Genomic DNA, 230686 nt, shown 5'->3' on the forward strand with positions numbered 1-230686 from the left:
GATTACTGCCATGATGAACCCGATGATGAGATGGTGAATTAAATACGGCTTCAAACCACTTAGGCATTTTATCAATAGCTTCGGTATGAATCCAAAATTGATATAACAAACTAATAGACATTTGTAATAAAATCATGGCAGGATGAAAACCCAATAAAGGCATCCAAAGCCAAAAAACGAACGAATAAAATCCGCCGGACCATGTTTGGCGTAAAGCAGTACTTAAATTATATTTTTGCGATGAGTGATGCACCACATGTGATGCCCAAAACAAACGACTTTCATGAGAAATACGATGAAACCAATAATAAGAGAAATCATCCGCAAAGAAAATTAATACAAAACTCCACCAAGCTACAGGAATAGTAAACAATCGGAAGTTGTCATATATCCAAAAGAAGACCAAAAGCACAATAGCTTTGCTTAAAAAATTCAAGAAAACATTACCCAATCCCATAGCAATAGACGATAAGGCATCTTTTGTTTCATAGGTCCTAATCTGTTGTTTGGTAGTAACATACATTTCAAGCAACATTGCTAAAACAAAAAACGGAATGGCAAATACAATAATGTTTGGAAATTCAGGCATTAGGATTGTTTTATGTTGTCTAAAATACAAAATAAATTGAGTACTTTTGAATACTATATGAAAGCATCTTATCATAAATATATTCTTAATTTTAAGCAGCCAAGTGGTACGTCTCGAGGGGTTTTAAAAACGAAGGAAACTTGGTTTATTATTCTAGAACATGAAGGAAAACAAGGGATTGGTGAATGTGGTATTTTACGCGGTTTAAGCGCGGATGATGTTCCTAATTATGAAGAACAATTACAATGGACGTGCAAAAACATCCATTTAGGTCTCGCCGTTTTATATACTAAATTAAAAACTTTCCCAAGTATTCAATTTGGTTTGGAAATGGCTTTTAAATCTTTGGATGCTAAAACACCTTTCGATTTATTTTCGTCACAATTTACTCAAAACAATAAATCTATTCCTATTAATGGTTTGATTTGGATGGGAACAGATGCTTTTATGAAGCAGCAAATTCAAGATAAAATTGAAGCAGGTTTTACCTGTATTAAAATGAAAATTGGTGCAATTGATTTTGAAACGGAGATTGGTTTGCTGAAGTCTATTCGGAATGAATTTTCAGCTAATGATATTGAATTACGCGTGGATGCCAATGGCGCTTTTTCTGAAACCGATGTGTTAGAAAAACTAAAACGTCTATCCGATTTAAATTTACACTCTATTGAGCAACCAATAAAAGCGGGCCAAATAGAAGCTATGGCAAAATTATGTTTGGAAACTCCGCTTCCAATTGCTTTAGATGAAGAATTAATTGGCGTTTTCGAAAATTCAGACAAGGCATTGCTTTTAAATCACATTAAACCGCAATACATTATTTTAAAACCGAGTTTTGTAGGAGGCTGGAAAGGGAGTCAAGAGTGGATTCAACAGGCCGAAAGCAATCAAATCGGTTGGTGGATAACAAGTGCTTTGGAAAGTAATGTAGGTTTGAATGCTATTGCCCAATGGACATATACATTAAACGCAAATATGCCTCAAGGTTTAGGAACAGGAAGTTTATTTACTAATAATTTTGAGAGTCCTTTAACTATAAACACAGGTTCTTTATTTTATGATAATAACAAGTTATGGCACTTCAATATAAGCGCTACAACTAGCAATTAATTTAAGTTTAACACTAACACAATTATAAAACATGTACATAGCACAAGCATTTAAAGGTCTGCACGAATGGTGGCGATATATAATTGGAATCCTCATTATTTTTCTAGCGGTCGTGATAGGACAAATGCCATTTACCTTGGCTGTTTTATTTAAAACCGTTTCCGATGGTGGTAATGCTTTTGGCATGACGGAAGCGCAAATGATGACAGTATTGGAACCAAATTTAAATCTGTTCCTCATGTTGCTATCTTTTGCAGCTGGTTTGGTAGGGGTTTTTATTGTGGCTAAATATCTTCATAAACAATCCATCGTTTCTTTAACAACTGCGCGTGATAAAATTGACTGGAAGCGTTTTTGGTTCGCTTTTATTTTATGGGGATTTGTATCTACTAGTTTTATTTTTTTAGATTATTTTTTGTCGCCGGAAGATTATGTTTTAAACTTTAAACTCGTCCCATTTATCATTCTATGCGTTATTGCAATTGCACTAATTCCACTTCAAACGAGTTTTGAAGAGTACTTATTTCGTGGGTATTTAATGCAAGGTATGGGTGTTATTACTAAAAATAAATGGGTGCCGTTGTTAACCACATCCGTGGTATTTGGACTTTTACATATAGCTAACCCGGAAGTTAAACAATTAGGCTACATCGTCATGGTTTATTATATAGGCACAGGTTTGTTTTTAGGTATTGCAACATTAATGGATGAAGGTTTAGAATTAGCTTTAGGGTTTCATGCCGCCAACAATTTGTTTACAGCTTTATTGGTAACTGCAGATTGGACAGCACTGCAAACACATTCCGTATTTAAAGACACATCATTACCTGGAGCAGCTGGTTTTATGGATGTGTTTATGCCTGTTTTTGTAATTTTTCCAGTTGTACTTTTTGTGTTTTCAAAAAAATATAATTGGAACAATTGGAAAGAAAAATTGTTTGGTACTGTTGAAGCTCCAATAATAGAATCTGAAAATATAACAAACAACTAATTAATCATGACACCAACATTTGATAAAGTTCACAATCATTTTCAACTAAATGGTATTCATTATAATCGTGAAGGTTTAAAGGAAGTCGCTTATAGTTTCATCAAGGAAGGTGACGATTTTGAAATAGCTATTGGCGAATTTTTAGCAGATTGGTTGGATTCAAATGAAACACTTACGGTACAAACATCAGGTTCTACTGGAACACCTAAAACTATTGGTGTTAGTAAACAAGCTATGGTGCATTCAGCACTTACCACAGGTAATTTTTTCGAATTGCAACCAAAAGATCGCGCACTTTTATGTTTGCCTGCCGGAACGATAGCCGGAAAAATGATGTTAATTCGTGCTTTGATGTTGGGTTTACATTTAGATAGTATTCCACCAAAAAAAATACTAGAAATTAATCCGCGTAAAACATACCAATTTGCTGCTATGATTCCCATGCAATTGCAAAAGAATCTGGCTAAAGTTGCCAAAATAAAAACCATCATTGTTGGTGGAGCTCCGGTTTCAAAAGATTTAAAGAAGATTATTCAGACTATAAAACCAACAGTTTATGAAACCTATGGTATGACTGAAACCGTTAGCCATATTGCCGTAAAGCAACTTAATAATTTTTCTGAAGAAACACCGAAACCGTATTTTCAAGTATTACCGGGCGTTATAATTTCACAAGATAATCGTGACTGTTTGGTTATTGATGCTAAAAACATTTCCGAAGCCATAATTGTTACGAATGATGTGGTTAAAATTCAAGACAAATCCACATTTGAATGGTTAGGACGTATAGATCATGTTATTAATTCTGGAGGTGTCAAAGTCCATCCCGAAGTAATTGAAAATACACTGACAGCTCATTTAGATGAACGATTTTTTATTGCTTCACAACCTGATAACGATTTAGGCGAACGTGTTATTTTAGTTATTGAGGGTGAAGAGAAAACCATAAAACAAGACGTCTTTACAGGATTGCATAAACATGAAATCCCTAAAGATATTTTCTTTGTAAATCATTTTCAAGAAACCCATTCTGGAAAAATACAGCGAAAAAAGACACTTGCCTCAATCAAATAACCCATTCACGAATTCCTAGTTTTTATTATGGTTGTAGTGTTTTAGGTTTACCTAGAATTTAAAACACAAAACCATGAAAAATCTATTACTAATTGTATGTGTGGCTTTTATAAGTTTGCAAATACACGCGCAAAAGAAAACAATCTCGGGAACTATTACAGATGAAAACGGACTGCCATTACCTGGTGTGAATATTATAGTTAAAGGAACTTCAGATGGTACTCAAACCAATTTTGACGGATTATATACCATTCAAGCCATTGAAGGCGCTACTATATCCTATTCATTTATCGGTTATATAACTGCAGAACGAAAAATCAAGAAAAACACAAACACTATTTCCTTCGCCATGCAAGTGGATTCTGAATCATTGGAAGAAGTTGTTGTGACTGCTTTAGGTATCAAACGAAAAGCTACAAGAAGAACGATGTCTTACCAGCGTGTTCGTACGGAACAACTATCACAAAGTTCCAACCCAAATATAGTTCAGTCTTTGTCAGGAAAAGTATCAGGATTACAAATAAACACTAACAATAAAGGTGTTAACCAAAGCACTCGAATTGTTTTACGAGGCAATCGCTCGGTAACGGGAAACAATCAAGCGCTTATTGTGATTGATGGCACTATAGTTTCGGCGGAAACTTTATCAAAAATGAAACCTGAAGATATTGCGAGTACAAATGTTATAAAAGGAGCAGGTGGTAGCGCTTTGTATGGTTCCCAAGGTTCAAATGGTGTTATTATTGTAACAACAAAAGGGAGTAATTATAAACTACCTAAAGAAGTCAAACATCATATAATTCAACCGAATACGTATGATAATAATGATATTTACGAAGAAATTGTTGAAAACACTTTCGAAAATGTGAAAACAAAACCGTTGTCAACGTTTTCAATAGATGTTGACAAAGCATCTTACAGTAACATCAGACGGATGATTAATAATGGACAAGAAATTCCAGCGAATTCAGTTAAAATTGAAGAAATGGTAAATTATTTTGACTATGATTATCCGGAACCAACAGGTAAACATCCATTTTCCATAAACACCGAACAAATTCAAACGCCTTGGAATACAGATACGCAATTAGTACGTGTTGGTTTACAAGGAAAATCGTATGAAAATGACCAATTACCAGCATCCAATTTAACTTTTTTAATTGATGTATCAGGTTCTATGGGAAATGCGAATAAATTGCCTTTATTGAAATCAGCTTATAAATTATTGGTGAATCAATTACGTCCTCAAGACTATGTTTCTATAGTTGTTTACGCTGGAGCAGCTGGTGTGGTTTTAGAACCAACATCTGGCATTGAGAAAGAGAAAATTATAGCAGCTTTAGATAAGTTGCAATCTGGAGGCTCTACAGCTGGTGGACAAGGTATTGAGTTGGCTTATAGTTTGGCGGAAAAGAACTTTAAGAAAAACGGTAATAATCGCGTAATTCTAGCAACAGATGGTGATTTTAATGTGGGCGCTTCTTCCGATAAAGATATGGAAAAACTAATTGAAGACAAGCGCAAAACAGGTGTGTTCCTATCCGTTTTAGGGTTTGGATATGGGAATTACAAAGATTCAAAATTAGAAACATTAGCAGATAAAGGCAACGGAAACCATGCCTATATTGATACGATGCAGGAAGCACAAAAAGTTTTTGGAAAGGAATTTGGCGGAACCTTATTTACGATTGCTAAGGATGTAAAAATTCAAGTAGAATTCAATCCTGCGGTTGTTCAAGCCTACCGATTAATAGGTTATGAAAACCGGTTGTTAGCTGATGAAGATTTTATTGATGATACCAAAGATGCTGGTGAATTAGGCAGTGGCCATACCGTAACGGCTTTATATGAAGTTATTCCAGTTGGTGTGAAAAGCCATTATTTAAAAGATATTTCTGATTTAAAATATACCAAAAATGAAAATGCGTCTAGTTTCTCTGATGAACTATTCACCGTGAAATTCCGATACAAAAAACCAGATGGTGATAAAAGTATCGAGATGGTTCATGTGCATGAAAATAAAGTTGAAAACGCATCAGTTGATATGAAATTTGCTTCAGCTGTTGCGTTATACGGTATGCAATTGCGTCATTCAGAATATGATAATAATTCCAAGTTGAATGATGTATTGGATTTAGCAAAACAGGGTAGAGGCCAGGATGGGAATGGTTACCGTTCCGAGTTTGTTCGATTGGTAAATGCATATAATAGTCTGTGATAATTTTATGGTATAATTAAAAAATAAATAAAGAGCGCTTAAGAAATTAAGCGTTCTTTTTTGTTGAAATTTTATAGAATGCAAAAGCTGCTAATAAACCAATAAAAGAAAAAATAGCCATGGTCATAAAAACATGTCTATGTCCTAAAACACCAGGTGATGCATCCAATAAATATCCAATTATAGGACCAGCAAAGATATCAGGTGTGTAGCCAATTATAGATATAAAACCAACAGCAGTACCAGTGAGCGCCAATGGTATTTTAGCTTCTTCCAACGTGGCAAAATATAAAACGCGTGCGGAATATACACCAATGGCCATGATAACAATAGATAAAACAAATAGGATTGTTTCATTACTATTTATGAAGGTCGTCGAAAAAATTAAACTTGTACAAAGCATCAATAGAAATCCAATAACAATCCAAAAAGAGGCTCGTGTTTTATCTGCTAATAAACCAATGGTAACACCTATAATTGGTCGCATGTATAAAAGGTACGTTCCAACTTGAGCCGAATCGATATCGTCGTATTTCATCACGTCTTTTGCATATAGGCTAAAAACGTCTGTCATTTTATACCCAAAATAAGCACATAAAATAATTATCATGAGCAACCAAACACTTGGATATTTCATAATTACTTTAAAGTTTTGAAGTGTTAGTTTTTGGGAAATTTTGCTGTTTTGTTCTGAATAAGTATCATTTTTAAGAAAGAAATAAACTAAAACTCCAATTACTGAAACTATTAAAGATATAGCAATTATTACCATTCTAAAAGCACTTTGTCTTTCACTTAAGCTTGTGTCATTAATATTGGATGTTACAAAGAATGAAAACAACAATACTCCTAAAGTACCAAATAGGGCAGCTGTTAAACCACGACCACCATCCAAAAAACCAAATGCAATACCTTGATTATTGGTGCCTCCCCAAATTCGAGTTGCTTTAATCATGGCAGCCCAGAATAAAAATATGGTAGTAAATCCCCAGAAACCGTAAAGGACATGGAGTAAAAATAGAGACGGATAAGAAGCAAGATAAAATCCGCCAAGAGCTGTGAGAAATAAGGCCACAGCCATAAGTTTATTCGGTTTAAACTTATCGGCTAATGGACCACCAAAAAGATAAGAAACAAATGCAACAATGCCGTAAACCGAAAAACAACTCCCCAATTGCGTATTGTTGATTGCGAAGACTTCTAAAAAAGTAGGTCTAAATATGCGTGCTAAAACAAAGGGTAAAACAAAAACAGCTTCACCAGCTAATATTAGTAAGATGATAGTAAAGGCTGATGAAGCTGATTGTTTTTTAAACATTATACCTGTAATACGCCCATGTTAAATGGCTTTTCAATAGGCGCATGGTTTGCCGCTTCTATTCCCATACTAATCCATTTTCGGGTATCTAAAGGATCTATAATGGCGTCTGTCCAAATGCGCGACGCTGCATAATAAGGAGATACTTGTTTGTCGTAACGGTCTTTAATTTTTTTGAAGAGTTCATCTTCTTTATCTTGCGTTATTTCTTCACCTTTCTTTTTAAGCGATGCTTTTTCTATTTGTAATAAGACTTTAGCAGCACTATTTCCACTCATTACGGCAAGTTCAGCACTTGGCCAAGCCACAATTAAACGTGGGTCATACGCTTTTCCACACATGGCATAATTACCAGCACCATAACTGTTTCCTAAAATAATGGTGAATTTGGGAACCACACTATTACTAACAGCATTTACCATTTTAGCACCATCTTTTATAATCCCACCATGTTCACTCTTACTACCAACCATAAAACCAGTAACATCCTGTAAAAATATTAAAGGAATTTTCTTCTGATTACAATTAGCAATAAAACGGGTAGACTTATCAGCCGAATCATTATAAATTACACCACCAAACTGCATTTCGCCCTTGGCAGTTTTCACCAGTTTACGTTGGTTGGCAACAATACCAACAGCCCAGCCGTCAATACGTGCGTAACAGGTAATAATGGTTTGGCCGTATCCGGCTTTGTATTCTTCAAACTCACTATTATCAACCAAACGTTTGATAATGTCATACATATCATATTGATCAGCACGCGATTTTGGAATAATTCCGTAAATATCTTCTTGGTTTTCTTTCGGTTTTTTAGCATCAGCACGATTAAATCCTGCTTTATCATAATCGCCAATTTTATCAACGATATTTTTAATTTTATCTAAAGCATCTTTGTCATCTTTCGCTTTATAATCGGTTACACCAGAAATTTCGCAATGTGTTGTTGCGCCACCAAGTGTTTCATTATCTATAGTTTCACCAATTGCGGCTTTTACTAAATAACTACCAGCTAAAAAGATACTTCCTGTTTTATCAACTATCAAGGCCTCATCACTCATAATAGGTAAATAGGCACCACCAGCAACGCAACTTCCCATAACAGCAGCAATTTGGGTAATTCCCATGCTACTCATAATGGCGTTATTTCTAAAAATACGACCAAAATGTTCTTTATCTGGAAATATTTCATCTTGCAAAGGCAAATAAACACCAGCAGAATCCACTAAATATATGATGGGTAATCTGTTTTCAATAGCAATTTCTTGTGCGCGTAAATTCTTTTTAGCAGTTATTGGAAACCAGGCTCCAGCTTTTACGGTCGCATCATTAGCAACAACCAAACATTGTTTACCTTTTACATAACCCATTTTTACAACCACCCCAGCGGATGGACATCCTCCGTGCTCTTCATACATATCGTCTCCCGCGAAAGCAGCAATTTCAATGGCTGGTTTTTTAGCGTCTAATAAATAATCAATACGCTCTCTTGCTGTTAATTTTCCTTTAGCATGTTGCTTTTCTATGCTTTTTTTTCCACCACCAAGTTTCACATAGGTGAGACGTTTTTTTAGTTCGGAAACAAGCAATTTATTATGATCTTCGTTTTTATTGAAGTTGATATCCATAGAATTTTTTCTTTGCTACGAATTTACGAAAGTAGATTTAGGTTTGAAAGTGATTATTTTGTTAAATAACATTACATGGAAATAGTTTCCTTGGAAACTAATTTATAGTTTCGTATATTTGCTGTCTAATATTAAAACCATTAAAATGAAAAAGGATAAAATTATTTATTACGTTGCTACTGGACTACTGTCTATTTTATTATTGTATTCTGCAGGCATGTATTTTTTTATGTATGATGATGTAGCTACTATGTTTACCAATTTTGGCTATCCAACCTATTTAATTTATCCGTATGCGGTAATTAAGTTGCTGGGATTAATTGCATTATGGACACCAAGTTTAACAACCATAAAAGAATGGGCGTATGCAGGTTATTTTTATGCATTTATTTTGGCGTTTTTTGCGCATTACATGATAGGTGACGGCGAACAAGTAGCGGCCGTACTAGCAATTATTCTATTGGTGGTGTCGTATATATTTAACAAAAGACTACAAAATTAATATGAAAAAAATTATTGCATTTGCCGGAAGTAACAGTAAGAAATCCATTAACAAACAGTTAGTGGAATACACAACGGGTTTAATAGAAGACGCCAATTTTGAAGTAACTGTTCTAGATTTAAACGATTTTGAAATGCCGCTTTTTGGTGTTGATTTGGAAGCTCGAGATGGTCATCCGGATTCAGCTAAAAATTTATTCAATCACATCCAAAATTCCGATGGTTTATTAATATCATTAGCAGAACATAATGGGGCTTACAGTACGGTATTTAAAAATGCTTTCGATTGGATGTCACGAATTAATCCAAAAACATTTGCTAATAAGCCTATGTTTTTAATGGCAGCATCACCAGGCGGTAGAGGAGGTGCATCTGTTTTAGCCATTGCTAAAGATCGATTTCCACGACATGAAGCGCACATTATAGCAGAATTTTCTTTACCCATGTTTGGAACCAATTTTCAAGGCGGAAAACTGATTGAAGAAGCCCTAAACATAGAATTAAAAAATAAAGTTGAATTATTTAAAAACGAGATTAATCATGGAAGTTAAACATAAAAAACAAGATAAAAGCGGCAAATTTTATATTGAAATAGATGGCGAGCAAAAAGCCGAAATGACATATAGATTTCAGTCTGATGATGTTATTGATATCAATCATACTGAAGTAGATGCCTCGTTAAGCGGTCAAGGTGTTGGTTATAAACTTATTGATGCCGCTGTTGCATTCATGCGTGAAAATAATTTAAAAGCGGTAGCTAGTTGTTCCTATGCGCAACATGTTTTTAAAAAGAAACAAGAAGATTATAGAGATATTATTTATGATAAAAATTCATAGATTTTAAATTTGAGATAATGGGAAATATAGCTGATGATGTCAATTCACGTTTTGAAAATAATAAAGTCAAAGCTTTAATAAATATCCTGTTTACAGCCGGTTGGATTACCAATAAACAGAATGCTTTTTTTAAGCCTTTTGGTATTTCACCACAGCAGTATAATATATTACGAATTTTAAAAGGTGCAGGAGAACCTTTAAAGGCGCAAACTGTTAAGGATCGGATGATTGAACGCGCACCAAATGCTACACGACTCATGGATAAACTATCGGCAAAACACCTGATAGAGCGTATGCCATGTGATTATGATAGACGAGTAGTTTATATTCATATTACAAAAGAAGGATTGGCACTCATTCAAGAAATTTCTGCCGATTTGAATCTAGATTTTTTAGAAAATCTTACAGAGGATGAAGCGGGACATTTAAGTGATTTACTAGATAAATTACGATAGCATATTTTTCAATTTTATATTTAATAATGTCCTTCCTTTGGTTGGATTAAAAAATTAAAACCACTCACTTTCGTGGGTACTAAAATGAAAACACTTCTACATAAAGCCGAAAACAGAGGGTTTGCCAATCATGGTTGGTTGCAAGCAAATCACTCATTTAGTTTTGCTAACTATTTTAATAAAGATAACATGCAATATGGCGCTTTACGCGTTTTAAATGATGACGTTATTGCGCCTAAAATGGGATTTGGAACACATCCACATGAAAACATGGAAATTATTACCATTCCTTTAAGTGGTGTTTTAAAACATCGGGACAACATGAAGGAAGACTGGCAATCGGTTTTGCCTGGCGAAGTTCAAGTAATGAGTGCTGGAACTGGCGTGCATCATTCTGAAATAAATGGGTCCAATGATGAACATTTAAGCTTGTTTCAAATATGGGTAATTCCCAACAAGCAAAATGTAGAACCACGTTATGGACAAAAGGCGTTTAATGAATTAGATAGGAAAAATGCGCTACAAACATTAGTAACATCGGTTGATGCTAATCATGAAGGTAGTTTAAAAATTCATCAAGATGCCATTATTTCAAGAATGGATTTAGATGGAGGCAAAACATTTGAATATCAACTAAAAAGTAAAAATCATGGGGTGTATATTATGAATATTTTTGGAAATGTAACCATAGAAAAAGAAACATTGGAAACTAGAGATGCTTTGGGTATTTCAGAAACGGATACGTTTTTAATTCAAGCAAATAAAGATTCGGGATTACTATTTATCGAGGTTCCAATATGATAATTTTCATGAGATAATAGAATTAAAAAGCAGCTTAAAGGCTGCTTTTTCTGTTAAAAATCACGATATTTGTATTTGTTAACTTTTAAATAAAATAACAAATTATGGCAATGAATAAAAATACGGTTTTAGCTTGGGCGACTGCCATTATGATTTTCGTAGGATTGGCATTAATAGCACTTGGTGCATTTAGATATGATGATGTAGCAGGTTGGGGATTTGCAGCTGTTGGAATCGGTTTTTTCGCAATCGCTTGGGTTTTCAATGCTTTGAAAGGGCGTGTTTAGTCTGTATTCAAGCTCCTTATAGAGTCCTATTTAAATTATAACATTATAAAAACATAACTCAATAACAGAACAATATTATGAGTGACGATAAAAAAGTAATCTTTTCCATGTCTGGTTTAACCAAGACATTTCCAGGTGCCAACACACCTGTGTTAAAAAACATTTATTTAAGTTTTTTCTATGGCGCAAAAATTGGAATTCTAGGTCTTAATGGGTCTGGAAAATCCACCTTATTAAAAATTATTGCAGGTCAAGATAAAAACTACCAAGGTGATGTTACCTTTCTTCAAGATTATTCAGTGGGCTATTTAGAGCAAGAACCTCAATTAGATGATGAGAAAACGGTTATGGAAGTTGTTCGGGAAGGCGCAGCCGAAACTGTAGCTATTTTGGACGAGTATAATAAAATTAATGATATGTTTGGTCTGGAGGAAGTATATTCAGATGCCGATAAAATGGAAAAGCTGATGAATCGTCAGGCTATTCTTCAAGATCAAATTGATGCATCAGATGCTTGGGAATTAGACACTAAATTAGAAATAGCCATGGATGCGTTGAGAACGCCAGATGGCGATAAAAAGATTGGCATTCTTTCAGGAGGTGAGCGCCGTCGTGTAGCCTTATGTCGCTTATTATTGCAAGAACCTGACGTATTATTATTAGATGAGCCAACGAACCACTTGGATGCAGAGTCTGTACATTGGTTAGAGCATCATTTAGCGCAATATAAAGGAACTGTAATTGCCGTTACGCACGATAGATACTTTTTGGATAATGTAGCTGGATGGATTTTGGAATTAGATAGAGGGGAAGGTATTCCATGGAAAGGAAATTATTCATCGTGGTTAGACCAGAAATCAAAACGAATGGCTCAAGAAAGTAAAGTAGCTTCTAAACGTCAGAAAACGTTGGAACGTGAGCTAGAATGGGTACGTCAAGGCGCTAAAGGTCGTCAAACCAAACAAAAAGCGCGTTTAAATAACTACGATAAATTAATGAGTCAAGACCAAAAACAATTGGATGAGAAATTAGAAATTTATATTCCTAATGGTCCACGTTTAGGAACCAATGTTATTGAAGCCAAAGGCGTGAGTAAGGGTTATGATGATAAATTATTATACGAAGATTTAAATTTCAATTTACCACAAGCAGGAATCGTTGGAATTATTGGTCCAAATGGTGCAGGTAAAACCACGATTTTTAAAATGATTATGGGTGAAATTGAACCTGATAAAGGCGAATTTGTAGTGGGTGAAACAGCAAAAATTGCTTACGTGGATCAAAGTCATTCTAATATAGACCCAGAAAAAACCATTTGGCAGAATTTTAGTGATGAACAGGATTTAATAATGATGGGTGGAAAAGAAGTTAACTCTAGAGCCTATTTGAGTCGTTTTAATTTTTCAGGTGGTGAACAAAATAAAAAAGTGAAATTATTATCTGGTGGTGAACGTAACCGTTTGCACTTAGCCATGACATTAAAAGAAGAAGGTAACGTTTTATTATTGGATGAGCCTACAAACGACTTGGACGTAAATACATTACGTGCATTAGAAGAAGGTTTAGAAAACTTTGCAGGTTGTGCCGTCGTAATTAGTCACGACCGTTGGTTTTTAGATAGAATTTGTACGCACATTTTAGCGTTTGAAGGCAATAGTGAAGTCTACTTTTTTGAAGGTAGTTTTAGCGATTACGAAGAAAATAAGAAAAAACGTTTGGGTGGCGATATGATGCCAAAACGTATTAAGTATAAAAAATTAGTTCGCTAATTGTTTAAAAAAAAGCCTCGTAATTACGAGGCTTTTTTTTTAGTATTTGTTATTCGGATTCATACATATGCCCGGAATCCATTTTGAAATTATCAACTTCTATTTTTTTTTAAGGCGCTTAAATTTTTTTCAAATTTATCATTGGCTTTTTTCCATCGCTTTTCTGGAGAAATAGTATATAACCCAATTTTCGTTTTAAAAGCAATCATTAAAACTAAAAAATTAAAAATGACCATGTAAATAAGTATTTCCATTACTGTAACTTAATGGTTATTATACATGTGTCCTTCGGTAAAATCCTTATAAGGTTTATTAATATCTTTATCTATAGATGGTGAAGATTTGCTTAAACGCTCATTTTCTTTTTTTAAAATTATTGATTTTCTAACACCTAATATGAGTAGGATTAAAAAGAATACAACAGTAATAGCAAGTATTTTTACAATGCTAATTTGTTCCATTAAAACAAAACTGTGGTACAGATAGGTAGTACATTTAAGAAACATAGTAGGTAATAGATTGGGTTAATAGCTAGTCAAATATAAAATATTTTTTTGACTAATCAACTAAAAATGAAAATATTGTGATTATTTATACCAATCTAATTGAATCACTTCAATGGACTTGTTTTGGTCGTTAATACGTTTTTTAAAACTTTCTACATTGCTAAATCCTTCCTTGCCACGATAATGATATGGCAAAACCGTTTTTGGTTGAAAAGCTAAAACAGCATCAGCCGCAGCTTCAATTGGCATGGTGTAGGGTAAATTCATACAAACCAAAGCAATATCAATATTTTTAAGGTTTCGCATTTCAGGAATATCTTCTGTATCACCAGAAATATATATGCGCGTCTTATTTATAGTTAAAATATAGCCATTTCCACGTCCTTTAGGGTGAAATTTTAAAGCCTCTTCTCTTAAGTTATACATGGGAATTGCTTCAATATACATTGCCGTTTTGTTCAAGAAATCATCTTTTTTCTGACCATTTTCCAAAACGGTAAAATTGGCCAATAAAGATTCCGGTAATTTATCTTTAACAGCTTGAGGACCTATAATAATGGTGTTTGTGGTATTGATTGCTTCTAAAGTTTTAATATCCAAATGATCGCCATGAAGATCTGTGATTAAAATAAAAGATGGACTCTTAAAATCTGCATAACGAACTACTTCACCAACAGGATCCACATAAATTGAGGTGTCATGGAAAGTAATAACCATGCTGGCATGTTCAATGGGTGTTATTTTGATATCAGATTCAACGTAATAATTAGGTGTATCTGTTTTTGACGGTACCTTAACCATTGTTTCGGTTTTTATTTCAGTTTCATTCAAGATAGGCGCTGATTGTTCTTTATCCGATTTACAAGCATAAAATAAAATGGTAAGGAAAAAGATTGAAAGATATTTAGTTTTCATATTAGACCGTATTAGAAAATAAAGATACGATTATTATAAAAGAAGCCGAAACTACAAATCTAAAATCATCTTTATGTTACCGCGTTTATAGGGCGAATTGGTTTCAACAGGAATTTCTACAAACCCAAATTTTCCATAAATATAAATAGCATTTACTAATTTTGTGTTTGAGTAGAGCAGTAGTTGTTTGATGTTTTCTTTTCTGGCAAACTCAATACAATATTGCATTAATTTCTGTCCCATATTTTGACCGCGCAATTCTGGTGAAACAGCCATTTTAGTAAGTTCTAGAACCTTTTTATTAGGCGTTGGCATAAGAGCAACCGTTCCAACTATTTTATGCTTTATTCGAATAAAAAATATATGACCTCCTTTGTTAATAATATAGGTTTCCGGATTGCTTAAAACTTCTTCATCAAACGGTTCTACATAAAAATAGGTTTCAAGCCACTCCATATTCAACGCATAAAAATTTTTAGCGTATTGTTTTTCAAATGGGATGATTTCAAGTATTGGCATGTGCTCTAATAAAATCGGTTATTAAATACGTTAGGAGTTTACCTACTTGGGCTTCAGTTTCTGGCGTTGGAGCAGCTTCACACAGATGAAGATACATGGCGTGTTTACTTTGTGCTACAGCATTTAAAAACATTCGTGTTTTACTAACGCTGAATCCGCTAGGTGACATGGCGCTACTTGGCGTATTCTGAATAGCATCACAATCTAATTCAATTCCATACGGTTTTGAGTTAATGAATTGTAAGGCGCGATTTATTTCGGTTTTAAACTTTACTTCTTTTCGTATTTCCAGTGCTTCAAATGTGTTGAAATCTATGTGTGAATTATTTTCTAATTGCTTAAAAATAGCAGCAGACGTATAGTTCTCATGTAATCCGAAAATAAAATATTTTTTCAAAAAACCTTCAGAATAAGCATAACTAAAACCATTTCCGCTATGTCTGCCTTCTTCAGCTCTGAAATCTGAATGTGCATCAAAATTAATAACATTTATAGGCTTTTTCAAAGCGAGTGATGTTCCTTTTATATTTCCGTAAGCGTTGTTATGGCCACCACCAATAACAATGGGTGTTTTTCCAGATTTAACAATTGTGGAAATTAATTGGGCGACATGGATATCTATTTGTTTTACCAATTTACGAGATTTTTGAAGATTTTTTGGATTGGCCTGGTTCAGCTGTGATAGCATTTTCAGTTCTTCAGAGAAATCCAAATGGCCTAGAATTAAAACCTTATGTGCATGTGTAAACGCGTTACTTTGAATATTTAACAAAACTTTAAGGCAGGCATCCCAAGCCTTGGAAGTGCCCGATTTTCCGAGGTTAGCAAATACACCAACATCTTCTGGAATACCAAAAATTATATACTGAACGTCCAAATTTTTAAGTTGCTCGTATATATCTGTAGGTTTGGGAATTATTTTAATATGCTCTCCAAATTTGGATTCATCTGGACGCTTATAAATTAGCGAATTGAGGTTTGACTCATTAAACAGTACCAGTTTATCCATAAATGATGTAAATTAGATATAAAGTATAAATGTACTTTATATTTGAAACTTTAAAAACAATTGCTTAAAAAAGCACAAAATTAGTAGTAACTTTAATTTTTTAAAAAACGAATTTATTTATGGAATCTAATAAAAACAGTACAGGATTAAAAGTGGCATTAGGAATTGCTTTAGTTTTATTTGTAGCTACAGGAATTTATACTTCCAAGCTTTACAATGAAAAAAAGGAAACGGAAACGCAATTATTGCAAGAGAAGGAAATGGTGATGAACGATTTGAGCAATATGGCCAAGCAATATGATATTGTCATTGGCGATAATACTATAGCCAATGAAAAGTTAGTTGAAGCCAAAGGACGTATTCAAGGTTTAATTGACTCGCTTAAAGTATCTGAAACGAACGTACAGAGTTTATACCGCTACAAGTCTAAATACACAGCATTACAGAAAGAAATGAATGTGTTATTAACTGAAAATGACCGATTGAAAATTGAAAATGAGTTGCTAGCGACCTCTTTAGATAGTACTAAAATCCGTTTGGAAGAACGTACTATGTTTACGGATTCCTTAATGGTTCAAAATACAGCATTAGCTGAAGTAGTTAGTAATGCAGCCGTTTTAGGAGCCGTTAGCTTAAAAGGTTATGGTGTTATTGAACGAAATTCAGGAAAATTAATTCCTACTGAAAGTGCAAGACGTGCTGATAAAATTCGTGTATGTTTTACCGTTCCAAAAAACACATTAGTACAAGGCGGTGATCAAGAATTATATATTCAGGTTATTGACCCAAAAAACAATACCATGGGAGCTAATGAGCAAATTGAATTTGGTGAAAAGGTATTAAATTACAGTCTTGTTAGTAAATTTAATTATGAAAATTCTAGTTTAAATATTTGTGAATTTGTTTCACCAAATGGTGATAACAAGTTTGAAAAAGGTCGCTATATGGTTAATGTTTTTAATCAGAAAGATTTAGTAGCTACTTCAGAATTTATATTAGATTAAAATAAACTAGTAATAGTTTTCCATAGAGCTAATACTAGTAAAACCCGAAAGTTTAGGCTTTCGGGTTTTTTATTTAATTATTTTGAAATGCTTTGAATACAAGCTTCTCGGATATTCCAAATGGTTTTAAAATTATAAGTGATTGATTCTGAAACAATCCAGTCCTTTAAATAATCTTGATGACGTTTTACTTTATAATCACCAATTTGATGTGATACAATTTCTTCTTCATAAAGTAATGAGGCTTCAAAAGAAATGTGATTGTTACTATTTCTTGTAACATCTACTATGTTATTATTTATTTTCAAATAGCAATGAGCTTCTGGAGTATAAGGTAACTGGTAGTTTTCTAATACTGCTGAAACACCCTCTGTGTTTTCTTCATACATTTTATAAATACTTATAAAGAGTTTTACTTGAGGTATATTTTCTTGATTTGCTAGTGCTGCTAAAAAGGCATGTTTTGTAGAGCAGGTTCCTTTGTGTTCTTTTAGTATTAGCGTATATTCAATTCTATTGCTGTTCCTTCCATAGGGTAAATTTTGAACATAGGTAAGCGCGTCATTAAAATTAGAAACACCTATATGTAAGAGTTCTTGAGATAATTTAGATTGTTGTGTTAAATTGAAATTAAACAATTTGTCCATTTATCATGACCGTGTCAATATGATTATCACCAAAAGCATAGGGTAAAAAAGCATAGCTAGGAATGGCTTTTGTAATAATGATATTTGCTTTTTTTCCACGTGTTATACTGCCGTACATAGCGCTTATTCCCATAGCATAAGCACCATTTATTGTGGCTGCGTTTATGGCTTCCTCTGGTGTTAACTTCATTTTTATACATGCCGTACTAACCACAAAATTCATATTTCCACTAGGGGTGGAGCCTGGGTTATAATCTGAAGCTAATGCTAGTGGTAATCCAGCATCAATTAACTGGCGTCCTGGTGTGTAAGGGATGCTTAAGAAATAGGAGCAAGATGGAAGTGCGACTGGCATGGTATTACCTGTTTTCAGCATGGCAATATCGCTTTCGTTTAATTCTTCCAAATGATCTACAGAAAGGGCTTGGTTTTTTACAGCTACTTCAATACCACCAAAGGCATTGAATTGATTTACATGAATTTTAGGAATTAATCCATGTGATTTACCAGCTTTTAATATACGTTCTGTATCGTTTAAATCGAAATAACCTTTTTCGCAAAACACATCAATATAGGTTGCCAATTGCTCTTTGGCAACTTTTGGAATCATTTCATTTATAACTAAATCAACAAAACCATCTTTATTGTCTTTATAGTCTTTTGGCACTGCGTGTGCTGCTAAAAGTGTTGCTTTGACTTTTAGAGGAAAATCTTGTTTTAATCGCTTGATAACCCGAAGCATTTTTAATTCGGCTTCTACTGTTAGTCCATAGCCAGATTTAATTTCTATGGCGCCAGTTCCTAATTTCATAACGGCTTTTAATCGTTTAACAGATTGTTCAAATAAATCGTCTTCACTGGTTTGTTGTAATTTTTCAGTAGAATTTAAAATACCACCTCCACGATTGGCAATATCCTCATAACTTAAACCGTTAATTCTATCAACAAATTCCTGTTCTCTATTTCCAGCATAAACAATATGTGTATGAGAGTCACACCACGTAGGTAAAACCACTTTTCCTGTGGCATCAATTACTGTATCTGCTTCAATATTTTTACAATCTTCCATATAGCCATAGCCTACAATGGTATCATCATCTATTAAAAGATAGGCGTTTTTAATGGTTGGTAGCTGCTTCATGTCTTTTCCAGAAACCTTTAAAATGTTTGTGTCTCTAACTTGAAGTAATTCTTGAATGTTTGTTATTAATGTCGTCACGATAGTAGTTTTTTCAAAGTTGCTTAAATTTTGGGTAATAAAAAAACGCTAGCAAAAATTATTACTAGCGTTTTAGATATTATAAATGGACGTTTTGTTATTGCTTTACAAATTTGAATGTTTTGTCTAAGTTTTCAACCTTCAAAAGGTATACGCCATTTGCAAGTATGGAAACGTCTAAAGAATTATTCAAAACTGTTGTATTTAAAACCTCTTTACCTAAAATATTGTATGCTAGAATTTTGAAAGGCTCTTGATTTGTTGTTTTAAAATTTAAGGTATTAGAAGTTGGATTTGGATAGATACCAAATGTACTAACTTGAAATTCTGGAGTACTTAAGGTAAATAAATCATTCTTAAAAATAAAAACGTCATCTTGTAAATAGCTAATACTTGCTATATCTAGATCGCCATCATTATCAAAATCCTGAATTTCTAAATCAAAAGCTGCAGAACTATTATCATCAATAAGAATTTCACTTCCCAAGCCACCAGTGGCATTACTGGTAAACCATATAAAATCGTTATCTGTTGCACGACCATTAGCAACAACTAAATCATTGTAAGAGTCGTTATTAAAATCGGCAACACCTATGGCAGCGGATCTATTTATAGTGGTTGCAATGGTGGTTTCTGTAAATGTGGTGCCAGTTCCGCTTATATCATTTGAATACCAAGCAATGGCCGGGTTTGCACCTGGATTATTGTCTGATCTCACAATGTCAAGATTAGAATCATCATTGATGTCTGCAAATATAACTGAAAACAAAAAACCATTTCCGGTATCCACATTATTTGTATAAGCTATAAAAGGTACGTTGCCCGAACCATCTAGACCATCTGGAATTAAACGATTGTCATATAATTTAACATCGCCATTTCCTGTGAATCCAACAACAACATCCAAATCGCCATCGCCATCAAAATCAGCTATATCCATTGTCCCAGGACCACTACCAGGCGTTACTGGAACTACATAACGAAGTGTTCCAAAGGTACCATCGCCATTTCCTAAGAAATATACGACACTATGGCCATCATAAGAAGTGACTATAAGATCTAAATAGCCATTTACATCATTATCAATGTTAGCTGCTATAACCGTTCCTGCACCAGCAATACTGGATGAAATTGTCACAGCAGGTTGAAAGGTATCGTCACCATTATTTTCAAACCATACTAAATTACCACCAACATAACTTGCTGCTATAATATCGTTATCACCATCACCATTTATGTCGGCAATTGTTAATCCTTCAACATAAGATAAAGCATTAGGACCTACAGCTGTTAAAATGATACCGGTTGCAAATGTTCCATCACCATTATTTTTATACCAGGTTACTTCACCCGTAACATCGGATCCTACAGCCAAATCTAAATAGGCATCTCCATCTAAATATCCAGAGGCTATGGTATATGGTTCTGCACTTGTACTCGCATCAATTGTGCTTTTTACAAATGATATTTGTGCATTTACAGAAAAGCTCATAAAAAGCAATCCTGTAAATAGGAGTAAATTTTGTTTCATGTTTTTAAAATTTGTTATTAATAGCGTAATATATTGATTTTTATTTACTTATACTGCCTACCATATCTTCTGGTTTAACCCAAGCATCATAATCTTCCGCAGTTACATAGCCTAAATTAATAGCTTCTTCTTTTAAGGTTGTACCATTGTTATGAGCTGTATTTGCAATTTCTGCAGCTTTATAATAGCCTATTTTGGTGTTTAAAGCGGTTACAAGCATTAATGAGTTATTTAATAATTTTTTAATAACATCGTGGTTAGGTTCAATGCCTTGTGCGCAATGCTCATCAAAACTCATACAAGCATCACCAAGTAATTGTGCCGATTGTAAAACATTGGCAGCCATCATTGGTTTGTAAACATTTAATTCATAATGACCTTGCATGCCGCCAATAGTAACAGCCACGTCGTTACCCATAACTTGAGCGCACACCATAGTTAATGCTTCACACTGTGTTGGATTTACTTTTCCTGGCATAATGGAGCTTCCAGGTTCGTTTGCTGGAATCGTGATTTCACCAATCCCTGAACGTGGTCCTGAAGCCATCATTCGGATATCATTAGCAATTTTATTTAAAGAAACGGCTAATTGTTTCATAGCGCCATGTGTTTCAACCAAAGCATCGTGAGCCGCTAAAGCTTCAAACTTATTAGGTGCTGTTACAAACGGTAAATCAGTAAAATCAGCAATGTATTTCGCTACTAATTCTGAATAACCTTCAGGTGTGTTTAAGCCTGTTCCTACGGCAGTTCCACCAAGGGCTAATTCCGATAAGTGAGGTAATGTATGCTCCAAAGCCTTTAAACCATGATCTAATTGGGATACGTAACCCGAAAATTCTTGACCTAAAGTTAAAGGTGTAGCATCCATTAAATGGGTACGTCCAATTTTTACTACATCATGAAAAGCTAATGATTTTTTATGAAGTGTATTTCGTAATTGAATAACACCATGAATCGTATGTTCCACAATTTTCTTATAAGCTGCAATATGCATGCCTGTAGGAAAGGTATCATTTGACGATTGCGATTTATTGACATCATCATTTGGTTGAATGGTTTTTTCACCTTCACCTATGGTTTTACCAGCAATTTGATGTGCTCTATTGGCAATAACCTCATTAACATTCATATTACTTTGTGTACCAGAACCGGTTTGCCAGATAACTAAAGGAAATTGGTCGTCGTGTTTGCCTTCTAAAATTTCTTCACAAACTTGCGCAATCAAATCGCGTTTTTCTTCAGCAAGCACACCCAATTCACAATTTGTATAGGCTGCTGCTTTTTTTAAGTAAGCAAAACCGTAAACAATTTCTAATGGCATAGATGCAGGTGCACCAATTTTAAAGTTGTTTCTGGAGCGTTCTGTTTGTGCGCCCCAAAGTTTTTCCGCAGGCACCTTAACTTCGCCCATGGTATCTTTTTCTATTCTAAAATTCATGATATATATAAGTTGAAATAAATTTAGTTGTTCTGCAAAATTACGATTTTATGACTAAATCCAGTAGCTGTTAAGGTGTTATTTGTTAGAAAATCTTCCCTTAAAGGTTACCAATAAATAAAAAATGTTACTTTTAATTATAACGATTCCATGATTTTATGAAAAACAACACAAATTCCAATGCTAAAATAAGTTTACGTGAAGCCATATCCATTGGAATAGGAGGTATGGTTGGAGGTGGTATTTTTGCGGTGTTAGGATTAGCCGTTTCATTAGCACAAGGTGGCACTCCCATTGCATTCCTTTTTGCTGGAATTATAGCGAGTTTGACAGCTTATAGTTATTCAAAATTATCATTAGCTTTTCCCGATAGAGGTGGCACTGTTAAGTTTATAAATCAGGGTTTTGGGAAAACTGTTTTTAGTGGCGCAATCAATAATTTGTTGTGGGTGAGTTATATTATTATGCTTTCGCTTTATGCTTCTGCTTTTGGATCTTATGCGCCTAATTTATTTGAAATTACAGGAGATTCTTCATTGGATTCGCATGTATACTTAAGTGGAATTATAATTATAGCGACTATTATAAATTACTACAGTATTGCAGTGGTAAGTAGAATAGAATCTTATGCTGTAATAATAAAGCTACTTATATTACTAGGTTTTATAGTTGTTGGTCTGTATGGGTTGTTTGGCAATCCTAACGTTGAGCAACTTGCTGTTTCTAATTGGGAAAGTCCACTTTTATTATTAACGGGAGGGATGGTTATTTTTGTAGCTTATGAAGGTTTTGAACTTATTGCCAATGCGGCACCAGATATTATTAATCCAGAAATTAATATCCCTAAAGCTTATAATTATTCCGTTTGGTTTGTGGTTTTTCTATATGTTATTATTGCAATAGTAACAGTAGGTTCTTTACCATTTGAAACTATAGCAAAGGCAGAAGATTATGTGTTAGCGGAAGCAGCCAAACCCATGCTTGGTAAAGTAGGATTTACCATTATTACGGTAGCTGCTTTAATTTCAACTTTTTCGGCAATAAATGCATCCCTTTATGGTGGAAGTCGTGTGAGTTTTGAAGTTGCGGAAGATGATGAATTACCACATCACTTAACTAGTAAACTCTGGAATCAGCCTATTGGATTACTTATTACGGCCGTGTTAACCTTATTGATAGCAAATACTTTAGAGCTTGAAAGTATTTCTACTGCTGGAAGCGCAGGATTTTTATTAATTTTTGCCATTGTAAATTATGTGGCATTTAAATTATCTCGTGAAATACAAGGGAAAAAATTAATTCCCTTAATAGGGTTTCTAATGTGCGCCATAGCTTTTGTTACTTTAGTCATTCAGCAATATCAATCAAATTTGGTTGGAGTCGTAGTCATTTTAGCAATTATATTTAGTTGTTTTATCTTCGAATATTTCTACAAGAAACAGGAATCAAACAAAAATAATGCTTAGGGAATTCTTAAATTTTAATTTAAAAGGTGCTTCTTTGTTTAGTAATTAAAATAAAACAATTGATGATTAAAAATTTACTCGTAGTAGTTGTATTCCTATTTACTAACAATTTATTCTCTCAAACAGTGGATGTTGTAACCGGATTAGATCATCCCATTGGAATTGCCATAAGTGGGGAAGAGATATTTATTGCGGAACATTCAGGCGTAATATCCAAAGCTGATATATCTATTAGTAATCCTGTGAAGGAAGATATAGCTACTAATTTAACATATCCACGGGCTGTTTGCTTGGTTGGTGATGAACTGTATTTTGCAACCCAACATGTATGGAAAATAAATATCAATGATCCTAATCCTACAGAAACCCGTGTAATTTACTCCAACATACCGCGCGCATTAATAGCTACAGAAAATGAACTATTTATTTCAGGTGAAGATAGAATTTCTAAAATAGATTTAAATGCTACCAATCCATATGCTGTAATAGTTGTTCAGAATATTGAAGCGCGAATTTTGGCTTTCGCCTTAAAAGGAGATGAGTTATATTTTGGCTATGCCAATAAAGTTTCAAAAATTAATATTACAGACGCTAATCCGGTAATTGAAGATGTTATTTCCGATTTCGAATCTAATATTTACTCATTAGCCTTTTTTGAATACACATTAATTGTAGGCTTGGGATTAAGTTATAAATTGATGACTGTAGATATGAATGAACCTGTTTTAGTAGCTGAAGAATTCTTATCAAACTTGAGTGGCCAGCCTTTAAACTTGTTAGTCCATAACAACGAACTTTTTATTGCTGGTGGTCAGGGAGATAAAATTTTTAAAGTGGAAAATCTAGGAACTTTGTTGAGTATTAAAGGTAATAAGTCTGTTATTCTTCCAAGAATATATCCAAATCCTACCACACAGTTTATCCGGTTATCAGGTTTGCAGGAAGAAAAGCAATTCGAACTATACACTATTAGTGGTGCTAAAGTGCTCAATGGAACTGTAAAGCCTAACAGCCAAATAAATATGAGTAGTTTAAGTGCAGGACTTTATTATTTAAAATTAGAGGGACATTTACAAAATGAGACATTCTTAAAAGTTATTAAACAATAGGAAATAAAAGATGTTAATAAATCTTGAATTTACTGTTGTGTAAAAAAAGCATTTCACGTATATTTGCCATAGTTATCAACAAAAGAAATTTTTATTATGTTCGATTTTGACCAATATTTAGGGTTTTTAGCATTTTTAACCATTTTAACAATCGGTTTTTGGTTAATGATTTTTTTAATAACATTTGTCATTCCTTATTGGATTGGAGGTGCTTTAATTGAACGTATGAAAGAAATTCGTGAAGAGAAGAAAGCCAAAAGAGAAGCGTTGAGCTAATCTTAAATTAGAACACATATATACAAGCGTCTAAAAGAAATTTTGGACGTTTTTTTATGACCAGTTTTTATGGTTTTTCATCTAAACGCCGTATGGTTTGTACACAAATCAAATTAAAGCCAAAAAAAAGACTGCCTCTTCAGACAGTCTTTTAATTTATAGTGGGTTTTAAAATTAGCCTTCGTAATCAAAATCACCGCCACCATTGGATCCGCCACGGTCTTGACGTTTCTTCTGTTGGTTAAAGCGGTAAGTGAATGATACGTTGAAACTACGCTCACGCCATTGAAATTCTGATGTACTATAATACGTATCTGTTGATGTATTCATAGTACGTTTTCTACTATTAAGTAAATCACTTACATTGAAAGCAATAGATGCTTTTTCATTAAATAAATCTTTGCTAAATGCCATATTTGCAGAGAAAACACCTTCACGCTCATTTTGTGCATCAGAAGAAGGTCCTCTATAATTTAAACTTGTTTGCCATTCTATCTGACCTGGTAATGTGTATTTATTGTTTAAACGTGCAAACCAACTTGTATTATCATTATCTAGAGATAAACCGTTAGGGGTGGTTCCAATAACTGATTGTTGGAAAATATTAAAGTTGGCATTTACATTCCACTTTTTCATTGGGTTATACGTTACGGTAAACTCAAAACCATACCTATTCTCTTCTGCTAGGTTAATTGGCGTACGTTCTATTACGGCTAATTCTTGACCATCAACAGTTTCTGTTCTTCCTGTATCGAAACTTACAAAGCTAAATGCATCTGTAGCGTGTTGGTAGTAAGCGGAGGTATTTAAAGATACTTTACCAAACTTCTTGTAATAGCCCACATCAAATAAACCAGAATAACTAGGTGCCAACTCCGGGTTTCCTCTAAAAATACTGGTAACACTAGAACGAGAAGGAAACGGATTTATAAACCATGATCTTGGACGTTGAATACGTCTGCTATATCCCATAGTTACATTTTCATTATCACTTAACTCATAGCTTAAATTTACCGTTGGAAATAGACCATTATAGTCTTTTTTACTAAAATCACCACTTGTAGGTTGGTCAATAGTAATACGTGTATTTTCTAAACGTAATCCCAATAAGAACGAAAATTTACTACCAATTTTACTACCAAACTGGGTATAAGCCGCATTCACATATTCACGATAGTTTAAAAAGTTGGTTAGGCCTGTTGCATTTTCAAATTCATTGGTGCTCGTATTTAAAAGCGCTACATTATAATCTGTGTCTTGGTCATTAAAGTTTCCGCGATATCCTGCTTCAAATTGACTTTTTTCACCGATTGGTAATACATAATCAGCTTGTAATAAAATACGACGTTGATCTTCAATAGTAGAAACTCGTTCAGAATTTATACCTTCAACAAATACTTCAGAAAACTCATCTTCTGAATTATCTTCATATTGAAAATCTAATGTTAATTTGTGTCCACTGTTGTCAAAATCTTTCATAAAGTTTAATGCGTACTGCATAACTTTATCTTCCTCTTCTTCTGGATCAAAACGATTAGATTCGGAAACAAAAGCACCATTAACGTCATACTGTGTTAATCTATTTGTTGTATTACTTTCATTATCACCATTTCTGTAGGAAATAGATCCTGTTAAAGATGCCGAATCTGTAATATACCATTCCACACCAAAATTGGTGCTTATGCCTTTACGAATACGGTCATAATCATTGGTTTCATCTACAAAAGTATCTGGTAAATCGCTTATTAAGTTACCCATACTATCATATTTTTTATTATAAAACTGTGTGTAGGTAGATGAGTTACCTGGAACTTTACGGTAGTCATAACTAGTCGTGTTAAAAATGTTAACATCTCCAGTTCTATAGTTAATATTTCCTGAAATTCCTGCCGATTCTGGGTGACCAAAGTTTGCTGTAACCGCACCATTGAAACCTTGAAGTTTACTACGACGTAAAATAATATTTAAAATACCAGCAGTTCCTTCAGCGTCATATCTAGCAGAAGGCGAGGTAATAACTTCTACGCGTTCAATGGATTCGGCTGGTAATTGACGTAAGGCGTCTGTACTATTTAAACCTACCAATCCAGATGGTTTTCCGTTAATTAAAATCCTTACATTTTCATTACCACGTAAAGCTACATTTCCTTCCACATCCACAGATACCGAGGGAACATTGTCTAATACGTCACTAACAGTACCACCTCTTACCGTTAAATCTTTACCTACATTGTATATTTTTTTATCTAGCTTAATTTCAACCGTTGTTGTTTCGGCTATAATCTCTACTTCGTCTAGTGCTTGCGCATTTTCAGCTAATCCAATTGTGCCTAAATTTTTATCTGAAGTAAGAACTTGGTTTGGAATTGTTAATTTGTCAAAGCCAATAAATTCTATGGTAACATCATAGGTTCCACTAGGAACAGGAATACTAAAAGCGCCTGATTCTGTTGTAATACCACCTGTAACAATTCGATTTTCAGCCTTATTAATAAAGGCAACAGTTGCGTATTCAAGTGGAAAATTAGTTGCTTTTTCAAATACTTTACCTGTTATGGTAACTTCTTTGTTGTTTTGAGCAGTCAGGTTGAATGCTGCTAAAACGATTAGGGAGAATGATAAAATTAGTTTATTCATGAATCTATTTTTGCGTATAAGACTGCAAAAATAGCCTTTGGTTTAAAGGGTTTTGGTTAAAAATTTGTTAAATAAAAAAGCTTCAATTTTAACAATCAAAGCCTTTAATTTTAAATGATTTCGAAGATATTTTCTGGTGGTCTGCCAATTACAGCTTGCTTACCATTTACAACAATCGGGCGCTCAATTAGTTTCGGGTTTTTAACCATGGCTGAAACAATTTCGGCATCCGACAAATCGTTACCTTTATACTGTTCTTTCCAAATGGCCTCGTTTTTTCTAACCAAATCTATAGGTTTTATACCTAATAAGGATATAACATTTTTGAGTTCAGCTTCCGAAGGCACATCATCTAAATATTTTTTCACCTCAAACGGTTTCCCTGAATTTTCTAAAATTTCCAATCCACTTCTGCTTTTGCTACAGCGATTATTGTGATAAATTGTTATCATAATTTATTTTTATAGTTTATCCGTTTCTTCTGTTTTTTGCCCCATCATCATTAAATAGGCTTTTAAAAATGGTTCAATATCACCATCCATAACGGCATCTACATTTCCAGTTTCATGAGCGGTTCTTACATCTTTAACTAATTTATAAGGATGCATCACATAATTACGAATTTGACTTCCCCATTCAATTTTCATTTTATCGGCCTCAATATCATCACGTTGCGCGAGCTGTTTTTGCAATTCAATTTCATATAATTGCGATTTCAACATTTGCATTGCACGTGAGCGGTTATCGTGTTGCGATCGTGTTTCACTACAAGAAATCTGAATACCTGACGGTTTGTGGGTTAGCTGAACTTTCGTTTCAACTTTATTTACATTTTGACCTCCAGCACCACTAGAGCGTGCTGTAGTAATTTCAATATCTGCTGGGTTAATATCTATTTCAATCGTATCATCAACTAAAGGGTACACATAAACCGAAGCAAAACTAGTATGGCGCTTGGCATTACTATCAAAAGGAGAAATCCGTACCAAACGATGCACCCCATTTTCACCTTTCAGCCATCCAAAGGCAAAATCGCCTTCTAGTTCCAAGGTTACGGTTTTAATTCCGGCCACATCACCTGCTTGGAAGTTTAACTCCTTAACTTTAAAGCCACTTTTTTCGGCATACATTAAATACATACGCATCAGCATGCTTGCCCAATCACAACTCTCCGTACCACCGGCTCCAGCCGTAATTTGTAATACAGCGCTTAAACTATCACCTTCTTCCGAAAGCATGTTTTTAAACTCTAAATCTTCAATAAGGGTTTCGGTTTTTTCAAAACGACTTTCTAAATCTTCGGCCGTGGCTTCACCTTCTTTATAGAACTCATAAATAACTTCTAAATCTTCGTGAAGTGAGACACCTTCTTCATATCCAGAAACCCATTTCTTTTTATTTCTTAAGGATTGCATAATGGCTTCGGCAGCCTTGGAGTCATTCCAAAAATTAGGATCGAAGGTTTGTTCCTCTTCGTTTTGAATTTCAATTAGTTTGGCATCTACGTCAAAGATAGTGCCTTAATTTCTCAAGGCGGTTTTTTAGATCTTTAATTTGATCTGAAGTAATCATAGCTTTTAAATTTTAACAAAAATATAATTAAAAGCGCCAACAGAAAACTTAAAATGGATTAATTTTAAGCCAAATTTAATAGTTGTTTTTATGAAAATTGATTTACGAAGCGATACAGTTACCAAACCAACAAAAGGGATGTTGGACGCTATGTTATCTGCTCAAGTCGGCGATGATGTCTATAAAGAAGATGAAACGGTAAATGCACTAGAGGAGCGGTTAGCCAAACTATTTGGAAAGCCTAAAGCCTTATTTTTTCCTACAGGAACTATGGCGAACCAAACCGCCATAAAACTGCATACCAATCCTGGCGACCAGGTGATTTGCGATAAAGATGCCCATATTTATCATTATGAAGGTGGAGGGGTGTCCTTTAATAGTGGTGTTTCTTGTAAATTATTAGAAGGCAATCATGGTATGTTTACCGCAGCGCAAGTTATAGATGCCATTAATCCGCCGGATTTTTATCACAGTCCTTTAACCAAACTCGTTGAAGTTGAAAACACCGCAAATAGAGGTGGAGGTTCGTGTTGGGATTTTGAAGAATTGAAAAAAATTCGAACTGTTTGTGATACCAATGAATTAGGTTTTCATTTAGATGGCGCTCGTTTGTGGAATGCATTGGTAGCTAAAAATGAAACCGCTCAAGATTATGGTCAGGTATTCGATACCATTTCAGTTTGTTTAAGTAAAGGATTGGGTTGCCCAATTGGTTCCGTTTTAATTGGCGATGAAGCAATCATGCAAAACGCCATTAGAATCCGAAAAATTCTTGGAGGTGGTATGCGACAAGTTGGTTATTTGGCCGCTGCCGGCTTATTTGCTTTAGATAATCATGTGGAGCGTTTAGCTGACGATCATCAAAAAGCTAAAGAAATGGGCGTTGTTTTACAGTCCTTACCATTTATAAAGAAAGTCGTTCCTGTTGAAACTAATATTGTTATTTTTGAATTAGCGGAACGTGAAAAAGAAGCCAAGTTTCTAAACTATTTTTCAGAAAAAGGAATTCGATTAAGTGGTATGGGAAGTGGAAAGTTGCGTATAGTTACCCATTTAGATTACACCGATTCCATGCATGACTACTTTATGACGGTTTTAAGCGGTGCAACGGTATAAAGTATTTTATTGTCATTCAGAAATAGGCAAGATTAAAGGAAACGCTAATCCACCCTTTATTTAAACATATCCATTCCAGGAATGTTTGGCATGCCATCTTTAGCAACCGCCGCGATTTCAGTTTCATGAACTTGACTAGCGCGCTCAATGGCTTTATTTAAGGTTAGAACCAAATAATCTTCAAGCGCTTCCTTGTCTTCTAAAAGCGCTTCGTCAATACTAATATCTTTAATGGTTCTATTGGCCGTAATCGTGATTTTCAATTTATTATCTGCGCTCGTTTCATCAATAAGCACGGAATTTAAACGCATTTTTGTTTCTTCAACTTTCTTTTGGGTTTCTTTAATTTTACCCATCATTCCCATAAGATCTCCAAACATAATAATATCAATTTTTATTAGATACAAAGCTATTTAATTTTTCTATTTTTGCCAGCTGATTAAACCCTCTTTTTTTGAAAAAAATATCCAACCCTCCAATAGCTAAAAAAATAGCGAAATCTCTAATTATACATGGAGATGAACGTATAGATAATTATTTCTGGCTTAACGATCGGGAGAATTCAGAAGTTATAGACTATTTGAACGCCGAAAATGTTTACACCGAAGCCGTAATGAAGCCTACGGAAAATTTTCAAAAATCACTTTTTGAGGAAATGAAAGCGCGAATCAAGGAAGATGATGAGTCTGTGCCATACTTCTATAACGGGTATTGGTACATAACACGTTTTGAAACTGGAAAGGATTATCCTATTTATACGCGTAAAAAAGAGTCGTTAGAAGCTGAAGAGTACATTATGTTTGATTGTAATGTACTGGCTAAAAAACATAAATACTTTAAGTTAGGTGGTATTTCTATAAGTCCAGATAATACTATGGCTGCGTTTTCGGTGGATACGGTAAGCCGACGTCAATACACCATCCAAATAAAGAATTTAGAAACAGGGAAATTACATCCTAATAAAATTAAAAACACCACAGGTGGTTGTACTTGGGCAAGTGATAATAAAACAGTTTTTTATTCGGTAAAGGACCCTGTGACCTTACGTGCTTATAAAATATTTAAGCATAATATAAATGAGAAAGCGTCAGAAGATAAAGAGGTTTATCATGAAAAAGATGAAACTTTTAATGCTTTTGTATATAAAACAAAGTCTAGGAAGTATATTGTTGTTGGCTCTTCAAGTACCTTAACGTCTGAGTATCGCATATTGTCAGCTGATAATCCGGATGGTGAATTTAAGATGTTTCAGGAACGTGAACGCGGATTGGAATATGCTATAGCGCATTATAATGATGCCTTTTATATTATTACAAATAATGATAAAGCCATTAATTTCAAACTTCAAAAAACCCCAGAAACTGATACAGGTAAAACGCATTGGGTAGATGTTATTCCGCACAGACCAGATGTGCTTTTAGAGGATATAGAAATATTTCGCGACTATTATGTACTTAACGAACGCATTAAAGGTCTTAATAAATTACGTGTTATTAGTTGGAGTGGTACCGAAGATTATTATTTACCTTTTAACAGTGAAACCTATACAGCCTATTTAGGAAATAATCCAGAGTTTAACTCAAATGTTTTGCGGTATGGTTACAACGCTATGACAACGCCAAGTTCTGTAATGGAATTTGATTTTAAAACGAAAACAAACACCATTCTAAAAGAACAAGATGTTTTAGGTAACTTTAATAAGGATGATTATACCTCTGAACGCATTTGGGCAACAGCCAGAGATGGAGAAAAAATTCCGATGTCTGTCGTTCATAAAAAAGGGATAAAAAAAGATGGAAAAAATCCGGTGTTGTTATATGCTTATGGCTCTTATGGTGCTACAATAGATCCTTATTTTTCTACTATCCGTTTAAGTTTATTGGATCGCGGTTTTATTTATGTCATTGCTCATATTCGAGGCGGCGAATATTTAGGGCGCGATTGGTATGAGAACGGTAAATTATTAAAGAAAGAAAATACGTTTTCAGATTTTATAGATTGTTCCAAGTATCTCATTGAACAAAATTATACAACAACAAAACAGTTGTATGCTAATGGCGGTTCAGCAGGTGGTTTACTTATGGGAGCTATTATTAATAGAAATCCTGAATTATATAATGGCGTGGTAGCAGCTGTTCCATTTGTAGATGTTGTAACAACAATGTTGGATGATTCCATTCCACTAACAACAGGCGAATATGACGAATGGGGAAACCCTAATGAAGAAACCTATTATCATTATATGAAATCTTATTCACCTTATGACAACGTAAAAGCACAGAACTATCCAAATCTTTTGGTTACAACAGGAATTCACGATTCTCAAGTTCAGTATTGGGAACCCGCCAAATGGGTTGCCAAATTACGCGATTTAAAAACCGATTCAAACATATTATTGTTACAAGTTGATATGCATACGGGGCATGGCGGTGCTTCTGGACGATTTGAGAGTTTAAAAGAAGTGGCATTGGAGTACGCGTTTTTACTGGATTTAGAGGGAATTAACCAATAGTTAAAAAAAAAGTTGTATTTTTGCGAGGTTTTAAGCTGCATTTTACCAAAAAATGGAGTTACTCAAATAGCAAATATGGGACACAAAAATCAAGTTTACAATAGCGTGTTAGATCTTATTGGTAGCACGCCTTTAATAAAATTGAATACAATTACAGCACCTTTTAATGGTAACTATTTTGCAAAGGTAGAAGCCTTTAATCCAGGACACTCTTCCAAAGATAGAATTGCACTATACATCATTGAACAAGCTGAAAAGCAAGGTATTTTAAAACCTGGCGACACTATAATAGAAACAACCTCTGGAAACACTGGTTTTAGTTTAGCTATGGTGAGTATCATAAAGGGATATAAATGTATTTTGGCGGTGAGTTCAAAGTCGTCTCCAGATAAGATTGATATGCTAAAAACCATGGGAGCCAAAGTATACGTTTGTCCAGCACATGTAGCTGCAGACGATCCGAGATCCTATTACGAAGTTGCCAAACGTTTACATGAAGAAACAGCAGGTTCTATTTATATCAACCAATATTTTAACGAATTAAATATAGACGCCCATTACCATTCTACGGGTCCAGAAATTTGGAGTCAAACCGAAGGTAAAATCACGCATTTAGTGGCGTGTAGTGGTACCGGAGGAACTATTTCTGGAATTGCTAAATATTTAAAAGAACAAAATCCGGATATTAAAATTTTAGGCGTAGATGCCTATGGTTCTGTGTTGAAGAAATATCATGAAACACGGGAATTTGACGAGAAAGAAATCTATCCATACCGTATAGAAGGTTTAGGAAAAAACTTAATTCCAACAGCTACTGAATTTGATGCAATTGATGAATTTGTAAAAGTAACCGATGAAGAAAGTGCACTTACAGCTCGTGAAATTGCTAAAACCGAAGGTTTATTCGTAGGGTATACTTCTGGCGCAGCTATGCAAGCCATCAAACAATTAAATGAAGAAAATGCATTTGGTGAAAATGATGTCATTGTTGTTGTTTTTCCAGATCACGGTTCACGTTATATGAGTAAAATTTATAGCGATACATGGATGAAGGAACAAGGCTTTTTAGATACTGCCAAAGTAAAAGATAAAGAAGACATCGAATTTATTTAAGGATGTCCGCATATATAACACATGATAGTTAGCTCTAAACATTTTTAGTTAACTATCATGTGTTGTTAATAATAGAACGTAAAATTATTATGTTGTGAAATTTTAAATATCTAATTTTGCATCATCTAACTAGATTAATAGCTTTATGAGAGATTTATTTGATAAAATATACAGAGATAAAGGGCCTCTAGGAAAATGGGCTTCCCATGCCGAAGGTTATTTCGTATTCCCAAAATTAGAAGGTGAAATTTCTAATCGTATGAAATTCCGAGGAAAAGAAGTGGTAACATGGAGTATAAACGATTATTTAGGTTTAGCTAACCACCCAGAAGTTCGTAAAGTAGATGCTGAAGCTGGTGCAGCTTATGGTTCTGCATATCCAATGGGTGCACGTATGATGTCCGGTCACACGGAACTTCATGAAACACTACAAAATGAATTAGCAGCTTTTGTTGATAAAGAAGCGGCTTACTTATTAAATTTTGGGTACCAAGGAATGGTATCAACTATTGATGCTTTGGTATCTAAAGATGATATAATTGTTTATGATGTGGATGCTCACGCCTGTATTATTGACGGTGTGCGCTTGCATATGGGTAAACGTTTTACATACAAGCACAATGACGTTGAAAGTTTAGAGAAAAACTTGGAGCGTGCTACTAAAATGGCAGAACAAACTGGCGGTGGAATTTTAGTGATTTCAGAAGGTGTTTTTGGTATGCGTGGTGAGCAAGGTCGTTTGAAGGAAATCGTAGAATTAAAGAAAAAATATAATTTCAGATTCTTTGTGGATGATGCACACGGATTCGGTACACTTGGTGCTACTGGAGCTGGAGCAGGTGAGGAGCAGGGCGTTCAGGATGGTATAGATGTTTATTTTGCAACCTTTGCAAAATCTATGGCAAGTACTGGTGCTTTTATTGCGGCTGATAAAGAAATTATAGATTACTTAAAATACAACTTACGTTCGCAAATGTTTGCGAAATCATTGCAAATGCAGTTAGTAGTTGGTGCTTTAAAACGTTTGGACATGTTACGTACCATGCCAGAATTAAAGCAAAACCTTTGGAAAATTGTTGATGCGCTACAATCTGGATTAAAAGAACGTGGTTTTGATATTGGAACAACACAAAGTTGTGTAACACCAGTTTACCTAAAAGGAAGTATTCCTGAAGCTATGGCATTAGTAAAAGACTTGCGTGAAAACTATGGTATTTTCTGTTCTATCGTTGTATATCCAGTGATTCCTAAAGGATTAATTTTACTACGAATGATTCCAACTGCAACACATACGTTGGAAGATGTAAGAGTTACGTTGGATGCTTTTGATGCGATAAGAACCCGTTTAGAAAACGGAACCTATAAGCGTTTATCTGCTGCAGTTACTGCTGCTATGGAAAAGTAATTCAATAAATATAACATAACCAAAAAGGCCGATTTTAATTTAAAACCGGCCTTTTTTTATAATGCTTTCCTAAAAGTCTTTCGTCGTTTAATAATCTTGGTGTCAAAATCTTTCCATATTTGATGTGATGCATGATTATCCGCTAATTCCGGCAGTCGGATACAAGTTTCAACGCCAAATTTTGTAAACGATTTATGAAATTCATTAAAAATAATAGCCGTTACACCTTTATTTTGATACTGCTCATCCACACCAATTAAATAGAACAAAGCTGTTTTACTGGATTTTTTCGCTTTTAATAGTTTCAAAAATCCAAATGGAAATAATTTACCTTTTGCTTCTTGTAAAGCCTCCGAAAATGATGGTAAAACGATGGCGAAGGCTACCATTTTATCATGTTCATCAAATACAAATTTTATATATTCTGGATTGATAAAGTTGATAAATTTCTTTTTAAAATAATCGCGCTGTGGATTAGAAATTGGAACAAATGAGGAAAGTTTAGAATAGGATTGATTAAACAAATCAAACATACTATCTAGGTGTGGTATTATTTCATTGGTTTTCGTGTAACTGCCAGCTTTTAATTTAAAACGCTTTAAAATGATGTCGTTTGCTCTAACAAAACGTTCTATTGGTAAATTTTTAAAAGCGAATTTACTTTCTATGTATTCTTTTTCCGTTTCAAAACCCAATTGATTAAAATGATCAATATAATAGGGATGGTTATACCAAGTTGCCATAGTTCCAATATGATCAAAACCTTCGGTTAAGGCACCATTTTTATCTAAATTAGAAAAACCAACAGGTCCTTCCATATAATCAAGATTATGCTGTTTGCCTATTTCGGCCACTTTATCTAATAAGACCTTGGATACTTCAATATCATCAATAATATCAAACCAACCGAAACGCATTTTTTTAACTTTCTGTTCGTTGACTTCTGTCCAATTCACAATAGTGGCTATACGACCAACAATTTCATTATTTTTATAAGCTAAAAAAAAGCGCGCATCCGCATGAAGAAAGGCTGGGTTTTTATCGGCACTTAATGTACCAACTTCATCAGATATAATGGGAGGCACCCAATATTTTGAATCTTTGTATAATGAAAATGGAAATGTTACGAAACGTTTTAACTCTTTTTTGTTTTTTACTTCGTGTAATTGTATCATATGGCTTTCGGCATCTAATTTAAACCCTCATCAAAATCAGTATCTTCTTTTTCGCGTTTGTTTTTATTTTTACCTCGCGCTTTATTCTCTCGACGCTCCAACTCTTCATCGGCTGATGTACCGTCTTTTCCTTCTTTGTCTTTATGAAAATCCAATCGGTAGGATGCGCCAATAGTAACACCAAATACAGTAGGCGTATCTTTTGTATTAAAAGTTAAAGCGGTATCAAGTTGGAAATTTTTACTCCATAAATACGCTCCACCAAAACGAATTAAATTATCTGCATAAAAATCACTGCTTATACCTTGCGTTTCACCAAATAGAACCCATTGGTCTGTTATAGATTTGGTTAGGGTTAAAATAAATGAGAAATCAGACTGATCTGTTCCTATTCTATCTAAAATAAAATTGGTAACAAATACCCATCCGCTTGAAAAGTTGTTTTGCGTTCCCACCATAACTTTTGGACTAAAGCCTTCAACACCATAAGCCGTAAACGGATTGTCTTTAGGATCAAAATTGGCACCTGCATAAACGGCAACCGCTGGAATTAATTGCTTCCATTTGAATTTATTATTAGCTTTCCAACTTCTTAAATTTGGTTTCTCTTCACCGGCATTTTTATAAGGATCATATACCAAATATTTAGCACCAACCGTTAGCGTTTTAAAATTGCTTAAGGTTTCGTCATTGGCTATTCCGGCTATATAGGTTTCAGTCCTGTTAGTAGATTGAAAGGTCCCTTCCACATTAACTTCTAACTGTGGGAATAAAAAGCCATAGCGAACGGCAAAATCAGCACCAAAGCTTTTGTCTTCTCGGTTTAAAAGGTTGTGGTTTTCATTTAAAATATAAGGGCCAACTTCAAACTGAACCACATTAGTTCCTACGGAAAATGCACTTCTTGAAACACCAGGTCTGTTGGAATTTATAACTTCGGTATATTGCGCGTACGAATAACCTGTTGTAAACGAAACAAGTAGAAATAAATAGGCTTTAATTGATTTCATAAGTTTTTGTTTGATTTCAAATATAGATATTTTATATTTTTTTTAAGTATTTAAGAGGTAATTTAAATAGTAAGAATTGTATTTTTGTAAAAATTTAGTGATATGCTTCAACACGCATCATTTATGGGCTTAATTAAAACAATTTTAATCATATTATTAGTTTGGTACGGGATGAAAATTTTATCGCGTTTGTTTGCACCTGCATTAATGCGCTATGTAGCTAAAAAAGCGGAAGCAAAATTCGGACAACAATTTAATCAGAGACAACCGCAAGAACCTACTAAAAAGGAAGGTGAAACGGTTATTGATAAAGTTCCTCAATCAAATACTTCAAATAAAAACGTTGGCGAATATGTAGATTACGAAGAAATTGATTAATTTTCGCCTTCATTGATTAATCCAATTTCATGCAATTTTCAATAAAAAAATGCCTGCCTCATATTCTTGTTTTAGTAGGCTTTATTTGTATTTCATTAGCTTATTTTAGTCCTGTTTTAAAAGGTAAAGAAATTTACCAAAGCGATATAAAGCAGTATATTGGTATGTCCAAACAGCAAAAGGACTTTAAAGCAGACACTGGAGACGAAACATATTGGACTAATAGTGCTTTTGGTGGTATGCCAACGTATCAATTAGGTGCAAAATACCCTCATAATTACATTAAACAGCTCGATTTAACCTTACGCTTTTTACCCAGACCAGCCGATTACTTATTTCTCTATTTTATAGGGTTTTACATATTGTTATTGACATTAAAGGTCGATTTCAAATTAGCGGCTTTAGGTGCCTTGGCTTTTGGTTTTTCCACCTATTTAATTATCATATTAGGAGTGGGCCATAATAGTAAAGCACACGCTATTGCCTACATGCCTTTAGTTTTAAGCGGCATCATTCTCACATTTCGGAAACAATACATTGCAGGGTTTTTATTAACTGCTGTTGCTATGGCTTTAGAGTTGGTAGCCAATCACTTTCAAATGACCTATTATTTGATGTTTTTAGTGCTGGTAATTGGTATTGCATATTTGGTAGATGCGTATAAGAAAAAAATGCTACCGCATTATTTTAAATCTGTGGGCATCTTGGTAGCTGCTGTGATTTTGGCTATTGGATTAAATGCTACCAATATCCTTGCTACCCAAGAATATGCGGCAGAAAGTACGCGCAGTCAAAGTGATTTAACCATTAATCCTGATGGTTCGCCTAAAGAAGTTACAACTGGTTTAGATAAAGCTTACATAACAGAATACAGCTACGGACTTTTAGAAACTTTTAATTTATATATTCCTCGATTTTTAGGTGGTGGAAGTTATGAAGACGTCGGGAAAGATTCCGCTACTTATGATTTTTACCTTACTCTTGGTGCCACGCCACTTCAGGCTATGCAAGAAGTTAAACAAACGCCAACATATTGGGGAAATCAAACCATAGTTGAAGCACCAGCATATGTTGGAGCAGTGGTTATATTTTTGTTTGTTCTGGCCTTGTTTTTAGTGAAAGGCCGCTTGAAATGGTGGTTAGTTGGCGGAACCGTATTATCACTATTATTATCCTATGGGAAGAATCTCGGGTTTTTAACCGATTTCTTTATTGATTTTGTACCTATGTATAATAAGTTTAGAGCAGTAAGTTCTATTCAAGTTATTTTAGAATTGTGTATTCCAATATTAGCTATTTTCGGGTTGGTACGGTTATTTAATCCACTTGAAAAACAAGAAGAAAAGCTAAATGCTTTAAAATATACGGCTATGATTACTGCGGGATTAGCTGTGGTATTTTTACTCTTTAAATCGTCTTTATTTAATTTTGTTGGTGCTAATGATGGGTTGTACCGTCAGAATTATGGCCCTCAATTTATTGATGCTGTTATAAAAGACAGAAAAGCATTTTTTACACAAGACACCTTACGAACCTTAATTTTAGTGCTACTTTCAGCAGGAACGATCTTTATGTTTATTAAGGAGAAACTATCTGAAAAAATAGTCATATTCATTTTTGCAGGTTTAATAGTTTTCGATTTGGTTGGAGTAGATAGACGCTATGTAAATAATGATAATTTTGTTTCATCCGTTCAAGTAAACAAGCCGTATCAAGCTAATGCTGCGGATTTAGCGATTTTGAAAGACCCTGAACATTTTAGAGTTTTAGATTTAACATCAGGTGGCGCAAGAGCGTCGTATTTCCATAATTCAATTTCAGGCTACCACGCTGCAAAGTTGAAGCGTTTTAATGAGTTGTATGATTTTCATATTTCACAAAACAACATTAATGTGTTGAATATGCTAAATGCCAAGTATATTATAGCGCAAGATGATGATGATAATATATTCCCATACACAAATACGGATGCCAATGGAAACGCTTGGTTTATTCGCAGTTTAGAACAGGTTAATGATCCGAATATTGAAATATTAAAGCTTGATAGTTTAAATACGAAGCAAATTGCAATTACCTCGATGAAAGGATTAGAAAGCAAAACATTTCCTATAGATTCATCGGCAAAGATCCAAGTAGAAATATATAAACCAAACTATATTAAATACCAATCGGAATCCGCTGTAGATGGTTTTGCTGTGTTTTCTGAAATATATTATAATCATGGTTGGAATGCCTATATAGATGGCGAATTAATGCCATATACACGTGTTAATTATGTACTACGCGCCATGAATATTCCGGCCGGAAAACATACAATTGAATTTAAGTTTGAACCAGAAGTAATACAAACAGGTAGCACTATTGCTTTAGCAAGTTCTGTTGTTTTTGCATTATTATGTTTAGGTGGCTTGTTTTATGGATTTAAACGAAAAACAGACTAGTGTGCGCAAAAAGGTTCTTATCGTTACATACTATTGGCCACCAGCAGGAGGTCCAGGTGTGCAGCGTTGGTTAAAATTTGTAAAATACTTACCAGATTTTAATATAGAGCCTGTAGTATATATTCCAGAAAATCCTAATTATCCCATTGTTGATGATAGCTTACTATCCGAAATTCCTGATTCGGTAACCATCATTAAACAACCTATTTCAGAACCTTATAAATTAGCTGGTTTGTTTTCAAAAAAGAAAACAACAACAATCAGCAAAGGCATTATTACCAATGATGATAAACAAACAGCTTTAGAGCAAGCTTTACTTTTTATTCGCGGTAATTTCTTTATTCCAGATGCGCGGAAGCGTTGGGTGAAACCTTCTGTAGCCTATTTATCTAGTTATATTAAAGCAGAAGGGATAGACACCATTATAACAACAGGTCCACCACATAGTTTACATTTAATTGGTTTGGAACTAAAAAGGAAACTACACTTAACTTGGCTAGCGGACTTCCGAGATCCTTGGACAACCATTGGCTACCATAAACAATTAAAGCTTACCAAAGGTGCTGAAAACAAGCATAAGAAATTAGAGCAAGATGTTTTAAGAAGTGCCGATCGCATTATAGTGACAAGTCATGTTACCAAAGCAGAATTTGAAGAAAAAACAAACCAGCCAATTTCGGTAATTACTAATGGCTATGATGTTAATCAAGTAGCCAAACCTGAATTGGATGCGCAATTTACATTAGCACATATTGGTTCCTTACTATCCAAACGAAATCCGAAAATATTATGGCAGGCCTTAAGCGATTTGATTGCTGAAAAACCAAATTTCGCAACAGACTTCAAATTGAATTTAGTCGGTTTTGTGAGTGAAGATGTGTTGCAATCTATAGATTCGTATGGCTTAAGTCATTATATAAATGAAGTTGGTTATGTATCACATGAAGAAGCAGTTAGATTTCAAAAAAATTCACAAGTATTGTTGTTAATTGAAATAGATTCGCCGGATACACGTTGTATAATTCCTGGGAAACTATTTGAATATATGGTTTCCGAAAGACCTACAATTGCAATAGGTCCTGAAGGATCAGACGTAGCATCTATTTTAAAAGAAACGAATACAGGTAGCTATTTTAAATATGATGATTATAACGCTTTAAAGATGCAAATAGAATTGCATTATGATTCGTTTAAAAGAGGAAGTTTACAAGCGCATGGAATTGGATTACAAAAATATAGTAGAAAAGCATTAACCAAATCATTATCCGAATTATTTTAAATGGGAATCGTAACCAGTCAGTCTATAAAAAATACAATTATCACCTATCTAGGTTTTGGATTGGGTGCCATAAATGTGTTGTTTTTATTTACTGAATTTATAAGTGACGAATATTTCGGTTTAATTACTTATATCTTTTCTACAGCCAATGTTATGATGCCTATTTTAGCATTTGGCGTCCACAATACGCTTATAAAATTCTATTCAACTTATAAAACGCGACAAACACAGAATGGATTTTTAATACTCATGTTGTTTTTACCATTAGCAATTATTATTCCCACAGCCATTATTGGTTTTTTTGCTTTTAATGGTATTAGCACATGGTTAGCTGGAACGAATGTCATAGTTGTAGATTATGTTTGGCTCATTTTTATTTCGGCCGTTGCTTTTTCTTATTTTGAAGTGTTTTATGCTTGGTCTAGAGTGCAAATGCAAAGTGTTTTTGGAAATTTCATGAAGGAAGTTTTTCATAGAGCTGGAACCATGATTTTATTGTTCTGCTTGTATCTTGGTTTTATAGATGTTGAGCAACTTATTTATAGTATAACAGGTATTTATATTATTCGTGTGGTTATCATGAAGTTATACGCGTTTAGTTTGCGGTTTCCGTCCTTTAACATGGTTAAAATCCCAAATCTTTCATCTGTTTTAAAATATACTTCACTTATAATTATAGCAGGTTCCGTTGCTAATGTTATTTTGGAAGTGGATAAGTTTATGTTGAATAGATATGTAGCTATTGAATATGTAGCTTACTATGGTGTAGCTATTTATATTGCGTCAGTAATTGGTGTACCTAGCCGCTCTATGCATCAGATAATTAGTCCGCTAACGGCTAAATTTTTGAATGAAAGAAACAGAACAGAGTTAGATAAATTATACAAAAAAAGCTCGTTGAGTTTATTTATAATTAGTGGGTTTATTTTCCTGCTTATTATCTTAAATATTAATGAATTATATAATTTTATTAATGAAAACTATGCGGATGGAATTCTGGTTGTTTTTATAATAAGTCTCTCTAAACTAACCGATAGTTTATTAGGGAATAACAATGCTATTTTATTTAATAGTGATTATTACCGAATGGTTCTTGTTTTGGGTGTATTTTTAGCTGTACTAACCGTTCTTCTAAACATGGTGTTTATTCCTATATATGGCATAAATGGCGCTGCTTTTGCAACTTTTTTAGCTATATTATTGTACAATATTGCAAAACTATGGTTTGTAAATGTTAAATTGAAAATGCAACCATTTACCTGGAATACCGTTAAAGTTTTAGTTCTCTTACTTGTGAGTCTAGGTATATTTTATTTCTGGGATTTTCCATGGCACCCCATAATTAATATTGGATTAAAATCTTTTTTATTAACTGCCTTTTATGGAACGGTTGTTTATACTATGCATTTTTCTGAAGATATTACCCAGCTCATCAATAACATCATCAAACGTATTAAAAGAGAAAATCCCACGATGTAGCTTTGAGGCATACAAATCGCAGGACTTTCTTACTAACCAACCAAAATTTTTATCTTCTTCGACTAGTGTCCGATTGTCTGGAATTACTAGTAGTTTTTCTTTCTTTACTATATGTACGAGATTTAGGAGCCGTTGGTTTTTTATATGCCTGATTTTTTTTATTTACCCGTTTAGATTGGGTTCTAGAGCTAGTACTTTTCCTTGTACTGTTTTCCCTTGAGCCGTACGCAGAAACTTTTCTATTGTTAGTTCTTGTACTTGCCTTACTATTGCTACGAGTTCTTGGTTTTGAGCTTGCTTCGGTTTTACTTCGTGCATTACCATTTGTTTTCAAAGTATTAGAACGTCTTGAGTTTGTATTTCCTCTAACGGAAGTCTCATTAGCTCGACTTCTAGGCGATTGCTGCACCGCATTATTTCTACTTCTAGGAGCTTGTTGTGAAACCGAGTTTCCACGTCTATTTGGTGTTCTTGTTGCTAATTCGGAACGCCTAGTTATAGTATTGCCTCTTCGACTAGCAACGGCACTCGTACGTCTGTAATTATTGGTGAAGGGTGTAGAATAACTATAACGAACAGGTGTGTAATGCTGTCTGTATGGCCTTTTATAAACTACGCAATAATCGTAAGCCGGAACGCGGTAATACCTGTGCCAAGGTCTATATACATAAATGCGGTTATAAGGGTTGATAAAACCTGTACAGTACGTGAATTGGTTATATCTATTATAATGAACATACATACCGCCAACACTCACCAAATAACCAAAACTATTGTAGCGCATGTTCACATCTCCAACACGAGTTACACGACCGTAATAATCATAATAAACAAGAACATGTTCAATTTGAATTATGGCACCAAACTCATCGTATTGTACAAAGCCATTATAATCATAACCTGTATTAAAACTAATGCTTACATTGGGTGTATTAACGGTTACATTCACATTATTCGTGTAATTCGGCATATGAAAATCAAATTGCCCATCCGGAAATAACGAAAACTCGATTCCGCCTTCAACAAAAATGAAATTATTCCCATTACCAAATCCGCTATTGTTTATTTCATAAGGTTTTTGGTCTGGTATATCGTTTGTATTGGCCATGACTGCTGTACTTGACACAAATAGTATCGAAAGTAAAAATGCTAACTGTTTCATAATTGTTGTGTATTAATTAAACTCATTTGTAATAAAACAAACAACGTGCCAAAATACTTACATAACTAGTAAGCTGGTGATATTCAATGAATTAAAATTTAATTAGAACTTTAGAATTGAAAGGTTGGTGTTTATAATTTCTACTAATTGAACAACTCATGAAAAAACAAAAATCCCAAATAATCGTTTTCGGATTACTTGGGATTTTTCACTAACTAACAAACTAACTAACTAAAACTTATCTTTTCCGCTTTAATGGCTGCGTTTTTATTTTAGAATTATCTGTTTTGTCTTTTCTGTAGTAATAGAAATCTTCTGAATTATGGTCATTATAATTATAATCAGAATGTGTATTTGTAGAGCCATGATTTATAGTACAGCCATATATACCACATAGGTGACACATATTACTAAATGGACTTACAAAACCATGTTGACTAATAATTTCGCCCCAATGGTTATAATTAATATGTAATCCGCCTACTTGTTTTAACAAGCCATTTCGGTTATAACTCATATAGATTGAGCCAGCACGTTTAATTTTTCCGTTGCGGTCGTAATTAATAAATACATTCCCAATTCGTCTTACTTGTCCGTTGGCATCATGCGTTACAATGACACCTTGATTTCTTGGAGCTGCATATCGTACGCGGTTATTGGTTGCAGGTGCACCATAGGTAATATTTACAGAACCCCGTTTTGTATGTGTTGAACTCCTATAGTAATAATTACTTTCAAAGTGACTTGCCTGTGAATTCGCATTTGTATTGAAGTCAAAACTACCATTTGGAAAAATCATGAATTCAATGCCACGTTCTATAAAAATAATTGGCTGCGCATAGCTAGGGTTCAAAATTACTAAATCATCAGCTGTAGAAACAGACCGATTTGTGTTTGCTGTTACAGTTGTTAATCCTATTAACAAAGCTGTAATTAAAAGTACTTGTTTTTTCATCGTATTAGGATTTTGATTATGCCTACTCATAAGCTTTTCGGCTTTCGCTATGTTATAAATAGTATTCAATTGTCGTGCCAAAATAATAACTTATTGACATTCAGGAATATATATAAGTGTTAAAGACGAATAATTTATTTACTTTTATCTGTACCAACTTTTTCATATATGCCAACTACAAAATACACCTGTAAAAACTGTGAAGAATCTTTTAATGAGGACTATAAGTTCTGTCCAAATTGTGGGCAAAAATCTAAAGATAACATTACGTTAGGTGTACTATTTAGTAATACTATAAGTAACTACTTTTCAGTAGATGCTAGATTCTTTAAAAGTTTTATCCCCTTAATGTTTAAACCGGGCTATTTAGCCCAACGTTTTTTAGAAGGCAAACGACTGCTGTATTTACATCCGGCACAATTGTATTTGTTTATGTCGGTTGTATTTTTCTTCTTGTTCTCATTTGTTGCTAATAAACAAGCAGAAACCATTGATTCATCTATGGAGAAAAGTTTTGAGCAAGCTAAAGTGGTAGTGGATTCTTTAACATTAAAACCTGTAGATTCTTTACAACTTGAAAATTATATGAAACCCTATTTAGAAAAACATGAGAAAATGGGCATTTCAAATAAAGAACTTAAAAATTTAGATTCTATTATAAAAAAAGGAGAGAGCACAAAGCCAGTGTTTAATTTTGGTTTTAATCAAACAGAAATTGATTCATTAATTAGAATAGGCGCATCCAATGAAACCATTTATAAGCACATGGGACTTGAGGAAGATGCTGGATATTTAAAAAAACGTTCTTATGAGCAAGCGCTCAAGTTTTTTAAAACTAAAAGTGGTGGTTCTATATTAAAACGCTTTTATGATACGCTTCCGTTTGCTATGTTTTTCCTACTGCCAATTTTTGCACTCTTACTTAAACTTTTCTATTTTAAAAAAGGCACGTACGCTATTCACTTGGTTTTTAGTTTTTACTTCTTTGCCTATTTGTTCACGGTGTTTAGTATTCTTTTACTTTGTAATTTTATTTGGGAAGGATTCCCTGGTTGGTTGACCTTTTTGGTTATGTTATTCACATTTATATACCTTTTTATTGCATTAAAGCGGTTTTATAAACAAGGGTGGTTTTTGAGTTTTATAAAGTGTAACGTCATTGTTTTTATATTTTTCACTTTATTATTTCCAATAACTTTTTTCTTGGGGTTTTTTGCTTTTTTATATTATTAAAGCTTTTCTTTAAGGTATTTACCCGTAATGGATTTTTTATTTTTAACTAATTCTTCTGGCGTACCTTCAGCAATAAGATAACCACCACGTTCACCACCTTCTGGTCCTAAATCAATAATATAATCGGCACATTTAATCAATTCTAGATTATGTTCAATTACAATTATGGAATGGCCTTTTTCAATTAAGGCATAAAAGGATTTCAATAGTTTCTGAATATCATGAAAATGTAGACCTGTTGTGGGTTCATCAAAAATGAATAAGGCTTGATCACTTTTACTACCTTTTCCTAAAAATGTAGCTAATTTTATGCGTTGAGCCTCACCACCAGAAAGGGTAGAGGAGCTTTGTCCTAGTGTTACATAACCCAAACCAACATCTTGTAAGGGTTGTAGTTTTGTTTGAATTTTTTTCTGTTCGGTCTTCGTGAAAAAATCAATGGCATCATCAATAGTTAAGTTTAATATATCATCAATAGATTTGCCTTCAAATAGAACTTCTAATACTTCTTTCTTAAAGCGTTTTCCATTACAAGTTTCACAGGTTAAATGCACATCTGCCATAAATTGCATTTCAATAGTCACTTCACCTTCACCTTTGCAGGTTTCACAACGACCACCATCTACATTAAAACTAAAATGCTTGGGTTGGTAATTCCGAATGTTACTTAATTTCTGACTCGCAAAAAGCGCGCGAATATCATCATAAGCCTTGATGTAAGTCACCGGATTTGAACGTGACGATCTTCCTATAGGGTTTTGATCTACAAATTCAATATGTTTTACATTATTGAAATTTCCTTTTAATTCCGAAAATTGCCCTGGTTTATCACCAAAGTCCGTTATTTTCTTTTGTAAAGCAGGATACACAATTTTTTTAATCAGTGTACTTTTTCCACTTCCAGAAACGCCTGTTACAACGGTTAGCATACCAAGCGGGAGTGTGACATCAATGTTTTTTAAATTGTTTTCTTTGGCGCCAATAATTTCAACCGCATATTTAGACGTGCGTCTTTTTTCAGGAACTTTAATTTCCAAATCACCATTTAAATATTGTGCCGTTAAAGACGACGATTTTAAAATATCCTGAAACGTTCCAGTGGCAACCACGTTACCACCAAATGTGCCTGCTTCAGGGCCAATATCTATAATTTCATCTGCAGCTTGCATGATATCTTCATCATGTTCTACTACAATTACGGTATTACCTAAATCGCGCAAAGCTTTTAAAACATCAATTAAACGTTCGGTATCTTTTGGGTGTAAACCAATACTAGGCTCATCTAAAATGTACATGGAACCAACCAAACTACTTCCTAAACTGGTAGCTAAATTAATTCGCTGACTTTCACCACCCGAAAGTGTATTGGATTTTCGGTTGAGGGTTAAATAACTTAAGCCCACATTATCCAAAAAACTTAATCGGTTGTTTATTTCTTTTAATAAACGCTTTGCTATTTGAGTATCGTGCGCATTTAATTCGAGGTTTTTAAAGAAATCGGCTAACGAATCCAAAGGCATGTCTACCAAATCGGTAATGGTGGCATTGCTAATTTTTACAAAATCCGCTTCAGGACGTAAACGTTTTCCTTTACAGGTTTTACACTTTGTTTTTCCACGATATCTAGAAAGCATTACCCGATTTTGAATTTTGTAGGCTTTGGATTCTAATTCGGCAAAAAAGCTATTTAAGCCTTCAAAATATTCATTACCATCCCAAACTAATTGTTTTTGGTCAGGCGTTAAATCATAATAAGGTTTATGTATAGGGAAATCGAATTTGTGCGAATTATTAACCAGCTGATCTTTATACCAACTCATACTATCACCGCGCCATGCAAATACAGCGCTTTCATAAATGGATAAACCCGTATTTGGAATAACCAAATCTTCATCAATTCCAATTACATCGCCATAACCCTCACAGGTTGGACAAGCACCATACGGATTATTGAAACTAAATAAATGAACATTTGGTTCTAAAAAATCAATACCATCTAATTCAAATTTATTACTAAAATGTTCTTGTGTATTTGTGGAAAGTGATTCAATATAACAATTCCCTTTTCCTTCAAAAAAGGCCGTTTCAATAGCATCGGCTAACCGGTTGTAAAAATCTTCTTCGTTTTTGGTAATGACACGATCTACAACCAAATAGATATTTTCCGGTTTTTCATTTATATCAAAAGCCTCATCAATTCGCACCACAGAGTCATTCACTTTAATTCTGGCGTAACCTTGTTGATTAAGTACTTTTAATTTATCGGCTAATGTTCTGTCTTTTTCCAAAAAAATAGGAGCGAGAAGGAGGAGTTTTTCACCTTCAGGAAAGGCTTTAATATGGTTTAAAACATCAGCAACGGTATCTTTTTTAACCTCTTTACCAGATTTAGGCGAATAGGTTTTACCAATTCTAGCAAACAGTAATTTTAAATAATCATAAATTTCCGTTGTTGTTCCAACAGTAGAGCGAGGATTGGTAGAATTTACTTTCTGCTCTATGGCAATAGCTGGCGCAATACCTTTAATATAGTCTACTTTAGGTTTATTTAAACGACCCAAAAACTGTCTGGCATAACTAGATAAGCTTTCTACATAACGTCTTTGCCCTTCGGCATAAAGTGTATCAAAAGCTAAACTTGATTTACCGGATCCTGATAATCCTGTAATTACCACCAATTTATTCCGAGGAATAACGACATCAATATTTTTTAAATTGTGCAGTTTAGCACCCTTAATGATGATGTTTTCTTTAGGGTTGACTTCGGAAATATTAGTATTCATAAGCTATTGGCAGAATTAATTGTGCAAAGATACTACAACAAAATACCATTAAAAAATAGAATGTATTGCAAATTATTTTAGTGAAAAATGAAAATAAGTTTGTTTTTTTAAAAGATATGTTGTTATATTTGGGTTCTATAAACCTAAAAATCACAAGAGTAGCCTATACGTTTAACATTACTTTATAATATCTTTTTAACCCCAAACCAGATTTTTTCTGGTATAAAAGTAATGATTATGCAAAACAATCTTATCACGGATGCTACCTTGGTTACCAGTTATATACAGGGAAATGAGCAAGCTATTGAGGTCTTAATCAATAGGCATAAACAACGTATTTTCAGTTTTATTTATTCAAAAGTTTATGATCGGGATATTGCCGATGATATTTTTCAGGATACCTTTATAAAAGTTATTAAAACTTTAAAAATGGGTAAATACAATGAGGAAGGGAAGTTTTTACCATGGGTTATGCGTATTTCTCATAATTTGGTTATAGACCATTTCCGAAAAAACAACCGTATGCCTAAATTTAGTAATACGGGTGATTTTAATATTTTTTCCGTTTTAAGTGATAGTACTTTAGATGCAGAAAGAAGTTTAATTAAAGACCAAGTGGAACATGATGTGCGTCGTGTGATTGAAGAATTACCTGAAGATCAAAAAGAAGTATTAATGATGCGTATGTATAACGACATGAGTTTTAAAGAAATATCAGAAAAAACAGGTGTTAGCATCAATACAGCTTTAGGAAGAATGCGTTACGCACTAATCAATATGAGAAAGATAATAGATAAACATAATATAGTTTTAACTAATTGATACAATATATTTTAACTTGTTGCGTTAAGTAGAGTATAAACCAAAAAAAATGAATTTTAATGGCAAAACTTTACTCTCAAAAGAAACCTCAAAATCAAGTTAATTTAAACCCAAAAGAGGAAACTGTAAAATTTCTTCTTGATTATTCGAAGGCTTTAAGTGTTATAAATTGTAATAAGATGAAGTTTGAAGCGCTTCTCAACTAAACTTTGAAAAAGTCCTGATTAGTCTCAGGACTTTTTTTTACATTTCTGCAGTGGCAGCAATCTTTTTTTTCAATGATCTATATTCTATTTTTTGTTTTTAGAGTAGTAATCATTCAACACCGTTTTTCTGCCTATTGCTTTAGTAATAATATCTTTGTTTAAATCCCAACCACGAGCAGGTGAATAGTCCCTGCCATACCAAATTATCTGTAAATGCAAATCGTTCCAAAGTTCCTCGGGAAATAAACGTTTGGCATCTTTTTCAGTTTGTACCACATTTTTACCATTTGTAAATCCCCAACGGTACATAAGCCTATGAATATGTGTATCCACTGGAAACGCTGGAATACCAAACGCTTGCGATAATACCACAGCCGCCGTTTTATGACCAACAGCAGGGAGCTCCTCAAGCTCTTCATAGGTTCTCGGAACTTCACCATTATGTTTATCAATTAATATATGAGATAAGCCATAGATTCCTTTACTTTTCATGGGCGATAAACCGACAGGCTTGATAATTTCTCTGATTTCCTCAACCGAAAGTTTTATCATATCATACGGATTATCGGCTTTTGCAAAAAGGAGTGGTGTAATTTTGTTAACACGAACATCGGTACTTTGAGCCGACATTAAAACGGCAATCAGCAAGGTATATGGATCTTTATGGTCTAAAGGCACTGGAATAGTTGGATACAGTTCCTTTAACGTTTTTATAACGAAATCTACCTTTTCTTGCTTGGTCATAAGTTGTATTTTTACAGAAATTGATTTTAAACAAAGATACTATGACAAATTTAAAACCCGGAGATAAAGCACCAGATTTTACAGCAAAAGACCAAGATGGAAATAGCATTTCTTTAAGTGATTATAAAGGTAAAAAACTCGTGTTATTTTTCTATCCAAAAGCCAGCACGCCAGGTTGTACAGCGGAGGCTTGTAATTTAAGTGATAATTATAGCCGTTTTCAAAAGGCAGGTTATGATATTTTAGGCGTTAGTGCAGATAGCGAAAAAAGACAATCAAATTTTAAAAATAAATACGATTTTCCCTATCCCTTATTAGCCGATGAAGATAAAGCCGTTATTGAAGCCTATGGCGTTTGGGGACCCAAGAAATTTATGGGTAAGGAATATGATGGCATTCATAGAACCACCTTTATTATTGATGAAAAAGGACTAATTGAAGATGTTATTACCAAGGTAAAAACCAAAGCGCATACGGATCAGATTTTGGATTAAAAATTAAAAAGCGACCTGTTAGGTCGCTTTTATTAAAATAATATAAAAATGATTTTTATTCAGAATCATAAGCTAAAACGGACTAATCCGCATAAATATGCTGATAGTCGTTAGTTGTAAGAATAATAAGTAAGTCTTCTTCTAAAGTCCGAATAGACATTTCAACAATCCGATTCAGTTCTTCACCGTTTTTATAAATAATAAAAGTAGGTACGTGACTTACATGATAGGTTTCTTCAATTTTTTCTGGTGATAATTTATTAGCATCTAACGCGTAGTAATCAATGGCGCTTTCAGATATATGTAATTCATCCAATATTCTAGCAAATCGCGGAACATCACGCTGACTATCGCTACACCAAGTGCCCATAATTATTTTAAAACTTAAATTTTTAGTTGGAATACGCTTTAGCATTTCTATAGTCTGGCTATCTAATTGATAATTTTCGAAACTATCAGAAAACCATAAGTTAAACACGGAATTACTAACCAATTCAGATCTAGAAATTTCACCAACTAAATCTTTTGGAGTTGTTTCAGCTTCAGATGACACAACTTGTGCTTTACACGTAAAGAAAATACCAAAACAGAAAAACAGAATTACTATTAATTTATGGTTCATATAAATGGATTTTTATATATCATCTGGGTGAATCATTTCTTCTGTTTCACAACCAAACAGACTTTTTTCTTTAATTAATCTGGAAACACCTTCTGGCAACATGGTTTCCCAACCTTCTTCACCATCTGATATTTTTTTAAGAACATTTCTTGAAAACACGTTTAAAACAGAACTGTCATAATCTGTAATATCCACAACTTTACCATTATACTTGAAAAACTTATAAAGTTCTTTCATACGTGGATGTACTTTTAAGTTTTCACTATTGGTAAGCTCGCCATTTTCATCCTGCATAGGGTAGAGGTAAACACGTAAATCTTTGAAAAACAATTTTCCAAAAGCTTCCAAAATACCACCACTTAAATGGCGGTAATATTTCTCGTCAAAAATATCAACCAAATTATTGACACCCATGGCTAAACCCATACGGCTCTTGGTATATTGTGAAAAATATTCTACTAATTTATAATACTCTTGGAAATTAGAAATTAAAACTGTGTGTCCTAATGAACATAGTAATTTGGCCCGATCCATAAAATCTTGCTCATCAATTTCACCTTCTGCACGTAAATTAGATAGGGTAATTTCAAAAACAACCTGTGTTTTATTAGGATCTACTTTATTTTCTTTTAAAAACATGGCGTGAGATTTCTCAAACATGTCTATATTTACTTTTGTAACAGGTCTGAAACTACCGCGCAATGCTAAAATATTCTTCTTATAAAGTACACGTGCTGGTAATACATTATTACCATCTGGTGCAAACATAACGGCATCCGTCATGCCATTTTTAACTAATTGCAAACTCATTAATCGGTTATCCACATCCTTAAATGCAGGACCAGAAAAGTTAATGGTATCAATTTCTAGTTGATCCTTATCTAAATGATCGTATAAATAACGGAGCAATTTTTTAGGTTCATTATGCTTATAAAAAGCACCATAAATTAAATTGGTGCCTAAAATACCCAGTGTTTCTTGTTGTAAACGCGCGTCGTTTTCTTTAAACCGTAAATGCAATGAAATTTCGTTATACTCATGCTCATCGGGATCAATTTGATAACGAATACCTACCCAACCATGACCTTTGTATTTTTTAGCAAAATCTATTGTAGCAACCGTATTGGCATAGGAAAAGAATAGTTTATTAGGGTGCTTATCACGAGGTAAGCGTTTTTCCATTAAATCAATTTCATGATATAACATTTTTAATAAACGCGCTTCAGTAACATAACGACCATCGGTTTCTATGCCATAAATGGCATCACTAAAATCCTTATCATAAGCAGACATGGCTTTAGCAATTGTGCCAGAAGCTCCACCAGCTCTAAAAAACTGACGCACGGTTTCTTGACCAGCTCCAATTTCAGCAAATGTTCCGTAAATATTTTCATTTAAATTTATACGGAGTGCTTTGGTGTTTAATGACGGTATTTCATCAAACTCTTTATCACCTTTTAAGCTAATTTCCATTGGGAATTTCAATTAATTATAAGTGACAAAGGTATTAAAACGGGTGGTCAAACAAAAAATTAACCCTATTTTTGTTTCAAAATAAATACGATTGAAAATTACATTTTTAGGTACTGGGACATCTCAAGGAATTCCTGTTATAGGGAGTACAAATCCAGTATGTTTAAGTACAAACCCAAAAGATAAACGCTTACGTGTTTCTGTTCTAGTAGAATGGGATAGTTATACCTATGTCATTGATTGTGGGCCGGATTTTAGACAGCAAATGTTACGCGCCAAATGCACAAAAATTGATGCGGTTATTTTTACTCATGAACATGCAGATCATACGGCTGGATTAGATGATATTAGACCATATTTTTTTAATCAAGGTGCTATTCCAATTTATGCACATAAACGTGTTTTAGGCGAATTAACACGGCGTTTTGATTATATATTTACAACCGAAAATAAATATCCAGGTGCACCAAGTGTGGTACAACATGAAGTGAAAAACGAAGCATTTCCTTTAGGCAATATAGAGGTTGTTCCTATTAATGCCAAGCATTATAATATTCAAGTGTTTGGATATCGTTTTCAAAATTTTGCATATTTAACGGATATTAAAACAATTGAAGATTCTGAATTACAGAAATTAAAAGGCTTAGATGTTTTAGTGATTAATGCGTTACGTGAAACCGAACATCCATCCCATTTAAATTTGGAACAAGCATTGGAAATAATAGCATATTTAAATCCCAAACGTGCTTATTTAACACATATTAGTCATTTATTAGGTTTTCATGACGCCGTACAACAAACCTTACCGGAAAACGTTTTTTTAGCTTACGATAACTTACAAATTACCATATAATGAAGAATAAAATTTTTATGTACCTGTTTATATTCGCACTTCTTTTAGTGGTGTTTCAATATGTAAACTCCAAACGTATTTTAGACTCTTATGAGGGCATCATAGACAAAAAAGTTGCACATTTTGAACGCTATGCTCAAAAATATAATGATACCATTTCGGGGTTACGCGATCAGGTTTTAAACTTATCTGAATTTTCGGTAATGAATACAGAGTCTGCTTTAAGTTACTTTGAAGATAGAGGTTATCGTGTAAGTGAGCTGATTCCGTTTATTAAAGATGAGTTATACGAACTTAATTTAGTAAAAGGTGAGGAGCATCCTTTAATTCCTTATCCCGCACTAAATGGTGGTAAAATGATGATTGACCAAATACGCGTACTAAACCATAAATGGATTATAGCCAATTTTACCGATGGAAAATATTGGGGTGAAATATTAATTACCTATGATTTATCTGAAGATGAACAACTAACATTTAAAGTAGCGGAAGCCTTCTTATATCCTTTCAATTAACCACTTTTTAAAGTCGTAAAAATTTTGAGGTGCTACACCATGACCAACCGGGAATTCGGCATACTGATTTTTAATGTTCAGACTATTTAAAAATTTAGGTGCTTGTCTCGCCCAATCTACTGGAATTACTTGGTCAGCGCTACCATGTGAGCAGTAAAAATCTAGGTTAGAATAATCTTTGCCTAATGGGTTTTCTGGAATAATATTTGGGTTAATATAACCGCTTAATGCAATTATATTTTTCACCTTTTCAGGGTAAGTTAATGCCACGGCATAACTTAAAATGGTTCCTTGACTAAAACCCAATAAATTCACGCTGTCTTTATTAACAGGATAGGTGTTACAAGCATAATCGATAAATTCGGAGATTTTATCACGTGATTCCTTGGCTTGTTCATCGTCGCTCCATTTTCCTTTTTCGGCATCAAAATTTATAGCATACCAAGCATTCCCATAGGGCTGCATGGCTTGCGGTGCACGAAGTGAAATAATAAACAGTTCTTCGGGAAGTTCAGATGCAAAGGAAAACAAATCGTTTTCATCACTGCCATAACCATGACATAGAATTAATAAAGGTGCATTTTCTTTTAATGATGAGGGTCTTGTGATATAGTGTAAATTCAATGTGTCTTTTTTTTAATTAATATTTCTAAACCATTCCTGAAATTTTTCACCAATAACAGGAATCGGTTTCATTTCAGACTTAATGGCGTAAACCAACCCAAACAGCCAACTAACAAAAGTTATGGCCCAAAAAATGGTTCCTAACCAAGAACTTAAATATTCTTCGGTAATATTAGAAACCAATAACATAATTACCAGTCCCAACATTTGCCTAATATGAAATGATGTGAATGGGTTCTTTTTATCAATATTAAGAACGATGGCTATTATTAAACCAACGAACGTAAAATAAGCTACAATAGCCATGGTTCTGCCTTCTTGTATGGTTTGATCTGTCATTATTTTAAAATTATTTTATTATTAGAAATTACGCCATAAACCTGTCCTTTTAATTCGGCATTTTCAAAAATGGTGTTTTTAGAAGTAGACGTGATATTTGTTTTCTTAAATGTGTAGGTTTCATCAGGATTAAACAAGCTTATACTTGCTTTTTCTCCAATTGAAATGGAACTTGGCTCTATCCCAAATCGTTCTTTTCCATTGGTTAAAAGTGCAATTGTTTTCTTGTTAGTGAATAGTGTTTGTAGTGCGCCAAAAGCAGATTCTAATCCAATTGTGCCATATTTTGCATGATCAAATTCTATTTTTTTATGCTCGATATCTATCGGATTATGGTCGGAAGTTACCATATCAATAGTACCATCTTTTATACCTTCTATTAATGCGTTAACATCTGATTGTGTTCTAATTGGAGGTAATACCTTAAAGTTCGTGTTGAATGTTTCAAGTGCATCATCTGTAAAGTATAAGTTATGAATGGCAACACTACAAGTGACATCTAATTTCTTCTTTTTAGCGTCGCGAATTAATTCAACCGATTTGGCCGTTGAAATGGTTGGAACATGTAATTTGCCTCCTGTATATTCTAACAAAAATAAGTCTCTTGCTATTTGTAATTCTTCAGCTAAAGCTGGATTTCCATTTAATCCTAAACGTGTGCTTGAAACATGTTCATTCATAACACCGGAACGAGAAATACGAGATTCCTGTGGAAAGGACATAATTAAACCATCAAAATTACTGGCATATTGTAGCGCAATTTTCATCAGATTGGGATTCTCAATCGGTTTCTGGTAATCATAGAAAGCAACAGCTCCAGCTTGACTCATGTCAAACAATTCAGCCATGTTTTCTCCTAAAGCTCCCTTGGTTAAAGAACCAATAGGGTAGAGGGAAACGGCATGGTTTTGCGCTTTGGCTTTAACCAATGAAATATTAGCAAAACTATCAATTACAGGATTGCTATTAGCATTTAATGCCACTGCTGTAAATCCAGAAAATGCTGCTGTTTTAAGGCCATTAGCAATGGTTTCACGCTCTTCATAACCTGGTTCTCCAAAGCTCACGCTACTATCAAACCATCCTTGGGAAATATGGAGGTTATCTAACTTAATTTCTTTGTAGTTATTTGTGTTTTTAATAGTTGAAGCTATTTGAGAAATAGTTCCTTTTTCAATTAAAATATCGACCGTTTGATTATGAAAATCGCTTTTAGAATCAATTATTGTGGCAGATTTTATGAGTACGTTCATTTAAAATATTTTAAGATGAGCATTTCAATAATTATAAAAGCTAATGCAAAAATAATAAACCATTTCCATAAGGCATTGATTTTCGTATCACTTTTTATAGTTTCAAAAATATCACTAATAGAATTACTGATATTAATGTTCTTTAATAGACTTAAATCTTGGTAGTTTAAATCACTTTCCTGTCTGTTATAATTAAAACTGACATTGGTAATCGTGGTTGTTTTATTTTTTATGCTGTAAACACCTGCTGTTTCTGGTAAATTAATAGTGGTAATAGTTACTTTATCATTAAAATACTGCTGCATAGGAATCATATTTCCGTTTTCATTTTCTAATGATAGTACACCATCCTGTTCCAAATTAACCGGAACATCAAAACTGTTTTCAACACCAATGGTATAGTAGAGTTGGGCTTTCTGTAAACTCTGTCGCGCTAAATTGTAAAATGTAGGCACAATTAAATCATATTCACTAAAGTTAGAATTGTCTGTATTTAAAGCGGCTGTAAAAAGGGCTATTTGATTGTTGGTAACCAAAAATGGTTTTCCATCTTCAAAAGCTAATACATTGGGGCCTGATGCCGATTGTATTGGAAAAAAGGTATTTACTTTCGGATACTGAAAATTAGATTCCTGCTTTTCAAATACGTTTTTATAAATAGGATGCGAATAATTAATCCGTGTAACACGTTTTTCGGTGGTTACAGCATTTTGTAATTTTATTCCGTATAAACCTAAAATGGCATTATAATTAGCTGTTTCAGAGGTTAAGTTTGGAATAATAACCACATATCCACCTTGTTTCATAAAAGTAGTTAAGGAATTTGCTAAAGATCCAGGAATTGATCCTAATTCGTTTAAAACAATGAGTTGTTGCTTCTCAATAGCACTATAATTTAATTTATTCAGGCTTGTTGTGGTTAACTGAAATTCATTGGAAGCAAATAAACGTTCTAAATATGAACTTGATGTATCTTCTTGAATCGTTAACACGTTAATAGCAGAAGGTTCATCAATATTAAAATACAGTGTATTATCAAACTGCAAGCTGGTATCGTCAATAACAATTTGACCATTGGCGATACTTTTTTCTGTCAGTGTAAACTCGCCAATCGCCTGATCTGTTAAATTGACTGTAGTTTTAGCTAATAATTTTTCACCATCAAATAAGGAAATGGGCACATTTCTTGACACACCTTCACTAGATTTTAAAAACACATGAAGTGTTGTATTCGTGGCAGTTGCGTTATTAACACTTAAACTATCTATAGCAATATTTTGGGTGTTTACTGGTTTTAATTGAACAAGATGCATGTTGTAAAGTGAATCCAAATGGACACCAAATGCCTTGTCTTGTTCTTGAAAATCTGAAATAAACACCAAGTTTCGATTCAAATTAGCTGTATTGCTGAATAATTTGGAACTTTTTAATACAGCTGCATCATATGGTAATTGATTTGGTGCATATTCCATTTGCAACAAATCATTCTGAATACTTTTAAGCGTCGTGTTTTTAAATACTTCCGTATTTGTGACTAAAGATATGGGTTCGTTTGGATCTAAATTCTCAATTAATTCCTGAACGGCACGTTTTAAAAGCTCACCATTTTCACCTTTGGCTTGCATACTAAAACTATTATCTAAATAAATAACCGTTTCTGGTGTCGTATTGAAGGTGTTATTTTTAGAGGTGAAAGGTTGTGCGAATGCAACAATAACACAGGCTAAAAGTAGCATACGTGTTAGTAAGGTTATCCACTTTTTTATTTGAGAGCTTTTACGCGTTTGAAGTGTTACTTTCTTTAGAAAAGCTACGTTGGTAAAGGATTCCTTTTGAAATTTACGCAATTGAAATAAATGAACAATAATAGGAATAAGAAGCAAAAATAAAGCGTAAAGTATTTCTGGATGTTTAAACTGCATTCCTTGATTTGTTTCCTACAAAAATAGTGTTTACAGCGAAATAGAAAACCTTTTAACAACAAATTAAAGGATTAGCAATAAAAGAAATAATCTGAAGCCGGTATTAACCTTAATTCCGCCAATTGTTTTTTAATATTTTTTTGCTCTACTTTATTGGCAACCGTAATTAAACAGTGTGGATTTATCAATGTTTTAAGATGGTTAGTGTGGTGTAATTTCACATCATAAATCTCTTTTCCTATTTTTTTAGGATTATCACAAATCCAATAAAATGGAATGTTTTGCTCTTGTAACAATCGTGCAACCGTTTTACCCTTTTTTCCGGCTCCCCAAATTACCAAGGGTCTAGACGTTTGGTAATCTAATTCTATAAAGTAATTTACTTTCAATTCTAGAAAATTATTTTGCGCATAGTTTTCATGCGTTCTCGATGTTCTGCTGTTGTAATCTCGCCATAAATGAATGGTTTCAGAACATGGAATACATTTTAGGTTATATTTGTAAAAGCGAAATGCTAAATCATAATCTTCGGGATATGTGTTGGGATTAAATGCATCACAAGCTATAAAATCGGCGCGATACACCATCCAACAAGGCGATGGGATGACGCATTCCTTATAAATTTCTTTAAAATTGGTTCCAAATTCTGTTAAATGGTTTAGCCAGTTTTCGTACTTGGCAAAACCATCACTTATACCATCTTCTCGAAAATATTTTACCTGTCCAACAGCTACATGTCCTTGGCCATATTCTATTAAATTGGCGTGCAAAACTTCAAGTTTATTAGGAGTCATGATATCATCACTATCCATACGCGTCATAAAATCACCTGAAGTTTTAGAAAAAGCAAATTGCAAGGCTTGAATAATACCAGAACCTGGATTTTTATAAACTTTTATCCGTTGATCGCGATTAGCAAATTGCGCAACAATATTATAACTACTATCCGTTGATCCATCATCAACAATCACTAATTCCCAATTGGTATAAGTTTGATTTAAAATGGACAGCAAACAGTCAGGAAGAAACTTCTCCGTGTTTTTAAAAGGTGTAACAATGCTAATTAAGGATTTGGACATATTGCGAATATAGTTAAACTTCATTTTAACAAAAAGTTATAGCAAAAATGTGTAACACATTGTACATTTGAGCGTCAAGTAAAAAAACTTAATTTTTTAATAATGAAAAAAACTCTAGCCATTATTGGTTTTTCTGCATTGCTTGTAGCTTGTGGATCTTCAACCAAAACAAGTAGTGACGATTTAGCCACTAGCAATCCCATTGAAACCGTAATAGATATCACCAAAGTATCTGATGATAAAGTGCCTGTAACCATTAACCCAGGACGTTTTACTGTTGAAACCGTTACCTATAGACTTCCAAAAGTTGTTCAAGGCACCTATTCTGTTAGTGATTTTGGAAAATATATTGATACCTTCCTAGCCTTTGATTATAACGGAAATCCTATGCCAGCAAATAAGATAGACACCAATTCTTGGACTATTGCTAATGCATCACAATTAGATTACATTACTTATCATGTAAATGATACATTTGACCAAGAAGTGGTTGGCGGTATTGGTGGTGATGTGCCATTTTCTCCTGCAGGAACAAATATTGAGCCTAATAACTATGTGTTGAATTTACATGGATTTATTGGGTATTTTGATTCGCTTAAAAACAGTCAATATAAATTGGACGTCATTGCTCCAGCCGATTTTGTTAGAACTTCAGCTTTACAAATGTCAGATTCCACTACAAGTGCTGATGGTAAAGTTATGACATCGTCTTATTTTGCGCCTCGTTATTTTGATATTACTGATAACCCAATGATGTATGGAAAGTTAGATGTTGAAGAATTTGAAGTAGGTGGAATTAAAGTTGTATTGAGTGTATATTCCCCAAATAAAAAGCATAGCGCGAAATCCATGAAAGATGCCATGCAGACTATGATGGAAGGGCAGAAAACTTATTTAGGTGATGTGGATAGCACACCTCGTTATGATATTTATGTGTATTTATCAGATGGGCAAGAAGGTTCGCCTAAAGGTTTTGGTGCTTTAGAACATCACACATCTACGGTTGTGGTTATGCCAGAATCTATGCCACAAAGTGCATTGGATAAAAGTATGATTGACATAGTATCTCACGAGTTTTTTCATATTGTAACTCCTTTAAGTGTACATTCTGACGATGTTCATTATTTCGATTATAATAACCCTACGTTTTCAAAACATTTATGGATGTATGAAGGTGTAACGGAATATTTTGCTACACTTTTTCAATTAAATCAAGGTTTAGTTCCGGAAGATGAGTTTTACAAGAAAATCATGGATAAAATTGGTGCTGCAAAAGGCATGAATGATGCTATGAGTTTTACGGTTATGAGTGAAAACGTATTAGATGAGCCTTATGCAAGTCAGTATTATAACGTATATCAAAAAGGTGCGTTAATTGGGATGTGTTTGGATATTCTAATTCGCGAAGGAAGCGATGGTAATCGTGGAATTTTATCACTTATGAAAGAGTTATCTATGAAATATGGTAAAAATAAGCCATTTGATGATGATAAAATTATTGATGAAATTGTAGCAATGACATATCCGTCATTGCGCACCTTTTTTGACGACCACGTAATTGGTGATGTGCCAATTGATTATAATGTGTTTTTTGAAAAAGTAGGTATTGAAATTGGCGAGGGTCAAGTTAAAACAAATTATATTCAAGGAAATGGCGCTTTAATTGTTACTGCAAATCAAGGTGAAGGAACTATCTTTTTTACAGACAATGTTTTAGGAAATAGTTTCTGGAAAGATCAAGGTGCCATGCCTAACGATGTGATTAAATCTATTGATGGAACTCCAGTTTCGTTACAAAATGCAAATAAGGTATTCCAAGAAGTATTTTCTTGGGAAGAAGGACAAGACGTAAATGTGGTTTTAAGTCGTGATGGAAAAGAAGTTGTTATTAAAACAGCTTTAACGCCAGCCTATACTAAAGGAAGTAGTTTACACAATAAAGCAGATGCTACAGCAGCGCAAAAAGAATTGCGTAATGCGTGGTTGAAAGGCTAATTTAATTATTTAAAAATAAAAAAACACCTGATGATTCGCTTCATCAGGTGTTTTTTGTTTTAAGAAACTTGGTAAAATTTAGAACCTAATATTTAGCCGATTTACCATTTGATAATGAGTTTTTAATAAAGTCACGAATATCATCGTTGGACGATTTTAAATCTTCTTTACGTAAATACATCATGTGTCCACTTCTGTAAGCCTTAAATATAAAACGATCTTTCATAGTGCCAGAAGGATCTAATTGTCCAACCGTATATTTAGCAGCAAAATAGGTGGTAGCACCATCATAATAACCAGATTGCACCAAGACCTTTAAATACGGATTTTGAGCCATTGCTTGGCGTAACCGATCTCTAGTGTTATCATGTTGTCTGTCCCAAGGATGCACATCACCAAACATATTATATTTTACGTCTGTTTTGAAATCTAAATGTTCGCGCAAATAATAATTAATTGCTGGCGTAAAGGAATGTAACCAAGATGATAATTCCGCATTGTAGTCTGGTGAATTTCCAGCAGCCATTTTATCAATGCCTAAATAGCGAGAATCTAATCTTCCAATAGTATAACCACGATCACGTAATAATTCTTTCCAGAAAAAACTAGTCGGGATATTTAAATTATGATCTAAAATTGATGATTGACTTAAACCTGAATATAAGCTCATTTTTTCAGCTACGGCATTCCGTTCTGCTTCAGAAATAAATCCACCTTTTGCAATGGCTGGCATAAGTTTATCTATAGCATAGGCTTCAACTTCTGGTAATATTTCCGATAAATCCTTTTGTTGAAGGGCAGGAGCTAACGCTTTTTGATGCCAAGCCGCAGCTGTAAAGTATGGTAAATTTAAAGCGGAATAAATAGGTTGATCGGTAGAGTAAATTTTATAATCGGCAGGAGACACCAAAATAACACCATTTAAATACATCCATTGGTTGTTTTGTAACTCTTCAGCTAAACCCATAACTCTTGGTCCACCATAACTTTCACCTATTAAATATTTGGGCGATTCCCAACGATTATGTCGTGTTACAAACGTATTTATCCATTCAGCCAAATAACTAATGTCGGCATTAATTCCGAAAAAGTTTTTCCGGTTTGGTAGTTTACCATCTTTATCTTCTACCATTCGTGAATAGCCAGTATTTACGGGATTTACAAAAACAATATCAGCGACATCTAGAATAGAGTATGGGTTCGTTTTTACGCCATAAGGCTGAACAGGATAACCTTCATCATCAATTTTTAATATTTGTGGTCCTGTATAAGCAACATGCATCCAAACAGAAGCCGAGCCTGGCCCACCATTAAATGAAATTACCAAAGGTCGGTTTGCCTTGTCTTTCACATTACTGCGTTGATAGTAGGTGTAAAATAATGTGGCCATAGGTTCTCCATCCGAATTCCAAACAGGTTGTGTTCCTGTTGTTGCTGAATAATTCATACCAATACCATTAATAGTTGTACTGTGATTAGTAACAACCATGGTGTCTACCGGGATTTTTCTATTTTGAGAATGAATTTGGATAAACGATAAAACACTGAAAATAAAAAATAGTTTTTTCATAAAAAGGATTGTGAATTAATATAAAATTTAAAGATACTGAATTTAGTTAGAAGCTTTCAAAAACGCCAAGCCCAAAAAGGGCAAAATCATATTTTACAGGGTCATTAGCATCTAACTTTCGGAGACTGGTATCTAATTCTAATAATGCTTTACCATCATTTTGTTTTCTAGTTAATAAACCTAGTTTTCTAGCTACATTCCCAGAGTGAACATCCAACGGACAAGATAGTTGTTTGGTGTAAAGGGATTTCCAAATTCCGAAGTCGACACCTGTATTTTCAGGTCTTACCATCCAACGTAAAAACATATTAATGCGTTTGGCTGCTGAATTCTTTAAAGGATCTGAAATATGTTTTTGGGTTCTAGGCAAATGTTCAATTTCAAAAAACACCTTTTTAAAATGATGAATAGCAGATTGTAGACTTGAAGCCTCGGCATGTTTCTCAAAAACAGCTTCCAACCCGTTGTGATTGGTATAAACATGCTGTAAACCACTTATAAAAGTAATAAAATCTAAACCGTTAAAGGTTCTATGAACAAACGGTTCCAGTGCTTTTAAATCCGATTCCTTATGATTTATGATAAATTGATAGGGTTCTTGATCTAATAGCTGCATCATGCGTTGCGCATTATTAATAATACTTTTTCTATTTCCCCAAGCAATGGTTGCGGTTAAAAAGGCTGCAATTTCTATATCTTCTTTTTTAGAGAAGGTATGCGGGATTTTAATAGGATCCGTTTCAAGAAAATCACGTGTATTATATTGTGCAACTTTTTCATCTAAAAAGGTTTTCAGTTCTGTTTTATTGAGCTTTTTTGCCACGCTTGAAGTTTAAAATTTTTAATAAATAATGAAAGTCAAAATTACCATTATTAGTTTGTTTGATAAAATTAAAAGACTTCGAGTATCTCCATAAAACAAATAAAATGAAACGGTAATTGGTATTTCATAGATATTTTTTACAAAAAAGTTTGTCTTAACAAATATAAATTCAGTTTAACGATTATATAAAGTTTCTTTGCTTTAAGATAAGTACATTTGAATAATTAAAACAGTGGTGCTAAACACTTTAACGATAGTTTAGTTTAGTTTAGTTTAGTTTTTTTATTTTAAGTTTAATTTTAGGTTAGTTTAAAAAAAGGTCTTGATATACTTCAGGACCTTTTTTTATTGAATATGTGCTGCACGCCTTCTATTAATACGATGTTTTAAAGCTGGTATATTAAATATAATAATGGAAATAATAATTAGTCCATAACTAACACCTTGCATGACAGTAATTGTTTCTTTAAAATAAAAGACTGCTAGGAAAAAATTAATCAAAGGATTCAAATAAATAAATATACCAACCACGGAGGAATTTAAACCTCGCAGCGCGTAGATGTTTAAAAACATGGGTATAATGGTAAATCCTATTGCTATTAAAGCAATCATGCTATAAAAAAAGCTTGTTTTAGGCGTTTGATACTCGTAGGTTAGGAAAAATGGACTTAAAATAATGACTGCAAAAACAATTTGAACTGTAAGAATTAAAAACCGATCTAACTCCTGATTTCTTCGTTGCAAGACTAAATAAATAGCATAGGTTAATGCAATAATCATACTGTAAAGTAAATCCGTAAAGTTGCCCAACGATAGTAGAATACAGGCCGCAAAGCTCAATACTACTGAAAACCATTGAAGTTTGAAGAGTTTTTCCTTTAAAATAATAAAGGCCAAAACCATGGTTAGAATTGGACAAATTAAATAGGCTAAAGATGTGGCTTTCACGCTAACATTGTTCATAACATAAATAAAAATATACCAATTAAAGGCTAAAAAGAAACCACTAAGCATATTAATTACAAGAATCCTAATTCGTTCCTTTTTTTCCAATGATTTAAATAAACCTACATTCTTTTTTAAAACCTTTGGTCTAAAAAATAAGGTAACTATTAACATTATTGCAACAGAAACAATCGAGCGATAGCTCAAAATATCAAACGCAGAAAAGTTAGATAACGGTTTTAAAACTAGACTAAAGAACCCCCAAATGGTAAAGGCAAGAGTGGCAGCAATATAATACTTTGTTGTGTTCATTGGCAGAAATAATTAATCGGCAAAAGTAGTTTTAATTAGTCTAGAATAGTTGTTAATTAGTGTTATAATTTTCGCTTTATAACAGAAAAAAGCCTTGAAAGTTTCAAGGCTTTAAAAAATACTAATAAATTACTTTTTTATTTAGAGGTTAATGCTTTTGTAATTTTCTCCGTGTATTCCACCGCGTTTTTAGTTACATTTTGTGGGTCGTCTATTTTAGTCGTTACCACAGCAGCAAGTTGCTTACCATCTTCTTGAGTTAAATCATAAGCCACAGTTTCCACGATGTATGTTTTTACAACCTGGGTTGTAGAGCTCATAGGCACATAACTTCCATAAGTTGAGTAGGACATTCTGTTTCCGTAATAACCATAGAAACCACCATAATAGCCAGGGAAGTAGGATGGGTAATAACTAGCACCAGCGTAATACCCGCCATCTTGCGTTGTTTCTGTGCGCTCTTGGTAATCTTTTACAACAGTAACGATAACCGCATCATAACCCTCGTTTTCTAAAAATGCCTTGAAGTTTTTTTGTTGTGCTTCCGTTAGTTCTGTATCATGATTAAAGTTTGGCATTTCCTTAAAGCTTTCAGTAGCTTTCATACCTTTTGCTCGTAGTTGTTTTGCTATTTCTTGCTCAAAAGCTATACGTGCTTGTTTATTTTCTGTTCTTGAAATAACAAGAATGTTGTTATCCTTAATGTTTGCAGATGAATCTGATTTCCAAGCATCTAAAACTTTTATTCCAGAACAACTAGAGGTAATTACCATTAATAAGATGGCTGTTAATTTAAGCGTGTTTTCATTGTTTTTGATTTAATTAATTATCGGATATTAAAATGTATAGCCCAATGAAATACCATATCTGAACGAAAAAGCATTAAACTGCGACCTATTATTGACTTGAGAGAATCTAAAATCTCCATTTATAAAATCTAAAATACTGTAATCTTCTAAAGCTTGATTAAAATCTTCATAAAACTCTTCTGGTAAATCCTTTTTATTTATAAATTTAAAATTATAATTCCCAGCACCTGGACCTGCAATTATAAAATCGATATTTAAATGTTTGGTAATTGGTAGCTTATAACCAATCATTAATCCTACGGAACTAATATCAAGTTTCATATCGAATTCCAAATCGTAAATAAACCCATCTGTGCCTGTATAAGAGCCGTCTAATTCTGATTTATAATTAGAGTATTTATAATAGGCACCAATGTAGAAGCCGGTTAAAGCTGTTTTTGAAGTTTTAGGTAAATAATATCTGACTTCTGGTATAATTTGAAACCCTGTATAAAAAATATCACCAGTTTTCAATTTTGGTTTATCAATTCCAGAAAAGCCTATTAACCCTGATTTTCCTTTATAACCTGCTGCCAGTGATGCCGAAAAATTATCGAAAAAACTACGTTCATAAGATATTTGATATACACCATTAAGTAATTGTAATAGCTCAAGAGATACTTCATTTTTATGAGTTTTAAAGCTATTAGTATCCTTTAGTTCCTGTGAAAAAGCCTGATTATAAGCCATGAAAGCGGCCAAGATTACGATATGTTTGGTTAGGTTTTTCTTATTAATCAAAAGTATAATAAAAAAATAATAAATCAGTTAATTTAGAAACTTTGCTTGTAATTCTTTTGTAGGCAGCATACAGGCATCTTTTTTACCAAACCATTTATATCTGTTTTTAGCTATAAATTCATAAACCCAGTTCCTTAAAAAAGTTGGAATTATAAAAAAAAAGGCTAATAAATTACGTGGAAATCCAAGTTTCCAAGCTATTTTGAGTGCAGCAGTAGATTTGTAGGACAGTTTATTTTCTGAAGAATAAAGCAAAATAGAATCTATTTTGCTTGTGTCAATTTTAAATTTTTCAATTATTTGTTTACCAGTTTCACCTTGTAACGGCGCAAACATAAATACATTTTGTGTATCGTGTTTTATAACATAATTAATGGCATTATTGCATAAATTGCAAACACCATCAAAGAGAATTAATTGCTTATTATCTGGTAATCCGTCTATCATATTACAAAAATACGCAAGAATTAATTATGAGTGACCAAAAAAAACACTTATCCTAATTCCAACCCCTTATTTCTTAATGGCCTCTACCAGCTCCAATTGGTCCATGCTAACGTTGGTAGTAAACATACCATAATTTACAATAGCTTTATTTTTTTCAATACTATCAATGCTTCCAACGGCACGACCATCTTGCATGCGAACGCGATCCCCAATTTTTAAAATAGGCTTTGGAGCAGCGGGTTTGTTTTTTTCTTTTTCCTTGGCTACTTTTTTCTTTTTCCTAATAACAGCAACTGTTTTCTCGGCTTCTTGTTTAACTTTTTCAAATTTGGCCTTTTCAGCCTTTTGTTTTTTTACCGTTGTTTTTTTACGTTTAGAATTTTCAATTTGAACCAGTTTAAATAGTTCATTCATCAATTCGCGTTTTTGCTTATTATTGAAGTACTTCTCGGATAAATCATCAATTTTCTGACCCAAATATATGAGTCGCTGATTGCTATCATACAATTCTTGATAACTCTCTAATTTTTTCTGGATTTTTATATTTATTTCCTCTAGCTTTTCAGCTTCAGTTTGCTTCTTGCGCTCGTTTTCTTTTAAGGATTGTTCGGTTTTCTCTAATTTTGAGCGTTCCTTTTGCAGTTTGGCTATCGTTCTATCAAAACGAACTTTCCCGCGTTCAATTTTCTTTTTGGCACGATTTATTAAACTGTAAGGAATTCCGTTTTTTTGAGCCACTTCAAAAGTAAACGAACTTCCAGCCTGTCCCAATGCTAGTTTATAGATGGGTTCCAAAGTTTTCTCGTCGAACATCATATTAGCATTTTGCATATACGGTAATTCGTTGGCTAGAATTTTAAGATTGGAGTAGTGGGTAGTAATAATTCCAAATGCCTCACGATGATAAAATTCTTCTAAAAATGTTTCGGCTAGCGCACCTCCCAATTCTGGGTCTGATCCTGTTCCAAACTCATCAATAAGAAATAGGGTGTTTTTATTACATTTCTTCAAGAAGTAATTCATCTGCTTTAAGCGGTAACTGTAGGTGCTTAAATGGTTTTCAATAGACTGATTATCACCAATATCTGTAATAACCCTATCAAATAAAAATACATTACTACGTTCATGAACCGGAATTAAAAATCCAGACTGGAGCATAATTTGTAATAAACCAACAGTTTTCAACGTGATACTTTTTCCACCTGCATTGGGACCAGAAATAACAATAATCCGATTTTCTTGAGTTAATTTAATAGATTGGGAATATGTTTTTTCGTTTTTCTTTTTATTACTTAAATATAGTAAAGGATGAAAAGCGTCTCGTAAATATAGCTCGCGGTTATCACTAATTTCTGGCAAAATAGCATCCATGGATTTGGCATATTTGGCTTTGGCAGAAATAACATCAACTTGCGTTAAAAATTCTTGATACTGCTTTAATAGAGGTAAAAACGGTCTGATGAAATCGGTTAGGGATTTTAAAATACGAACAACCTCTTCATTTTCTTCATATTCCAAATTATTTAGCTCACGTGTGTATTGCAATGTGGTTTCGGGCTCTATATAAACAATGCTTCCTGTTTTACTGCCTCCCATTATGGAACCGCGCACTTTACGCCTGTACATAGCTTTAACTGCTAATACACGCTTATTATCTACTACAGATTCTCGTATATCATCCAGATATTCTAATTGATGATATGTGTGAAGTGCCGAAGAAAAACTCTGATTAATTTTCCCTTTAATTTTATTAATATCATGTCGTAACTCAAATAATAATGACGATGCATTGTCCTTTACATCACCAAAGCGATCGATAATTGTATCAATTTCTTCAATTAACACTTTGGTCACTTCAATTTCTGAGGCAAATTCATATAAATTGGTGTAATACTCTTGAAATTTCTTTAGAAAAAGAATACTATCATTAGCCGTAATAGAAATAGATACTATTTTTTTTAAGCTATGCGCTTCTAAATAGGTGTTTTCAATTTTTAAAAGCTTTAATTCCTTGGCAATGGTTTCAAAACCATGATTGGGAATCCGGTTATCATTTATTAAAGATGCTAAATATTCATTGGTTAATACCAAAGCTTTTATAGCAGACTCTTTATTGTTTAAAGGCGCTATTTGTAATGTAGCTTCATGACCTAAAGGAGTAATACACAACTCACTTACTTGTTGTAAAACTGTAGAAAATTCAAGATCTTGGAGTGTTTTTTCGTGAATATGTATCATAAATGGTCCTTATGGAAAGGCATAACTTTTTTTTAGGATAACAAAAATACGGATTATGTTTTAAAACTAATCTAAAGTTAAAAAGTATAAGTTCATTTTATATTTATGTAGCTTTGGCTTTTTAGAAATAAATTTATGAGAATATTAAAAGCCCTAATCCTACTTATTATAGTTGTGAACTTAACATCTTGTAAAAAAGACTATTTAAAATATACGGAAAAACCGGATTATATAGCAGAACCAAATGCTAATTTAAAGCCATACTTTGATGCGTATGATGCCTCTTTAAAACTGTGGGATATTCCGGTTGAAGAATTGTATATTCCGACTAGCTTTGGAACGGCCCATGTGGTTGTAAGCGGTCCTAGTAATGGCGAACCCTTGGTTTTATTGCATGGTATGAACGCAACTTCAACGAGTTGGTATCCAAATGCTAAAGCACTTTCAAAAGATTATAGACTTTTAGCAATCGATTTTATTTTGGAACCCGGAAAATCTCTTAAAACCGGAACTTTTGATGATGTTGAACAGATTGTAACTTGGTATAATGAAATTTTTGATAAGCTAAAGTTGAACGAGTTTACGCTTGTTGGTGCTTCAAGAGGTGGGTGGATTTCTATGAAAATAGCCTTATTTAACCAAGATCGGATCAAGAAAATGGTGTTATTAAGTCCTGCACAAACTTTTATCTGGATTAGACCAAGTGCTGATTTATTGAAAAATTTAATATCACTTTTTTCTTCGGAAGAGAAACAAATAGAACAGGGCTTAAAGTCTATGTCTAGTAATGTGGCTAATATTAATAAAACGTATTTAAAGCAATATTATAAATCGGAACGCAATGATTCTATAAATAAATTTGTTTTGGATATGCGCCCGTTTTCCAAACGAGATTTTCAGTCGTTGAAAATGCCTGTATTAGTTTTAATTGGTGATGATGATGTTATTAACAACTCCAAAACCGTTCAAATGGCTAAAACCTTAATCCCTAAAGGTGAAGGTGAAATAATTGGTAATGCAGGACACTTTTTAACCGTTGACCAGGCGGATGTTGTAAACACAAAAATTCTCGATTTTTTAAAAGCTGACAACAGGAAATAAAGTATTTCAAGATTATAAATACACTTGAAGTGTAATAATAATCATTGTAAAAATAGTTAGTATAAGTAGTAGCGGTAAAACAAATTTTAGCCACTTGTTATAACCCACCTTAACAATGGCTAGAGAGGCTAGAATTAACCCCGTTGGATTAATAAAAGCAAATAACCCCATGCCATATTGGTAGCAGTTAACAATAATTTCCCGACCAAACCCAACGGTATCAGCCAAAGGCGACATGATTGGCATGGTTAAAACAGCCATTCCAGAAGAACTAGGAATAAAAAAGGATAGTCCACTATAAATAAATAACATTGCGTTTGCAAAAACGCCTTTATTCATACCTTCGGTTGCCGTACTTGCATGATAGAGCATGGTATCGCTAATTAATCCATCATTCATTAACACGGAAACGCCACGAGCAATCCCAATAATTAAAGCCACACCTAGTAAATCTGACGCGCCTTTAACAAAGGTTTCCACAAAAATTGTTTCTTTAATTTTTCCAATAAATCCAATTAAAATAGCTCCAACAAAAAATACCGTTGTCATTTCCACGAACCACCATTCTAATTGAGAAACACCGTAAATCATTACAACAAAACAAAGTGTAAATACAATGAGGGTTAAGCGTAGTCTAGTGGTTAATTTTACAATGTTTTCGCTTTTAGTTCCAAAATGTGCTTCAATTTCTTCTTTTTGACTATAAATTATGGATTTAGTAGGATCCTTTTTCACTTTATTGGCATATTTTAAAATATATACAATACAAATTATAACACCTATTATTAATGTGATAACACGACCTGTTAATCCAGTTGTCCAATTAATTCCGGCAGCATCCGAAGCTATAATTGTACTAAATGGGTTAACAGTAGAAAACATAGTTCCAATGGATGAACCCAAATAAATAGTGGCTAATGGCACCATGGCATCATATTTTGCAGCTAAAAACATGGGAATTAAAATAGGGTAGAAGGCTATGGTTTCCTCGGCTAAACCAAAAGTGGTTCCTCCTAAAGCAATAAGTGTAGTAACCAATATAATTAATATATACTCATGGCCTTTAAGCGCTATGGCTAGCCAGGATATTCCAGCATCGAAAGCACCAGTATAGTTCATAATACCAATTAATCCACCTATTATTAATACAAGAAAAATAATATCAGAAGCTTCAATGATTCCTTTGATTGGTGATTGAAAAAATTCCACCATACTTTGGGGTTTGGCCTCTACAACTTGATATGTGTTTGGAATAGAAATTGGTTTCCAAATATCACCTTCTGTAAACTTCTCTAAAGGGATATTTATATTTAAAGTTTTTAATGTTTCTTGAGTTGCTGGTAATGTTTCTGTTGTTTCTAAATGTGTTTTAGTAAAACTATTACCTGCTTTATTATAGGTCAGCGTATCATATTTTCCCGCAGGAATAATCCATGTTAGCAAGGCAACGAGTCCAGCAATAATAAGTAAAATTGTTTGTGCTGTTGGAAATTTTAAATTTTTCAAGACATATTGTTTTATGGTGCTAAAGATAATATTAATTTAGTGGTGACATAAAAAATGTTCTAAAAATGGAAGTGAAAATTCATGATAGTTGGAAACCGCTTTTAAAGGCGGAATTTGAAAAAGATTATTTTAAGGCATTAATGGCTTTTGTGACATCCGAATATCAAAAAAACACCTGCTATCCGCCAGTATCTGAAATTTTTCAGGCGTTTAGTACTTGTCCATTTGAAGAAACTAAAGTTGTTATAATTGGTCAAGACCCTTATCACGGCGAAGGGCAAGCAAATGGTTTATGTTTTAGTGTCAATGAAAACACGGCACATCCTCCATCGTTAAGAAATATGTTCAAAGAATTGGAATCCGATATTAATAAACCGTATCCAGAAAGCGGCAATTTATTACATTGGGCAAAACAAGGTGTCTTGTTATTAAATGCTACATTATCCGTTAGAGCTCATGAAGCTGGTAGTCATCAAAAGATGGGTTGGGAAACCTTTACAGATAGGGTAATTAAAACTATTAGTGATAATCAGAAAGATGTTGTGTTTTTACTTTGGGGCGGGTTTGCAAAAAAGAAATCAAAATTAATTGACACCAATAAGCATACTATTCTAACTAGCGGTCATCCTTCTCCATTAAGCGCAAATAGAGGTTTTTGGTTTGGAAATAAACATTTTAGTAAAACGAATGCTATTTTAGAAGGCAAAGGCTATTCACCAATAAGCTGGTAATTAATTAACGGTAAAATAATAGCGACCCGCTGTGTCCGAAGCCATAATTTTTGAGCTTATAGAAATATGATCATTATTATAGGAATTAGTTGAAATATGGACTAATTCTTCACCCTCATTATAATAATTATGCGAACCAGACAGGTAATACTTACCAGGTTCCAAAAGCTTAATCCCAAATTTATTCCTAAAAATAGTGTTGTTCAGATTGCAACGAACAAATAAACTTTGATAATCTACTGTTGTTATACCTTCAAGTACATTTAATGAGTTTTCGTTTAATTCAATTAAAGCATACGTGCCATAGGCCGTTTCTTTATATAAATTTAAATTGTAAAAATAGAAATTCTCTTGTGAATTTAGAAGAATATAATCGGTTAGTAAAACCGTATTATTATTTACTGAAACTTGCTCATTATTAAGCATTGTTGAAATATAAATGGTATCATTAACCTGAAAATCAATGGTATTGTTTTCTATTTGAATAACTGTATCATTTCTAACATTTGTGTTGGAATACAGATAATCGTCCTCACCAGGACAACAAATAGAGGCACATAGAGAAATTCCCGTGAGAATTATAATCGATGCAATTTTCATAATGTCATTTATGAGTAGATGCAAATGTCAGGGAAAGGTTGCGTAAAAAAGAAAAATAATAATTAACTCCCTGTAGGTGCTAGTTGGGTTGATTCAGTAGAAACAACTCGGTTTTTAGTAACAACAAATGTTGGTCGGTTTTCAATTTTTTGGTTAACACGTTTCGTGGTTTTGTTACAGCTAAAAATTAATAATAAAAAATTAACTGCAACCAAAAAAGAGAGTAAAAAAGTAATCGTTAATAGCATAAGCGATGAATTTAATTGATCTCAAGGGGTCAAATATAATGCATTTAACTTAAGAATTATAATAATTTTAACATTTATCGATGTAAGGTTACTTTTTAAAGACGTGATTACTAGGCGCTTTAGTCTTGTTTTATTGCGAATATGTTAAAAATTGGAAAAAATTAAACACAAATGTAAAGTTAAATTAACAAAATTTACATGAGATTCTTAAATCCATAAAAAGTTACAATTGTTATAATTGCAAATTATTGTGCTTAAAAAACCGAATTGTAATAAACGTTTAGTTTTTAGTGTAATTTATGAACTAACCTATCAAAAGGAACCGTTTTCGAAATAATATCCAAGGCTAATAACTGCTCTTGGATTTTGTTGATAGTAGCTTCATCTATGGCACTTTGCGACCATTCCGTTAATGATAGCCACTCCTTAACATCTTCTAATTTCTGATCATATCGTGATGCAATGACTTGATCAATATTCGGAAGTGTTTTGAAGTTTTTTGTACACTTATTTATAATATTTAAAATGGTTTGTAATTCCGTGGAATGATTTTCAATAAAATGATCACTAACGGCAATTACAAAACAAGGCCAAGGCGTAGGGCAATTACCTAATCGTCTAAAAACGCCTTTGTCTACTATGGGTTTAGTCATAAATTTTTCCCACATAAAATAATCTGCCGAATTATTTGAAAGTGCTTCAACAGCACCTTCTAAATTTTTTACGACTTCAAAGTGTAAGTCTTTAGTAGTATCCCAATTATTATTTTGAGCATTGATATAAGCCATTAAATGCGATCCAGAACCATACCGACTAATAGCAGCTTTAGTTCCTTTTATATCATTAAGTGACTGGTGTGGTGAATTTGCTCCGACATGAATTCCCCATATTAATGGGGTTTCTACAAAGGTTTGAACAATTTTAGAAGGATTTCCCTCTATAATATCTTTAATAATTCCTTCCGTTAGAATAACAGCAATATCAATATCCCCTTTGCGTAAGGCTTTACTCATTGCACCAGTCCCACCAGGATAATCATGCCAACGTAAATTGATGTTCTCTTGTTTATAATCGCCATTTTTCAATGTTAAATACCAAGCCAAATTGAAATGTTCTGGAACACCACCTATTTTTACCGTTTTCATAATGTTATCATTTTATCCAAGGTGTAAATAATCAAATTCTCAACTACTTTTTTCGGGTCTTTACTGAACGTTCCATTCGCCCGATTTGCAATTATGGCATTTAGTGATAGCGCCTGATGGCCTAATAATTTTGACAATCCGTATATGGCAGATGTTTCCATTTCTAAATTTGAAATCCGATTGTTTTCAAAATCAAATGAATCCATTTTAGAATTTAAATCGGCATCCTGAACAGGTAATCGCAACACGCGACCTTGTGGTCCATAGAAACCAACAGCTGTTGCTGTAATACCTGTGAACGTTTTTTCTGAAGAAAAATGGTTTTGTAATTTGGCACTATTGGCAATAAAAAGAGGTCTGGATTTATTACTATGCCAATTTGTATGATTAATAAACGCCGTTTCAATTTCAGGATTCGTAAACTCATCTATTTGATAAAAATGAAGTAAACCAGTTAAATCTAACCCATGGGAGCCAATAACGAAACTATCAACTGGTATGTCATGTTGTAAAGAGCCGGATGTTCCAACCCTAACAATGTTTAACGATGTTAAGTCCTTTTTTGGCTGACGTGTTTGTAAATCAATATTTACCAAGGCATCCAGTTCATTCATAACAATATCAATATTATCTGGACCTATTCCGGTAGATAAAACGGTTAATCGTTTTCCTCTATAAATACCAGTTTGCGTTTTAAATTCACGTTTCTGAGTGGTAAATTCAATAGAATCAAAATGTTTAGTAATTTTCTCTACACGATCCTGATCACCAACAAAAATTATGGTGTTTGAAATATTCTCTGGTTTTAAATTTAGATGATAAACACTTCCATCTGGATTTAATATCAGTTCAGATTCTTTTATTGGCATGTTTTATTTTTTTATAAGTTCGTTATGTTTGGTGCTGTAATAAAAATCTAATCGGTTAACACCACCAAATACCGTATTGTTGTTAATTTCTGGAGCAAAGTTTCGTAAACCAATAAGGGCTTCATGACCTTTTCGGTTTAATGTGATACTGTTTTCTGTTTCCTCAAAAAACAGGGACAATGTTTTAATTAATTCATGAATTTGAATATCACTATAGCCATAATATCCTTGAAAATTTAAGGCATAACCAACTAAATGACCTCTAGATTTAACATCTTTATCACGAACGATAGTTAAAATGTTTTTCTCTAGTACGCCCAAACCACTTTTTAAATTTGGGAAGCGTTTTAAATGGGCTTTAAGGCAACTATTCAAATAAAGAAATGACGATTTTTTAACAATATATGGTTTTAGCAAATTATGATCTTTGCCACAGTATATATGCCAAACGGATCTTGCTATTTCAATATCTGAATCTTGTAGCAACACTTTTTTATCATAATGATCTAAAAGCTGGTTTGCCGTTAATTCTGATAATCCTTTTAAGTTTTTTTCACCTTCTATACGTCCGCTACAGACTAAATAGAGGGGTAAATTTACTTTCCTTTCTTGAAGTAATTTTATAACACCCAATAAATTAATATGGCAAAACAAATCATATTCAAACCAAAGAACTATTTCCGAAAACATGTCTGCTTGGTCTAAAACCGCTAATTCATTTTTTATTTCTTCTTCGTTAATCTCAATACCATACACATTTTTTAGAAACGCTTTTCGGGTATCTATAAAACGTTGTGAATCAATTTGAACAGGTGTAGGACCATCACACAACATTTCTTGCCACGTTAAAAAAGTGCCTTTAACATCCAAATCTTGTAAATAGTTTGTTAAATGCGTGCCATTAGTTATATGAAGGGAACCTCTTTTCATCAGCCTCCAACACGTTTAACTTGAAACCCTTTCTCTTTTAAAATGGTCATTATTTTATCGCGATAATCGCCTTGAATAATAATTTTATCATCTTTAAAACTGCCTCCAACACTTAAGGTTGTTTTTAGTTCTTTTGCCAAGGCCTTAAAATCTTCGGTAGCACCAGTATAACCATCAAGAATGGTTATTGGCTTACCTTTACGTTTTTCATATTTGCATAAAATGGGATCATCTTGAATCCACAAACCTTTGCTTGTATCTGCTGTAGCTTCAGATTCTTCTTCAATATGTTCTGGAAAAAGATTCTTTAATTGATCTTGTAAATCCATATTTACTTTTTAATTAACCCTAATTCAATAAGACGCTCATTTAAAAATTCGCCCGCCGTAATGTCATCAAATTGTTTTGGGTTATCCTCGTCAATACAACTTTCTAAAACGTCCAATTTCATATCGCTTATAGGATGCATGAAAAACGGAATGGAGTAGCGTGAAGTTCCCCAAAGTTCTCTTGGTGGATTGATAACGCGATGGATGGTGGATTTTAATTTATTATTGGTATGTCTTGATAACATATCACCCACATTTATCATTAATTCATCAGGTTCTGCAATGGCATCTAACCATTTACCTTTATGGTTTTGAACTTGTAAACCACGACCTTGAGCACCCATTAATAGTGTAATTAAATTTATATCACCGTGGGCAGCAGCACGAACTGCGTTTTTAGGTTCATCTACAATTGGTGGATAGTGGATTGGACGTAAAATACTATTTCCATTATGTATGTAATCATCAAAATAGGTTTCTTCTAATTTTAAATGCAATGCTAAAGCACGCAACACATATTTAGCTGTTTTTTCCAACATGCGGTACGTTTCTTTTCCAGCTTTATTAAACTCCGGTAGTTCTTTAACTTCTACATTTTTAGGGTATTCTGCTTCTAATTTTGGATTGTTTTCTACAAATTGTCCAAAGTGCCAGAACTCTTTTAAATCGCCTTCTTTCTTACCTTTAGCGCTTTCTTTTCCGAATGAAATATAACCACGCTGGCCACCAATGCCTTCAATTTCATATTTTTGCTTGGTTTCTAAAGGGAGTTCAAAGAAGTTTTTTACTTCTCCATATAAATTATCGACTAGTTTATCATCTAAAAAGTGCCCTTTTAAAGCAACAAAACCAATTTCTTCGTAGGCCTTTCCTATAGCATCTACAAATTGTTGTTTGCGTTTTGGGTCTTCGGATAAAAAATCTTTTAAATTAACACTTGGTATCGTATTCATAAGGATATAGTTTTTAATGCGTATGTATTACAAATGTACGAAAACATTATAAAGTTTGGAATACTATTTATTGTTAGATTGTTATTTGTAATAATCAATTTATAGTATATTTGACAAACGAATTTTATGATCAATACAGCCTCATCTATGAGTAATATAACCTATAATAAAACTGGTCTTGATAGTAGTGAGTTATTAGAACTCTATAAGCGTATGCTAAAACCACGTTTAATAGAAGAAAAAATGTTAATTCTATTACGCCAAGGCAGGGTTTCTAAATGGTTTTCAGGAATAGGCCAAGAAGCTATTTCTGTAGGTGTCACTATGGCTTTGCATTCTGATGAATACATATTGCCTATGCACAGAAATTTAGGTGTTTTCACCACGCGTGATATTCCTTTATATCGCTTATTTAGCCAATGGCAAGGAAAAGCCAATGGTTTTACCAAAGGTCGTGATCGTTCCTTTCATTTTGGAACACAGGAATTTAAAATTGTTGGTATGATTTCGCATTTAGGGCCGCAATTAGGTGTTGCCGATGGGATTGCATTAGCAAGTAAATTAAAAAACACGAAGGAAGTTACAGCTGTTTTTACAGGTGAAGGAGGAACTAGTGAAGGTGATTTTCACGAAGCATTAAACGTGGCTTCAGTCTGGCAATTGCCGGTTTTATTTTGTGTAGAAAATAATGGATACGGTTTATCTACACCAACTAGCGAACAATATAATTGTGAAAATATTGCGGATCGTGGCATTGGTTATGGCATGGAGTCACACATAATAGACGGAAATAATATTATAGAAGTTTATACCAAGATGCGCGATTTAGCGGAAAGTGTTCGTCAAAATCCTCGTCCAATTTTAATTGAATTTAAAACCTTTAGAATGCGTGGCCATGAAGAGGCGAGTGGCACCAAATATGTGCCACAAGATTTAATGGATATGTGGGCGAAGAAAGATCCGTTAGAAAATTTTCAGACATTTTTGAAAGATGAAAATATTCTCACAGAAGCAAATGACGTGGAAATGAAAGAGGCTATTGTGTCTGAAATCAATGAACATTTACAAATGGCTTTTGATGAAGAGGCAATAATTCCAAATGAAAGCACGGAATTACATGACGTTTATAAATATTTTGATTATCAGGAAATTAAACCAAATTCAAACACAGAAGAAATACGCTTAATTGATGCTATTTCTGAAGGTTTAAAACAGTCCATGGAGCGTCATGACAACCTCATTATTATGGGTCAAGATGTGGCAGAATATGGTGGCGTTTTTAAAATAACCGATGGGTTTGTAGACGCGTTTGGAAAAGAACGTGTTCGAAATACACCTATTTGCGAATCTGCTATTGTGGAAGCTGCCATGGGACTTTCTATATATGGAATGAAAGCCGTTATGGAAATGCAGTTTGCTGATTTTGCAACTTCTGGTTTTAACCCGATTGTAAATTATTTGGCTAAATCCCATTATCGCTGGAATCAAAACGCCGATGTAGTTGTGAGAATGCCATGTGGTGCTGGTGTTGCGGCAGGACCTTTTCACTCGCAAACCAATGAAGCTTGGTTTACCAAGACACCTGGATTAAAAGTGGTGTATCCGGCTTTTCCGCATGATGCCAAAGGATTATTAGCAACTGCTATAAACGATCCAAACCCAGTTCTTTTCTTTGAACACAAAGCTTTATACAGAAGTATTCGTCAGGATGTGCCTACAGATTATTTCACCATTCCTTTTGGAAAAGCAGCACGTTTACGGGAAGGTGCTGATGTTACCATCATTTCCTATGGCGCAGCTGTGCATTGGGCTTTAGAAACTTTAAACAACAATCCAGACATTCAAGCCGACTTAATTGACTTACGAAGCTTACAACCCATGGACACCGAAGCTATTTTTGAATCGGTTAGAAAAACAGGTCGTGCCATTATATTACAAGAAGATTCGTTGTTTGGTGGTATTGCTTCAGATATTTCATCCCTAATTATGGAAACATGTTTTGAATACCTAGATGCGCCTGTTAAGCGTGTGGCTAGCATGGAAACACCAATTCCATTTATAAATCAATTGGAAGTACAGTATTTAGGAAAAGGAAAATTTGAAACCGCCTTGAAAGAACTGTTGGCTTACTAAAAGTGTAAATAAACTTTATATAAAGAAAAACAGCATTGAAATTTCATAATTCAATGCTGTTTTTTATTATTTAATGACTCCCTTTTTTTTACGGGTTACTCTGTGCTTGCATATTTTTAGCAACAGCTTGGACATCGTCTAAAACGCGTAAAAGATTCTCACTCCAAAGCTTGCTAATTTCAGCTTCGGTATAGCCACGTTTTACCAACTCTAATGTTACATTGAACGTTTCTGATGCATCGCGCCAGCCTTCAATTCCGCCACCACCATCAAAATCGCTACTGATTCCTACATGGTTTATGCCTATTTTATCAACCATATAATCTATGTGGTCTACAAAATCAGCAACATTTACAGCAGGAGGAAAGCCTTCAATAGTTTTAGCCTTTTCATTTGCTAGACGTACAACTTCGCCATAATATTCAAAAAATTTACCTTGGTCTTCATTGCTTAAAGCCATAACCTCGTCACGTGATGTGTACCATTTGACACCTAACGAATCGGCTGCTTCTTTTTGAATGCTTTTTAAAGCCTCATCACGAGCCGCTACTTTTTCAGCGTTAACATAAGCATCAAGCGCTACGGCATGAACTACACCGTTATTATCTTTCATCCATTGTAATTGTTCGTCATCTAAATTTCGACTATGATCACATAGTGCTCTTGCCGATGAATGCGAGGCTATTATTGGTGCTTGAGTCAATTCAATCATTTGACGCATCGCTTCTTTTGAAGGATGAGAGACATCAATCATCATTCCTAAACGATTCATTTCAACAATCACTTCTTTTCCTAATGGACTTAAACCGTTATGAAGCCATACATCATCTTTTTCACCCGTATTACTATCGCTTAATTGACTATGACCATTATGAGCAAGCGACATATAACGACCACCTAAATCATAAAATTTTTCCACGTTTTTGATGTCTGTTCCAACAGGATAACCGTTTTCAATACCAATCATAGCTATCTTCTTTCCAGAAGCGTCAATACGTCTAACATCATCCGATGTTAGTGCCAATTCAATTTGATCTGGGGCAATATCTGTTACTAGTTTATGAATAACATCAAATTTACCCATAGCGGTTTTGTATGCCTTGGCATACCCTTCTGCAGATAAAGTGTCTTGACCCGTATAAACAATAAACCAAGCAACATCCAATCCGCCTGCTTTCATTTTAGGAAGTGTAACTTGCGACTTTAAATCTTGAGTATAATTTATGGAGTCAGTAAAGTTATTCACATTAAAATCATCGTGTGTATCTAAGGTAATAACCCGTTTATGAATGTCTTTAGCACGTTCCATCATTTCGGGCGTTACAATTACGTCTTCATTAACCTCTGCAATAATTTGTTCTTGTTTTGGCTCATCTTTACAACTCATAACAAGTAAAAAGGATAGGCATAATAGTAGAATAGATTTCATTTGTAGTTTGTTTTAGTATCTATTGGTCAAGTTACAAAAAAGTTAGACGTGTTCAATAATCTTCAAAAAATTGTATCTTTAATCAACCAATTTCTATGAATACAAAAACGATAATCGGAATTTTACTCCTGTTGGTTTTTAATTGTAAAACGGATAAACCTTCAGAATACACATGGAAGAGTCTCCGGGTTACGGCAACGGCCTATAATTCTGTTTCTTATCAAACTAATTCTAATCCGCATATTACAGCGTTTGGTGATAGTTTAAAACCAGGTCTTAAATATATTGCTGTTTCCCGAGATTTACTTAAACTAGGATTAAAGCATAATACACCTGTTTCCATTCAAGGTTTGGAAGGTATATATTTAGTGAAGGACAAAATGCACGCACGAAAACGCAATCAAATAGATATTTATATGGGGTTAAATATTGAAGCGGCTAAAAATTGGGGACGAAAAAAAGTTGATATTGTTTATGGAATTAAGAAAGAACCAGAGTTAAAACAACTCCCTAATAAATAATCTTAATTTGTTTCTACTTCCGAAATTATAAGCGGATAAGCCTTTCTAACTTCTTCTATTTCGGTTGAGGATAAATCTGATAAAGATTTTCTAAAATTATTTTGGGAATAGACTTCACGCAAATCAGTGATAGCTTTTGAAATACTATTTTGAACCTGAATAAACAATTCATAAGATGTTTGCCTATTGTGTTCCAACGAAATAATAGCTTTTTGGGGATTATCGGAAGCGGTTAAAAGTTGCTCACCTGAACAGTAACTACAAGAGTTATCCCCATTATTATTTACAAAATTTGAAACTTGTTGACTAATAGCATTCAAAGGGACTAATTTATTATTCATTAATATGTCATTCGAATTATTTAAAACAATACGCAATACGTTGTTATCAGCCGTTAGCGTTGCACAATCATTGGTAGGGCAGAAGGCAGGTAAATTTCTATTAATGCCAGCATCGGTTGAAATCGTGGTTGTTACTAAGAAGAAGATAAGTAATAAAAAAGCAATATCTGCCATGGAACCTGCATTTACGTTTTCGGAGTTTCTGTGATGTCTCATAGTGCTAACAAGTTAAGAATTAGATTTTTACAAACACAAAAACAATACCACGAAAATAATTACAAAAAAAAACAGCAACTTGTGCTGGTTTTTTTTCAACTTTAACTAATTCAAACTAATGTTTATAACGTTTAATTCCGGTCCATAATGTGCCATGCTGAATGCATTTTTTCCGTATGGTAATTCTTTTTTGAGCAAACGTTATTAAGGCGTTGGAATCTCGGGAAATCTTTATTAATGCGTGCATGATATGGTGGTTTTTGCTTCTCTGCCTGTAGGCAGCATTGATTGTTGGTTAATTCTTTAAATGATAGTACTATCTATAACGTCTTTTACTATTCCAAGTAAAACCTTTTGTACTGCTCGTTCTTTTTGATAATTGATTACTGTCTAAAGTTCTCATAATATATTTGATTTTTAATTGATTGATGAATTGTTTACCTAATTACTATCTAAAGCGTCTCTTACTGTTCCAGGTAAAGCCATTTGTAGTGTTCGTTCTTTTCGATAATTGCCATGCCTGCTGGTAGGCGGGATTGCTGTCTAAAGTTCTCATGATATTAATATTTATTGGATTTGTATACTTAATAGACGACACATAAAATATTTTGTTACAGTACTATGCATTACAAAGTAGTTATTTAACATATTTTAACATTTTATAATAGGATAAAAAGTCATTTGAATAATCTGAAAACAGCTACCATTATTAATGTTATCCTAAATTGTACCTTATGATTTATATATTTCTCATATTTGCTATATATTTATCGTGTTTAAAACATTTAGGTATAGTTTTTGAATTGTAAGCTCTAATAAATTTTCATGAACCTATAAAATGAATATAGTCCGTTACATCATGCTTGTTGGAATTATACTGTTGATTTGTTCGCCTATACATGCGCAAATTGATAGCAATCCAAATACTTCGACTTCCATACCTGCCATAAAAACTGATTCAGGTACTAGTGGTATTAGTATTTCTCCTATAGAAAATAACGGCTTTTCAAATCCTAATCCTGGAAAGGTGAATGGGTTAACGGTTCCTAATAATTCGACTTTAAATATGGATAAGAAACCATTTTCTATGTTTGGTGAAAAGTTTGGTAATCCAGGAGAGCTTTATGAAGAGCGCTTTAAAAAGCAAGAAAAAAATTTCGATAATATTTTTGAAACAGATGAAATAGGTTCTAAAACAGATCAATATTTAGGTGACTATAAGACAAAGTCTTCAAAAGTTCGCGTGCTTTATCGTGATCATGGCTCTATTGATGGTGATGATATTCGGGTTTTTGTTGATAAAGATATCATGATGCCTTATGCACTTTTAACTTCAGATTATAGAGGTTTTGTTTTGCAGCTAAAAACAGGCTTTAACGTCATTGATTTTTTAGCTTTAACAGGAGGGGCAGTTGGCGCAAACACCGCTCAAGTGGTTATCATGGATGAAAATGATGAGATTATTGCTTCTTCTGGCTGGTGGTTGGCAAAAGGAGTAAAAGCAACCCTTATTATCGTTAAAGAATAATTTTATTGAATAGTTTCTAACCATTCAACGCTTCCCATTTTTAAATCTCCTAACATTATTGTTCCAATGCGAACGCGAACCAATCGTAAGGTTGGAAAACCAACAGCAGATGTCATTTTTCGGACTTGTCTAAACTTTCCTTCCGTAATAGTAATAGAAATCCAGGTGGTTGGACCATGGCGTGCATCGCGTATTTTCTTTCCGCGTTCAGGAAAGTCGGGAGTTGCTTCCAAAACAAATGCTTTTCCTGGTTTGGTAATATATGGTTTGCTATTCACTGTAATAGGAACGCCAGCTTCTAAAATATGCATGGCTTCAGGCGTTATGATGCCATCCACTTGTACATAATATTCTTTTTCTATTTTACTACTAGTAATAAATGTACTAGTTTGGCCTTCAGTAGTAAGTAATAACAAGCCTTCGGAATTTTCATCTAATCGACCAATTGCCATTGTGCCTTCAGGAAAATTATATAATTCACCCAATAAGCGTTTGTTACGTTTTTGTTTCCCATTAATAACAAACTGACTAATAAAACCATAAGGTTTAAAGAGTTTGAAATGTTGATTTGGCGAATTTGACATGTGCATATAAAATAGGAAAAAGCTATGAGGTTGCAAAAATAAGTTTTAAACCATAGTTGTTGAAAAAGATTCTGTAATTATTTCTAAAAAATTCTTGAATAACCTTGAAAAGAACGTATTTTTGCGCATTGGAAAAATTTATGAGCACGAGTATTTCATTATCAGAATTAGCAGACAGAAAAGAAGGTAAAAACCTATATAGTTATCAAAAAGGGGCTATCAACAAGATTTTTAAAAGTTTTGAAGAAGCACCTGAAGACTACCATTTACTATATCAACTACCAACGGGAGGTGGTAAAACCGTCATTTTCTCGGAAATAGTAAGACAGTATTTAAAACATCACAAAAAGAAGGTATTGGTAATGACTCACCGGATTGAGTTGTGCCGTCAAACCTCTGGTATGCTTACCGAGTTTGGTGTGGAGAATAAAGTAGTAAACAGTAAAGCCAACCTGGACGACCAAGCGCAATACAGTTGTTTTGTTGCTATGGTTGAAACATTAAATAACCGTTTAAACGAAGATAAACTGGATATTTCAGATATTGGTTTGGTTATTATTGATGAAGCTCACTATAACTCGTTTACAAAACTATTTAAGTTTTTTGAAAAATCCTTTATTTTGGGCGTTACTGCTACACCTTTAAGTTCCAACATTAAATTACCAATGAAGGACAATTACGATGAATTAATTGTAGGTGAGAGCATTGAATCCCTTATTGAAAATGAATTTTTAGCAAAAGCGGAAGTCTACAGTTATAATGTAGGATTAACATCTTTAGTTGTTGGTGCTAATGGTGACTATACGGTAAAATCTTCTGAAGATTTATACACCAATAATGATATGCTTTCCAAGTTACTTCAAGCTTATGAAGAGCGTGCAAAGGGAAAGAAAACCTTAATTTTTAATAATGGTATTAATACATCCTTGCATGTATATGACACCTTTAGAATAGCGGGATATCCCGTAGCACACTTGGATAATACAAACACAAAAAAAGAACGCAAAAAAATATTAAAATGGTTTAAGGAAACACCGGATGCAATTTTAACATCAGTTAGTATCTTAACCACAGGGTTTGATGAGCCAACCGTTGATGCCATTATTTTAAATCGTGCCACAAAATCCCTTACCTTATATTACCAGATGATTGGTAGAGGTTCGCGAATATTAAAAAATAAGAGCAAGTTTACGGTATTAGATTTAGGCAACAATTTACATCGTTTTGGTCCTTGGGGAGCAGATTTAGATTGGCATCGTATTTTTAGATCGCCAAATTTCTATTTAGATGGTATTTTAGCGGATGAAGAAATTGAGGAAAATTTCAGATATGAAATGCCGGATGATTTGCGTGAAGCATTTGCCAAGTCAGAAGACGTTTATTTCGATATAAAAAAAACATATATAGCAGCGGTAAGAGCTGGTGAATCCTCCAAAGTAGTTCTTGAACGCTCCATAGAACATCATGCAAAAATTTGTGTGGAAAACAGTGAGGATTTATGGGATGCATTAGATTTAGCAAAACAGCTAGGTGATGATATTGATTATCGCATTCACCGCTACACGAAGTGTATTAGCAAGAGTACCTTTAATTTTGTGGAATGGCTAAAGGATGATTATCGTAAAAAATTACGGGCTTATTTGCGTAGTAATTTTGATGAAGTATATCTAAAAGTTCATGGAAAACCGCCTGAAGATTAGCGTGTTTACCACCATACAATAAAACTTTTTATAATAGAATCATCAGCCTGTTTTATCCAACAACAGGCTGAATTTTTTTCAATATAAATTCTATTCAGGTCTTCCTGCGAAGCCTCATAATCTATCCAATTTACAGCGTGGTGCGGCTGAATTAACCAATCCGGTTTACTCGGAAAATAGAAACTACAGGTTTCAAATGTCGCTACGTGTTCTTTTCTTAAGTAAATGCCCACAATACAATCTGGATTTAATTCCTTTAGCATAATTTCTTTTTTATAGGGCAAAAATAATAGTGCTTTAAAACAAACTTTTTGCTGAATCTTACTCACATCTAATTTTAAATTTGCCAGTAATGTTTTCGTTTGCGGCTTATAGAGTAGTGGAAGCTGCTTGTTTTTTAGCTTGGTAAGTTTTTCAACGAGACTATCTTTTCTGTTAGGTCCAATAAAATGATCTGTTTCTGTAATTCCTACAGAATCATCATACACATAAAATTTATAGACAATTTCTAAATGAATTGGTTCGTTATTTAAAGTAATTATAGCATCTAGTTCGCCAATAGTTTGCTTTAGTTCTTGTATTTGAATATTTTCAACTAATATAGAAACGGCGTCATTTTGTTCCAGTTCATTAAAAACAAACTGTTCCACACGTTTTCCTAAACGTAAATTCTTGGGTAAGGTTTTAATATAAGAATCTATTGAATTGTTGGGTAAGGTTAATTGTGAAATTCCCATAATAGCCGATTCCAGCCACAAAGCGGGTGTCTGTTTATAGCCTTGATATTGCTGTTCTATTGAGTCTAATTCTGAATGCATAGTAATACAAATAAACAAAATAAAAAAGACTGCCAAAGTAGGCAGCCTTTAATATGGACTAATAAAAAAATATTAGCTAATTATTCGTCGTTTGATGCCATTAAGGCAAAAAACTTATTGATATTTGGTAAAATAATGATACGTGTACGTCTGTTTTTAGAACGACCATCTGCCGAATCATTTTCGGCAACAGGTAAGTAAAAACTTCTACCAGAAGCAATTAGTTTTTCAGGAGCAACATTATAATCCTTTTGTAATTTTCGTACAACTGATGTTGCACGTAATACACTCAAGTCCCAATTGTCTTTAACAGCCCCTGTATTAATACTTCTAGCATCTGTGTGTCCTTCAACCATAACCTCAATACTTGGTTCTGAATTGATAACATCGGCTAATTTTTGTAAAATATTATTGGCCTTATTGCTCACTTTATAACTAGCGGTATTGAATAATAATTTATCCGAAATGGAAATCATAACTACCGTCTCATCTATATTAATGGCAATATCATCATCTTCATTTAAGCTGCTTGTGTCCATGGATTTACGCAAATTGTAACCAACAGCTAAATTCATGGAGTCTTTTAATGTTTCCGCATTTTGTAATGCCACAGGATCCACATGTTTCAAGGTCTCATTCATTTGCTTACGTGTATCATTAGAGATAATCATATCATCTCCAACGGAAACAAATTTGGCATCATTTTCTTCGGTTAATTGATTTAATTTGGAATTGTAGGTGTCTATTCGCGCTTGAATTTCGGCGAATTTATTTTCTAAATCTTCTTTAGCAACTCGTGTTTTTTGAAGTTCACTTGTTAATTCGCCATTTTCCTGTTGTAAAGCAACATATTTCTTTTTTGAAACACAGGACATGACTACGACACTTGTAAATACAAGAATTGAAATTTTTTTAATCATAATTATAGTTAAGTTTTTAGTTCAATATAATTACGACTAGATGCAGGTTATAGATGTTTCAATCTCTGTTTTTTGATTTATTTAACATAATTTCTATTGGTTTGAAGTACCAATTACCGTGGATAATTCAAAAACTTCCAAATCAAAATAAGGAACGGCAGCCAAAGCATGGTCGAAAATATCTGACATAATATATTCATAATTAGCCCAACGTTTATCGGCACTAAAGGCATAAATCTCTAAAGGCAATCCTTGAGAGGTAGGTGCTAATTGACGTACCATAATCATCATGTCTTTATTGATTCCTGAATGGTTTTCAATATAACTTTGCATGTATTTACGAAATACGCCTAAATTTGTTAAATTCCTTCCATTTATTAAAGTGGATTTATCAATGGCGTTAGATGTATTGAAATTAACAATATCATTTTGTCTTTGATTCAAATACGCAGTTATTAACTGAATATCCTTCAGTTTTTCAATTTTTTCATCTGTTAAATAATGAATGCTCTTCGCCTTTAAAAGGATAGATCGTTTTATACGTCTTCCTCCCGAGGATTGCATACCACGCCAATTTGTAAACGAATCCGTTATTAGTGCAAATGTTGGAATATGGGTAATTGTTAAATCGAAATTTTGAACTTGAACTGTGGAAAGGTTAATCTCGATAACATCCCCATCAGCTCCATATTTTTCCATAGTAATCCAATCGCCAATACGAACAGAATCATTAATTGCCACTTGAATACTGGCAACAAATCCCATAATGGTGTCCTTGAAAATCAACAAAAGAATGGCTGATGCAGCACCTAATGTGGTGAAAAATTTAAGAAAGGACAAATTAATTACAACCGCTAAAATGGATGCGAAACCTATAATCCAAATAAACAACATGCCTACTTGAATGTAACTATCTATAGGTTTGTCTCGTAGTCGTGGTAAGGTTTTAAAATAAGATTCAAAGGTTTGTAAAACACTTCTAATAATCCATACGGTTAAAACTATTCCATAAACCTTAATTAATACTATAATATGACTTTCAAATTCGGGGTAATCATAAAAAACAAAAGGGAAGAGTTTTAATGTAATAATTAAGGGAACAATATGCGCAATGTTTCTTGGTGCTTTGTGATTAACTAATAAATCATCAAAATTAGTTTTCGACTTTGCCGCCAAACTATTAAATACATTTATTAAAAGTTTACGAGCAACAAAATCCGCAATTACAATTATAATAAGCAAACCTACTAACAGAGCTAGCATATTAATAGCTTTCGCATAGGATTCAGATGAACCTGCAGCTACACTATAATCATAAATTAAACATTGTAAATCTTGCATACTTTTTAAGCTTTCTTAAGGTAATGGTATTCCACGTAAAATGTACCAAATGGGATAATTGAGGCCAGTAAAACTTTAGCAAGAGTACTATTGCTCCATTCCATTTTTTTGCTAATTACTATAGCTAATATAATGTATGCAATAAATAATATACCATGTGGCATACCTAACATTTTAACATATTGAGGATCGTCTGATAGATACTTTATTGGTGTAGCAATAAAAAGTAATAAAATATAAGAAACACCTTCTAAAAAAGCAATAATGCGAAATAATGGTAACATATAAATAGTTTGTAAAATTAGCTGCAAAAATACAATTCCTTAAACAATCTGTTCGTGGATTTAACAATTAATTATCGATCAATTTTTGCGTTAAATAACAACCAATTAGCCGATTACCGATTTTTATGTTTAACATAACGAATATAATAGACTCAGCTACAATTAAATAATAAATTTAACGCACCAAACGCTATTAATTATTTAAATTTTGTCATTAATTAAACCTACATCTCAATTTACGTTTATCATGTGTTTTTGCATGATGTTTCTATTTGCTAGTTTCTCCAATGCGCAAACTACAACCGCTATTCCAGATTCAAATTTTGAACAAGCGCTCATTAATCAAGGTATTGATACTAATGGCTTTACTGGAAATATACTAAATAGTGATGCCGAATTAGTAAACAATTTGAATATTAATGATAAAAACATTTCGGATCTAACTGGTATTGAAGCTTTCATTCACCTGAAATATTTAAATGCTTATTTTAATAATTTGTCGACTTTAGATTTATCTAATAATGCCTTTTTAGAAGTTTTGGATATTGATAATAACAGTATTGAAACACTAAATATTTCTCAAAATCTCCTTCTTAAAGAAATATACGTTAGTAATAATTTATTACAAACATTAACGGTTTCCCACCTTCCTAATTTAGAGTTATTAGCTTGTAGTTTAAATAATTTATCAACACTTAATGTTTCAAATAATTTAGAACTTGAGGTGCTTTCATGTTATTCTAATAATTTAAACACTTTAAATGTTACAAATAATCAGGAATTGGAATCTTTAAATTGTGGTACTAATAATTTAAATGTTTTAAACATTTCAAACAATCATGATTTGCGCAGCTTGTTATGTTCAGGTAATAATTTAAATACCATTTCTTTCAGTCAATGTTCTGATATTACCTATGTCGATATTAGTAATAATCAGTTTACCGAATTGGACTTAAGCGCTAATAGCGGTTTGAAACGATTGATGTGTGAAAACAATAACATTGCGGAATTGGAGCTTTTTAATGCACCTCAATTATTATTGTTACATGCTAGCAACAACTTATTAGAAGACATTGATATATCTGCAAACAATGATTTACGATTTGTACGTTTGGGTAATAACAACTTAAATACGTTAGATATCCGGAACACTAGAAATCATAGAATCTCAAGCTTCAATGCCGAAGGAAATGCTAATTTGACTTGTATTTTTGTAGATGATGTTCAAGCTAGTTATTTAGCCAATTGGATAATTGATAGTGCTTCACATTTCGTTGCTAATGAAACAGATTGTAACTCATTAAGTAGGGAAGAGGTTGCCCAAAATTTAGATGTTTTATTGTATCCAAATCCAGCAACGGATTATTTGCATATCAAAAATTTAAATTCTAATGCCCATATTGATATCTATTCAGTAAACGGTAAATTGGTAAAACAGCAAACTTCAACGCCTCAAGTAAATAGCATAAACATTTCATCTTTAAGCTCTGGCTTATATGTTGTTAAGGTTTCCTACTTAAATCAATCAATTACCAAAAAAATCCTCATAAATTAGAATCAAAGTTAGCTCTATTCTATTTAGGTCACTACAAAGCTATAGATAATTTTAACGCTTTCTTACGGATTGCATTTATAGAGTTTAAGTATCTTTAAACTCTAAACTAAACACTATGCAACCAAAAATTTACAGCTTAATAGCTTTATTCATCTTTTGTATGTCATGCGAAGAAAAACCCAAAGAACCCGTTCAAGAAATTGAAAAAGATTTCGCTATTGATTACGAAAAATTTACTTTAGACAATGGTCTAGAGGTGATACTTCATCAAGATAACAGTGATCCAATTGTTGCTGTAGCAACGATAATGCATGTAGGTTCCAACCGCGAAAAACCAGGTAAAACAGGTTTTGCTCATTTCTTTGAACACATGAGTTTTAATGATTCAGAAAATGTACCAGTTGGTGCTAACAGAAAAATGATTCCGGAATGGGGTGGAAGTCGTAATGGCGGAACTTCCAACGATTATACGGTTTATTACGAAGTTGTTCCAAAAGACGCTTTTGAAAAAATCTTATGGATAGATTCTGATCGGTTTGGTTATATGATTAATACGGTTACTAAAGCGGCCTTGGAACGTGAAAAACAAGTTGTTAAAAACGAAAAACGCCAACGTGTGGATAATGCTGCTTATGGATATACAGATGAAATTATCCGCTCCAATCTCTATCCAGAAGGCCATCCATATAACTGGACGGTTATAGGATCTTTACCCGATTTACAAGCGGCTACCATAGAAGATGTTAAAGAATTTTACAATCAATATTACGGAGCCAGCAATGCTACTTTAGTAATTGCAGGTGATATTGATTTTGAAGAAACCAAGACGTTAGTCGAAAAATGGTTTGGCGAAATTCCAAGTGGTCCTGAAGTAGAATCCTTACAACCACAACCTGTAACTTTAGCTGAAACAAAGTCTTTATATTTTGAAGATAATTTCGCTAAACTTCCTGAATTGCGTATGGTATTTCCATCCGTGGAGGAATATCACAAAGATTCGTATGCACTCCAAATTCTAGGACAATTGTTAAGTGGGAGTAAGAACGCACCTTTATATCAAGTCGTTGTTGAAGAGCAAAAATTAGCACCAAACATCAGCACATACCAATACAGTAGCGAATTGGCTGGGGAATTTGTGTTTCGCGTCAGAGCAAATGAGCAAACTAATTTAGATGCTGTTAAAAAAGCAATCGATTCAGGTTTAATACGTTTTGAGAAAAACGGTGTCAATGAACGTGATTTAAAACGTATAAAAGCGGAATTGGAAACCAATTTATACCAAGGCGTAAGTACGGTTTTAAATAAAGCATTCCAATTAGGTCAGGATAATGAATTTGCAGGCGACCCTAGCTATATTACCAAAACAGCTAAACTTACAAATGCAGTTTCTGCAGATGATGTTATGCGCGTTTACAAGCAATATATCAAAAACAAAAATTACGTAATGACCAGTGTTGTGCCAAAAGGGCAACTTGATTTAGTGGTTTTAGATGCTAAAGAAGCAACGGTTTGGATTGAAGAGGTGAAACAAGACGTAGCTAGCGAGGAAGTTGGTCAAGGTGAAGAAGCTGAATACGAAAAAACAGTTAGCAAATATGATAGAAGCGAACCTGCTTTTGGCGAATTACCAAAATTTAAAATGCCAGCCATTTGGACTGAAAATTTAGAAAATGGCATGCGCGTTTTTGGTATAGAAAACAACGAAACACCATTAGTACAGTTTGACATTACTATTCCTGGTGGACAACTATTAGATCCTAAAAATAAAGCAGGTGTTGCCAGTATGTTAAGTAATTTAATGCTTGAAGGTACAGCCAATAAAACGCCAGCAGAATTAGAAGAAGCTATTGGTTTATTAGGTGCCACTATTAATATGTACAGTACCAATGAGGATTTTCATATTACAGGTACTTGTTTAGAAAAAAACTTTGAAGAAACCATAGCACTTGTCAAGGAAATTATCCTAGAGCCACGTTGGGACGAGGCCGAATACAAGCGCCTTATGCAAGGTTTGGAAACTAATTTGAAAGACAGAGAATCCAATCCAAATGCTATAGCCAGTTTGGCTTATAACCAATTGTTATATGGTAAAAACCATCCATCCGCTATTCCTGGAAGCGGTACGTTAGAATCGTTTAAAAATATTAGTTTAGACGATTTGAAAGCATATTACAGCAATTTAGTTCCTGAAAATGCGAATTTTCATATTGCAGGTGCTATGTCAAAATCTGAAACATTAGGCGTATTAGAAACCTTAAATACTTGGAAAGGTCAAGCGCCACAAATTCCAACGTTTCAATTACCTTCGGAAAATAATAAAAACACCATTTATTTTATTGATGTTCCAGATTCTAAACAATCCGTTTTAAATATTGGGAAATTAGCTTTATCTGCAACCAATGACGATGCTCAAAGTTTAGACTTTGCAAATGAAATTTTAGGTGGTGGTTCTAGCGGTCGTTTATTCCAAACATTACGGATAGAAAAAGGCTATACCTATGGCGCCTATTCTGGAACTGGAACTAGTTTGGAAGTGGCTCCTTTTACAGTGCGATCGAGCGTTCGTGCAAATGCCACTTTAAAATCATTGGAAATCATACAAGATATGGTTGCTAATTATGCTGAAAATTTTACAGAAGCTGACGTTGAATTAACCAAAAACAAGCTTTTAAAAGCCAATACACGTGCTTATGAAAGTTTAGGTGCTAAATTGGCTATCCTTCGTAATATTAGTAAGTATGGATACTCCAATGATTATATTGAAAAGAATCAAGCAGCATTAATTGCCATGACTTTGGAGGATTATAAAAACATCATCAATAAATATTTACAGGAACCTGAAATGATTTATGTTATAGTTGGTGATAAAGCCACACAATGGTCTGAAATTAAAAAGTTAGGGAAACCAGTTGTGGAGTTGGATATTTTTGGAAATCCCAAGTAATTTTATAAAACCCTCCAACTAATAATTTTAAATGCATAGTAAGCTGTTAGCTGCTATGCATTTTCTATTTTTGCATAAACCATAATCAACATGTCTTCTATTACTATTCCTGAATTTGAAAAATCAACCACACGATTGGCGGTCAAGTTAAACGCAAATGGTGAACGCTCTGTGCTTCAAGGTCATCCTTGGGTTTTTGAAAATAGTATTGAAAAAATTAATAAAGACGGAAAATCTGGTGATGTTGCCGTAATTTTTAGAAAACGCGATAATGCGTTTATTGGTGTAGGTTTGTATGATGCGTCTTCGCCAATTAGAATTAAAATGTTACATCATGGTGAACCCAAAACGATTAATTCAGCATTCTTCCAAAGTAAAATAGATGCTGCTTTTAAAAAACGAGCTTCACTCTTAAAAACAAATACTACAGGTTATCGCTTGTTATTTGGTGAAAACGATGGCTTTCCAGGATTAATTGCTGATGTATATGCCAATGTTTTGGTAATTAAAGTATATTCTGAAATTTGGTTAGGATACATTAAGGATATAACCGAAATGCTTATAACTATTTCCAATGTTGAGACGGTTGTTATGCGCTTAAGCAGAAATTTGCAACAAGCAGATTTCGGTTTGGTTGATGGTTCCGTAATTTACGGCACTTTAGAAAATGAAGTCGTAAAGTTCATTGAACATGGTGTCCATTTTTCCGCCAATGTCATTAAAGGTCATAAAACGGGTTACTTTTTAGATCACAGAGAAAACAGACGTCGTGTGGGCAAATTAAGTACAGGTAAAACGGTGTTGGATGTGTTTTCATATGCTGGAGGATTTTCAGTTCATGCTTTAGCCAATCACGCAAAAGAAGTCACAAGTTTAGATATAAGTAAGCAAGCGCTTGAAATAGCTTTAGAAAATGGCAGGTTGAACGACTATACTGGGAAACATCATATTATTGCAGGTGATGCGTTTGCTGAAATGGAACAACTCATCCAATCTGGTAAAACCTTTGATGTGGTGGTAATTGATCCACCTAGTTTTGCCAAGCAACAGTCCGAAATACAGTTAGCCAAAAAGAAATATGCCCAATTAGCACAACTAGGAGAAAAGCTTACTGCAAAAGGTGGTATGTTGGTTTTAGCGTCCTGTTCGTCTCGAATTATTGCCGATGCCTTTTTTGATGTGAATAAAGCAACATTGTCCCAGGCCAAAAGGCGTTATACATTGGTTTTAAAAACACAACATGACTCCGATCATCCTATTAGTTTTCCAGAAGGTGCTTACTTAAAATGTGGGTATTACCAATTGGATTAATTGGAGAATTGCCAAGCCAAAATTCGGGATACTTTCTGACCTTGGGCCATATCAATAACTTGATGTGTTGCTTCCAATTTATCTAATTGCTTGATTAGCTTGGGTAAATTGGCCGCTTTAGAAACTAATGTTGTAAACCAACCTACTTGGTTACTAAATGTTTTACTTTCCTTAATCATGCGTTTTATAAATAAAGCTTCCCCACCATTACACCATAATTCATACGATTGACCTCCAAAATTAAGAGCTGCTTTTTTATCCAAGTTCAGATTTTTCAGTTTACGTTGTGTTCCTTTTAGAGCTTCTTGTTCGGACGCATGAAACGGTGGATTACACATGGTAAAATGATAATATTCTTCCGGTTTTATAATATTAGAAAAAATATATGCAGGATTTTCCTGAAAACGAATTTCAACCAAACCCTCCAAACTCGAGTTTAAATTGATGTTGTTTTGAGCAATTTCAACAGATTGCTTATTAATATCTGCACCAACCATGCGCCATTGATACAGTTTTGCTCCTAAAATTGGATAAATAGCATTTGCGCCAACGCCAATATCTAAGCCTTTAACAGGTAAAGTTTCAGAAGTAATTAAATCGTTTAGGTAATGTAAATAATCCGCACGACCAGGAATAGGTGGGCACAAATAACCTTTAGGTAATTGATAATCCGTTAATCCATAATCCGAAATAAGAATGGCTTTATTTAATTGATAAACAGCATCTGATAAAGAAAAATCAATAGTTTTTGTTTGAAACTTATTCGTAAAAACAAATGGTTTTAAATCTGGATTTGCATGAATTAATCTTACAAAATCATAAGATTTAAGATGTTTATTATTTGGATGCATGGTTAATAACTTCAGGAATTATACAACAAATATAAGCTTAATGTATGGCTTAACAGTTTCCCTTTTTTAATTATACAATAGTGCTGAAATAAATCTACCTTTGCAGCTCAATAAAATTATTATGACATCATTTTCCGATTTAGGCATTCGTAAAGAATATATAAAAGCCTTAAAAGAACTCCACATTGAAAAGCCAACTGAAATTCAGGCCCAAGCAATACCTGTTTTATTGCAAAAACAAACCGATTTAATTGGTTTAGCGCAAACAGGAACTGGGAAAACGGCTGCTTATGGGTTGCCTATTCTACATCAAATAGATCCTAACAAATCGGAAATTCAAGCGCTTATTTTAGCTCCAACACGTGAGTTGGTACAACAAATTCAAAAGCAACTTTTCAGATTTACCAAATATTGCGATTATAAGATTTTTGCAGAAGGTGTGTATGGTGGTGAAAAAATTGACAAACAAATTAAAGCTTTAAAACGAACTACTCATATTATTGTTGCAACACCAGGACGTTTATTAGATTTAATTGATCGTGGTGATATTGATATTGAAAACATTAAAACATTGGTTTTAGATGAAGCTGATGAAATGTTAAGCATGGGTTTTAAACAGGATTTAAATCGCATATTAACATTTACATCTGGAAAGCGTTTTACGTGGTTGTTTTCGGCTACCATGCCTGAAGAAATTCAGAAAATGATAAAAACCTATATGTCCCCAAAAGCGATTAAAATAGAAGTAAATAGAAATAGTTTGGTAAACGCCAATATTACACATCAATTTATAAGAACTTCCATAAAAAGTAAAGTTTCAGTTTTAATTAATTTATTAGAAGGCTTTAAAAAACAACGTGGAATAATTTTCTGCAAAACAAAAGCTGGAACCCAAAACTTAACAGAAGCGTTATTGAATGAAGGATTTTCAGTTGGTGCTTTGGAAGGCGATATGCAACAGAAAGAACGGGATAAAGTAATGCGTGCGTTTAAAAATGAATCTGTTCAAATATTGGTATCTACCGATGTCTCTGCTCGTGGTATTGATGTAAACGATTTGGCATTTGTTATTCACCATCAGTTGCCAGAACAACTAGAATATTATACACACCGAAGTGGAAGAACAGCAAGAGCTGGTAAAAAAGGGCGTTCTATAGCTTTAATTTTAGACGATGAGCGCAAGTTAATTCAGAATATTGAAAACACTTTAGGCATCGAATTTGCAGAATTCCATGTGTAACTTTCAAATAGGAAATTAATATCTTATATTTGTACGCATTGCAGGAGTAACCTAAAATCTGAATTTAGGCTTATAATACGACCATAGTTCTTTTTAAACCATGTTATTATTATTTTATTTCTTCAATTTAACCCTAAAAAAATTACTATAAAATAACAATGGCAAAATCGCAACAGACATTTAACAAAAGTGAAAAGGAAAAGAAGCGTTTAAAGAAACGTGAGGACAAACGTAAAAAAATGGAAGCTAGAAAACTTGATAAAGAAGAAAGCGGAAGTGACGGTATTCCTATTGCTTATGTTGATTTCAATGGAAATTTAACGGATACACCACCAGATCCAAATATGCGTGTTAAAGTTGATGCAGAAAGTATTGAAGTAAGCATTCCAAAACGTGATGACAGTGATATTGAAGAATTTGATCCCGTAAGAAAAGGGAAAGTTTCTTTTTATGATAACTCCAAAGGTTTTGGGTTCATTATTGATTCTGAAAATCAAGAAAAATACTTCTGTCACGTTAGTGGCTTAATTGACGAAATAGCGGAAAACGATGCCGTATCTTTTGAATTAGAAAAAGGTATGAAGGGTATGAACGCTGTTAAAGTAACCCGTATTTAATTTTTGATACCATAAAATCACTTAAAATCTTAAAAAGACTTTGAGTTCTAATAGCTATGTCCATTAAATCGACTACTTTTTTATCAATTATTTTACTTCAGTTTGTTGCTATTAATACACTTATAGCACAAACTGATTCTATTTCTTCAGAAAAAATTAATGTTGAATACACCAAAAAAGGGTTTCAATTTAGTACGCCTGATAAAAATTACTCACTTCATTTAGAAGCACGATTACAGTTTCGTTTTGCCACACCTAACGACCAAAGCCCCGTTAATTTTGATTATTTTTTTCAAGATAATAAAACATCATTCAAGATAAATAGAGCCCGTTTAAAAATAGGTGGAAATGCCTATAAACCATGGCTTAAATATTATTTTGAATATGAACTTGCCCAAGGGAATCTTTTGGATTTTCGCGTTATGATTGAGCGTTGGGACTTTTTTAAAATTAAAATTGGGCAATGGAAAACCTATTATAGTCGAGAAAGAATTATATCATCTGGTAAACAACAAATGGTAGATCGCTCCATCATTAACAGGCCTTTTACAATAGATAGGCAACAAGGAATTGAGTTTTACGGCCGTATTTTTCCAGAAACGTTTTATGACTTTACATATCATATATCAGTATTGACAGGAACGGGTAGAGGTTCCACAATTAATGACAATAATCATTTATTATATGTTGGTAGATTACAATACAATTTATTTGGTCGTGAATTAGAAATGACCGGATCTGATATCAAATTTCATGAAAAACCCACTGCTTTATTGGCTATTGCCGCAGCAACTAATAGAAGCCAGTACACCCGGTTTTCTTCAGCAGGTGGTGGTAATTTGGTAGGTTATGATAGTAATGAACCGGGTCAATATCGTATAAATCAAGCCTTATTTGAAACGGCTTTGAAATATCGGGGGTTTTCTTGGCAAAATGAAAATCACATCAAAAAAATTACAGATTATAAAACCAATACAGACAGAACATTAACAGGTTATTATCTGCAAGCAGGTTATTTTTTCTCAAATATTTTAGACTTTGTTCCTAAACCCTTAGAGGTTGCTGGAATATACGCACATTACACGCCAAATACGGATTTTGGTTACAGCAAGGAGCAAGAAATGGGTATGGCTTTTAACTGGTTTTTTAAAGAACATAGGAATAAACTCACCATGGAAGTTACGCATTTTGATTATGAAAGCCCAGAAAGGATGGAGCAGAAAGAATGGCGTTTTCGAATTCAATGGGATATATCATTCTAAATAGTACTTTACCTAATTCTAACTTTCTTATAAGCCTATGGATTCTTTAACGCAAATAGTTTTAGGCGCTGCTGTTGGTGAGGCCGTTTTAGGTAGAAAAGTTGGTAATAGAGCCATGCTTTATGGGGCTATTGCGGGAACAATTCCTGATTTAGATATCCTGTCTTCCTATTTTACAGATACCGTTACAGCTTTAGAAATTCACAGAGGTTTTACACATTCCATTTTATTCTCTATCATTTTTGCACCAATTCTTGGATGGTTGGTATCACGATATGAAAAATATAAAAGTGTTAAAGGTTGGTCTTGGCTTTTCTTTTGGGCTTTTGTAACGCACCCTATTCTGGATGCACATACCACTTGGGGAACGCAGCTATTTTGGCCATTTGATTTACGCTTGGCCTTTAAAACCATATTTGTTGTTGATCCCTTATATACCTTGCCATTTTTAGTATTCTTGATTTTGACCATGTTTCAAAAACGAACATCAGAAAAACGTCAATTTTACAATCGTACAGGATTATTAGTAAGTACCGCGTATCTAGTACTTACATTTATTTTAAAGTGGACCGCTTTCACAAAATTTGAAAATGCTTTGGAAAAACAACATTTAAGCTATTTGCAGATTGACACAAGACCGTCACCTCTAAATTCCATATTATGGAGTGCTAATGTAGAAACACAGGACGCCTACTTGCTTGGAAACTATTCTTTTTTCGATACGCAGCCTATTTCATTCGTGTCATATCCTAAAAACCATGAATTGATAGCCGATTTGCTTTCCAATGACAAAATGCAACGCATGATTCACATTTCAAAAGGATGGTACACCATAACACAACAAGACGGAAAATTATATTACAATGATTTACGTTTTGGGTTATTGAGTTTAGAACCCGCCTCCGAAAGTTTTGTTTTTCAATTTTTGATTGATAAAGATGATGAGACTGGAAACATTAGTTTTATTGAACAACCTAAAGGTGGTCGCGATGCCAAGAAATTAATGTCTGAACTATGGACTCGTGTAAAAGGGAATTAAGTCGTTTTCTTATAACTCCAAACTGCTAAACCATTCATAATTAATGCATAAATAAGTGTTTTAACCAATTGTGGCACAATATCCATAAAACCGGAACCTTTAAGCATCACCATACGCATCACTTCAACAAAGTATTTAATAGGATTAAATTCGGTAAGTATTTGGGCCCATTCTGGCATACTCTCAATGGGTGTAAACAGTCCGCTCATTAAAATAAAAATCACTACAAAAAACCAAGCGATAAACATGGCTTGTTGCTGGGTATCGGTAAAATTGGAAATAAATAATCCCATGCCGAGTATCACCAAAATAAAAATAGAAGTATAGAGGTACATAAGTAATAAACTTCCTACCATAGGCACATTAAAAATGAGCCTTGCAAGAATTAATCCAATAGTTAACAAGCCCATTCCAATAACCCAAAACGGAAAAAGCTTACCAATAATAAATTGACTTTTCTTTATAGGCGTTACATTGATTTGCTCTAAAGTTCCAATTTCTTTTTCGCGAACAATATTCATTCCTGAAAGAAATAACGTGATCATGGTAACTAATAGTACTAATATACCAGGTACCATAAACGTTTTGTAGTTTAACGTTTCATTATACCAAAAAAGTGGGATGGTAGCAATGTCAACAGGTTGAATTTGAGATTCTGAAAATTGCATCAAATCCGTTTTAATGTGCCTATTATAATTCTGAATTATTTGAGAAACATATACGTTTTCAACACCGGCAGCAGCACCATCAATAGCATTAATAGTAACTCCCAAAGCACCTTTTTTTTCCTTTAGCAAATCACGTTCAAAATGAGAGGGAATCTCTAAAACAACATCTACTTCTCCTTTTAGCATAGCTGAATTTGCCAATTTTTGAGTTGGAAAGGCTGTTAAAACATTAAAATATGTACAAGCCTCAAATTTCTCTATTAGTGCTCTTGATGATTTACTATGGTCATTATCTATATATGCGAATTTGATATTCTTGACTTCAAAAGTAGCTGCATTAGATAAAATAATTAATTGGAGTAGTGGTAACACAAAAATGATTGGTAGCATCCCTTTATTTCTAAAGATTTGCTTGAATTCTTTTTGGATGATATATCGTATTGTTTTCATATCATTTCCCAGCAAAGCGGGAATCTATTTATTAAATTAATTCTTTTTTTATTCAGCCCAGAATCTTTATCATTCTTAAACTGGTCACCGTTTTTTACTCTAATCTAATTTTATATTTTTTTACACTTATTCCCATAAAGAGAACGGTCATGACTATTAAAATCAGTGTTTCTTTCCATATAAATTCCAGCCCAACACCTTTAAGCATAATACTCTTTAATATGATAATAAACCATTTTGCCGGAATGGCATGACTGATAAATTGTAAAGGGATTGGCATACTTGAAATGGGAAAAATAAAGCCGGATAGCAGAATTACGGGAAGCATTAAACCCATTAATGAAATCATCATCGCGGTTTGTTGTGTTGCTGAAATGGTTGAGATTAAAATTCCTAAAGCTAAAGCTGATACAATAAATAAAATGCTCTCAAACGCCAATAAAATTAAACTCCCTTGGACAGGCATTTTAAAGATGAAAATACTTAACAAAACAATTACGATAGCATTAATTACCGACAAGAAAATATACGGAAACACCTTACCAACAATTACTTGAAAAGGTTTTATAGGTGACACTAATAAAATCTCCATAGTTCCTAATTCCTTTTCTCGTGTAATGGAAATGGACGTCATCATAGCAGAAACCAGCATTAATATAATAGTCATTACACCAGGAACAAACATATACACACTTTTTAGTACTGGATTATAGACCATTCTTGGTTCTGAAACAATAACATAATTAATAGTTATAGCTTTGTTTTGCTCTTGCTGGTATTTTTTTAAAATAGAATTTACATAATTACTAATGGTGTTAGCCGTGTTTGGGTCTGTTGCATCTGTAATTATTTGAACGGTAGCTTGGCGATCTTTTATAAGATTTTTACTAAAATCTTTTTCAAAATTTAAAACAGCTTTCACTTTTCCCTTTTTAAAAACAGCTTCTATATCATCTTCACGTTCAATAAGTTGCTTGATACTAAAGTATTTTGATGCTGATATTTTATTAATGATTTCCTTTGTGGTGGCATCATTTGAGTGATCTAAAATAGCAATATCCACATTGTTAATTTCATTGGTAATGGCAAAACCAAATAGTAAAATTTGGACAATAGGCATTCCAAAGAGAATAAACAAGGAACGCCTATCTCTAAAAATGTGATAAAATTCTTTGGTAACAAAACCTATAAATCGTTTCATCCTCTGGCTAGTTTTAAAAACACATCATTCATACTAGTAACTTGAAACTGTTCCTTTAATTTTTTTGGTGTATCCAAAGCTTCTATCTTTCCATTTACCATTATAGACACGCGATCACAGTACTCGGCTTCATCCATATAATGCGTTGTAACAAAAATAGTCGTGCCTTGATGTGCTGCTCTATATATCATTTCCCAAAACTGACGCCTAGTTATAGGATCTACACCACCAGTAGGCTCATCTAAAAAAACAATTTTTGGCTCGTGCAATAAGGCTACCGAAAATGAAATTTTTTGTTTCCAGCCCAAGGGTAACGAACCAACTAATTGTTTGGCAACATCCTCTAGGCCTAAATCGTCTATCATTTCTTTTGTTTTCTCTTTGATTTTTTGCTTGGTCAAACCATAGATACCTCCAAAAAATGTAATATTTTCTTTAACGGTTAAGTCATCATATAATGCAAATTTTTGACTCATATAGCCAATGTTTTTTTTGATGTCTTCCGCTTGAGTAAAGACATCAAAACCGGCTACCTGCGCTGAACCTGATGTTGGATTTGAAATTCCAATCAGCATTTTCATGGCGGTTGTTTTCCCGGCACCATTGGCCCCAAGAAATCCGAAAATCTCACCTTTTTCAACGGCGAATGTAATGGCATTTACAGCGGTGAAATCGCCAAACATTTTAGTTAAACCTTCAGCTTGTATGACTTTATTATTATTCATATTTATCTCCCCCATAGGTGGGAGTCTCAGTATTATCAATTCCAGAAATTTCAGAATTGAGACCTATCGCGTTTTATAAACCTGTTACGTTTGTAGATATATTTTTATTTTGCTAATTCCATAAAACTATCTTCTATGGTTGATTGGGTTTTTTCAATGGTAATATTTGATAGGTTTTGGGTTTGTAAATACTGTTTCAATTCGTTAGGATTAAATCCAGCACGTGTATCTGTATAATGTATAAACTCACCAAACGGATATACACTATGCTGATGTGGGTAAGCTTTTAAGCTCATTATTAATTGATACATATTGTTTGCACTAACGTCATAAATAGTTTTAGGGTACTGCTTTACAATGGCTTCCGGTGTATCAATCTGTAAAATTTCGCCATCTTGAATTAACGCTATTCTATCACACAAGGCAGCTTCGTCCATATAAGGCGTAGAAACCAAAATGGTTATATTTTTTTGTTGTAAGCGTTTTAACATGTCCCAAAATTCTTTCCTGGAAACGGGATCGACTCCTGTTGTGGGTTCGTCAAGAAACAATACTTTGGGTTTGTGAATTAACGCACAACACAAAGCCAGTTTTTGCTTCATACCTCCAGATAATTTACCAGCACGACGATCTTTAAAGGGCTCAATTTGAACATAAATATCTTTTATTAAATCGTAGTTTTCGGCAATAGTGGTTCCGAAAATAGTTGCAAAAAACCTCAAATTTTCTTCAACCGTTAAATCTTGATATAATGAGAATTTCCCGGGCATATAACCTACGTGCATTCTTATTTCTTTAAAGTCTTTCAGCACATCATAACCTGCAACAGTTGCATTACCTTCATTGGCAATTAACAAGGTTGTTAAAATTCTAAAAAGGGTTGTTTTTCCTGCGCCATCATGACCAATTAAACCAAAAAGCTCATTTGGTTTTACTTCAAAAGAAATATCCTGTAAGGCTTTTACATGTTTATAAGATTTGCTGATATGGTTAATTGAAATGCCCATGACCCTTTAGTTTTGAACGATAATTTTAGTTTCCATAGTAACTTTTGATGTAATAGAATTTGAAATTAGACAGGCTTTTTCTGCTTTTTCAACAATACGTTCTGTACGATCACGTTTGGACTCGTCTGTAATAACAACTTCAGGAAATAATAACACCTCGCTCATTACAAATTTGCCATCTACTTTTTCTAATATACCTTTTGAATCACATGTAAAACTCACGTATTCTAATTTGGAAAATTCTGCAATCGCCAAAAAAGTAGTCATTAAACAACTGCTAACAGCGGCAGTAAATAAATGTTCTGGCGACCAAATATTTGGCATTCCTCCAGGGAATTCTGGTGGTGTTGCAACTTCCAAACAGTTGGTTTCATTGGTTTCATTATTGTGTAACTCTGGTGAACACATTATACCTTTTCGGTCTTGTGTCCAATTAATATTCACGTTATATGTATGCTTTTCCATGGTAAAAAATTTTTTAAGTTATTATTGAAAATAGGTGTTATAAGCATTGATGTTTTCTTTGATACTAACCGTAATTTTTTCAGCATCATCAACATCCTCTGTTTTTAAAAGCGCATCAATTTTTTCAATTAATGGGTGAAGCCAAATGTGTAAATTGTCATGAGAAGGGCCTTTCATTGTACAATTTTTTACAACAAAATTTTTCTCATCATTCAGTTGTTCTGCTAGTTTATGAAAGGCATCTAATGTGCTAGCTGTTTGTGTATTGATTGTGTTTTGAAGTTTTTGAACACCTTCATTCGTTGTTGCATCGGCTTGCCACTTTTCGCCATAATCAATTTGTATTTCGCTTACCCATGCATTGGCATAAATACCAGAAGCTTCATGGGTATCATGATGGTTATCGGTCTCTGCAGGTTGTTCAGCAGTTTCCGTTTTTAGGTCTTGATTTTTGCTGTCTTTACAGCTTACTAAAGCCAATAGGCTTAATGTTAAAATTACATATTTCATTGTTTTAGTTTTTAATTATTATTGGAATTATTTAACCACATTTCTGCTGGCATGCCTATTTTTAAGCTTCCATCATTCTTAACGGTTATTTTTACGGCATAAACAAGCGCAATACGCTCTTCTTTAGTTTGAATAATTTTGGGTGTAAATTCGGCTTCAGATGCAATCCATATTACGGTTCCTTCATAATCCTTCATGGTATCATTTGAATCAATTTTAACGGTTACGGATTCCCCAATTTTTATATTGGCTAATTGGGTTTCAATAATAAAAACACGCAATTCCATGTTTTCTAAATCAGCAATTTTGTAAAGTGGTTTTCCAAATGCTGTTATTTCACTAGGTTCTGCATATTTGGTTAATACTGTGCCGTTTATTGGATTTATAATCTTGCATTTATTAATTTGATCATCAATTTGTTTAAGTTGAACGTCTAAATTTTTCAATTCGTTTACTACAGGTGCATTTTGGATTTCTACACTGCGTATTTGCTGCTTAATAACATCTATTTCACCTTGAACATCGTCCAATTGTTTTTGTGTACCAGCTTTATCTCTTATTAAATTTTCTGTTCTAGTTTTGTTGATATTAGCTGTTTTTAATTTCGCCTTTAAAACGGCTATTTGAGATAAAACACCTTGTGATTTACTACTAATAACATCTTTAGAAACTAGTAATTGCTCGCGCTTTAACGCTAAAGGGATTGTGTCTATATAACCAACAAAGGCATCTATTTTAAGCGCATTGCCTTCCTGTACATTAAATGCCATAATCTTTCCGTTATTTTCAGCAGAAACGGTGATTTCTGTTGCTTCAAAATTTCCATATCCATCGGCTTTACCATTAGAATTGCTACAAGAATTCAACGTTAATAGTCCGAAACTAATTCCTAAATAATATATATATTGTCGTTTCATTTTTACTGTCCTTGAGTTATGTTATAATTTGCTTTAGCTAATTGCAATTGAATGTTATGGTTTGCGAAACTGTTTTCGGCTTCATATAAATTTGTTAATTCCGTAACATAAGTGGAGGCCGTAATAACACCATTTCGTAGCTGCGATTCGGTTGCTAATAACACGGCTTTTCGAAGGTTGATGATTTCTGTATCTATCAATATCGTTTCTACAATTTTAGCTATTTCTAATTCGTACTTATTAAGTTCAATATTGGTGTTTAATTCAAAAATCTCCGTTTCATTTTCAATAATATTTTTATTGATCATTAAGGATTCACGTTTCCTTTTATTGGCATTCCAATCAAAAACAGTCCAGTTTAACTTGACACCAATTGTATAAAATGGTTGAAAGGAATTGTCTAACATATTTAAACCCGGATTTCCTACACCTCCCGATGCAAATCCGAATAGTTTAGGCATATTGTTTTTTTGAATTAATTCCTGTTGACTCTCAATTTCATCTTTTTTTAACTGAAACAATTCTAATTCTGGTCGTTGAAGTGCAGGCGAGAGGCTTATTACAAGTGAAGGTTTCTGAAATGTGGTAAATTCGTTTAAAGACACACCTATTAAGGCCGATAAGGTTTCAGTTAGCACCTTTTTATTATTAGTGATTTCAGTAACCTGTTGTTTTATTTTTAATAGTTCGGCTACCAGCACTTTATCAGAAGCTGGCAACATGGTTCCGTATTCAATTCCTGCTGTGATCTCACGTAACTTACTTTCTAATTGCTCTTTTTTGGCTACTAATAAATCCAAAGATTCATTGTGTAACAAAATAGAAAAGTATAGTTGATTAACACGCTGCTTTAACTGATACAAAGACACTTCCAATTGCTTTTGCTGGGTTTTTAGTTGAGCCAATTTTGCTTTAGATGATGCATGAATGGCACCACCATTATAAATTAATTGATTCACAGAAAGTGTTGCCCGATATTGATCGTTATTTGGTGGCTCAATGCCAGTGTCTGGAAGTGGTATTTGAGTCACATCTGATAAATAGGCAGCTTGCGCATCAAAGTCCAATTGCGGCAGTTTTTGGGTATCTATAAGATCTAATTCTAAAGCATTTTGATTTTCTAATAAAGCTAGTTGCTTAACTAGAGGATAATTTTCCGACACCAATTGGTAGCACTTGTCCAAGGTTACAATGTCTTGAGACCAACTTTGTAAGCCAACAAAAAGAAGAATCAATATACTAAAACGTGTTTTCATGGTACTATATTTTTATGGCATTGATTATAAAATCCGCAACTTCTGTCTTTCGGTTTTCCATAAGCTGCCTAAAACCTTTATCATCTTCTTTTGTAAAAGCCTTAACCAATGGCTTTGCTACAAAGGGAAAGATGTTTAAAGCCAGAATATTAATGAATAGCTGCTCACCAGAAATGGGGTTTAAAATCCCTTCCTTGATTTCAAAATCCACTCGTTTTTTGAACTTCTCGATATTTAAGAGTGTTGAATTCTCTTGAATTTTCTGAAGGAAATCTGGATTTCTATTTAACTCTTGAATAATGAAATTCGGTAAATAAGGATGTTTTATTATAAATGATATATAGTTAGAGGTGAAGTTTTTTACTTTTTCCTCAATAGACGAGTCATCATTTAAAATTGTATTTAACTGTGGTGCAAGCATGGAAAATGCATTCTTAAAAACCGCTTCAAAAAGTAGTTGTTTACTACGATAGTAATAATGAAGCATTGCTTTGTTTATATTGGCAGCATCTGCAATTTCTTGCATTCGGGCGCCGTCCATTCCTTTAGTTTGAAATATTTTTTTAGCAGCATCTAAAATTTGCTCCTCCGTGTTTTCGTCTTTCTTTTTAGCTGTCATTAACTTTATAGTTTAACCGTTTGGTTAACAAATGTACAAAAAACAATTCATTGCAAGAATGAATTGTTTAAAAATTATAAATTAGTGGCCGTATCGTCCGTTTCTTCTACATCTTCTTTAGGTTTACCACTCATCATGAAGTTTATTAAAATTCCAACTAGAACGACACAAACGAGGGCAAAAATGCCAATCATTATTACGCCGTTGTTCCAGTTATACAGTGCAAGGGATTGAGAAATCATAATTGTAAGTTTTGGTTTTCAATTGGTAAAAATATGGGTTAGAACCCTTTCTAAACATGATATTTATCACAATTTATGAAATTATATGCTATTTAGCATGATTTTGAATAATTTCAAATACCAATTCTTTAGTCATTTTTTTTCCTTGAGCCTTTTCTCTTAAGTCATTAAAAGTTAATAAGAAATCGCAACCCTTACTATACTTGGTGCAGCCATAGGCTGTTTGACCTTTAGCAATAGTACCTTGTTGACATTTAGGACAGACTATAGTTTCCGGAACGGGCTTTTGTTTTTCCTTTTTAGGTTCTAAGACTAATTTATAGTTTTCGTCAAAACGCAACAAACCTTCTACAGTACCTGAATCTGTCTTGAAGCCTTTCAAATTTACGGTTGATCCTTTTTGAAGTAATCGTATATATTGTTTTTCAGAAATTTTCTTATCGTGTATTTTAAAGGGTAAAACCAATTTGCATCCAGATTTATACTCCGAACAACCAAAAGCAGATTTTCCTTTAATTAGTGTACCCTTTTTACATTTAGGGCAGGTTTCCGATATAATTCCTTTACTTGTTTTCGGTTTATTAGCCTTTGGCTTTGCCGCTTTTTGTTGTGATGTAACAACATGCGATATATTAGCTCGTCTAGTTTCACTCCGGACTTCATAAACCAATTCATCCACCATACGTTTCATATTATTAATAAACGTACTTGCTTTAAAGGTTCCTTTTTCAATATCCTTCAATTGCTTTTCCCAGGTTCCGGTTAATTCTGCCGATTTTAAAATATCATTCTGAATGGTATCAATCAACTGAATGCCTGTTGTAGTTGGTAAAACTTGCTTTTTATTTCGAATAATATATTTGCGTTTAAAAAGCGTTTCAATAATATTAGCACGTGTAGATGGTCTACCAATACCATTTTCCTTCATTAACTCCCGTAATTCATCATCATCTACCTGTTTGCCTGCTGTTTCCATGGCACGTAGGAGGGAGGCTTCTGTAAATTGGTTGGGTGGTTTCGTTTGTTTCTCTAAAAAAGAAGGTTCATGCGGTCCTTTTTCGCCTTCTACAAAGGACGGTAATGTATCTGCTGTTTTAATTTCCTTTTCAGGATTTTCAAATACAATTCGCCAACCTTTCTTCAAAATTTCCTTACCGGTTGTTTTAAAATTTACGTCTGCAGCTTGACCAATTACGGTTGTATTGGACACTTCACAATCATCATAAAAAACAGCAATAAACCGTTTTACAATACTATTGTAAACCTGTTGTTGGTTGTATTGCAACCTTATTTCCACACCTGTTGGAATAATAGCATGGTGATCAGTTACTTTCTTGTCATTAAAAACTTTGGCTGACTTCTTAATTTTTTTTCCTAAAAGCGGTTGTGTTAACGCGGCATAATTGGTTAAATTCTTTAAAATACCAGCCACTTTTGGATAAACATCATTGGGTAGAAACGTGGTATCAACTCTAGGGTAGGTTACCACTTTCTGTTCGTATAAGCTTTGAACGAGTTTTAAGGTTTCATCGGCTGTAAAGCCAAAACGCTTATTACAATGTACTTGCAATCCTGTTAAATCGAATAACTTTGGTGCATATTCTTTTCCTTTCTTTTTGGAGGTTGAAATAATTTCGAATTCAGATTCTTTGACTTTATTCGCTAAAACTTCACCATCTTCCATTTTTAAAAAACGCCCTTCTTCATAACTGAAAAGTGTATCACGATATAAGGTTTGCAGCTCCCAATAGGGTTGAGGCTTAAAATCTTCAATTTCCTTAAACCTATTAACAACCATTGCTAAAGTGGGTGTTTGCACACGTCCCACCGATAACACTTGCTTGTATCCACCGTGCTTTAACGTATATAAACGGGTGGCATTCATTCCTAAAAGCCAATCGCCAATAGCTCTAGAAAATCCAGCATAATACAGGTTATCATAATCTTCTGATGGTTTTAGGTTTTCAAAACCTTCTTTAATAGCTTCGGTTGTTAAAGATGATATCCACAAGCGCTGAATAGGTCCTTTGTAGTTTGCTTGATCCATGACCCAACGCTGAATAAGTTCACCTTCTTGACCAGCATCACCACAGTTTATAACTAAATCGGCCTTATCAAATAAGCGTTTTACAATTTTAAATTGCTTCTGAATTCCCGAATTGGAAACCACTTTCGTTTTAAACTTTTCCGGAAGCATAGGTAAATTGTTTAAATCCCAGCTTTTCCAATAGGGTTTATAATCATTAGGCTCCATTAAAGTACACAAATGCCCAAAAGTAAAAGTTACTTGGTAACCATTACCCTCAAAATAACCATCATGCCGCGTATTAGCACCTAATACAGATGCTATTTCTCTGGCAACACTTGGTTTTTCGGCAATACAAACTTTCACTATTCACGGATTTTTTAGGAAGGCGCAAAGTACAGAAATTTATGAAAACATGACAGCCTTTACTAATGATAGAATTTCGTTTTTTGAAAAAAATTTAAAAAAATAAAACAGTTTAATTATTTAATCGTAATATTGCAATATACAAATACAAAGTTATGGGAATTACTAAAACAGACAAGTTTACAGATGAGCAAAACAAATTAGCAACAATAGCTAAAGCACTAGGTCATCCAGCTCGTATAGCTATACTACAGCATTTATTTAAAATAGACAGCTGTATTTGTGGCGATTTGGTTACCGAAATTGGATTGGCTCAACCCACCATTTCACAGCACTTGAAAGAGCTAAAAAACTTGGGCATTATTAAAGGAAATATATCGGGAACAAGTGTTTGCTATTGTATTGATCAAGATGAATGGCAACAAATAACCGCATTATTAAGCCAATTTTTAAGTCAGAAAATTGAAGGCGTAGGCGACTGCTGCTAAACTATAAACGTAAAAAATACAGATATGAAACTATCAGAAATCAAACAACATTTAAGTCAATTAGAAACTATTGCGTTTCAATTACCCAATGGGCAATTAGTGCCAAATCATTTTCACGTAACGGAAATCGGAAAAATTAATAAACATTTTATTGATTGCGGTGGAACTGTAAGAACGGAAAACGTCATCAACTTTCAATTATGGGAAGCCAATGATTATGACCATAGGTTACATCCTGAAAAACTAGTTTCCATAATCGAATTATCTGAAAAGATGTTAAACCTAGAAGATTTAGAAATAGAGGTGGAATACCAAGGAAGCACCATAGGAAAATACGATCTAGATTTTGATGGTACGAACTTTTTATTAACCAATAAACAAACGGATTGTTTGGCTAAAGATAAATGCGGTATTCCCGCTGGAAAATCAAAACTTAAATTGTCTGAAATAGAAAAAATAGATAGCTGTGCTCCAGGTTCTGGATGTTGTTAAACCTCTATAAATAGTACTGATGAATACAAAGTTAAAAGCCACAATTACGAGTTTACAAGAGAATTCTATTAGTCGTGAACGACAGGAAACAATTAAACCTTTGATTGATTTCATAAAACATAAACACATTGCAAAACAAGCAATTAGATTAAATTTTATATGCACCCATAATTCCCGAAGGAGTCATTTATCCCAAATATGGGCTCAAGCTTTAGCGCATTATTTTGGAATAACAAATATAACTTGTTATTCAGGTGGGACCGAAGCAACCGCCGTTTATCCTGTTGTAATTGATACATTGATTGATCAAGGCTTTGAGATTCAACACTTAACTGAACACGACAATCCTATTTACAGTATGAAATATGCGAAAAATGAACCCGCTATAATTGCATTTTCTAAAACCTATGACAATACCTTTAATCCAGAATCTGAATTTGCCGCTATTTTAACATGTTCGCAAGCGGACGTAGGTTGTCCGTTTATTGCAGGCGCAGAACAACGTATTCCCATTACATATGAAGACCCAAAGGCTTTTGATAACACGCCGATGCAAAAGGAAAAATATTTGGAACGAAGTCTTCAAATTGCCTCTGAATTATTATATGTGTTTTCTCAAATAAAAACAAATGACTAAAAAATTATCCTTTTTAGATAGCTATTTAACACTTTGGATCTTTTTAGCCATGCTGTTCGGTGTGGCTATTGGTAACCTGATTCCAGCTATCCCAAACTCTATAAATCAATTAAGCCATGGCGTTACCAATTATCCAATTGCTATTGGGTTAATTTTAATGATGTATCCACCGTTGGCTAAAGTTAATTATAAGCTTTTACCGGCTGTTTTTAAAGACGTCAAAGTATTATCTATTTCTCTATTTCTTAATTGGATTATTGGCCCCATTTTAATGTTCGTGCTAGCTATTACCTTTCTGCAGGATTACCCTGAATATATGATAGGCCTTATTCTTATTGGACTTGCGCGTTGCATTGCCATGGTACTAGTTTGGAATGACCTTGCGGAAGGAAGCAGCGAATATGGTGCTGGTTTGGTAGCTTTAAACAGTATATTTCAAGTGTTTGCTTATAGCTTCTATGCTTGGTTATTTATTACTGTTTTACCACCTTATTTTGGTTATGAAGGTGCTATTGTTGATATTTCTATTGCAACTATAGCAGAAAGTGTACTTATATATTTAGGAATTCCTTTTGCTTTAGGCATTTTAAGTCGCTTTATTTTAGTACCCCTGAAAGGTGAAACGTGGTATAATGAATCTTTTATTCCTAGAATCTCACCCATCACCTTAATAGCCTTATTATTTACTATTGTGGTCATGTTTTCATTAAAAGGTGAAATGATAATGACCATACCATTTGATATTCTAATCATTGGTATTCCACTAATAATTTACTTCGTTATTATGTTTGTTATCAGCTTTTTTGTGAGCAAAGCAGTTGGTGCATCGTATACCACCAATACAGCTATATCCTTTACTGCAGCTGGTAATAATTTTGAGTTAGCCATAGCTGTAGCTATTGCTGTTTTTGGAATTAATTCTGGCCAGGCGTTTACAGGTGTGGTTGGACCACTGATAGAAGTTCCTGCATTGATTTTACTGGTTCGTGTCGCGTTTTGGTTACGCAAAAAATACTATTAACATCTCATTTTCAATACTTTAAAACATTAGTTCTTATAAATCTGTATATTTGAGTAAACTAACCAATTACCTTTTATCTAGTGATACGCTTAAGACAATTGTTTTTTATAGTAAGCATTGCTTTATCTTTAAAATGCAGTGCTCAAATTAACTTGACTAGTGATGAAGCTTTAAAAAAATACCAGAGCATAACAGCTACTATGTCTGAATCATTTCCTGAAAATGAATTCAAAACATACAGACGTGAATCTTTTACGGAACAACAACTTCAAACGTATTTGTTGCAACATTATAAACGGTTGGACTTATTACCATTTATTGAAGACCATTATCTTTTTAAAATGCAGAGCTATTTGCATTCCGGGAACTGGTTTCGTGAAATTGGATTTCCTGAAGAATCCATAAAATGGTATAAGGCGTTTTTCGAGTATTACGATGCGAATTTCAAAAAGTTATCTCCTGAAGAAAAGTATAATTTAGTTGAAATAATTACGTATTCTTATGGTATACAAGCCGATAATTATGCGCGAATTGGTCAATTAGATAGCGCTACATTACAACATAAAAAAAACATAGCCTTTATTAAAGATTATAATATTATAACTAAGCCGTCGGCATTTAATAATTATGGGCTGTTTTTTTATTGGCACAAAAAGGATTTAGATTCCGCATTAGTTTATTTCAATAAAGCGTATTTACTAACTAAAGAAAAATTCCCAAAGCACACCTTACTTGGTAGTATTCGTGATAATATTGCGGATATTTATATAGACAGGAAACAACCTGAAATGGCATTGCCTTTATATCGGGAAAATTTCAATTTGTATAGTAATATTAAAAATGAAAGATCAAACCAATTTGATGTTTCACGTCTTATAAGCGCTGGAGTTCAACAAGTGGAAACAGAAATAAAACTAAAAAAGCTAAATGAAGCAGAAGAAACATTTAATAAACTTCTTAAAACCTTATCAGGTCCATCATTTAACAACCATATTCAAAGTCAATCGCAATTACAAATCCTAGGTGCAGAACAAGCATTGTATACCAAACAAGAAAAATTTAAAGAAGCTTTGGAAGTTGCAAACAGATTTCGAAAACTTTCAGATAGTTTATCTACACTCTCCAAACTTGCTGATCAAAGATGGCAAGATGAGCTGAACACCATATCTCTAGATCGAGTTGCACTAAATTTTAAAATTGACAGAATAGAGAAAGAGAATAAAATTCAAAGTCAAAGATCTAAACTATGGATTGTAACTTTATCATCATCCATAATTTTAATTTTATTACTGTCTTTATTCTTACGCAGACGCCAACACATAATTAATGCGAAAAACAAACAACTTTTAGCCGAACAGAAATTAGAAATTTCACGTGTAAACAATGAAAACTTACAATCTGAAATTGAGTCTAAACAACGTGACCTATCTGATTTTGCTATCAATCTGACCCAAAACCAAGAATGGGCTCAAGATTTGGCAAATAAATTAGAAATAATAATGGAAGCGTCTTCCGAAGGTAAAAAAGCCTTATTAGCGCATTTAGAACAGGATATACAAAACAAGATTACCTTTGATACTAACACTCACGAATTCTATGAAAAACTAGATAAATTAAGTGATGCCTTTTATAGTAAACTTAACGGACTATTTACTAATTTGAGTAAAAATGAAATACGGTTGTGTTCACTAATTCGTCTAAAAATGGACAGTAGAAGTATAGCAACACTTCAAAATATTACACTAGCTTCTTTAAATACCAGTCGGTATCGGTTACGAAAAAAATTAGATCTTTCAGTGAATGAAGATTTAGACAGTTTTATTCAAAACATGTAACTACTTAAAAAACAACAAATTAAAATTATTTAGACTCGAATAACGCACTTGTCTATCAAATGTCTATTGCCTGTGCATTACCTGTCTATATGCATATTTGGTTCTGTACGTTTTTATCTTATACTTTAGTTCCAGTTAAAAAAAGGTTCCTAATTAGTAGCAACATTTGTATAACCTTATAAAACTTTAGTATTATGAAAACGTATGTAATTGGTCTACTATTTCTAGGCTTTACCAACCTAATGATTGCTCAAAATGATTTAGCGCTTTTAGCAACACCCAACCCAACAAACCATTCTGAAACTATTAAAATGGTTAAGAATATGGATTATTTAACCACTATGAATGACTTTGATATATCTAAAAAAGTATTAAAGCTTCAAGATCTTGTAGCTAACTATGATATCAAGGCACATAACGTTTATAATTCGAAAAGCGCAACCACATACACAGTGAATTTTAAGGAAGGAAAAAACAACTTGTTGGCTGTCTATGATAAAAATGGAACCCTTTTAAAGTGTCATGAACAGTATCAAAACATCAAATTACCATTTGTATTGAGTTCTGAAATAATTAAAGCCAATCCAGGCTATTCCTTAAATGAGGTGTATTGTAATATCCAATACAATAAAGATGTAGATACTGAAATAAAATATCGTGTGGTACTTAAGAATGGTAGAAAAACAAAAACAGTTCTTTTGGATTTGTAATCAAGATTTTAGCGGTGAATAAATGGAGGTGTAATCCCTTTTTAAAAATTACACCTCTTATTTTTCGCCTTAAATAACAATCAATTTCTGACCAATTTTTAACGTCGCATTTTTATTAATTCCATTTAATTTACACAAAGCTGCTAAACTCATATTACTTCTAGAAGAAATGCGAGATAAGGTATCCCCGCGCTTAACAATATAAACAGTTTTTGGCTTGTTGGCCAACGCTATTGCTTCCGATTCTGTAGTTGGAACATCTATCGTACCTTTACGCTTGCTATTGTGTAATTCTGGACGTGTCATATCACGTGTAATCCAAATTTCATTATTAAGAACTTCGTTTGAGTCGTTAAATTGCAATAAATATTCTGGGTTAATTTGAATTCCCTGATAGCTTACTTCTAAATGTAAATGACTACCACGAGCATTTCCAGAAGTACCACCTTTTCCTAAATAACTACCCGCAACAACGGAATCATTTTCTTTTACACCATAGCTCGATAAATGTGCATAAGCCGTTTCCAAACCATTAAAATGACGAACCACAACCGAACGACCATGACCTGAACTATAATTGGCAAAACGAACCACACCATCAAACATGGCAAAAAGGCTATCGCCCGTTACTAAATCAATATCAATACCTTTATGAGCACGTCCTTTCCGCCAACCATAGCGGGAGGTAATTACTTTATTTTTAGAAATAGGAGAGGCGTAATTAGAATTATTAAATTGTAAATGAATAGGAAATTTGATGTCCTTGCCGTAATCAACTCGAATTTTACTCGTATCCCAATAATCTGTTGTAATATCAACAGCGTCTTCAGCTTCTTCAACTTCATAGGTTTCTAATAAATCGTGACTACTGGCCACAAAATTAAGAAGGTTTGGAGATGGGTCTCCAGAGTTTATAATTTGGCCAAAGCTATTGGAAGCTAGGCACAAACAAATAAGGGCAAAAAATGATTTCATAGGTTACTTTGTGCTATTAAAAACCTGTTAACGTTAAAATTCGCAAAATATTATTTTTGCGACGTCCGAAAATAAAAAATAAATCAATATAAAATCATAAAATTTTGTTAGAGTTTAGATGTCGTGTTATAATTTCACCCAAACACCTATCCACCTGATATTCAAAGGGAAATTAATAGAACACAAGCACAATCTAGAGAGATGGATAATTAAACTGTTATTAATTCTTTTCTATTAAATTCCATAACCAATTTAACAGTCATTATCTTTGGCGCTCTAAATAGAAGATTACCATGGCCAATTCCATAAAAGCACAACAAGACATATTAGCAAAATTGCATATTACTAAACTTAATGACATGCAGGAAGAGGCTTTGTTAGCCATTGCCAATGCTGAAAACACTGTGCTTTTGTCGCCAACAGGAACTGGTAAAACAGTGGCTTTTTTATTACCTACGTTGGCGGAATTGGATGCGGATTGTCCCAACGTGCAATTGCTAATTTTGGTACCATCACGGGAATTGGCTATTCAAATTGAACAAGTAATCCGTGAAATGGGAACCGGTTTTAAAGCCAATGCCGTTTATGGTGGCAGACACTTTTCAAAAGATAAAATTGAACTGACTCATACACCAGCCATCCTGATTGGGACACCAGGACGTGTGGCTGACCATTTACGGAGAGAAACCTTTTCTGTAAAAGATATTAAAACCTTGGTTCTAGATGAGTTTGATAAATCGTTAGAAATTGGTTTTGAAGCCGAAATGAGCGAGATTATTGAACACCTTCCTTACATAGAAAAACGTGTGTTAACTTCGGCTACACAAGGAGTTAAAATACCAAGTTTCGTTGGGCTTACCAATGAATTGGTGATTGATTATTCAGATTCGGAAGCATCCAATATTCAAATAAAAAAGGTGATTTCGCCGCTAAAAGACAAGCGCAATACTTTATTAGATTTACTCTATGATATAGGCACTAAACCCGGAATTATATTCTGTAATTATAAGGATACCATTCAATATGTCAGCGACTTTTTAAACAGTCAGAATATTGCACATGGTTGCTTTTATGGTGGTTTAGAACAAATAGATCGGGAGCGTGCTTTAATTAAATTCCGAAATGGAACGCATCAAATTATCATCGCTACAGATTTGGCTGCTCGTGGATTAGACATTCCAGAGTTGAACTATATTATTCATTATCAATTACCACTAAAAGCAGAAGAATTCACCCATAGAAATGGACGAACCGCTAGAATGAATGCTGAAGGAACCGCGTATGTGTTGCAATGGGAAGATGAGTATTTACCAGATTTTATTGACACCAACCACATTGTAAAACTGAAAGGGAATCCTAAAAAGTTAGAATCCGACTGGGTAACACTCTTTGTTTCAGGAGGACGAAAAGATAAAATTTCGAAAGGTGATATTGCTGGTTTACTCTTTAAACAAGGCCATTTAGAAAAACATGAATTAGGTGTTATAGAATTAAAACAAGACTGTGCTTTTGTAGCCGTTCCAAAAAAGAAAGCTAATGCGGTTGTTGAAAAGACTAATAATTCACGTTTGAAAAAGAAGAAAGTGCGGATTACTATCTTGTAATACTATTCCATAAATCTTAAGGAAAGTTTAACAGGCTTCATCTGTTTATAGTCAGTGTTTGTGTGAATTGCTTTGTATTTTTGTAAAACAATACATATTTAACTTCAAAAGACATTTATGACCATGAAACAAGCCTTATTAGAACCTTATAAACTGAACAATAGTATTACCTTAAAAAATCGCGTGGTTATGGCACCCATGACGCGGAGTCGTGCTGATAATCCAGATAAAGTTCCTACTAAAGAATTACAGGCGCTTTATTATGCGCAACGTGCTTCGGCTGGATTAATTATTTCAGAAGGCTCACAAGTTTCAGAACAGGCGGTTGGTTATATACATACGCCTGGAATCCATTCCCAAAAGCAAGTAGAAGGGTGGAAGCTGGTTACTAAAGCGGTTCATGATCAAGGTGGTAACATATTTATACAGCTGTGGCATGTGGGTCGGATGTCGCATCCTGATTTTCATAATGGCAATTTACCAATAGCACCTTCGGCTATTAACCCGAAGTCACAATCTTTTACACCAACAGGTTTTAAAGATACGGTAACGCCAAAAGCAATGACACAAGCCGATATTGATCAAACCATATTAGATTTCAAGAATGCAGCAAAAAATGCCATGGATGCTGGGTTTGATGGCGTGGAAATACATTCCTCAAACGGGTATTTATTCCATCAGTTTTTTAGTACAACATCCAATATTAGAACCGATAATTATGGTGGCAGTATTGAAAATCGAGCACGTTTTTTCTTTGAAGTTCTGGACGCTATCAAATCGGTTATGCCTGAAAATAGAGTAGGAGTCCGCTTTAATCCTTCAGCTCATAATCTGTTTGGTGTAACGGTTAATGAAGATACCATACCGACATTTGATTATATTATTACTAAATTAAATGACTACGATTTAGCATATGTGCATTTATCCGAACCGTTTAATGATGTTTCAGACGTGCCTTATGCGGAAACAGAAATTGCCAAAAGATACAGACCGATTTACAAAGGTACACTCATGATAAACACGAATTTTAAGCAGGCGAGTGGTAACGCGGTTTTAGAACGAGGCGATGCGGATTTAGTCGCCATTGGAAAACCTTTTATTTCTAATCCGGATTTGGTGGAGCGTTTTGAGCAAAACTTGGAATTAGCAGAATGGGATGCTGATACATTTTATACCACTGGTAAAAAGGGCTATACCGATTATGAAAAAATAACATAAGTTTAATACACGATTTTTAAAAGTTCGCCTGTTGAATAGTACCTTATCCATTCACAAAAAAATAATATTAAAAGAAATATAAACGCTATGAAAGAAACTGTAAAAGCTTATGGAGCTAAAAGTGCCACAGCCAATTTAGAACCAATGACTATTGAACGTCGCGACTTACAAGCAACCGATGTAAACATAGATATCCTATACTGTGGTGTGTGTCATTCAGATATACACACGGTACGAAACGATTGGAAAGGCTCTACATATCCCGTAATACCAGGTCATGAAATTATTGGTCGTGTTACAGAAGTAGGAACAGAGGTAAACAATTTTAAAGTAGGAGATTTAGTGGGTGTTGGTTGTATGGTAGATTCCTGCCAAACGTGCAACAGCTGCCAACATGATTTGGAGCAGTTTTGCGAAAATGGTGCCACTTTTACCTATAACAGTCCAGATAAGCATTTAGGCGGACAAACGTACGGTGGTTACACAACTTCTGTGGTTTGTGATCAAGAATTTGTATTGCGTGTTCCAGAAAATATTGACCCAAAAGGTGCAGCACCATTGCTTTGTGCTGGAATTACAACGTGGTCGCCATTACGTCATTGGAAGGTGAAGAAAGGTGATAAAGTAGGTGTGATTGGTTTAGGAGGGCTTGGACATTTGGGTGTTAAGTTTGCCAATGCTTTGGGAGCTCATGTGGTGATGATAACAACTTCGCCAGAGAAAGCGGATGATGCCGAACGATTAGGTGCTCATGAGGTGTTGATTTCAAAAAATCAAGACGCGATGAAAGCTCATGCGAATAGTTTCGACTTTATTTTGAACACTATTCCAGTTGGCCATGCTATGGATCCGTATTTGAGTTTATTGAAAATTGATGCGACTATGGTTTTAGTTGGTGCTATTGAACCGATGAAGGAATTTAATGGCGGAAGTTTGGTTATGGGACGTAAACGTGTTGCTGGATCCTTAATTGGTGGTATTAAAGAAACCCAAGAGATGTTAGATTTCTGTGGCGAGCATAATATTGTTTCGGATATTGAAATGATTAACATGCAAGATATTAACGATGCTTTTGAACGTGTTACTAAAAACGATGTGAAATACCGTTTTGTAATTGACATGGCTAGTTTGAAATAACATATAATAAGGGGTGTTCTGATGGGTATCCCTTATTCTTGTAAATTTCTATTTTACATAATATAAATTATAGAACAAATTATAACAATTAACGAAATAGCGCTTTTCGCGGTATTTGACATAATCATAGATATAATGTCTTCTGACTTATATCGATGATGATTATGTACAAGATAATTGTGGTTTTGTGAATCAATAACGCTTTTCGCGGTATTTGGGTTAATCATAAATATAACGTCTTCAGATTTATATCGGAAATTATTAAAGTCAAATACATCAATAAGTAAGAACTTAATATGTTATGAATAATTTATTCCCATTTCCCACACAAACCATTTAACTTGCAAACATATTCCAAAAACAAAATTAACTTTCATGATTATACCTAAACTCCATTATATATCTCAAGGGAATTCACCAGCTGAACATTTAGAAAATATCCAAAAAGCCTGCACATCTGGTGCTGAATTGGTGCAACTACGTTTAAAGAATCTTAGCGAAAAGCAGGTTTTAGAAATAGCACAGGAAGCGCGCGAGATCACGACTCGTTTTCAAACTAGATTAATCATCAACGATTATTACAAGATTGCCAAAGCTGTTAAAGCCGATGGTGTGCATTTAGGAAAAACCGACCACTGCCCCACTGTTGTTAGAAAACAATTATATACTTGGCAACTGATTGGCGGAACGGCACATACCTTGGAAGATTGTGAAACGTTGATTAACAAAGACGTGGATTATATTAGTTTGGGGCCTTTTAGATTCACAAACACCAAAACAGATTTACCGTCTGTTTTAGGATTGGCTGGTTACGCCGAAATACTAAAAAGCTTGACCACCGAAACGCCTATTATTGGCGTTGGTGGTATAACAACAAACGATGTTGTGGATATATTAGAAACCGGAATTTCTGGAATTGCCGTTTCTGGTGCTATTACCGCTGATTTTAATCGTATCAAACTGTTTCATGAGTTACTTGTGGCATCATCAACAGCAGAACAACGCCATACGTTTGGCTCCAACACAGATTCAAAACCAACTTAATTACTTAATCCAATATAATAACTTCCGTTTTTAAAATCCATTTTCCGTGATCCTGTGCACTATGCGTTACCGTAATTTTATTGGGTCCCGTTTTCTTAAAAACATCAATCAATTTCAGGTTTTTGTGTACGGTAGTATTAATTACAACTGGTTCGGTAAGTAACCTGCTATTGGTAGCATCATAAACATATAGGGTTTTGGAGGTTGGTTTAATATCCCAGAAACCAATTTCGTCTGCTTCATCATTATTCAAATCCTTTAAGTTTTCTAATTGCGATTTGTAAGCACCTTGGATGGTAATAGGGTTTAAATCCTTATGGCTAAACATAATGACACTATTACAACCGCCTTCGCATTCTACTGGATTACTTGAGGTAATTATTTCCGGCGAAATAACCGTTGCATAATCTGAAAGTCCATCGCCGTTAAAATCGCCATACAGCTTTCTTGTTTTAGATTGGATTACTTTATTATCAAAGGAACTTGGGAAAATACGCGTATCTAAATCCTGGGTATTTTCAGCAACATTTTCGCGTAATATTTTGAACTCACCATTTTTATACATCACTGACAAAAATGAGGTGTACTGGGCTTCAATCCCGCTGTAGGAAACTTGTTTGGTAAAGGTTACTAAATAGTTGGCCGCCTCTTTTGTAATGACCATTTCGTCATTTAAAGCTCGTTGTGTATAATCTGGAAATTGTTGAAATAAGCTGTTTTTACTTTCTTGTACTTGGGTTCGGGTGCGCTCCTTGCCGTAATAGGTTACGATTGCCATATAATACTTATCAAGATAAGGCGACTTTAATTGTGTATGGGCTTCGTTCCACTGCTTAACAAAGGCACGGATCTCTTTTTCTCCTTTTGGGTTAACCTCATTGCAACTGCATGCAAATAAGATAAATAAGCAAGATAGGAATTGGAGATACTTCATGTTTTAATGGGTTTTGGGCTTGTTTAGTTTATGCTAAAGATAATGGAATTTTAGTGACTTTTTGCTATTTGTTTTGGTGGTATATCAATATTTCATTTTTCCGAATATTTAAATGGGGACTCCTGATGTGCTGGTTAATTAACCAGATGTGGTTAGTGTTTTCTTGATATAATCTGCGCTGAACTTTGGAATTCCGTTCTGCCTCTCTATTTGACCGATTATCCAATAGATCATAAAACGGGTTGTAAGGATACACCTATTACTATAAACCAAACCTTTCTTATTTTTAAACCCATAAAAACAGTTATGCTGCTTTTATGGGTTTTACATTTAGTATTCGTTTTGTCTTCTATTTATGGGACAACCATAAACTGTGTTTTAGGCTTCTCCTCTGGCTGGGTAGCCTTCTTTTAAAATATAGTCTATTCCGCCTAATATGTCGTTAAAACTTGGTCTGCCAAACGGCATGGATTGGATGGACACCCAATATAAAGTTTGATCTGGTGTTATTATAAAAATACCCGGCTCTGTAAAGTGTTCAGGTTCTTTTTTTATACCTTTTGATATAAATAACCCCCATTTTCTTGCTTCCTCTATAGGAAGTCCGTAACCCAATGGTATGTCGGCTATATCCCAATCGTTATAGGTTTCTTTGGCAACTTCTTGTGTGTCTGAACTAATGGCTATGAAGTTTACACCTCGATTGGTAAATTTACTTCCTTTTTTTTGAAGTTCTTCCAATTGGGATTTGCACACTGGGCAGTGTTTCCCTCTATAAAATAGTATCATGGTGAAATTTTCTGGCGCTTGCTCGCTTAATTTCCATGTGGTATTGTTGACTAAACTAATATGCAAATCCGGTGTTTTTTCTCTTGGTTTTATCATTGTTTTATCTTTTTAATTATTCACAATAATATATGGATTGCTGTTGATTTGTTTTAACTGAATTACATAAATCTTTACCGGGATTGGTGTCAAAGATTATTGCTAAAGTTGAGAATACCCTTGATTGAGATGGCCTAATATGCTATTCTTTATTGTTTATTCTTATCCTGTTTTTTCATCCGTTTCCATAAAAAGTAAATGATTATGAAAAAGATAGGTAAGATGATATACACAATTAAATCAAAAGGTTGTGATAAATCAATAGTACCACTGTCTCCTGGGTTTTGAGATTGTGTGGGAATTTGAAAACGTAATGACAATATATTTAGCATGTTTTTTAAATTGAATTATAATGATAAGTTACAAAATTAATAGCAAATTATGAAGTCTACCCTTCCCGTCGTAAGACTTCTAAAGGCGAACTTCGTAAAACCGTTTGAATATTGCTTAAGCCAATGGCTAAAACCAATAGTGTTATTCCTGGCAGAAACACCAAAAACGGAATTAGTGATGGAACAAAAGGTTCTTTAAAAACAAAAACGGCTAAACACAAACTGCTGACTAGTGCCAAAATAATTCCTACCAAACTTCCTAAAAGTCCTAAAAAGACATATTCGAAAGCCGTGATTTGCAGAATCTGTTTATTTTTAGCACCCAAGGTTCGGAGTAAGACACTTTCCTTAATACGTTGGTATTTACTGGTTCTAACGGAGCCAATCAATACAATGATTCCCGTAAGAATGCTGAAAAATGCCATGAAGTTAATAATCCATGAAACTTTATCTAAAATATCTTCTATAACGGTATAAATCTGGCGTAAATCAATTATGGATACATTCGGGAATTTAGCCACTAAATCCTGTTGTAATGCTGCGGAACTCGTTTCGTCTGAAACATTGGTTGTGAATACATTAAATTGTGGCGCTTGTTCTAAAACACCTGCCGGAAATACGATGGAAAAATTGAGTTGCATTTGAGACCAATCGACTTTTCGGATACTGCCTACGGTTGTTTCCATTAAAACACCTTGAACGTTGAATACAACGGCATCACCAACGGACAGTTTGGCATCGGAAGCCAGATTATCAGAAATGGACATGACTATAGGGTCACCCGGTTTTAATTGTGGTGTCCACTCGCCTTCCAACAATTCTTCTGATGCTATTAGGGAATCCCGATAGGTGGTTCTAAATTCATGGTTTAAAATCCAACCTCGCATTTGCCGCGTACTGTCTTGACGAATGTCATTTACCAATCGGCCTTTTATACTATGCATACGCATAGTTACCAAGGCTAAACTATTTAGTATTGGCAAATTTTTGTCCGTAATGTTTTTTGAAACCGCGTCTCGCTGATCACGCTGCACATCTAAAATGATGATATTGGCATTTTCAGAAGCTTGTCCGACTTCTGTTTTTGCCAACAGAATATCCTTCGTGAAATATAAGGTGCTAATTAAAAACGTACCCAAACCAATGGCCACCACCAATACCACGGTTTGATTATTGGGTCTGAATAAATTAAGTAAGCTTTGGCGTGCTGTAAAACTCCAGTGTTTTGGAAAAAACTGTTTTATGGTTTTAATAAAACCTAATGCTACCAAGGCTAACATGGTAAAAGTAAAAACGGTTGCAACCACAAAACCGGCTGCATAAAGTGCATCTTTAATCAACCAAAGTGAAAATAAAAACAGGAACACTAGAATAGCTCCAAATACTAAAAATCGAATTTTTCGTGGTTCTTGTGATGCATTTTCATCCACACGCAGTACATCCAAAGGCGACACATACCACGTACGCAATAATGGTAATAATGCAAATAATACCGACATAAATAAACCCAAAAACACACCAATTAAAATAGGCTGTACCGAAATGGATATTTCCAAGGTGAAGGGTAAAAAGTCTTTTAAAAGATAGGGGAAAACGGTTTGCAACGCCGCACCAATTATGGAGCCAATTAATCCACCGATAATTCCAATGCCAGCAATTTGAATAAGGAAAATAAGAAAACTTTGAAGCCTAGAAGCCCCCATACATTTTAAAATGGCTATGGCTTTTAATTTCTCTTTGATATAAATATGGACCGAACTGGCAATTCCTATACAACCTAAAAGCAAAGCAATAAAAGCGGCCAAATTCAAAAATTTCCCTACATTATCATAGCGCCTACCCAAACGCTCTGTGCTACTTGTATGCGATTTGATGTCCGCATATTCTAAATCTAAAATAGGTTCTAATTTATTTTCAAGTCGTTTTAAATTGAGCGTATCTGATGCTTTATAATAATATTGATATTCCTTCCGACTTCCAAACTGTAGTAATTGCGTAGCTTCAACAAAACGATACGGAATCACCACTGGTGGTGCAACCGAACTGGCAATAGCTGAACCTCCTGGAATGGATTTTAATGCGCCAGCAATGGGCAGTGTTAACTCACCAATCTTAATAGAATCACCTGGCTTTATATTGAATTGTAATAACAGGGTGGCATCTACCAAAGCACCACCTGATTCTTGATACACCCTGGCAGCCGTAGCTGGTTCTGATTTTATTTTACCATAAAAAGGGAAATCGCCTTGCATGCCCCGAACCTTTACTAATTTGGAACCGCCATTTTTGGGAAAAGCAATCATAGAGACAAAATTAACCTCTGATGCATCTGGTTTTAAGGAATCGATAATGGTTTTTGCACGCTCTGTAGGCACTTGTCTGGAATCGATAATAAAATCGGCTCCCATTAAGGTTTTAGACTGGCTTTGGATATTATCTTTTAAGTTGGTGCTAAATAGTTGAATGGACACAACGGCAGCAATGCCTAAAATAATAGACGCCATAAATAATAGCAAACGTACTTTGCTAGCTTTAGCGTCGCGCCAAGCCATTTTAAAAAGCCATGCTACTTGTAATTTTGAGTTTAATTTGGAGTTATTCACTATGCCGTAGTCAATTGATTGGTTACTATTTTTCCACCTTTAAGGCGTAGTATTTGTTGGGTTCGATTGGCTAATTCCAAGTCATGCGAAATTATGACCAAAGTCGTTCCGTTTTCTTTGTTTAAATCGAGTAACAACTGAATGACTTTTTCTCCCGTTTCGTCATCTAAATTCCCCGTAGGTTCATCAGCAAACAAAATAGAAGGTGAATTTGCAAAAGCGCGCGCCAAAGCGACACGTTGCTGTTCGCCTCCAGACAATTGTGACGGGTAATGATGAACACGATCTCCTAAACCTACTTTTTCCAATAAAGTCATACTTTTTGTAGTTGCTTCTTTTGATCCTTGCAACTCCAAAGGTACGCTCATGTTTTCAAGAGCTGTAAGTGTTGGTAGTAATTGGAAATTCTGAAAAATAAATCCAACCTCCTTATTTCGTAATTGGGCGCGTTCATCTTCATTTAGGCTACTTAAATCCTGCCCACATAATTCCACAGTTCCAGCATTTGGTTGGTCTAAACCAGCACAAATGCCAAGCAAAGTGGTTTTTCCACTTCCTGAAGGTCCAACGATTGAAAAGGTTTGTCCTTTTTCAACTTCAAAAGAGATATCATGTAAGACCGTTAATTGTTTGTTACCACTGGTATATGTCTTTTCTAAACCAGTAATCTTTAATATCTTTGACATATAAATTTTTAATTAAAATAGCGACTCATGTCCAATGCCCAAAATACTCAATTGAATTCAGTTCTGCCAACCTCAAGCCCTTATAAACTCATAAAGTTTTGTTATTTTATTTTGGCGCTTTTGGTGGTTTCCTGTGGTGACGCTAAAACTGGAAACACGCCTAAAATGCAACAAACGGTTGAACAATCCGAAACCACACCAGAACCTAAAAGTACCACTAAAACCATTTTGTGTTTTGGTGATAGTATTACGGCAGGTTACGGTTTAGATGATGTAAATGATGGATACACAGCTGTTTTACAACAACGTATTGACTCTTTAAATTTAGATTATACCGTCATTAATTCTGGTGTAAGTGGTGAAACCACCGCAGGTGGAAGAGGCCGAATTGATTGGGTAATTAAACAAAAGCCCTCTATTTTTCTATTAGAATTAGGTGCAAATGATGGGTTACGAGGGGTGGCTCTGACCGAAACGAAATCTAATTTACAAGCCATTATAGATGTGGTTAAAGCACAAAGTCCAGAAACCACTATTATTTTGGCTGGCATGCAGTTACCGCCCAATATGGGACAAGACTATACCACGGAATTTAAAAAGCTTTTTATTGATGTTGCTGAACAAAATAACATTGCCTTTATTCCTTTTATTTTGAAAGATGTTGGTGGTATTGCTTCTCTCAATCAGAATGATGGGATTCACCCAAATGTGGAGGGTCATAAGATTGTTGCCAATACCGTTTGGGAAACGTTGGAGCCCCTAATTGTCAATTAGATAAATACTTATCATTAAGCTTCCCTAATCTTTTATTCTTTTTTTCATTGAGAAAAAAAGAAACAAAAAAGTCTAGGCTTACGAATCTATATCTAAATTTATCATTCGACACCTAAATTTTAGGAACTCGCATTAAAAACATTCCTCGGTTCAAAAATTTTTCTTGCTCAAACAGCCTAAAATTTCACGGTGTTTATATTTCAGATTTTACGATAAATTTTCGGTAGGCCGATTTTGCATTTATATAAACATTGTTATATTATCTATGTTTTAAAATATCAAAAAATGGAATATTTGAGTTGAAAAAATAAGTTAAATAGTGTATTGTAAATTATATTTTGACATAGCTATACAAGCAAATAACTATTTGTTTTTCGACTTTTTTGGTGTTTCTACTTTCATATTTTCTGCACCCGATTCCGATAAATAATTTGCCAATATTTTATCGACCAATTCCTCTTTGGTTAGATGATGAAAGATGGTTTTGATCTTGGCTTTAAAATCTTCAGATACCTCCCGATTCGGTTTGGTTTTAAAAATTTTCTTTGCCCAAATTAATCCGTTATTTTCTTCAATACTTTGGGCGTCTGCTTTTTTAAATTCATGAAAAGTAATCCCTAATTCATTTTCGAACTCCGGAATGTCTTCTATTTCATCTTTTTGTATCACACTTAATGAAAGTCCTGTGGCTCCTGCCCTAGCCGTTCGTCCACTTCTATGCACATAAGCATCATAGGTGTCTGGTAAATGATAATTTACCACATAGGCTACTTCTTTCACGTCAATACCACGAGCAGCCAAATCGGTTGCCACTAAAATATCAATATGGCCTTCTCTAAATTGACCCATAATCCGGTCGCGAATTCCCTGGGTTAAACTCCCATGAATAGCCCCAGATGAGAATTTATTAATGGCTAATTTTTTAGCTAATTTGTTTACAGCAGCTTTGGTTTTGCAAAATATAATTCCACGCTCACCTTCTTTTGAATTCAAAAAATGTAGTAAAACTTCCAGTTTTTCAATGGGTTCCACCACCACATATTGATGATCGATTCCTTGATGACCAACCGTTGCCATATCAGCTTCTATATGCACCACTTTTTTGGACATATAATTTTGAACCAATTGCTTGATGGTTCCTGGCATGGTTGCTGTAAACAATAAGGTTCTTCTTGTTTTTGGAATGTCTTTTATAATAGTGTCTACTTCGTCTTTTAATGCACTCACCATTTCATCCGCTTCGTCTAACACCAAATAGGAAACGTTTTTAATGGAAATAGCACCACGTTTGATTAAATCAACCAAACGACCGGGTGTTGCCACCACAATATGCGTTGGTGTTTGTAAACGTTCTATTTGCGGTTTTATAGGAATACCACCACAAACGGAAGCCAAAGAAATTTTTGGACTGTTTGCCGCAAAGGATTCTAAATTCGCAAAAATTTGTTGCCCTAATTCGCGTGTTGGTGCTAATATTAATGCTTGAACCGTGTCGTTTTCAGTATCTATTAACTGTAGTAATGGCAAGCCAAAAGCCGCTGTTTTACCAGTTCCAGTTTTTGCCAAAACAACCACATCATCTTTCTGATTGAGAATTATAGGAATCGCCTTTTTTTGTATATCCGTAGGTTCGGAAATTTTTAAAGCAAGTAAACTCTTTTGCAATTGAGTATTTAATCCTAAATCTGAAAACTGTTTTAACATGACTCTATTTTTGGGCAAAGATAATCACACTTTTATAAGGATTAGCTTCTATTGACATTCTTATTCGTTTAATTCCTTCATAATTTCCGCAAACAACTCATAAGATCGGATTCTGTCTTTCCCATCATAAATATTGGTCACAGCAATCAATTCGTCTGCTTGGGTTTTTTCCATAAATTCTTTCACTTCCGCTTTTACAGTCGCTTTACTTCCAATAAAAGAATATTTCAACATTTGATGGATTTGCGGATGCTGTAATATCTCTTCATATTCAGCAGTCATGTCTGTTGGTGGCGGCACAAAATCGCGTTTCCCTGTAAATATACCCAAAATCATACGGATTAATGAAGTTGAAAGGCGCTGTGCTTCTTCATCTGTATCGGCTACAATAATATTAACACCTGCCATAACATATGGTTTTTGTAATGTTTTGGATGGTTGAAACTCCTTTCTGTAAATTTCAATGGCATCCCACAAATGGGTTGTTGCAAAATGACTAGCAAACGCATAAGGCAATCCTTTTTTGGCTGCTAAATGAGCGCTATCTGTACTAGAACCTAAAATATAAAGTGGTACATCAACACCTTCGGCGACTGTAGCGCGAACTTTAGATTTAGAATTTTCAGAAGAAAAGTATTGTTCTAATTTCTCTAATTCAACTGGAAATGCATGCGCTGCTTGCATAAAATCGGAACGGATGGCTTGTGCTGTTTCCCTATCGGTTCCTGGCGCTCTTCCTAAACCTAAATCAATACGGTTTGGGTACAGAGACCCTAAAGTTCCAAATTGTTCGGCGATAATTAATGGGGAATGATTGGGTAGCATAATGCCTCCAGAACCTATACGAAGGGTTTTGGTTCCTTGAGCCACGTAACCAATTAATACAGCTGTTGCACTACTTCCAATATTAGGCGCATTGTGGTGTTCTGCTAACCAATAGCGTGTATAGCCAAAGATTTCTGCGTTTTGAGCTAGTTCTAAGGCGTTATTATAGGTTTGTTTGAGTGTATGATTTTTAGATACTAAAGCGAGGTCTAAAATTGAATATGCTGTTTGTTTTGTTTTCATAGGAAATAAATTCGTTATGCGGATTTCAACTAGAAAACATCAAATAACATACCACCAATAATTAACGCCTTTATGGCACGTTTTTATGATATTATTTATTGCTTTTGACTGATTTACGAACTATTTATGACGTAAAGGCAAATTTTATCTCTAAAAAATCTAATCTGTTAGTTCCAGTTACACCTTTCTGTCCTTTCCAACGTCAATACCCATTACCAATTTAATGATTGAAATTAACACCAGTAATAGTAACGCATAACTCCACATATCTGTTATATCATAAATAACACCCACAATAAACGGACCTGTTGCAGCTATAAAATAGCCAATAGACTGAACAATTCCAGACAATTCGGCAGCTGTTTCGGCATCATCAGAGCGCAAAACAATTAGCAACAGTGCTAATCCAAATGTACCCCCTAAAACCATCCCTATAAGTCCAACCCATACTTCTGTAAAACCGATTTCAGGAAATAGGAGTCCTAATAAAGCAATGACTTCAAGGATAATTAATGATACAATAACCAAACGTTGATCTTTTCGTGAACCAGCCCAAATAGGAATAAAAATAGCACCAATAATTCCTGTAGCTTGAGATAAAGAAAGCATCCAACCGGCATAAGAAGCATCATAACCACGATCCATAAGTATGGCGGGTAACCAGGCTAAAATAACATAAAAGGCAAAGGACTGCAGCCCCATATACAAAGCCAATTTCCAAACCAACTTGGAACCACTTAATTTCTTCATGGCCTCTTTAAAACTTCGGTTGGGAACTGTTCGATTAATCCGTTTCAAGTTAGGCACCCAAATGATTACTGCTATAATTGCTAAACCGGCCCAAACGCCCAAGGAGCCTCGCCAGCCTAAATTCATTTCCATAGCTAATGGCACACTTAAACCGGCTGCAAAAGCAGCACCTAGTGACATGATTCCAGAGTATAAGCTGGTAACTAATCCGGCTTTATGGGGGAAATTTCTTTTTATCATGGCAGGAATTAACACATTTCCAAAAGCAATGGCAATTCCTAAAAAAACAGTTCCCAAATACAGTTCGAAAACACCGCCAATGGAGCGAATTATAATTCCAACAGCCAATAAAATTAATGAGCCGAGTAGTGTATTACCAATTCCATAACGCTTTGTAAATAAGGGCGTAATAGTAGAAACAACACCAAAAGCAATTAATGGTAACGTAGTGAGTAAGCCTAGTAAGGTTTCAGAAAGTCCAACATCTTGTCTAATCATATCGATTAATGGTCCAATGCTTGAAAGTGCAGGCCTTAAATTTACGGCAATGAATAAAATTCCCACGAGTAACCATATTCGTGAGGCTTTATTCAATCCGTTTTCGTCTAGTTTTCCCATAGTTTTTAAAATGCAGTCACTTGCTTTCGAAATCTAGAAAATATTGTTATCAGTCGCCATGAAATGACCTACTGATAACAAAGGGCAAAAGTAGTCCTTTGTTCTGAAACGTGGCAAATTAGTTAGCTTAATGTTTTGTGAAAGGTTGCTTATAAAAAACATCATAATCTTGAATAGTAATCATAAAAAAAACAGGTTTACAACAAGCCGATCTTGCTACTGTAGAATTTACACTAAAAAAGTCTTACTTTTAAAGTCTCATTTAATGAGCTATGACTAATTGGATTGAACTATTATCAGAATTTAAAAAAAGGCAACAACCTGTTGCTTTTGTTACTGTAACCAAGTGTTACGGGTCAACACCTTGTGTGGTAGGTTCCAGAATGATTATAACTAACAACCAAGAACTGTATGGAACAATTGGTGGTGGCAAATTGGAGTTTTTGGCTACCAAAGAAGCCATGACCGCACTCAATGAAAATAGAATTATAGAATCCAACTATACTTTAGGACCCGAGTTTGAACAATGCTGTGGCGGAAAAGTTGAATTTATGATAGAACCTATGAACCAATCACCCAACTTATTTTTGTTTGGCGCAGGCCATATTGGTGTTGAGATTGCCAAATTACTAATTGGCACACCGTTTAACGTTACGCTAATCGATTCACGAACCGATTGGTTTTCTAATTTGGAATTAGATTCACGCATTTCAACATGCCAGGTATCTGAAACGGATTTCAAAACGTTTGCTGATGCGGTAATGTGGGGAGAAAATTGTTATGTTTTAGTGCTCACTCATAATCACGCCATTGATTTTGACATTATAAGTATGGCTTTATTAAAAGACACCAAGTTTTTGGGATTGATTGGCAGTAAAACCAAAAAGGTCCGCTTTAACAACATGCTTATTAAAGACATGAATATTCCGGATGGTATGACCCATGTCGTGTGTCCTATTGGATTAGATATTGGAGGCGATACACCAAAAGAAATTGCTATAAGTGTGGTTGCTCAACTGCTTCAAGTGCACTATAAGTTAAAGCAAAAATCTTAAAGAGATTCCTGCTTTCGCAGGAGGTACACATGAAAAACAGCAAACTCATTATAGACAGACTAACTGCACTTTGGGCTTTAAACGAATCTGGTTTAGGTGGTTTTTTACATGTATTCAATTCGCCATTTACAGGATTGATTGTTGGTGGAATCGCTATTTTATTAATTAGTTTGATTGCCTTCTATGCCGAAAATAAATGGCAATCCATTTTAAAAGCTTTAATTATTGTATTAATTATAAAAATGGCGGTTAGTCCCTACTCCCCTTTTACAGCCTATATATCCGTAAGTTTTCAAGCGGTTCTAGCAGCATTTTTATTTTCCAATTTCTCATGGCGTGGTTTTACCTTAATTGTTTTAGGCGTGGTTACCTTCTTACAATCGGCACTGCAAAAACTATTAACCTTGACTATAATTTATGGTACCGAATTTTGGGAAGCCATAAACATCTATGGATCATGGATTCAGAACAAAATAAATCTTCTTACCGAAACATCTACGACATCGGTTTTGATTGGATTATATTTGTTTATTTATGGTGTTTGTGGCTTACTGGCTGGACTTTTTATCAATCGTATGATTGGAATTATTGCAACCAAAGCGAACACAGATTTTTATTTAGAACCAGTAATTCTAACTGCAAATACTAACACCCCAAAACGCAATTATTCATCAAAAATCATTTGGGTTTGGCTCATAACCATTGCTATTATTGTTTTAGCTTTAACCTTTTTTGGCGGTACTTTATTTGGCTGGCAAAAAGCGATTTATATTATCCTACGTAGTTTCTTTATTTTAATGATTTGGTATCTAGTTTTAGGGCCTTTTCTTTTGAAGTTCATTCGAAAGTACCTTAAACATAAGGAGTCCAAGTATCAAGAAGATATCAGCAATGCAATGGATTTGTTTCCATATTTCCGACAAATTATGGCCTATACATGGAAAGAAACCAAGCATTTAAAAGGTTATGCGCGATTTGAGTATTTTATGGCGAATAGTATTTCTAATTGCATCCATTTTAAAATTCCTACCGAATGATTTACATCTTAACAGGAGCCATTAGATCAGGTAAAACAACCACGCTTTTCAATTGGTGTAAAAACCGACAAGATGTAGATGGTTTACTATGTCCCGATAATTCGGTTGGCAAACGGTATTTTTTAAAGATACCATCTGAAGAAGAAGTTGCACTTGAAGCTGGAACTGATGTTGAAAGTGAGAAAATTATTCAAATTGGAAGCTTTCGGTTTTTAAAATCTGCCTTTGATAAAGCTAATAATTATTTATTGTCAATAGCTTCTAATAACCCTAATACCTACATCATTATTGATGAAATTGGAAAATTAGAATTGAAAAATGATGGGTTGCATGAATCGGCTGAACAATTGATTTCAAAATTTCAATTGGATGAGAAACACCATGTAATTCTAGTGGTTCGCGATTATTTATTAGATGCTGTTTTGGAACATTATGCTATTTCTGAATATTCGGTTATCAAAACTGAAGATTTGAAAAGAGATTATTTTTGATAAAGACTCATCAAAACTTTTTCTGGTGTCATTGGTGCATGAAACTTTAAATTATAATTCGGATTAAAGGCTTTAATTGCATTTTGAAGTGCAAAATAAGCACCAATACCATACATTAAAGGGGGTTCACCAACGGCTTTCGATTTTAAAATAGCGTGCTCATGACCTTCAGTTTCCAAAGGAATGGTTTCAACAATTTTAGGCACCGAAAATAAATCTGGAATTTTATAAGTTGATAAGGCATTAGAAAGTAATTTTCCATTTTCATTATACGCAATTTCTTCCATCGTCATCCAACCAATACCTTGAATTAAAGCACCTTCAACTTGACCTAAATCAATCCCTTCACTCATACTTTTTCCGTAATCGTGAACCATTTTCACGCTATCAAATTCATAAGTTCCACGTGTGCAATCTACTGTAGTGGTAATAATAGCTGTTCCATATACATGGTAGGCAAACGGATGGCCTTTTTCCTTGGTTTTATCAAAGTGAATTTCTGGTGTGGCATAATGGGCATTTTCCGTTAAAGCTACACGTTTTAACATGGCTTTACTAATGAGTTCTGTCCAAGATAGTTCGGATTTTTTGTCATTTATATGAATAAATTCGTATCGCAAAGATATATCATCAACTTTACTATTCAATTCTTCTGACGCTACTAACCTTAAACGCTCCAAAAGAGCATGACATGCCATTTGTAAAGCTTTTCCATTTAAATCTGCAGTAGAGCTAGCAGCTGATGGCGAGGTATTGGCAACTCGGGTTGTATTGGTCGTTTCTATCTTGATTTTTTCAATAGGAATGGAAAATATATCAGCGGCAATTTGCATCATCTTCGTATTAACACCTTGTCCCATTTCTACAGCGGCCGTGCTGATACCAACACTTCCATCCAAATAAATATGAACCAAAGCACGCGCATGATTCATTGGAGTATTTGTAAAGGAAATACCAAAAGTTATTGGCATAAAAGCGATGCCTTTTTTAAAGTCAGAATTCAATTTATTAAAATCAGCCACCTCCTGCTCCAATGCGTCACTATTAAATACTAATTTTGCCGAATTCCATGAATTTTTCGCTTCTACTTGTTTGGCAATTTGTCCATAAGAAAACGTATCATTTTCATCCAATAAATTCGCTTCTTGAATTTGTCTTGAACTCACGCCAATTTCATGAGCCGCTTTTGCAATAGCAGATTCAATGACGAACATACCCTGTGGTCCACCAAAACCTCGAAACGCGGTGTTTGGTGGCAAATTGGTTTTGCAACTTAAAACGGTTGTACTTACATTAGGTACATAATAACTATTTGTGGCGTGAAATAAAGTTCGTTCTGCTATGGCTGGCGACAAATCGGCTGCAGCACCAGAATTTTGAAGAAACTCCGCTTGGTAAGCTAAAATTTTCAAGTCTTTAGATAAACCTATTTTATAAGTACTTTCATACGGATGGCGTTTACCTGTCATGCGTAAATCATCATGACGATTCAAAACCAATTTAACCGATTGATTTAAATAATAGGTTGCCAAGGCTGCCATAACAGCCCAAGGTGTTGCTTGGTCTTCTTTACCACCAAAACCACCACCAAGTCTGGTAACATCAATTTCAATTTTATGCATGGCAAGACCTAATACGCGAGCTGTTGTGGCTTGTACAGCCGTTGGGCCTTGAGTAGAGGATGTTATTTTTATATTCCCATTTTCCAAAGGTTCGGCGTACGCACCTTGTGTTTCAATATATAAATGCTCTTGTCCGTTTGAAAAAGTTTCGCCTTCAAACACATACTCACAATTGGCAAATGCATTTTCGGTATCACCTAAACTGAATGATCGTGGGGCATTTATAAAACTGCCCTTTTCTTTGGCTTCTTTAGCCGTTGTAATAACTGGTAATTCTTCAATTTCAATAGCAATTAATTGTCTGGCTTGTCTGGCTATAAATTCAGTTTCTGCAACAATTAAAGCAATTGGCATGCCCCAAAAATGGACTTCGTTTTCAGCAAAAAGTGGTTCATCTGCAATGATACCTCCAATTTCATTGATACCAGGAATATCTTTATATGTAAAAATACGTTCGACACCTTCCAAGGCTTCAGCTTTAGAATAATCAATACTTATAATTTTTCCATGGGCTTTTGGTGAATCAAAAACAACAGCATGAAAAGTCCCTTGTCTGATATTGACATCATCTACATAGAGTGATTCGCCGCGAACATGCGTGTACGAATCCCTATTTTTAACGCTGTTTTTTAATGATTTGGTTACAGCATCAAGTTTAGAATCTAAATTGGTATGTGATTTGTTTTTATGCATGTTGAACAAAATCGTTTAAAGTGAATTGTTTTGGAAATAACGTGGTAAAATGTGCGAAAAATAATTGTCTTGCCAATAGTCGCTTATAATCACTAGTGCCACGAACATCACTAATTGGTGAGATTTCAGATTGTAGAATTTCGTTAGCCTGCATTATGATTTCAACAGTCAAATCTTTTCTCCTTAAAAATTTAGAGGTCTCGTGCAAATATTTTGGGATAGCGGCAACGCCACCAATGGATACATGAACTTCTGAAATATGATCGTCATTTACTGCAATATGAATAGCCGAATTAACGCTTGCAATATCTAAATGTGTACGTTTACAAACTTTTTCAAAATTAAAATAGGACTGATTTGACGGTATATTGAAACGGATTTCCTTTAGTAATTCGCCATCGTTTAAGTCAAATTTTTTATAATCTTGGTAGAAATTTTTAAGTGCAAGGATTCGTTCATTTTCATGTTCGTCAATAATAGTAAGCTCACTATTTAACGCTAAAAAGAAAATGGTCATATCACCAATTGGCGACGCGTTTACCAGGTTTCCACCGAAGGAAGCCATATTTCTAATTTGTTCTGAAGACACCAACTTCAGGTGTTTTCGTAAGTTGGGTATCAAGCTGTTTAGTTCCGTATGATTCCATAAATCGGTAACCGTTGCATTGGTTCCAATTGTGCAGATAGCATCATTAATTGAAATTCCTTTTAAATAACCTTTTTCAGCAATTAAGTGTACATCGTTATCCGCCAAATCATCGGCTTGTTGCACGTATAAATCGGTTCCTCCAGAAACAAATTTTCCTTTGGGCTGATTTAATTCCTTTGCTTCAATATCTAGTAAACGTTGTGGAATGCTTTTAAAGTATTCTGGAATAAAGCCATGATCAATCAACCAACCAAAAGAATGAACTTCTTGATTTTCTAATTTTTCAACCACTTGAAGTGCTGCTTTCTCTATGGCTTTGTAACCTGTACACCTACAGATGTTTCCGCTAATAGCATCTAAAGCATTACTATAGTTTTTTTCCGAATTTGATAATGCAAAACCTGTTAGCGAAACGACAAAACCTGGTGTGCAAAAACCACATTGCGTGGCGTAATTTGCTTTCATGGCTTCTTGAGACGTAGTTAATTTGTCTTTTAGATTAGTACCTTCAACCGTTACAATATGTTTACCATGGGCATTTCCTAATGGTGAAATACAGGATGTAATAGTTTGGTATTCCATAACACCACGCTCATTTAGAGTGCCGACTAAAACGGTGCATGCACCACAATCGCCTTCACGACATCCTATTTTGGTGCCAGTGAGTCGTTGTTGGTAACGAACAAAATCCAATAACGTCATTCCCGCATGTTCTGGCGTTTTAATGGTTTTGTTATTTAGTATGAAGGTGATCATGTTTTAGTTTCAATTTGTTTTAGAAAGTTCTATCGATTGAAGAATTGCTTCTTAACTATATCGTCACTTCGAGTGAAATTTCAATTTAGAAATTTTGTATCGAGAAGGTTTTATTAAAACAAAAGTTCTCGATACGTTTCTCGTAAACTTGGAACACTCGAACTGACGTTATCTCTAATTTAATAAGCCGTTTTATCAGTTTTTTTCGTCCATTCCTGAAAAGGTTCAATAGCAATATCGCGCGCCAATTGCTCAAATGGAATGCTACGTTCAGCATATGGTAATGGAATTTCCTTGTATATAAACTCATCATCAAAGCCAATATTAGCGGCGTCATTTTGGCTACTTCCGTAATACACTTTATCAGGTCTTGCCCAATAAATAGCACCTAAACACATAGGACACGGTTCGCAAGATGTGTAAATTTCACAACCATCCAATTGAAAAGAGCCCAAATTTTTGCAGGCATCTCTAATAGCAGTCACTTCAGCATGTGCCGTAGGGTCATTACTAGAGGTAACTTTGTTATTTCCACGTCCAACTATTTTTCCATCTTTAACAATAACGCAACCAAATGGTCCACCTTCGTTATTATTCATTCCTTTTAAAGCTGCGTTTACAGCTTCTTTCATAAATTGTTCTTTCGACATTTTAAAAATATTTTTCTGAAAAATACAAATCATTTGAAGTAATCCGACCGAAAATTGCTGATATTTATAAACACAATGTGTCATAGCTTTTATTACGCTTGATTTATGCACATTTTATTATAAAAATTGCTATCTATTTTTCACCAACTCATCAACATGCATCATATATGTAGCGATGGCATTTAGTTCCTCATCGGTAATATTTTTTAGGAACCCATCAATATTGTCTTGCATAATAGCAATTTCACTTGCCGTTACATCTAAAATTGGTTTGGAATTGCCCTTTAAAAACGCCACAATATCAGCGTTGTTTTCTTTGTACACCTTCATAATTTCAATAACCGATGGCGCTTTAAAATAGGTGTCTATGTCGTGACAGGTAACACAGGTTTTTTCTGAAAATAAGCGATTACCTAGAAAGATTTTAGAATCGTAACTTAATTCCGTACGTTCGGGAACAGAATTATCAATTGATTCTTCTATTTTTTTTTCAGACTTACAGCTGTTCAGCAGTAAAATGAACAGTAGAATTGTAAATATTCGCATACCCAAGTTTTTAAATTTCTTCGTGAGAATGAAGATATTACTAAAGTATAAAATATAATAATTAGATAACATGACAATTATCAGGCGTGTTAATAATCATGTATTTATAAAAAGAAAACTCCAATAGATATGACCAAACAGACCGCTATTGGAGTTTTAAATTTTTATTAAAAGTTAAAAACTATTTTATGTGTTACGCGTTTTCTAGCGTGCGTTGTGTTCTTCTATAGGTGTAATTTGGATAGATACTACGTTTTGCAAAACGGTTTAATTTATCACTATTAATCATTTTAATATACACTTGTTTCGTTACACCAAAATACTCATAAGACGAACCGTCTTGAAAGAAAATTTCAAGTAATAAACCTTTATGGGTATAATCTGCAATACTAGAATTGGTAATGGTTTCTGTGTAAGCTTCTAAATTAGCAGCAATAGTTTCTGGTGCAATACTGACTAAAAAATGGTAGCCATCTATAATCTTTCTACTTTTTATTTCAGCTTCTTCTTGACGCTCGTCTCCATCTTGAAACTTGTCTGGATGCCACTCTTTAACCAAATCACGATAGCTCTTTTTTAAAGACTTAAGCTCCAATTCCTTTTCAACTCCAAAGAGTTTCTTGTATTCGTTTATGCGCTTCATACCAAATTTATTTGAGGGCGCAAAAGTACATGTAAATAACACATAAACAACATTAATAATTAAATAATGTTTAGTTGGTTTTTAATCTATTAAATATGATTAATTTTATAACCATGAATAAATTCTGTTATCCTTAAAATCTTACTGAAATATGACTTCAAAAATCCAATCCATTCATGTTAAAGATTTAGAAGGTGCTGTTGTTGATTTAATATTGAGGTACAACAACAAAATTTTATTACTAATTATTTATAATAATGACTGTTTAGGATGTACAGGACGCGCTATTCCTCTTGCTTATGAATTTCAAACAAAATACCCGGTTATTCAAGTAATTGGTATTCATTCTGATTTTAAAAATCGAGAAGGAACTAAAACATCTATAACGCGTATTTTTAGAAATGGTCAAATTCCCTTTCCAATTTACATTGACGAACATCATAGAGTCTATGATCAATTCGAAGCAGAAGGGACTCCGCAATGGGTTTTAATTACAGAAAATGGCACCTTGTTCCGTTCCTTTTTTGGGTCTCAAGCTAATGCCCAAAACAGGCTCTACTACGCCATTGAAGCGCTTATAAATAATTAAAATGTACGTCTATACTATTCATTTACTTGAAATTAGGGTTAAAACCGCATAAAAATTTTGCCGAAATATTAAAACCCTAAACCTTTAATACATTAAACCTAGCATAATTTTATATAAAAGTTATATTTGACCCCAATTTTAATAACCCCAAATTTTTAAACACATGAAAAAAATTACGTTTACAATTTTTACAATTTGCTTATGTATAACAGAGTTTGCTTTAGCACAAACGGTTATCCATGTTCCAACAGATCAATCTACTGTTCAAGCTGCGGTAAATGCCGCATCCAATAATGATATAATAGTTGTTGCCAATGGTACTTATAACGAAAGTATTAATCTTGCTACGGGACCAAATGGTATTTCTATTCAAGCAGAAAATGCAGGTAATGCAATCATTAATGGTAATTCGGCACCAGCTTTTTTTGCGGCTGGACATACCGGAAATATTACAATCTCTGGGTTTACCTTAACCTCTTCTTTAAACTCTAATAGTCAAGGCATCATTCATATGTCCAATGTATTGGGTCATATATCCGTAATTGGTAACGCGTTTTCAGCAGATAACACAAACGGAATCTATCTGAACTCTAATAGTACTATAGAATTGAGTGCCTCTATTTTAAATAATAGTTTTGGTAATTTCGGCAATGACGACCTGATAAAAATTGGTGTAGGTGAAAATGGTATTGGTGGAGATGCTAATATTCTGATTGATAATAACTCCAACACAGGAACATTAGAAGATGATGCTATAGAGGTTGCTTTTGAAAATAACAATAGCCATGCAACTTTGGTAATTACCAATAATAATTTTAGCAACTGGCTTGGATCTGGCAGCGGTATAGATGTACACCTAGGAAATGGTAGTCCTGCAGCTACTAATTTAGAAGCTCGCTTTACTATTGCTGGAAACATGTTAACCAATGTGGATGGTGATGCGCTTTTAATTAATTTAGATGGTATTAATAACACCCTTTATGGAACTATATCAAATAACACCATTATAGGTGATAATTTAAACACGAGTAATGGTATGTTTATAGATGGTGACAGTACATCCAATGGTGTGCAAGCAACCTTAACAATTAATAACAACACGATATCTGGTATCATAAACAACGGTATTTATGATAGGCCGTTTTGCGATGATGTTTCAACAGATGTTTGGAATTTAGTTATTAATAATAATACTATAGATAATCCAAATTCCGACAATTCACCTGCCGATATGAGTCAAGCCGGAATTTTAATTACAGATTCATCAGGTATTGATGATGAAAATTATATTATTAATGCTGAAATAACAAACAATACCATTACCAATCTTAATGGTGTTACAGATTGTATTATTATTGCAAGACCTACAACAACTCTAGAAGCTACAGCTATCATAAATTATGCTGCTTCAGGAAACTCGTGCGCACCAACATTATTAGGAAATCCTACAAGTACAGCAGACCCCGTTTCAAACAGCCTTGATTTGTTTGAAATTGGCAATTTAGTTTGGAATGACTTGGACGGTAACGGCATTAAGGATTCAGGTGAGACTGGTGTAGAAGGTGTAACAATTCGCATTGCAGGAAATGGCTTTTTAGGATCTACAACATCTAATGCCAACGGTATTTACATCTTACCTGCTTTAACACCAGGAACGTATACCTTAACCGCAGTACCTACCTTAAACTTGCCAGATATTAGTATTCAAAATGCAGGTGGAGATCCCACAGTAGATAGTGATTTTGATCCTATAACCAAAACTGTCAATGTGACGCTAACAGCAGGTGGTTCAAACAATTTAGATATTGATTTAGGCATTTACGATAGTTCAACATTAGGTTTAACCAAAGTTAATTTTAATGCTGTTAGTTTCTATCCAAATCCGGTTTCTAACTTCTTAACAATTAATACCCAATTAACAAATTATAAGTATACCATTTACTCTGTACAAGGGCAACTAATTACTTCTAAAGCATCCAATAATCAAATGCAACGCATAGATTTCAATAATTTTGCTACAGGCGTTTATGTTTTGATTATTAATACTAATGAAAAATCTTATTCCTATAAAGTGATTAAAAAGTAACCTACTTATTAATCAACCCTTTTACAACATTAGCTTGCCGAATTATCACTATTTCACAATGGTGTCATGATTTAGCAAGCTAATATTGTTTTTACTAATGCACGAATTTACTACCAAATTATAATTTTGGATGCCCAAATGCTGTTTTCTCTTGAAGTTGGTTATTCCTTAATTGTGTTTTTTCTTCAGAAATTTAAATAATGAGCCCCTTTGATTAAAGGCCAAGGCAAATTCTTCTTTCTCCTGTTGTAACAAGAAAACTTATGGTAATAGGTTTGGTTTAAAATTTCAAACATTCCAAAAACATCCGTAATTACCATTAATATTTTTTGTATTGCGTTAAATATAAATCTATTAGAGACTGTCTGATACATTGATAATAATTACATTCCTGAAAACCTAAAAAATTCTAAAACTATGAAACTATGAAAAACAACGTCATTATAATTACTGGAGCCTCAAGTGGAATTGGAAAAGCTACAGCAAAACTATTAGCTAAAAAAGGTGCTAAAGTGGTTCTTACGGCAAGAAGCACAGATAAATTAAACACTTTAAAAAAAGAAATTGAAGATAACCAAGGTGAAGCATATGTTGTAACTGCAGATGTTACAGATAAAAAAGCATTTGAAACTGTGGTGACTAAAACACTAGAAAAATATGGAACCATTAATTCTTTAATTAATAATGCAGGTTTAATGCCCTTATCATTTGTTGAAAAATTAAAAACTGATGAATGGAATACCATGGTAGACGTCAATATTAAAGGCGTGTTAAATGGCGTGTCAGCTGTACTCCCTACTCTAATCAAAAATAAAGGCGGTGACATCATTAATATTTCTTCTATGGCTGCAAATCGTTATTTCCCAGGAGGTGCGGTTTACTGCGCTACAAAATCTGCTGTTAAGATGTTTTCCGAAGGACTACGACAAGAATTAGCACCAAAATACGGTATTAATGTAACGTCTATTGAGCCCGGAGCTGTGGATACGAATTTAACTGATACCATTACTGATGAAGACATTAAAGAGAAAATGTCTGGCATGCAGAGCATGACAACTTTAAAAGCCGATGATATTGCCAATGCTATTTACTACGCTTTATCACAACCTGATCATGTAAATATTAATGATGTGTATATCGTGCCAAGTGAACAACAATAAAAAATAAAAACTATGAAAACTGAAACAAAAACCTTTAAAACTATAAACCCAGCCACTGGAAAAACGTTGGAAACCTATAATTATATGTCTGATTCTGAAGTGGAGTCAATAATAGAAAAATCGCACAAAGCGTTTACAGCATGGCGTTCAAAATCCATTGAAGCACGTGGTAAAATAATTCAAGCAATAGAAAAAGAATTAATAAATCAAAAGTCCGATTTAGCACAGCTTATGACAGACGAAATGGGGAAACTCATTAAACAAAGTCATCAGGAAGTAAAATTGTGTGCTGGTATTTGCGATTATTCCGCCTCTATTGCTGCAGATAATTTAAAAAACGAAACCCGCGAATTATCCAACGGCGGTAAAGGTATTGTTACCTACGCACCTATTGGAATTATTTACGGAATTCAGCCTTGGAATTACCCAAGCTACCAGGTAATTCGTTATGCTATTACTAATTTAATTGCTGGAAATAGTGTGTTATTAAAGCATGCTGCTAACGTTACTGGAACGGCTAAACGTTTAGAATCTATATTTAAAAATGCAGGCTTACCAGATGGATTATTTAGCGTTTTAATAATAGATCACGACCAATCAGATACGGTTATAAAACATAAATTAGTTAGAGGTGTTACCCTTACAGGTAGTCCAGTTGCTGGAAAAGCTATAGGTAAATTGGCTAGTGAAAATTTAAAGAAAACCGTTTTAGAATTAGGAAGTAATGATGCTTATCTAATTTTAAAGGATGCTGATATGGAAAATGCCGTAAAACAATCTGTTATGGGTCGTATTTATAACAACGGTGAAACATGTATTGCTGCCAAACGATTTATTGCTGTGGATGCCATTTACGATAAATTCAAAGACGCTTTTGTAAAGGCTATGAGCGAAATTAAATTAGGAAATCCCAATGAAAAAGAGACAGAGTTAGGTCCTATGGCTCGCAAAGATTTACGTGAAAAAATCCATAAACAAGTAACGGAAAGTGTTGAAAAAGGAGCAAAAATTCTATGTGGTGGAAAACCGCAAGAAGGTGACGGTTATTATTATCCGGCTACAGTTTTAGAAAATGTAAAACCTGGACAGCCAGCTTACGATGATGAACTTTTTGGACCCGTTGCATCACTTATCAAAGCTAAAAATGAAGAAGACGCCATGCGAATTGCCAACGACAGCCGTTTTGGATTGGGAGGCGGAATTTTTTCCAAGGACGTAGATCGTGCTACAAAGTTAGCTGAAACACATTTTGATACGGGAATGGTTTTTATCAACTCCTTTGGTTTGGCCGATCCTACAATGCCATTTGGTGGTGTAAAAGATTCTGGTTATGGTCGTGAGCACGGTGGATTTGGTATGAAAGAATTTGTAAACGTTAAGTCTATATTAATTAGCGATTAGTAAATTTTTATCTTAAATATAGGATTATCAGAAAAGCATATTTTATCTCGGATATTTTTGTCCGCTATTAAATATGCTTTACCTTTGTGAAACAAATACAATAAAGCTATAGCCAACATTTTATTAACAAACATCCATCTTTAAATATACATTTATGAAAACAGCATCCATAACAGACCAATTGGTTTATAAAACAGATAAACCTGCTATTAGTGTACTACTTGATAGCGATCACTCTAAAGAAATTAGAATTGTCATGCGCAAAGGCCAAATTATGAAAGAACATAAAGCACCTGCTCCTATTGTGGTTTCTATTTTTGAAGGCGCCATAGAATTTGGCGTTAATGGCGAAAAATTACAATTAAAAAAAGGCGATTTAATTGCTTTAGAAGCCCATGTTCCTCATGATTTGTTATGTACCGCTGATTGTATTGTGCGCTTATCTTTATCCAAAACAGATAGTGTTAATCGTGTGGAGCGTGTGGTTGAATAGATTTAACTACAAACTATTATTTAAAAGGTCAATTCTACAAGAATAGACCTTTTTTAGAATTAATTGATTCTAAGTTTACGGCTAACCGTTGTTTTACCTAATGGTTAGTCGCCTTTTATTCCTGTCCCAACCCTAAATCATTAAACCTAAACATTTGTTAAAAAAGAATGAACATTCATTTTTTAACCTATCTTTGTACAAGAATTAAAAAACATGGCAAAACTTCAGAAAAGTATCGATAAACGAAACGCCCTTATTAAAGCTACCATTGAGTTAGTAAATAATAATGGTTTTCACGCCACGCCTATGAGTAAAATAGCGAAGATGGCCAATGTATCGCCAGCAACTATTTACCTCTATTTTGAAAACAAACAGGATTTGGTTAATAAAACCTATTTAGAAGTAAAAGCCGCATTTACGGATTTTGCCTTTGCTACCTATAGTGATGAAGTTTCTGTTGAATCTGGATTTGAAACCATTTGGAAACGCATAGCCGAGTTTAAACAGACCGAACTTGACAAAGCCATGTTTTTAGCGCAATGTGATAACACACCCATGATTGACGAACCTAGCGTGCAACAAGGGATTAAACATTTACAACCCCTACTCGACCTTTGGGAACGTGGAAAGCAAGAAGGTGTTATAAAGCCTCTATCCAACTATATATTATATGCCTATGCTATTAATCCATTATCCTTTTTAATGATGGCACAAAAGCGTGGTAATTTTCAACTCGACCAGACACAAATAGATGCAGCTTTTCAATCGGCTTGGAGCAGTATAAAAACAATTGAACACAACATATAAAATTATCATATAATGAAAACACAAACCATATTATTAAAAAATAGACCTGAAGGCAAACCAACGCTTTCAGATTTCGAGTTTATAACAGAAGACATCAAAGAAACCATCAGTTCTGGTGAAATGTTATTAGAAACGGCATACGTTTCCGTAGATCCTTATTTACGTGGTCGCATGAGTGACGCCAAGTCTTATGTTCCTCCGTTTGAATTGAACAAACCCATTCACTCTGGTGTTGTAGCCAAAGTTATCGACTCTAAAAACGACAAATTTTCGGAAGGTGATTATGTTTCAGGTATGTTGGATTGGAAAACCCAACAAATATCAAAAGGCGAAGATCTTTTAAAGGTTGATGCTAACAAAGCACCCTTGAGTGCATATTTAGGAATTTTAGGCATGACCGGTTTAACAGCTTATTGTGGATTAACACAAATTGGTAAACCGCAAGCTGGCGAAACATTAGTCGTTTCGGGAGCTGCAGGAGCCGTTGGATCTGTTGTTGGTCAGATAGGGAAAATCCTTGGTTTACGCGTTGTTGGTATAGCTGGTACAGATGAAAAGATTGACATGCTAAAATCCAAATTTGGTTTTGATGCAGGTATTAATTATAACACAACAGACGATATGAAATCGGCAATAGCCGAAGCTGCTCCAGATGGCGTGGATATTTATTTTGATAATGTAGGAGGACCAATTTCTGATGCTATATTCTTTAGTATTAACAAATTTGCACGCATTATTAATTGTGGCGCTATATCGGTATACAATAACACTGAATTGCCAAAAGGCTTAAGCGTACAACCATTTCTAGTTAAAAATAGCGCACTCATGCAAGGCTTTATCGTTTCGAATTATGCAGAAAAATTTCCTGAAGCCATGAAGCAACTATCAGAATGGTTATCCGAAGGAAAACTTACCTATACAGAAACAATAGTAGATGGTTTCGACAACATTCCAAAAGCTTTTATCGATTTATTTGAAGGTAAAAACAAAGGTAAAATGATTGTTAAAATCTAAATTTTAGAAAAACATAAAAAAAATATTATGAACAATTTTGAATTTAAAAACCCGACCAAAATTATATTTGGAAAGGATAGTATCAAAAAATTAGAGAACGAAATACCTGAAAACGCTAAAATTCTGCTCTTGTATGGTGGCGGAAGTATTAAGAAAAACGGTATTTATAATCAAGTAAAAGCAGCATTGGGTAATGCAACCGTTATTGAATTTGGTGGCATCCCTGCCAATCCAGAATATGCTGTTTTATTGGAAGCATTGGAAATTATTAAAACAGAAAATATCAACTTTTTATTAGCCGTTGGTGGTGGTTCCGTAATTGATGGTACTAAATTTTTATCAGCTGCGGGCTTATATGAAGGTCTTACGCCTTGGGATATTTTAGCCGATAATATTAGAACCGAAAAAGGCTTGCCATTTGGTACGGTTTTAACCTTACCTGCAACCGGTTCTGAAATGAATTCAGGTGCCGTAATTACCCGAGCTGAAACGAAAGAAAAATTAAGCATGGGTGGTCCTGGCTTATTTCCAGAGTTTTCCATTTTGGATCCACAGGTTATAACCTCTATTCCAGAGCGCCAATTGGCTAATGGTTTAGCAGATGCCTTCACACATGTTTTAGAACAATATATGACCTATCCTAGTGGTGCCTTATTACAAGATCGTTTTGCTGAAAGTATATTGCAAACCATTATAGAGGTCGCTCCAAAGGTATTGAAAGATCCAACAGATTATCAAGCAGCTTCAAATTTCATGTGGAGCTGTACAATGGCCTTAAACGGACTCATTCAAAAAGGTGTTCCTACAGATTGGGCAGTTCATGCCATTGGCCATGAGTTAACCGCTTTATTTGGCATAGACCATGCACGGACTCTCGCCGTTATTGCACCAAGTCATTACAAGTATAATTTTGAAGCGAAAAAAGACAAATTAGCACAATATGGCGAACGTGTTTGGAATATTACAGAAGGCAACACAGATGACATTGCATATTTAGCTATTGAAAAAACTGTGGCATTTTTTCATGCTTTGGGAATTAATACCAAACTCTCTGATTATACCAAAGACTTTGAAGGTACTGCAGAAACCATATCGCAACGATTCACGGATCGTGGTTGGTTAGGATTAGGTGAACACCAATCCTTATCTCCAGACAAGGTGGAAAAAATTGTAAAAATGGCATACTAGTTTTACAAATGAAACTTATTCAAACCGTCGCATTTGTGCTAACCATTCTTTCAGTTTCAAGCTGTAAAGACAGCAAAATGAAAAATACTTCTGAAAGCGTTTTAGAAGAACCATTAAACAGTAAAAAAGAAAAAACTATGAATATATTATTTGTATTAACATCTCACGATAAATTAGGAGATACCGGAAAGAAAACAGGATTTTGGGTTGAAGAATTTGCAAGCCCTTATTACACGTTATTAGATAAAGGTGCAACCATTACTATTGCAACACCAAAAGGTGGTGCTGCTCCTATTGATCCAAGTAGTGACACGCCAGATGCTGCTACAGAAGCCACCAAACGTTTTGATAAAGATGAGGAAGCCAAGGCACGAATTGCGAACACACAGAAATTATCCGATATGAATCCAGATGATTTTGACGCTGTATTTTATCCAGGCGGACATGGTCCTTTATGGGATTTAGCAAATGATGAAACATCTATTGCACTAATCGAAAAATTTAATAGCCAAGCCAAACCTATAGGTTTTGTATGTCACGCACCTGCTGCTTTAAAACGTGTAAAAGGTACAGATGGAAACCCATTAGTAAAAGGGAAAAAAGTTACTGGTTTTACCAACACAGAAGAAGCTGCTGTTGGTCTGACTGATGTGGTACCTTTTTTAGTTGAAGATATGCTTAATAATAATGGTGGAATCTATTCAAAAAAGGATGATTGGGCGGCTTATGCTGTTCAGGATGGTAATTTAATTACAGGTCAAAATCCGGCATCATCTGAATTAGTGGCAGAAAAAATTATGGAAAGTTTAAAGTAAGTTTATTTTAGTAAGTAGTTAAGAGGTCGTCCGTTTTTGGATGACCTTTTTGTTTGTAGAAATTAAGACACATAATTGGCGCTATAAAGCAAAAACATTATATCGTCATGCAAAATTTATTACCTTCGCCAATCAACTTTTACAAGCAATATAGGTGCAACAAATTAAAACGTATTTAGAACAAATAGCAACCATATCAGATGCAGATTGGGCATTTTTCACATCTAAATTAACGCGTCGTGTAATTCCCAAAAAGCATATTTTTTTAAAGCTACATGACATAGAAAATCATATTTCTTTTATTGAGTCTGGTGTAGTACGTTTATTTATTCCGAAGGAAAACCCTGAAAAAGAAATTACCTTTGGTTTCAGTTTTACGGATCAATTTGTAAGTGCTTATGATTCGTTCTTAACCCAATCTCCTTCAGCTTATGAGCTCCAAGCTTTAACGGACACCACACTTTTAAGTATGAGCTATGCCGATTTACAAGACGTCTACAAAAACACCCAAATTGGAAATTTAATTGGTAGGCTAACTGCTGAACGTTTGTTTTTAATCAAATCCAGACGCGAGCAACACTTGTTAAACCTAACAGCCGAAGAACGCTATTTGAAATTATTTAAGGAACGACCAGAGTTACTAAAAGAAGTCCCTTTAAAATATATAAGCTCTTATATTGGTGTTACGCCTCAAGCATTAAGCCGCATTCGGAAACGTATTTAAGCTTAATTATTTTTGAAATTTCACTTATTGGATTGGCTTATTTCCTGTTATTACTGCACCCAAAACATAGGTTTCTTAATTTAGGTTCATTGTTTAACACCTGACCACAAATTATCTTTGCAAAAAAAGATATGGCAGTCGTTATTTTCGTTTTAGTGCTTTGGTATGGTGGCTTATTTTTTCAGTCTTTCTTCTTACATCGTTATGCAGCACACCAAGTTTTTATTATGTCCAAAACCATGGAACGCATTACCTTTGTTTTAACTTGGATTTTCCAAGGTTCTAGTTACTTAAGCGCCTATGGTTATGGTATCATGCATCGTATGCACCATGCCTACACGGATACGGAGCAAGACCCACATTCGCCATCGTATGATGACAATTTGTTTGCCATGATGTGGAAAACCAAAACTATATATCAAGATATAAATCAAGAACGAATTGCCGTAGATCCGCGGTTTACCAAAAACGTACCACAATGGAAGTCCTTTGATACTTTTGCTAGTTCAAGATTTTCTAGATTATTATGGATTAGCGTATACACCTTGTTCTTTGTGTTCTTTGCAACCGCTTGGTGGCAATGGTTGCTTTTGCCGATAACATTTTTAATGGCGCCTATTCATGGTGTCATTATCAACTGGTTTGGGCATATTTATGGTTATGTAAATTTTAAAATGAAAAACACCAGCAAAAACCTTTTCCGTTTTGATTTTCTAATGATGGGAGAAGGTTATCATAATAATCACCACAAGTTTGCAAGTCGTGCTAATTTTGGTGTAAAATGGTATGAGATTGATATGACCTATCTTATAATTCGTGTATTGGATGCCGTTGGAATTATTGAATTAAAACCAATTCTGGTCAAAAAATAAGCCTAATTTTAAAGACTTTATTACAAATATTAAAACAATTAATAGCATAAAAAAACCATCCGATTCGGATGGTTTTTAATTGTAAAACGATATTATTTTTTAAAACGTTTAACGTTTGTAGCCGTTAATCCTCTATCCCCTTTTTCAATTTTAAAGGTCACTTTATCAGACTTTTTTATTTTATCAATAAGGTTTGATTTGTGAACGAAGATTTCTTCATCTGTTCCATTTACATTTATAAAACCAAATCCTTTTGTTCTATTGAAAAACTTAACAGTACCTTCTTTAGTTGATCCTGATTTAGTACTTCCAGCTTGTGATGTTTCAGCTGAACCCGTATTAAATAATTTATTAATCCATTTTTTAAACATGCGTAATCTTATTTTTTTGTTTTTGAATTTTTAGAGGCCATATAGACTGATATCTTCTAATACCTAACTGAAATATCGCTATAAATTAAGCTCTACTATAATAATCATGTTCTGCTTACTTTTCATTATGAAATTACTATTAACATATTTCGTAAACATGTAAGTTTAAAACACGACTACTAATTAAATAGATTATTCAATTTAATAATCTTCCAAAACAAAGGTAATATAAACTGAAATAGTACCAAAAGAATAAGAATAGTAAAAATAATAAGAGAATTGATGATTTAACTTTAAATATGTTGATATTGACTTATTAATAAACACACTAAAATACTTTCAAAGTATTCATCCTTTAGCGTTTTAATGTAAAATGGCCACGTCTTTGTTCGCCAGAATGTAATTCCATGAGAAACCAATAGTCACTGGTTGGTTGTTCAATCCCTCTAAATGTACCATCCCAACCTGCAGACTTATTATGAAGTTGCTTAATTAATTTTCCATAACGATCAAAAATAGTAATCTGTTTTATTTTGTTTTGCAAATCGGCAACCCGCCAAACATCATTCTGACCATCTCCATTTGGTGTAAAAAATGCTGGCGTAATAATATCGCGGTTTATAATAGTAAATGATTGTTCATTACAAGCAACACCTACTCCAACATTATTATAAGGCGCAATTGAAATGTAAATGGTTTCTCCTTCTGGCCAATTAGTTGTTGGATTATAGGTTGTGGTGTTTCCAACATCTTCATTGGAAACTAAATTAGCTACGCCAGAAGCCGTTCCAATATTTAAAACATAACCCGTTGCATTATTAACGGCGACCCAGGATATGCTTGAATTTTCTAAAACATCTATTTCGCCTGAATATGGCATAATTAATTCCGTACATAATGGAATAACTTCTTCGGTAGTAAAAGACACCTCGTTACAACTCGTAGCCAGTCCTGCTTCATTGTAAGGTGTTATAACAACATAGATTATGGTATTACTAGGCAAATCTGAATTGAAATTATAACTTGTTGAATTACCCACATCCACATTATTTAGTAATTCCGCGCCAAATGGTGAGGTTCCCGCAGAAATTATATATCCAGTTGTATTATCTGTTGGCAACCAAGAAAGTGTTGTGTTAATTGGCACTTGAGTTTCATTATTTTGGGGTGAATTTAAACTTGTACAATCTGGTATTAGTAATTCCGTTAAAAAACGTTCTTCCGCACATCCGGTTGCAATTCCTATAAAATTATAAGGTTGAATAGTGACAAATATTTGTTGGTTTTGTGGCAGTTCGGCTGGAAAAGTGTAAGTGGTAACATTCCCAACATCCAAATTATTTGCTATATCAGTTCCACCAGGCGATGAGCCAACCGTCAACATATAGCCTTCTGCATGAACATCGGGATTCCATGTTAGATTTGTTAATAAGGACACATTTGTAGCATTATTTAGTGGGGTTGTTAATGACACACAATTTACACTTAAATCTTCTGTAGTAAATTGATCATCACCGCAAACAGTACTTCCTGTGCCATTATACGCGCCAATGGTTACAAAAATAGTAGTGTTACTAGGTAAATCAACTAGCGGACTGTAAGTGGTTACATTCCCTACATCGGTTATATTAAGAATATCCGTTGCTCCTGTTGTTGTTCCTAAACTAATGGTGTATCCCGTGGCAAAATCACTAGCAGCCCACGAAATATTAGTATTAACAGGAACGTTTGTAGCTTGATACATAGGAAAAACAACATTAATACACGTTGGTAAAGGCAATTCGGTTATGAAACTCACTTCAAAACAGGTTGAATTGGTACCTGATGAATTATATGGTGAAACAGTAACGAAAATAGTTGTTTCCGCAGGCAAATCTGTTGGTAAATTATAAGTTGTAACATTATTTACATCTAGATTATCTACAATATCTGTTCCGCCCGATGCGGTTCCAACAGATAAAATGTAACCCGTGGCGGTTGGTGATGCGTTCCAAAACAAATCTGTTGCAACAGGAACCATTGTGCTTCCATTTACTGGTGTTGTTAATTGTGTACAGATTGGCGGCAATAATTCTGTGGTAAAACTTTCTTCTACACAACCGGTCGCGTTTCCAGCGGAATTATAAGGTGTAATAGTTACAAAAATTTGGGAGTTTTCGGGTAAGTCGGTTGGGAAATTGTAAGACGTTACATTGCTTACATCTAGATTATCGGCAATATCTATTCCACCAGATGTGGTTCCTACCGTCAATATATAGCCTGTTGCAGTAGGTATGGCATTCCAAGAAATATTAGAAGATAATAACACATTCGTTTCCCCATTTAATGGCATTGTTAATGCAGTACACATTGGTGGAATAATTTCTGTTGTAAATGTTTCTTCGGTACAACCCAAAGCGTTTCCTGCTGAATTGTAAGGCGTAACTGATACGAAAATTTGGGTTCCATAAGGTAAATCCGCAGGAAAATTATAAGTTGTCATATTATTGACATCTAAATTATCAACAATATCAATTCCGCCAGATGTGGTTCCTACAGTTAAAATATAACCCGTTGCTTCAGAAATTGGATTCCAAGATATATCAGATGAAATAGCAACATTTGTATCCGCATTCAACGGCGCAATTAAATTAGTACAAGGCGGATAAAACCCTTCCGTGGTAAAGCTTTCTTCAGTACAACCTGAAATAATTCCCAAACTATTATATGGTGATATGGTTACATAAATTATTGTAGATTCAGGCAAATTCATTGGTGGATTATAGGACGTAACATTACCAACGTCAATGGTATCGGCAATATCTATTCCTCCCGGCGTTGTTCCCATGGAAATAATATAACCCATTGCATATGGACTTGAGTTCCAAGAAACATTGGCTATTAAGGGCACATGTAATTCGCCTGCAGTTGGTGCATTTAATAGTGTACAAACTGTAGGACTTGCAGTTGCCGCTGTTGTAAACCTAACTTCCGTACAGGTTAAAGTCGTTCCACTATAAAAATAAGGTGTTATAGTAACATAAATGACCGTGTTTAATGGAAAATCTGTACCTAAATTAAAGCTATTCACATCCCCAACATCTTCATTATCCAAAATGTCTGTTCCGCCTGACGTTGTTCCTATACTAATAAAATAACCACATGCGCCTAAATTGTCCGACCACGTAAGTGTTTCGTTAATAGGTATGGCTGTACTTCCAGGTGCAGGTGAAATAAGATTAACACAATCTTCTGTAGGTGATGTAATATTTAAGGTGATATCGTTTCTAATTAGCAACAAGTTTTTTCCTCCAGTTCCGGCCGGACTTGCGTTTTCAAATGGTACCAAATCACTTAAGATTTCCGAATGATATACAGCCTCATCACAACTAGTAACAGCCGGAATAGTATAAGTTGGAGAATCGGGAGCGTCAGGAATAGCTACGCCATTTTTAAACCAGGTATAATGATTTTGGGTACCAGCGCATGCTGTTGTTAAGGTTACAGCATCTCCCGCATTGGCATTTAAGGTTTCAATTACATCCACTTTAGCTTGTGGTGCATAAAAATAATCGCGAATATTTGGAATGGTGTTCCAATGCGGAGGTGGACCAAATGTGTTATCATACAGCACTAAATCAGCATGTTGATTTTCAAAATGACCAAATTCAAAATAGTTATTATCAAAAGCTAAATTAAATCCAATTGGTTGTCCTAACCTCATAGCTATTAATGAAGCAAAGTCCGGTATTTGTCCCGACAATAAATTATGACTCAATATTAAAGAACCTCCATAAATCCCACCAGCATTTAAACGAATGGTATAAAATTGATCCATAATATCCGTTCCCGAAAATAGATTATTATCCAAAACTAAATAACTCAAATTAGCATTTTGACTAATATCCAAGGATTCTATTTGATTAAAAGAAGCCACAAACGAAGCTAGTGTAGGGTTTTGAGTTAAATCTAAACCCGTACCTGTAAACAAATTATTAGCAATATTTATAGATCTAATTATTATGTTTTGTGTTACATCTAAAATAGGTATTAGGTTTTGTCTTAAATTTAAATATTCTAAAATGATATTTTGAGTTAAATCAATGCTAGGCAACTGATTTTCATAAGCATCTAATCTATATAGCTCTAAATTTTGGGTTAAATCAAGAGACGTTAAATTATTTCGACTGATATCCAAATTTCTTAAAACTGCATTTTGAGTCACATCCAGAGATGTCATATCATTATTGGCTAAATCCAAATCTTCTAATAGATAATTTTGAGTTACATCAACAACCAATGGTGTTGTTTGATTTAATGTAATATCAATATCCGTTAAATTTGGCATGATGGAGAAATCCATCGGAATCTGAATATTATGAAGAATGATGAAAATATCCGTTAAGGTCGTAGAGTTGGGTAAAATTAAATTCTCCACATAGGTTCCCCAAAAGTAAATAGCTTCTAAGTTAATATAATCTGAAATATCAATAGTTGGAATATTAATACTCGTAATATTTAAGTACGTTAAATTGGTGAATACATTGGGAAGTGTGATGTTTGTTGCAATAGAACTTCCACGTATTTGTAGATCTTCCAAATTATCTAACAACGAAAAATCTAAAGTTGCGTCCCCTAAAGCACGAATATTTACATGCGTTAAGGTGTTGGTTACAGGCGTAATAAAATCTGACACGTTATTAAACCACCGTATTTCAATGGAGATAATATTACTGTTTTGGGAAAAATCCATAACGGTTATTGGTGGAATTCCGGGCAAAGAAGGCCTACTAGCAAGAAATACATCTTCTAAAAGTGTGTTTTGTGTAACGTTTAAAGTTGTTAAAGCATCATTATCTTCCGATCTTAATGTGATAAGTTGGGTTAAAGTAGATAGATTAATATCGGCAATTTGATTTGTTCCTAAATCTAAATCTGTAATATTTATAAAAGCATTAATTCCGGTAATATCAACAATACCATTTGTTCCTAGGTCTAAAATTGTAACTACTTGGGCATCTGAATCTAATATGTTTCCATTTAAACCGTTGGTATCAATTCCTTGATCTATTAAAACCTGTTCAAAATTAGGGTCAGGAATAGTGGTAGTTTGCGAAAAAATCGTGGTACAAAAAATTCCGAAAAGTAAGAATAAGTAAAGTAGCCTCATTCGTTAGGTTTTGATTATTGATAGTTTGGACTATGCAAAATACGACAAAACCTTTTAATTTAAATGTTAAAACGCCATGCTTTTCAACTAATTATAGCATTTTATATAATATTACAGACTTTCACTTTGTGATTCCAAAACAATATTTTTAGTAGCTATTTGTACATCGCCTTCTGTTTTTAAGGCTAAAATACTATCAATGTTTTTTCGTTTTAGGCGCTTTCTGCAGGACTTCGTAATTAAAGGGTCGGTATCGAATAACATCCTATGCATAGCATATTCAGGTTTCCCTGGTTCCTTAATCATGGCATGGATATGCATGGGTTGCAATTCATGCGGATAAATTAACGGCTTTGTTGTGGAACCTGGAATAAACGTGTTAATTGTGTATTGCCCATTTTCATCTGTTTTAACCCATAACCTGTTTTTAACATAGGTAAATTTAGAATTGGACACCACGGAGTATTCGCCGTTTTCATCGGCTTGTTGAATAAATATAATAACATTTGGAGCTGGTGTAACGCCATCGGTTTGATAAACCGTTCCAGTAATTTTAAGTTTATGAGATTGTGTTTGGTAATCCACCATTGATGCTTCACTTTTTAGAGTTTCCTCATCATAAGCATAAAATGGGTTTTGATTTTTTATAAGTTTAGATACATGGTCACAATATTTTGTTTTTTGCACTGAATTTTGAGCATAAATAACACCGATAGCACCTATAAAAAGCAGGCTTGTTAATAGATTTTTCATAAGACAACAATTGATAATTACTTCAAAATTAAGCAACTATACTGCTTTGCCTATAAAAAATCTTATGAACGTAAAATATTTACGTTGAATGGATTTTGTTTCTTATTAACGTACATTTTTATCGATAAAAAACAATAGTTCTTGGCGGATATACTTATAACGAATTGGAAAACCTACTTTTTATCCTCTTCCAATTGCTCCAAGGGTTGAATGGTTGGTCTAATTTTTTTATAGAGTTCCAATTGTGGCCGGGTTAATATATTATCCATTTCAGCTATTTCTCTTGTTTGCAAGGTATATAACATGTTCAATTTTTCACGACCTTCGAATTCTCTTTCAATTTTTTCTTTGCGAATTAAGAATTCTTCTACCTTATTTTCAAACATGCCAATTTGTTCACCATTCAGTGCTAATTCTTTACTATACGTTTGGGTTAATTCTTTGGCCTGCTTATCCAAGGCTGGATTAATTTTCTGCAAGAGGGGATCTTGTGCCCACAAGTTTATGGATATAAAAAAAGTCAGTAATGCAGTAAGTGTTTTCATAATGTAAAATTTACTATAATTTACAAAACTAAACCACTCATGTCAAGCATTTTTACAATTTTATTAACCTAAAACAACTTAACTTAAACGGTCTTTAACAAATTCTATTTGCGTTTTGCCATGTGGTTTAGGTTTTCCATCATCTCCAAGATTAACCATAATAATATTATCTACGGTCAAAATTGTTTCGCGTGTCATTTTATTTCGAGCTTCACATTTTAAAGTAATGGAACTGGTTCCAAATTTAGTTACCTGCATACCTACTTCTACAATATCACCTTGTTTGGCAGAACTCATAAAATTAATTTCCGAAATATATTTGGTAACTATTTTAGGGTTTTCTAACTGTACAACCGTGTATAAGGCGGCTTCTTCATCTATCCAAGCTAATAAACGACCTCCAAATAAAGTGCCATTTGGATTTAAATCTTCTGGTTTAACCCATTTTCGTGAATGAAATCTCATATTTTATATTTCTATTTAGTTCTACAATCAAAGATACAGGTAATTCAAATTTTAAGTTTATAAAAAGTACATAAACATGTTATTGCACTATAGTATTTTTTTATTTGTTAATAAAGCTGTTGATATTCCGTTATAGTAAAAGCTTTTAGGGCTCATAGAATTCTTACATTTATTAAAACTTATGTCATGAATAGATCTGAACAACTTTTAACCTGTAGACCTGAAATTCCATCAGCTAAATTCCATGATGCCATGAGTCTTGATGAGCGTTTTCAGAATACCACGCTAAGGCCTGTTATTAAATTTCAAAACGATTTATTAATTGAAGTTTTTAAAAATTACGCCAATAAACACAAAGGTGTTTTTTATGATTTCTCTATAGAAAAGCAACTGGACTATATTGAAAATGCTATTCAAAAAGATATCAAATTTAGAAACGCTTTAAAAGGAATTATTATTGGTCAATTTACAGTTGATGAGTATCATTATTACATTACCAATTCTTCTGCCTTAAACAAACGCATGATGAATATTGTTAAAGAACGATTAATAAGCAACATTCAATTATTCGAAACACAGTTGGCTTAACTATGAATGAAAAAGAAGCACTTTTACAAGCTTGTTTTAGCTATGTAAATAAACGTATTGCTAGTTATAAAGATGAAATAGAAACCATAAAAGAATCTATTGAAGCCAATGACAAAAGTAATGATATGGAGGATGATTCAGGAAACGGCAAGTTATTTAATGATTTGGAAAAGAACGCCCAACACTTAACGGATGCTACCAAAACTTTAGACACCTTAAAATTAATTAATCCTAAAAAGAATTCTGATACTGTTTCTTTAGGAAGTATTGTAAAAACCACACAGAATACTTTTTTTATAAGTATTAGTATAGGTGTTTTAGAAACCGGAAATCAATCCTATTTTGGTATTTCACTCCTATCTCCTATTGGTCAATTATTAAAAAGCAAAGTTATTGGCGATACGGTGACGTTTAATAATATTACCCATAAAATTTTAGAGATTAAATAATACGCTCACCATTTAAATTGGTAGTGAGTACATCACTCATATAATTAAAAAAGGGTTTAACGGCTTTAAAAGAAGCGTTTACCACCTCTAAAAAATTGGGTTCTAACACGTCAGTATCACTGAATTTTCTTGTGAATATGTATTGCTTCTTTCTTATTAAATCAATATTAGGATGCTCCTTATCGAAATTTCTTGGCGCTGAAATTAATTCATCACCTTCCAGATCTCCCCAAACGGATTTAAAGGATTCGGCAGTCATGATATCGCGCATTTCCGAAGCATCCATTTCAAACTCTTTTCGAATTCGGAGTAAATCTTCTTTATTAGGATCCCAAAAACCAACGGCAATAAACGATTTGTTATTTGGGGAAATATGTAAATAATAGCCACCTCGTAATTCGGGCTTACGACGCTTAAATGATCCTGCAAAATGTGTTTTGTATGGTAGTTTGTTTTTAGAAAACCGCACATCGCGATAAATACGGAATATCTTAAACTGATCTATATCATCATGAACCTTCATGGCTTCAAATAAGGATTTAACAGACTTTTTAACGGTACTTTCAATCGATTTAAATTCCGTTTTATTTTCTGTAAACCATTCCCTGTTGTTATTTTCTTCTAATTTCTTTAAAAAGGGGAATACGCGCTTATCAATTGGTAACATATTGTTTTTATTTTAAAATTATAAAAAAAGACTGTCATAAACTGACAGTCTTTAATTTATTTTATAAGGTTACTATTATTTTAAACTCATAAATTTCTTGGTAACGTATTCTTTGGTGTCCTTATCATAATATTCTAGAACAAAATTTCCTTCACTATCAAAATATCCCACACCTGAAAAATCAGATGTTTTAAATTCATATTTTTTAGACTCCACATTTTTTATAGCGCGTCCATATTCCATGTCTGGCTTTATTGAAGAAACATCAAATCCATTTGAGGTTTTAACAAATTTATAATCCGTCCCGTCTTTTTGATAATTTACAGCTTCCATTTTAGAGTCGTAAAAGGGATCCATATCATTATCAATTTCAATTGTTTGCGTAACTTTTTTATCGGTTCCATTTACAATGCGTTCTTGGTTTACTTTGTCGGCATCTCCTTCAGACAGCTTTACTTCACCTTCTTCTGTTGTGGTTACTTTAACTTTCTTTTGAGTAACTTTCTGTCCATCATCTACCGTTACAGTTTTAGTTTCTGTTGTAGACATTTTATCTCTTGATTTTTCCTGTGCAAATACGATTCCCGAGATAAGGAATACGCCTATGTATACTAGCTTTTTCATGTTGTTTGATTTTAAATTAATACTCATTTTAAAATTTTAAATAGTTTTATAATACTTCAAATAATGTTTTCAACTATTCCGCTGTGTCATCTTTTGAAGATTCTTGTTTTGTTGTTTCTTGATTTTCTTTTTGCAGTCCTAATTTATTATTAAATTCCAAAGTCCTAATTGGGAAAGGAATATTTATGCCTTCTGCATCATAAGCTTTCTTAATGGCAATCATAGCTATGGTTTGTGCTTCCAATTCCTGTTTTTTGTTTACGGCTTCTACCCAAAAACGACATAAATAGTTTATGGAGCTGTCACCAAATTCCGTATAAAAAAATTCTACATCGTCCGCTTTTTCAACTTGATCAAAAGCATTGGCAATGGTTTCTTTGGTTAGTTGCATTACCTGTTCTAAATCAGATTCGTAACCAACACCACAGTTGATAAAAATTCGCATTTTATCCGTTAATGAGTAGTTTTTTAATGGGTTTTCTAAAATGATTTTATTAGGTAAAATAACCACATTATTATCGGCTTCTTTCATGACAAAATTTTTCAGATTAATATCTAAAACTTCCCCAGAAAATCCATTGGTTTCTATCCAATTACCAATTTGTATTTTCTCTCTAAAAGATAACACAATACCTGCAACTGTATTAGATAGGGTGTTTTGCAACGCTAAACCAATAGCTAAACCTGCAACACCTGCTGTTGCCAAAACAGATGTTAATGCTTTACTTAAATTTAAGATTCCTAAAGATAGGAACAAACCAATCAAAACAATTACAACAGCCGCCATTTTGGCTACCATTCTGCTAACAGAATCTTGCCTAACTTGTTTTGATACTAAGCGGTATGTAAACTTATTAATGTATTTAGCCAAAAAGTATGAGGCAAATATAACAAGTATCGCCAAACCGAAATTAGGGATATTTTCAATGATTGCATTAAACCATCCTTCTAATTTATCATATAAGTTATCTAAAGCTTCTGAAAATTGTTCATCCATTTGTTTTGATGCGTTTTCCTTAAAATGGCGTTATTATTAAATTCTGATATTTTAACGCTCATCCGTTTTTTGAGCTATTAGTTCTCCACCACTTTGGAATTCAAATTTATGCTTAAACGGAGATTTAGCTTGGCGTTATCAAAAATATTATTAGCTCTATCAATGATACAAAGTCAAATTACATCATTAAAAAATTAAACCTTTGTCGCATCTTTTAGTGTTTCAAATTCAATTTTATTAAGGATTAATCCAGAAGCTGGCGCGATATAATGAACTGCTATATGATTATTAGGTTTTAAACTTTCCGTAATATCTTCTAGGGATTTCTCCCCTCTACCCAACTCGATTAAAACGCCCATCATAAGGCGGATTTGATTGCGCATAAAACCCTTTCCTTTAACCCGGAGAATAAAGGATTGCTCAGGAAAGAAGTTTGCCGTAAACATGGTGTTTTCAACAATCTCACATGTCAAAATCTCTCGGTTGTAAATACCATTATCAGTGGGCTTATAGCAATAGGATTTAAAATAATGTTCGCCTTCAAATAGTTTAGCCCCGGCTTTCATCTGTTCTATATCCAATGGATCTAAAATAGTTGTAATTACAGGCGCGCAAAACGGATGAAACTTATTGCCATAAGCAAAAACATACAGGTATTCTTTAACCTTGGAATCTTGAATCACATTAAAATCGGCATCCACTTTTGTTATGGTTAAAGCTCTAATATCTTGCGGTAAATTGTGGTTGAAGAGTTTAAGAAAAGCATCTAAATCTTCTATTTCATGATAAATAAACAACTCAAAGGCGGCCTCGTTAGCTGAAACCATAGCATCTGTCCTACCGGACCCCAAGGTTTTAAACCGTTTCCCTTCCAAAATAAAATTCAACGTTTTATCAATCATTAGGTGTACCGTTTTTAATTGTGGTTGCTTTTGCCAACCATGAAATCGATAACCTAAATATTGACAAGTAATTAAGTAATAGTGGCGTTTTTCGAACACTTCGGAGTTTTTTTAAGAGTTCCGAAAATTACTATTTTAATCATGGTTTACAAATTATTCTTATCTTGTTTAACATATTAACCAATCAAACCTCGATTATGTCCACAATACAAAAACCACCTAAATCCTTTTGGATTATCAGCATCCTTGCATTAATTTGGAATTTAATGGGTGTTTCAGCTTATTTAACACACGCATTCATGACAGAAGATGCGCTGCAAAAATTACCTGAAGCTGAACAAACTCTGTACGCAGATTTACCAGCTTGGGTTACCGCAGCTTTTGCCATAGCTGTATTTGGTGGAACATTTGGAGCCATAGGGTTACTGCTTCGCAAAAAATGGGCGAGAATCGTGTTTTTAATTTCATTAATAGGCATTATTATCCAAATGTCACATAATTTCTTCATCAGTAATAATATGGAAGTATATGGACCAGGAGCTCTAATAATGCCTATTATGGTTTTAGTAATTGGCGTTTACTTAATTATGTTTTCAAAATCAGCTATTGCTAAAGGCTGGATTTCTTGATTTATTTTTGACGTGCTTTTAAAATAGCCTCTACATCTTTCAAAGTAAATCCTTTTGCTTGCAGCAGAATAAGATAATGAAATAACAAATCGGCACTTTCGTTGAGAAACAAAGAGTCGTTTTCATCTTTTGCTTCTATAACAACTTCAATTGCCTCCTCTCCTACTTTTTGTGCTATTTTATTAATACCACCTTTAAAAAGCGATGCCACATAGGACGTGTCTTCCTTTTGATTAGCTTTTCTATCTGTAATAACACGCTCCAATTCTGAAAGAAAACCAAAATTAGATTCATTGTTTTCGTTCCAACAGGTATCCGATCCTGTGTGACATGTTGGTCCTTCTGGTTTTACGGAAACTAATAAAGCATCTTGATCACAGTCCACCTGAATTTCTTGAACTTCTAGAAAATTACCGCTACTCTCACCTTTAGTCCATAACCGATTTTTTGAGCGACTGAAAAATGTAACGCGTTTTGATTTTTGAGTTTTATTGAATGCTTCCTGATTCATATAACCCAGCATTAATACTGTTTTGGTAGTATAATCTTGAATGATTGCTGGTACTAATCCGTTTTCGTATTTATTAAAATTGATTGTCATGATAAGCGAATGGGTATATTATTTTGTTGTAATTCTTTTTTTAATTCTAAAATATCGATAGTTTCAAAATGAAACACACTAGCTGCTAAAGCTGCATCAGCAAGCCCTTTTTGAAAAGTGTCTACAAAATGGGCTGTCGTTCCGGCACCACCAGACGCTATAATAGGAATATGTAATTCAGAGGATAAACGTGCTAATGCGGTATTTGCAAAGCCATTTTTGGTACCATCATGATCCATGGATGTGAAAAGAATTTCTCCTGCACCAAGACGTTCTACGGTTTTTGCCCATGTAAATAAATCCAAATCGGTTGGAATGGTTCCGCCTGCTAAATGGACTTTCCATTTGCCTTTAATTTGTTTGGCATCTATGGCAACAACGACACATTGACTTCCAAATTTATCAGATAATTCTTTAATTAATTCAGGTCGTTTAATAGCTGCAGAATTTACGGCTACTTTATCAGCTCCGGATTGTAATAGCAAGTCCACATCTTCAACGGAACTTACTCCACCTCCCACGGTGAAAGGTATGTTCACCTCCTTGGCAACTTGTAATACCATATCAATTAGTGTTTTCCGACCTTCTAATGTCGCTGAAATATCTAAAAATACGAGTTCATCAGCACCCGTTTGCGCATATTTTTTTGCCAGAGCTACGGGATCACCAGCATCTTTTAAATCGACAAAATTAATGCCTTTTACGGTGCGTCCGTTTTTAATATCCAAGCATGGAATGATTCGTTTTGTAAGCATAATTTCTAAATATAACGTGCTAAATCTTTGAGTTGAATTTTGTTTTCATAAAGTGCTTTTCCAATAATGACACCCTCACAACCCAATGCTTTTAAGGCGATGACATCATCTATATTAGAAACACCTCCCGACGCAATGAGTTTAATAGATTGTCGCGCACTGCTATTCGTGCAAGCTTCCAACATGTTTTTATAAAGATTTAAGGCTGGACCTTCTAACATACCATCTTTTGAAATATCTGTACAAATTACATAGCGAATGCCCTTTTTTTGATAGCTTTTTACAAACGGAATGACCTCCTGATTACTCCGTTCCTGCCATCCACTAACAGCAATTGTTCCACCTGTTTCATTAGGGTAACAATCGGCTCCTAGTATTATTTTTTCCGATCCGTAGGTTTCTAGCCAGCCTGTAAATGTATCCGAATTCTTTACGGCAATACTACCTCCTGTAATTTGCCGTGCGCCCGAATTAAAAGCGACATGTAAATCGTCGTCAGTTTTTAATCCACCTCCAAAGTCGATTTTTAAGCTTGTTTTTGAAGCTAATAATTCTAAAACGCGATAATTTACAACGTGACTCGCTTTGGCGCCATCTAAATCCACCAAGTGCAAGTATTCAATCCCGGAATCTTCAAACTGTTTGGCGACTTCTAATGGGTTTTCGTTATAAATTTTTTTTGTATCATAATCACCCTTGGTGAGTCGGACGCACTTTCCACCTATAATATCTATTGCTGGTATAATTCTCATAATTTTGTTTTTTTTCAATTTGACTTTTAAAAGCCAATTTTTTAATTCTTTAAAGGCCTTGTCAAATTACAATGCCAAAAAGTTTTTTAATAGTTGTTCTCCGGCCAAACTGCTTTTTTCTGGATGAAATTGAACACCGTAAAAATTATCTTTTTTTAAGGCAGAGGCATAGGCTATATCGTATTCCGTTAATGCAATAGCTTCATCACAGTTTTCGGCGTAATAACTATGAACAAGGTACATGTATTCATTTTCTTTTATACCATTAAACAGATTTGTTTTTAAGCATGTAATGGTATTCCATCCCATTTGTGGGACTTTTACAGCATTTGAAAAGCGTTTTACCTCTGTATCAAATATTTGTAATCCTTTGGTGTTTCCTTCTTCTGAAAAATTGCACATCAGCTGCATGCCTAAACATATCCCTAAAACAGGTTGCTTAAGTTTGGGAATAAGCACATCTAATTGTGTGTCTTTCAGTTTTTTCATAGCCGAACCCGCTTCTCCAACACCTGGTAAAATAACTTTATCCGCTGCTATAATGGTTTGCACATCTTGACTTAAAACAGCTGTTATTCCCAGTCGTTCAAAAGCAAATTGAATGCTTTTAATGTTTCCCACTCCATAATCAATAATTACAACATTCATTATAAAAGGCCTTTTGTGGTTGGTAAAATCATTTTTGTAACATCTCGTTTTACAGCCATCTTTATGGCTTTTGCAAACGCTTTAAAAATGGCCTCAATTTTATGGTGTTCATTGGTGCCTTCAGCTTTTATATTTAAGTTGCATTTTGCGCCATCTGTAAAGGATTTAAAGAAATGCATGAACATTTCGGTTGGCATTTTACCAATCATTTCACGATTAAAATCCGCTTCCCAAACGAGCCAATTTCGCCCACCAAAATCAATAGCAACTTGTGCTAGACAATCGTCCATTGGAATACAAAAACCATAGCGTTCTATTCCTAATTTACTCCCTAAAACCGTTTGAAATAATTCACCCAAGGCAATGGCCGTATCTTCAATGGTGTGATGTTCATCTACTTCTAAATCGCCTTCAACCTGAATACTTAAATCCAATTGACCATGTCTGGCTATTTGCTCTAACATGTGATCGAAAAATGCAATTCCCGTTTGAATGGAGCTTTTTCCTGTACCATCTATATTTAAATCAATTTTTATTGCCGTTTCATTGGTATTCCTTTTAATAGAACCAGTTCGTTCTTTTGCTTTCAATAACGTATAAATGGCTTCCCAATTATCCGTTTCTAATGCGATAAAAGGCTGTAAAGCGTCCACTTTCAGTGAAATTTCATTTGCTCCTAAATTAGCTTGACCATTAATTAAAATCCCTTTTGCGTTTAAATTTTTAGCCAATTCTATATCCGTTAACCGGTCGCCAATAACATAAGAGTTTGCCAAATCATAATCTTCTGAAAAATATTTGGTAAGCAAGCCTGTATTTGGTTTCCGGGTGGGCGCATTGTCCTTGGCAAAGGTTCTATCAATGAATTCTTCTTTAAAAATTATACCTTCATTTTTAAACGTTTCCATTATTAATTTATGAACTGGCCAAAATGTGTTTTCAGGAAATGCATTGGTTCCAAGGCCATCTTGATTGGTAATTAAAACCAATTCAAAATCTAATTCTTTCGCAATTCTGCCTAAATAATGAAACACCTGTGGATAAAATTCCAGTTTGTCAAAACCATCAATTTGCTCATCTTGCGGCTCTTTTATTAAGGTGCCATCGCGATCTATAAATAAAACTCTCTTCATATTAGTGACTTTAAAGCGGTTAATAATTTGGTATTTTCATTAGGTGTTCCAATGGTAAAACGCAAGCAGTTTTCACATAACGGCTCTTTCGTTCTATTGCGAACAACCAGCTCATTTTCTATTAATTGTTGGTAACGTCTGTTAGCATCATCTACTTGAACTAAAATAAAATTAGCATCACTTGGATATCTTTTCTTAACGAAATTAATGTTTTGTATTGCTGAAAGCACACGGATACGTTCATCCTTAATCAGTTTAATTTGATTGGTTACTAGTTCTAAATTTTCTAATTTATTTAAAGCCGTGTTTTGCGTTAACTGATTGATATTATAAGGTGGTTTAATGCGGTTTAAAACATTTATAATTTCAGGCGAAGCCATCCCCATTCCTAAACGAATTCCTGCTAGACCATAAGCTTTTGAAAGTGTTTGAATCACAATGAGGTTTGGAAATTCAGCTAACCTACTACTCCAACTTTCCTGTTCAGAAAAATCTATATATGCTTCATCAATTACAACGATACCTTTAAATTTTTGAAGTAATATTTCAATAGATTCTGCTTTAAAACTGTTGGCTGTTGGATTGTTTGGCGAACAAAGAAATAGTATTTTACTATTTGAATTCAATGTCTTTAAAATATCAGAAACGTTCGGTTGAAAATCCGTATGTAAGGGAATTTTAATGGTTTCTATATTATTTAAATTCGCCAAAACCTCATACATACCGTATGTTGGTGGCAACAAGATTATATTGTCTTTTTCTGGTTCGCAAAAGGTTCTAAAAATTAAATCTAAAACTTCATCACTTCCATTTCCTAATAATAATTGATTGGGATTGCACTTTTTAATAGTTGACAATCGCCATTTTAAAGCAGACTGTTGCGGATCTGGATAGCGGTTTAAACCTGTTTCAAAGGGGTTTTCATTTGCGTCTAAAAAGGTCATGCTTTTTTCAAAATCCTTAAATTCATCGCGAGCTGATGCATAGGGTTTCAGCTTGAGGATACTGGGTCTTATTAAATTTTGAATGTTCATGATTACAAGTCTTTTAAACGGATGGATACGGCATTTTTGTGCGCTTGTAAACCTTCGGCTTCTGCCATAATTTCAATAGCATTTCCTATGTTTTTGATTCCTGTTTTTGTAATTTTTTGAAAGGTAATTGCTTTAGTGAAACTGTCTAAATTTACACCAGAATAGGATTTACTAAAACCATTTGTTGGTAAGGTGTGGTTGGTTCCAGATGCATAATCGCCAGCACTTTCTGGCGTATAATTCCCAATAAAAACAGAACCAGCATTTTGAATGCCATCCACAAAAAATGCATCATTTTCGGTACAAATAATAAAGTGTTCTGGCGCATAGGCGTTAATAAAATTCAGGGCGTCCTGATTACTAGAAAATATTATGGCTTTAGAGTTTGTCATTGCTTTTTCCGTTATGGACTTTCGCGGTAATTGTGTCATTTGTATCGAAATTTCCTTCATGACGTCATTAATTAGCGTTGTAGATGTTGAGACTAAAACCACTTGACTGTCCGAACCATGTTCAGCTTGACTTAACAAATCAGCAGCCACATATTTAGGAACAGCTGAATCATCCGCAACAACCAGTAATTCACTGGGTCCAGCTGGCATATCTATGGCCACACCAAATTTAGTTGCTAATTGTTTAGCTACGGTTACGAACTGATTCCCTGGTCCAAAAATTTTATAAACAGGTTGTATCGTTTCCGTACCAAAGGTCATAGCTGCAATAGCCTGAATACCACCAACTTTGTAGATTTTAGTTACACCACATAAATCGGCTGCAAAGAGAATTTCATCAGCAATTTGTCCCGATTTATTGGGAGGCGAACACAAAACTATTTCTTCACAACCAGCTATTTTTGCAGGAACAGCTAACATTAAGACTGTTGAAAATAAAGGTGCTGTACCGCCTGGAATATATAATCCTATTTTTTGAATAGCTCGTTTTTCCTGCCAACACAAAACACCCGTTTCGGTTTCAATTTCAATTTTTTCTGTTTGTTGTGCCTGGTGAAAACGTGTAATATTTCGTTTAGCTAATAAAATGGCATCCTTTAATTCGGTACCAACTTTCATTTTGCCGTTCTGAATTTCATCAGGTGAAACCAACAGCTTGGAAAGTTTTACACCATCAAAAATATCGGTGTACTTTAAAACAGCGGCATCACCTTGTTGTTGGATATCTTTAAATATTTCAGTTACGGTTGTTTCAATATCAGCTACTGAAGCTGTTGGACGTTTTAATAAGTCCATCCAAACCTTATTTTGTGGGTTTTCTACTACTATCATAATACCATATTTTCAATTGGACATACCAAAATTCCTTCGGCTCCAACTATTTTTAATTCGTCTATTATTTCCCAAAAATCATTTTTATCAATCACGGAATGTAGGGAGCTCCATCCTGATTCTGCCAATGGCAACACCGTTGGACTTTTTACACCCGGTAAAATTTGAATAATTTTTTCTAGCTTTTCATTCGGGGCATTAAGCAAGACATAACGCGATTTTCTAGCCTTTAGAACTGATTGCAATCGGAATTGTAGTTTATTCAAAACATCTAGTTCCTCTTGATAAATTTTTGGAGAAACGGCCAAAACGGCTTCGGACTGAAGTAACACTTCAACCTCTTGCAAATTGTTTTTAAATAAGGTACTACCGCTAGAAACGATATCCACAATAGCGTCTGCTAATCCAATATTAGGCGCAATTTCAACAGAACCATTAATGATGTGAAGTTGAGCTTCCAAATTGTTGTTTTTTAGGAAAGTAGTCACCGTATTTGGGTAGGATGTGGCAATACGTTTACCATTTAAATCCTGAATTCCAGAATAGGTTTCTGATTTTGGGATGGCTACTGATACACGACAGGATGAAAATCCTAATTTTTCAACTATAGAAATATTATTTCCATTTTCAATTAGTATGTTTTCGCCAATAATAGCGGCATCAACAACACCATCAACTAGGTATTGTGGAATATCACCATTTCGGAGGTAGAAGACTTCCAAAGGGAAATTTTTGGCAGATGCCTTTAATTGATCCCGACCATTATCAATTGAAATACCGACTTCTTTCAGGATTTTCATGGAATCGTCATGTAAGCGACCCGATTTTTGAACAGCAATTTTTAATTTTCTCATAACATCTCTCACGTATGTGAGCTTTTTTTAAGTTAAACTTGAATGATGTTTGAGTAAACCAGAACGAGAAGAAATCCGAAAGGATTAAAATGCAAAAACCCGCTTGAGATACTCAAACGGGTTTTTTAATATGTTGATTTTATTCAATACATTTTCAGCCTGCTTGAGTGCACGTATGAAAATGATGATGATGAAATTGAATAAAACTCATGTCTTTTTTTGCTTGAACAAAGGTTTGTAAAATTATTTTATAAAACCTAACAAACTTCGTTTTAATTTTAAATTAATTATTGATTTCCTAAAATAATTGGTAATCCCGAATCTCCTGAACCTATTACAATAACCTTACTATTAGGTGATTCTGATAGCTTAACAGTTGCCTCAATACCTTTATCTTGTAAAATTTTCTCATTAAGTGAAGCACTTAAAATTCTGTTGGCATCCGCTTTACCTTGGGCATCAATAATACGTTTTTCAGCTTCTTTTGCAGCAGTAACCAATCTAAATTCGTATTCTAAAGACTCTTGTTCTTGTTTTAATTTACGTTCAATAGCATCTTTAATTGTAGCGGGTAAGGTTACGTCACGCACTAAAATTTCATTTAATTGAATGTATTGATCTTTAACAATTTTTTGAGTTTCTTCAAAAATTTCTTGTTGAATAGCGTCACGTTTGCTAGAATATAATTGCTCTGGTGTGTAACGACCTACAACCGATCTTGCTGCAGAACGAATGGCTGGTAAAAGCACACGCTCCTTATACATTTCACTTTTTTCTTGGTGCAATTTACCTAAACTTTCATAAGCTGGTTGAAACCAGATAGAAGCTTCTAATTTAATATCTAAACCGTTTGACGATAGTACATTCATACGCTCCACAAGTTCTTGTTGACGTACTTCATATACAAAAACCTTATTCCAAGGCGCTACAATATGAAACCCTTCACCTAAAGGTGGTTCATCAGTAACCACACCATCATCAAAAGTTTTATAAAGCACACCCGCTTCACCAGAACCAATAGTGACCGCCGATTTGGCAACTAAAACGATTAAAATAACAAGTACTACAATAATAGGTAATCCAATTTTTGGTAATTTTTCCATAGTTTTTTATTTAAATTAAACCTTTATACTTCCGATAAAACCATTCAGCCGAAAGGGCTAAAATTACTAGTCCTAAAAGGTATTTCCAGTCAATCAAAGATACGGTTTTTTTAGTACTTTTTTCAATTGTTGCATAGCGTTTATCTACCAATAAATTCGCGCTCAAATCTGCTAACTGATCTATAAAATATACTGTAGCGTCTTTAGAATTAGCAACTTGCATTAATTTTGCTACATTAGCATTTGTAAATTGTTGCTCAATGTTATAATCTAATATCTTAAATGATCCGGATTTAGATATATTACTCGTATTTGCCGTAACCGTAAACTTATAATTTGCAGCTGGCAGACTACTTAAATCGGCCTCATAATTATTGTTTTTGAGTACCAAAGGAATGGTTTTACTTTCATTTGATGTTTCATCAGTTACTTTTATTGAAAGTGTTTCGCGATTATCAAATTCATAATTTTTATTAAAATATTGTACTTGAAAAACGACGTTGGTATTACCATCATAAAACGATTGATAAGACAGATTCAAGCGCTCTCTGCGTTTTTTAGATGCTAGATATTGTACCATTTTGCCTGTAAAATCATCAAAACTCTTGAAATCCGTATTGTTTAAATAACTTTGCGCACGCCATTTCCAAATATTCTCACCTAAAAGAATAGCTTCTCGCCTATTTTGGTTTTCAAAACTAACTAATAAAGGTTTGTCCGTAGAAACACTTCCTATCTGTTTATATAACAATGTTTGAAAAGGCACTTTCATATTGAGGTTTCCAAAAGCACCTTTTAAAGGTGGAAAGGTTTCAAAAGCAACATCTGGTATTATAAACTCCGAATAATTCGGGTTAATTACAGCCAGATAATTTTCCGATTGTGAAACCAGATCATGTTGATAATCAGCGCTAACACTATTTAAAAATTGCCAATTGGTTTGGGATCCTGAAATAATAAACCGATTCCGATTATCAGAATTCAACTTATTGAAAACGGCTTGGAATCGCACATTTGGTTGATATAGAATGGCTAATTGAAATTCATCCATTTTTGTTAAGTAAGCGGTGGGTTTAAGAATACTTACCGTTCGTTGTTCGTTGCTTTCAAAACTTTTTTTAAGCGCACCTAAATCTGGATGCAAAATATCGCTTACAATGGCAATATTGGTTTGTTCATCAATAACTTCAATTGCAAAATTCTTACTATTATTAACCGTATTTTTTTCGTTTAAAATAGCTTGAATAGATGCTTGATATGCAAAAACACCAATCTGATTAGCTGTTAACGTGGTTTGGATAATTTTAGAGTTATTGGTTTTACTAAAGGAAATGTTTTCTGAATAAAGAGTTGTAGATCCCGTGGTAATTTTAAATTCGGATGTTATTGGTTCATCACCATTATAAACCAGGATAACTTCTATGGGAAATTTATTTTTATAAAATGCGTATTTATTTACATTCAGTTGTGTAATTTTTAAATCCACGTGGGAAGTTGTATCACCTACAATAATTGGATAAATAGGCTGCTTGTAGCTTTTAGCCGTGTATTCGTAATCTGTACCAAAAGTTTGGTTTCCATCTGTTATTAAAATGGTTGGCGAAACCGTGTTTTTATAAATAGTTTCAAGTCCTTTAATGGCTTTTGAAATATTAGTCTGTTTGGTGTTAAATTCTAATGAATCATTACGTGAAATATCATCACTAAATGTATAGAAATCGATATTGAATTTTTCATTTAAACCTGTATTATTTTTTATAGCGCGGATAATTTGTTGCACACTATCCGATTGATTCAAAAACGCTATAGAATTAGAATTATCGATAGCAACAACCAAATTTGGCTTTTCATTATAAAAGGTTTCCGAATCTAACTTCGGATTAACCAATAGCAGTAGTATTGAAAAAATAGTAACAAACCGCAAACCCGCCAAAATACTATTAGTCCGCGTCCGTTTTGACTTATACACATACTGAAAAAGCGCTAATAATAGCGCTATAATTCCAGATAGGATAATGTATATTATGGTTAAGTTTGTCATGGATTATGTTAGCATACCACCATCCACATTTAGTGTTTGTCCTGTAATGTAGGCAGACATATCACTAGCCAAAAATACGCATGCATTGGCAATATCTTCAGGTGTTCCGCCACGTTTTAAAGGAATAGTACTACGCCATCCTTTTACCGTTTCTTCATCTAATTTTGCGGTCATTTCCGTTTCAATAAATCCAGGTGCAATTACGTTGCTTCTAATATTTCTAGAACCAAGTTCCAAAGCTACAGATTTTGAAAAACCAATCATTCCGGCTTTAGAAGCTGCGTAGTTAGTTTGACCGGCATTTCCTTTAACACCAACCACAGAACTCATATTAATGATGGAACCTTTACGTTGTTTCAACATGGTACGCTGAACTGCTTTGGTCATATTAAAAACGGATTTTAAATTGACTTCAATAACTTTATCAAAATCATCTTCACTTAAACGCATGAGCAGGTTATCCTTGGTTATTCCCGCATTGTTGACTAAAATATCAATACTACCAAATTCCTTGGCAACATCTTCGGCTAATTGTTGCGCTTCGTCAAAACTAGCAGCATTACTTTTATAGCCTTTGGCTTTTATTCCAAGCGCATTCAGTTCATTTTCAAGTTCGTTTGCGGCTTCAACAGAAGAACTATAAGTAAATGCAACATTTGCACCATGTTTTGCAAAAACTTCGGCGATACCACGACCAATTCCTCTACTTGCTCCTGTAATTATGGCTGTTTTTCCTTCTAATAATTTCATAATTCGCTGATGTGATTAGTTGTTTGTCAAATATAATAAATACAAGTTGCATGAAATAAAAAAACCTTACAAGATTTTGTAAGGTTTTTAACAGTTTTATTAGGTTAAATTAACCCATAACTTCTTTTACTTTTTTGCCAATTTCAGCTGGAGAATCTACTACGTGAATACCACATTCTCTCATAATTTTCTTTTTAGCTTGCGCCGTATCATCACTGCCACCAACAATGGCTCCAGCATGACCCATAGTACGTCCTGCAGGTGCAGTTTCACCAGCAATAAACCCGATAACTGGTTTTTTACTGCCACTTGCTTTATACCAATGTGCAGCATCTGCTTCTAATTGACCTCCAATTTCACCAATCATTACAACGGCTTCTGTTTCTGGGTCGTTAATTAATAATTCAATAGCTTCTTTAGTTGTTGTTCCAATAATTGGATCACCACCAATACCAATAGCTGTTGTAATACCTAGACCTTGTTTTACCACTTGATCAGCAGCTTCATAGGTTAACGTTCCTGATTTAGACACAATACCAATCGTTCCTTTTTTGAAAACAAAACCTGGCATAATACCTACTTTTGCTTCGCCTGGCGTAATAACGCCTGGACAGTTAGGACCAATTAATCGGCAATCTTTATCTTTTATGTAATGAGCCGCTTTAATCATATCGGCTATAGGAATTCCTTCGGTAATAGTAATAATCACTTTTATTCCAGCATTAGCAGCTTCCATAATGGCATCAGCAGCAAAAGCTGGTGGTACAAAAATTATAGAAGTATCAGCTCCAACTTTTTCTACAGCTTCCTGAACTGTGTTAAAAACAGGTCTGTCTAAATGGGATTGCCCACCTTTTCCTGGTGTAACACCACCAACAACATTGGTTCCGTACTCAATCATTTGGCCAGCGTGAAATGTTCCTTCACTACCTGTAAATCCTTGAACTATTATCTTTGAATCTTTATTAACTAAAACGCTCATTTAAGTTTAATTTTTTATGTTTTTAAAACGTGACAAAAGTAATGTTTTGCCACCTATTTGTAAAGAGTTTTTATATATTTATTTTAGAATATGCGCCTGAATCTAAACTATCGGTATCCGCAGGTTGACTAATCTCAAAAGTACGATGAATTTGATTGTCTATTATGTGATGAATACAGATGTAATGTGCAATTGGCATTTCTTCGCCTTGGGACTCTATTGTGTTTGCATATAAGGTATGTCTAGAGGTTACTACATCATCTTCTTCCAATAAGTGGGTTATTTCAAATCTTAAATTATTATATGATTCCCTGACACTTTTAAAAAAAGCAGTTATCCCGCTAAAATTCATTTTAGTATAGCCTCTGCTACTATTCCAGTGAATGACGCAATCTTTATGATAAAATTTATCTATTAACGTTTCATCATTTGCTAAATCTGATTCGTAGTACGATTTAATAAGCGCTTTTGAAGTCATTTATTTATGTTTTAATTGCTCAATTATTTTGGGTAATTGCTTAATATTAGCCATTTCCTTCATGACTGCTCGTGCTTCTTGAGCTGGTGTTCCCCAATACGTTTTATGTCCTGGCAAGGATTTACTAATTCCTGATTGAGCATGAATAACTGCTTTTTCTCCAATAGTAATACCACTTGCACAGCCTACTTGTCCCCAAATAGTTACTTCATCTTCAATTATTACACATCCTGCAATTCCCGTTTGTGACGCAATTAAGCATTTCTTTCCAACCATGGTATCATGACCTATTTGAATTTGATTATCCAATTTAGAACCTTCTCCAATCGTGGTATCACCCGTTACCCCTTTATCAATCGTACATAGTGCACCTATGTCTACATAATCCTTTATAACCACACGGCCGCCAGAGATTAAAGGATCAAACCCTTCTGGACGCTTTTTATAATAAAACGCACTGGCTCCTAATACAGTTCCTGCATGAATAGTTACATTATTTCCAATAATGGTATCATCATAAATAGTAACGTTGGAATGTATAACACAATTGTTGCCTATAATAACATTATTACCAATAAAGCAGTTAGGTTGAATGATAGTATTTTTTCCAATTTTAGCCGAATCTGTTATAGCAGATGTTGCCGGTTGAAACGGTTTAAAATGTTTGGTGAGCTTGTTGAAATCGCGAAACGGATCATCACTAATTAAAAGGGCTTTCCCTTCTGGACAAGTAACTTCTTTGTTAATTAGAACAATGGTAGCAGCAGAATCTAGCGCTTTATTGTAGTACTTTGGATGATCTACAAAAACAATATCTCCAGGTTCTACGACATGAATTTCATTCATACCAAGCACAGGAAAACTAGGGTCACCAATATAGTTAACATCAATTAACGAGGCAATTTCTTCTAAAGTATGTGGTTTTGGAAACTTCATATTTCTATAATTAGCAATCAGTATTTTAAAACTAACTGTTTTACTAATTTTTATTCTTTTACGCGCTCTTTATAAGTCCCTTTATCGGTTTCAATTTTAATTTTATCACCTTCATTTATAAAAAGTGGCACATTTACCTCTGCTCCTGTTTCCACTGTTGCAGGCTTGGTAGCGTTGGTTGCTGTATTTCCTTTTACACCTGGTTCAGTATGTGTTACTTCTAATATAACACTAGCTGGCATTTCAACAGAAAGCGGCATATTGTCCTCCGTATTTATTAATACGGTAACTACTTCACCTTCTTTCATTAAATCAGCTCTATCCAAAGCGGCTTCTAATAAACGAATTTGTGTATAATCTTCTTGGTTCATAAAATGATAAAATTCACCATCATGATATAGAAACTGAAACTTATGTGTTTCAACACGCACATCTTCAATTTTATGTCCCGCCGAAAAGGTGTTTTCCAATACTTTTCCTGATGTTACACTTTTCATTTTAGTTCTTACAAATGCAGGACCTTTTCCCGGTTTTACGTGTAAAAATTCAATTATTTTATAAATATCATGATTATAACGAATACATAATCCGTTGCGAATATCTGATGTTGTTGCCATTTTACTTGTTTATTTTTAATTAGATTTGAAGTAACCCTTCATAATACCACGTTGCGAATCTTTTATAAATTGCAAAATTTCATCACGCTCATGGGTTGCTTCCATTTCAGCTTCAATGATTTCAGCTGCTTGTGTATTATTATAATTTTTTTGATATAGAATTCTATAAATGTCCTGTATTTCGGTAATTTTTTCAGTTGTAAAACCACGACGTCTTAAACCTACTGAATTAATTCCAACGTAGGATAAAGGTTCACGAGCTGCTTTAACAAATGGTGGTACATCTTTTCTTACTAAAGAACCACCTGTTACAAATGCATGGTTTCCAATTGAGCAGAATTGATGAACAGCTGTCATACCTGCTAGAACCACATAATCGCCAACATTAATATGACCTGCAAGTGTACTATTATTAGAAAAGATACAGTTTTTACCAACAATGCAGTCATGCGCTATGTGGCAATAGGCCATAATTAAACAATTATCACCAATAACGGTTTTCATTCTATCTGTTGTTCCACGGTTAATAGTAACACATTCCCTAATGGTCACGTTATCACCAATTTCAACTGTGGTATCTTCATCTTTATATTTTAAATCTTGAGGTGTTGCTGAAATTACAGCTCCCGGAAAAATATTACAATTTTTACCAATACGAGCGCCTTCCATAATGGTTACGTTACTTCCTATCCAAGTTCCCTCTCCAATAATAACATTATTATGAATAGTTGTAAAGGGATCAATTACGACATTTTTAGCTATTTTAGCTCCTGGATGTACGTATGCTAGTGGTTGATTCATTTTATACTAGAATTAATTAATTGGTAAAATTATTTAGCAAGTTATGTTTAAAAAACTGCATTTAGTATTATTATTTAACTTTTGAAATTTGCGCCATTAATTCGGCTTCCGCACATAGTTTTCCATTAGCATAAGCATAACCTTGCATGTGACAAATACCACGACGTATAGGTGAAATTAAATCGCATTTAAATATTAATGTATCGCCTGGTACGACTTTTTGTTTGAATTTTACATTATCTATTTTCATAAAGAATGTCAAATAATTTTCTGGATCCGGAACGGTACTTAATACTAATATACCACCTGTTTGTGCCATAGCTTCAACAATTAGAACACCTGGCATAACTGGTGCGCCTGGGAAATGTCCTGCAAAAAAGGGCTCATTCATGGTTACGTTTTTCATACCAATAACGCCAGAATCTGTTAATTCGAATATCTTATCAATTAACAAAAACGGTTGTCTATGTGGCAACATATTCATTATTTGATTTACGTCCATTAACGGCTCTTTATTCAAATCAATATTCGGCACATTATTACGACGCTCATTTTTAATAATCTTACACATTTTTTTTGCAAATTGTGTGTTTACAAAATGACCTGGCTTATTAGCAATAACCTTACCTTTAATATGTGTTTTTATTAATGCTAAATCGCCAATAACATCTAATAATTTATGCCGTGCCGCTTCATTTGGATGATGCAATGTTAAATTATCCAAGATTCCATTAGGTTTTACAGAAATGGAGTCTTTATTGAAAGCTACTTTTAGTTTCTCCATGGTTTCTGGAGACAATTCTTTATCTACGTAAACAATGGCATTATTTAAATCGCCACCCTTAATAAGTCCGTGTTCTAAAAGTGTTTCAATTTCATGAAGAAAGCTGAAGGTTCTAGAATCTGATATTTCAGCTTTAAATTCAGCCATATTTTTAATGGAGGCATTCTGTGTTCCTAAAACTTTAGTGCCAAAATCCACCATAGTAGTCACTTGGTATTCTTTGGCAGGCATTACTAGAATTTCACTTCCGGTTTCTTCGTCTGTATAAGAAATGACATCAGTAACCTCGTAAGCTTCCCTGAAGGCTTCTTGTTCTACAATGCCAGCCTTTTCAATAGCTTCAACAAAAAATTTAGATGAACCATCCATAATCGGTGGTTCGGTTGCATCAAGCTCCAAAATAGCATTATCAATGCCCATACCAACAAGCGCTGCCAAAACATGCTCGCAGGTTTGGATTGTAACGCCATTTTTTTCAAGACATGTACCACGCTGCGTATTAGTTACGTAAACAGCATCAGCTTCTATAATTGGGCTACCTTCCAAATCAATGCGTTTAAACGCAAATCCAAAATTTTCAGGAGCAGGTTTAAACGTTAAGGTTACATTATTACCTGTGTGTAAACCAACGCCTTTAAGCGAAACATCACTAGCTATGGTTTTCTGTTTGATATCCGTATTAATTATTCCCATCTAATTTTTTTTCTATCTCGTTTACTGATTTAAATAATTTTGGTAAATTTTTAAAATGCACATAGGATTTATTCCAATCGCTATAATTAAATGAAGGCGAGCCTTGTAAAACCTCATTATCCTTAATGTTTTTACCAATCCCAGATTGTGCCTGTATTTTAACATTATTACCTATGGTAAGGTGTCCTGAAATACCAACTTGGCCTCCTATTTGACAATTTTCACCAATTTTGGTTGAGCCAGCAATTCCCGTTTGCGCAGCAATAACAGTATTTTTTCCAATTTCAACATTGTGCGCAATTTGAATTTGATTATCCAGCTTTACACCTTTTCTAATAATTGTAGAACCTAAAGTGGCACGATCTATCGTGGTGGCTGCACCAACATCCACAAAATCTTCCAAAATAACATTCCCTATTTGCGGTACTTTATGGTACTCCCCTTTTTCATTTGGGGTAAACCCAAAACCATCAGCTCCAATAATAGCGCCTGAATTAAGAACGCAGTGGGAACCAACCAAACAATCTGAATAAATTTTTACACCAGCAAACACAATCGTATGATCCTTAATCACCACATTATCGCCAATATAACTATTGGGAAAAATTTTAACATGATTACCTATTTCTACATTATTTCCAATGTACGAAAATGCACCTATATATATGTTTTCGCCTAATTTAGCAGAATCAGAAATAAATGTTGGCTGTTCTATTCCAGATTTGTTTAATTTAACCTGGTTATAATATTCCAATAATTTTGAAAACGCTTTATAGGCATCATCTACCTTTATTAAAGTAGTATGAATATCTTTCTCTGGAATAAAGCTTTTATTAACAATTGTAATAGAAGCTTTAGTTGTATATATATAAGGTGTGTATTTAGGATTAGAAAGAAAGGTTAAAGCGCCTGCCGCTCCTTCTTCAATTTTAGATAACCTGGAAACTTCAATAGTAGAGTCGCCAACAATTTCACCTTCTAAAATACCTGCTATTTGTTCTGCTGTAAAATTCATTGAAAGCAAAAATAGAAAAAATGTATTACATTTTATCTTTAGGATAACATATATAATATTTTGTGACTGGTTTTGACAGTGCTTTTAGGTTTAATTGGTCTGAAGCTTTTACTATATTTTGAATTTTACCCGATTGAAATAAGACGTTTATCGGCTGGCTATCTTGTTCATAAGCCTGATTGGAAATGGCACCAGTAAAAACAAAATAGGCCGCTTCATGCTCTGATACCTTATATTGTTTCATTAATTTATTTATATGCTTCTGAAGCTTTTCCGGCTGTACGGGATTCTTTTTTAGCTTCACCTTTAATAATTGCCTGTTAATAATCATTTCGCATAAATTTTTTAAAACAAAATCATCGTGATATTGCCAAGCTTTCATTGCCATTATAATATCATAATCATCTAGTTTAGAAAATGTATCTAAAGTCTCGTTATTAAAATTAGCAATTTGTATATCATTCTGTAAAAAAAACTGTAACGGTTTACTGGCTTCAAAAACAACACCTTGCTGGGTAAGTTCTTTAGCGCGTTGTAAAACACGCATTAATAACTGTTCGGCAACCAAACCTGTTTTATGCAAATACACTTGCCAATACATAAGACGTCTGGCAACTAAAAACTTCTCAATGCTGTAAATGCCTTTTTCTTCCACTACTAATTCGTCATCCACCACATGTAGCATGGTAATTAATCGGTCACTATTAATATTACCTTCGGCGACACCTGTATAAAAACTATCACGCTTTAAATAGTCGGCTCGATCCATATCAAATTGGCTCGAAATTAATGCACACATAAAGGGTCTGTTGTATTCGCCCTTAAAAATTTGGATGGCAAGCGTTAAACTTCCGTTAAATTCGGCGTTTAAAACCTCCATAAATTGAAGTGAAATATGCTCATGACTCACACCATTTACAATACTATGCTCCATGGCATGAGAAAAAGGTCCATGACCAATATCATGCAAAAGTATGGCTATGTACAAGGCATTTTCTTCAGCTTCAGATATTTCAACCCCTTTAAAACGAAGCACTTGAACAGCTTTCTGCATTAAATGCATACCGCCCAAAGCATGATGAAAGCGCGTGTGATGTGCGCCAGGATAAACTAAATAAGATAAACCCATTTGGGATATTCGGCGAAGGCGTTGAAAATATTTATGATTGATTAAATCGAAAATCAGCGCATTTGGAATGGTAATAAATCCGTAAATTGGATCGTTAAATATCTTGAGTTTGTTTTTTGTCTGCAAGCTTGCTATCATAATATTAATATATAAACAAATATACATGAACCATATAAATATTCTTTGGGTTGACGATGAAATTGATTTATTAAAACCACATATCATCTTTTTAGAACAAAAAAACTACAAAGTTACCACCTGTAAAAGTGGAACTGAAGCTTTGGAGGTTTTGGAAGATAAAAATTTTGATATTGTTTTCCTAGATGAAAACATGCCAGGATTAACTGGTTTAGAAACCTTAAATGAAATTAAAGAAAAGCGCGACACACTTCCTGTTGTAATGATTACCAAGAGTGAAGAAGAATATATTATGGAAGAAGCTATTGGAAATAAAATAGCTGATTATTTGATAAAGCCAGTAAATCCAAACCAGATTTTATTGAGTTTAAAGAAAAATTTAGATCACTCACGATTAGTTTCAGAAAAAACCACCTCTAATTACCAACAGGAGTTTCGCAAAATAGCTATGGATTTATCAATGGTTAACAGCTATCAAGAATGGGTTTCCTTATACCAAAAACTAATTTATTGGGAAATGCAACTAGAAGATATTGAAGATTCTGGGATGTTTGAAATTTTAGAATCTCAAAAATCGGAAGCCAACACGCAGTTTGGGAAGTTTATTGATAAAAATTATCCAAAGTGGTTTGAACCCAATACGGATGCACCAACAATGTCTCATAATTTATTTAAAGATAAAGTGACACCAGAAATTAGCAAAGAACAACCTACGCTATTGGTTGTAATTGATAATTTACGTTACGATCAGTGGAAAGCTTTTGAACCTGTGGTAAGTAACTATTATAAAAAGCAAAAAGAAGAAGCTTTTTTTAGCATTCTACCAACAGCCACACAATATGCTAGAAATGCTATTTTTTCAGGGTTAATGCCTTCCGACATGGAAAAAATGCATCCTGATTTATGGAAAAACGATACGGATGAAGGCGGTAAAAATTTACATGAAGAAGCGTTTTTAGAAGCTCAATTGAAACGATTAGGCTTACAGAACTTATCTACCAAGTATTTCAAAATAACCAATTTAAAAAATGGCAAACAATTAGTAGACAACTTTAAATCATTAAAAGATAACGACTTAACTGTAGTAGTTTACAATTTTGTAGATATGCTATCGCACTCCAAAACAGAAATGGATGTGGTAAAAGAATTAGCATCTAATGATAAAGCGTATCGCTCATTAACACAAAGTTGGTTTAAAAATTCACCGTTATTAGAAATGATTCAGCAAGCCCAGCAACTTGGGTTTAAATTAATCCTAACTACAGATCATGGCACTATAAATGTTAAAAATCCGTCTAAAGTGGTTGGCGACAAGGACACGTCTTTAAATTTACGTTACAAAACTGGAAGAAGTTTAACCTATGATGATAAAGACGTTTTGGTAGCAAAAGACCCGAAATCTATTCATTTACCAGCCTTAACCATGAGCAGCTCCTTTATATTTGCTAAAAACGATTTGTTTTTTGCCTATCCAAATAATTACAATCACTATGTAAGCTATTACAGGAATACCTATCAACATGGAGGCGTATCATTAGAAGAAATGATTATACCGTTTATTGTTTTGAACCCCAAATAAAATCATCTTTGAAATACATAAAAATCCGATGAAATACACTTTTTATTAGTTTTTGTGATTTTTAATTCTTATAATTGTGCTTTAATATATAATACTTTGATTGTAGATTATAATTTAGAAAGTCTAGATAGTGTGGCTCAAGCTATTATAAAAGCTCTAAAACACAAAGTTATTTTATTTGATGGTGCCATGGGTACAGGAAAAACAACTTTAATTAAAGCTTTAGTAAAAAAACTAGGAAGTTCAGATGATGTAAGCAGCCCGACGTTTTCTTTAGTGAACACCTATCACACTTCTAATTCGGATATCTATCATTTTGATTTATACCGATTAAATTCCATGGAAGAGGCTTATGATTTTGGAATCGAAGATTATTTGGAAAGTAATAATTGGTTATTTATAGAATGGCCAGAGATTATAAAAGAGCTTCTATCAGATGATTTTCATATCATTTCAATAGAGCATCTTGGAACTGAAAAAAGACAATTAACGCTTAAATAAGGTAATATTAAGAGACTGACAAAATGACATAATTCTCAAACTGAGGCATTTTACGGGAAAACCGTAATCGAAATTTGAAAAAACGTTAATTTTAACATAATTTTAACATTTCGAGCTATTTTGAATCATACTACTCATATACATTTGGATTATTAATTAATTAAATCCCTTAATATTATGAGAACAAAAAAGTATTTATTAGCAATTGCAATTTTTGGTGGAATGTTATTTACAGCTCAAGCAGCCCACATAATTGATTTAAATGACCAACAAACAACAAAAGTTAAGAAAAAAGATATTACAATTCCAAAACACGGATAATCTTTTTACTATAGTGAGAAGTATTGTTGCAACTTTAATTGGAACTTCTTACTATTCATTTTTATTATACGAAAGTGTTTCAAGTAAAAAAACTTGGAACACTTTTTTGTTTATTTCTGATAGCAGTTTTCAGAAGCTAAATTAATCGACTTTTTTGAGAAATATGCAACCAAAATTTAAAAATCTTAAATCAAAAATAAAAGTAACTGACAAGAGTACTATTATATTAGGTAGTATTATAGCCACCTTTATAGCAACGTCTCCATATTTGTTTTATTTATATGAAAGTATTCCAGATGGAAAAGTTTGGTCAACATTTATGTTTACCTATGAAAGCGCTGGTTATGGCAACGCTAATATTGTTATGTGGCTATTAACTGGGAAATTAATTCCACTTATTTTTTTATTGATATGGTTTTTAACTTGCCGTCATTGGTGGTACCACACATTATTGGTTCCAATTGCCATGTATATCTATCAAATTTTTGGCTTATTCAATGAAGATTTATCCTATATAGATGAGCTTCAACTAATTTATTTAGTACCAGTTATGGCTATTGTAGTGCCATCCATATACCTTATTCGTGCTAAAATGTTTGATAGATTAAATACAGCGGACAAATCATTTCAGGAGTTGGAAGATGAATTTATGCTGAAACCAACATCACTTTGGGGTAAGATTAAGCAGTATTTTTAAAAAACACATCATTCTTTCAAAAATTAATTCGTAATTTGAGGTATCAATAATATGCTGTCAAATTATGTCCAAAGCCTTATCCCCTTTTACAAAACAACAATTACTCCCACAGGAAGAAACCCTAGAGGTTTACAAGAAAAAAGGTGAATTATTTATTGGTATTCCAAAAGAAACTGCATTTCAAGAAAAACGGGTTTGTTTAACACCTGACGCTGTTTCCGCTTTAACCAGTAATGGCCATCGGATACTTATGGAAGCTGGCGCAGGAAAGGGCGCTAATTTTAGTGACAAGGATTACAGCGAAGCTGGTGCAGAAATCACGAAAGATACTGCCAAAGTTTATGCATGTCCCATGATTTTAAAGGTAGAACCTCCTACTCTAGATCAAATAAAACTGATTAATCCACAAACCATTCTTATATCTGCATTACAACTCAAAACCCAACACAAAAAATATTTTGAAACGCTTGCCAGTAAACGCATAACTGCTTTGGCTTTCGAGTTTATTCGCGATGAAGACGGCGCCTACCCTGCCGTGCGAAGTTTAAGTGAAATTGCCGGAACAGCTTCTGTATTAATAGCATCAGAGCTTTTAAGCAATGTAAATAATGGTAACGGTTTATTATTTGGTAACATAAGCGGTGTTCCTCCTATTGAAGTCGTAATTTTAGGTGCAGGAACCGTTGGTGAATTTGCTGCAAGAAGCGCCATTGGACTTGGTGCCAATGTAAAAGTTTTTGACAATTCCATAACCAAATTACGCTGTATTCAGACTAATTTAGGTCGTACAATTTTCACCTCAACATTACAACCAAAAAACCTATCGAAAGCATTAAAACGTTGCGATGTGGTTATTGGAGCCGTTCGTGGTAAAAATAGAGCGCCTATTCTTGTTAGCGACTCCATGGTGGCCAATATGAAAAATGGCTCGGTGGTTATAGACGTTAGTATTGACATGGGAGGTTGTTTTGAAACCAGCGAAGTCACATCTCATAAACAACCTACATTTATTAAACATGGCGTTACCCATTATTGTGTACCTAATATTCCAGCACGCTACTCACGCTCAGCTTCTATTTCTATTAGTAATATCTGTACACCTTACCTGTTAAAAATTGCCGAAGATGGCGGTTTAGAAAATTCTTTACGTTTTGATAAGGGTTTAAAAAATGGGTTGTATTTTTACCACGGCATTTTAACCAACAAATCTGTTGGCGAATGGTTCGACTTAAAATTTAGCGATATTAATTTATTGATATTTTAGTCGATTTTATTTTAAAATTCAAAATATTAACTGTGAAATTAATTCAACGTATTGGGTATTACCTAGGTGGATTCTCAATTGGTTTAGTGTTACTAGCCTTTTTTTTAAATGGTAAAAAAGCGTCCTGTGATTACGGTCCGGAAGCACGCGTTTTAAAGAATATTAACTCCAAAACATTACACATAAGTCCGGAAGCGGAAAAAGAACTACAAGCGAGATCTATTGATAGTACAACTATAAGATCCGTAATTAAATTTGGCGACGTCCAGTTTTCTAAAAGCGACACAAGAAGAGAGCCCTGTGGTATTTACTTTTTAGAAAGCCGAACAAAAGACGCTAATTTAGATTTGAAAATTGAAAACTGCGATAGCATTGCTACCATTATCGAAGTGTTATGGAAATAAAAAAAATGGCTATCTAAAAAGTAATTTGCAGTTCTAAATGTCACCTTATGCGTAGTAGAAATAGTCCGGTTATTTAAAACACTAAAACTTCTACTCCGCTTCGTTTGACAAAGCATACTCACTTTTCAGACAGCCACTTTATGTAGCCTAAATGGACTGTTTAATTCAGTACAATTTTTTTAGTATGAACTACTCCATTTTGGTTTAAGGTTACCAATACCATTCCTCTAGGTAAATTAGAAACATTAATTTTCTTGGTAATTGCGCCATGTGACGTGGTTCCAATGGAATTGGTTTGTATTAAACGACCTAACATATCATAAATATAAATTTTAGTATCATTGTCAAATCCTGAAACTTTCACATTTATTTCACTAGTTGCGGGGTTTGGAAACACCAACATTTCAGTATTTACTATTTCAGGTTCTCCTGCAGATAAACATTGATTTACAATAACATTTACGCGATCTGTTTCATAGTTAAACCCGTTGGAAACCATTACTTCATATTCCGTTGTTTCTTCTGGGCTAACAGTAATACTTTGCGTTGTTTCCCCAGTACTCCATTCATAATACAAGCCACCAGTTGCGCGTAATGTTGCGCTTGTGTTTTGGTCGCCATCAGCACAAATTTCAACATCGTCTCCAGCATCGGCATTCACTAAATCAACTACATTTACTTGAACATTTTCAGTTCTAGCGCAGCCATTGTTTGAAACCGTTACAGTGTAAATTGATGTATAGGTTGGACTAACAGAAATTTGTGGCGTGGTTTCTCCTGTGCTCCACAAATAGTCGGTTCCACCAGAAGCGGATAAGGTAGTATATTGTCCAAACTCAATAGTTGGATCATCACTAGTTACAACATTTGGTAATGGGCTAACTGTAACCACCACTGTATCTGAATCCGTAACATTTCCTTCGGACACATGTACTGTGTATGTTGTAGTAGTTAATGGGTTAACGGTAATACTTTGTGTGGTTTCACCTGTGCTCCATTCGTATATTGAACCACCTGATGCGGTTAATGTGGTTGACGCATTTTCACAAATGGTAACATCATCGCCAGCATTTGCCTCCACGACAGGTTCTTCCGGAGTTACAAATACGGTTACGCTATCTTGATTGGAACAATTGTTCTCGGTTACTGTTACGGAATAAGTTGTCGTTTCCGTAGGCCAAACAGTCAAGTTTTGAGATGTATCCCCTGTATTCCATAAATAAGAAGTTCCTCCCGAAGCATTAAGTGTGATGCTTTGGCCTTCTGTAATAGTTACGTCATACCCTGCACTTGCGCTAGGTAATGCGTTTACGGTTACAACTACAGAGTCTGAATCTGAGGTGTTACCATCAGATACTAAAACCGTATAGGTTGTGGTTGTTGTCGGGTTAACCTCAATGCTTTGAGTTGTTTCTCCGGTACTCCATTCATAGGAAGATCCACCAGAAGCGGTTAATGTGGTTGAAGCGTTTTCACAAATTGTAACATCTTCACCTGCATCCGCTGTAACAGTTGGACTTGAACCTTCAACGACAACTGTTACAATTGCTTCACTAGAACAATTATTTTCAGTAACCTGAACTGAATATGTTGTTGTTTGCAAAGGACTCACCGATATACTAGATGTGGTTTCGCCGGTATTCCATAAATAAGATGTTCCTCCTGTTGCTGTTAGTATGGTACTTTCGCCTTCCGTAATTGTTATATCTGAACCAGCATTTGCTGTTGGTAAAGGATTTACGGTTACCAAAACTGAATCAGACGCGGATGTCTGACCGTTTGAAACCGTTACTGTATAGTTTGTAGTTGTTGTTGGATTAACCGTTATGCTTTGTGAAGTTTCACCTGTACTCCACTCATAATCTGATCCTCCCGATGCCGTTAAAGTGACACTTGCGCCTTCGCAAATAGTTGTATCGTCACCAGCATCGGCTGTTATGGGAGTTGGTGTCACTGATACGACAACCGTATCTTCTGATGAACATCCCTGCCTTATTACCTGTACTGTATAGGTTGTTGTTACAGTTGGACTAACTGTAATACTTGCAGACGTTTCAGTGGTATTCCACAAAAATGTGTCGCCACCTGTAGCCGTTAAGGTTACAGATTCGCCTTCATTAATAGTAACATCCTCTCCAGCGTTTGCAACCGGAATTGAATTTACCGTTACCACGACCTCATCTGTAACGCTATTCCCAGAATTATCTGTTAATGTTACCGTATAGGTTGTTGTTTGGCTTGGGGTTACTTCTATGTTTTGAGTTGTTTCACCTGTACTCCAAGTAAAATTAGTTCCGCCCGTTCCATAAGCCGTTAAATTTGTAGATTGACCTTCACAAACAGAAACATCATTTCCGGCATTTACAGTCATCCCTTGTGATACTTGTGGATACTCCAAAACAAAAGATGGGGAACCACTTTGGCTCATAACGGCTGAATCATTCCAATTACTGGCAAAAATCATTTTAGTCCCATTTCTATTTGGCACTACTTGTGTTTCGTGTAAATACGATGAAGGTGCAGCATTGTGTTTTCCATAACGTTCAATGGTTCCAGAACCATCTAACTTAATAGCGAAAATTTCCGCAGGTGCCACCGGATTAGTTGGGCAACATTGTTCACTAATATAAGCCCAACCTGGTCTATCTACGTTTTGAGTAGAAATATGACCACCCCAAATACCTTTTCCATTAATATACGGAAAAAGCTTAGTAACACCTTGACCATCTAATCGTGCCATATATAGACTATAATTAGCATTCCATTCACTTTCACCACCATATTCAACAATAACTTCATTTCCATATGCATCTACACCTAAATCTCCATGTTCCGTATTGTGATAAATATGCTGTTCATTAGTCATATTAATATTATAAGATTTAATTCCAGCGGTAGAACCTGTTCCGTTGTCCTTATATTGGGCAACAGCAAAGCCGCCTAATTGGGATACGGAAAACCAATCTAATTCATTTCCATTTGTACCAATATCTTTTGTACCAGTAACCACGTTATTCTGAATATCATATACTATAAGGGTACTATTATTACCATTCTTACCAATAAGACCAACATATCTGTCAAATTTATCTTGATTGCCTTCTCCAAAACCAAAATCGACCGAGGCATAATTTGAAAAACGATGTAAAACAGTTCTTTGGTTGCTATTCACATCATGAGAAACAAATGTATTACCATCTGTTCCGTACATAATATTTGGTTGTGTGTGACTCCATCGTCCATAACTAGGAATATCACTCCAATACAAAAACTCATAAGTTTCAGCATCTAATATTGCTGCTGGATAACCCGCCATTTTTATTAATGTTTCATCGCTGTTCCAAGTTTGATCACGACTGTAATTATGCCTTAATCGTTGTCCTGAAACATTAAATACATTTCTATCCGTGATTCTTGTTACCGAACTCCCGGAAAGTGATTCCGTAAACGTTTCTAAATAACCAGGAAGTGATGTTCCGGGTTGCTGATAAGTTTCGTAATTAACATTTGGTAATTGAACTTGGTCAGGATAAGACTGACCAGTTATTTTATTTGGGGTAAAAAATAAAAGTAACATGCTTATGGAGATTCCTTTTAAAAGAAATTTCCCTCTAATCTTTTTCTTCATTTGAGGCGATTTGCTATTAATCTGCGTAAAACTATGTATTCAACTTATAACCAAAACAATTTCTTCCTAAATATTCGATGAAATACAATATTTTTGTCAGAATTACACTACTCAAAATGCATTTTGTAGTATTTTTTGTACTTTTTGTCGATAAAATTTCGGGTAGATTGTTCTGGCAAGAAATGGAATGACGACAAATATACGTTTGTTAAAGAGATTTGGATGTTTTTCTTTGTTACTAGATATCAACATGTTATCAACAAACTGAAATAATTGGGCAATACCTCAAATATTGTTATTCATATCTAAAATCGGTCGTTAATCTAATTAATGTCCTACAGGAAGATAAAGACTAAAAAAATATATACTTTTATTGCGCTATTAATAAATATATATGTCCAATCTTCATTCTGAAGGTCAATTTTCGGTTACAAACAAACCGAAAATAGCCTTTGTAATAACGAGTTTAACTTCAGGTGGTGCCGAACGTGTTTTAAGCACACTTGCAAATTCCTTTGTTGCGGATTATCAAGTAACAATAATCACTTTGTATAATGGCATACCGTTTTATGAGTTGGATAGTCGTATTAAGCACATTTTTTGCAAAGAATCCTACAATAAAAATATGCGCTTTATCGATTCGCTTACCAACAACGTTTATATGATTGGTAGTTTATATCGCATTTTAAAAAAGGAACAGATTTCAGTGGCTATAGGTTTTATGACCACAACAAATATTTACACCATAATTGCTAGCAAATTTGCACGAATCCCATGTTTAATTAGTGAACGCACGCATCCGGATTATGACCCATTATCTAATTTTTGGATAAAAATTAGAAAAAAAACATATCCTTATTGCACAAAACTGATAGTTCAAACGGCTGGGATTAAATCCTACTTCTCCAAATTTTTAAATCCAGAAAAATTGGCCATTATCAAAAACCCGTTGGCAGACAGCTTAATAGCATTCAGGGATGAATCCAAACAAAAAGAAAACATAATTTTAAGCGTTGGCAGACTCGATCCTGTTAAAAATCAACGCTTACTTATTGAAGCATTTTCAGAAATGGAAATAGATAATTGGAAAATTCAAATTGTAGGTGAAGGTGAGTTACGTTCTGAATTGCAAGCTCTCATTAATGACTTAAACTTGGAGAATTCTGTAAAATTAGTCGGTAGCGTAGATAATGTCCATGACTATTACAATAAAGCACGAATTTTTGCTTTCACATCTAATTTTGAAGGTTTTCCAAACGCATTAATAGAAGCTATGGCTTTTGGCTTACCTTGCATTTCCACTAATTGTCCTTCAGGACCTAACGAAGTTATTGATGACGGCGAAAATGGATTTTTGATTCCTGTAGGCGATAAAAACATGTTAAAACGCAAATTAGAGATATTAATAGCGCAACCTGAATTAGGAGAACGATTTGGAGCTTCTGCTAAAGCAAGCACTACAAAATTTGAAACAAAACATATTTCGGAACAATGGAAACATTTAATAACGGAAGCATTACAAGGTTAATATGAATTTACAAACACTACTGCCATCCTACTCCGAACAACCTAAAGGCAATTACGCCTATCGCTTTACCATATTTACACCTGTTTATAACCGAGCAAATACGTTACAACGTGTATTTGAATCATTAGAAAATCAAACATTCAAAGATTTTGAACTGGTAATAATTAATGATGGCTCTACTGATAACTCGCATGAGACTATTGAAACTCTTATCCAGACAGCAACATTTCCAATTAATTATGTTAATAACGTTAAAAACAAACATAAAATGGCCTGCTTTTTTCAGGCCATCCAATTAGCGCAAGGTGAATTTATATTACCATTCGATTCTGATGATGCTTGTGTTCCAGAAGCTTTACAATTACTAAATAAAGAATACGAAGAAATTCCAGACGATTTAAAACCGAGAATAAGTGGTGTTACCTGTTTATGCGAAGATCAAAACGGAAATTTAGTTGGTAAAGCTTTTGAAAAGCAACCCTATTATAGTAATACGTTTATGTCTCAACGCGAACATTTAGAAGCCACTGAAAAATGGGGTTTTACAAAAACAGATGTTTTAAAAGGTATTCATATTAATGAAGCTATTTTCGCCAAAGGTTATATTCCAGAAGGCATTATTTGGGAATTAATTGCTAATCAAGGATTTAAAACCAAATACGTGAATCATATTTTACGTATTTACTATCTAGATACGGAAAATGCCATTTCTATTCAGAATCATAAAAACGATGCGTTTGGTATGGCTATCTATTCCTTATGTATTTTAAACTGGTTTTATTCAGATTATTTCATGAAATATCCCATGCTATTTATAAAACGAATTTTGACACTTTTAAGAGCTGCCATTTTTTTAGACTTCAGTTTGAAATCTTATACAAATGCTATAAACTCAAAACTTTTGAAAATCCTATTTGTTTTAGGATGGCCACTTAAAAAACTATTAAAAAACACCTAGTTTTTGTGAAAATAACAAACCTAATCAAAACCTTGTTTTATAAGGTAAAAAACAACCCGACTGCTATCAATATTATTATTGTGGGAGCCATTACGGTATTGGTTAAGTTTTTTGGTTTTTACAAGGAAGTTATAATAGCCGGTGAATTTGGACTGTCGGAATTACTAGACACCTTTTTAATAGCCTTATTACTTCCTGGATTTATTAATGAGGTGTTCTTAAGTGCTTTCAACTCGGTCTTCATCCCTAATTATATAGCAGAAGAAAAAAACAATAAAAATATTGGCGCGTTTCAGTCTACGAGCTTTATGGTAACCATACTGACTTCATTAGTATTTATGGGAATTGCCTATTTATTTACTGATGTTCTTTTAGAACTCTTTTTCGCTGGACATACGTCTAGTTATTATGAATTAATTATTCTACAATTCCATTATTTATTACCCTGTATTCTTATTTGGGGACTAACTTCTTTACTTAGTGGATTACTCAATATATATGGTGAATTTACATATTCATCTCTCTACCCAATTATAACATCTCTTGCTATGATTGTTTGCGTTGTTTTTTATCGTGAAGAATTAGGAGCTGGCGTTCTAGCAATTGGCATGTTAATTGGGAGCGTGTTGCAATTAATATTTCTGACACTTATTGCATTGCAAAAGCAGATATTAAAATTTGCCCTACCAGATTTTAAAAGCTCCAATGCTATCTTAATGTTTAAACAAGTGCCGGCAAAAGTTTCATCAGGATTTTTAACAGGGTTAATTCCTGTTACGGATTTATATTTTGCTGCGCAACTGGTTGTAGGCTCAATAACCGCTTTGAGTTACGGAATGAAAATACCTGCGTTTTTTACAACCATATTTATCATTGCTTTAGGGAATGTACTACTTCCCTACTTTTCAAAATTGACAATTGACGATCCTGAAAAATCTTTTAAAACACTTTATCTGCTAAATAAATGGATTTTTATAGTTATTATGAGTGTCATGGTTGTTGCTAGCATATTTTCAACAGAAATTATAGCGCTCCTATTTGAAAGAGATAATTTCACCGCTGATGACACTACTATTGTTTCTGAAATTCAAATTATATATTTAATAGGAGTTCCATTTATAATCTGTGGTAATTTATTTGTGAAATTTCTTACTAGCATAAATAAAAATGCATTTATGGCTTATGTCTCGTTAGGAAGCATGCTATTAAATATTATATTAGATTTTATTTTAATGAATTGGATTGGTTTAATTGGCATTGCACTTTGTACGACCATCATTCAAATTTTAAAAATATTTGTTTTCTATAATTATACAAACAAGCAAAAGGAAATCTTTATACAGTAAAGCAAATTCATGAAACTATTAAAATACGTAGCGCTAATTCTAATCCTCCTAAATGTCCCTACATTTAGTTTGGAGTATCTTGGTGCTGGCATGGGTTCTATTACCAATTTGTTATTAACGGTTTCTGTAATTATATATTTCTTTTTTGCAAAAAAATCGAAACCTCTCTGGCCCTTTATTGTTTTAGGGATTTGTTTTTTTACATTTTCAGGACTCCAATACACAGGTGTTACCGAATTGTTTATTAAAGAAGCTATTCGTTATTTTATTTTTATTGTGTGCGTGAATGAAATTACTAAAGACACAACAGATAAAGAATTACTTATGTTTCTTGTAATTGGCGCATTAAGTATTGCGGTAAATGCTTTAGTATTTCCTGATGTTTTTGGTAGATATGGAGGTTTTTACCTTAACCCTAATAAAGCTGGCTTCATCTGTTTGTTTGCTTTTGCCTTAACGTATATCATTCCCAATTATAAACTTAAATTAATAGTACAATTTGTGCTAATACTATGTGGAATTTTCACGCTGTCAAGATCCTTTATTATGTTTTTAGTTATTATAAATGTGATATCCGTTTTTGCCAATAAAAAAAACATCCAAACCTTCATAGTTGGTGCCGTGGCTTTGGTTATAATTTTTGCCGCTTCTTCTGCCCTTCAACTAAATAAAGCGCGATTTTCGGCTTTACACAGTTTATTTGGAGATAGCGAAAACGTAGAAACACAAACTATAACCGAAGGTTCCAGAAATGAAACTTGGTCCTTTTTCTCGGATCTAATAACCAACAATATCGTTACAGGTGCGGGATATAAATCCATGAGAGGCGAATCCAGTTTAGTTTCAGTGGAATATGGTGTTCACAATACGTTCCTCATGGTATTAGGTGAAGCCGGTATTTTAGCATTCTTACTTATTATTATTATTTACTTGGCAATAGCCATCCGTAGCTTCCGGTTTTTTCGCGTACATCAGGAATACACCTATTTGGCCGTTGCAATCATTGGATATTTAATGGTAGCTCATAACTTTTTTGAGAAATACGATGTGCTTTTTGTTTCCATTTGGCTATATCATAGAGTAAATCAACAATTGCCTTTAGGGGCTGAAATTAAAGCTAATTAATTATGTGTGGAATTTACGGATCAACTATAGAATACTCTAAAAAACAAGTTCAAGACAAGTTGGAACGCGCAAAATTTAGAGGTCCCGATAAATTAGATTTTAAATTTTTTGGAGACGAATCCAAACCAATAATATTTGGTCATAACCGCTTGGCTATTATAGATGTTGACGAGCGTTCCAACCAACCCTTTACCTATAACAACAGCATCCATATTGTGTTTAATGGCGAGGTTTACAATTTTAAAGTGCTAAAAAAACAGTTAGAAGCAAAAGGCTATAAATTCAATACAACTAGTGATACGGAAGTTATTTGTGCAGCATATTTAGAATATGGTGAAGATTGCGTCAATTATTTAGGTGGCATGTTTGCTTTTGTTATCTATGATGAGACGAAACAAAAACTTTTTGGCGCCCGGGATCGTTTGGGTAAAAAACCATTTTACTATTATTTGAATGAGAAACAATTTGAATTTGCAAGTCAGATTTCATCTATTCAAATGCATCATACCAATTTAACAATTTCTAATAAAGCTATCAGTTACTATTTAGCTTGGGGAGCCATTCCGGATCCACATTCCATTTTTAATGAGATTAAAAAACTACAAGCTGGACATTGTTTTTCTTTAAATTTAACAGCGTACGACTTTAAAGAACGAAAATATTGGGATATTGATACAAACGTTAAAAACCCATTTCAAGGTTCTTACAAAGATGCTATTGCCGAATTAGATGGTTTTATAAGTAGTGCCGTTTCCACACGTTTATTTGCCGATGTTCCTGTAGGTGTTTTCCTTTCCGGTGGCGTTGATTCATCGGTCGTTGCTGCTTTGGCTACAAAAACAACCGATAGTAAAGTAAAAACCTTTTCAGTGAAATTTAACGAAAAAGGTTTTGACGAAAGTGTGTATGCCCAACAGGTAGCAGATCACTTACAAACAGATCATCATATTATAGAATGTAATTATAATGAAGGATTAGATCTCATTGATAATTTTACGCATTTTTATGATGAACCATTTGCTGATTCTTCAGCCATTCCATCCATGCTTTTAGCGAAGCATACTCGTAAAAAAGTTACCGTTGCATTATCTGGTGATGGTGGAGACGAAAGTTTCATAGGCTATGAACGCTACAAATGGATGAAACAGGTAAATCACTTATACAATCTACCAAGTTTTTTAAGGCATACGGCTGCAAAAACAGCTAGTTTAGCACCTTATTATAAATTAAAAATGATTGGTAAGGGATTGCAATATGAGGATATCAATTCGCTTTATATTGCATCGGTTACCGGTGTTAATATGTCTTGGTTGAAATCCGATTTTGATTATACCGATGTTCCCGAAAAAAAATATCTATATCACAACACCAAAAATTTATATGAACGACTAACCGATTTTGATATTAAAACCTACCTTAATTGGGATATTAATACCAAAGTAGATCGCGCCACCATGGCATATTCTCTTGAAGCACGTGCACCACTTATGGATCATAGTATTGTGGAATTTGCGCAGTCATTACCAACAGATTTTAAATACAATGGGAAAATTCAAAAGCGTATTTTAAAGGATGTACTCTATCAATATGTTCCGGAAAAAATATTTGACCGACCAAAAGCTGGTTTTACTATGCCATTTGCAGAATGGTTTAAACATGAATTAAAAGATTATGTGCTTTCAGAACTGGATATGGCCAGTTTACGAGAAATCCCGAATATTGATGCTGATGAGGTCTATAAAATGATTCAACAACACATGAATGGTAGCTGGAATCGCTATCCTTTAATTTGGAAATTACTCGTTTTAAAACAATGGCTTAAAACGAACGGAAGAGGATACACTATTAAATAATGAAAAACTCTAAAACCAATATTGTATTTGTACTACCATCATTAGCTGCTGGTGGTGCCGAACGTATCCTATCGTACGTGGCTCAAAACTTGGACGAAAACCAATTTAAAGTCACCTTACTTATTACAGGCTATGAAAAAGACACCGTGTACGAACTAGAAAATTTAAACATCGTTTACTTAAACAAACCGCGTGTTTTAAAAGCTTTTGGTAGTTTGTTTCAATACTTCAGAAAACACAAACCAGATATTGTAGTTAGTTCCATTGTGCATTTGAATACCATGATCGCTTTTATGTCTCCTTATTTTAGAAAGACTAAATTTGTTTCTCGAGAGGCGAATGTATTAACCGTTTTAAATAAACATAATCCGTACACCAATTCTGCCTTCCCTAAGGCTATGATTGTATTTGCCTATAAGTTAGTGGATTGTATTATTTGTCAGTCTAAAGACATGCAAAAGGATATGATTGCCAATTATAAAGTACCAAAATCAAAAACCGTATTAATTAATAATCCTATAACTAAAGAATTTAAACTTAAAGCTACAGCTCGAGATGCATCCAAACCAATTTCCTTTATTACCATTGGTCGTTTAAGCAAGGAGAAAGGACATGAGCGGCTTATTCATGTGCTTTCACAATTAAGTTTTCCATTTCATTATACTATTATTGGTGCTGGTAATGAAAAAGATAGTATTTTTGAAATGCTTGATAGTAAGGGACTAGCAAAAAACATAACGTATATTAGCTTCACAAAAAATGTAGAAACCTATTTAGCTGAAAGCGATGTGTTCCTGCAAGGATCCTTTGTAGAGGGTTTCCCTAATGTTCTTATAGAGAGCTGTGTAGTAGGCACTCCTATTCTAGCTTTTAATGCTCCTGGTGGATTGGATGAAATTATAGAGGCTGGTAAAAATGGTTACGTAGCTGATACCGAGGAAGATTATGTAAACTATTTAAATCAGATTCATAACACATTCCCTTTTAACCCGGAAACTGTAAGTAATGTGGTAAAAAATAAATTTAGTAGCAATAAAATTATTAATGATTATACCAACTTGTTTATAAAATTATCTCCTAAGAATCAGCATGTCTGAAAAAAGAAAAATAGCATTGTTTATTTCTGCCATAGGTTATGGTGGAGCCGAGAAAGTTGTTAGCTTATTATTATCTGAACTTCCTAAATACTACGATGTCACGTTAATTTTGTTATATAACGAAATTAAACTGCCTATACCAGAGGATACGAAAGTGGTGGTATTATCTAAACCTAATGAAACTTTTAAAACCTCCGTGTTTGGTAGAATTAAAGACAACATCAAATTCATATTTACCTATCAGAAAGTTTTAAAAAAAGAAAAAATTGATGTGGTTGTTTCCTTTTTAGTTCGTCAAAATATTATGACCAGCATTGCTAAAATGTTTAACCCTAAATTAAAAACTATAATTAGCGAGCGTTGTTTCCCATCCATCATGTACAAAGATGATAAGCTTACTTCTTTTTTAACCAAACTACTAATCCCTTATTTTTACAACAAAAACGACAAACTATTTTCAAATTCCATTTATATCAATGCGGATTTAAAAACAAATTATAGACTAAAAATAGACAGGTCTGTTATATATAATCCTATTCTAACCAAAAGAGTTAAGCCTGAATTAGCCACATACACTGATTTTGAAGACATTTTTAAAGTAGTCACCGTTGGACGTATGATTCCTGTGAAAAACCAAAAAAGCATTATTGAAGCCATAAGTATGTTATCCAGCAATTTTTATATGGAAATTTATGGGGATGGCTACTTACACCAACAATTAGATGAATTATCTATTAAATTGAATCTTGCTGGACGTGTAAATTTTAATGGTAATGTGGATGATGTTAAGTCATACATCATAAATGGGCATTGTTTTGTACTATGCTCCCTAACGGAAGGGTTCCCTAACGTGGTTTTGGAAGCCATGTCTGTTGGTTTACCCGTAATTTGCACCAATTGTATGTCTGGACCTCTAGAGTTACTAAACGACAATGAAGATGTTTCTATTTTAAAAGGGTCTTTCGTTAAGGCTAAATATGGCATATTAGTAAATGTTGATGATTCTGTAGGGCTTTCACAAGCCATTAAATATTTACAGAAAAATCCAGAAGCACGCAAACAGTATAGCGATTTAAGTTTCGAGCGCGCTAAAACGTACGACATCAAGAATATTGGAGTTCATGTTAAAAACTTAATTGATAGTATTTAATTTATGTGTGGAATAAACGGATATATAAAACCTGAATTTACAGCTTCTGAAGATGCCCTAAGCACGCTTAAAAAAATGAATGATGCTATCATACATCGCGGTCCTGATGATTCCGGTTTTTATCATGATAGCAGCAATGCATTTTCTGTAGCAATGGCAATGCGCAGACTTTCAATTATAGATTTAAATACAGGTAAGCAACCTATTTCAAATGAAGATGATAGCATAACTATTGTTTTTAATGGTGAAATATATAATTACCGAAAGCTACGTGCAGATTTAGAAACAAAAGGCTTGACTTTTAAAACACAAAGCGATACAGAAGTTATTCTAAAACTGTATGAAACGGAAGGCGAAAAATCTTTTGAAAAACTAGATGGTATGTATGCTTTTAGCATTCATGACAAAAATCAAAACAAACTCATTATTGCGCGTGATTTCTTTGGCGAAAAACCTTTGTATTACGCACAAACTGAAAATGGTTTTTATTATGCATCTGAACTTAAATCCATTATCAAGGTGCTTCCCAATAAGCCGGAAATTTCAAAAACAGGATTAAATTTATTTTTTAAGCTCACTTACATTCCTGCACCTTTTTCTATTTATAATGGTATTCTGAAACTAGAAGCCAATCATTATATTACTTATGACCTGGTAAATCATACACATTCGATTTCCGAAATCCATAAAATTGAGACAGATAGAAGCAACTTGTCTTTTAATGAAGCTAAATTTAAATTGCACGACCTCATGATGACAAGTATTGAAAGTCGCACGGTTAGCGACGTTCCAATTGGAACATTTTTATCTGGTGGTGTAGATTCTTCCATTGTTAGTTTGGGCTTATCACAATTATCTAATAACAAAATAGACACCTTTTCTATTGGTTTTGATAAAGCTTCATTTGATGAAACCGATAAATCTAAACTGGTAGCCAAGCAAATCAACAGTAATCATCACGAATTTATAATTTCTGAAAGCGATATTAAAGCACATATTGATGCTATTTTATTGAATTTTGATGAACCCTTTGCAGATTCATCGGCACTACCAACCTATTTGGTATCCAAAAAAACAAGCAATTATGTAAAAGTTGCTTTAACCGGAGATGGTGGCGATGAGGTTTTTGGTGGTTACAATAAATATTACATGGGAAATTTAAACAACCGTTATACCAAAATGGTTCCCGAGTTTCTTCATAATAGTACAAAGCCATTGCTAACCAGTTTACTTTCTACTAAAGATGATAATCGCGGAAAACGTTTTAAACTAAAAAAACTGGTCCAAGCTATTGATTATACAGGTGAAAACTATTGGAATATTATTTCATTAGGTTTTGAAAATGACACCCAACAATTACTAAACCCTGAACATACGTTAGCAAATCCGTTTGCATACTATAAAGGACATATTAGCAAACCTAAATCGCTTCATGATTATCGAGAGGTTGACCGTTTAATAAGCCTTGAAGGCGACATGCTCGTTAAAGTTGATAGAACCAGCATGATGAATTCCTTGGAATGTCGTGCGCCATTTTTAAACAAAGCTCTTTGGAATTTTTCCAATAGTTTACCAGAAAACTACTTACTTAAAGGCTGGAACAAAAAGCATATTTTAAAAGAAGCTTTTAAGCATGAATTTCCTGATGGATTTCTAGATAAATCTAAAAAAGGATTTGCCGTTCCTGTTGGAGATTGGCTTCGTTCTGGCTTAAAAACCGAATTAGAACATTATATAAACTCTAAACTAATAGATAAACAAGGGTTGTTTAATAGTAAATACATCAAACAATTAGTCATGAATCATATTTCAGGTAAGGAAGACAATAGCTATAAAGTTTGGACATTTTACACATTTCAAAAGTGGTATTTTTCACTTTACAGCCCACAATTATAAATCAAGAAACAATTAGCTACTTATAGTTTAAAAATAAATGTCAAAAAAAATATGTTTAGTTGGTGGTGAAGATGTGCATAAACGCATCAATCTTTCTCAGTATTTAATTGCTGCCGGTTTTGAGGTGACTATTATTGGGACAAGCAACGTGGAGTTCCCTGAAAACATAACCTATTTTGATTACCCATTAAATAGAAGCTTATCCATAACATCAGATAATAAAACTATAAAATGGTATCGGTCATTTTTTACCGATAACAGATTTGATCTTATTCATACGTTTGACACGAAACCAGCATTTTTAGTACCACTAGCATTACTTAAGACGAAGACACCCATCACCCGAACAATTACCGGTTTAGGTACTATTTTTATGTCTAAATCCTTTCGGAATTTAATTTTACAATTCGTTTACAAAACATTGCATAGAAAAGTTAAAAACCGTGTATATAAAACAATTTTTCAAAATGATGATGACAAAAATTTATTTCTAAAACACCATCTTATTAATCCACATAATTTCGGGTTAATATACAGCAGTGGCATAGAACTAAAACAATACAACTCTTTAGCAGAGCGCAACAACAAGACTTTCACATTTATATTTGTGGCGCGTTTAGTTTATGAAAAAGGCATCACGTTTTTATTAGAAGCTGCTAAAATATGCCACGAAAGAGGCTATGGCTTTAAGTTTATAATTGTGGGACCGTTAGAAGAGCATTCCAAGCGACTAAATTCCGAAATATTAAAACAATATGAATCTTATGTGGAATTTTTAGGCGAACGAAAAGACGTAAGTGAATTACTATTAAGCGCAGACGCTATGATACTACCAACGTTTCGTGAAGGTTTTGCTAGAGTGCTTCTAGAAGCTGCTGCTGTGGGACTACCTATTATTTCAACAGATGTAACTGGAGTTCGCGAATTTGCCAAAAACAATCAAGAAGCAATTTTAGTGCCTTCAAAAAATACTGAAGCGCTAGTTGATGCCATCATAAAATTAGGAACAAATAAAAATTTAGCCAATAAATTAGCTGAAAGCGCATTAAAAAGAGTTGAAACGTTTAGTCTTGAAAACGTATCTAAACAATATATAACTATATTTGAAGACGCTATTAATCAACATTAAATTATGAAAATTCCATTTTCACCACCTTACATTAACCCAGCCGTAATTAACGAAGTTACAGACGCATTAGAATCTGGCTGGATTACCACGGGACCTAAAGTTAAAAAGCTAGAAGATCTTGTTTGTGAGCATATTGGCGTTCCAAATACTTTGTGTGTTAACTCGGCAACTTCTGGATTAATGTTAGCTTTAAAATGGTATGACATTGGTCCTGGTGACGAAGTTATTATCCCAGCTTACACATACGCTGCCACTGCTTTAGCTGTAATTCACGTGGGCGCTACACCTGTAATGGTAGACACCAAAGAAGACTTTAATATTTCCATCTCTGCTATTGAAAAAGCAATAACCGAAAAAACAAAAGCAATAATGCCAGTTGATATTGCTGGATGGCCTTGTGATTATGATGAAATTCAGAGGCTTGTTGAAAATAAGAAACCTATTTTTAAACCAAATTCAGAAAAGCAACATCAATTAAATAGAATTGTAACTATTGCCGATGCTGCTCATGCTATTGGCGCTAAATATAAAAATAGGTTTGTTGGATTAACATCAGATATAACCGTATTTTCATTTCATGCCGTAAAAAACATTACTACAGCCGAAGGTGGGGCCGTTTGCTTAAACCTTCCTGAACCGTTTAGCAATCAAGAGGAATATAATTATTTAAGATGTTTTTCTTTAAACGGACAGACTAAAGATGCTTTTACAAAATCTAAAGCAGGTGGTTGGAAATACGATATTATTTATCCAGGCATGAAGATAAATATGCCTGATGTACTTGCTGCCATTGGTGTTGCCCAGCTTCCTGAATATTTTTCGCATATTTTAGAAAAGCGCGAAACGATATATGCATATTACCAAGCGTATTTTAAAACCAAGCCTTGGGCTATCATTCCGCCTTATAAAAATGAAGACAAACTTTCATCTTGTCATCTGTACGCTTTAAGAATAAAGGACGCCACAGAAGAGCAACGTGATGCTATTATTGAAGCCATTTCAAAAGAAGGTGTTGCTGTTAACGTGCATTTTCAGCCATTACCATTGTTAACTTTGTTTAAAAATATGGGGTATAACATTGCAGATTACCCAGTGGCATACACCAACTTTAAATCGGAAATCTCATTGCCAATTTATCCACAACTTACTGAAGAAGAGCTCAAATACATTGTAAACACGGTTGAAAATGCCGTAGAATCTTGTCTATGTTAAAGCGCCTTTTTGATATCGTTTTTTCTTTATTAGGTATGATTTTATTGTTACCTTTACTTTTGGTAATAGCACTAATTTTAAAGTTAGAGTCTAAAGGACCCGTTTTTTACAAACAAGTACGAGTAGGAAAAGGGAATTCAGATTTTAAAATTTTTAAATTTAGAACCATGTTTATCGGTTCGGACAAAAAAGGCTTGCTAACCGTTGGAGATAGAGATCCAAGAGTTACAAAAACCGGTTTTTTTTTAAGAAAATATAAGCTCGATGAACTCCCCCAATTAATCAATGTATTTTTAGGAAGCATGAGTTTTGTTGGACCCAGACCCGAAGTAAGACATTATGTTAATTATTATTCGGTTGATGATATGGAAATATTATCTGTAAAACCAGGAATTACAGACTATGCCTCTATTATTTTTCGTGATGAAGCAGAATTATTAAAAACTGCTAAAAACATGGAAAGTTTTTATATAAATACCATTTTACCTCAAAAAATAGCACTGAATAAGAAATATATTAATAGCGCAAGCCTATTGGTAGATTTTAAGATTATTATTAAAACCATTCAAACTATTTTGGGTTAATGAAAACACAGAACGGCTATTTATTAATTTCTTTGGATTTTGAGCTCTTTTGGGGCTTATTTGACGTGAAGACAACATCAGATTATCAAACTAACCTAAAAAATGTTAGGGACGTAATTCCACGCCTTGTTGCTTTAGCTGATCAATATAATATTACTTTAACTTTTGCGACTGTTGGTTTCTTATTTGCTAAAAATAAACAGGAATTATTAAGCGCCTTACCATCCGAAAAACCATCCTATTTAAATTCCCGATTTAATCCTTATAATTTAATAGAAAACATTGGTGAAAATGAAACAAATGATCCATTTCATTATGCTGAATCATTAATTGAATTTATAAGAAATAATGGTAATCATGAAATTGCTAGTCATACCTTTAGTCATTATTATGCCAATGAAGAAGGACAAACACCTGAACAATTTGAAGCTGATATTATTGCTGCAGTAAAAATTGCAAAACACAAAAATATTAGCATAAAAAGTATTGTATTTCCAAGGAATCAGATAAATGAAGCCTATTTAAAAATATGTGCTAAACATGGCATTATTTGTTATCGTGGTATTGAAAAACATTGGATGTTTGACACCCATGATACCAAAAAACTAGATAATACAACCCATAAGGCCTTCAGGCTCACTGATGCTTACTGCAATATTTCTGGCTACAACACCTACTCTATTAATGAGCTAAAAAACTGTCATGGCATAATTAACATTCCATCAAGTAAATTTTTCAGACCATATAGTAACAGTTTCAAATTGCTAGAACCGTTACGTATTTATAGAATAAAAAAAGGTTTAAAAAAGGCAGCAGAAAATAATGAAATCTACCATCTTTGGTGGCATCCTCATAATTTTGGCAAGAATATAGATGCCAATTTCAAAAATCTGGAAGACATCTTTAAACTTTTTAGTGCTTTACAGAAAAGTCATGATTTTCAGAGTGTTTCCATGTCGCAATTAGCAGAATTATATCTTTCTAAAGAATCTCAATAAGATATTTACTTTTCGTTCCGGATACTAGATAATTCGGCTTCCCATCTATTATGCTAACAGATCTATATATTTTTAAACCTGAAAAACATTCTGGTTTTTGATATAATCCATCAAACACAAGTCTGATTAAAAACGGAAAGCGTTCACCTTCTTCATTTAAATCAACTAATTGATAGGCCTTGAAATTTATATCTCCCTTAATTGGATGAATTTTAAATGGCAATTTCTGTTCCTTTGAAGCACCAAAATTCTTAAGTGCAAAACGCGTTTTTGCAACAAATAAATTAAAATTTTTGTCACGTAGGTATTGCTTTAATCCAAAATACTTGACTAATAAATAGCCGGTTATACTTGAAGCAATACTTGATGTATCGTACAGTATATGGCAATTATACAAGTAGTTAGTGTTAGTCCATTTTGTTTTGTATTCATATTCTCCTTTCGAAAAATCTAGAATCTCTTTGTCGTTTTTAATGCACCAATCAATAAACTTGCTAATCTCGATATGACCAACGTTAAACTTGTAATAATTAGTATTAAATGCCTTCACCGCGCCAACAAGCGAGTTTTCCCCTAAAAATGCAAGCGACATAGAAATAGGTTTGCCCGCAACATCAATACTGATAATCATTGCCTTTTTTTCATGAAGCATTTTATACACTAATTCTTCATAAAATGGCCATTCACTAATTAAACTGGTATCAATTTTTAAATCGCCATAGCGTGTTTCAACCAAGTTCTTAAAATTGGCCATCAAGGTTTTATAAGCGTCTGGAGCTATATCTCCATAATAATAATTGTAGGATACATCAAAGCAGCTCTCAAACTTTTTTAAGGTGCTCCTAAACTTATTTCTGGATTTGGCATTTAAGGTGTTTTGCAAATACGCTTCAAACGACGTAACTTTCGATAAATCTGCTAGGAACCCTTTATACTGGCGGACTTTCTTAATTTTAAGATTGGGAATTTTAACAGGATCAGTCCAATTACAATAATCTGGAACATCATATATAACCACGGCTTTGTTTTTAAAATCTGATGCCAAGGCGTCAATCTCATAGGTCATACCATTAGTCATATTTCTACCAGCATTTATATAATATGGTAGAAACTTATGCTTTATAAAGGACAGGTTTTTAATAAATTGAAATTGTTTGCCTTCTTTCTGTTTTGAAAAATGCTTTAACCAAGTTTCCTGATATGTATTGGAAGTAAACGGATTATGCTTCATCTCGAACAATTTTTAAGAAGCCATTTTTGGTTTTTACTAAAAGGGAATCATTTTCATATTGATAAACCGTTAAATCCTTTGCGGGTTCTGGGTTCATATATAAATAATCGTAAAGTGCTTTGCGCTGCGACACATATAATTCGGCGTCTAAATCAATTTGTGTTATACGAGGTTCCATAGTAAACGCATCAGGTAAAACTTCTATTTTATAAGTTTCCAACAGAACTGCTTTGTTTTTATTACCGCCCAATAATTGATGCTTCAGGTTGTGAACTTTAGTACTATACTTGCGGTCTCTAAATTCGCGTTTAAAATTGAAGTATTTTTCCAAAAAACTAGCCGTTAATCTGCTTTTTAACGAATTAGAATCGTACAAAATATGATAATAGGTCTGGTAACGATCGTCACTCCAACGTTTCTTATAGTCGAAATCACCTTGTGTATAATCAAAAATTGCAATGCCATTGTTAAAACTCCAATCTAGCATCTTCATAATGGTTGTATGACCAATGTTATAACGATACAAATCAATATCAAAAACAGTTAAAGCCTCCACCAAAATAGAATCAAAATGATAACTAAATGTGATACCAATAGGTTTGCCATCACAATAAATAACAAAAAGCGAAGCGGTTCCTTCGTTAACCATTTTAAATGCCAACTCGGTATAGAAAGCCCATAAAGTTGGTTCTAACTCGCCACAAGGTTCACCTTTATTTGAATACCGTTTTTCAAAAAGTTTATAAAAACTATCAAAAACCAGGTCAAATTCTGTTTTGGAAATTTCACCGTGATACATGATATAATCAACTGTGAAATTAGCTTCCAAACGCGTTACATTTCTACGTAACTTGGAACGTGTATTAGATTTGTAAATGGTATTTAAATAGGCATCCAACGATTCATAATTACCTACGCGCGTAATATAACCTTCATACTGAAAAACCTTTTTTAACTTTAAAGCAGCGGATGCTTCTGGCGCTGTAATTACTTGATAGGAAGGAATATCTCGAACTAAAAACACTTGACTTTTATAGTCCGTTGCTTTTAAATTTAAATCATAGGTTAAACCATTAGTCAGTTTATTACCAAGGTTTATATAGCAAGGCACAACAGCATGTTTATAAAACGAAATGGGTTTTATAACTTCAGTTGTTTTTCCGGGATTATTTGTATTAAAATGTTTCAACCAAACATCTTGAAACGTTTGGGATGAAAATGGATTATTAATCATGATAAAAGTTTCGTTATCAAGTTTAAAATTAGTTTTTTAAATGAATAAACATCAGTATAAACCCATTTTTTAGATGTATTTGAAAAAAAACTATATAAACGGCATTTTTTATGGGTTGATTTCGGTATTTATTACAATATTTACCATGTTAAAAAGTGTTTACTTATAAAGCTATTGTAACACAAATAAATCAAACAATGAACTCTTGGTTTTACAATCATTTTTGGAAGTAATATCAAGGCTATTACGACTAAGGGTTTAAAAAGTAAGATTAAAACAACAGTATGGTTTCAATTAAAATCAAAAAACGTGAAAATTAGTTATTTATCGTATTTATTTGATGGAAACTATTTAAACATAGATATTTACGATGACAAAAAATGTTTCGGGAGTGAAATCTAAAATATGGTTATCAGCACCGCACATGAGTGGTTTTGAGGAAAATTATATTAATCAGGCCTTTAAAAGCAATTGGATTGCGCCATTAGGGCCAAATGTTGATGGTTTTGAAGGTGATTTAGAAGCTTATCTTGGAAAACAGTCGCATGTAGCGGCATTAACATCTGGAACGGCTGCCATACATTTAGCTTTAAAACTGTTAGATGTTTCCGTGGGAGATGAAGTACTTTGTCAAACAAAAACTTTTGTAGCCTCTGTAAATCCTGTGATTTATGTGGGTGCAACACCTGTTTTTATTGATAGTGAAACTAAAACTTGGAACATGTGTCCCGAGTTATTAGAAAAAGCAATATTGGATAGAATAACCAAGGGGAAGAAACCTAAAGCCATTATTGCTATAAATTTATATGGAATGCCATACAACGTAACACACATACACGCAATTGCTAACAAGTATCAGATTCCTGTAATTGAAGACAGTGCTGAAGCTTTAGGTAGCCGTTATAACAACCAACCTTGTGGAACGTTTGGTGATATGTCTATTTTATCCTTTAATGGAAATAAAATCATAACAACATCTGGAGGTGGTGCTTTGGTATCTAGAAATATTAATTATAAAAAACGTGCTATTTTTTTGGCAACCCAAGCAAAAGATACTGGTATTAATTATTCACATTCCGAAGTTGGCTATAATTACAGAATGTCTAATATTTTAGCGGGTATTGGTCGTGGACAAATGCAAGTTTTAGAAAATAGAATTCAAGCTAGAAGGTCCCATTTTGAATATTATAAAAACGAATTACAGCATATAACAGATATAGAATTTTTAGATGAGCCTGAAAATTACTTCTCAAACCGTTGGCTATCAGCCGTTCTATTTAAAACAAAAACAATAAGAGATGGCGTTTTAAATGCTCTTTTAGAAGAAAACATAGAATCAAGACCATCTTGGAAACCCATGCACCAACAAGATATATTTAAAAACCATGCAAGTTATTTAAACGGTGTTTCTGATAATTTGTTTGAGCGTGGCTTATGTTTACCTAGCGGCTCCAGTTTAACGACTGTTGAATTAGACCGTGTTAATCAAGTAATAAAAAACTATTTTGGATAAAATTTATAATTTATTACGAAAATTATCTAATCGCTATGCGTCAAAATGGTTAGTACTCCTATTTGACTCAACCATTATTGCATTTACCTTCTTTATTGCCTATATAATTCGATTTAATTTTCAAATCGATTTCGATTTTTCCATGTTTCTAAAGCAAATACCATTTGTTGTGTTTGCTGGAATTATTAGTTTCTTATTAGTAAGTTCTCATAAAGGAGTTGTCCGGTTTACGGGCTTTAAAGATGTTGTCAACATTATAATTGGTGTCAATATTTTAGCAACCATACTTATAATATCTACATTTATGAGTCGGAAATACAACTACAATAATGTTTTTGATATTCCTGGTTCTATCATATACATTCACTTGTTGCTCAATATGTTTTTTCTTATTGGCGCCAAGTTCTTCATTAAATCTATTTACAGAAGTTTAATTACTGAAAATGAAGATATCCCCAAGAGTATTGTATTAATTTATGGTGCAGGTGATTCAGGAATAATCACTTATAACGCCATTGCAAATGATGCAAAAAGCGATATTGATGTTTTCGGGTTTATTGATGATAACGAACGTAAAGTGGGCAAAAAAATAAATCTATTGAATGTTTATCATCCCAACAACATTACAAAAGAGTTTATTGAAAAACACCAAATAGATTCGGTAATTATATCGATTCAAAATATTAGTTCTAACCGACTCCTTCAAATAACCAGTAAGTTATTTGCTTTAAACTTAAATGTGAAAATTGTACCAGCTGTCCAAACGTGGATTGATGGCGATTTAAGCATTGGGCAGATTAAAGATATAAATATTGAGGATTTATTAGGTAGAGAACCTATTAATATTGACAACCCTATTTTACATGACGAATATAGTAATCGCGTTATTTTAGTAACTGGAGCCGCGGGATCTATTGGCAGCGAATTAGTTAGAAAATTATCTGCTTTTAACTTCAAAAGCTTGGTACTTGTTGATAATGCGGAGTCACCTTTGTATGATTTGCAACAGGAATTAATACGAAATGGTATTACTAATGTTATACCAATAATTGCGGATATTAGAAATAACGTTCGATTAGATGCTATTTTTAATATACACAAACCCGAAATAGTTTTTCATGCAGCCGCCTACAAACACGTACCTTTAATGGAGCAAAATCCTTATGAAGCGGTTAGCGTAAATGTGCGTGGAACTAAAAACGTGGTGTATTTATCTAAAAAATATGGCGCTAAAAAATTCATTTTAATTTCAACAGATAAAGCGGTAAACCCAACTAATGTTATGGGAGCCACCAAACGCATTGCCGAAATGCTTATTTGTTGTCAGCAAAACACACAATCAACAACCAAATTTATCATCACACGTTTTGGAAATGTTTTAGGCTCTAATGGTTCCGTAATTCCGTTATTTAAAAAACAAATTGAAGCTGGTGGCCCTTTAACGGTAACCCATAAAGATATTATCAGATATTTTATGACTATTCCAGAAGCAAGCTTATTAGTTTTGGAAGCAGCTGCTATGGGATTAGGGCACGAAATTTTTGTGTTTGATATGGGTAAACCTATAAAAATTTATGATTTAGCCATGAATATGATTGCCCTGTCTGGTTTAAAATATCCGACGGACATTGATATTAAAATAACAGGTTTACGTCCTGGTGAAAAGATCTTTGAAGAACTATTAATTGAAGGCGAAAACACCAAACCAACTTACAATGAGAAAATTATGATTGCTAAATGCAAACCGGTAAGTATTGAAAGGACTCAGAACCTTATAAAAGAACTCTGTTTATTAGGTTCTAATTCTCAAAATATTGAAATTGTATCAAAAATTAAAGATATTGTAGCAGAGTACAATCCGAATAATTCAACTTATGATGTTTTAAATTAAACCAACCAACTATGATCAACCTTAAAAGCATTATTAAAAAAATTAGTATTCTACTTCTAATAGTAGTGGTTTCGTCCTGTGTTACAAGCAAGGAAGTTATTTATTTTCAAGATGAACCTGTAAGCGAATACAATGATATTCCCATGAATTCCGATATCGTTTATAAACCAAACGATTTAATTTTTATTAGTGTTGGTGGTGATGCTGATGCGGTGGCGCCTTTTAATTTACCAGCTGTTTCTTACAGTGTTTCATCCGTAAATGCCAATGCAGACCTTAAAATGCCAACCTATTTAATTGACAAAAATGGTAACATAGAATATCCTGTTTTGGGCACTATTAAGCTTGGTGGTCTATCACGAGAAGATGCCACTAGTTTTTTAAAAAATAAAATTTCGGCATATGTAAAAGATCCCATTATTAATATAAGATTAATAAATTTCACGATAACGGTTTTAGGCGAAGTTAGAAATCCTGGTACTTTTACCGTTGAAGATGAACGGATTTCATTAATTGAAGCATTAGGTTTAGCAGGCGATTTAACCATATATGGCAAACGCGAAAATGTATTTTTAATTCGTGAACGCGATGGCAAAAAGGTTTTCACGAAATTCGATTTAACAAAAATTAGCACCATTACATCTCCTAATTATTATTTAGAACAAAATGATGTTTTGGTAATTGAGCCTAATTCTGCCAAAATCCGTTCCGCATCGTACAACCAAAATAATGGCGTAATCATTTCGGCCGTTGGTACTTTAGCAACAATTTTAGCCATATTTTTAGTCAAATAAAATTATTTACACGAATTCTTTCATGAAACAGAATGCGCATTTTAGAGATTTAATTGAGCCTTATTTAAACCGATGGAAGTTTATTCTTCTATGCGTTATTGCTGCCTCAACATTAGCATTTGTATATTTACGTTATGCTAGTAATGAGTATCAAGCTAAAGCTACCATTAAAATTAAGGACGACAAATCTCAAGGTAAATTACCGGAAATATCAAGCCTTCAAAACTATGGTCTCTTTAGTAATGATCAAAATAATGTGTTGGATGAAATTGAAATTCTTAAATCACGCAACCTTATTGAAAGTGTCATTAAAGATTTAAAATTTAATATTCAATTCTTTGTAGAAGGTCGTATTCAAGCGCATGAAGTTTATACTAATCCGCCATTAAATATTAATTTCAGCACAACGGATTCACTTTTACATTTGATTGATACCACGTTTAATATCCGAATTAATTCATCAAAAGATTTTATTTTTAAAGGTATTCCACAAGACACCAAAATATTAAAAGGAAGTACCACACAGCATGATGATATTGAAGGTGTTTTATACGATTTTGGAAAAAATGTAGAAACCGGATTTGGCGATATAATCATTACACCTAATATTGGGCAATATGCTACCAAAATTGGCGCTGATATTACCATCAGAATCCAACCTGTAAATAACGTTACTAGTGATTATAAGTCTAGACTGCAAATTCAAACCAACGAGTTATCTAGTGTTATAAAGCTGACCATTAATGACAATGTGCGTGAAAAAGGCGTATTATTTTTAAATAAGCTGATTGAAAAATATAATGAAGATGTTATAAACGACAAGCAAATGGTTGTTGAAGCAACTTCAAATTTTATAAATGAGCGTTTAGAAGGTGTTTCGCGTGAGCTAGGCATAGTAGATTTAACAGCTGAAGATATTCAACAAGAGAACAAACTTACTAATTTAGCTACGCAGTCCAATATTTTTCTTCAAACTGAAAAGGAAAACGAAGCAAAAATTACCGAAACCGGCAGAGAGATTCAACTAATTGATTATATGAAAAATCATTTAGCGAATAACCAAGGCCCAAGCGATTTAATGCCGCTTAACATTGGTATTGAAGATGGAAATATTGGTCAGGTAGCAAAACGGCACAATAGTTTGGTTCAAGAGCGGGAACGAATTTTAAAGAATTCAAGTGAAATTAACCCGACCGTTGTTAATTTAACGAATCAGATTAATCAGTTAAAAGCAGATCTTTCGCAAAGCTTAAGTAGTAAGAGGTCTACAAGTCAGATTACCTATAATAGTTTAGTCTCGGAAAACTCTCGAATTAATTCACAAATTTATTCCGCCCCTCAAAAAGAACGTCAGTTTAAGGATATTAAGCGTCAACAAGATATTAAGGAATCATTGTACTTATACCTACTACAAAAACGTGAGGAATCGGCTATTACACATGGCGTTTCTTCACCAAATGCAAAAATTGTAGATAAGGCGTACGCTTCCGGAAGACCTGTAGCGCCAAAATCTGCTATTATTATTTTGGCAGCTTTAATTTTAGGTATTAGTTTTCCAATTGGCCTTATTTATCTGCTAACGCTTATAGACAATAAAGTACATTCAATTCAGGATATTAAGAAAACCATAGACGTGCCGTTTATTGGCGATATTCCGAAATCTAGCAAACGTACACAGCTTATTAAACAAATTGATTATACACCTAAAGCGGAAGCGTTTAGAATGGTACGTACCAATGTGGAATTCATGCTTAAGGGAATTAACAAGCATTCTAAAGTTATTTTTGTTACGTCTACAACTAGTAAAGAAGGGAAATCGCATACATCCATAAACCTAGCTTTATCACTCTCCTATTCTAACAAAAAGGTGCTTCTTATTGAAACAGATATTCGTGTGCCAAAAGCAACGAATTACCTGAATGTTAAAAATGATATTGGTTTAACCAATTATATTAGCGATCCAAGTTTAACGCTTTCCGATGTAACAACATCCATGAAGGACAATGATTTTTTAGATGTTATTCCTTCTGGTGTCATCCCTCCTAATCCAGCAGAACTATTAATGAGTAATCGGATGCAAGAATTATTCGATACTGTGGATAATCAATATGATTATATAATTGTAGACACGGCTGCTGTTGGTTTGGTTACAGACACCTTATTAATAAGTCACCATGCTGATTTATTTATTTATGTCGTTCGCGCCAATTATCTTGATAAGAGACGTTTGCAAATTGCAGATACCATGTACCAAGAAAAACGCTTACCAAATATGACGATACTTTTAAACGGTGTTGACCATAAAAAATCAAATGGTTATGGTTACGGATATGGTAAAAACCCGAATACAAAGAAATGGTGGCAACGTTCTAAATAGTATTATTTAATAGCTTTACGTCTTTCCTTCTCCTTTTTAATCAGCATAAGTTCACGTCCTGTTTGCCCAGCAACTGACGTGTTTTCTTCGGCACGTCTAATTAAGTACGGCATAACATCTTTAACGGGTCCAAAGGGAACATATTTAGCTACATTATAACCGTTATTAGCTAAATTAAAGCTAATATTATCACTCATGCCAAACAATTGTCCAAACCACACACGGTTATCATCTATAGCAATTCCTTTTTCTTTCATTAATTGCATAACCATGTAGCTACTCAATTCGTTATGGGTTCCAACAAAAATAGAAATGTCTGATATATTATCTAAAATATATTGAGCCGAGGCATTAAAATTTTCGTCAGTTGCTAATTTACTTTCACAAATAGGTGTTGGGTAATCATACTCCAAAGCACGTTCATGCTCCTTTTCCATATATGCACCACGAACAATTTTATATCCTAAATAAAACCCTTCCTTTTTAGCAAGTTCATGTTGGGATTTTAGAAAATCCATGCGGTCATGACGATACATTTGTAAGGTATTATAAACAATGGTAACATCTTTATTATACTTGCGCATCATATCTGTTACTAAATGATCTACGGCATCTTGAATCCAGCTTTCCTCGGCATCTATTAAGATTTCAACATCCTTTTCTTTCCCCAACTTGCAAACAGCATCATAACGAGCAACAACTCGGTCCCATTCTGCTTGCTCTGTTTCTGTTAGGCTTTTTCCTTCACTTATCTTCTGGTATAGTGCAAATCTTCCAAAACCGGAAGGTTTAAACACAGCAATAGGCATGGCTTTTCTATCGTCAGAAAAACGAATTATTTTTAAGGTTTTTTCCATGGCACCATCAAAATGTGCTTCTGTTTCCTTCCCTTCTACGGAATAATCTAAAACCGAACTCACGCCTTTAGTAAACATATCATCAATTACTGGTAGGCAATCTTCCTCATTGACACCGCCACAAAAATGGTCAAAAACCGTAGCACGAATAATACCTTCTACAGGTAAATGTGCCTTTAAAGCAAAATGCGTAAGTGTTGTACCAACCTTTACCAAGGTCTCATTTGATATCATATTGAATAAAAAATGAGCGCGATTTAACTCTCTATTACTCTTTAATTGAAAAGCAATTTCAGTATTGTCAAATATTTTTAAGTACTCCATATCTGTTGAAAATTATACAAAGATAATTATCATTCAGCTACTTTTTTATAAAAAAAACACCTTATTTTACCTTTTATTATTTCCATTATTTTTTATGAAATCTATACACACCGAAACATACCCAATTCACTTTAATTCAAATTGTTATATAGCTTTAAACACCCATTTAAAGCAAACCAATTATTCACTAATTTTCATTTTAGTTGATGAAAACACACATAATTTCTGTTTAACTAAGTTTTTACAACAGGTAGAAACGACATGTACCATAGAAATTATAGAGATTGAATCTGGTGAGGAACACAAAACTATTGAAACTTGCGTTGGGGTTTGGAATGTACTTTCTGAATTGGGTGCCGACCGCAAAAGCCTTATTATTAATTTAGGTGGCGGTGTTGTTACCGACTTAGGAGGTTTTGTTGCCTCTACCTTTAAGCGTGGTATTCATTATATAAATGTACCAACCTCTTTATTAGCCATGGTAGATGCTTCTGTAGGCGGTAAAACAGGTGTAGATTTAGGACATCTTAAAAATCAAATTGGTGTTATTAATTCTGGTGAAATGGTGTTAATTGACACTAGTTTTTTAGAAACTTTACCAGAAAACCAAATGCGTTCTGGTTTGGCTGAAATGTTAAAGCACGGGTTGATCTATAGTCGCGACTATTGGAATAAATTTACAACCACAGACCGCTTAAATTATAATGATTTAATTTACGAATCCGTTATCATTAAAAATGAAATAGTTACCCAAGATCCGCAGGAAGAAAACTTACGCAAAACCCTGAATTATGGTCACACTTTGGGACATGCCATCGAATCCTATTTTTTAAGTCACCCAGAAAAAGAAGCGCTTTTACATGGTGAGGCGGTTGCAATTGGTATGGTATTGGCCAATTATATTTCAACAGAATTAACAGGCTTTTCCAAAGTAGAAAATGATAAAATAAAAACGGTAATAAAGACTATTTTTGGCGAAGTTACAGTCCTTCCCTCCGATTATGAAGCCATAATTGAACTCCTTAAATACGATAAGAAAAACGAACACGGTAACATTAATTTTGTACTCCTTGAAGAAATGGGGAAAACAAAAATTAATTGTTTAGTTAGCAATACTATTATTATGGATGCTTTTGAATATTACAGAGCTTAAACCGCTATAAATAACGCTCTTTAATAATGTCTATATGATGCTTTTCTTGACCTATTAGCACGAATCCTATAGCCCTAACAGACATTTCTGCGTTGCTAGCAACGCCTATTTGCTCTAACATTTTTTTTGAAAAACTACTAAACAAGGCAATAGTTGATTCGCGTAAATCTAAATAATCGTTTAGTAATTGCGCTCGAGTTCGCCTGTTTGCCACGCTGGCTAACACATAATCATCTTGTTCAAACCCTGGTAAGGGTGTTTTATCTTGGCGCGCAAAACGCAAGGCGCGATATACAAAAACATGTTCGGTATCTATGAGGTGTTGTAAAATTTCTTTAACAGTCCACTTACCTTCAGCGTAACGATATTCAAGCTTGTCCTCCGGAATAGATTCAAAAAACGCTTTGGTGGCTGCCATACCATACTCCAAACCAACTAACAAACTTAATTCACCACCTTTTTTAATATAATTGGCATAAAATGATGCATATTCCGAATCTGGTATTTCTTTTACGAACATAAATTTTTATTTAAAAGTACTAAAAAAAGCGCTTCTAATAAGAAGCGCTTTGAGCTTTTAATTATATACAAAAAGCCTACATATTATTAAAAATAGAATGCATTAAGCGTTTCTTATCGTTTAAGCTTTCTTCCAATGATATCATGGTTTCTGTTCTATAAACCCCTTCAATATCGTCAATCATAAAAATAACCTCTTTGGCATGTTCCGTGTTTTTAGCACGTATTTTACAAAACACATTAAATTTACCTGTTGTAATATGAGCAACCGTAACATAAGGAATTTCATTTATACGCTCCAAAACAAATTTGGTTTGTGAGGTTTTTTGAAGAAATACACCAACATACGCAATAAATGCATAACCTAGCTTTTTATAATCCAAGGTAAGCGATGAACCCTTAATTATTCCAGCTTCCTCCATTTTTTTAACACGAACATGTACTGTTCCTGCAGAAATAACTAATTTTTTTGCTATATCTGTAAAAGGAACACGTGTGTTATCAATTAACATTTCAAGGATCTGATGATCTATATCGTCTAATTTAAATTTTGCCATTTTTTAATTTCTTTAAATAAAAAGCAAAAATAAGACATTAATTTTAAATTATATCTACCAAATGTCAAGTTTTAGCCACTAATAATGAATAGTTTTCATTATTTAACCATACGCTATCAATTTCGTTTCCAACTTGCAACGGTGAATGATTGAAATCTAAAACTTTAGCTCCTTTTGCATCCAACTCTCTGTGACCAAAATAACCATCAAGCGGTTCCAGTTTCTCTATTTTAGGTACAAACTGGATTGTATTGTTTATTAACATTTCCTGATACTGGACACCAACATCTATAGGTTTATTTTGGTGTAACACATTTCGAATAATGATATCCAAAAAATACGTCCCGTTTTCCGGGATTTTTAGATAGTCCTGATAACCTTCACCCGTTAGTTCACGTTTAGAAATAGTATCTAAAGCCACCATTAATGATTTATATATAAAAGCACGGGTTATTTCCCGATTATAATCGTTTGAATAATGACCAGCTTCAAACAAAACGGTGGGAACACCTAAACTTTGAAATGTATCACCCACGCAGTTATGATTAAATCCATCATCATACAATGCCACCTGGTTTGGAATGTATTTTTGCAAATCCGCCTGCATTGCTGCAATTAGTTCCATGGCTATTTTACGTGTATTAGTAATCGTACGTTCTGCATCTTCTGCTGGAGACAGGAATGATACCGTAGCAGATTGTGATGTGTTATCCACACTAAAAATAGTTCGTTGTCCATGTAAATTGAAACAGAAGTTTGGCTTAAACCGATTAAAACAATCACGTAAAACTCTACTTTCCGGTTGGGATAAGTTCTGCGCATCGCGATTTAAATCCACATTATTAGCATTTAATCGCGTATAGACTTCTGCGCCATCAGGATTTAAAATAGGAATAATTAATATGGTGCAAGCGTCTAAAATAGAGTTTTGTGTTTTAAACGTATTTAAAACATCAAAAAGAGCTTTGGTGGTTGTGGTTTCATTTCCGTGCATTTGCGACCAAAGCATTATGCGTTTTTGTCCAGTTCCTAATTTAATAGAATAGATAGATCGTTTTTCAACCGACAATCCTTCAACGGAAACCGTAACATTTTTGGGTAGTATTTTCAACAGTGGTTCTATCATGGAATTGGTAATATACCGACCCGATAATCGAAGTTCTTGAAAAGGATTTAACGTCGTGTCTAAAGCGCTTTGATACATATGTAAATTTGATATGTTACAAAGGTAAACAAATACTAATTTACAATTGTAAACAAGGAGTTATGTTGAATTGTTTAGGATTGTATACAGGCGTACTCTAAAATACCGTTAGCATTAACACCGAAATAATGTTTTTATAAATTTACTATTTAATTAATTCTATTTCAGTTAATTAAATACCTGCATTTAAAGCTTTAAGTTACCATTTAAGTTAATATTATTAGAATTATAGTGTGATTATTACGAATAATATTTACATTTGTAAAAGCAATTCACTTTAGTAACAGTTTACAATGATAAACAGTCCGGAATTTTCAAAACGTCTAGAAAAAGTCATTAAATTTTATGATGAAACGGCCTCCTCTTTCGCTGAAAAAGTAGGTGTTCAACGCTCAAGTATTTCTCATATTTTATCTGGAAGAAATAAGCCAAGTCTAGATTTTGTTATGAAAGTTTTAGAAGCTTTTCCCGATGTAGAATTGTATTGGTTATTAAATGGTAAAGGCACATTTCCAAAATCGGAAACAAAAATTCTAGAGACTCCAACGCCATCGTCAAATTTAGCTTCAAATAAAAATTCAGAAATACCAAGTAACCAAATTTCAGAAGAGCTCAAAACACGTCCTTCAAATAGTAATAAAGAAATAGATAGAATTGTAATTTTTTATAAGGACGGAACATTTCAGAATTTCAATAATTAGGAAAAGTTTTTATCAGTTTTAAAATAATTCACTCTTGAGACCTATGGCAATATCATAATGTTTCTTAATTTTGTTTAAAATTTGAATTATGAAACTCCTTTTATGTGTCTTTTTAGTGCTTTTTATGAGTTGTTATCAAGTGGAAAGACAATGTGTAGATTATCAAACCGGGACATATACGAGTAGTATAACGATAAATGACTCTACCTATCACTCGGTGTTCACGAGAACCAAAGACTTACAAGTAGAAACGTATAAAGGTCACGTAGATTCCACAACGGTTCGTTGGATTAACGATTGTGAGGTTGTTTTTAGAACCATAAACCCTAAAAACATGCAAGAGCGCAAGGATATTCATTTAAAAATATTAACCACAACAGATTCAACTTACAACTTTGAATACTCGTATGTGGGTGAAAAAATAAAACAAAAAGGAACCGCTAAACGCATAGATTAATATGTTAGATTTCCTATTTACGACTGATGCCATCATGGCATTACTTACCTTAACGTTCCTAGAAATTATTTTAGGTATTGATAATATCGTTTTTATATCCATTGCCGCCAATAAGCTTCCTGAAGATCAACGTGCCAAAGCTACAAATATTGGCTTGCTATTAGCTATGGCTCAACGGATTATCCTATTGTTTTTTGTTAGTTTCTTAATAGGTTTATCCAAACCATTTTACACGATAGATACGGATTGGCTGCATGTAGGGATAAGCTGGCAAGCCATAATCCTGTTTGTAGGAGGTTTGTTTTTAATTTATAAAAGCACCTCTGAAATTCGTGAAAAGGTAGAAGATCCGGGACATGATGAAGCTGGCGTTAAGGGCAAAAAAATTACGACTTTAAATCAAGCTATTGTTCAAATATTAATTATAGATTTTATTTTCTCTATAGATTCCATCTTAACAGCTGTTGGTATGACGAATGGTTTGCACGAAAACCACAATTACAATTTAGTATTAATGATATTAGCAGTTGTTATATCCATTGGAATTATGATAGGTTTTGCTAACCCTATTCGCAAATTTATTGATACACATCCAAGTGTGCAATTGCTTGGTTTGGCTTTTTTAATTTTAATTGGGTTTATGCTAATTACGGAAGCGGCGCATTTATCGCACACCGAATTATTTGGAAAAACGGTTGGAGCCATACCAAAAGGCTATCTGTATTTTGCTATAGCCTTCTCCATATTTGTAGAATTTTTAAACTATAGAATTGCTAAAAAACGACAGAAAAAGGACCATTTAAATTAATGACATTGAATTATTAATTTAAACCAAGTGATTAAAATATAAAAACATGAAAAAAGTAAGCCCAAAAGTTTTATACCTTATATCTACAGGTTTAATTTTAACTTCAATTTTCTTTAAGGAAAACACACCTATGCTTTACTACGCATGTATAATTGGAGGTATTTTAGCTTTTCTAATTGCTGCCGCCTCATATTTTAGAGATTAATTACTTTTTAAAATAGGGTAGCTTGACCTTTATCATCTATACTTCCTGAATTTGAATCCGTATCATCGTCATCATTTTTGGAATCATTGATTTCTTTAGTTCTTTCAGGCTTCGACTCTTTATCTGAATCACCCGATTTTACTTCTGTTTCATCTATAACATCTAGCTCTTCGGCTGGAATATTCTCTGGAGCTTCATACAGCAAAGGCTCCATCAAATCAATTTGTTTTACTTTATCCTTGGTTAATTGATTTCCTAAAGCCGAAATACCTTTAACAGCAATAAACTCATCCAAATTCACTTCCATGTTATCTTTCCGGTCTTTACCGCGTTCTTTGGTGAATTCCACTTGCGCCATGGGTTTCCAGTCTGTTGAAACAATTTCTAATTGCGAATTTTCATGTTCTGAAATAAATAATTCCTCCCGACTTTCATTTTCAACTAAAAAGCGCTTCACATAATAGCGTTCTTTTTCACCGTCAAAATAAATTGCAGATATTGGTTTTTTAGGAATCCATTTTTCCATAACAATCATATCATCATCAAAATGAGTTGTTACTTCTGGGACAATGGTTTTTATTAATCCAGATTGTCTGATTATTAAAATGCGGTCTTCCCCTCTAAATTCGCCAACCAAATCACCACGACCATCCACATTTAAACGTCTAACCGTATCATCAAACCAGATTTTTCGCGGTTTTAAAGTAGAAACACCTTTCTCTTTGAGTTCCACTTTTTTAATGGCGTGTTTGGTAACAACATTCCCTTTAGAACTTCGACCTTTTATAATAATATCAGCAAAGTCCACATCCCATTTTAGCTTTTTAATACTTCCTACTTGGCGCAACGAAACGGTTACGACTTCGGCTTCACCATTTGGATTGGCTGAAAAATACCAAAGTTTGGAGTTTTTTGAGCCGTTGGTCATATCGTATTCCTTGTCACGTGTCATAGAGGTTACCGCAAAACGTTTCACATAGGTTGGACCTGTTTTACCATCCCGATACATCATATTGTAAATAGTACGTTTGTCCTTCTTCTTGAAAACAGCTACATGAATAATGTCTTTACCAATAAAGGTTTTAGCATCCACTTTGGTCACCATCATTTTACCGTCATTAGTAAAAACAATAATGTCATCAATGTCACTACAATCGCCAACATACTCGTCTTTTTTAAGAGACGTTCCAATAAAACCTTCTTCCCTATTTACGTATAGTTTCGTGTTTCTGATAACGACTTTTGTAGCATCAACATCTTCAAAAGCACGAATTTCAGTTTTACGTTCTTTGCCTGCACCATATTCTTTTTTTAGACGCTCAAAATAAGTAATAGCATAGGCAATTAAATTTGCTAAATGATGCTTCACTTCGGCTATTTGATCTTCTAAAGCATCAATTTTTTGTTGGGCTTTATCAATATCAAATTTAGAAATACGTTTGATTCGAATTTCTGTTAAACGCACAATATCTTCTTCCGTGATTGCGCGTTTTAAATGTTTTATATGCGGTTGTAATCCTTTATCAATAGCCTGTATAACACCTTCCCAGGTTTCTTCTTCTTCAATATCACGATATATACGATTTTCAATAAAAATACGCTCTAAGGATGCAAAATGCCATTGTTCTTCAAATTCACCCAAACGAATTTCTAATTCGCTTTTTAAAAGCTGAACTGTATTATCTGTTGAACGACGCAACATTTCAGAAACACCAATAAAGAGTGGTTTATTATCTTCAATAACACATCCTAAAGGCGAAATAGACGTCTCACAGTTTGTAAATGCATATAGCGCGTCAATGGTTTTATCTGGGGAAATACCTCCTGGCAAATGCACTAAAATCTCTACGTTGGCAGCTGTATTATCTTCAATTTTCTTGATTTTGATTTTACCTTTATCATTGGCTTTCAAAATAGAATCGATTAAGGACGATGTATTGGTTCCAAACGGAATTTCAGTAATCACCAAGGTATTCTTATCGTATTGTGAAATTCTGGCACGCACGCGTACTTTTCCACCTCGAAGTCCGTCTTTATAATCCGAAACATCCGCAATTCCAGCCGTAGGAAAATCTGGATAAATGGTAAAACGTTTACCGTTTAAGTGTTTAACCGAGGCATCAATTAATTCGATAAAGTTATGTGGTAATATTTTTGTGGATAAACCAACAGCAATCCCTTCGCCTCCTTGTGCTAATAAAAGCGGGAACATAACCGGAAGATTTACGGGTTCTTTTCGACGACCATCATAACTAGCCTGCCACTCGGTGATTTTAGGATTGAAAACAACATCCAAGCCAAATTTAGAAATACGCGCTTCAATATATCGCGACGCTGCAGCACTATCACCAGTTAAAATATTTCCCCAGTTTCCCTGTGTATCAATCAGCAAATCTTTCTGACCAATTTGCACCATAGCATCAGCAATACTGGCGTCTCCATGCGGATGATACTGCATGGTATGTCCCACAATGTTGGCCACTTTATTATAACGACCATCATCTAAATCCTTCATGGAATGCATAATACGCCTTTGAACGGGCTTAAAGCCATCTTCAATTGCGGGAACCGCACGTTCAAGGATCACGTAGGATGCATAATCTAAAAACCAATCCTTATACATACCAGTAATTCTGGTAATGGTTTCTTTAGTTTCTTCTGGTTCAGGTAGGTTATCGTTGATGTCGTCGCTCATTAACTCTGCTCTTTTCTATTTTGTTTTACCATTTTCCGCAATGACTGCTTCATATACTTCCGTTTCTTTTTAGCTACTAGCGTAATATTAAAACGCTCTTTTTTAACATGTTGGCCATTTTTGCTATCGATAAACAGCACCAATTCCTTGTAGATGATGTAGTTATTAATTTTAAATCCTGATAGTCTGGATTTATCAAATTCTACGGTATGTTCACGATAATTTAAATAATCAGACAGCAGCAAACCTTTGTTGGTAACGGTAACTTTCAAGCCGTCGCTGTCATATTCAAAATACTTGGATATAAAATGCACGGTTAAAAATAAGGCTATGAAGATTAAAAAAATCACAAAAAATGCTACAATGGGGTTATTGTCAATCTCACTAAACGCTCTAAAAATGGTTAACCAAAGCACAGCAAGAACTATCAGTATAAAATATACTGAAATAATGACGTTTTTTACCTTTTCATTACTCGTTCTCATTTAACCTCCTCCACAATGTCAAGTTCTACTTTAAGATTATTTATAATGAATTCCTGACGATCTGGTGTGTTTTTGCCCATATAGAAACTTAACAAATCTTCAATAGACATATTATCATCCAACATAACAGGATCCAAACGAATATCCGCTCCGATAAAATGCTGAAATTCATCAGGCGAAATTTCACCAAGACCTTTAAATCGGGTTATTTCTGGTTTTGGTTTCAATTCTTCTATGGTATTTTGGCGCTCTTCCTCTGAATAACAATAAATGGTTTTTTTCTTATTACGAACACGAAACAATGGCGTTTGCAAGATGTATAAATGTCCGTCTTTTATTAATTCTGGGAAAAACTGAAGGAAAAATGTAATCAATAATAACCGAATGTGCATACCATCCACATCGGCATCGGTAGCAATAACCACATTATTATAGCGCAAATCTTCCAGAGACTCTTCAATATTTAAAGCAGCTTGAAGCAAGTTAAATTCTTCATTCTCATAAACAATTTTCTTTGTTAAACCATAACAGTTTAGCGGTTTTCCTTTTAAGCTGAAAACGGCTTGTGTATTTACATCACGTGATTTTGTTATACTTCCAGAAGCTGAATCTCCCTCTGTAATAAACAAGGTTGTTTCTAAATTACGTTCGTTTTTAGTATCTCCAAAATGAACACGGCAATCACGCAATTTTTTATTGTGAAGACTCGCTTTTTTAGCACGATCTTTTGCTAATTTCCGGATTCCGGATAATTCCTTACGCTCACGTTCAGCCTGAAGGATTTTACGCAAAATCTTATCCGCAGTTTCAGGGTTTTTATGTAGAAAGTTGTCTAGATTGGTTTTAACGAAATCGTTGATATAGGTTCTTACCGTTGGCAAGTCGCCACCCATATCTGTAGATCCTAATTTGGTTTTCGTTTGACTTTCAAAAACGGGTTCCATGACTTTAATGGAAATAGCAGAAACCACAGATTTCCGCACATCTGATGCATCAAAATTCTTATTGTAAAATTCACGAAAGGTTTTTACTAAAGCTTCACGAAAAGCCGATAAATGAGTACCTCCCTGCGTGGTGTTTTGTCCGTTTACGAATGAATAATACTCTTCGCTATATTGTGTTTTACTATGCGTTAACGCAACTTCAATATCATCGCCTTTTAAGTGAATAATGGGATACAGCAAATCGTTTGCATTGGAATTTTCCATAAGCAAGTCCTTCAAACCATTTTCACTAAAATATTTTTCGCCATTAAAAACAATTGTTAACCCAATGTTTAGGTATACATAGTTTTTAAGCATTTTAATGATGTACTCATTACGATACTTATAATTCTTAAAAATGGTTTCGTCTGGAACAAACGATACTTTAGTTCCTTTTCGGCGAGATGTATCATCAAGTAGTTCTTGATTTGTCAGATTTCCTTGTTCAAATTCTGCAGAAGCTGATTTGTTATCTCGAGTCGATTCGACTCTAAAATAACTGGAAAGCGCATTGACAGCCTTCGTACCGACACCGTTTAATCCAACCGATTTTTTAAAGGCTTTACTGTCGTATTTTCCACCGGTGTTCATTTTGGAAACCACATCTACCACTTTACCTAATGGAATACCGCGACCATAGTCGCGCACCGTTACCTTATTGCCATGAATAGAAATTTCAATGGTTTTTCCAGCTCCCATGACATACTCATCAATAGAGTTATCCAGAACCTCTTTAATTAGAATATAAATACCATCATCAGCTGAAGACCCATCACCCAATTTACCAATATACATTCCAGGACGCATTCGGATATGCTCTTTCCAGTCCAGAGAACGGATATTATCTTCGGTATATTTGGTTTCTTGAGACATAAATAGGGTGATTTTGGATATGACGCTAATATAAGGTTTCGTATGAAAAAATGAAACCCCTATTTTGTAAAGTAATTAACAATAAAAATGGCTGGCTGTTGAGAACATTATACCCTATTGTATGACTAGGTAATTTCTCAAGTAATATTTTGTTTTTTAGGAATAATGGATTAAAAATCGCTCATAATTTACCTATAAATAACAATCTGTTAGAAACAGATGATGGTTTATTTAATAAAGTGAATAAGTATAATTCACACTATTTCTTAAGCATTTCTAAAATAAAAAACGAATCCTGAAATGGGGCTTTTATTAACTAAACAATTGTCAACCATGGTTATAAATAACAAATGGTCACAAAATTTTCTTTAGAATTAAAGGAGGGATGGGTTTTATTCAATTATTTTAAATTTAAAATAGTTTACAATCAAATCCTTATTGCCAATATATTTAAGAATTTAATATTTACAAGTGCCAATTAATTTTGAGATTTTCCAGCCAGAAATGCAAAATAAAGTAGTGGAGCGATTACGATAACCCCTGAAATTATTAAGGCTGTTACAAGTACAAATTTAAATACATAAACTAAAACAACAAATGCAACAATAGCAATTCCAATAAAAATTAATAGTTTCTTGCCCATAATTATTTATGATTTTATATCTAAATATACACTTTTTTATGAAGCGCCTACTAATTTAGTTCAATTAATGCCTTAATTAATAAACTACTATTTACAAAAAACCTATGACTTATAAACTCTATTAGGCAATAATTATTAAAGGCTTATAAAAATATTCACACTTTCATAATTAACCTAATTTGAATAACCTTGTAACGAATTATACATTAAACAAGAAGTGCATGACATCACCATCTTTTACGATATAGTTTTTTCCTTCCACGCGCATTTTACCAGCTTCTTTTACTTTTGCTTCGCTACCAAATTGTACATAATCATCATACGCAATAACTTCAGCGCGGATAAAGCCTTTTTCAAAATCAGTATGAATAACACCAGCCGCTTGAGGCGCTGTTGCTCCAACTTCTACAGTCCAAGCGCGTACTTCTTTAACACCTGCAGTAAAATAGGTTTGTAAATTTAATAATTTATAAGCCGAACGAATTAATTTAGCAGAACCTGGTTCTTCTAAACCAATATCAGCTAAAAACATCTGACGCTCTTCGTAATCGTCTAATTCATTAATATCAGCTTCTGTTCCTACTGCTAACACTAAAACTTCAGCATTTTCATCTTTAACGGCTTCACGAACCTTATCAACATAAGCATTACCTGAATTTGCGGAATCTTCATCCACATTACAAACATACATCACAGGTTTATCCGTAATAAATTGACTTGGTTTTACAAAATCGATATCTTCTTCTTCCGAGAATTCCAAAGCACGGACTGAAATACCAGCTTCCAAACCGGCTTTTATTTTAAGTAAAACCGCTTCTTCTTTCTGCGCCTCTTTATTTCCGGTTTTGGCAGCTCGCTTCACCTTTTCCAGTTTTTTCTCAACTGTTTCTAAATCTTTCAGCTGCAATTCCATATCAATGGTTTCTTTATCACGAATAGGATTCACGTTACCATCCACATGAACAATATTATCATTATCAAAACAGCGTAACACGTGTAAAATAGCGTCTGTTTCTCGAATATTAGCTAGGAATTGATTGCCAAGACCCTCACCTTTACTCGCGCCTTTTACTAAACCAGCAATATCAACAATTTCAACAGTTGCAGGTAAAACACGTTCCGGATTCACCAAGGACTCCAATTTTTCAAGTCTTGGATCTGGTACATTAACCACACCAATATTAGGTTCTATGGTACAAAACGGAAAGTTAGCACTTTGCGCTTTGGCATTTGATAAACAATTAAATAATGTTGATTTTCCTACGTTTGGTAATCCTACAATGCCTGCTTTCATATCTCATAGTCCTGCGAAAGCAGGAATCTCTTTTTAAAGTTGTACTTATTTTTACTGCTTTCACGTTTCGTTAAGCAGCCGCAAAGGTAACTAATTACTTGAATAGTTTGAATAAGGTTTTTAGAAATTGTTAAAGACCTTAATAATAATGTGTTTATGCTTTATAAAACCCATAAAAATATAAAACCTCCAGATTAAGCTGGAGGTCTTTATTACGAAAGGGCTTACCCAATTCTTAATTCTTAATTCTTAATTCTTAATTCTTAATTCTTAATTCCAATTTACGCATCTGGATGCATAAAACGCTGCTTAGCGTTTAATTCCTCTTCCGTTTCAACATGTGCATCATCAGGCACACAACAGTCTACAGGACAAACAGCCGCACATTGTGGTTCTTCATGAAAACCTTGACATTCGGTGCATTTATCAGGAACTATGTAGTAAATTTCATCACTTATTGGCTCTTGGGCTTCTTCAGCATCTACCTCTTTACTGTTTGGTAAAACCACCTTTCCGTTTAGGCTGGTGCCATCTTTATAGCGCCAATCATCAGCACCTTCATAAATAGCGGTGTTTGGACATTCTGGCTCACAGGCACCACAATTAATACATTCGTCTGTTATTATAATTGCCATTGTTTTCTATATTTTTTAATCTTTCGATATAATTTTTAATAAAGGTTTCTTTTGAATTTCCAATAATTAATCCAGATTATCAAAATTAAAACCTTTTGTTGCTCACTTGCTTTATGTAAATTTGCAGTTGCAAAAATAAAGCCAAAACCATTCATAACCAAATCATACATGGATTTACGACAAAGAATTAACGCGTTTGTTGAATTAGGGAAATTTCTTAAACAATTTTCTACCGATCCCTTTGAAGAAAACAACGCAGTTTTACATAACAATTTGTTTTTTGACGGCTTTAAACATCAAATAAAAATTGCTCAAGAACATAATGCCTGGTTTACTAGGGAGAATCTTATTTTCTCTTTTAATGGCTGGTCTAAATCACTGACTGAAAGCAATATTAACCAATGGCTTAACAACTATAACTTTAACAATGTTAATCCTAAAAAGGTCGCAATTATAATGGCTGGAAATATCCCTTTAGTAGGTTTTCACGATTTTTTATCGGTTTTAATTTCCGGACATCACGTGGTTGTAAAACAATCTACTAATGACAAACATCTATTACCTTTTTTAGCTAAATATCTTGAAACGGTAGAGCCAGAATTTAAAGGAAAAATTAGGTTTACTGCAGATAAGCTCGATAATTTTGAAGCCGTAATCGCTACTGGAAGCAATAATACA

The 230686-nt window shown here is 33.9% G+C and carries 215 protein-coding genes (2 of these 215 cut by a window edge); 99 read left to right on the plus strand and 116 right to left on the minus strand.

Features of this window, described 5'->3' with window-relative positions; translation table 11 throughout:
- Nucleotides 1-589 carry the 5' portion of a sterol desaturase family protein gene (locus ACFPH8_RS06460; protein WP_376859467.1) on the minus strand. 329 nt of this gene lie to the left of the window's left edge, so the window shows 589 of its 918 coding nt (coding positions 1-589); its start codon is at nt 587-589; its stop codon lies off the left edge, out of view.
- A gap of 57 nt (nt 590-646) precedes the next feature.
- On the opposite strand from ACFPH8_RS06460, the gene ACFPH8_RS06465 reads away from it, so the two are divergent.
- The 4 genes from ACFPH8_RS06465 to ACFPH8_RS06480 all read left to right on the plus strand — a co-directional run bounded on the left by ACFPH8_RS06465 (nt 647) and on the right by ACFPH8_RS06480 (nt 5982).
- Nucleotides 647-1699, plus strand: coding sequence for an o-succinylbenzoate synthase (locus ACFPH8_RS06465; RefSeq protein WP_376859984.1), 1053 nt, complete (start codon nt 647-649; stop codon nt 1697-1699).
- Nucleotides 1700-1730: 31 nt separating this feature from the next.
- Complete coding sequence (locus tag ACFPH8_RS06470; protein WP_248399945.1) at nt 1731-2690, plus strand: CPBP family intramembrane glutamic endopeptidase; 960 nt, start codon at nt 1731-1733, stop codon at nt 2688-2690.
- Between the two features lie 6 nt (nt 2691-2696).
- On the plus strand, nt 2697-3764 hold the full coding sequence (locus ACFPH8_RS06475) for an AMP-binding protein (protein WP_376859469.1): 1068 nt from the start codon (nt 2697-2699) through the stop codon (nt 3762-3764).
- A gap of 73 nt (nt 3765-3837) precedes the next feature.
- Entirely contained in the window at nt 3838-5982 is a 2145-nt protein-coding gene (locus tag ACFPH8_RS06480; protein WP_376859471.1) for a YfbK domain-containing protein, read from the plus strand.
- A 46-nt stretch (nt 5983-6028) separates the two neighbouring features.
- Here the strand turns inward: ACFPH8_RS06480 and ACFPH8_RS06485 are convergent, their stop codons facing one another.
- Both ACFPH8_RS06485 and ACFPH8_RS06490 read right to left on the minus strand, forming a co-directional pair.
- On the minus strand, nt 6029-7300 hold the full coding sequence (locus ACFPH8_RS06485) for an MFS transporter (protein WP_376859473.1): 1272 nt from the start codon (nt 7298-7300) through the stop codon (nt 6029-6031).
- Entirely contained in the window at nt 7300-8928 is a 1629-nt protein-coding gene (locus ACFPH8_RS06490; RefSeq protein WP_376859475.1) for an acyl-CoA carboxylase subunit beta, read from the minus strand. Before ACFPH8_RS06490 ends, ACFPH8_RS06485 begins: the two co-directional genes overlap by 1 nt.
- A 145-nt stretch (nt 8929-9073) precedes the next feature.
- On the opposite strand from ACFPH8_RS06490, the gene ACFPH8_RS06495 reads away from it, so the two are divergent.
- The 7 genes from ACFPH8_RS06495 (at nt 9074) to ettA (ending at nt 13578) form a co-directional block, all read left to right on the plus strand.
- Nucleotides 9074-9430, plus strand: a complete 357-nt coding sequence (locus tag ACFPH8_RS06495) for a DoxX family protein (protein ID WP_376859477.1) — start codon at nt 9074-9076, stop codon at nt 9428-9430.
- Nucleotide 9431: 1 nt separating this feature from the next.
- Nucleotides 9432-9980, plus strand: a complete 549-nt coding sequence (locus ACFPH8_RS06500) for an NADPH-dependent FMN reductase (protein WP_376859479.1) — start codon at nt 9432-9434, stop codon at nt 9978-9980.
- A complete protein-coding gene (locus ACFPH8_RS06505; protein ID WP_248399931.1) occupies nt 9970-10266 on the plus strand; it encodes a GNAT family N-acetyltransferase in 297 nt (98 codons plus the stop codon). Before ACFPH8_RS06500 ends, ACFPH8_RS06505 begins: the two co-directional genes overlap by 11 nt.
- A 17-nt stretch (nt 10267-10283) precedes the next feature.
- Complete coding sequence (locus tag ACFPH8_RS06510; RefSeq protein ID WP_248399929.1) at nt 10284-10721, plus strand: MarR family winged helix-turn-helix transcriptional regulator; 438 nt, start codon at nt 10284-10286, stop codon at nt 10719-10721.
- A gap of 84 nt (nt 10722-10805) precedes the next feature.
- Nucleotides 10806-11522 (plus strand): pirin family protein, encoded by a 717-nt coding sequence (locus tag ACFPH8_RS06515; protein ID WP_376859482.1) that lies wholly within the window; start codon nt 10806-10808, stop codon nt 11520-11522.
- A gap of 104 nt (nt 11523-11626) precedes the next feature.
- Nucleotides 11627-11809 carry a CAL67264 family membrane protein gene (locus ACFPH8_RS06520; RefSeq protein ID WP_066256404.1) on the plus strand — a complete coding sequence of 61 codons (183 nt, stop codon included), beginning with the start codon at nt 11627-11629 and terminating at the stop codon, nt 11807-11809.
- 77 nt (nt 11810-11886) lie between these two features.
- Complete coding sequence (ettA, locus tag ACFPH8_RS06525) at nt 11887-13578, plus strand: energy-dependent translational throttle protein EttA (protein ID WP_248399925.1); 1692 nt, start codon at nt 11887-11889, stop codon at nt 13576-13578.
- A 263-nt stretch (nt 13579-13841) separates the two neighbouring features.
- On the opposite strand, the gene ACFPH8_RS06530 is transcribed toward ettA, so the two are convergent.
- The 4 genes from ACFPH8_RS06530 to ACFPH8_RS06545 all read right to left on the minus strand — a co-directional run bounded on the left by ACFPH8_RS06530 (nt 13842) and on the right by ACFPH8_RS06545 (nt 16527).
- Complete coding sequence (locus ACFPH8_RS06530) at nt 13842-14039, minus strand: hypothetical protein (RefSeq protein WP_376859485.1); 198 nt, start codon at nt 14037-14039, stop codon at nt 13842-13844.
- A gap of 126 nt (nt 14040-14165) precedes the next feature.
- A complete protein-coding gene (locus tag ACFPH8_RS06535) occupies nt 14166-14999 on the minus strand; it encodes an MBL fold metallo-hydrolase (RefSeq protein WP_376859487.1) in 834 nt (277 codons plus the stop codon).
- Nucleotides 15000-15050: 51 nt separating this feature from the next.
- The gene (locus ACFPH8_RS06540; RefSeq protein ID WP_376859489.1) at nt 15051-15518 is read right to left on the minus strand and encodes a GNAT family N-acetyltransferase; all 468 of its coding nucleotides are present in this window, start codon (nt 15516-15518) and stop codon (nt 15051-15053) included.
- Nucleotides 15505-16527 carry a formimidoylglutamase gene (locus ACFPH8_RS06545; protein ID WP_376859491.1) on the minus strand — a complete coding sequence of 341 codons (1023 nt, stop codon included), beginning with the start codon at nt 16525-16527 and terminating at the stop codon, nt 15505-15507. The genes ACFPH8_RS06540 and ACFPH8_RS06545 overlap by 14 nt, the downstream gene beginning before the upstream one ends.
- Nucleotides 16528-16646: 119 nt before the next feature.
- On the opposite strand from ACFPH8_RS06545, the gene ACFPH8_RS06550 reads away from it, so the two are divergent.
- Nucleotides 16647-17531: a chromosome partitioning protein ParA gene (locus tag ACFPH8_RS06550; protein ID WP_248399915.1), complete on the plus strand. Its 885-nt coding sequence runs from the start codon at nt 16647-16649 to the stop codon at nt 17529-17531.
- A gap of 77 nt (nt 17532-17608) precedes the next feature.
- Here ACFPH8_RS06550 and ACFPH8_RS06555 read toward each other — a convergent pair whose 3' ends face one another.
- From ACFPH8_RS06555 to fumC, 4 genes are all read right to left on the minus strand, one after another.
- Complete coding sequence (locus ACFPH8_RS06555; RefSeq protein ID WP_376859493.1) at nt 17609-18178, minus strand: hypothetical protein; 570 nt, start codon at nt 18176-18178, stop codon at nt 17609-17611.
- Nucleotides 18162-19397, minus strand: a complete 1236-nt coding sequence (gene hutI, locus ACFPH8_RS06560) for an imidazolonepropionase (protein ID WP_376859495.1) — start codon at nt 19395-19397, stop codon at nt 18162-18164. The genes ACFPH8_RS06555 and hutI overlap by 17 nt, the downstream gene beginning before the upstream one ends.
- Before the next feature lie 97 nt (nt 19398-19494).
- Entirely contained in the window at nt 19495-20928 is a 1434-nt protein-coding gene (locus ACFPH8_RS06565; protein WP_376859497.1) for a T9SS type A sorting domain-containing protein, read from the minus strand.
- A 40-nt stretch (nt 20929-20968) separates the two neighbouring features.
- On the minus strand, nt 20969-22369 hold the full coding sequence (fumC, locus tag ACFPH8_RS06570) for a class II fumarate hydratase (protein ID WP_376859499.1): 1401 nt from the start codon (nt 22367-22369) through the stop codon (nt 20969-20971).
- A gap of 158 nt (nt 22370-22527) precedes the next feature.
- On the opposite strand from fumC, the gene ACFPH8_RS06575 reads away from it, so the two are divergent.
- The 3 genes from ACFPH8_RS06575 (at nt 22528) to ACFPH8_RS06585 (ending at nt 25220) form a co-directional block, all read left to right on the plus strand.
- The gene (locus ACFPH8_RS06575; RefSeq protein WP_376859501.1) at nt 22528-23835 is read left to right on the plus strand and encodes an APC family permease; all 1308 of its coding nucleotides are present in this window, start codon (nt 22528-22530) and stop codon (nt 23833-23835) included.
- Nucleotides 23836-23897: 62 nt separating this feature from the next.
- Nucleotides 23898-24944: a T9SS type A sorting domain-containing protein gene (locus ACFPH8_RS06580; protein ID WP_376859503.1), complete on the plus strand. Its 1047-nt coding sequence runs from the start codon at nt 23898-23900 to the stop codon at nt 24942-24944.
- 96 nt (nt 24945-25040) lie between these two features.
- Nucleotides 25041-25220 (plus strand): ATP synthase subunit B family protein, encoded by a 180-nt coding sequence (locus ACFPH8_RS06585; RefSeq protein WP_066256759.1) that lies wholly within the window; start codon nt 25041-25043, stop codon nt 25218-25220.
- A gap of 174 nt (nt 25221-25394) precedes the next feature.
- Here ACFPH8_RS06585 and ACFPH8_RS06590 read toward each other — a convergent pair whose 3' ends face one another.
- The 3 genes from ACFPH8_RS06590 to prfB form a co-directional block, all read right to left on the minus strand.
- Nucleotides 25395-27857 carry a TonB-dependent receptor gene (locus ACFPH8_RS06590; RefSeq protein WP_376859505.1) on the minus strand — a complete coding sequence of 821 codons (2463 nt, stop codon included), beginning with the start codon at nt 27855-27857 and terminating at the stop codon, nt 25395-25397.
- Nucleotides 27858-27967: 110 nt separating this feature from the next.
- The gene (gene arsC / locus ACFPH8_RS06595) at nt 27968-28309 is read right to left on the minus strand and encodes an arsenate reductase (glutaredoxin) (RefSeq protein ID WP_248399891.1); all 342 of its coding nucleotides are present in this window, start codon (nt 28307-28309) and stop codon (nt 27968-27970) included.
- Between the two features lie 9 nt (nt 28310-28318).
- A protein-coding gene (gene prfB / locus ACFPH8_RS06600) for a peptide chain release factor 2 (RefSeq protein WP_376859508.1) occupies nt 28319-29429 on the minus strand; the annotation gives its coding sequence in 2 pieces (ribosomal slippage) (nt 28319-29365 and nt 29367-29429; 1110 coding nt in all).
- Between the two features lie 90 nt (nt 29430-29519).
- Here prfB and ACFPH8_RS06605 point away from each other — a divergent pair.
- Nucleotides 29520-30545: a threonine aldolase family protein gene (locus ACFPH8_RS06605; protein WP_376859510.1), complete on the plus strand. Its 1026-nt coding sequence runs from the start codon at nt 29520-29522 to the stop codon at nt 30543-30545.
- A 56-nt stretch (nt 30546-30601) separates the two neighbouring features.
- On the opposite strand, the gene ACFPH8_RS06610 is transcribed toward ACFPH8_RS06605, so the two are convergent.
- Nucleotides 30602-30925, minus strand: a complete 324-nt coding sequence (locus ACFPH8_RS06610) for a YbaB/EbfC family nucleoid-associated protein (protein WP_248399885.1) — start codon at nt 30923-30925, stop codon at nt 30602-30604.
- A 74-nt stretch (nt 30926-30999) separates the two neighbouring features.
- Here ACFPH8_RS06610 and ACFPH8_RS06615 point away from each other — a divergent pair, with 74 nt between their 5' ends.
- The 3 genes from ACFPH8_RS06615 (at nt 31000) to ACFPH8_RS06625 (ending at nt 35575) form a co-directional block, all read left to right on the plus strand.
- A complete protein-coding gene (locus ACFPH8_RS06615) occupies nt 31000-33057 on the plus strand; it encodes a S9 family peptidase (protein WP_376859512.1) in 2058 nt (685 codons plus the stop codon).
- Nucleotides 33058-33132: 75 nt separating this feature from the next.
- Nucleotides 33133-34170, plus strand: coding sequence for a PLP-dependent cysteine synthase family protein (locus ACFPH8_RS06620; protein ID WP_376859514.1), 1038 nt, complete (start codon nt 33133-33135; stop codon nt 34168-34170).
- Between the two features lie 145 nt (nt 34171-34315).
- A complete protein-coding gene (locus tag ACFPH8_RS06625) occupies nt 34316-35575 on the plus strand; it encodes an aminotransferase class I/II-fold pyridoxal phosphate-dependent enzyme (RefSeq protein ID WP_248399879.1) in 1260 nt (419 codons plus the stop codon).
- Nucleotides 35576-35631: 56 nt separating this feature from the next.
- Here ACFPH8_RS06625 and ACFPH8_RS06630 read toward each other — a convergent pair whose 3' ends face one another.
- Together ACFPH8_RS06630 and ACFPH8_RS06635 are read right to left on the minus strand one after the other, a co-directional pair.
- Complete coding sequence (locus ACFPH8_RS06630; RefSeq protein WP_248399869.1) at nt 35632-36750, minus strand: GTP cyclohydrolase; 1119 nt, start codon at nt 36748-36750, stop codon at nt 35632-35634.
- A 14-nt stretch (nt 36751-36764) separates the two neighbouring features.
- Nucleotides 36765-37760, minus strand: a complete 996-nt coding sequence (locus ACFPH8_RS06635; protein WP_376859517.1) for a transporter — start codon at nt 37758-37760, stop codon at nt 36765-36767.
- Between the two features lie 102 nt (nt 37761-37862).
- Here ACFPH8_RS06635 and ACFPH8_RS06640 point away from each other — a divergent pair, with 102 nt between their 5' ends.
- From ACFPH8_RS06640 to ACFPH8_RS06655, 4 genes are read left to right on the plus strand one after another with little or no spacing between them, the layout of a single operon-like run.
- On the plus strand, nt 37863-38138 hold the full coding sequence (locus ACFPH8_RS06640) for a DUF4834 family protein (RefSeq protein WP_248399865.1): 276 nt from the start codon (nt 37863-37865) through the stop codon (nt 38136-38138).
- Nucleotides 38139-38167: 29 nt separating this feature from the next.
- A complete protein-coding gene (locus ACFPH8_RS06645; RefSeq protein ID WP_376859519.1) occupies nt 38168-40579 on the plus strand; it encodes a YfhO family protein in 2412 nt (803 codons plus the stop codon).
- Nucleotides 40554-41858, plus strand: a complete 1305-nt coding sequence (locus ACFPH8_RS06650) for a glycosyltransferase family 4 protein (RefSeq protein WP_376859521.1) — start codon at nt 40554-40556, stop codon at nt 41856-41858. The genes ACFPH8_RS06645 and ACFPH8_RS06650 overlap by 26 nt, the downstream gene beginning before the upstream one ends.
- The gene (locus ACFPH8_RS06655; RefSeq protein WP_376859523.1) at nt 41859-43337 is read left to right on the plus strand and encodes a lipopolysaccharide biosynthesis protein; all 1479 of its coding nucleotides are present in this window, start codon (nt 41859-41861) and stop codon (nt 43335-43337) included.
- A gap of 49 nt (nt 43338-43386) precedes the next feature.
- On the opposite strand, the gene ACFPH8_RS06660 is transcribed toward ACFPH8_RS06655, so the two are convergent.
- On the minus strand, nt 43387-44499 hold the full coding sequence (locus tag ACFPH8_RS06660) for a hypothetical protein (protein WP_376859525.1): 1113 nt from the start codon (nt 44497-44499) through the stop codon (nt 43387-43389).
- Between the two features lie 238 nt (nt 44500-44737).
- Entirely contained in the window at nt 44738-45454 is a 717-nt protein-coding gene (locus ACFPH8_RS06665; protein WP_376859527.1) for a hypothetical protein, read from the minus strand.
- A gap of 168 nt (nt 45455-45622) precedes the next feature.
- Here ACFPH8_RS06665 and ACFPH8_RS06670 point away from each other — a divergent pair, with 168 nt between their 5' ends.
- Nucleotides 45623-46687 carry a DUF3667 domain-containing protein gene (locus tag ACFPH8_RS06670; protein ID WP_376859529.1) on the plus strand — a complete coding sequence of 355 codons (1065 nt, stop codon included), beginning with the start codon at nt 45623-45625 and terminating at the stop codon, nt 46685-46687.
- On the opposite strand, the gene uvrA is transcribed toward ACFPH8_RS06670, so the two are convergent.
- Nucleotides 46684-49470, minus strand: coding sequence for an excinuclease ABC subunit UvrA (gene uvrA, locus ACFPH8_RS06675; protein WP_376859531.1), 2787 nt, complete (start codon nt 49468-49470; stop codon nt 46684-46686). The genes ACFPH8_RS06670 and uvrA overlap by 4 nt on opposite strands.
- Nucleotides 49471-49707: 237 nt before the next feature.
- Here uvrA and ACFPH8_RS06680 point away from each other — a divergent pair, with 237 nt between their 5' ends.
- Together ACFPH8_RS06680 and ACFPH8_RS06685 are read left to right on the plus strand one after the other, a co-directional pair.
- Nucleotides 49708-50292 carry an RNA polymerase sigma factor gene (locus ACFPH8_RS06680; RefSeq protein ID WP_248399841.1) on the plus strand — a complete coding sequence of 195 codons (585 nt, stop codon included), beginning with the start codon at nt 49708-49710 and terminating at the stop codon, nt 50290-50292.
- A gap of 59 nt (nt 50293-50351) precedes the next feature.
- Entirely contained in the window at nt 50352-50498 is a 147-nt protein-coding gene (locus ACFPH8_RS06685; protein ID WP_248399839.1) for a hypothetical protein, read from the plus strand.
- 84 nt (nt 50499-50582) lie between these two features.
- Here the strand turns inward: ACFPH8_RS06685 and ACFPH8_RS06690 are convergent, their stop codons facing one another.
- Entirely contained in the window at nt 50583-51242 is a 660-nt protein-coding gene (locus tag ACFPH8_RS06690; protein ID WP_376859534.1) for an endonuclease III domain-containing protein, read from the minus strand.
- 41 nt (nt 51243-51283) lie between these two features.
- Between ACFPH8_RS06690 and bcp the strand changes: the two genes are divergently transcribed.
- Nucleotides 51284-51736, plus strand: a complete 453-nt coding sequence (bcp, locus tag ACFPH8_RS06695; RefSeq protein ID WP_376859536.1) for a thioredoxin-dependent thiol peroxidase — start codon at nt 51284-51286, stop codon at nt 51734-51736.
- An 82-nt stretch (nt 51737-51818) separates the two neighbouring features.
- Here the strand turns inward: bcp and ACFPH8_RS06700 are convergent, their stop codons facing one another.
- The gene (locus ACFPH8_RS06700) at nt 51819-52358 is read right to left on the minus strand and encodes a thioredoxin family protein (protein ID WP_376859538.1); all 540 of its coding nucleotides are present in this window, start codon (nt 52356-52358) and stop codon (nt 51819-51821) included.
- A 12-nt stretch (nt 52359-52370) separates the two neighbouring features.
- Nucleotides 52371-53831: a TonB-dependent receptor gene (locus tag ACFPH8_RS06705; RefSeq protein WP_248399830.1), complete on the minus strand. Its 1461-nt coding sequence runs from the start codon at nt 53829-53831 to the stop codon at nt 52371-52373.
- Between the two features lie 91 nt (nt 53832-53922).
- On the opposite strand from ACFPH8_RS06705, the gene ACFPH8_RS06710 reads away from it, so the two are divergent.
- Nucleotides 53923-54684, plus strand: a complete 762-nt coding sequence (locus ACFPH8_RS06710; protein WP_248399828.1) for an MBL fold metallo-hydrolase — start codon at nt 53923-53925, stop codon at nt 54682-54684.
- A complete protein-coding gene (locus ACFPH8_RS06715) occupies nt 54684-55199 on the plus strand; it encodes a hydrolase (protein ID WP_376859540.1) in 516 nt (171 codons plus the stop codon). Before ACFPH8_RS06710 ends, ACFPH8_RS06715 begins: the two co-directional genes overlap by 1 nt.
- Here the strand turns inward: ACFPH8_RS06715 and ACFPH8_RS06720 are convergent.
- The 5 genes from ACFPH8_RS06720 to ACFPH8_RS06740 form a co-directional block, all read right to left on the minus strand.
- A complete protein-coding gene (locus ACFPH8_RS06720) occupies nt 55182-55823 on the minus strand; it encodes an alpha/beta hydrolase (RefSeq protein WP_376859542.1) in 642 nt (213 codons plus the stop codon). The two genes, ACFPH8_RS06715 and ACFPH8_RS06720, sit on opposite strands and share 18 nt — an antisense overlap.
- 12 nt (nt 55824-55835) lie before the next feature.
- Entirely contained in the window at nt 55836-56162 is a 327-nt protein-coding gene (locus tag ACFPH8_RS06725) for a DUF4870 domain-containing protein (protein WP_066247726.1), read from the minus strand.
- Nucleotides 56162-57415, minus strand: a complete 1254-nt coding sequence (locus ACFPH8_RS06730) for a dihydroorotase (RefSeq protein WP_376859545.1) — start codon at nt 57413-57415, stop codon at nt 56162-56164. Before ACFPH8_RS06730 ends, ACFPH8_RS06725 begins: the two co-directional genes overlap by 1 nt.
- Entirely contained in the window at nt 57412-59337 is a 1926-nt protein-coding gene (locus ACFPH8_RS06735; RefSeq protein WP_376859547.1) for a BatA domain-containing protein, read from the minus strand. Before ACFPH8_RS06735 ends, ACFPH8_RS06730 begins: the two co-directional genes overlap by 4 nt.
- 71 nt (nt 59338-59408) lie before the next feature.
- Nucleotides 59409-60416, minus strand: coding sequence for a glycosyltransferase (locus tag ACFPH8_RS06740; RefSeq protein ID WP_376859549.1), 1008 nt, complete (start codon nt 60414-60416; stop codon nt 59409-59411).
- A gap of 102 nt (nt 60417-60518) precedes the next feature.
- Here ACFPH8_RS06740 and ACFPH8_RS06745 point away from each other — a divergent pair, with 102 nt between their 5' ends.
- Nucleotides 60519-62411, plus strand: coding sequence for a M61 family metallopeptidase (locus ACFPH8_RS06745; protein WP_376859551.1), 1893 nt, complete (start codon nt 60519-60521; stop codon nt 62409-62411).
- 85 nt (nt 62412-62496) lie between these two features.
- Here ACFPH8_RS06745 and ACFPH8_RS06750 read toward each other — a convergent pair whose 3' ends face one another.
- From ACFPH8_RS06750 to ACFPH8_RS06780, 7 genes are all read right to left on the minus strand, one after another.
- Nucleotides 62497-63981, minus strand: a complete 1485-nt coding sequence (locus ACFPH8_RS06750) for a S10 family peptidase (RefSeq protein WP_376859553.1) — start codon at nt 63979-63981, stop codon at nt 62497-62499.
- A gap of 46 nt (nt 63982-64027) precedes the next feature.
- Nucleotides 64028-64804 carry a TIGR02757 family protein gene (locus ACFPH8_RS06755; protein WP_376859555.1) on the minus strand — a complete coding sequence of 259 codons (777 nt, stop codon included), beginning with the start codon at nt 64802-64804 and terminating at the stop codon, nt 64028-64030.
- Between the two features lie 345 nt (nt 64805-65149).
- Nucleotides 65150-66061 (minus strand): EamA family transporter, encoded by a 912-nt coding sequence (locus ACFPH8_RS06760; RefSeq protein WP_376859557.1) that lies wholly within the window; start codon nt 66059-66061, stop codon nt 65150-65152.
- 137 nt (nt 66062-66198) lie between these two features.
- Nucleotides 66199-66834 (minus strand): hypothetical protein, encoded by a 636-nt coding sequence (locus ACFPH8_RS06765; protein WP_376859559.1) that lies wholly within the window; start codon nt 66832-66834, stop codon nt 66199-66201.
- Nucleotides 66835-66897: 63 nt separating this feature from the next.
- A complete protein-coding gene (locus tag ACFPH8_RS06770; protein WP_376859561.1) occupies nt 66898-67650 on the minus strand; it encodes a DUF3575 domain-containing protein in 753 nt (250 codons plus the stop codon).
- Between the two features lie 27 nt (nt 67651-67677).
- The gene (locus tag ACFPH8_RS06775) at nt 67678-68097 is read right to left on the minus strand and encodes a thiol-disulfide oxidoreductase DCC family protein (protein WP_376859563.1); all 420 of its coding nucleotides are present in this window, start codon (nt 68095-68097) and stop codon (nt 67678-67680) included.
- A 66-nt stretch (nt 68098-68163) separates the two neighbouring features.
- The gene (locus ACFPH8_RS06780) at nt 68164-70335 is read right to left on the minus strand and encodes an endonuclease MutS2 (protein WP_376859565.1); all 2172 of its coding nucleotides are present in this window, start codon (nt 70333-70335) and stop codon (nt 68164-68166) included.
- Nucleotides 70336-70470: 135 nt separating this feature from the next.
- Between ACFPH8_RS06780 and ACFPH8_RS06785 the strand changes: the two genes are divergently transcribed.
- Nucleotides 70471-71436 carry an alpha/beta fold hydrolase gene (locus tag ACFPH8_RS06785; RefSeq protein WP_376859567.1) on the plus strand — a complete coding sequence of 322 codons (966 nt, stop codon included), beginning with the start codon at nt 70471-70473 and terminating at the stop codon, nt 71434-71436.
- A 12-nt stretch (nt 71437-71448) separates the two neighbouring features.
- Here ACFPH8_RS06785 and ACFPH8_RS06790 read toward each other — a convergent pair whose 3' ends face one another.
- On the minus strand, nt 71449-72942 hold the full coding sequence (locus tag ACFPH8_RS06790; protein WP_376859569.1) for a YfcC family protein: 1494 nt from the start codon (nt 72940-72942) through the stop codon (nt 71449-71451).
- Between the two features lie 65 nt (nt 72943-73007).
- Between ACFPH8_RS06790 and ACFPH8_RS06795 the strand changes: the two genes are divergently transcribed.
- Nucleotides 73008-73673: a uracil-DNA glycosylase gene (locus tag ACFPH8_RS06795; protein ID WP_376859571.1), complete on the plus strand. Its 666-nt coding sequence runs from the start codon at nt 73008-73010 to the stop codon at nt 73671-73673.
- Here the strand turns inward: ACFPH8_RS06795 and ACFPH8_RS06800 are convergent, their stop codons facing one another.
- From ACFPH8_RS06800 to ACFPH8_RS06825, 6 genes are all read right to left on the minus strand, one after another.
- Nucleotides 73674-74273, minus strand: a complete 600-nt coding sequence (locus ACFPH8_RS06800) for a hypothetical protein (protein WP_376859573.1) — start codon at nt 74271-74273, stop codon at nt 73674-73676.
- Nucleotides 74274-74808: 535 nt separating this feature from the next.
- Complete coding sequence (locus ACFPH8_RS06805; protein ID WP_376859575.1) at nt 74809-75666, minus strand: substrate-binding domain-containing protein; 858 nt, start codon at nt 75664-75666, stop codon at nt 74809-74811.
- Nucleotides 75663-76535, minus strand: a complete 873-nt coding sequence (locus ACFPH8_RS06810) for a nucleoside phosphorylase (RefSeq protein WP_248399781.1) — start codon at nt 76533-76535, stop codon at nt 75663-75665. Before ACFPH8_RS06810 ends, ACFPH8_RS06805 begins: the two co-directional genes overlap by 4 nt.
- Before the next feature lie 3 nt (nt 76536-76538).
- Nucleotides 76539-77465, minus strand: coding sequence for a DUF1835 domain-containing protein (locus tag ACFPH8_RS06815; protein ID WP_376859577.1), 927 nt, complete (start codon nt 77463-77465; stop codon nt 76539-76541).
- Nucleotides 77465-77794, minus strand: coding sequence for a translation initiation factor (locus tag ACFPH8_RS06820; RefSeq protein WP_248399777.1), 330 nt, complete (start codon nt 77792-77794; stop codon nt 77465-77467). The genes ACFPH8_RS06815 and ACFPH8_RS06820 overlap by 1 nt, the downstream gene beginning before the upstream one ends.
- Nucleotides 77795-77796: 2 nt before the next feature.
- Complete coding sequence (locus ACFPH8_RS06825; protein ID WP_376859579.1) at nt 77797-78747, minus strand: isopenicillin N synthase family dioxygenase; 951 nt, start codon at nt 78745-78747, stop codon at nt 77797-77799.
- A 126-nt stretch (nt 78748-78873) separates the two neighbouring features.
- Here ACFPH8_RS06825 and ACFPH8_RS06830 point away from each other — a divergent pair, with 126 nt between their 5' ends.
- Nucleotides 78874-80880, plus strand: coding sequence for an alpha-ketoacid dehydrogenase subunit alpha/beta (locus ACFPH8_RS06830; RefSeq protein WP_376859581.1), 2007 nt, complete (start codon nt 78874-78876; stop codon nt 80878-80880).
- An 88-nt stretch (nt 80881-80968) separates the two neighbouring features.
- Here the strand turns inward: ACFPH8_RS06830 and ACFPH8_RS06835 are convergent, their stop codons facing one another.
- Nucleotides 80969-82309 carry a dipeptidase gene (locus tag ACFPH8_RS06835; RefSeq protein WP_376859583.1) on the minus strand — a complete coding sequence of 447 codons (1341 nt, stop codon included), beginning with the start codon at nt 82307-82309 and terminating at the stop codon, nt 80969-80971.
- Between the two features lie 95 nt (nt 82310-82404).
- On the opposite strand from ACFPH8_RS06835, the gene ACFPH8_RS06840 reads away from it, so the two are divergent.
- Entirely contained in the window at nt 82405-82830 is a 426-nt protein-coding gene (locus tag ACFPH8_RS06840; protein WP_376859585.1) for a 3D domain-containing protein, read from the plus strand.
- Between the two features lie 2 nt (nt 82831-82832).
- On the opposite strand, the gene ACFPH8_RS06845 is transcribed toward ACFPH8_RS06840, so the two are convergent.
- Nucleotides 82833-83387, minus strand: a complete 555-nt coding sequence (locus ACFPH8_RS06845) for an ExbD/TolR family protein (RefSeq protein WP_248399752.1) — start codon at nt 83385-83387, stop codon at nt 82833-82835.
- Nucleotides 83388-84225: 838 nt separating this feature from the next.
- Between ACFPH8_RS06845 and ACFPH8_RS06850 the strand changes: the two genes are divergently transcribed.
- On the plus strand, nt 84226-84915 hold the full coding sequence (locus tag ACFPH8_RS06850; RefSeq protein WP_376859587.1) for a hypothetical protein: 690 nt from the start codon (nt 84226-84228) through the stop codon (nt 84913-84915).
- Nucleotides 84916-84917: 2 nt separating this feature from the next.
- On the opposite strand, the gene ACFPH8_RS06855 is transcribed toward ACFPH8_RS06850, so the two are convergent.
- The gene (locus ACFPH8_RS06855) at nt 84918-85505 is read right to left on the minus strand and encodes a pseudouridine synthase (RefSeq protein ID WP_376859986.1); all 588 of its coding nucleotides are present in this window, start codon (nt 85503-85505) and stop codon (nt 84918-84920) included.
- A 134-nt stretch (nt 85506-85639) separates the two neighbouring features.
- Here ACFPH8_RS06855 and ACFPH8_RS06860 point away from each other — a divergent pair, with 134 nt between their 5' ends.
- Nucleotides 85640-87199: a DEAD/DEAH box helicase gene (locus ACFPH8_RS06860; RefSeq protein WP_248399746.1), complete on the plus strand. Its 1560-nt coding sequence runs from the start codon at nt 85640-85642 to the stop codon at nt 87197-87199.
- A gap of 5 nt (nt 87200-87204) precedes the next feature.
- On the opposite strand, the gene ACFPH8_RS06865 is transcribed toward ACFPH8_RS06860, so the two are convergent.
- The 4 genes from ACFPH8_RS06865 to ACFPH8_RS06880 form a co-directional block, all read right to left on the minus strand.
- Nucleotides 87205-88017 (minus strand): DUF1853 family protein, encoded by an 813-nt coding sequence (locus ACFPH8_RS06865; protein WP_376859590.1) that lies wholly within the window; start codon nt 88015-88017, stop codon nt 87205-87207.
- A gap of 80 nt (nt 88018-88097) precedes the next feature.
- Nucleotides 88098-88934, minus strand: a complete 837-nt coding sequence (locus ACFPH8_RS06870; RefSeq protein ID WP_248400617.1) for an OmpA/MotB family protein — start codon at nt 88932-88934, stop codon at nt 88098-88100.
- Nucleotides 88935-89030: 96 nt separating this feature from the next.
- Nucleotides 89031-90278: a mechanosensitive ion channel family protein gene (locus ACFPH8_RS06875; RefSeq protein ID WP_376859592.1), complete on the minus strand. Its 1248-nt coding sequence runs from the start codon at nt 90276-90278 to the stop codon at nt 89031-89033.
- Between the two features lie 5 nt (nt 90279-90283).
- Nucleotides 90284-90562 carry a DUF3817 domain-containing protein gene (locus ACFPH8_RS06880; protein ID WP_248399740.1) on the minus strand — a complete coding sequence of 93 codons (279 nt, stop codon included), beginning with the start codon at nt 90560-90562 and terminating at the stop codon, nt 90284-90286.
- Between the two features lie 208 nt (nt 90563-90770).
- Here ACFPH8_RS06880 and ACFPH8_RS06885 point away from each other — a divergent pair, with 208 nt between their 5' ends.
- From ACFPH8_RS06885 to ACFPH8_RS06895, 3 genes are all read left to right on the plus strand, one after another.
- Nucleotides 90771-92117 carry a T9SS type A sorting domain-containing protein gene (locus ACFPH8_RS06885; RefSeq protein WP_376859594.1) on the plus strand — a complete coding sequence of 449 codons (1347 nt, stop codon included), beginning with the start codon at nt 90771-90773 and terminating at the stop codon, nt 92115-92117.
- A gap of 115 nt (nt 92118-92232) precedes the next feature.
- Nucleotides 92233-95061, plus strand: a complete 2829-nt coding sequence (locus ACFPH8_RS06890) for a M16 family metallopeptidase (protein ID WP_376859596.1) — start codon at nt 92233-92235, stop codon at nt 95059-95061.
- Between the two features lie 90 nt (nt 95062-95151).
- The gene (locus ACFPH8_RS06895) at nt 95152-96372 is read left to right on the plus strand and encodes a class I SAM-dependent rRNA methyltransferase (RefSeq protein WP_376859598.1); all 1221 of its coding nucleotides are present in this window, start codon (nt 95152-95154) and stop codon (nt 96370-96372) included.
- Here the strand turns inward: ACFPH8_RS06895 and rlmF are convergent.
- Nucleotides 96369-97223 (minus strand): 23S rRNA (adenine(1618)-N(6))-methyltransferase RlmF, encoded by an 855-nt coding sequence (rlmF, locus tag ACFPH8_RS06900; RefSeq protein WP_376859600.1) that lies wholly within the window; start codon nt 97221-97223, stop codon nt 96369-96371. The genes ACFPH8_RS06895 and rlmF overlap by 4 nt on opposite strands.
- Nucleotides 97224-97344: 121 nt before the next feature.
- Between rlmF and ACFPH8_RS06905 the strand changes: the two genes are divergently transcribed.
- The 4 genes from ACFPH8_RS06905 to ACFPH8_RS06920 all read left to right on the plus strand — a co-directional run bounded on the left by ACFPH8_RS06905 (nt 97345) and on the right by ACFPH8_RS06920 (nt 101381).
- A complete protein-coding gene (locus ACFPH8_RS06905) occupies nt 97345-98463 on the plus strand; it encodes a DEAD/DEAH box helicase (RefSeq protein WP_376859602.1) in 1119 nt (372 codons plus the stop codon).
- Nucleotides 98464-98621: 158 nt separating this feature from the next.
- Complete coding sequence (locus tag ACFPH8_RS06910) at nt 98622-99080, plus strand: cold-shock protein (protein WP_248399719.1); 459 nt, start codon at nt 98622-98624, stop codon at nt 99078-99080.
- A 56-nt stretch (nt 99081-99136) separates the two neighbouring features.
- Complete coding sequence (locus tag ACFPH8_RS06915) at nt 99137-100342, plus strand: porin (RefSeq protein WP_376859604.1); 1206 nt, start codon at nt 99137-99139, stop codon at nt 100340-100342.
- A gap of 37 nt (nt 100343-100379) precedes the next feature.
- Nucleotides 100380-101381 (plus strand): metal-dependent hydrolase, encoded by a 1002-nt coding sequence (locus ACFPH8_RS06920; protein WP_376859606.1) that lies wholly within the window; start codon nt 100380-100382, stop codon nt 101379-101381.
- Here ACFPH8_RS06920 and ACFPH8_RS06925 read toward each other — a convergent pair.
- The 11 genes from ACFPH8_RS06925 to ACFPH8_RS06975 form a co-directional block, all read right to left on the minus strand.
- A complete protein-coding gene (locus ACFPH8_RS06925; protein WP_376859608.1) occupies nt 101378-102499 on the minus strand; it encodes an ABC transporter permease in 1122 nt (373 codons plus the stop codon). The two genes, ACFPH8_RS06920 and ACFPH8_RS06925, sit on opposite strands and share 4 nt — an antisense overlap.
- Nucleotides 102500-102593: 94 nt before the next feature.
- Nucleotides 102594-103700: an ABC transporter permease gene (locus ACFPH8_RS06930; RefSeq protein ID WP_376859610.1), complete on the minus strand. Its 1107-nt coding sequence runs from the start codon at nt 103698-103700 to the stop codon at nt 102594-102596.
- Nucleotides 103697-104425: an ABC transporter ATP-binding protein gene (locus tag ACFPH8_RS06935; RefSeq protein WP_376859612.1), complete on the minus strand. Its 729-nt coding sequence runs from the start codon at nt 104423-104425 to the stop codon at nt 103697-103699. Before ACFPH8_RS06935 ends, ACFPH8_RS06930 begins: the two co-directional genes overlap by 4 nt.
- Nucleotides 104426-104529: 104 nt before the next feature.
- The gene (locus ACFPH8_RS06940; protein ID WP_376859614.1) at nt 104530-105432 is read right to left on the minus strand and encodes an ABC transporter ATP-binding protein; all 903 of its coding nucleotides are present in this window, start codon (nt 105430-105432) and stop codon (nt 104530-104532) included.
- A 6-nt stretch (nt 105433-105438) separates the two neighbouring features.
- Complete coding sequence (locus ACFPH8_RS06945; protein WP_376859616.1) at nt 105439-105897, minus strand: OsmC family protein; 459 nt, start codon at nt 105895-105897, stop codon at nt 105439-105441.
- Nucleotides 105898-105918: 21 nt separating this feature from the next.
- Nucleotides 105919-106407 carry a hypothetical protein gene (locus ACFPH8_RS06950; protein WP_376859618.1) on the minus strand — a complete coding sequence of 163 codons (489 nt, stop codon included), beginning with the start codon at nt 106405-106407 and terminating at the stop codon, nt 105919-105921.
- 11 nt (nt 106408-106418) lie between these two features.
- On the minus strand, nt 106419-107324 hold the full coding sequence (locus ACFPH8_RS06955; protein ID WP_376859620.1) for an HlyD family secretion protein: 906 nt from the start codon (nt 107322-107324) through the stop codon (nt 106419-106421).
- Nucleotides 107325-107326: 2 nt separating this feature from the next.
- Complete coding sequence (locus tag ACFPH8_RS06960) at nt 107327-108580, minus strand: TolC family protein (RefSeq protein ID WP_376859622.1); 1254 nt, start codon at nt 108578-108580, stop codon at nt 107327-107329.
- A gap of 4 nt (nt 108581-108584) precedes the next feature.
- Entirely contained in the window at nt 108585-109199 is a 615-nt protein-coding gene (locus tag ACFPH8_RS06965) for a TetR/AcrR family transcriptional regulator (RefSeq protein ID WP_376859624.1), read from the minus strand.
- Nucleotides 109200-109273: 74 nt separating this feature from the next.
- A complete protein-coding gene (locus ACFPH8_RS06970) occupies nt 109274-109441 on the minus strand; it encodes a hypothetical protein (protein WP_248399687.1) in 168 nt (55 codons plus the stop codon).
- A gap of 88 nt (nt 109442-109529) precedes the next feature.
- Nucleotides 109530-111833 (minus strand): type IA DNA topoisomerase, encoded by a 2304-nt coding sequence (locus ACFPH8_RS06975; protein WP_376859626.1) that lies wholly within the window; start codon nt 111831-111833, stop codon nt 109530-109532.
- 155 nt (nt 111834-111988) lie between these two features.
- Between ACFPH8_RS06975 and ACFPH8_RS06980 the strand changes: the two genes are divergently transcribed.
- From ACFPH8_RS06980 to ACFPH8_RS07005, 6 genes are all read left to right on the plus strand, one after another.
- On the plus strand, nt 111989-112321 hold the full coding sequence (locus ACFPH8_RS06980) for an ArsR/SmtB family transcription factor (protein WP_376859628.1): 333 nt from the start codon (nt 111989-111991) through the stop codon (nt 112319-112321).
- Nucleotides 112322-112345: 24 nt separating this feature from the next.
- On the plus strand, nt 112346-112813 hold the full coding sequence (locus ACFPH8_RS06985; protein WP_376859630.1) for a DUF6428 family protein: 468 nt from the start codon (nt 112346-112348) through the stop codon (nt 112811-112813).
- A 19-nt stretch (nt 112814-112832) separates the two neighbouring features.
- The gene (locus ACFPH8_RS06990) at nt 112833-113450 is read left to right on the plus strand and encodes a low molecular weight phosphatase family protein (RefSeq protein ID WP_376859632.1); all 618 of its coding nucleotides are present in this window, start codon (nt 112833-112835) and stop codon (nt 113448-113450) included.
- Nucleotides 113443-114471, plus strand: a complete 1029-nt coding sequence (gene arsB, locus ACFPH8_RS06995; RefSeq protein WP_376859634.1) for an ACR3 family arsenite efflux transporter — start codon at nt 113443-113445, stop codon at nt 114469-114471. The genes ACFPH8_RS06990 and arsB overlap by 8 nt, the downstream gene beginning before the upstream one ends.
- Before the next feature lie 200 nt (nt 114472-114671).
- Entirely contained in the window at nt 114672-116306 is a 1635-nt protein-coding gene (locus ACFPH8_RS07000; RefSeq protein ID WP_376859636.1) for a transcriptional regulator, read from the plus strand.
- 194 nt (nt 116307-116500) lie between these two features.
- The gene (locus ACFPH8_RS07005) at nt 116501-117016 is read left to right on the plus strand and encodes a hypothetical protein (RefSeq protein WP_248399676.1); all 516 of its coding nucleotides are present in this window, start codon (nt 116501-116503) and stop codon (nt 117014-117016) included.
- 69 nt (nt 117017-117085) lie between these two features.
- On the opposite strand, the gene ACFPH8_RS07010 is transcribed toward ACFPH8_RS07005, so the two are convergent.
- Nucleotides 117086-117991 carry a peptidoglycan DD-metalloendopeptidase family protein gene (locus tag ACFPH8_RS07010; protein ID WP_376859638.1) on the minus strand — a complete coding sequence of 302 codons (906 nt, stop codon included), beginning with the start codon at nt 117989-117991 and terminating at the stop codon, nt 117086-117088.
- 293 nt (nt 117992-118284) lie between these two features.
- On the opposite strand from ACFPH8_RS07010, the gene ACFPH8_RS07015 reads away from it, so the two are divergent.
- The 4 genes from ACFPH8_RS07015 (at nt 118285) to thiE (ending at nt 122994) form a co-directional block, all read left to right on the plus strand.
- On the plus strand, nt 118285-119595 hold the full coding sequence (locus ACFPH8_RS07015; RefSeq protein ID WP_376859640.1) for a DEAD/DEAH box helicase: 1311 nt from the start codon (nt 118285-118287) through the stop codon (nt 119593-119595).
- 117 nt (nt 119596-119712) lie between these two features.
- Nucleotides 119713-120813 carry an alkene reductase gene (locus ACFPH8_RS07020; protein WP_376859642.1) on the plus strand — a complete coding sequence of 367 codons (1101 nt, stop codon included), beginning with the start codon at nt 119713-119715 and terminating at the stop codon, nt 120811-120813.
- An 87-nt stretch (nt 120814-120900) separates the two neighbouring features.
- Nucleotides 120901-121950 carry an NAD(P)-dependent alcohol dehydrogenase gene (locus ACFPH8_RS07025; RefSeq protein WP_376859644.1) on the plus strand — a complete coding sequence of 350 codons (1050 nt, stop codon included), beginning with the start codon at nt 120901-120903 and terminating at the stop codon, nt 121948-121950.
- A 375-nt stretch (nt 121951-122325) separates the two neighbouring features.
- Nucleotides 122326-122994, plus strand: a complete 669-nt coding sequence (thiE, locus tag ACFPH8_RS07030) for a thiamine phosphate synthase (RefSeq protein ID WP_376859646.1) — start codon at nt 122326-122328, stop codon at nt 122992-122994.
- Between the two features lie 4 nt (nt 122995-122998).
- Here the strand turns inward: thiE and ACFPH8_RS07035 are convergent, their stop codons facing one another.
- From ACFPH8_RS07035 to ACFPH8_RS07055, 5 genes are all read right to left on the minus strand, one after another.
- Nucleotides 122999-123928, minus strand: coding sequence for a hypothetical protein (locus tag ACFPH8_RS07035; protein WP_376859648.1), 930 nt, complete (start codon nt 123926-123928; stop codon nt 122999-123001).
- A 378-nt stretch (nt 123929-124306) separates the two neighbouring features.
- Nucleotides 124307-124813, minus strand: coding sequence for a redoxin domain-containing protein (locus ACFPH8_RS07040; protein ID WP_376859650.1), 507 nt, complete (start codon nt 124811-124813; stop codon nt 124307-124309).
- A 149-nt stretch (nt 124814-124962) separates the two neighbouring features.
- Nucleotides 124963-125145 (minus strand): adenylosuccinate synthetase, encoded by a 183-nt coding sequence (locus ACFPH8_RS07045; RefSeq protein WP_248399648.1) that lies wholly within the window; start codon nt 125143-125145, stop codon nt 124963-124965.
- A gap of 56 nt (nt 125146-125201) precedes the next feature.
- Nucleotides 125202-127697 (minus strand): ABC transporter permease, encoded by a 2496-nt coding sequence (locus ACFPH8_RS07050; RefSeq protein WP_376859989.1) that lies wholly within the window; start codon nt 127695-127697, stop codon nt 125202-125204.
- A gap of 50 nt (nt 127698-127747) precedes the next feature.
- Nucleotides 127748-128434 (minus strand): ABC transporter ATP-binding protein, encoded by a 687-nt coding sequence (locus ACFPH8_RS07055; protein WP_376859652.1) that lies wholly within the window; start codon nt 128432-128434, stop codon nt 127748-127750.
- A 27-nt stretch (nt 128435-128461) separates the two neighbouring features.
- Between ACFPH8_RS07055 and ACFPH8_RS07060 the strand changes: the two genes are divergently transcribed.
- Complete coding sequence (locus ACFPH8_RS07060) at nt 128462-129208, plus strand: arylesterase (protein WP_376859654.1); 747 nt, start codon at nt 128462-128464, stop codon at nt 129206-129208.
- Nucleotides 129209-129571: 363 nt separating this feature from the next.
- Here the strand turns inward: ACFPH8_RS07060 and ACFPH8_RS07065 are convergent, their stop codons facing one another.
- From ACFPH8_RS07065 to ACFPH8_RS07075, 3 genes are all read right to left on the minus strand, one after another.
- Nucleotides 129572-130912 carry a DEAD/DEAH box helicase gene (locus ACFPH8_RS07065; protein ID WP_376859656.1) on the minus strand — a complete coding sequence of 447 codons (1341 nt, stop codon included), beginning with the start codon at nt 130910-130912 and terminating at the stop codon, nt 129572-129574.
- Nucleotides 130913-130972: 60 nt separating this feature from the next.
- Nucleotides 130973-131980 (minus strand): LLM class flavin-dependent oxidoreductase, encoded by a 1008-nt coding sequence (locus ACFPH8_RS07070; protein ID WP_376859658.1) that lies wholly within the window; start codon nt 131978-131980, stop codon nt 130973-130975.
- Nucleotides 131981-132157: 177 nt separating this feature from the next.
- Nucleotides 132158-133348 (minus strand): CynX/NimT family MFS transporter, encoded by a 1191-nt coding sequence (locus ACFPH8_RS07075; protein WP_376859660.1) that lies wholly within the window; start codon nt 133346-133348, stop codon nt 132158-132160.
- 272 nt (nt 133349-133620) lie between these two features.
- Between ACFPH8_RS07075 and xdhC the strand changes: the two genes are divergently transcribed.
- The 3 genes from xdhC to ACFPH8_RS07090 are packed head-to-tail and all read left to right on the plus strand — an operon-like array spanning nt 133621 to nt 135931.
- The gene (xdhC, locus tag ACFPH8_RS07080; RefSeq protein ID WP_376859662.1) at nt 133621-134403 is read left to right on the plus strand and encodes a xanthine dehydrogenase accessory protein XdhC; all 783 of its coding nucleotides are present in this window, start codon (nt 133621-133623) and stop codon (nt 134401-134403) included.
- A gap of 29 nt (nt 134404-134432) precedes the next feature.
- The gene (locus ACFPH8_RS07085; protein ID WP_376859664.1) at nt 134433-135440 is read left to right on the plus strand and encodes a hypothetical protein; all 1008 of its coding nucleotides are present in this window, start codon (nt 134433-134435) and stop codon (nt 135438-135440) included.
- Nucleotides 135437-135931: a nucleoside-triphosphatase gene (locus ACFPH8_RS07090; protein WP_376859666.1), complete on the plus strand. Its 495-nt coding sequence runs from the start codon at nt 135437-135439 to the stop codon at nt 135929-135931. Before ACFPH8_RS07085 ends, ACFPH8_RS07090 begins: the two co-directional genes overlap by 4 nt.
- Here ACFPH8_RS07090 and ACFPH8_RS07095 read toward each other — a convergent pair.
- The 5 genes from ACFPH8_RS07095 to ACFPH8_RS07115 form a co-directional block, all read right to left on the minus strand.
- On the minus strand, nt 135922-138246 hold the full coding sequence (locus tag ACFPH8_RS07095) for a xanthine dehydrogenase molybdopterin binding subunit (RefSeq protein ID WP_376859668.1): 2325 nt from the start codon (nt 138244-138246) through the stop codon (nt 135922-135924). The genes ACFPH8_RS07090 and ACFPH8_RS07095 overlap by 10 nt on opposite strands.
- Entirely contained in the window at nt 138239-139651 is a 1413-nt protein-coding gene (locus tag ACFPH8_RS07100) for an FAD binding domain-containing protein (protein ID WP_376859670.1), read from the minus strand. The genes ACFPH8_RS07095 and ACFPH8_RS07100 overlap by 8 nt, the downstream gene beginning before the upstream one ends.
- 179 nt (nt 139652-139830) lie before the next feature.
- Nucleotides 139831-140301: a nucleoside deaminase gene (locus ACFPH8_RS07105; RefSeq protein WP_376859672.1), complete on the minus strand. Its 471-nt coding sequence runs from the start codon at nt 140299-140301 to the stop codon at nt 139831-139833.
- A gap of 129 nt (nt 140302-140430) precedes the next feature.
- Entirely contained in the window at nt 140431-140847 is a 417-nt protein-coding gene (locus ACFPH8_RS07110) for a c-type cytochrome (RefSeq protein WP_376859674.1), read from the minus strand.
- Nucleotides 140848-141040: 193 nt separating this feature from the next.
- On the minus strand, nt 141041-141490 hold the full coding sequence (locus tag ACFPH8_RS07115) for a KTSC domain-containing protein (RefSeq protein ID WP_248399623.1): 450 nt from the start codon (nt 141488-141490) through the stop codon (nt 141041-141043).
- Between the two features lie 151 nt (nt 141491-141641).
- Here ACFPH8_RS07115 and ACFPH8_RS07120 point away from each other — a divergent pair, with 151 nt between their 5' ends.
- The 11 genes from ACFPH8_RS07120 (at nt 141642) to ACFPH8_RS07170 (ending at nt 152639) form a co-directional block, all read left to right on the plus strand.
- Nucleotides 141642-142079, plus strand: coding sequence for a TlpA family protein disulfide reductase (locus ACFPH8_RS07120; RefSeq protein WP_376859677.1), 438 nt, complete (start codon nt 141642-141644; stop codon nt 142077-142079).
- 163 nt (nt 142080-142242) lie between these two features.
- Nucleotides 142243-144165, plus strand: a complete 1923-nt coding sequence (locus ACFPH8_RS07125; RefSeq protein WP_376859679.1) for an SdrD B-like domain-containing protein — start codon at nt 142243-142245, stop codon at nt 144163-144165.
- 425 nt (nt 144166-144590) lie between these two features.
- Complete coding sequence (locus ACFPH8_RS07130) at nt 144591-145325, plus strand: SDR family oxidoreductase (protein WP_376859681.1); 735 nt, start codon at nt 144591-144593, stop codon at nt 145323-145325.
- A gap of 12 nt (nt 145326-145337) precedes the next feature.
- The gene (locus tag ACFPH8_RS07135; RefSeq protein ID WP_376859683.1) at nt 145338-146726 is read left to right on the plus strand and encodes an NAD-dependent succinate-semialdehyde dehydrogenase; all 1389 of its coding nucleotides are present in this window, start codon (nt 145338-145340) and stop codon (nt 146724-146726) included.
- A 154-nt stretch (nt 146727-146880) separates the two neighbouring features.
- Nucleotides 146881-147219: a cupin domain-containing protein gene (locus ACFPH8_RS07140; RefSeq protein ID WP_248399613.1), complete on the plus strand. Its 339-nt coding sequence runs from the start codon at nt 146881-146883 to the stop codon at nt 147217-147219.
- A 213-nt stretch (nt 147220-147432) separates the two neighbouring features.
- Entirely contained in the window at nt 147433-148026 is a 594-nt protein-coding gene (locus ACFPH8_RS07145) for a TetR/AcrR family transcriptional regulator (RefSeq protein WP_376859685.1), read from the plus strand.
- A gap of 12 nt (nt 148027-148038) precedes the next feature.
- Nucleotides 148039-149040 carry an NADP-dependent oxidoreductase gene (locus tag ACFPH8_RS07150; protein WP_376859687.1) on the plus strand — a complete coding sequence of 334 codons (1002 nt, stop codon included), beginning with the start codon at nt 148039-148041 and terminating at the stop codon, nt 149038-149040.
- Nucleotides 149041-149067: 27 nt separating this feature from the next.
- Nucleotides 149068-150228, plus strand: a complete 1161-nt coding sequence (locus ACFPH8_RS07155) for an iron-containing alcohol dehydrogenase (RefSeq protein ID WP_376859689.1) — start codon at nt 149068-149070, stop codon at nt 150226-150228.
- An 8-nt stretch (nt 150229-150236) separates the two neighbouring features.
- Nucleotides 150237-151043 carry a type 1 glutamine amidotransferase domain-containing protein gene (locus ACFPH8_RS07160; protein ID WP_376859691.1) on the plus strand — a complete coding sequence of 269 codons (807 nt, stop codon included), beginning with the start codon at nt 150237-150239 and terminating at the stop codon, nt 151041-151043.
- A 154-nt stretch (nt 151044-151197) separates the two neighbouring features.
- Nucleotides 151198-151767 carry a Crp/Fnr family transcriptional regulator gene (locus tag ACFPH8_RS07165; RefSeq protein WP_248399604.1) on the plus strand — a complete coding sequence of 190 codons (570 nt, stop codon included), beginning with the start codon at nt 151198-151200 and terminating at the stop codon, nt 151765-151767.
- Nucleotides 151768-151898: 131 nt separating this feature from the next.
- Nucleotides 151899-152639 (plus strand): acyl-CoA desaturase, encoded by a 741-nt coding sequence (locus tag ACFPH8_RS07170; protein ID WP_376859694.1) that lies wholly within the window; start codon nt 151899-151901, stop codon nt 152637-152639.
- A 92-nt stretch (nt 152640-152731) separates the two neighbouring features.
- On the opposite strand, the gene ACFPH8_RS07175 is transcribed toward ACFPH8_RS07170, so the two are convergent.
- From ACFPH8_RS07175 to ACFPH8_RS07195, 5 genes are all read right to left on the minus strand, one after another.
- Complete coding sequence (locus ACFPH8_RS07175; RefSeq protein WP_371922415.1) at nt 152732-153010, minus strand: cold shock domain-containing protein; 279 nt, start codon at nt 153008-153010, stop codon at nt 152732-152734.
- A gap of 355 nt (nt 153011-153365) precedes the next feature.
- Complete coding sequence (locus tag ACFPH8_RS07180) at nt 153366-158159, minus strand: T9SS type B sorting domain-containing protein (RefSeq protein ID WP_376859696.1); 4794 nt, start codon at nt 158157-158159, stop codon at nt 153366-153368.
- Between the two features lie 111 nt (nt 158160-158270).
- Complete coding sequence (locus ACFPH8_RS07185; RefSeq protein ID WP_376859698.1) at nt 158271-158912, minus strand: dioxygenase family protein; 642 nt, start codon at nt 158910-158912, stop codon at nt 158271-158273.
- Nucleotides 158913-159085: 173 nt separating this feature from the next.
- A complete protein-coding gene (locus tag ACFPH8_RS07190; protein ID WP_376859700.1) occupies nt 159086-159457 on the minus strand; it encodes a hypothetical protein in 372 nt (123 codons plus the stop codon).
- 78 nt (nt 159458-159535) lie between these two features.
- Nucleotides 159536-159922, minus strand: a complete 387-nt coding sequence (locus ACFPH8_RS07195) for an acyl-CoA thioesterase (protein ID WP_248399591.1) — start codon at nt 159920-159922, stop codon at nt 159536-159538.
- A gap of 186 nt (nt 159923-160108) precedes the next feature.
- Here ACFPH8_RS07195 and ACFPH8_RS07200 point away from each other — a divergent pair, with 186 nt between their 5' ends.
- Both ACFPH8_RS07200 and ACFPH8_RS07205 read left to right on the plus strand, forming a co-directional pair.
- The gene (locus ACFPH8_RS07200) at nt 160109-160510 is read left to right on the plus strand and encodes a glyoxalase (RefSeq protein WP_376859702.1); all 402 of its coding nucleotides are present in this window, start codon (nt 160109-160111) and stop codon (nt 160508-160510) included.
- A 2-nt stretch (nt 160511-160512) separates the two neighbouring features.
- The gene (locus ACFPH8_RS07205) at nt 160513-160959 is read left to right on the plus strand and encodes a transcription elongation factor (protein WP_376859704.1); all 447 of its coding nucleotides are present in this window, start codon (nt 160513-160515) and stop codon (nt 160957-160959) included.
- Here ACFPH8_RS07205 and ACFPH8_RS07210 read toward each other — a convergent pair.
- The 4 genes from ACFPH8_RS07210 to ACFPH8_RS07225 all read right to left on the minus strand — a co-directional run bounded on the left by ACFPH8_RS07210 (nt 160952) and on the right by ACFPH8_RS07225 (nt 164248).
- Complete coding sequence (locus tag ACFPH8_RS07210; RefSeq protein WP_376859706.1) at nt 160952-161626, minus strand: DUF2461 domain-containing protein; 675 nt, start codon at nt 161624-161626, stop codon at nt 160952-160954. The genes ACFPH8_RS07205 and ACFPH8_RS07210 overlap by 8 nt on opposite strands.
- A 75-nt stretch (nt 161627-161701) precedes the next feature.
- The gene (locus tag ACFPH8_RS07215) at nt 161702-162250 is read right to left on the minus strand and encodes a hypothetical protein (protein WP_376859708.1); all 549 of its coding nucleotides are present in this window, start codon (nt 162248-162250) and stop codon (nt 161702-161704) included.
- A gap of 73 nt (nt 162251-162323) precedes the next feature.
- Nucleotides 162324-163247: a mechanosensitive ion channel family protein gene (locus ACFPH8_RS07220; protein WP_376859710.1), complete on the minus strand. Its 924-nt coding sequence runs from the start codon at nt 163245-163247 to the stop codon at nt 162324-162326.
- Nucleotides 163248-163441: 194 nt separating this feature from the next.
- Nucleotides 163442-164248, minus strand: coding sequence for a tRNA pseudouridine synthase A (locus ACFPH8_RS07225; RefSeq protein WP_376859712.1), 807 nt, complete (start codon nt 164246-164248; stop codon nt 163442-163444).
- 98 nt (nt 164249-164346) lie between these two features.
- On the opposite strand from ACFPH8_RS07225, the gene ACFPH8_RS07230 reads away from it, so the two are divergent.
- Nucleotides 164347-164778, plus strand: coding sequence for a hypothetical protein (locus ACFPH8_RS07230; protein ID WP_376859714.1), 432 nt, complete (start codon nt 164347-164349; stop codon nt 164776-164778).
- 1 nt (nt 164779) lies between these two features.
- Here the strand turns inward: ACFPH8_RS07230 and hisIE are convergent, their stop codons facing one another.
- The 19 genes from hisIE to ACFPH8_RS07325 all read right to left on the minus strand — a co-directional run bounded on the left by hisIE (nt 164780) and on the right by ACFPH8_RS07325 (nt 183293).
- Entirely contained in the window at nt 164780-165379 is a 600-nt protein-coding gene (hisIE, locus tag ACFPH8_RS07235; RefSeq protein WP_376859716.1) for a bifunctional phosphoribosyl-AMP cyclohydrolase/phosphoribosyl-ATP diphosphatase HisIE, read from the minus strand.
- Nucleotides 165376-166134 (minus strand): imidazole glycerol phosphate synthase subunit HisF, encoded by a 759-nt coding sequence (gene hisF, locus ACFPH8_RS07240; protein ID WP_248399573.1) that lies wholly within the window; start codon nt 166132-166134, stop codon nt 165376-165378. Before hisF ends, hisIE begins: the two co-directional genes overlap by 4 nt.
- A gap of 5 nt (nt 166135-166139) precedes the next feature.
- Complete coding sequence (hisA, locus tag ACFPH8_RS07245) at nt 166140-166886, minus strand: 1-(5-phosphoribosyl)-5-[(5-phosphoribosylamino)methylideneamino]imidazole-4-carboxamide isomerase (protein ID WP_376859719.1); 747 nt, start codon at nt 166884-166886, stop codon at nt 166140-166142.
- A 66-nt stretch (nt 166887-166952) separates the two neighbouring features.
- A complete protein-coding gene (gene hisH, locus ACFPH8_RS07250) occupies nt 166953-167534 on the minus strand; it encodes an imidazole glycerol phosphate synthase subunit HisH (RefSeq protein ID WP_376859721.1) in 582 nt (193 codons plus the stop codon).
- Entirely contained in the window at nt 167534-168667 is a 1134-nt protein-coding gene (gene hisB, locus ACFPH8_RS07255) for a bifunctional histidinol-phosphatase/imidazoleglycerol-phosphate dehydratase HisB (protein ID WP_376859723.1), read from the minus strand. The genes hisH and hisB overlap by 1 nt, the downstream gene beginning before the upstream one ends.
- Nucleotides 168664-169701, minus strand: a complete 1038-nt coding sequence (gene hisC, locus ACFPH8_RS07260; RefSeq protein ID WP_376859725.1) for a histidinol-phosphate transaminase — start codon at nt 169699-169701, stop codon at nt 168664-168666. Before hisC ends, hisB begins: the two co-directional genes overlap by 4 nt.
- A 2-nt stretch (nt 169702-169703) precedes the next feature.
- Complete coding sequence (gene hisD, locus ACFPH8_RS07265) at nt 169704-170984, minus strand: histidinol dehydrogenase (RefSeq protein WP_376859727.1); 1281 nt, start codon at nt 170982-170984, stop codon at nt 169704-169706.
- The gene (gene hisG / locus ACFPH8_RS07270) at nt 170981-171838 is read right to left on the minus strand and encodes an ATP phosphoribosyltransferase (protein ID WP_376859729.1); all 858 of its coding nucleotides are present in this window, start codon (nt 171836-171838) and stop codon (nt 170981-170983) included. Before hisG ends, hisD begins: the two co-directional genes overlap by 4 nt.
- A 287-nt stretch (nt 171839-172125) precedes the next feature.
- Complete coding sequence (locus ACFPH8_RS07275) at nt 172126-172941, minus strand: prohibitin family protein (protein WP_248399540.1); 816 nt, start codon at nt 172939-172941, stop codon at nt 172126-172128.
- Between the two features lie 10 nt (nt 172942-172951).
- Nucleotides 172952-174982 (minus strand): vWA domain-containing protein, encoded by a 2031-nt coding sequence (locus tag ACFPH8_RS07280; RefSeq protein WP_376859732.1) that lies wholly within the window; start codon nt 174980-174982, stop codon nt 172952-172954.
- A gap of 3 nt (nt 174983-174985) precedes the next feature.
- Nucleotides 174986-175732 (minus strand): 3-oxoacyl-[acyl-carrier-protein] reductase, encoded by a 747-nt coding sequence (gene fabG / locus ACFPH8_RS07285; protein WP_248399536.1) that lies wholly within the window; start codon nt 175730-175732, stop codon nt 174986-174988.
- A 109-nt stretch (nt 175733-175841) separates the two neighbouring features.
- Nucleotides 175842-176714, minus strand: coding sequence for a succinate--CoA ligase subunit alpha (gene sucD / locus ACFPH8_RS07290; protein ID WP_376859734.1), 873 nt, complete (start codon nt 176712-176714; stop codon nt 175842-175844).
- Nucleotides 176715-176784: 70 nt separating this feature from the next.
- The gene (locus ACFPH8_RS07295; RefSeq protein ID WP_376859736.1) at nt 176785-177192 is read right to left on the minus strand and encodes a nuclear transport factor 2 family protein; all 408 of its coding nucleotides are present in this window, start codon (nt 177190-177192) and stop codon (nt 176785-176787) included.
- Entirely contained in the window at nt 177193-178128 is a 936-nt protein-coding gene (locus ACFPH8_RS07300; protein WP_376859738.1) for a UDP-3-O-(3-hydroxymyristoyl)glucosamine N-acyltransferase, read from the minus strand. It abuts the gene before it with no gap.
- Nucleotides 178129-178178: 50 nt separating this feature from the next.
- Nucleotides 178179-178745, minus strand: coding sequence for an elongation factor P (gene efp / locus ACFPH8_RS07305; protein WP_248399527.1), 567 nt, complete (start codon nt 178743-178745; stop codon nt 178179-178181).
- Between the two features lie 15 nt (nt 178746-178760).
- The gene (lpxA, locus tag ACFPH8_RS07310) at nt 178761-179546 is read right to left on the minus strand and encodes an acyl-ACP--UDP-N-acetylglucosamine O-acyltransferase (RefSeq protein ID WP_066247995.1); all 786 of its coding nucleotides are present in this window, start codon (nt 179544-179546) and stop codon (nt 178761-178763) included.
- A 70-nt stretch (nt 179547-179616) separates the two neighbouring features.
- Complete coding sequence (locus ACFPH8_RS07315; RefSeq protein ID WP_376859741.1) at nt 179617-181023, minus strand: bifunctional UDP-3-O-[3-hydroxymyristoyl] N-acetylglucosamine deacetylase/3-hydroxyacyl-ACP dehydratase; 1407 nt, start codon at nt 181021-181023, stop codon at nt 179617-179619.
- On the minus strand, nt 181010-182038 hold the full coding sequence (lpxD, locus tag ACFPH8_RS07320; RefSeq protein ID WP_248399525.1) for a UDP-3-O-(3-hydroxymyristoyl)glucosamine N-acyltransferase: 1029 nt from the start codon (nt 182036-182038) through the stop codon (nt 181010-181012). The genes ACFPH8_RS07315 and lpxD overlap by 14 nt, the downstream gene beginning before the upstream one ends.
- Before the next feature lie 25 nt (nt 182039-182063).
- Entirely contained in the window at nt 182064-183293 is a 1230-nt protein-coding gene (locus ACFPH8_RS07325) for an HD domain-containing protein (protein WP_376859991.1), read from the minus strand.
- A 37-nt stretch (nt 183294-183330) separates the two neighbouring features.
- On the opposite strand from ACFPH8_RS07325, the gene porX reads away from it, so the two are divergent.
- The 6 genes from porX to ACFPH8_RS07355 all read left to right on the plus strand — a co-directional run bounded on the left by porX (nt 183331) and on the right by ACFPH8_RS07355 (nt 188071).
- Nucleotides 183331-184884 carry a T9SS response regulator signal transducer PorX gene (gene porX / locus ACFPH8_RS07330; protein WP_376859743.1) on the plus strand — a complete coding sequence of 518 codons (1554 nt, stop codon included), beginning with the start codon at nt 183331-183333 and terminating at the stop codon, nt 184882-184884.
- A gap of 96 nt (nt 184885-184980) precedes the next feature.
- Complete coding sequence (gene tsaE / locus ACFPH8_RS07335; protein WP_376859745.1) at nt 184981-185385, plus strand: tRNA (adenosine(37)-N6)-threonylcarbamoyltransferase complex ATPase subunit type 1 TsaE; 405 nt, start codon at nt 184981-184983, stop codon at nt 185383-185385.
- 177 nt (nt 185386-185562) lie between these two features.
- Nucleotides 185563-185706 (plus strand): hypothetical protein, encoded by a 144-nt coding sequence (locus ACFPH8_RS07340; protein ID WP_170244081.1) that lies wholly within the window; start codon nt 185563-185565, stop codon nt 185704-185706.
- Between the two features lie 163 nt (nt 185707-185869).
- Nucleotides 185870-186403: a hypothetical protein gene (locus ACFPH8_RS07345; RefSeq protein ID WP_376859748.1), complete on the plus strand. Its 534-nt coding sequence runs from the start codon at nt 185870-185872 to the stop codon at nt 186401-186403.
- A 64-nt stretch (nt 186404-186467) separates the two neighbouring features.
- The gene (locus ACFPH8_RS07350; protein WP_376859750.1) at nt 186468-187667 is read left to right on the plus strand and encodes an alanine dehydrogenase; all 1200 of its coding nucleotides are present in this window, start codon (nt 186468-186470) and stop codon (nt 187665-187667) included.
- 32 nt (nt 187668-187699) lie between these two features.
- Nucleotides 187700-188071 carry a DUF4258 domain-containing protein gene (locus ACFPH8_RS07355; RefSeq protein ID WP_248399511.1) on the plus strand — a complete coding sequence of 124 codons (372 nt, stop codon included), beginning with the start codon at nt 187700-187702 and terminating at the stop codon, nt 188069-188071.
- 160 nt (nt 188072-188231) lie between these two features.
- On the opposite strand, the gene ACFPH8_RS07360 is transcribed toward ACFPH8_RS07355, so the two are convergent.
- A complete protein-coding gene (locus tag ACFPH8_RS07360; RefSeq protein ID WP_376859752.1) occupies nt 188232-191699 on the minus strand; it encodes a T9SS type A sorting domain-containing protein in 3468 nt (1155 codons plus the stop codon).
- 394 nt (nt 191700-192093) lie between these two features.
- Between ACFPH8_RS07360 and ACFPH8_RS07365 the strand changes: the two genes are divergently transcribed.
- From ACFPH8_RS07365 to ACFPH8_RS07420, 12 genes are read left to right on the plus strand one after another with little or no spacing between them, the layout of a single operon-like run.
- Nucleotides 192094-193227 (plus strand): glycosyltransferase family 4 protein, encoded by a 1134-nt coding sequence (locus ACFPH8_RS07365; protein ID WP_376859754.1) that lies wholly within the window; start codon nt 192094-192096, stop codon nt 193225-193227.
- Between the two features lies 1 nt (nt 193228).
- A complete protein-coding gene (locus tag ACFPH8_RS07370; protein ID WP_376859756.1) occupies nt 193229-194185 on the plus strand; it encodes a glycosyltransferase family 2 protein in 957 nt (318 codons plus the stop codon).
- Between the two features lie 5 nt (nt 194186-194190).
- Nucleotides 194191-195531: a murein biosynthesis integral membrane protein MurJ gene (gene murJ, locus ACFPH8_RS07375; RefSeq protein ID WP_376859758.1), complete on the plus strand. Its 1341-nt coding sequence runs from the start codon at nt 194191-194193 to the stop codon at nt 195529-195531.
- A gap of 9 nt (nt 195532-195540) precedes the next feature.
- Nucleotides 195541-196656, plus strand: coding sequence for an O-antigen ligase family protein (locus ACFPH8_RS07380; protein WP_376859760.1), 1116 nt, complete (start codon nt 195541-195543; stop codon nt 196654-196656).
- A gap of 2 nt (nt 196657-196658) precedes the next feature.
- Complete coding sequence (asnB, locus tag ACFPH8_RS07385) at nt 196659-198509, plus strand: asparagine synthase (glutamine-hydrolyzing) (protein WP_376859762.1); 1851 nt, start codon at nt 196659-196661, stop codon at nt 198507-198509.
- Nucleotides 198509-199606, plus strand: a complete 1098-nt coding sequence (locus tag ACFPH8_RS07390) for a glycosyltransferase (RefSeq protein WP_376859764.1) — start codon at nt 198509-198511, stop codon at nt 199604-199606. Before asnB (ACFPH8_RS07385) ends, ACFPH8_RS07390 begins: the two co-directional genes overlap by 1 nt.
- Nucleotides 199599-200756, plus strand: coding sequence for a glycosyltransferase (locus tag ACFPH8_RS07395; protein WP_376859766.1), 1158 nt, complete (start codon nt 199599-199601; stop codon nt 200754-200756). Before ACFPH8_RS07390 ends, ACFPH8_RS07395 begins: the two co-directional genes overlap by 8 nt.
- Before the next feature lie 3 nt (nt 200757-200759).
- On the plus strand, nt 200760-202652 hold the full coding sequence (gene asnB / locus ACFPH8_RS07400; RefSeq protein WP_376859768.1) for an asparagine synthase (glutamine-hydrolyzing): 1893 nt from the start codon (nt 200760-200762) through the stop codon (nt 202650-202652).
- A gap of 37 nt (nt 202653-202689) precedes the next feature.
- On the plus strand, nt 202690-203781 hold the full coding sequence (locus ACFPH8_RS07405) for a glycosyltransferase family 4 protein (RefSeq protein ID WP_376859770.1): 1092 nt from the start codon (nt 202690-202692) through the stop codon (nt 203779-203781).
- Nucleotides 203782-203784: 3 nt separating this feature from the next.
- Nucleotides 203785-204993 (plus strand): DegT/DnrJ/EryC1/StrS family aminotransferase, encoded by a 1209-nt coding sequence (locus tag ACFPH8_RS07410; protein WP_376859772.1) that lies wholly within the window; start codon nt 203785-203787, stop codon nt 204991-204993.
- Nucleotides 204987-205577, plus strand: coding sequence for a sugar transferase (locus tag ACFPH8_RS07415; RefSeq protein WP_376859774.1), 591 nt, complete (start codon nt 204987-204989; stop codon nt 205575-205577). The genes ACFPH8_RS07410 and ACFPH8_RS07415 overlap by 7 nt, the downstream gene beginning before the upstream one ends.
- Nucleotides 205577-206575: a polysaccharide deacetylase family protein gene (locus ACFPH8_RS07420; RefSeq protein WP_376859776.1), complete on the plus strand. Its 999-nt coding sequence runs from the start codon at nt 205577-205579 to the stop codon at nt 206573-206575. The genes ACFPH8_RS07415 and ACFPH8_RS07420 overlap by 1 nt, the downstream gene beginning before the upstream one ends.
- On the opposite strand, the gene ACFPH8_RS07425 is transcribed toward ACFPH8_RS07420, so the two are convergent.
- Together ACFPH8_RS07425 and ACFPH8_RS07430 are read right to left on the minus strand one after the other, a co-directional pair.
- Nucleotides 206559-207806, minus strand: a complete 1248-nt coding sequence (locus ACFPH8_RS07425) for a GNAT family N-acetyltransferase (protein WP_376859778.1) — start codon at nt 207804-207806, stop codon at nt 206559-206561. The two genes, ACFPH8_RS07420 and ACFPH8_RS07425, sit on opposite strands and share 17 nt — an antisense overlap.
- Nucleotides 207796-209040 carry a GNAT family N-acetyltransferase gene (locus ACFPH8_RS07430; protein WP_376859780.1) on the minus strand — a complete coding sequence of 415 codons (1245 nt, stop codon included), beginning with the start codon at nt 209038-209040 and terminating at the stop codon, nt 207796-207798. Before ACFPH8_RS07430 ends, ACFPH8_RS07425 begins: the two co-directional genes overlap by 11 nt.
- A 370-nt stretch (nt 209041-209410) precedes the next feature.
- Here ACFPH8_RS07430 and ACFPH8_RS07435 point away from each other — a divergent pair, with 370 nt between their 5' ends.
- The 4 genes from ACFPH8_RS07435 to ACFPH8_RS07450 are packed head-to-tail and all read left to right on the plus strand — an operon-like array spanning nt 209411 to nt 215615.
- A complete protein-coding gene (locus ACFPH8_RS07435; RefSeq protein ID WP_376859782.1) occupies nt 209411-210553 on the plus strand; it encodes a DegT/DnrJ/EryC1/StrS family aminotransferase in 1143 nt (380 codons plus the stop codon).
- Nucleotides 210546-212444, plus strand: a complete 1899-nt coding sequence (locus ACFPH8_RS07440) for a polysaccharide biosynthesis protein (protein ID WP_376859784.1) — start codon at nt 210546-210548, stop codon at nt 212442-212444. The genes ACFPH8_RS07435 and ACFPH8_RS07440 overlap by 8 nt, the downstream gene beginning before the upstream one ends.
- Nucleotides 212445-212455: 11 nt before the next feature.
- Nucleotides 212456-213238 carry a polysaccharide biosynthesis/export family protein gene (locus tag ACFPH8_RS07445; RefSeq protein ID WP_376859786.1) on the plus strand — a complete coding sequence of 261 codons (783 nt, stop codon included), beginning with the start codon at nt 212456-212458 and terminating at the stop codon, nt 213236-213238.
- A 22-nt stretch (nt 213239-213260) separates the two neighbouring features.
- Nucleotides 213261-215615: a GumC family protein gene (locus tag ACFPH8_RS07450; RefSeq protein ID WP_376859788.1), complete on the plus strand. Its 2355-nt coding sequence runs from the start codon at nt 213261-213263 to the stop codon at nt 215613-215615.
- A gap of 2 nt (nt 215616-215617) precedes the next feature.
- Here ACFPH8_RS07450 and ACFPH8_RS07455 read toward each other — a convergent pair whose 3' ends face one another.
- A complete protein-coding gene (locus ACFPH8_RS07455; RefSeq protein WP_376859790.1) occupies nt 215618-216796 on the minus strand; it encodes a proline dehydrogenase family protein in 1179 nt (392 codons plus the stop codon).
- A 94-nt stretch (nt 216797-216890) separates the two neighbouring features.
- Between ACFPH8_RS07455 and aroB the strand changes: the two genes are divergently transcribed.
- Nucleotides 216891-217949, plus strand: a complete 1059-nt coding sequence (gene aroB, locus ACFPH8_RS07460; protein ID WP_376859792.1) for a 3-dehydroquinate synthase — start codon at nt 216891-216893, stop codon at nt 217947-217949.
- 4 nt (nt 217950-217953) lie between these two features.
- Here the strand turns inward: aroB and ACFPH8_RS07465 are convergent, their stop codons facing one another.
- The 3 genes from ACFPH8_RS07465 to ACFPH8_RS07475 form a co-directional block, all read right to left on the minus strand.
- Nucleotides 217954-218469, minus strand: a complete 516-nt coding sequence (locus ACFPH8_RS07465; protein ID WP_376859794.1) for a DinB family protein — start codon at nt 218467-218469, stop codon at nt 217954-217956.
- A 76-nt stretch (nt 218470-218545) separates the two neighbouring features.
- Nucleotides 218546-219025: an Lrp/AsnC family transcriptional regulator gene (locus tag ACFPH8_RS07470; protein WP_066248062.1), complete on the minus strand. Its 480-nt coding sequence runs from the start codon at nt 219023-219025 to the stop codon at nt 218546-218548.
- A 64-nt stretch (nt 219026-219089) separates the two neighbouring features.
- Nucleotides 219090-220229, minus strand: coding sequence for a M14 family zinc carboxypeptidase (locus ACFPH8_RS07475; protein ID WP_376859796.1), 1140 nt, complete (start codon nt 220227-220229; stop codon nt 219090-219092).
- Nucleotides 220230-220522: 293 nt separating this feature from the next.
- On the opposite strand from ACFPH8_RS07475, the gene ACFPH8_RS07480 reads away from it, so the two are divergent.
- The 4 genes from ACFPH8_RS07480 (at nt 220523) to ACFPH8_RS07495 (ending at nt 222400) form a co-directional block, all read left to right on the plus strand.
- A complete protein-coding gene (locus ACFPH8_RS07480; protein ID WP_376859798.1) occupies nt 220523-220930 on the plus strand; it encodes a helix-turn-helix domain-containing protein in 408 nt (135 codons plus the stop codon).
- Nucleotides 220931-221018: 88 nt separating this feature from the next.
- Nucleotides 221019-221387, plus strand: coding sequence for a DNA topoisomerase IV (locus ACFPH8_RS07485; RefSeq protein ID WP_248399463.1), 369 nt, complete (start codon nt 221019-221021; stop codon nt 221385-221387).
- A gap of 1 nt (nt 221388) precedes the next feature.
- Nucleotides 221389-222195, plus strand: a complete 807-nt coding sequence (locus tag ACFPH8_RS07490; protein WP_376859801.1) for a TerC family protein — start codon at nt 221389-221391, stop codon at nt 222193-222195.
- A gap of 46 nt (nt 222196-222241) precedes the next feature.
- The gene (locus ACFPH8_RS07495) at nt 222242-222400 is read left to right on the plus strand and encodes a hypothetical protein (RefSeq protein WP_248399459.1); all 159 of its coding nucleotides are present in this window, start codon (nt 222242-222244) and stop codon (nt 222398-222400) included.
- Nucleotides 222401-222407: 7 nt separating this feature from the next.
- On the opposite strand, the gene ACFPH8_RS07500 is transcribed toward ACFPH8_RS07495, so the two are convergent.
- The 6 genes from ACFPH8_RS07500 to ACFPH8_RS07525 form a co-directional block, all read right to left on the minus strand.
- Nucleotides 222408-225095: a DNA gyrase/topoisomerase IV subunit A gene (locus tag ACFPH8_RS07500; protein WP_376859803.1), complete on the minus strand. Its 2688-nt coding sequence runs from the start codon at nt 225093-225095 to the stop codon at nt 222408-222410.
- Entirely contained in the window at nt 225095-225580 is a 486-nt protein-coding gene (locus tag ACFPH8_RS07505) for a hypothetical protein (RefSeq protein WP_248399455.1), read from the minus strand. Before ACFPH8_RS07505 ends, ACFPH8_RS07500 begins: the two co-directional genes overlap by 1 nt.
- A complete protein-coding gene (locus ACFPH8_RS07510; RefSeq protein WP_376859805.1) occupies nt 225577-227436 on the minus strand; it encodes a DNA topoisomerase IV subunit B in 1860 nt (619 codons plus the stop codon). Before ACFPH8_RS07510 ends, ACFPH8_RS07505 begins: the two co-directional genes overlap by 4 nt.
- Nucleotides 227437-227914: 478 nt before the next feature.
- Complete coding sequence (locus ACFPH8_RS07515) at nt 227915-228079, minus strand: hypothetical protein (RefSeq protein ID WP_376859807.1); 165 nt, start codon at nt 228077-228079, stop codon at nt 227915-227917.
- Nucleotides 228080-228278: 199 nt separating this feature from the next.
- Nucleotides 228279-229373 carry a redox-regulated ATPase YchF gene (gene ychF, locus ACFPH8_RS07520; protein ID WP_248399450.1) on the minus strand — a complete coding sequence of 365 codons (1095 nt, stop codon included), beginning with the start codon at nt 229371-229373 and terminating at the stop codon, nt 228279-228281.
- Nucleotides 229374-229654: 281 nt separating this feature from the next.
- Nucleotides 229655-230008, minus strand: a complete 354-nt coding sequence (locus tag ACFPH8_RS07525) for a 4Fe-4S dicluster domain-containing protein (protein WP_376859810.1) — start codon at nt 230006-230008, stop codon at nt 229655-229657.
- Between the two features lie 168 nt (nt 230009-230176).
- Here ACFPH8_RS07525 and ACFPH8_RS07530 point away from each other — a divergent pair, with 168 nt between their 5' ends.
- Nucleotides 230177-230686, plus strand: partial view of an acyl-CoA reductase gene (locus ACFPH8_RS07530; RefSeq protein WP_376859812.1) — the 5' portion only. The gene runs 552 nt beyond the window's last position; 510 of the gene's 1062 nt are visible here — the first part of the coding sequence; the start codon lies at nt 230177-230179; its stop codon lies beyond the right edge, outside the window.

It is taken from the genome of Bizionia hallyeonensis (genome assembly GCF_042657385.1).
Lineage (GTDB): Bacteria > Bacteroidota > Bacteroidia > Flavobacteriales > Flavobacteriaceae > Algorimicrobium > Algorimicrobium hallyeonense.

Excerpts from the sequence above, each read along its gene's own strand:
- ACFPH8_RS06465 (WP_376859984.1), top strand. The coding sequence starts at position 647 with ATGAAAGCATCTTATCATAAATATATTCTTAATTTTAAGCAGCCAAGT.
- ACFPH8_RS06470 (WP_248399945.1), top strand. The coding sequence starts at position 1,731 with ATGTACATAGCACAAGCATTTAAAGGTCTGCACGAATGGTGGCGATAT.
- ACFPH8_RS06475 (WP_376859469.1), top strand. The coding sequence starts at position 2,697 with ATGACACCAACATTTGATAAAGTTCACAATCATTTTCAACTAAATGGT.
- ACFPH8_RS06480 (WP_376859471.1), top strand. The coding sequence starts at position 3,838 with ATGAAAAATCTATTACTAATTGTATGTGTGGCTTTTATAAGTTTGCAA.
- ACFPH8_RS06485 (WP_376859473.1), bottom strand. The coding sequence starts at position 7,300 with ATGTTTAAAAAACAATCAGCTTCATCAGCCTTTACTATCATCTTACTA.
- ACFPH8_RS06490 (WP_376859475.1), bottom strand. The coding sequence starts at position 8,928 with ATGGATATCAACTTCAATAAAAACGAAGATCATAATAAATTGCTTGTT.
- ACFPH8_RS06495 (WP_376859477.1), top strand. The coding sequence starts at position 9,074 with ATGAAAAAGGATAAAATTATTTATTACGTTGCTACTGGACTACTGTCT.
- ACFPH8_RS06500 (WP_376859479.1), top strand. The coding sequence starts at position 9,432 with ATGAAAAAAATTATTGCATTTGCCGGAAGTAACAGTAAGAAATCCATT.
- ACFPH8_RS06505 (WP_248399931.1), top strand. The coding sequence starts at position 9,970 with ATGGAAGTTAAACATAAAAAACAAGATAAAAGCGGCAAATTTTATATT.
- ACFPH8_RS06510 (WP_248399929.1), top strand. The coding sequence starts at position 10,284 with ATGGGAAATATAGCTGATGATGTCAATTCACGTTTTGAAAATAATAAA.
- ACFPH8_RS06515 (WP_376859482.1), top strand. The coding sequence starts at position 10,806 with ATGAAAACACTTCTACATAAAGCCGAAAACAGAGGGTTTGCCAATCAT.
- ACFPH8_RS06520 (WP_066256404.1), top strand. The coding sequence starts at position 11,627 with ATGGCAATGAATAAAAATACGGTTTTAGCTTGGGCGACTGCCATTATG.
- ettA (WP_248399925.1), top strand. The coding sequence starts at position 11,887 with ATGAGTGACGATAAAAAAGTAATCTTTTCCATGTCTGGTTTAACCAAG.
- ACFPH8_RS06530 (WP_376859485.1), bottom strand. The coding sequence starts at position 14,039 with ATGGAACAAATTAGCATTGTAAAAATACTTGCTATTACTGTTGTATTC.
- ACFPH8_RS06535 (WP_376859487.1), bottom strand. The coding sequence starts at position 14,999 with ATGAAAACTAAATATCTTTCAATCTTTTTCCTTACCATTTTATTTTAT.
- ACFPH8_RS06540 (WP_376859489.1), bottom strand. The coding sequence starts at position 15,518 with ATGCCAATACTTGAAATCATCCCATTTGAAAAACAATACGCTAAAAAT.
- ACFPH8_RS06545 (WP_376859491.1), bottom strand. The coding sequence starts at position 16,527 with ATGGATAAACTGGTACTGTTTAATGAGTCAAACCTCAATTCGCTAATT.
- ACFPH8_RS06550 (WP_248399915.1), top strand. The coding sequence starts at position 16,647 with ATGGAATCTAATAAAAACAGTACAGGATTAAAAGTGGCATTAGGAATT.
- ACFPH8_RS06555 (WP_376859493.1), bottom strand. The coding sequence starts at position 18,178 with ATGGACAAATTGTTTAATTTCAATTTAACACAACAATCTAAATTATCT.
- ACFPH8_RS06565 (WP_376859497.1), bottom strand. The coding sequence starts at position 20,928 with ATGAAACAAAATTTACTCCTATTTACAGGATTGCTTTTTATGAGCTTT.
- fumC (WP_376859499.1), bottom strand. The coding sequence starts at position 22,369 with ATGAATTTTAGAATAGAAAAAGATACCATGGGCGAAGTTAAGGTGCCT.
- ACFPH8_RS06575 (WP_376859501.1), top strand. The coding sequence starts at position 22,528 with ATGAAAAACAACACAAATTCCAATGCTAAAATAAGTTTACGTGAAGCC.
- ACFPH8_RS06580 (WP_376859503.1), top strand. The coding sequence starts at position 23,898 with ATGATTAAAAATTTACTCGTAGTAGTTGTATTCCTATTTACTAACAAT.
- ACFPH8_RS06585 (WP_066256759.1), top strand. The coding sequence starts at position 25,041 with ATGTTCGATTTTGACCAATATTTAGGGTTTTTAGCATTTTTAACCATT.
- ACFPH8_RS06590 (WP_376859505.1), bottom strand. The coding sequence starts at position 27,857 with ATGAATAAACTAATTTTATCATTCTCCCTAATCGTTTTAGCAGCATTC.
- arsC (WP_248399891.1), bottom strand. The coding sequence starts at position 28,309 with ATGATAACAATTTATCACAATAATCGCTGTAGCAAAAGCAGAAGTGGA.
- ACFPH8_RS06605 (WP_376859510.1), top strand. The coding sequence starts at position 29,520 with ATGAAAATTGATTTACGAAGCGATACAGTTACCAAACCAACAAAAGGG.
- ACFPH8_RS06610 (WP_248399885.1), bottom strand. The coding sequence starts at position 30,925 with ATGTTTGGAGATCTTATGGGAATGATGGGTAAAATTAAAGAAACCCAA.
- ACFPH8_RS06620 (WP_376859514.1), top strand. The coding sequence starts at position 33,133 with ATGGGACACAAAAATCAAGTTTACAATAGCGTGTTAGATCTTATTGGT.
- ACFPH8_RS06625 (WP_248399879.1), top strand. The coding sequence starts at position 34,316 with ATGAGAGATTTATTTGATAAAATATACAGAGATAAAGGGCCTCTAGGA.
- ACFPH8_RS06630 (WP_248399869.1), bottom strand. The coding sequence starts at position 36,750 with ATGATACAATTACACGAAGTAAAAAACAAAAAAGAGTTAAAACGTTTC.
- ACFPH8_RS06635 (WP_376859517.1), bottom strand. The coding sequence starts at position 37,760 with ATGAAATCAATTAAAGCCTATTTATTTCTACTTGTTTCGTTTACAACA.
- ACFPH8_RS06640 (WP_248399865.1), top strand. The coding sequence starts at position 37,863 with ATGCTTCAACACGCATCATTTATGGGCTTAATTAAAACAATTTTAATC.
- ACFPH8_RS06645 (WP_376859519.1), top strand. The coding sequence starts at position 38,168 with ATGCAATTTTCAATAAAAAAATGCCTGCCTCATATTCTTGTTTTAGTA.
- ACFPH8_RS06650 (WP_376859521.1), top strand. The coding sequence starts at position 40,554 with ATGGATTTAAACGAAAAACAGACTAGTGTGCGCAAAAAGGTTCTTATC.
- ACFPH8_RS06655 (WP_376859523.1), top strand. The coding sequence starts at position 41,859 with ATGGGAATCGTAACCAGTCAGTCTATAAAAAATACAATTATCACCTAT.
- ACFPH8_RS06660 (WP_376859525.1), bottom strand. The coding sequence starts at position 44,499 with ATGAAACAGTTAGCATTTTTACTTTCGATACTATTTGTGTCAAGTACA.
- ACFPH8_RS06665 (WP_376859527.1), bottom strand. The coding sequence starts at position 45,454 with ATGAAAAAACAAGTACTTTTAATTACAGCTTTGTTAATAGGATTAACA.
- ACFPH8_RS06670 (WP_376859529.1), top strand. The coding sequence starts at position 45,623 with ATGCCAACTACAAAATACACCTGTAAAAACTGTGAAGAATCTTTTAAT.
- uvrA (WP_376859531.1), bottom strand. The coding sequence starts at position 49,470 with ATGAATACTAATATTTCCGAAGTCAACCCTAAAGAAAACATCATCATT.
- ACFPH8_RS06680 (WP_248399841.1), top strand. The coding sequence starts at position 49,708 with ATGCAAAACAATCTTATCACGGATGCTACCTTGGTTACCAGTTATATA.
- ACFPH8_RS06685 (WP_248399839.1), top strand. The coding sequence starts at position 50,352 with ATGGCAAAACTTTACTCTCAAAAGAAACCTCAAAATCAAGTTAATTTA.
- ACFPH8_RS06690 (WP_376859534.1), bottom strand. The coding sequence starts at position 51,242 with ATGACCAAGCAAGAAAAGGTAGATTTCGTTATAAAAACGTTAAAGGAA.
- bcp (WP_376859536.1), top strand. The coding sequence starts at position 51,284 with ATGACAAATTTAAAACCCGGAGATAAAGCACCAGATTTTACAGCAAAA.
- ACFPH8_RS06700 (WP_376859538.1), bottom strand. The coding sequence starts at position 52,358 with ATGAACCATAAATTAATAGTAATTCTGTTTTTCTGTTTTGGTATTTTC.
- ACFPH8_RS06705 (WP_248399830.1), bottom strand. The coding sequence starts at position 53,831 with ATGGAAATTAGCTTAAAAGGTGATAAAGAGTTTGATGAAATACCGTCA.
- ACFPH8_RS06715 (WP_376859540.1), top strand. The coding sequence starts at position 54,684 with ATGAAGAATAAAATTTTTATGTACCTGTTTATATTCGCACTTCTTTTA.
- ACFPH8_RS06725 (WP_066247726.1), bottom strand. The coding sequence starts at position 56,162 with ATGACAGATCAAACCATACAAGAAGGCAGAACCATGGCTATTGTAGCT.
- ACFPH8_RS06730 (WP_376859545.1), bottom strand. The coding sequence starts at position 57,415 with ATGAACGTACTCATAAAATCTGCCACAATAATTGATTCTAAAAGCGAT.
- ACFPH8_RS06735 (WP_376859547.1), bottom strand. The coding sequence starts at position 59,337 with ATGCAGTTTAAACATCCAGAAATACTTTACGCTTTATTTTTGCTTCTT.
- ACFPH8_RS06740 (WP_376859549.1), bottom strand. The coding sequence starts at position 60,416 with ATGTCCAAATCCTTAATTAGCATTGTTACACCTTTTAAAAACACGGAG.
- ACFPH8_RS06745 (WP_376859551.1), top strand. The coding sequence starts at position 60,519 with ATGAAAAAAACTCTAGCCATTATTGGTTTTTCTGCATTGCTTGTAGCT.
- ACFPH8_RS06750 (WP_376859553.1), bottom strand. The coding sequence starts at position 63,981 with ATGAAAAAACTATTTTTTATTTTCAGTGTTTTATCGTTTATCCAAATT.
- ACFPH8_RS06760 (WP_376859557.1), bottom strand. The coding sequence starts at position 66,061 with ATGAACACAACAAAGTATTATATTGCTGCCACTCTTGCCTTTACCATT.
- ACFPH8_RS06765 (WP_376859559.1), bottom strand. The coding sequence starts at position 66,834 with ATGGTAATTACCTCTAGTTGTTCTGGAATAAAAGTTTTAGATGCTTGG.
- ACFPH8_RS06775 (WP_376859563.1), bottom strand. The coding sequence starts at position 68,097 with ATGATAGACGGATTACCAGATAATAAGCAATTAATTCTCTTTGATGGT.
- ACFPH8_RS06780 (WP_376859565.1), bottom strand. The coding sequence starts at position 70,335 with ATGATACATATTCACGAAAAAACACTCCAAGATCTTGAATTTTCTACA.
- ACFPH8_RS06785 (WP_376859567.1), top strand. The coding sequence starts at position 70,471 with ATGAGAATATTAAAAGCCCTAATCCTACTTATTATAGTTGTGAACTTA.
- ACFPH8_RS06795 (WP_376859571.1), top strand. The coding sequence starts at position 73,008 with ATGGAAGTGAAAATTCATGATAGTTGGAAACCGCTTTTAAAGGCGGAA.
- ACFPH8_RS06800 (WP_376859573.1), bottom strand. The coding sequence starts at position 74,273 with ATGAAAATTGCATCGATTATAATTCTCACGGGAATTTCTCTATGTGCC.
- ACFPH8_RS06805 (WP_376859575.1), bottom strand. The coding sequence starts at position 75,666 with ATGAAAACGGTAAAAATAGGTGGTGTTCCAGAACATTTCAATTTGGCT.
- ACFPH8_RS06810 (WP_248399781.1), bottom strand. The coding sequence starts at position 76,535 with ATGCCAATAAAAGAATCTGAACTGATATTAAATCCAGATGGAAGTGTT.
- ACFPH8_RS06815 (WP_376859577.1), bottom strand. The coding sequence starts at position 77,465 with ATGAAAAGAGGTTCCCTTCATATAACTAATGGCACGCATTTAACAAAC.
- ACFPH8_RS06820 (WP_248399777.1), bottom strand. The coding sequence starts at position 77,794 with ATGGATTTACAAGATCAATTAAAGAATCTTTTTCCAGAACATATTGAA.
- ACFPH8_RS06825 (WP_376859579.1), bottom strand. The coding sequence starts at position 78,747 with ATGAATACGATACCAAGTGTTAATTTAAAAGATTTTTTATCCGAAGAC.
- ACFPH8_RS06830 (WP_376859581.1), top strand. The coding sequence starts at position 78,874 with ATGATCAATACAGCCTCATCTATGAGTAATATAACCTATAATAAAACT.
- ACFPH8_RS06835 (WP_376859583.1), bottom strand. The coding sequence starts at position 82,309 with ATGAAATCTATTCTACTATTATGCCTATCCTTTTTACTTGTTATGAGT.
- ACFPH8_RS06840 (WP_376859585.1), top strand. The coding sequence starts at position 82,405 with ATGAATACAAAAACGATAATCGGAATTTTACTCCTGTTGGTTTTTAAT.
- ACFPH8_RS06845 (WP_248399752.1), bottom strand. The coding sequence starts at position 83,387 with ATGAGACATCACAGAAACTCCGAAAACGTAAATGCAGGTTCCATGGCA.
- ACFPH8_RS06850 (WP_376859587.1), top strand. The coding sequence starts at position 84,226 with ATGAATATAGTCCGTTACATCATGCTTGTTGGAATTATACTGTTGATT.
- ACFPH8_RS06855 (WP_376859986.1), bottom strand. The coding sequence starts at position 85,505 with ATGCACATGTCAAATTCGCCAAATCAACATTTCAAACTCTTTAAACCT.
- ACFPH8_RS06860 (WP_248399746.1), top strand. The coding sequence starts at position 85,640 with ATGAGCACGAGTATTTCATTATCAGAATTAGCAGACAGAAAAGAAGGT.
- ACFPH8_RS06865 (WP_376859590.1), bottom strand. The coding sequence starts at position 88,017 with ATGCATTCAGAATTAGACTCAATAGAACAGCAATATCAAGGCTATAAA.
- ACFPH8_RS06875 (WP_376859592.1), bottom strand. The coding sequence starts at position 90,278 with ATGCAAGATTTACAATGTTTAATTTATGATTATAGTGTAGCTGCAGGT.
- ACFPH8_RS06880 (WP_248399740.1), bottom strand. The coding sequence starts at position 90,562 with ATGTTACCATTATTTCGCATTATTGCTTTTTTAGAAGGTGTTTCTTAT.
- ACFPH8_RS06890 (WP_376859596.1), top strand. The coding sequence starts at position 92,233 with ATGCAACCAAAAATTTACAGCTTAATAGCTTTATTCATCTTTTGTATG.
- ACFPH8_RS06895 (WP_376859598.1), top strand. The coding sequence starts at position 95,152 with ATGTCTTCTATTACTATTCCTGAATTTGAAAAATCAACCACACGATTG.
- rlmF (WP_376859600.1), bottom strand. The coding sequence starts at position 97,223 with ATGCATCCAAATAATAAACATCTTAAATCTTATGATTTTGTAAGATTA.
- ACFPH8_RS06905 (WP_376859602.1), top strand. The coding sequence starts at position 97,345 with ATGACATCATTTTCCGATTTAGGCATTCGTAAAGAATATATAAAAGCC.
- ACFPH8_RS06910 (WP_248399719.1), top strand. The coding sequence starts at position 98,622 with ATGGCAAAATCGCAACAGACATTTAACAAAAGTGAAAAGGAAAAGAAG.
- ACFPH8_RS06915 (WP_376859604.1), top strand. The coding sequence starts at position 99,137 with ATGTCCATTAAATCGACTACTTTTTTATCAATTATTTTACTTCAGTTT.
- ACFPH8_RS06920 (WP_376859606.1), top strand. The coding sequence starts at position 100,380 with ATGGATTCTTTAACGCAAATAGTTTTAGGCGCTGCTGTTGGTGAGGCC.
- ACFPH8_RS06925 (WP_376859608.1), bottom strand. The coding sequence starts at position 102,499 with ATGAAAACAATACGATATATCATCCAAAAAGAATTCAAGCAAATCTTT.
- ACFPH8_RS06930 (WP_376859610.1), bottom strand. The coding sequence starts at position 103,700 with ATGAAACGATTTATAGGTTTTGTTACCAAAGAATTTTATCACATTTTT.
- ACFPH8_RS06935 (WP_376859612.1), bottom strand. The coding sequence starts at position 104,425 with ATGAATAATAATAAAGTCATACAAGCTGAAGGTTTAACTAAAATGTTT.
- ACFPH8_RS06940 (WP_376859614.1), bottom strand. The coding sequence starts at position 105,432 with ATGGGCATTTCAATTAACCATATCAGCAAATCTTATAAACATGTAAAA.
- ACFPH8_RS06945 (WP_376859616.1), bottom strand. The coding sequence starts at position 105,897 with ATGGAAAAGCATACATATAACGTGAATATTAATTGGACACAAGACCGA.
- ACFPH8_RS06950 (WP_376859618.1), bottom strand. The coding sequence starts at position 106,407 with ATGAAATATGTAATTTTAACATTAAGCCTATTGGCTTTAGTAAGCTGT.
- ACFPH8_RS06955 (WP_376859620.1), bottom strand. The coding sequence starts at position 107,324 with ATGAAACGACAATATATATATTATTTAGGAATTAGTTTCGGACTATTA.
- ACFPH8_RS06960 (WP_376859622.1), bottom strand. The coding sequence starts at position 108,580 with ATGAAAACACGTTTTAGTATATTGATTCTTCTTTTTGTTGGCTTACAA.
- ACFPH8_RS06965 (WP_376859624.1), bottom strand. The coding sequence starts at position 109,199 with ATGACAGCTAAAAAGAAAGACGAAAACACGGAGGAGCAAATTTTAGAT.
- ACFPH8_RS06970 (WP_248399687.1), bottom strand. The coding sequence starts at position 109,441 with ATGATTTCTCAATCCCTTGCACTGTATAACTGGAACAACGGCGTAATA.
- ACFPH8_RS06980 (WP_376859628.1), top strand. The coding sequence starts at position 111,989 with ATGGGAATTACTAAAACAGACAAGTTTACAGATGAGCAAAACAAATTA.
- ACFPH8_RS06985 (WP_376859630.1), top strand. The coding sequence starts at position 112,346 with ATGAAACTATCAGAAATCAAACAACATTTAAGTCAATTAGAAACTATT.
- ACFPH8_RS06990 (WP_376859632.1), top strand. The coding sequence starts at position 112,833 with ATGAATACAAAGTTAAAAGCCACAATTACGAGTTTACAAGAGAATTCT.
- arsB (WP_376859634.1), top strand. The coding sequence starts at position 113,443 with ATGACTAAAAAATTATCCTTTTTAGATAGCTATTTAACACTTTGGATC.
- ACFPH8_RS07000 (WP_376859636.1), top strand. The coding sequence starts at position 114,672 with ATGTCTGAATCATTTCCTGAAAATGAATTCAAAACATACAGACGTGAA.
- ACFPH8_RS07005 (WP_248399676.1), top strand. The coding sequence starts at position 116,501 with ATGAAAACGTATGTAATTGGTCTACTATTTCTAGGCTTTACCAACCTA.
- ACFPH8_RS07010 (WP_376859638.1), bottom strand. The coding sequence starts at position 117,991 with ATGAAATCATTTTTTGCCCTTATTTGTTTGTGCCTAGCTTCCAATAGC.
- ACFPH8_RS07015 (WP_376859640.1), top strand. The coding sequence starts at position 118,285 with ATGGCCAATTCCATAAAAGCACAACAAGACATATTAGCAAAATTGCAT.
- ACFPH8_RS07020 (WP_376859642.1), top strand. The coding sequence starts at position 119,713 with ATGACCATGAAACAAGCCTTATTAGAACCTTATAAACTGAACAATAGT.
- ACFPH8_RS07025 (WP_376859644.1), top strand. The coding sequence starts at position 120,901 with ATGAAAGAAACTGTAAAAGCTTATGGAGCTAAAAGTGCCACAGCCAAT.
- thiE (WP_376859646.1), top strand. The coding sequence starts at position 122,326 with ATGATTATACCTAAACTCCATTATATATCTCAAGGGAATTCACCAGCT.
- ACFPH8_RS07035 (WP_376859648.1), bottom strand. The coding sequence starts at position 123,928 with ATGAAGTATCTCCAATTCCTATCTTGCTTATTTATCTTATTTGCATGC.
- ACFPH8_RS07040 (WP_376859650.1), bottom strand. The coding sequence starts at position 124,813 with ATGATAAAACCAAGAGAAAAAACACCGGATTTGCATATTAGTTTAGTC.
- ACFPH8_RS07045 (WP_248399648.1), bottom strand. The coding sequence starts at position 125,145 with ATGCTAAATATATTGTCATTACGTTTTCAAATTCCCACACAATCTCAA.
- ACFPH8_RS07050 (WP_376859989.1), bottom strand. The coding sequence starts at position 127,697 with ATGGCTTGGCGCGACGCTAAAGCTAGCAAAGTACGTTTGCTATTATTT.
- ACFPH8_RS07055 (WP_376859652.1), bottom strand. The coding sequence starts at position 128,434 with ATGTCAAAGATATTAAAGATTACTGGTTTAGAAAAGACATATACCAGT.
- ACFPH8_RS07060 (WP_376859654.1), top strand. The coding sequence starts at position 128,462 with ATGTCCAATGCCCAAAATACTCAATTGAATTCAGTTCTGCCAACCTCA.
- ACFPH8_RS07065 (WP_376859656.1), bottom strand. The coding sequence starts at position 130,912 with ATGTTAAAACAGTTTTCAGATTTAGGATTAAATACTCAATTGCAAAAG.
- ACFPH8_RS07070 (WP_376859658.1), bottom strand. The coding sequence starts at position 131,980 with ATGAAAACAAAACAAACAGCATATTCAATTTTAGACCTCGCTTTAGTA.
- ACFPH8_RS07075 (WP_376859660.1), bottom strand. The coding sequence starts at position 133,348 with ATGGGAAAACTAGACGAAAACGGATTGAATAAAGCCTCACGAATATGG.
- xdhC (WP_376859662.1), top strand. The coding sequence starts at position 133,621 with ATGACTAATTGGATTGAACTATTATCAGAATTTAAAAAAAGGCAACAA.
- ACFPH8_RS07085 (WP_376859664.1), top strand. The coding sequence starts at position 134,433 with ATGAAAAACAGCAAACTCATTATAGACAGACTAACTGCACTTTGGGCT.
- ACFPH8_RS07090 (WP_376859666.1), top strand. The coding sequence starts at position 135,437 with ATGATTTACATCTTAACAGGAGCCATTAGATCAGGTAAAACAACCACG.
- ACFPH8_RS07095 (WP_376859668.1), bottom strand. The coding sequence starts at position 138,246 with ATGCATAAAAACAAATCACATACCAATTTAGATTCTAAACTTGATGCT.
- ACFPH8_RS07100 (WP_376859670.1), bottom strand. The coding sequence starts at position 139,651 with ATGATCACCTTCATACTAAATAACAAAACCATTAAAACGCCAGAACAT.
- ACFPH8_RS07105 (WP_376859672.1), bottom strand. The coding sequence starts at position 140,301 with ATGTCGAAAGAACAATTTATGAAAGAAGCTGTAAACGCAGCTTTAAAA.
- ACFPH8_RS07110 (WP_376859674.1), bottom strand. The coding sequence starts at position 140,847 with ATGCGAATATTTACAATTCTACTGTTCATTTTACTGCTGAACAGCTGT.
- ACFPH8_RS07115 (WP_248399623.1), bottom strand. The coding sequence starts at position 141,490 with ATGAAGCGCATAAACGAATACAAGAAACTCTTTGGAGTTGAAAAGGAA.
- ACFPH8_RS07120 (WP_376859677.1), top strand. The coding sequence starts at position 141,642 with ATGACTTCAAAAATCCAATCCATTCATGTTAAAGATTTAGAAGGTGCT.
- ACFPH8_RS07125 (WP_376859679.1), top strand. The coding sequence starts at position 142,243 with ATGAAAAAAATTACGTTTACAATTTTTACAATTTGCTTATGTATAACA.
- ACFPH8_RS07130 (WP_376859681.1), top strand. The coding sequence starts at position 144,591 with ATGAAAAACAACGTCATTATAATTACTGGAGCCTCAAGTGGAATTGGA.
- ACFPH8_RS07135 (WP_376859683.1), top strand. The coding sequence starts at position 145,338 with ATGAAAACTGAAACAAAAACCTTTAAAACTATAAACCCAGCCACTGGA.
- ACFPH8_RS07140 (WP_248399613.1), top strand. The coding sequence starts at position 146,881 with ATGAAAACAGCATCCATAACAGACCAATTGGTTTATAAAACAGATAAA.
- ACFPH8_RS07145 (WP_376859685.1), top strand. The coding sequence starts at position 147,433 with ATGGCAAAACTTCAGAAAAGTATCGATAAACGAAACGCCCTTATTAAA.
- ACFPH8_RS07150 (WP_376859687.1), top strand. The coding sequence starts at position 148,039 with ATGAAAACACAAACCATATTATTAAAAAATAGACCTGAAGGCAAACCA.
- ACFPH8_RS07155 (WP_376859689.1), top strand. The coding sequence starts at position 149,068 with ATGAACAATTTTGAATTTAAAAACCCGACCAAAATTATATTTGGAAAG.
- ACFPH8_RS07160 (WP_376859691.1), top strand. The coding sequence starts at position 150,237 with ATGAAACTTATTCAAACCGTCGCATTTGTGCTAACCATTCTTTCAGTT.
- ACFPH8_RS07170 (WP_376859694.1), top strand. The coding sequence starts at position 151,899 with ATGGCAGTCGTTATTTTCGTTTTAGTGCTTTGGTATGGTGGCTTATTT.
- ACFPH8_RS07175 (WP_371922415.1), bottom strand. The coding sequence starts at position 153,010 with ATGTTTAAAAAATGGATTAATAAATTATTTAATACGGGTTCAGCTGAA.
- ACFPH8_RS07180 (WP_376859696.1), bottom strand. The coding sequence starts at position 158,159 with ATGAGGCTACTTTACTTATTCTTACTTTTCGGAATTTTTTGTACCACG.
- ACFPH8_RS07185 (WP_376859698.1), bottom strand. The coding sequence starts at position 158,912 with ATGAAAAATCTATTAACAAGCCTGCTTTTTATAGGTGCTATCGGTGTT.
- ACFPH8_RS07190 (WP_376859700.1), bottom strand. The coding sequence starts at position 159,457 with ATGAAAACACTTACTGCATTACTGACTTTTTTTATATCCATAAACTTG.
- ACFPH8_RS07195 (WP_248399591.1), bottom strand. The coding sequence starts at position 159,922 with ATGAGATTTCATTCACGAAAATGGGTTAAACCAGAAGATTTAAATCCA.
- ACFPH8_RS07200 (WP_376859702.1), top strand. The coding sequence starts at position 160,109 with ATGAATAGATCTGAACAACTTTTAACCTGTAGACCTGAAATTCCATCA.
- ACFPH8_RS07205 (WP_376859704.1), top strand. The coding sequence starts at position 160,513 with ATGAATGAAAAAGAAGCACTTTTACAAGCTTGTTTTAGCTATGTAAAT.
- ACFPH8_RS07210 (WP_376859706.1), bottom strand. The coding sequence starts at position 161,626 with ATGTTACCAATTGATAAGCGCGTATTCCCCTTTTTAAAGAAATTAGAA.
- ACFPH8_RS07215 (WP_376859708.1), bottom strand. The coding sequence starts at position 162,250 with ATGAAAAAGCTAGTATACATAGGCGTATTCCTTATCTCGGGAATCGTA.
- ACFPH8_RS07220 (WP_376859710.1), bottom strand. The coding sequence starts at position 163,247 with ATGGATGAACAATTTTCAGAAGCTTTAGATAACTTATATGATAAATTA.
- ACFPH8_RS07230 (WP_376859714.1), top strand. The coding sequence starts at position 164,347 with ATGTCCACAATACAAAAACCACCTAAATCCTTTTGGATTATCAGCATC.
- hisIE (WP_376859716.1), bottom strand. The coding sequence starts at position 165,379 with ATGACAATCAATTTTAATAAATACGAAAACGGATTAGTACCAGCAATC.
- hisF (WP_248399573.1), bottom strand. The coding sequence starts at position 166,134 with ATGCTTACAAAACGAATCATTCCATGCTTGGATATTAAAAACGGACGC.
- hisA (WP_376859719.1), bottom strand. The coding sequence starts at position 166,886 with ATGAGAATTATACCAGCAATAGATATTATAGGTGGAAAGTGCGTCCGA.
- hisH (WP_376859721.1), bottom strand. The coding sequence starts at position 167,534 with ATGAATGTTGTAATTATTGATTATGGAGTGGGAAACATTAAAAGCATT.
- hisB (WP_376859723.1), bottom strand. The coding sequence starts at position 168,667 with ATGAAGAGAGTTTTATTTATAGATCGCGATGGCACCTTAATAAAAGAG.
- hisC (WP_376859725.1), bottom strand. The coding sequence starts at position 169,701 with ATGAACATTCAAAATTTAATAAGACCCAGTATCCTCAAGCTGAAACCC.
- hisD (WP_376859727.1), bottom strand. The coding sequence starts at position 170,984 with ATGATAGTAGTAGAAAACCCACAAAATAAGGTTTGGATGGACTTATTA.
- hisG (WP_376859729.1), bottom strand. The coding sequence starts at position 171,838 with ATGAGAAAATTAAAAATTGCTGTTCAAAAATCGGGTCGCTTACATGAC.
- ACFPH8_RS07275 (WP_248399540.1), bottom strand. The coding sequence starts at position 172,941 with ATGGAAAAATTACCAAAAATTGGATTACCTATTATTGTAGTACTTGTT.
- ACFPH8_RS07280 (WP_376859732.1), bottom strand. The coding sequence starts at position 174,982 with ATGACAAACTTAACCATAATATACATTATCCTATCTGGAATTATAGCG.
- fabG (WP_248399536.1), bottom strand. The coding sequence starts at position 175,732 with ATGAAATTATTAGAAGGAAAAACAGCCATAATTACAGGAGCAAGTAGA.
- sucD (WP_376859734.1), bottom strand. The coding sequence starts at position 176,714 with ATGAGCGTTTTAGTTAATAAAGATTCAAAGATAATAGTTCAAGGATTT.
- ACFPH8_RS07295 (WP_376859736.1), bottom strand. The coding sequence starts at position 177,192 with ATGACTTCAAAAGCGCTTATTAAATCGTACTACGAATCAGATTTAGCA.
- ACFPH8_RS07300 (WP_376859738.1), bottom strand. The coding sequence starts at position 178,128 with ATGAAGTTTCCAAAACCACATACTTTAGAAGAAATTGCCTCGTTAATT.
- efp (WP_248399527.1), bottom strand. The coding sequence starts at position 178,745 with ATGGCAACAACATCAGATATTCGCAACGGATTATGTATTCGTTATAAT.
- lpxA (WP_066247995.1), bottom strand. The coding sequence starts at position 179,546 with ATGAATCAACCACTAGCATACGTACATCCAGGAGCTAAAATAGCTAAA.
- ACFPH8_RS07315 (WP_376859741.1), bottom strand. The coding sequence starts at position 181,023 with ATGGGAATAATTAATACGGATATCAAACAGAAAACCATAGCTAGTGAT.
- lpxD (WP_248399525.1), bottom strand. The coding sequence starts at position 182,038 with ATGAATTTTACAGCAGAACAAATAGCAGGTATTTTAGAAGGTGAAATT.
- porX (WP_376859743.1), top strand. The coding sequence starts at position 183,331 with ATGAACCATATAAATATTCTTTGGGTTGACGATGAAATTGATTTATTA.
- ACFPH8_RS07340 (WP_170244081.1), top strand. The coding sequence starts at position 185,563 with ATGAGAACAAAAAAGTATTTATTAGCAATTGCAATTTTTGGTGGAATG.
- ACFPH8_RS07345 (WP_376859748.1), top strand. The coding sequence starts at position 185,870 with ATGCAACCAAAATTTAAAAATCTTAAATCAAAAATAAAAGTAACTGAC.
- ACFPH8_RS07350 (WP_376859750.1), top strand. The coding sequence starts at position 186,468 with ATGTCCAAAGCCTTATCCCCTTTTACAAAACAACAATTACTCCCACAG.
- ACFPH8_RS07360 (WP_376859752.1), bottom strand. The coding sequence starts at position 191,699 with ATGAAGAAAAAGATTAGAGGGAAATTTCTTTTAAAAGGAATCTCCATA.
- ACFPH8_RS07365 (WP_376859754.1), top strand. The coding sequence starts at position 192,094 with ATGTCCAATCTTCATTCTGAAGGTCAATTTTCGGTTACAAACAAACCG.
- ACFPH8_RS07370 (WP_376859756.1), top strand. The coding sequence starts at position 193,229 with ATGAATTTACAAACACTACTGCCATCCTACTCCGAACAACCTAAAGGC.
- ACFPH8_RS07380 (WP_376859760.1), top strand. The coding sequence starts at position 195,541 with ATGAAACTATTAAAATACGTAGCGCTAATTCTAATCCTCCTAAATGTC.
- asnB (WP_376859762.1), top strand. The coding sequence starts at position 196,659 with ATGTGTGGAATTTACGGATCAACTATAGAATACTCTAAAAAACAAGTT.
- ACFPH8_RS07390 (WP_376859764.1), top strand. The coding sequence starts at position 198,509 with ATGAAAAACTCTAAAACCAATATTGTATTTGTACTACCATCATTAGCT.
- ACFPH8_RS07395 (WP_376859766.1), top strand. The coding sequence starts at position 199,599 with ATGTCTGAAAAAAGAAAAATAGCATTGTTTATTTCTGCCATAGGTTAT.
- asnB (WP_376859768.1), top strand. The coding sequence starts at position 200,760 with ATGTGTGGAATAAACGGATATATAAAACCTGAATTTACAGCTTCTGAA.
- ACFPH8_RS07405 (WP_376859770.1), top strand. The coding sequence starts at position 202,690 with ATGTCAAAAAAAATATGTTTAGTTGGTGGTGAAGATGTGCATAAACGC.
- ACFPH8_RS07410 (WP_376859772.1), top strand. The coding sequence starts at position 203,785 with ATGAAAATTCCATTTTCACCACCTTACATTAACCCAGCCGTAATTAAC.
- ACFPH8_RS07415 (WP_376859774.1), top strand. The coding sequence starts at position 204,987 with ATGTTAAAGCGCCTTTTTGATATCGTTTTTTCTTTATTAGGTATGATT.
- ACFPH8_RS07420 (WP_376859776.1), top strand. The coding sequence starts at position 205,577 with ATGAAAACACAGAACGGCTATTTATTAATTTCTTTGGATTTTGAGCTC.
- ACFPH8_RS07425 (WP_376859778.1), bottom strand. The coding sequence starts at position 207,806 with ATGAAGCATAATCCGTTTACTTCCAATACATATCAGGAAACTTGGTTA.
- ACFPH8_RS07430 (WP_376859780.1), bottom strand. The coding sequence starts at position 209,040 with ATGATTAATAATCCATTTTCATCCCAAACGTTTCAAGATGTTTGGTTG.
- ACFPH8_RS07435 (WP_376859782.1), top strand. The coding sequence starts at position 209,411 with ATGACAAAAAATGTTTCGGGAGTGAAATCTAAAATATGGTTATCAGCA.
- ACFPH8_RS07445 (WP_376859786.1), top strand. The coding sequence starts at position 212,456 with ATGATCAACCTTAAAAGCATTATTAAAAAAATTAGTATTCTACTTCTA.
- ACFPH8_RS07450 (WP_376859788.1), top strand. The coding sequence starts at position 213,261 with ATGAAACAGAATGCGCATTTTAGAGATTTAATTGAGCCTTATTTAAAC.
- ACFPH8_RS07455 (WP_376859790.1), bottom strand. The coding sequence starts at position 216,796 with ATGGAGTACTTAAAAATATTTGACAATACTGAAATTGCTTTTCAATTA.
- aroB (WP_376859792.1), top strand. The coding sequence starts at position 216,891 with ATGAAATCTATACACACCGAAACATACCCAATTCACTTTAATTCAAAT.
- ACFPH8_RS07465 (WP_376859794.1), bottom strand. The coding sequence starts at position 218,469 with ATGTTCGTAAAAGAAATACCAGATTCGGAATATGCATCATTTTATGCC.
- ACFPH8_RS07470 (WP_066248062.1), bottom strand. The coding sequence starts at position 219,025 with ATGGCAAAATTTAAATTAGACGATATAGATCATCAGATCCTTGAAATG.
- ACFPH8_RS07475 (WP_376859796.1), bottom strand. The coding sequence starts at position 220,229 with ATGTATCAAAGCGCTTTAGACACGACGTTAAATCCTTTTCAAGAACTT.
- ACFPH8_RS07480 (WP_376859798.1), top strand. The coding sequence starts at position 220,523 with ATGATAAACAGTCCGGAATTTTCAAAACGTCTAGAAAAAGTCATTAAA.
- ACFPH8_RS07485 (WP_248399463.1), top strand. The coding sequence starts at position 221,019 with ATGAAACTCCTTTTATGTGTCTTTTTAGTGCTTTTTATGAGTTGTTAT.
- ACFPH8_RS07490 (WP_376859801.1), top strand. The coding sequence starts at position 221,389 with ATGTTAGATTTCCTATTTACGACTGATGCCATCATGGCATTACTTACC.
- ACFPH8_RS07495 (WP_248399459.1), top strand. The coding sequence starts at position 222,242 with ATGAAAAAAGTAAGCCCAAAAGTTTTATACCTTATATCTACAGGTTTA.
- ACFPH8_RS07500 (WP_376859803.1), bottom strand. The coding sequence starts at position 225,095 with ATGAGCGACGACATCAACGATAACCTACCTGAACCAGAAGAAACTAAA.
- ACFPH8_RS07505 (WP_248399455.1), bottom strand. The coding sequence starts at position 225,580 with ATGAGAACGAGTAATGAAAAGGTAAAAAACGTCATTATTTCAGTATAT.
- ACFPH8_RS07510 (WP_376859805.1), bottom strand. The coding sequence starts at position 227,436 with ATGTCTCAAGAAACCAAATATACCGAAGATAATATCCGTTCTCTGGAC.
- ACFPH8_RS07515 (WP_376859807.1), bottom strand. The coding sequence starts at position 228,079 with ATGGGCAAGAAACTATTAATTTTTATTGGAATTGCTATTGTTGCATTT.
- ychF (WP_248399450.1), bottom strand. The coding sequence starts at position 229,373 with ATGAAAGCAGGCATTGTAGGATTACCAAACGTAGGAAAATCAACATTA.
- ACFPH8_RS07525 (WP_376859810.1), bottom strand. The coding sequence starts at position 230,008 with ATGGCAATTATAATAACAGACGAATGTATTAATTGTGGTGCCTGTGAG.